The sequence below is a fragment of the Sphingobium sp. TKS genome, from assembly GCF_001563265.1.
In the GTDB taxonomy this organism is placed as follows: Bacteria; Pseudomonadota; Alphaproteobacteria; order Sphingomonadales; family Sphingomonadaceae; genus Sphingobium.
Map to the genome: position 1 here is coordinate 623459 of NZ_CP005083.1, position 224102 is coordinate 847560.

Consider the following 224102-nt stretch of genomic DNA (forward strand, 5'->3'; position numbering starts at 1 on the left):
TCGAAGATGCCCTGCGCCTCATGGATGAAGAGAATTTCCCGGCAGTCATGGTCGCGGACCAGCGCGGACACTTGATCGGGATGGTCACTCTCGAAAACCTGGATCAGATGCTGCTGCTGGCACGCTTGCAGCCTCGGGAATGAAAGCAAGCCGCTGGTTCGGCACGGGGCTGGCATCGCGCACAGCCCTCCAGCACATGGTGGGCCCGACGGGCTAGGTCATCCGCAACCGGATCATCAATTTGTGCCTCTCTCCCAGGAAGTGGGTGACGATCCGTCTTGGCCACGGCGTCATGGCCCCTGTTGTCAAACAGGCTGCCCGCGAAGTGGCGGCCGACGTGCTCGTGCTCGGCACGCATGGGCGTAGCGGTTTCATAGAGGCGATTGTCGGGAGCCGGGCGGAGTCCCTGCTTTTCTGGAGCCCGACCAACACCTTGATGGTCCGCGAAGGAAGTGATCGGCTGGAGGTGCCTGGGCGCCAGACACCTCCACCGCTTCTACCGGACTGGCCGGCCCCCGTAAGAACGGCTGGTTCCCACCCTAGAACTTCAGGCGTGCGGTAAAGCGCGCGTTGAGCGGCGCGCCCGGCGAGATGTTGTTATTGTTGTGTGCGTCAGAATAATAGGTTTCGTCGAACAGGTTCTCGACATTGACCTGAAGCTGCAACTGCTCGGTTGCGTTGAAGAACAGTGCGGCATCGACACGGGTGAAGCCCGGAAGCCGCGTCGTGCCGGCCGCGGTGCGGTTGGCGGCGAACTGGCTGGTCTGGTGGATTACCCCGATGCCCGCACCGAACTGGCGCGTGAAATCATAGCGATTCCACAGCGCGAACTGATGTTCGGGCACCTGGCCCAGGCGCACGAAATCATTGCCGCGCAGTTTGGCATCCTGATGGGTGTAGCCACCGCTTACTTGCCAGTTGCTCGTCAACCGACCTGTCAGGGCCAGTTCGACACCCCGGGTGCGGGTTTCACCGACATTGATCGTGTTGGCGGGGTTGGCCGGATCGGGGGTGGTCGCGTTGGTGCGGTCAAGCTGGAACACCGCCAGGGTGGCGCTGAGGCCGGGGCGGATGTCCCACTTGGCGCCGAACTCGTAATTGGTGAATTTCTCAGGGGCGAGGTTCTCCTGGGTGGCCGTCAGGGTCAGGAACTGATCACCGGACCGCGGCAGGAAGGACTGGCTGAAGCTGCCGTAGATCGAGATATTCTCCCGCGGCTTGAAGATCAGGCCAACGCGGGGGGATACTTTCTCGTCGATCCGGGAGAACGGCCGGTCGGGATTGGGTGCAAAGTCCGTCCCCTTGATGTCGAAGCGGTCGAACCGCAAGCCAACGACGAGGTCGAGATGGTCGCCGATGCCGATCTGGTCCTGGGCATAGGCAGAGAAGAACTTCACCTTCGACGCGGTGTCGCGGTTGATGGCGGGGAAGGTCACCGTCGGATAGACGATATTGGCAAGATTCAACGTCGCATTGGACAGGACGGCATTGAAACGCTGGTTGGTGGAATCCTGCTCGCCATATTCGAGACCCAGCAGGATCTTGTTTTCCATGCCGCCCACGGCGAAATCCCACACTAGGTTCGATTGCGCGATGAAGTTCTCGCGCTTGGTCGGGTCGATGTAACCGGACAGGGCAACGGTTCCGGTTGGCGAACTCGCTGCACCGTTGGCAAAGACGTTGGTGTAGAACTTGTCGTAGTGGCCGTAGAGGACCGTCGTTGACCACTCGAGGTTTTCCGCCAGTTTTCCGTCGATCCTGGCCTTGACGACATGCGCCTCAAGGCCGGTCCGATTGACGCCAGGTACGCCGAAGAAGGTGTCGCGATGACCGGGCAGCGGGCCCGGCGTGCAGGGCTGCGTACAGGCAAGTGAGGGGATGCCGCGATCAGTGACGCGGTCATCCTTCAGATATTCGTAGGACAGCCCGGCCTTCCATCCGCCTCCGAGTTCGAAGGCAACATAGGGGTTGATGCCGTAGCGTTCGCCGCCGAAATGATCGCGGTGGTTGTCCAGATTCTCGTAGAAGCCGTTCACCCGCAGCGCACCGCTTGAGGAGATCGGTGCGTTGATGTCAGCTGTGACATCCCATGCACCGAAGGTATTCACGCTCGCACTCGCGCTGCCGAACAGGCGCTCGCTGCTCGGTGTCTTTTGCACGCGGTTGATGATGCCGCCGCCGCCGCCGCGCCCGAAAATCAGCGCATAGGGCCCTTTCAACACCTCCACGCGCTCGACATTGTAGAGGTTCCGGTAATATTGGACGTCGTCCCGGACGCCATCGAGGAAGAAGTCGGCCGTGGTGTTCTGGCCGCGCAAAGTGATCTGGTCCCGGTTGCCCTCGCCTTGGCCGATGGTGGTGCCCGGCACATAGCGAAGCACGTCAGCGATGCTGTGCTGCGCCTGATCGTCGAGTTGTTCCCGCGTCACGACGTTGATCGTTTGCGGCACGTCGATCAGGGGCGTGTCGGTCTTGGTCGCAGTGGCAGAGTCGATGGCAACGTAACCGTTGGACTTTCCGATCACGAGAATGGTCTCGCCGTCCATGCCTTCCGCCTCATTGGCGAATGCCACGCCGGGAAAGGCCACGATGGCAGCAGATAACAGCAGCAGGTTCTTCACAACGCCCCCTTGGATTTTGATGATTCGCGGAGGCAACTACCGCTATTGCGACACACTCGCAATTGATCTTGGTCAAATTGATGGGCGACGGATGCAGAAATTGCCGCCCGTGGCAACTGGGCCCGCCGCTTGCGCAGCCAGGCCCAGAGTCCTGTAAGATAGAGCAGTGGGAGGGAAAGCCCGGCGGCGACAGTCAGGATGCGTCCGGGCAGCGCTGCGATCTCCCCGCTGTGCACGGCGAATGCACCGTCGATGATCTGATTGGCGATAGGAGCATTGGCCGCGTCATATGCAGCGAGGATGCGGCCATTGCCCGGATCGAGCGTTACCAGGCTTGTGCCCGACCACTTTCGCCACTCGCCTGGCTGGCGAAGGCGCACTTGATAGACCGGGCTCCGCTCACTGGGCAGGCTCACTGCTGTGAATGCCGCTTCCGGGAAGCGGGCCTGCGCCAATTCCCTCGCGCGCTCGGCGCCGATCAACCGGCCTGGAAGTGCTCCGGGCTTGGGCTTGTAGGGCAGACGATAGCCCGCGTGGTCTTCCGCCCAGTCACGAAGTGGCTTGCCGAAATCCATAGCGGAGCCGGACACGGCGAGCAGAATCAATGCACTTGCGGCCACGAGGCCGACGGTCCGATGCCAGCCAAACAGCTTCTGGAGGCGCGAGCGCCAGCGCCGCGCAGCAAACGCGGTTCTCCACTGCCCTCGGGCCGGCCAGGCGAGATACACGCCACTGCTAGCCGTGAAAACCAGAACAATGCCTGAGACGCCAAGTAGCCATTCCCCGCGCTCACCAAGCAGGAGACCGTGATGCAGGTTGTAGACCCAGCGCCAGAGGTTCTCGTCAGCGGGGCTTGCCGGCGCGCGCTGCCGCATTCCGACGACTGTCCCGGACGCAGCATCGACCAGCACCGTGTGCTTGCCCTTTCGTGGGTCGGGGAACGTAACTCCGAGGATCGTCCCGTCCGGATAGTATAGCCCGACTGATTCCGGCCGCGAGTGTATGGTTCGGCTGGCCGCCTCCACCAGTTCGTCGAGCGATCGCGGTGCCCCTGCCGTCGGTACGAACACAGCGCGGTCGAGGTCGCGGTGGAACACCAATGCTGCCCCGGTGAGGCCCTGAAGGGCCCACACTAAACCAAGTGTCAGTCCAATCCACAGGTGCGCCAGTCCGACCACGCGCTGGACCCTGTGTCGCAGTCGCCATGACGATTGCACGTGCCCACCCTCCCATCAAATGTTCAAGAATGATAAATGCTATTGCGAGGCGTTCGCATTATCACTAGCGATAGCGGCGACAGGAGGAATCATCAATGAAATTCAGATTTGCGACCCTCACGGCCATTGCCGCACTTGCATCGGGCCTATCGGCACCTGCACGCGCTACCGAAGCCGAGGCCGCCGACGCAGAGGCCGACCAGCGTACGATCGTGGTGACCGGGGTAAAGGAAGGTTACGCTCCCCAGAGCACGTCCGCTGCGAAGATCCCCGCGGAACTGCGCGACATCCCTCAGGCGGTGAACGTCGTCCCCGAGGAAGTTTTGAGGGACCAACGCGCATTGTCGATCCAGGACGCGCTCAAGAATGTACCCGGTGTCGGCCTCAGCCACGGTGACGGACAGCGCGATCAGGTCACGATCCGCGGCTTCAGCGCCATCTCTGATCAGTTCGTCGATGGCTTCCGCGATGATGCCCTCTATTTCCGTGACCTTTCGAATGTCGAACGCATCGAGGTCGTGAAGGGCCCGGCGGCCGTGCTCTACGGCCGCGGTTCATCGGGCGGTCTCATCAACCGGGTCACGCGCAAGCCGGGCGAGAACATCGCCGCGCTCACGCTGTCGGCAGGAAGCTGGGACACGAAGCGCGGCGAGGTTGATTTCGGCCGAACCCTTGGTTCCGGCGGTGCCGCGTTCCGCGTCACCGGCGCGCTCGAGCGCAGCGGCAGCTTCCGCCAGTTCCAGTTTCTCGACCGCGAAACGATCGCGCCGACGCTCCTGCTGCGTCCTGGGCCGGATACCGAACTGCTGGTCCAGGCCGATTTCCTGCGGGACGAACGTATCACTGACTTTGGCATCCCTGCCTACATGGGGCGGCCAGTCGTTGTTCCGCCGGAAACCTACTACGGCGCGGCGAACGCCCGCAACGCTGACGTCAGTCGTTCACAGGTTACGTCGCAGACCGTCAGCTTCACGCATCGCTTTTCGGACAGCCTGAGCCTGCGCAACGGCTTTCGCCACTACAATTACGACCTAGATCGCCGGAACACCCTGTCCGGTGCAATACTGCCGGTGACGGCAACGCGGCTGCGCCCGCTGGTTTCGCTCAACCGGTCGAACTTCTTCCGTGACGAAGATGGCTGGTCCAACCAGCTCGAACTGACCCATGTCGTCGAGTTCGCCGGCACCCGCCACACCCTGCTCTATGGCGTCGAGATCGCGCGGCAGACCAAGCTCCAGAAGCTCTACTCGTCCAACGGATTTGCCACCGTCGATCTCTTCCAGCCCGTGCTGCCGATCGTTCCGGTCGATCTTGGCGGCACCCCGGCGACACACAACGAGGGCCGCTTCAAGAATGAAGGCGTCTACGTCCAGGATCTGATCGACTTCGGCTCGGGCTTCAAGGCGCTCGTCGGGCTGCGCCGCGACTGGTTCGAACAGCGCACGATCCAGCGCCTTGCGCTGCCCAACCTGTACCGCAAGGACGCCGAATGGAGCCCGCGTGCGGGACTCGTCTTCCAGCCGGACGACAGCCAGAGCTACTATGCCTCGTGGAGCCGCTCGTTTCAGCCGTCCGGCGAAGGCTTTGCGCTGGCGGCAAACAACGCCGGGATCGAGCCGGAGAAGACGACCAACAAGGAAATCGGAGCCAAATATACTCTGCTTGGCGGGCGGCTCAACGCAACCGTCTCGCTGTTCGAGCTCGAACGAACGGGGATCAAGTCGGCCGCCCCCGGCTCGACGGTCCTGATCCCGATCGGGACGCAGCGCACCCGCGGCATCGAACTGTCGGCCAATCTCGATCTCGCCTCCGGCTGGCGCGCGATAGCCGGCTATTCCTATCTGGACGCACGCGTGATCCGCTCCTTGGCGGTGGAAAGCGGGCAGCCGGTCGAAGGCAAACGCGCGACCCTGACTCCAAGGCACAGCGCCAATCTATTTGTCAGCAAGTCATTTCATGAACGCTTCGGGCTCGGCATCGGCGGGAACTACGTTGCCGACCGTTTCGCGAACCCCGGCAACACCGTGGTGCTGCCGGCCTACGTCACTGTCGACGGACTTGTCTGGGTGAAACTCGGCAACGCGCGCCTCCAGCTCAACGCCTACAACCTGTTCGACAAGCGCTACATCGTCTCGGGTCACGGAACATCGCCGCTGCTCAATTTGCCGGGCGCCCCTCGCACCGTCATCGCGACCATGCGCCTCGAACTCTGACGCCCACACTGAGGAGACCGCAATCATGTACGCATTTGTCGACCGGCCGGTAAATGATCTCGAACCTGGCGGGCGCCTGCTGGTCTGGGCAATGCGCAGCTGGGTTTTGTCGATGGGACGGAAGACATGCCCGGGCGCCGTGATCGGCAAGGCATTTCTCGAGCGAAACATGATTGCGGGCCTCCAGCCATTCCTCCGGATGATGGCGCTGTTCAATCGCGGCGGGCTTGAGAATTTCGAATTCTGCCGTTTGGCCTGCAATCGGGTGTCGGAACACGAGGCCATCTTGCTGCAACTCGTGAGCGAAGTGCGCGGCGATCACGCCATGAATGTACGGAACACGCTCCCGCTGCTGGTCGAAGATGAATATTCCAGCGACCTGTTCGATTCGATTTTGGCGTTTGGTGCCGCATTGGGTCGCGCTGGCCTGTGCAAGCCACCTACCAAGGGCCGCTAAAAGTCCAGAAAGCTCATCCCAAGATTGCCGTAGAACAACACCCAGGCGACCCGCACCCTGCGCCTCCGCAGGGGGAGCCTCAGCCGTGCAAGATTGATCAAACCGCGGGCGAGGCTCGCTGGGACAGGCAGGAGATGCGGCCGAGCACAAATCCTAGGCGCAATTGATGCACCTGGTAGCGGTGGGAAGCGCATCGAGACGGGCGTGTCCAATGCTGGAGCCACACACCGAGCAGATTCCATAACTGCCGTTTTCGATACGCAAAAGGGCTGCTCTGATCTCGGAAATCTCCTGCCGGATGACTTCATCCGTCCCTGCGAGTGCTTCGTCGTCAGCAAGGTCGACAGCCTGCTCGGACGAATCGGCATCCAACGGGCTGCGCAATTCTTCCTCGATTGCCTCTGCGCGACTGGTCAATTCGCTGAGACGCGATGAGAGCTTTTTCCCAACCACTTGATAGTCCATCATTTTGCCTATCCCGTTCTCATTTTTCGACTGTAACCGCACATCTTGAGTGATGAACGCGGCCGACAATTGCCGTTGGGCAGTACACGCAGCAGCATAGTTACAGAAATCTACCGCAACTGGTATCCGGCAACGACAATGATCTGCGCCGAATCTCTGACCGCCGGCCCAGCCGGCTCGCGGCCAGACAGTTGAAGGGCAGATGCGTGTGCAGGAATGGAGCGACCGAATTGCACCAGACTGACACCGCATCTGCTGTTGACGCACTCGAGCCTCATCCTCTCGACGTGGTGCCGCCCGCACGGATGGCTCGCCTCGTCGAGGAGGTGGGAGTCCGCAAGGTGCGACTTTCCTTCGTTTCAACGCTGACACTTGGCATTCTTGCAGGTGCTTTCATTGCCTTCGGATCGATGTTCTACGCGGTCACGGTCACCGGCAGTGAACTCGGATTTGGGCCAACCCGATTGCTGGGCGGCCTTGCCTTCTCCCTTGGCCTAATCCTGGTGATCATCGGCGGCGCGGAACTGTTTACTGGCAACAGCCTGATCGTCATGGCCTGGGCAAGTCGGCGCATCACCACGGCAGCGCTGTTGCGGAACTGGGGACTTGTTTACGTCGGCAACCTGATCGGGGCGGTCGCAACAGCAGTTCTCGTCCATTTGTCCGGCGTGCTGGCGCTGGGCGATGGCGCCGTTGGCATCACGGTGGACACGATTGCTAACGCCAAGATATCGCTGGATCCAGCTCAGGCCTTCGTGAGGGGTATATTGTGCAACATCCTCGTGTGCCTCGCGGTCTGGATGTGTTTCGCCGCGCGCAGCGTGTCCGGCAAAGTCGTTGCGATCGTTTTCCCGATCACAGCCTTCGTCGCACTCGGTTTCGAGCATTCGATCGCCAATATGTATCTCATTCCCATCGGCATGCTCTACCAGAGCGGCAGCATTGACGTCGTGGCTTTGCTTGCCAATTTGCTTCCCGTAACGGCGGGGAACATTGTCGGTGGTGGCGCTCTGGTCGCGCTAGTTTACTGGCTGGTATACCTTGGTCCGACCCGGGCGGCATAGTTATCTCCCGCTGGAACGGGGCCGCCGAACAGGTCCACGAAAAGCGGCTCAACGTGAACGAAAACCTCGGAACCAGATCGGCATTGCCCAGCCCGTTTTCAGCATGAGAGCCTCGCTTGCGACGCGACCGAGTGCAGACGCAGAATTACCCTTGACCCTGACATTATGTCAAGGTTTATGAGCTGCAGCGACGGAGGTACTCAACCATGGCCGAGCCGCGCCCGCATCACGATCACACCCCCTGCGCCCATTCCGGAACTTCGACACAGGGAATGGTCTCTGATCCCGTCTGCGGGATGAGCGTCGATCCTACGACGGCGCTGCACGTCGCCACCCATGCCGGCGCCCATCACTACTTTTGCAGCGCGGGCTGCCTCGCCAAGTTCAACGCCGAACCAGCACGCTATACAGGCGCTGCAGCAAAGCCGACCGAACTAGCGACGGCCGATGGCGTAATCTGGACTTGCCCGATGCATCCCGAGGTCCAGCGGCCCGGTCCTGGTACCTGCCCGATCTGCGGGATGGCGCTGGAGCCGGTAACCCCGTCTCTCGATGATGGTCCCTCCGCGGAATACGCCGACATGAAACGGCGCTTCGTGATCGGGCTCGTCCTGAGCCTGCCGGTTGTCGCCCTCGAAATGGGTGGGCATCTGCTAGGGCTCAACCGTCTGGTCGGCCAGCAGATGTCGAACTGGCTGCAAATGGCGCTCGCGACGCCGGTCGTACTCTGGGCTGGCTGGCCGTTCTTCGAACGTGGCTGGGCCTCGGTGAGAAGCCGCCATCTCAACATGTTCACGCTGATTGCCATGGGTACTGGCGTTGCCTGGACTTACAGCATGGTAGCTGCGCTCCTGCCAGGAGCCTTCCCCATGGCGTTCCGGACGGCGCACGGCGCGGTACCAGCCTATTTCGAGGCGGCAGCGGTAATCACCGTGCTGGTCCTGCTCGGCCAGTTACTCGAACTTCGCGCACGCGAGACGACCAGCGGCGCGATCCGTGCTTTGCTCGATCTCTCTCCCAAGCTCGCCCGGCGGGTCCGTACCGATGGATCGGATGAGGAGATCACTCTCGACGAGGTGCTGGTTGGCGATACGCTGCGCGTCCGTCCCGGCGAGAAGGTTCCGGTCGATGGCGTGGTGCTGGAAGGTCGCGGCACGGTCGATGAATCGATGGTCACTGGCGAGTCCATGCCCATCACCAAGGAGGCAGCGTCGAAGCTGATCGGCGGCACGATCAACCAGACCGGCGGCCTCGTGATGCGCGCCGAGAAGATCGGGCGCGACACCATGCTCGCGCGCATCGTCCAGATGGTTGCCGATGCCCAGCGCAGTCGCGCGCCGATCCAGCGGCTTGCCGATACGGTGTCCGCCTGGTTCGTGCCGGCGGTGATCGCGGTCGCGGTGCTGGCCTTCATCGCCTGGTCACTCGTCGGCCCGCCGCCCGCGATGGGCTATGGCCTCATCGCGGCGGTCGCGGTGCTGATCATCGCCTGTCCCTGCGCGCTTGGGCTCGCCACCCCAATGTCGATCATGGTCGGCGTCGGTCGCGGCGCGCAGGCGGGCATTCTTATCAAGAATGCGGAAAGTCTCGAGCGCATGGAGAAAGTCGACACGCTGGTCGTCGACAAGACCGGCACGCTAACTGAAGGCAAGCCCGCGGTGGTGGCCATCGAAACCGCCGATGGCTTCGACAAAGACAAAGTTCTGCGCCTTGCCGCCAGCCTTGAACGCAGCAGTGAACACCCCTTGGCCCTCGCGATCGTCAGGGAAGCCGAAGCACGAGGCCTCGCGATCAGCGAACCGGGCGACGTCGATCAGCCCGTCGGCAAAGGCATCACCGGCACTGTCGATGGTCATCGGCTTCACGCTGGCAACGCCCGCTTTCTCGATGAACAAGGCATCTCGATCGAGCCACTGGCCGAGCGAGCCGACCGCCTGCGGGGTGAAGGCGCAACCGCGATATTCCTCGGCGTTGACGGTAACGTCGCGGGTGCAATCGGCATCGCCGATCCGGTCAAGGAGACGACCCCCGCCGCGCTTCTGGCGCTCGCCGAGGCGGGCATCCATGTCATCATGCTGACCGGAGATAATCGCGTCACGGCCGAAGCCATCGCCCGCAGGCTGGGCATTACGGACATCGAGGCCGATGTCTTACCCGACCAGAAGAGCGAGATCGTCAAGCGCCTGAGGGAACAAGGCCGGATCGTCGCCATGGCAGGCGATGGCGTAAACGACGCCCCCGCACTGGCCGCCGCCGACGTCGGCATCGCCATGGGCTCGGGCACCGATGTCGCGATCGAGAGCGCGGGTATTACGCTGCTTAAGGGAGATCTCACAGGCATCGCCAAAGCTCGCCACCTGAGCCATGCGACTATGGCGAACATCCGGCAGAACCTGTTCTTCGCCTTTGCCTACAACGTCGCGGGTATCCCGGTGGCGGCGGGCGCGCTCTACCCGCTGTTCGGCCTCATGCTCTCGCCCATCATCGCAGCAGCGGCGATGGCGTTGTCGTCAGTCAGCGTCATCGGCAATTCGCTGCGCCTGAGGAGGATCGCGCTATGAATCTTTCCAGCAGACGAGCCTGGTTGCTCGCGGCGGTGTCGGCAGGCCTTATCGCGGCCTACTTGTTCTACCCGGAGCATCGGCAGCACCTGTTCGGCCTGATACCCTACGCCTTCCTGTTCGCCTGTCCGTTGCTGCACTTCTTCCACGGCGGCCATCACCATGGCCAGCACCGGCGATCAGGCGAGCAACGTCCATGAACATCGGGCAGGTATCGAAAGCGACGGGCGTGTCGCAGCGGATGATCCGTCACTACGAGGGTATCGGACTCATGCCGCCGCCGGACCGGCGCGACAACGGCTATCGAGACTACCCCCCACGTTCGGTTGAGCGCCTGCGTTTCATCGCCAATGCCCGCGACCTCGGGTTCTCAGTCGACGAGATAAGCGCGCTTCTCAGCCTCTGGGACGACCGCGAAAGGGCCAGCAGCGAGGTCAAGGCCATCGCCCTCGGTCATGCAGAGGATCTTGCCCGAAAAGCAGCAGCGCTCGAAGCCATGCGACGCACCCTGCTTGATCTGGCCGAAGGGTGTAGCGGCGACGCACGGCCTGACTGCCCGATCCTTGCCGGACTTGCTGAAACCCGGCAGCATCCGGCCCGAGAATTGACAGTGGCAAATTGCAGGCCGAAAGAAGAAGCGTGAAGCGCTGGTTTTCCTTGGCTCTGCTCATGGGAGCATTACTTGGCCTCTTGGGTCAGGAGGCTGCCTTTGCGCACGTCATGCCGGTCGAGAAGGCCAAGCAGACTGCGACGGCCGCGCCGATGAACGCGAATTGTGCGGAGATGATGGGGCTCGCAAAGCCGCAGCCTCAGCCTGAGAAGCAGCCTTGTCAGGGCATGACGCCGGACTGCATCGCCAAAATGGGCTGCGCAGTGCCCTTGGCGCTGATTCCGCCGCTGGTCGTTGACGCGGTGCCGCAATTCCGCGCTGCTGCGCCTCTACAGGCACCTGCCGCTCCGCTTGTCGGGCGTGACATGGGTCCCGAGCCAGAACCACCCGCACGCCTTGGCTGAACGCTTGGCGCGCGTGACGAACCCCCGGGTTCGCCGTGCGCCATCGCAAAGTTCAACCAGGGATGCTTCACATGAAGATGATTATTGCGCCCGCCACCGCGGTGGCGGCTCTCGCGACCCTATCGGTTGCGGTCGTTCCAAGCGCAGCTCTGGCCGAGCCGCTAACGTTCGGCGCCGCGCTCCAGCGTGCCTCAAACGAGGCGCCATCGCTCCGGGCGAGCGCCTCGGGTGTCGATGCCGCACGTTCTGCCGAGATTGCGTCAGGACGGCTACCGGACCCGACACTGTCCGTCGGCCTCGACAATTTCCCTATTTCGGGGCCGCCCGGCTTCAGCTTCACCCGCGAAAGCATGACGATGGCGCGCATCGGTGTAGAGCAGGCTTTTCCCAATCCGGCAAAACGCCGCGCTGAACGGACCCGCGCCCGAGCGGACATCGGCACCGCCGAAGCAGGCCTTGCGGTCGAGGCGCAGAATATCCGCCTCGAGACCGCGCTCGCCTGGGTCGATCTCTACTATGCCAAGCAGCGGCTCGCACAGTTGCAGGTTCTCGATCAAAGCCTCGGGGATCTCCAGGCAACCGTCTCCGCACGGCTGGCTTCTGGGTCTGCGCGGCCCAGCGCGGCGCTCGAACCCGTCCAGCTGCGCGCTGCCGTCAACGACCGTCGCAGCGAGCTTGCCGCCGATGTCACCAAGGCACAGGCGCGACTGGCGCGCTTTACCGGCGACCCTGAGGCCGATGTTGCGGGCGATCCGCCCGTTCTTGAGGTAGACCGCGCGCAGCTTGTGGCAGGACTTGCTTCACTTCCGAGCCTACAGGCGCTGGACGCGGGCGTCGGGGCTGCTGACGCGGAAACCGAACTGGCCCGCGCCGACAAGCGTCCCGATTGGCGTGTGAGCACCTCCTATGCCCGCCGCGACCCCGCTTATGGCGATATGGTGTCGGTCGGGGTCAGCTTCGATCTGCCGCTCTTTGCCAAGAGCAGACAGGATCCGAAAATCGCCGCACGCGCGAGCGAGGCAGAGCGGGCGCGGCTACTGCGCATTGCCGGGGAACGCGAACTCGTGGCCGCGCTCGATGGCGACCTGGCCGATCATGTCATGCACCATCAGCGGCTGATGAATGCGCGCAATACGCTAGTGCCGCTCGCGAAGCGGCGGGCTGAGCTAGATATGGCCAGCTATGCCGCAGGCAAGCTCGACCTTGGAAGTGCGCTGCTTTCGACGCTGGCACTGGCGGAAGCCGAGGTTGATGCGCTGTCGCGCGAGGCCGACGTCGCGCGCGACGCGATCCGGATCAATTTCACATACGGGGAGATGCGGCCATGAGCGTGGACGCGAGACAAGCCGTGCGCTGGGGCGCCGGAGTTTTGGCAATCGCACTGGTTGCAGGTGGCGGCGGCTATTGGATTGGTCAACGCGGCGGTCCTGCAAGCGACGATGGATCGACGGCAGCGGGACGCAAAGTCCTCTACTGGTACGATCCGATGGTGCCGGCCGAGCACTACGACAATCCCAACTCGCTCAGTTCGATGGGGATGAAGACCATCCCCAGGTACGCCAATGAACCGGAGGGGCCGAACGCCGCCCCTGGCATCACTATCGATCCCGCCGCCCGGCAGAACCTCGGGCTGCGCGTGGCTACGGCTGAAATCGGTGGCTTGCCCTCGACGTTTACTGCCACCGGCACAATCGACTTCAACCAGCGTAATGTGGCGGTCATCCAGGCGCGCACCGGCGGGTTCGTCACCCGCGTCTATGGACGTGCGCCCGGCGACGTGATCGGTGCGGGCGCGCCGATTGCCGATGTCCAATTGCCCGAATGGGGCGGCGCGCAAGCAGAGTTTCTCGCAGTCAGGCGGCTCAGCAAGCCGGAGCTTACAGCCGCTGCCCGCCAGCGCCTGCGGCTGATGGGCATGTCGGAGGGCCTGATCGCAGGGGTCGAGCGCAGTGGGCAGACCAATGGTACGGTGACGATCACCTCGCCGATTGCGGGCGTGATCCAGACACTCGATGCAAGGGCGGGCGTCACATTGGCGCAAGGCCAGACCCTGGCGCAGGTGACCGGCATCGGTACCGTCTGGCTCAACGCCGCCGTGCCCGAAGCGCAGGCAGGCATGGTCAAGGTCGGCCAGCGCGCAATGGCGAGGCTATCCGCCTTTCCGGATGAGAGCTTCACCGGGCGCGTGATCGCGATCCTGCCCACTGCGCAGGCCGACAGCCGCACGCTCACTGTCCGCATCGAGCTTGCCAATCGTGGCGGCCGCCTGAGGCCAGGCATGTTCAGCAACGTCATGCTGGGTGATGGCGGTGACCAAGCGCTGCTTGTGCCGAGCGAGGCGGTGATCCGTACCGGAGCGCGGACGCTCGTCATGCTGGCCCTGCCCGATGGCCGTTATCGACCGGCTGAAGTCCGCGCGGGCCGCGAAGGTGGCGGTAAAACGCAGATCATTGCGGGATTGGCTCCCGGTGAGAAGGTCGTCGCTTCCGGTCAGTTCCTGCTCGATTCCGAAGCGAGCTTGACGGGCATTCCGGCGCGCGCCCTGGAGAGCGGAGAATGATCGCGAGCATCATCCGCGCCTCGGTCAGAGCGCGTAATCTGGTACTTGCGGCCGCACTCGTATTGACTGTGATCGGCGTGGTCGCGGTGCGAACCACGCCGGTCGATGCGCTGCCTGACTTGTCCGACGTGCAGGTGATCATTCGCACGACTTATCCCGGTCAGGCGCCGCAGATCGTCGAAAACCAGGTCACCTATCCGATCACCTCGACGATGCTTTCGGTCCCCGGCGCACGGGTGGTGCGGGGTTATTCCTTTGTCGGCGACAGCTTCGTCTATGTGCTCTTCGACGATAACACTGATCTCTACTGGGCACGAAGCCGTGTGCTCGAATATCTGAGCCAGGTTCAAAGCCGACTGCCCGAAGGGGCGAAAGCCTCGCTCGGGCCCGATGCGACCGGCGTCGGATGGATCTACGAATATGCACTGGTCGACAAGACCGGCGGGCGCGACCTAGCCCAACTCCGTTCGCTACAGGACTGGTTCCTGCGTTTCGAGCTCAAGACCGTACCTGGCGTTGCCGAGGTTGCGAGCATCGGCGGTATGGTCAAGCAATATCAGGTGGTGGTCGATCCGCACAAGCTCGCGGCATACGGCGTAACAACCGGTCAAGTCGGCGAGGCCTTGAAGCGAGCCAACCAGGAAACCGGCGGCGCGAGCGTGGAGATGGCCGGCGCCGAATACACGGTGCGGGCCGGTGGTTATCTGAAGACGCTCGACGACTTCCGCGCCGTGCCGATCCGCACCTCGTCGGGGGGCATTCCGGTGACGCTCGGCGATGTCGCTGCGGTCCAGGTCGGTCCCGAGATGCGCCGCGGCATCGCCGAGCTGAATGGCGAAGGCGAAGTCGCGGGCGGGGTCATCGTTATGCGCCAGGGGCAGAACGCCCGCGCGGTGATCGAAGCGGTCAAAACGAAGCTCGACGAATTGAAGCGGAGCCTGCCGCCTGGCGTCGAGGTGGTCACCACCTACGATCGTTCGGGCCTGATTGACCGCGCGGTCGAAAATCTGAACCACAAGCTGGTCGAGGAATTCATCATCGTCGCGCTCGTCTGCGCGCTGTTTCTCTGGCACGCTCGCTCGGCGCTGGTGGCGATCCTCACCCTCCCGCTCGGCATCCTGATCGCCTTCATCGTCATGCGGTTGCAGGGGCTGAACGCCAATATCCTCTCGCTGGGTGGCATCGCCATCGCCATCGGCGCGATGGTCGATGCGGCGGTCGTGATGATCGAAAACGCCCACAAGTACCTTGAACGCTGGGGACATGAAAACCCCGGCAAGGAGCTGGAAGGCGCTAAACGATGGGGTATCATCACGGATGCTGCCGCAGAAGTCGGCCCGGCGCTCTTCCTCAGCCTCCTCATCATCACGTTTTCGTTCATCCCGATCTTCTCATTGCAAGGCCAGGAGGGCCGGTTGTTTGCGCCGCTCGCCTTCACCAAGACCTATGCCATGGCGGCAGCGGCATTGCTCTCGATTACGCTCATTCCGGTATTGATGGGTTTGCTGATCCGGGGCCGCATCCCGAGCGAGGAAGAAAACCCCGTCAACCGTTGGCTGGCGCGCATCTATCGTCCGGCAATCGAATGGGTTCTGAGGCGCCCCAAACAGACACTGCTGATCGCAGTCCTGATCTTTGCCACTACCCTGTGGCCAATGTCCCGGATCGGCGGCGAATTTCTGCCGCAGATGGACGAGGGCGATCTGCTCTACATGCCTTCGGCGCTACCTGGACTCTCGGCCGCCGAAGCCGGGAAGTTGCTCCAGCGGACCGACCGGCTGATCAAGAGCGTTCCCGAGGTCGAAAGCGTGTTCGGCAAGGCGGGACGGGCCGACAGCGCAACCGATCCGGCTCCGCTCGAAATGTTCGAGACGACGATCCGCTTCAAGCCGCGTGAGCAATGGCGCGTCGGCATGACGCCAGCCAAGCTGGTCGATGAGCTGGACGCGCGCGTCAAGGTGCCGGGCCTTGCCAATTTCTGGATCCCGCCGATCCGCAACCGCATCGATATGCTCGTGACCGGGATCAAGAGCCCGCTAGGCATCAAGGTGGCAGGTTCAAACCTTGCCGAGATCGACCGGACCGCGAAGCAGATCGAGCAGGTTGTGAAGACCGTCCCGGGTGTTGCGTCGGCGCTCGCTGAACGGCTGACAGGCGGTCGTTACATTGACGTCGATGTCGACCGTTCGGCAGCCGGGCGTTACGGCCTCAATGTCGCGGACGTGCAGGCGGTAGTCTCCGGCGCGATCGGCGGCGAGAACGTCGGCGAGACGGTCGAGGGGCTTGCACGTTATCCGATCAGTGTGAGGTACCCGCGCGAGCTGCGAGACAGTCCCGACAAACTCGCCAATCTGCCCGTGCTGACGCCGTCGGGCCAACAGATTACCTTGGGCACCGTAGCCTCGATAAGGATCAGCGACGGCCCGCCGATGCTCAGAAGCGAAAACGGTCGCCCTGTAACCTGGATCTATGTCGATGGACGCGGCCGCGACATGCAAACGCTGGTCAGCGAGATCAGCCAGGCGATCGCCAGCAAAGTCGAACTCCCGCCCGGCGTCAGTGTCTCCTACACCGGCCAATACGAGTTTCTGGTCCGTGCCAGGGAACGCATGAAGCTGGTCATTCCGGTGACACTCGCGGTCATATTCGCCCTGCTCTACCTGACTTTCCGACGGTGGGACGAGTCGCTGCTGATCATGGGCACATTGCCCTTCGCAATGACCGGCGGGCTGTGGCTACTCTATTGGCTTGGCTACAATCAGTCGGTGGCAAGCGCGGTCGGCTTTATTGCTCTTGCCGGCGTCGCCGCCGAGTTCGGCGTGGTGATGCTGATCTACCTCAAGCAGGCGCTCCAGGCACGTGACGACGGCGATGTCATCGCTGCCGTGCGCGAAGGCGCTTTGCTACGCGTGCGGCCCAAGGCGATGACCGTTGCCGTGATCCTTGCGGGCCTGCTGCCGGTGCTGGTCGGAAGCGGTGCGGGCTCGGAAGTCATGAGCCGCATCGCAGCGCCCATGATCGGGGGCATGCTGACCGCACCGCTGCTCTCGATGCTCGTGATTCCGGCGGCTTATCTGCTGATGCGCCGGCGACCCAGATCCCCTGTTCAACCCGAAGGAGAGGTGAAGTGAACAAGACCCTGATGATGGCGTCCAGCCTAGCGCTGATGGCCTCGCTCGCCGCCTGCAACAAGCAAGAGGATGCACCGAAGCACGCTGAGAGCAGCGCCGCATCCGGCCCCATGGCGAACATGCCCATGGCCGGTCAGATGATGCACGGTATGGCGGCCGGCACGGTCACCGCTATCGATCCCGCTGAGGGTACGATCACGCTCGATCATGGCGCCATGAGCAATCTCGGCTGGCCCGCCATGACGATGGGCTTCACAGCCAAGCCCGAACAGCTTTCCGGTATCAAAGTTGGCGACAAGGTGGACTTCGAAATTGACTGGGACGGCAAGGCCGGAGCGATCACGAAGATCGCGAAGTCCGGCTCGTAACGGTCAGCTTCGCCCTGAACCCAGACTCGACAAGCCGTGCCGAGGTCGTCACGCCGTCGCAACATGCTCGCCCAGTTCGTTGCCGAACGTGCGCCTGAATCTTTGCGCGGATCAGTCTTTGGCAAATTCACCTTGCGACCGGGATTGCGGGTGGCAGCTTTGCCGGCTTGGCAGTCTTGATGATTGTGTTCCGACGAATAGTGTCGAGGTCTTAAGCGGCGATTCAGCGACCGAGACGTCGTTCGAACAACTGCGCCTTCTCGTACATCTCTTTCCACGCGGCAGCAGCGCGCAAGGAGCGCTCCCGGACGCGCGGCAGCGAGGCTTCCTTGGCCTCTTCCAGGCATGTGTTGAGCCGATTCAGGTAGAAGTCACTGTTGCGGGATGTCGGCTTGAGAAGTGGTTTTTGAGTCACGGCTTGCACCTTTTTGTTCTGCACGATCCTGCTCGTGAGTGGGTGGACGGCAATATTTGCCGTGGAGCTACGCCGCGACCGTTTCTTCCCCGACGCCGTGGCCCCGGGCGAGGTAGTCGTGCGACCCCATCTCGTTGAGACGGGAAACGGTCCGCTCGAACTCGAATGCATCTTCCGTGGCGCAGTAGAGCGTGTCAGGATCGCGATCGGCGGAGGCGAGGAGCTTGACGCCATTCTCGTACAGCGTGTCGATCAAGGTCTTGAACCGAGCCGCTTCGGACTTCCGGTTAGCGTCAAGCACCGGGATGCCGACCAGCATGACCGTGTGATACCGGTGCGCCAAAGCCATGTAGTCGGGAATGCCTCGCGGCTCCCCGCACAGCCGCTTGAATGAAAAGACTGCGACGCCCTTGAGCGATTTGGGCACGAACAGTTCCCGCCCGCCCCTGATCGCAACGGTCTCGGACGGAACGTGTTCGCGGTCTTCGACCGGAAAATCGGTTAACCGGAAGAACGCTCGGCTTAGAGCATCCGTCGCAGCCGCGCCATTGGGCACATGCCAGGTCTGAAAGCCGCCTAGGCGCTGCATGCGATAGTCGGTTGGCCCATCGAGGCTGAGGACATCGAGCCGGTCTTTGAGCAGTGCGATGAATGGCAGGAAATGCTCGCGATTGAGGCCGTTCTTGTAGAGATCTTGGGGTGGCCGGTTGGAGGTTGCGACCACGGTTACGCCATGGCCGATGATCCGGGTGAACAGCCGGGACAGGATCATGGCGTCAGCCGAGTTGGTGACGATCATCTCGTCGAACGCGATCAGCCGGGCTTCCGCAGCGATGGCATCCGCGACTGGCAGGATCGGATCGCCGGTCTCCTTCGCGCGCTCAACGCGCAGCCGATCATGCACCTCCTGCATGAACTCATGGAAGTGGACCCTCCGCTTGTCGGCGATATCGACGCAATCGAAGAACAGATCCATCAGCATCGACTTGCCGCGCCCGACGCCGCCCCAGAGGTAGACACCCCGAACAGGATCGGGTTTGCGTTTGGTGAGACGGGCAAGCAGTCCGGGCCGCTGCGCTTGTGCTTCCAGTTCGGCAATCGCCTTACCAAAGCGGTGCGCAACCAGACGCTGCGCGTCGTCAGGGCGCAACTGGCCGGTTGAAATGGCGTCTTCGTAACGCGCGATGACTTTGCTCTGTGGCAAGGCCGATTACTCCGTGAATTGAACGAGGCTGAAATCAGAATATGCTGGCCGCCCGGGTTTCCCGGGTCGACCGGAGCGACCCTCGGGCTGGGCTACTTGGCCCGAAGCGTGATCTTCAGCTTTGCGCCGGCGCCGTAAATGCTGGGCGTGTGAATGACGCTGGAGACGGAATAGGCTTTGCCTTCGATTTCGACATTGTCGCCGGGTATCGGTGCGAAACCAAAATGCATGTTCTTGAACTTGGGGCCGACTTCATTGCTGTCGGCGAGAAAGACGTTTGCATCGACCATTGGCTGTATCCTGAATTGCGCCAGCAAGAGCTGGCCTGAAATCAAAATTGCGCCTGACGCCAACGGTGACCCAGATGCTCGATCGGAGCAGCCCTGAGCCGGCCTGGAACCATCAGGCAAAAGCACCGGGCAATGAACGATGCCCGGTGCATCTGGCTTGTTGGCAAGTCAGGGTGCTTCGGACTGCTGCTCGCGGTGGCACTTTGAAGTGACGCGGCGATAGAAGAAGCGGAAGCTGTCTTCGTCGTATCCGATTGCCTCGTAGAAGCAGGCGGCTGCCTCGTTTTCGGTGCGTAGCATGAGCTGGACTTTAGGCGCACCGAACTGGCCGAGCCACTCTTCGCAGTGCCAGACGAGTTTACGCCCGATACCCCAGAGCCGGAAATCGTCGTCCACGCCAAGGTAATAGATCCACCCGCGATGGCCGTCCCACCCGCACATTGCCGTTCCGATCAGACGCCCGGCGGCAAAGGAAGCGACGATGGTGGAGGATGGGCCGTCCATTGCCCTCCGGGCATCTGCCTCGGGATCGTTCCAGGGGCGGGTCAATCCGCACGCTTCCCACAGCCTTACGGCCTCGCCGATTTCGGTCGCGGCAAGCGGGCGGAATTCTATCGTCATGATTCGGCTTCGTTCTGGGCCATTTCCGGGCGCTCCTTGCGGAACCCGTGCATACCGAACCACCACTGCAAGGCGATGATGGCGCCCTTGGCGGGCTGCAGCAGTCCGATCATGAGAACCACGGCCAGCGGCAGGATTATTGCGATGAGCGCCGTGATCGAAAGGTCAGAACTACGGGTCAGACCAATGATCAGCGGTGCCATGAGATGCCCGGTCACGAAGATCGAGACATAGGCTGGAAAGTCATCGGCCTGTTGATGCGTCCAGTCCTGCGCGCACTGTTTGCAATGCGGGATCGGTTTGAGAAAGCGCATGAACAGGCACACTTCGCCGCAGCGCGGGCATCGCCCAATCAAGCCGCGCAACATCGCCGCCCAGCCCGAGGCGGGGAGGACGATATTGCCGGTCACCGATCCTGAATCATGGGCGGGCATGGACTTTGGTTTTTCCAGAAATCTATCAAAGGGAGACAACATAAGGTCAGGCATCAAACATCCCGGGAGGGGCGGCCGAGCGGATGCTTTCGTCGACATGCGCGACAAACTGCGTGAAGTTGCGCCGGAAGCGGTCGGCAAGGCCGCGTGCCGCCTGATCGTAGTCATGCCCGTCGGCCCAGGTCGCGCGCGGATCGAGGATCTGCGTGTCGACACCATCGACTTCAACCGGAACTTCGAAACCGAAATTGGGATCGGTGCGGAACTGTGCCTGCTTGAGCTTGCCTGACAGAGCGGCATTAAGCAGCGCACGGGTCACCTTGATCGGCATGCGCGAACCAGTGCCGTACTGGCCGCCGGTCCACCCGGTATTGACCAGCCAGCAATCGACGCCACCGTTGGCGATGCGTCTGCGTAGCAGATTGCCATAAATGCTGGGATGGCGGGGCATGAAGGGCGCCCCGAAGCAGGTCGAGAAAGTCGCTTCGGGTTCGGTGACGCCAAGCTCGGTGCCCGCAACCTTGGCTGTGTAACCCGACAGGAAATGGTACATCGCCTGCTCGGGTGTGAGCTTCGCAATCGGCGGCAGGACGCCAAAGGCGTCGGCCGTCAGCATGATGAGGTTCTTCGGCACCGGCCCCATGTTCTCGGAACTGGCGTTGGGGATGAAGTGGATCGGGTAGGCGCCGCGGCTGTTCTCGGCGAGCGAGGCGTCGTCGAGGTCGAGCGCGCGCGTCTCGGGATGCATCACCACGTTTTCAAGGATCGTGCCGAAGCGCTGCGTCGTGGCATGGATTTCCGGCTCGGCCTCAGCGGAGAGTCGGATCATCTTGGCGTAGCAACCGCCTTCGAAGTTGAACACGGCGGTGTCCGACCAGCCATGCTCATCGTCCCCGATCAATGTGCGCGAGGCATCCGCCGAAAGAGTGGTCTTGCCGGTGCCCGACAATCCGAAGAAAATCGCTGTGTCGCCATCGGGGCCGATGTTGGCCGAACAATGCATCGGCATGACGCCTTGCTGCGGCAAGACAAAGTTGAGGACGGTGAATACCGCCTTCTTCATCTCGCCGGCATAGCCGGTGCCGCCAATCAGGATCAGGCGTTGCATGAAATCGATGGCGATCACGGTCTCGGAGCGGCAATCATGCCGCTCGGGATCCGCACGAAAGCTGGGCAGGTCGATGATCGTGTAGTCGGCGCTGAATTGCTGGAGTTCGTCGGCGGAAGGGCGCACGAGCATGGTGCGGACAAAACTCGAATGCCAGGCAAGCTCAGTAACGATGCGAACGCCGACACGGTGTTCAGCCTGCGATCCGCCAAACAGGTCCTGGACGAATACGTCGTCGAGCGTGGCAAGGTGCTTGAGGAAGTCCGCGTGGAGGTGCTCGAACGCCTCGCCGTTCATGGGCTTGTTCGCAGTGCCCCACCAGACATCGTCCTTGGTAAGCACGTCCCGGACGATAAACTTGTCCTGCGCCGAACGACCGGTGTGCTCACCGGTCTCCACCACCAGCGCACCATGTTCCGACATGCGGCCTTCGCCGCGGCGCAGCGCCAGTTCCACAAGTTGCGGCGTGTCGAGGTTTTCATGAAGCCGACCGCCGGCCTTGATGGCGGTCTTCGGGTATGTGGGCGTCAGGGTCATGGGATCAAAAGCCTCTTTCAGGGTCTCGTGAGGAGGTTTTGGGCGCTGCGCTTCACAGGTCGGTCGCGAACGTTTGCGAGCGATAGCGAAGCGACAGCTTGGGGCGATGGTTGCGAGTCTTGCCGGGCGGTTCTCCCGTGGGGGCATTGCCATTGGGATCGGCAGTCGGACTTTGCCGGTCCACCGCGGCCTTCACCCTGCCCAAGGCCGGGTGTTGCAGGTCGTCAGCCATACATGCTCCGGTATCGAGCGCTGTTCCCTTCCGGAGTTCCCGTCCGTTGCCCTGGTCGATGACGCACGCGATTTCTGACACGAGGCCTGTTGCCCCGATTGGATTCAGTTCAGCCTCGCCGAGCGAGCCGTTCGCGTGGTGAAACGTCACCACAAGCTGGAAGTCGCTGGGGTCGCGAGGGATCCGCCGGAGATGGGCGTTAACGCCGCTGACCGGCGAACACATTGCGCCCGCGCTACCAGTGAGGACCTCCTCCCCAGGAGCTAATTCGATGGATGGCATTAGGCATATATACAATACCATCTTAAATTGTTAAGACTGATATTTGATGTATAAAACATCACGGAGCACATATGATCACGTCGCAGCAAATGCGGGCAGCGCGCGCCCTTCTCGGCCTGGACCAGCGTCAGCTGGCAGAACTGGCCGGGCTCTCCCTGCCGACCATCCAACGCATGGAGTCATCGGATGGTCAGGTGCGCGGCGTTGTCGATACCTTGGTCAAGGTCATCACTGCCCTTGAGGGGGCAGGTATCGAATTGCTCGGTGAGAACGCGCCGAGCTCCGGTGTCGGGCGGGGGGTACGGTTGTGCGAATCGACTGCCGGCAAGGCTCGCGGCCGAGTTCAGTCAATTCTCTATGACAAGGCGGAAGGCCAAGAGGCTGAGCGGTGACGATGAAGACCTACACGCCCAAACTGATCACGGTCCTGCGCGAAGGCTACTCGGCAAGCACGTTCAGAGGCGATGCCATTGCCGGGCTCACGGTTGCCATTGTCGCGCTGCCCCTTGCCATGGCGCTTGGCATCGCCAGCGGCGCTTCACCTGACAAGGGGCTGGTCACCGCCGTCATCGCTGGCTTCCTGATTTCGGCCCTGGGCGGCTCACGCGTTCAGGTGGGCGGACCGACCGGCGCGTTCGTCGTCGTGATCTTCAATGTCATCGCCAAGCACGGCTATGACGGTCTGCTCGTGGCGACGCTGCTGGCCGGGCTTATTCTCATCGCTGCCGGTGTGTTTCGCTTCGGGCAGATGATCAAGTTCATCCCGCACCCCGTCGTAACCGGCTTTACCGCGGGCATCGCCGTCATCATCGCCTCGAGCCAGGTGAAGGACTTTCTCGGTCTTTCCATCGCCAAGGTTCCCGCCGAATTCGTTCCCAAATGGCAGGCCTATTTCGCCGCCATGTCGAGCACCAACTGGGCCACACTGGGTGTGGGCGCGGGCGCACTTGCCATCATCATCGTGCTTCGCAAATTCGCGCCGAAATTGCCAGGCTTCCTGATCGCGGTGGTGGTCAGTGCGGTAGCCGTGGCGTTGCTCAAGTTGCCCGTCGATACCATCGGCTCACGCTTCCCCAACATTCCGGCGGGATTGCCAATGCCGTCCTTCCCCGAAATTTCCCTCGCCAAGATCAATGCGGTTCTGCCTTCGGCCTTCACCATCGCCTTTCTAGCCGGGATCGAAGCGTTGCTCTCGGCAGTTGTGGCAGATGGTATGACCGGAACCCGGCATCGCTCCAACCAGGAACTGATCGGCCAGGGCATCGCCAATATCGGGTCCGCTCTGTTCGGCGGACTACCCGCAACAGGAGCGATCGCGCGCACGGCGACCAACATTCGTTCGGGCGCAAAGACACCCGTTGCCGGCATTCTGCACGCCGTGTTCCTGCTGCTCTTCGTTCTCTTTGCAACCGACCTCATGGCCTTTGTGCCGATGGCAGCACTCGCCGCGATCCTGTTCATGGTTGCTTGGGGGATGAGCGAGTACGAGCGCTTCATCACTTTGCTGCGCATGCCCAACAGTGACCGCGCGGTTCTGCTTTTGACCTTTGGCCTCACGGTGCTGGTCGATCTGACCGTCGCGATCGGCGTCGGCGTTACGCTCGCGTCGCTGCTGTTCATGGCGCGCATGGCCGAAGCGGTTGAAGTCGATTCCAGCGGGAGGCAGGACACCGATCTTGACTCCGAGGATGTTCACCAGCGTGACACCCTGCCCAAAGGCGTCGAAGTATTTCGTATCACCGGCCCATTCTTCTTCGGCGTGGCCGGTGAACTGCTTGATACCCTTCGCCGTGTCGGCCAGTCGCCCAAGGTCATCATCCTGCGCATGCGGCTCGTGCCACTCCTGGATGCCAGCGGCGTGCAGGCGCTCGAGGAGTTCATCGAGCAAGCCCACATCACCGGTGCAAAAGTCGTTCTCTCCGGTGTGCAAGCGCAGCCGCAATCGATGCTCGAACGGGTCCATCTCGGCGCGAGCTCCGGCAAGGTCTTCTATGCCGCCGATTTCGCCAATGCCCAGTCTCTGGCGCTCGGATTGCTCGAAAGTCCCAAGCCGCTGCTGCACTGACAGGCGCCGCCAGCCTCACTGGGGTGGGCGGCGCTTCCCCCTGTTCGCTCCCCATGGGGTGCCTGTCTTCGAAAGGAACAGTTCTTGAACGACGTCGTGATATTGTCCGGTGCGCGCACCGCGATTGGCGATTTTGGAGGCAGCCTCAGGGACGTTGCCCCTTGGGAGCTCGGTCGTATTGTCATTGCCGAAGCCATCAGGCGCGCCGGAATCGATCCGGCGGATGTAGGTCACGTGGTCCTAGGCCAGGTTATCCAGAGCGAGCCGCGCGATGCCTATGTCTCGCGGATTTCCGCAATCGCAGCAGGAATTCCCGACAGGACGCCAGCGTTAACGCTCAATCGGCTATGCGGATCGAGCGTTCAGGCGATCATCTCGGCCGCGCAGATGATCGCGCTTGGCGAGTGCGACATTGCCGTCGCGGGCGGGGTAGAGAGCATGAGCCAGTCACCCTATGTGACAAAATCCATGCGCTGGGGCCGACGCATGGGCGATGACGTCGTGATTGATGCCATGAATGCCGTTCTCAATGACCCGTTCGGCGCTGGCCATATGGGGATGACGGCGGAGAACATCGCCGATCGTCACGGTATTACACGCCAACAGCAGGACGCTCTCGCGGCTCAAAGCCACAGGCGCGCGGCGCAGGCACAGCAGGAAGACCGGTTCCGTGACCAGATCGTGCCTGTCGAGGTCAAAAACCGTAGCGGCACGTTCCAGTTCAAGGTCGATGAGCATGTTCGCACCGACCTATCAGAAGCAGGACTTGCCAGCCTCAAACCGGTGTTCCGCAAGGAAGGCGGCACGGTGACCGCCGGGAACGCCAGCGGGCTGAACGATGCCGGGGCCGCGCTTGTATTGGCATCTGCCGCAGCGGCCGAGGCAAGAGGTCTTCGGCCGCGGGCCCGTGTGGTTGGCTGGGGGCATGCCGGTGTCGCACCCGAGGTCATGGGTCTGGGGCCGGTAGAAGCAGTTCCCATCGCATTGAAACGCGCTGGCCTATCGCTTGATCAGATTGACGTGATCGAAGCCAACGAAGCATTTGCAGCCCAAGCCTGCGCGGTTGCCAAACTGCTGGATTTCCTGCCAGAGAAGGTCAATCCTAACGGCAGTGGGATCGGACTGGGTCACCCAGTCGGTGCGACGGGTGCGATTATCACGATCAAGGCGCTCTATGAGCTGGAACGCATTGGCGGACGCTATGGTCTTGTGACAATGTGCATCGGAGGCGGGCAGGGTATCGCGCTCGTGATCGAGCGATGGCCGACCCGTGATGCGTGAGAGGTAAGCCATGAGCGAACCCGATGGGATAGGCAGACGCCCCAGTTCGCTGGATATCGGCAGGGCGGAACGCGCAATGGTGCAACTGGCCGCCATGCTGGCCATCCTTGCAGGCTTTATCAATGCCGTTGGTTTTCTGGCTTTCGGAGATGTCTTCCTGTCATCGCCTGAGGCCAACACGACGGTGCTGGGTGCGAGCCTTCCTGGTAAATTGGCCATCGCACAATTTGCGGCCGGAATGGTGGTCAGCTTTGTTGGTGGTGTCGTATTTACAACCCTGATCGTACACTGGTCGGATCGATACCGGCGTACAGTAGTCCTCTTGTGCACCGCGGTTGCCCTAACTGGTGCCTATCTCGCGTTCCGATCGAGCTTGGCCATCATTCCTGCCGTCCTCCTCGCCATGGCCATGGGCGCCGCCCATTGCCTATTCGAGAAGGACAACCCCGACCTCCAGGAGGCCTTGTCGCCTTCCGCACAGATCGTCCGGTTCGGGGAGGCACTCGCCGGGGGACGACATGGCGTGAACCATCGCCAGCTCGGCTTGCATGCATCCTTTTGGCTGGCTTTCCTGATTGGCGGGCTTGCAGGCGCTGGCGCGTGGATCACGCTTGGCGCCCGATCCTTTGCCCTGGCTGCCGGCGTGGCTGCGCTACTGACGATGCGCACCTGGCTGATCGAACGCGATCTCTTGCCTGCCTGAATGGCATTCCCTGAACTTTAGAGAACCCGATGAGTGGGTGCCCGCAGCCGAACTGGCGGAACAGCGCGCCAACGCAGGCCGGATCGAAGTCCGCGATGCTGTGGGCAACCTGCTTGCCGACTGCGATCAGGTGACCCTGATCAAGGATCTCGAGGTCAAAGGCGCAGGCCAGACACTCAAGCGCGGAACGCTGATCAAATCGATCCGCCTCACTGACGATCCGCAGGAAATCGACTGCCGATACGAAGGGATCAAGGGCTTGGTGTTGCGCGCGGAATTTGTTCGCAAGCGCGGCTGAATTGGAGCTTTGGCTGCGTGGGATCGGACTTGTCGAACTGTCTCTGTCGAGGTTCTTGGCTAGAGCGACCAAAATGCGATTGGCTGTAACCAATCAGGCGCCCGGATCGAATTGCATTGTGGGAGCTAAGCCAGGCTCATCAACGACAGAAGGAATTCCCAATGAATGGTCCTACGAAATTGGCTGCGGCAGCGGCCGCCGCCACGCTAGCAGCAGCAGTTCTGTCCGCTTCTCCCGCGGCCGCCGGTGCGCCGCAAGAGAAGTGCTATGGTGTGGCGCTGAAGGGTCACAATGATTGCAAGGCCGGACCTGGCACCAGCTGCGCGGGAACCGCGTCCGTCGACTACCAAGGCAACGCCTGGAAGCTCGTGCCGGCAGGTTCGTGCATCAAGCAGGGGGGCACGCTTGAAGCGCATGCAGGCAATACTCCTCCCGTCGCCCAGAAGGGCTGAAGCCCTCGGGTCGCACCGGAAGCTGGCTGACATGAAACGCCTGACCGAGCTGCCCCCCTTGGCGGGAATAGGACTGAAGCCCGAGCATTATGTATCGGTGCTGAATTCCGTGTCAGCCAGCACTTCCGCACCATTCCCGGCCTTGAGCGAGGCACCCGCCTGGATCGAGGTACATCCCCAGAACTATTATGGCGCGGGAGGCCCACCGCATCGGTGGCTCTCAACGATTGCCGAACACCTGCCCTTGAGCTTTCATTCGGTTGGGCTGTCACTTGGGAGCTCCGCTGGGCATGATCGCGCAGACCTCGATCACCTGACGGCGCTGTGCGATCGCTACGAGCCTGCGGTGGTCTCCGACCATCTCAGCTGGAGTGGTACTGCCTCCAATCGCTACCCGGATCTCCTGCCGGTTCCCTACACCTACGAGGCACTGGGGCATGTCGTGGCGCAAATCTCCATGGTACAGGACCGGCTGAAGCGACCCATCCTCATCGAAAACCCGTCGCGCTATCTCGCCTTTGCCGATGATGACATGGATGAGGTCGATTTCCTCCACCTGCTCTGCGAACTGAGCGGCTGTGGCATTCTCCTCGACATCAACAACATCGAGGTTTCGGCAACCAATCTCGGGCTCAACCCGATCGCCATGATCGATTCGATCGATCCGGACCTGGTCGGGGAGGTCCACCTCGCCGGCCACGCGCGCGAGCAACATGCGGATGGCCCGCTCCTCATCGACGACCACGGCTCCCCTGTCTCCGATCTGAGCTGGGCGCTGTTCACCCGGTTCATCGGACGCGCCGGTCCGCGACCGACGCTCATCGAATGGGACACCGATATCCCGGAATATGCGGTGTTGATGGCCGAAGCACGGACGGCCGGTGCGATCATGCAAGAGCAAGCCGCCATTGCGATGGTGGAGGCACTCCATGCTCACGCTTGATTTGGCACAGTCGGCGATGATGCGCTCGCTCGAACTGGGGCCCGACGAACTCCCCGACGGGTTGTTTGCTGGAACCCGGTCCCGTGTGCTGATGGGCATGAAGGTTCATGCCAACACGATCTCGCACGCCCGGCTCGTCGCTCTGGAGGATACGTTTCCGCGTACCCGAGCGCTTCTCGGCCATGAACGGTTCAACGAACACTCCCGGCGGTTTACTGGCTTGCCGGGAGTGACCGCCCGCACGCTCGCCGAGATCGGGGCAAGTTTCCCAGGCTTTCTCGATCAAGTCGGCGAGACCTGCACGGCGGTCGATCTTGCACACTTCGAATGGGAGTGGCTCGAAGCCTACCACGCGGCCGAAGCCTCGCCGCTCAGGCTTTCGGCGCTTGCCGGAATCGGTGAAGCCGCGATGCTAGAGGTTGAGATCGCCGGTCATCCGGCGGCCCGGATCGTCCACCCTGATCGCGCCGTGAACCACCTGCTTGGAGACGAAGTTCCTGGCCTGACAGAGGCTGAGGCGATCCTGATTGCCCGGCCCGATGCCGAAGTCTTCGTCTCGCCGGCGTCTTTGACGATGGCCAGAATGTTTACGGAAGTCGAATTGCCCACGAGCATCGGTAACCTTTTTGCCGGTCTCACCGAACCCGGCTGTAAGGATCGATTGCTGCCCGACGACTTTATGCCTGCGCTGATTGCGCTGATCGAGGCGGGCGCATTGCAGCAAATCGATCGTCGTTCGAACAACAGGTGGGATCGATGAATCGACTACTTGCTCTATACGACCGGGCCGTGGCCCAGCTTTCCGCAAGGCTACCCGAGAGTCTGATGCTGCTGTTCATGCGCGTCGTGCTCGCTGGCGTGTTTTGGCGTTCCGGGCAGACCAAGATCGCCGAAGGCACCTGGTTCACGATCAGCGACAATGCCTACGCCTTGTTCGAATCCGAGTACAGCGGGGTTCCACTGCCCAGCCATCTCGCTGCGGTCATGGCCACGGTCTCCGAACATCTCTTCCCGGTCCTGCTGGTGTTCGGCCTGTTGACGCGGTTTGCCGCGCTGGCGCTACTGGGAATGACCATGGTCATCCAGATCTTTGTCTACCCCGATGCCTGGTGGACTGAGCATTCGCTGTGGGTTGCCATGCAGCTTGCGCTCATCGTGCGCGGCGCCGGTATATTTTCTCTCGACGCGCTGTTTGCACGTGGCCGCGCCTCATGAGGCCCGACGAGGCCTCGCTGGCCCGCCTCATGGCCATGGCCCAAAACGGCGATCGACAGGCATACGGCGCCCTGTTGACGGAATGCCAGCGCTGGCTGCGGTCCTACTATTCGCGCCGCATTGCGCCAAACCATCTCGACGATCTCGTGCAGGATACCTTGATGGCACTGCACCGAAAGCTTGCCTCCTATGATCCGTCGCGCGCCTTCCTGCCCTGGCTTGCTGCAATCGCCCGTTACCGCTGGGTCGATCACCTTCGTCAGGTATACCGGGCCGATGAAACCGAGCTGGACGATCATCTGGCGGACGAGAGCGAAGAGTCTGTGGTCGCCGCCCGGATTAGTCTGGAACGATTGTTCGCCCAACTACCTGATAATCAGGCCCAGGCAATCGAATTGGTCAAGATCGAAGGCCTGTCGATCGCCGAGGCTGCCCGTGCCTGCGGCCAGAGCGAATCCCTGATAAAGGTCAATATTCACCGGGGGCTGAAGAAGCTCTCCGCGATGATCGAGAAAGCCTGAACGATGTCCCGCAATACCCCTCCATCGGTTGCCCCCTCCGTCGGCAACCCCACCGGCGTCCTGATTGCCCAACTGGTTGATGGTCTTGAGCCTGTTCGGCCGCTGCGCTTTTCAAGCGGACTGGGCTTTGCACTCGCCGGGCTGGGAGTGACCATGACCACGGTGGCCCTGCTGTTTGGCATCCGGCCCGATGTTATCACTGGCAGTTTCGATCCGGTATTCCTGCTCGCTACGGGCCTGTTTCTCTTGCTCGGTCTGGCCTGTGCGGTCACGGTGATCATGATGAGCCGGCCCCGCGTAGGCAGCGATCATGGCGGTTGGGTATGGGCGGTCGCCATGGCAGCGCTACTTCCGATTGCGGCCACCATTAGCAGTCTCGGCAGGGGACCGGCTGCCTTCACGGCCAGCGCAGCGCAGCAGGGCTTTGATTGCCTGATGGCTGGCAGTGGGCTCGCATTGATGACCTTTGCTGTATTGATCTGGTGGCTGCGGCGGGGCGCACCCACCTCGCCCGGGCGCGCTGGTCTGCTTGCCGGCATCGCCGCCGGCAGCTTCGGCATATTCGCGATCTCATTTCATTGCGATTCCAGCGACATCGTCCACATCGGGCTGTGGCACAGTGCCGTCGTGGTAGTAAGCGCCCTCGTCGGCAGAATCGCAGTTCCGCCGCTGATCCGCTGGTAGGTCGCGAGGCGGCCGTTCAGGGCGCGGCCAATGCCGCCCCGCGAACAACGCGGCGAGCCCCAGCAGGCCGATCAATCCCCCACGCAAAACGCCGAAAATCCGGCGAGGTTGGGGATTGCATCATACTGCTCCAACGTGAGGCCGACCGCGGATATCGCGAGGGCCGCTAAAGTAAGACGGATCAACCATCTGCCAAGGCGGAGCGGCCAGTCTGTTCCGTCAAGAGAGCTCGAAGCCTCGATTGCCAAGACGCGACATCAACAAGAAGGAACGGCCAGCTCAATCGCCGGGCGTTGGTCAGCCGAGTGGCCTGTAAGTTTCGGCGATTACGCGCGACAGAGCTGAATTGCGGCAAATGGAACAGGCCGAGAATGACAAGGCGCGTTATTTTGGCAGGCGGTGGCCATGCGCATCTGGCGGTCCTGGCCGACTGGGCCCGTGCGCCGATGCCCGGCACGCAGCGTTGGCTCGTCACGTCCTCGCGCTTCACGGCCTATTCCGGGATGTTGCCGGGCTGGCTTGCCGGGATTTACCAGGCACATGATCTGCTGATCGATCTCAAGCCGCTGGCGGAACGGGCGGGCGCACAACTGATCCTTGCTGACGTGGTCGGACTGGACCCTGCGCGTCGAACACTGAGCCTGTCATCGGGGGAGGAGATGGGGTTCGACCTCTTGTCGCTGGCTATTGGAGGCGAAACTGATACTTCCGCCCTCGCCGCTTCGGGCGACAGACTGTTACCGGTCAGACCGGTGGGCGCATTCATGGCGCGGTGGTCGAACCTGTTGGAAGCGAAAACCCTGGCTCCGGTGATAAATGTCGCCGTGGTTGGCGGAGGCGCGGCGGGCGTCGAGCTCGCACTGGGCGTTGATGTGGCTCTGCGTAACACCTTTCGGAGCTACCGGGTATCGCTCGTCACTCCTTCTGATGGCTTCTTGTCCGGTCACGCCGCCCAGGTGCGCAAGTTGGCCATTATGGAATTGGCGGATCGCGGCATCGCGGTTCATTTTACTCAGGCGGCTGGTGAGGATAACGGGTTACTGCTCGCGAGTGGGAATTTTCTCCCCGCCGATTGCATCATCGCTGCAACAGGCAGTCGTGCGCCGCGCTGGCTGGCGCAGTCGGGCCTCGCCTGTAACGAGCAGGGCTTTGTCGCCGTCGGGGCCGACTTGCGGAGTACCTCGCACACTGAGATTTTTGCAGCGGGCGACGTCATCGATCGCAGCGATCGCAAGCTGGAGCGGTCCGGGGTTCACGCAGTTAAGGCGGGACCGGTCCTGGCCGCCAATCTGCGCGCCACGTTAAGTGGTATATCGCTTCAGCAATACCAGCCTCGGAATCGAACGCTCTACCTGCTCGCCTTGGGAAACAGGCGCGCGATTGCTTCGTGGGGCGGCATTGTCACGTCGGGCAAGATGGCCTGGAGACTAAAGGATTGGATCGATCGTCTCTTTGTGGAGCGCCACCGCATGGCCGAGTTCAATCTCAGTCGTGACGAACGAGACGAAAAAGTAGGAATTTCTCATTTTGCATGACCACGATTTGAAATCCACTTTCACAGACAATCTGACGTAATTGAATAATATGAGGAACGAAAGTGCAGCATGAATGAGATAGCGACGTTCGATCGACACAAGCTCGAGATCTTCAATTGGCCAGCCTTGATGCAACACTTCGGTCCGATGGCGCAGCTTTGTCTGGGCGGCGGGGATTTGTCGCGCCAATTGAAGCAGGAGGCGTTCATGCTGCTCAGCCTTGCGTCGGGATGCCGGCATTGCCAGGCGCATGGCGGCTATGGCCTTCACCTTGCCGGCGTGCCTGCGGAGCGCATCCAGGCCCTCTGGGAATTCGAGCGATCCGATCAGTTTTCCGACGCGGAGCGGGCGATCTACTATTTTGCTATGGCGGCAGGTGCTTCGCCTAATGCCGTTACGCCAGAACACTACGCATCGCTTCGCCGGCACTACTCGGATCAGCAGATTACAGAACTGCTCGGCGTCGTTGCCATGAGCGGATTCCTGAACCGCTACAGCGACACTCTTGCAGTGGTAACCGATCAGGCGTCAGTCGATTGGGCGTCGAGTGTACTCGGGCCGGTGGGCTGGTCGCAAGGCAAGCATACCGGTTCCGGTGCTGAACAACGCGCCGGATTCCCGCGTATGCGTGAAAATTGACAGCCAGGGGTATGATGGAAGGGGGACAAGGTATGACGACTGACCACAAGATCACTACTGGCCCCGCACCGCTGCAGGCTTACGTCTGGGCATCGCTATCGTGAAGGCTGCCCGAGTAACCGCGTTGCTCCGGGCGATGGTCCATGGGCAGGTTGTCGGCAATGCGATCCGGGTGTCACTTTTCGTCGGCACCTGCCTCAACGCGATCAATCAGGGTTCGCAGATATGGCGCGGTGATGGCATCGACTGGGGCAGGTTCCTGCTTAACTACGCCGTGCCCTTTCTGGTCTCAAGCTATAGCGCGGCCAAGGTACGTGAGGCAGCGGAGGGCTGAATGGATCAATTCGCCGCAACAGAACTTGGCTTGGCCACCGCAGACCCTGTTTTCCTTGCCAGGGTCCGTGCGGACATGCTCCGGTTCGCGCGGCTGCAATTGCGCAATGACGACGAAGCGGAAGATGCGGTGCAGGAGGCGTTGGCCGGAGCGCTCAAGAATGCTGCAAACTTCCGCGGCGAGGCCGCCCTCAAGACCTGGATCATCGCCATCCTTAAGAACAAGGTGGCTGACATTTTGCGGCAACGCCAGCGTCGGCCGATCAACGCGAGTCAGATGGACCTGCCGGACCAGAATGGCGCACTGCCTGCGGTATTCGACCGGAAAGGCATGTGGCGGGATGCAGCTCGCCCGGCGCGATGGGAAGACCCCGAAGCCGAACTGCATTGCGCCCAGTTTCTGGCCGTGTTCGATGCCTGCCTGAATCGGTTGCCGCCCCAGCAAAGCCGGGTCTTCATGATGCGCGAAGTGGTCGAACTCGATACGCACGAGATCTGCAGCGAACTTGGGCTTTCGACCACCAACGTCCACGTCATTCTGCACCGCGCTCGTCTTGCCCTGCGCGCCTGCCTGCAAATCCACTGGTTCCAGGAAGGAGCCTGACCATGCTGAACTGCCATAATGCCACGTTCCTGATGTCGCAAAGCCAGGAGCGCAAACTGACGTTTTCCGAGCGGATGAAATTGCGTCTCCATGTGGGGATGTGCCGCGGCTGCGCAAATTTCGAGCGCCAGTTGCCGCGCCTTGGCGACGCCGCGAAGGTCTATGCCGTGCATTCCGATAACAAGGATGTGTAAGAACGAGACCGTCCACCCGACCAACGGCCATATCTCACCACCAGGAGGATAGGGCCGCTGAAACGCATTGCTGTCTTCGCGCTACTTGCGCTTACGATCGCCGCCTGGTTCCTGCTGGATCTCGGTCAATACCTGACGCTCGATGCCCTCAAGGCCCAGCATTCGGCATTGGAGGCGGTCTATCAAGCCGATCCGCTGCTGGTGATCGGGATCTTCTTTCTCGCCTACGTCGTGTTCAGCGGCGCCTCGGTCCCGGGCGCGCTAATTCTTACACTGGCAGCCGGCGCGATCTTCGGCGTCAGCACGGGCACACTCGTCGTTTCCTTTGCTTCTGCAATTGGCGCGACGCTGGCTTTTCTTGGATCGCGCTTCCTGCTTCACGATGCGGTCCAGGCGCGCTTTGCGGAGCGGTTGCGCCCGATCAACGCAGGCATCGCACGCGATGGGGCCTTCTACCTGTTCTCGTTGCGGCTGGTGCCCGTCTTTCCCTTCTTCGCTGTCAACCTGCTGATGGGCCTGACTCCGATCCGGACCTGGACCTATTACTGGGTTAGCCAGCTCGGCATGCTGCTGGGGACGGTTGTCTACGTCAATGCAGGCACCCAGCTCGCGCGGATCGAGAACCTGCGCGACATCGCTTCGCCGGGTCTCCTTGCTTCTTTCGCAGCGCTTGGACTGCTGCCGTGGCTTGGCAAATGGATCATGGCCGCGATCCAGCGTCGCCGGGTTTATGCGCGCTGGACCAAGCCGAAGCGGTTCGATCTCAACCTGATCGTGATTGGCGGCGGCGCCGCGGGTCTCGTTTCCTCGCTTATCGCCGCCACTGTCAAAGCTAAAGTGACGCTTGTTGAGGCGTCGAAAATGGGCGGCGATTGCCTCAACTATGGCTGTGTGCCGTCCAAGGCATTGATCAAGTCGGCACGGATTGCAGAGGCGATGCGCCATGCCGATACATATGGCCTGGAAACAACCGAACCGCGCATCAGCTTCAAGACGGTGATGGGCCGGGTACATGATGTGATTGCCGCTGTCGAACCGCACGACAGCGTGGAGCGCTACACCGGTCTCGGCGTCGATGTGGTCAAGGGATATGCCAGGATCGTCGATCCCTGGACGGTCGAGATTTCCCGCGAGGATGGCGGCGTCCAGCGCCTGACGACGCGCTCCATCGTGATAGCGGCAGGCGCAGAACCGCTGATCCCCGATCTTCCGGGACTGGAGGGTTCGGGCTATGTCACCAGCGACACGCTGTGGGAGCACTTTGCCAAACTCGAAGAAATGCCTCGGCGCATCGTCGTGCTCGGCGGTGGGCCAATCGGCTGTGAACTGTCGCAGGCCTTCGGCCGCCTTGGTGCCGAAGTAACCCAGGTCGATCGCGGTGGGCGACTTTTGCCGCGCGAGGATGCCGATGTTTCGGCACTGGCCCGGGCAGCCATCGAGGCTTCCGGCGTGACCGTCCTGACCAGTCACGCCGCACTCCGCGTCGAAGTCGCCGACGAAGCAAAGCGCCTGGTTGCGGTCTGCAACGGCGGGGAAAAGTCAATCGCATTCGATGCGCTGATCGTCGCTGTCGGACGTAAGGCCCGATTGTCGGGTTATGGCCTTGAAGATCTCGGCATCGAGACGCAACGCACCGTCATCACCGACGATTACCTCGCGACGATCTACCCCAATATCTATGCCGCCGGCGACGTCGCGGGGCCATATCAATTCACGCATGTCGCCGGACATCAGGCATGGTTCGCCAGCGTCAACGCCCTGTTCGGCCAGTTCAAGCGGTTCAAGGCCGATTACCGCGTCATTCCGTGGACGACGTTCATCGATCCGGAAGTGGCGCGCGTCGGCCTCAACGAGCAGGAAGCGCGCGAAAAGGGCGTGGCGCACGAGGTCACGATCTTCCCGATGCACGAGCTTGACCGCGCCATTGCCGACAGCGCGACACAGGGCTACGTTAAGGTGCTGACGCCTCCGGGAAGGGATCGTATCCTCGGCGTCACCATCGTCGGCGAACATGCCGGCGAACTGCTTGCCGAATATGTGCTGGCGATGAAACACGGGCTTGGCCTGAACAAGATTATGGCCACGATCCACACCTATCCGACCATGGCCGAGGCGAATAAATATGCGGCGGGCGAATGGAAGAAGAAGCATGCTCCGCAAGGCTTGCTGAGGCTTGTGGAGCACTACCACGATTGGCGGCGCGGATAGGGAGCATACCCCGCCTGCAAGCCAAATAGGGGCCTCGACAAATGGGTCGATATAGGAAGGGAAGCTTGCCAGAGGCCGGAACTTGTCGGGGCAAATGCAAAAGTAATGCTGGCAACATGTTTGAAGGCAACCGCAGTCGCGCCTGCTGACGAAGCGGCAACCGCCAGATCAGCTTTTCAGCTCGCCGATGATAGCCAGTCGAATCGAGGCATTTGGCGTTGTTGCCGGCGCTATGATCGCGGTCTTTGTCTGGATGTTTGGTGAGGAAGGGAATGCCGCATTTGCAGTAACGGGTGCGATACCAAACTCATTGCCGGTGCTGGCGTTGCTGAGATGCAAGCTCGATCCTTGCGGCAAATAAAATCGGCGTATCGACCTCGCACGAGCCTCGCGCATGGGCACCGTCAATCAAGTGTTACAAGGCGTTCGGCTGCGAACAATTGAGCACATCGAGAATTGCACATTCCGGCGTTGTATCGCCCGAACACAATCCCGCCATCCGTGAGAGTTCGGCCTCGATTCGCATGAGGTCACCAATACGCTCACGCACATCTGACAAATGCTTCTCGGTCCTGCTCTTCACCTCGGTGCATGTCTGTTTGCCAGTGTCGGTCAACGACAATAGCGAGCGAATTTCTTCCATCGCGAAACCCAGGTCGCGTGCGCGCAGGATGAACCGCAACCTTCGCACCAGCTCGGGTGAATAGACTCTATAGCCGTTCGCACTGCGCGGAGGTGGGGGCAGCAATCCCACCTTCTCATAGTAGCGGATGGTTTCGAGGTTGCAGCCCGTCCGCTTTGCCAACTGCGCCCGCAACAAACCTGGCTGTCGATCCATCAAAAAAACCCCTTGAGCCTGTAGCTGCTACAGGGATTACACCGTGAATCGGGAAATCTGAATGGAGTTTTTCGCGATGCCATCATCACCGGAATCGAGACCATTGCCCCTCACTCCCGACAAGGGAGAAACTGGGGCCAACTGGATTGCGGCCGGAGCCTTGATCGGCGCGGGGCTGGCTTCGGCCTGCTGCATCGTGCCGCTGGCTCTCGTTTCGCTCGGAATTTCCGGTGCGTGGATCGCCAATCTGACGGCGCTCGAACCTTACAAGCCCTATGTAGGAGCCGTTACGCTCGCGATCCTCGGCTTCGGCTTCTGGCACGTCTATTTCAAACCGAAACCGCCCTGCGCGGACGGCTCATATTGTGCCCGCCCACAATCGGCTCGCATCACCAAGACGGTGCTGTGGATTGGTCTCGTCATCGTCATCGCAGCGCTCACGCTCAACTGGTGGGCGCCCTGGTTCTATTGAAAGGATACAGTCATGAAGAAGACCATCCTCACCGGCCTCGCCGTGCTGGCAATGACCGGCGGCGGCGTTGCCTATGCGATTGGCGGCAAGGCGCAGAATCGTCCTGCAGCTTCCGCTACAGTGCAGCGTCAGACCACCCTCGCCATCGAAAACATGACCTGCGCGCTCTGCCCAGTAACCGTGAAGAAGGCGATGGAAGGCGTGGCGGGCGTGAATTCCGTCGCGGTCGATTTTAATGCCAAGACTGCCACGGTCGCGTTCGATCCATCCAGGACAACAATCGCCGCCATCGCGCAAGCTTCGACCCGCGCGGGCTATCCGGCGCACCCGATAAAGGGCTGAGGCGATGAAGGATCGGACGCTTATCGGCGTCGGTGTCACCGGTGCCGCACTTGCAGCGTTGTGCTGTTTCACGCCGGTGCTTGTGGCGTTGGCCGGGATAGTCGGCCTTTCGGCGATCACCGGCTATCTTGATTATGTGCTGTTGCCTGCGCTCGTGTTCTTCGTTGGCCTCACCATCTTTGCCGTTGTGCGGCAACGACCCAAAACAAAGTAAGGGATTCCACATGACCGACTGTTGCACCCTGCCGACGCGGGATGGATTTGACGTGGCCGTCATCGGCGCTGGCTCCGCCGGTTTTTCCGCCGCGATCACCGCCGCCGAGCTTGGGGCGAAAGTGGCGCTTGTCGGGCATGGCACGATTGGCGGCACCTGCGTCAATGTTGGCTGCGTTCCGTCCAAGACGCTGATCCGCGCCGCCGAGGCGGTGCATGGCGGACTTGCCGCGCGCAGGTTCCCGGGGCTTGGCGGAACCATCGCACTTGAAGACTGGCGCGAGCTCGCGGCAGCGAAGAATGAACTGGTCGCGGGCCTTCGCCAGAAGAAATATGTCGACCTGCTGCCCGCCTACCCCGGTGTCAGCTATATCGAGGGTAAGGCGCGCTTTGCCGATAGCGCGCTGATCGTCGGCGATGCGCCGATGCCGGCCGACAAGATCATTCTGGCGATGGGCGCACGCGCGGCTGCGCCGCCTATCCCGGGGCTGGACTCTGTGGCCTTCCTTACCAGCACCTCGGCGTTGGCGCTCGATCGTCTGCCGAAATCGCTGCTGGTGATTGGCGGCGGGGTGATTGGCGTCGAACTGGGGCAGATGTTCGCCCGCCTGGGGGTTGCCATCACCATCTGCTGCCGCAGTCGCCTGCTTCCTGAGCTGGATCCGGACGTCAGCGCCGCGTTGCGAGGTTATCTCGAAGCCGAGGGAATCCGGGTTTGTGCGGGCGTTCGTTATCAGCGCATCGAGCAGACCGCGGGCGGGGTCGAACTGACTTGCGACGGAAGCGCACCGTCCTCGACCATCGCGGCAGAGCAAGTGCTGATCGCCACCGGGCGCCAGCCCAATAGCGACGGACTGGGGCTGGAGGGACGCGGCGTAGCGCTTGACCCACACGGCGGGATCATCGTTGATGATTATCTCGAAACCGGCGAGCCGGGCATCTACGCTGCTGGCGATGTCACCGGGCGCGACCAGTTCGTCTACATGGCTGCCTATGGCGCGAAGCTCGCCGCGCGCAATGCGCTCGAAGGCAACCTCCACCGCTACGACAATTCCGCGATGCCTGTGGTGGTTTTCACCGATCCGCAGGTCGCCAGCGTCGGCCTGACCGAAACGGCTGCGCGGGCGCAAGGGCTGGATGTGAAGGTATCGCTTCTCCCGCTCGATGCCGTTCCGCGCGCACTGGCGGCACGCGATACGCGCGGGCTGATCAAGCTGGTTGCCGACAAGGCGAGCGATCGCTTGCTCGGCGGGCAGATCATGGCCCCCGAAGGCGCCGATTCGATTCAAACTCTTGTGCTGGCGATCAAGCACGGCATGAGCGCCGCAGACCTTGGTGCGACGATTTTCCCTTATCTGACAACGGTGGAGGGCCTGAAACTGGCTGCGCAGACGTTCGATAAGGATGTCGCCAAACTGTCCTGCTGCGCTGGATAAGTAGTTCAAGGCTTTGTCCCAGGCAAAGATAAGCGATGCGGATGACGGGCCAGATGCTGGAGAAGAATCAATGGATCAGTCCCAAAAGCTGCAAGCAGGGGCACTCATGCCGAAATTCAGCGTCGCCAAAGCGGGCGGCGGCGAAATCAAGCTCGGTGATCCTTCAGGGTGGCAAATGGTGGTTGTCTACCGCGGCAGACATTGTCCGATATGCCGGAAATACCTCAATCGCCTCGAAGGATTGTTCGACAAATTCCGCGAGATCGGGACTGAGGTCGTTGCACTTTCCGCCGATTCCCAAGACAAGGCCGAAGGCCAGGTTGCGGCTGAGGGGTGGCGCTTCCCCGTTGGATACGGCCTCACGCTGGAGCAGATGCGATCGCTCGGTCTCTTTATTTCCAAGCCTCGATCGCCGCAGGAAACAGACCAGCCGTTCCCGGAGCCCGGCCTGTTTGTTCTTACTCCCGAAGGGCGGATACAGGTGATTGACATATCCAATGCACCCTTCGCCCGGCCCGACCTTGAAGGGGTATTGGGCGGTCTCAGATATATTCAGGGCAGCCAATATCCGATCCGCGGGACCGCATGATGACGCGCGGGTGCCGCTGGCGCAGTTGCGGCTCTCACTATGGATGCAAGCGACAACCGATGAGCAGGTCGGATGAAACGACTTTACCAGCCTTACAGGTAAGGTGCGCATTGTCCTTGCAGGATTGGAGAGCACGAGCATGAAAACCCTGTCGCGCTGCGTGCTGGGCATTCTGGCTTTGGCATCAATGGCGAGTGCCGCGCTGGCCGCCGGTCCGAGCTACCAGATTGAAGTCGCCGGTCTTTCCTGTCCCTTCTGCGCCTATGGCATCGAGAAGAAGTTGACCGCAATCGTGGGCGTAGAGCGTGTCGAGACGAATATCAGGGCAGGAACTGTCACGGTGACCATGAAGGATGGCACGAGGCTCGATCGAGCGACGGCGGAAAGGGCCGTCAAGGCCGCTGGCTTTACCTTGAAGGAAATTAGGCCGCTCACAACGGGCAGCGGCCAATGAAGCACCGGGCGTCATCGTGAGGCATCTGTACAGTCTTGCTCTCGGCTTCATACTGGTCGCGATGGTGATCGGCAGCTCATCGGATGCTCGTGCTGCGCCGGAGACGTTCAACAGCGCGCTACCCGTCGCGGAAGGGGATTTCATCTTCCGCGAGCAGTTGCTTGCGATCAAGGCCAACGACGATCCGAGCCCCGCTGACGGGAATCTTGAAATTCTCGGCGGCGTCTCGGTGCTCGGTTACGGCGTTACCAGCGACCTGGCGATCTTCGGCATGCTACCCTGGCTCGACAAGCAAATTGAACTCACGATGCCGAGCGGCCAGCGCATCACCCGCCGCACAAACGGCATCGGCGATGCGCAGGTCTTCGCCCGCTACACAATTTTTCAGAAAAACTTGCCCGGCAGAAGTATTCGTATTGCGCCGTTCGTCGGGGTCAAGATGCCCACGGGCGATGCCGACGACCGGGACCGTCTGGGGCGTCTGCCCCCACCGTTGCAATCCGGCTCGGGTTCCTGGGACCCGTTAGGCGGCGTGATCGCGACCTGGCAGACGCTCAATTACGAAATCGACGGCCAACTTAGTTACAAGGCCAATACGCGGGCTAGCGGCTTCAAGTTCGGCGACGAATTCGAGGCCGATGCTTCCATGCAGTATCGTTTGTGGCCGCGTAAACTAACTGGCGGCGTGCCCGGCTTCCTCAATGGCGTCATCGAGACGAACCTCTCGCATCAGGCTAAGAATGAGATTGCTGGTGTCAGCGATCCAGACTCCGGCGGCACGAAGCTGTTGCTCTCGCCTGGTCTCCAATACGTTACAAAAAAATGGGTGGTCGAGGCCATCGTGCAGCTACCCGTCGTTCAGGATCTGAACGGCACGGCACTGAAAGATAATTATGCGGTGCGCGCCGGATTCAGGGTGAATTTCTGATGGCCATGATCAAAGCGCGCACAGCGCTCAAAATCCTCTGGCTTTTCGTCGTCTGCCTCGCGGTCCTGGCCGCGGTGGGCTGGATCGCTTTTGTCCCCTCGGCGAAGGAGCCGCCGTACGTATTCGTCAAAGCCTGGGGCAGCAAGGGCGCCGGCCCAGGTCAATTCAATGACCCGACGGGGATCACCGTTGCCAATGGCGAGGTGTTCGTGGCGGACTCGCGCAACGGTCGCATTCAGGTCTTCGGCTCCGATGGCAATTTCAAACGGGTGTTCGGCAAGCCGGGTGACAAGTCCGGCGAGCTTGGCCGGCCGATGAACCTGACAATCCACGATGGCGAGCTCTATGTGCCCGAATATTTCAACGATCGCATCCAGGTGTTCGACCTGAATGGCACGCCCAAACGCACTATCGGTAGCTCGGGCGACGGCCCGGGACAGTTCAGTGCGCCGGGCGGGGTTGGTGTCGGTAAGAACGGCGAACTCTATGTCGCCGACTTCTACGGGCAGCGGGTTCAGAAGCTGAGGGCGGACGGCGCATTTGTGCGCCAGTGGGGCAGCACCGGCCAGAAGAGTCACGCGGACGGCAGCTTCACTTATCCAACCGATGTGGCGCTTGACCGAATGGGCAACATCTATGTGGCCGATGGCTATGGCAACCGGATTGAGGTGTTCAATCCCGACGGCGCTTTTTTGCGCAAATGGGGCGGTCCGCTCGCGCGCGGCATTTACGGTCCGTTCAACGGCTGGTTCACCACGGCGACCGCGATTGCGCTCGACCCTCAGGGCAATTTGTTCGTCTCCGACTTCTACAACCACCGCGTCCAGAAGTTCGCAGCCGACGGCACATTTCTCACGAGCTTTGGCACGAAGGGCGCAAACGCAGGTCAATTCGATCACCCGATAGCGGTGGCGGTGGCAGAGGATGGCAGTGTGTTCGTCGCCGACTTCTTCAACGACCGCATTCAAAAGTGGCAGCCGAAAAAATGATCGATTGACCGGTAGGGATCGGCATAACGCAAAGCCGGACATGCCGGGTTCGCACGGCGCAGCGGTCTGATCGCATTCCAGCCTGAGGCACGCGTGCTGCCCGGTGCCGACTGCCCGGCCCCTCTCGTCCAACGTTTGCTCAAGACCCGGAACTGGAACTTTTGGGACCACCTGAACGAACAACCGAGTGGGCTGCCCAGCCGAGCCAGCTGGTCGGAGGAGACTATCGAATGAAAAGGCCGATCATGGCCTTCTTTGCTCTTGCCTTTGCATTGCCTGCGCTTGCCGCCATCGAACTGGCATACCTATTCCGCACCAGCATTTACCCAGCTCCAGTCCGCCAGCAGACAGCCGATTGCGGACAGCAGCCCCATATTCAGCCCGGCAAAGCAAGGAGATGCGAGCGCGCCATGTCACGCAGAACACCAGCTTCGAGCTGAGCTTCCTCGAGCAAGGCAGCAACCAGGTCCCCGAGCGACACAAGGCCCGCTACGGCTCCAAGCATGCTTCTCACCACGGCATGCCGGCAACGCTCCCTGGTCATAGTCCGCATGACGTCGGCAGCATTGTCCTCGCAATAGCAGGTCGGAACCGGGTTGCGCATGAAGGCCGTCACTGGGGCTTTCAGAGCATGCGGACCATGCTGGGCGATGGCCGCCGTCAGTTCGTGCTGTGTAAGGAGCCCGATGATCGCAGATGTGTTTCCATCTGCCACGCCGACTGACCCGATCGACAGGCGATGCATCACATCGGCCGCTTCCGACATTGACGTCATTTCGGTCACTGTCTCGAACTGACGCCCATTGCGGTTAACGATTGCGGCAATCTTCATATCAGGCACCTCCAAGTGATTGCTCCCTTCAGTCTATTCGGGAGATTTGGGAGCCTGGTTACACGCGCCGAGGCCGGGAGGCCGAAACGGGCCTCAAGTCGCACTCCGCAATAGCTCGAAAAGCGCGGCTTCATTGGTCGGCGCGCCGCGTGCGACCTCACTGGTGCCCTTGAACACAACCAACGTGCCGTACCCGTGCAGTTTGAACCGCTTCCACACCGCGTTCGGCGTTTTCTCTCCGATCCTAAGGATCACTATATTCCTGAACTGTTCCTGTGAGCGTAGCCGCTCAAGGATCGGCGACTGGATTCTGCATGAAAGGCACCACGGCGCGTAAGTCTCCACGACGACAGCCAGTCCTTCTGCCTGTGATCTCGCAAACGCAGAATCGTCGAAGGGGATCGGAGCTGTGCCCGTTTTGACGTCGACTCGAGGAAAGGCCGATTGCAGCGAACTTGCGCTTTCGGCGCGTGCGCCGAGCGGCAGCGCGAGTGCAAGCGACAGAACCGTCAAAAAATGACGCGGTCCCGGCATCAAGGCTTCTCACTAGGCATCCTGACACTATTCGCGGCGCGGAGCGCCAAGGTTACATGGCGCAAGCGGCGCGATGAAATCCGGACCGCTGCTGTAAGGATCTGCGCGGACTTTCGACAAACGGCGAACCTTAAAAATTTTGTCCCTTGTCGAATTTCTGGTTCCGGAGATTTTCCTTGCCCTTGTTCCACCGCTCATTCGCCGGAAGTGCCATCGCGGCGGTCGCCATCTCAATTGCGGCTCCGGCACATGCCCAGCAGGCCGGTATCGAGATTGCCCTGGTCGATGCCGAAACCGGTAGACCTGTCGCCAATGCCGAAATCACGGTCGAAAACCCCGGCATCGGCTACAAGCGGAGCCTGCGCAGCAATGCACAAGGGCTGGTGCGGCTCGATGGCCTGTCGACGGCTGGGGACTACCAGATTTCCACCGCCAGTTCGGACCAGTACAGCGCGTCCGCTCCCGCAACGGTTGCTCTGCGCTCGAACTTTGCCAGCAGTGTGACCTTGCGGCTCTCACCGGCAGGCACAGGCTCGATTGTTGTGACCGGCGTGCGCGGAATCACCGGCATCAATACCGTCAATGCCGAAGTCTCTGCTTCGCTCAAGCGAGAGGAATTGGTGGCGCTGCCGATCGAGGGGCGCGATGTTATCGGTTCGCTCATTCGGCTTCCCAATGTTGTGCCCTCGACTGGCTTTTTCCCTGAAGCGCCGGTCGTGTCGATCAACGGTGCGAATGGCCTCTACACGAACTATCTAATTGATGGGCTCGACAACAACGAGAATTTCCTCGGCGGGCCGAGGTTTCCCGTACCATTGGGATTCACACGCGAGGTCACCGTTCTCGCCAACAGTTACTCAGTCGCTTACGGACGCACCGCCAACGGCATCGTGAACTACACTTCGCCAGCGGGAGGCAATGACTACCATGGCGAGGTTTATGCGCTGATCCGCCCCGGCAGGCCGCTTGACGCGACATCGCCATTCCCCGGGCGCGACCTGACTGGCAATCCGGTCGGCGGCAGCTTTCAGCGCTATCAGGGCGGGTTCAGCGTGGGCGGCCCGATCGTGCGGGACAAGACTTTCTTCTACGCCAATTTCGAAGCTACGCGCGACCACAATGTACAAGTCGTCGACGCCCCGACACTGGGCACCGTGGCCAATGTCACCGGCGAGAACCGGTTCTATCTCGGTTCTCTGCGGTTGGAGCACCGACTGACTGACGATTGGACACTCAGCCTGCGCGCCAATTTCGGCCACGTCACGGTTGACCGACCCGGCGGCGATATTGGCGCCGGAAACAACACGTTCCCGAGCGCTGGCTCAACTCAAGATCGCTATTCGACCAATATCGCAGCCAGCGCCCACTATGCGGGGGATGAATGGAACTATGACGGTACAGTGCAGTACAGCCGGTTCCGCTGGAACTATGCAAAACCCAAGGGCCCAGCCGGCCCCCAGGTAGCCATCGAGGACCAGACCGGCCTAACGATCGGGACGGTGGGCAGTCCTGGCTATGCTTTCAACGATCTCGAACAAACCTGGCAAACAACCCAGCGCCTTGGGCGGCGTTTTGGCAATCACCGTATCAGCGTCGGCGCCGACATCATGACCTCGCACTTCAGTCTATTTGGTGGCGGAAATGCGGCTGGCAATTACACGGTCAGGCTGACGCCTGCGCAGATCACGACGCTGCAGGCGCAAGAAGCAGGCCTCAATCTGGGGGCCAGTCAGGTTCTGGCTCTCAACCCGACCGTGATCGATTATTCGGTGGAATTGCGTCCGCAAGCCTTCGGCACCAGCCAGACGCAACTGGGCTTCTACGCCGAAGACGAGTGGCATCTGAGTCCAAAACTCACGGTCACAGCCGGCTTGCGCTGGGATTATGATTCGCTGACCGCCAAGGGAACTGGGCATGGCCAGCACGACAATTTCGCCCCGCGCGTTGCGGTCAATTACCGGCCCGATGCCCGCTCCTCCTTGCGGTTTGGCACCGGGCTGTTTTACGGCAAGATCCCCTATACGGTGATTTCGGATGCCTTGCAGCGCAATTCGAATTCAGCGGGGTTCCTATCGCAACTCGAGCAATTGCAGGCCAAGGGTATTATCCCCTCGAACGTCAATCTCCAGGACCTGACCTTTGCCGGCAACCTCGCTGTCAATCCCGCCTGTTCCTCGGTGTCGGCCTGCCCGACGCCGGCGCAGGTGCAGGCGCTGCGCGGCACGGCGACCAGCAGCGAGATCCGGATCCTGAACCCGCATGGCTATCAAGACCCTTACAGCGTCCAGATAAGCGGCGGATACCAGTTCCAGGCGAGCAGCACGATCACGCTGAGTGCGGATGTCATCTACAGCCACAGCTACAATCTGGTGCGGCTGCGCGACCTCAACGCGCCGGCACCATTTTCGCCCAACCTTGCCAATCTGACCGCCGCCAATATTGCCCTGCTCCAATCCCAGCCAGATGACACTTCCCGGCAGGCTCTGGCGCAGGCGCTCGGGCTGGTTCGCTCGCAGGCGGCTGCGGATGCCTCCCGGCCGGTGGCGCTAGTGCCCGGCGGGGCCACCGATATCAGCATCTCCGACACCTCAGGGCAATCAATCTATCGGGCGGTCATCCTTCAGATCAACAAGGCGCGCGGTGGGGATTTCTATGCTTTCCGGCTGTCCTACACCCTCTCCAAGCTCACCAACAACACCGACGATCTCAATTATCTGGCCGCCAGCAACGGCAGTTCGGACTGGGGGCCATCGGTGAATGACCGCCGCCATGTCATCTCTGCGGTGGGCTATCTCTACCCCATCGCGGGGATGACCGTCTCTGTTGCCGGACTGTTCCAGTCCGGCCAGCCGGTGAATCTGATTCCCGATGCCAGCATCTTCGGAACCCAGGACCTGAGCGGTCTGGGGCAATCCTTCGGGGTGAGTTACGTCGGCAGCTCGGACCGATACCCGGGGGCGACGCGCAATTCAGGGCGCCTGCCCTGGTCGAAAACCGTCGATATCGGCCTGCGCTACGCTTTGCCGATGCTTGGCGGGCGGTTTGAGGTGAGCGCTGACATTTTCAATGTGTTCAATACGAACAACTGGTCAGGCTTCGCCAATGCCGCGACCACGTCCAACCAGATCCAGTTTGGCGGTAGCGCACCCTATGTGCAGCGCAATTCCGGGCCACCGCGCGAATTCCAGTTCGGCGCTTCCTACAAGTTCTGACCGTGGTGGACATGCACATACTACAACAGGCACAGGGGCTGATCGGCCTTGCGCTGATCCTGCTGACCGCCTGGGCCTTTTCGGAAAACCGCAAGGCCATGCCGGGCGGCAAATGGATTGCGGGCGCGCTGGCGATGCAGATCGGCATGGCGCTGGCCTTTGTGCGCGTGCCGGTGGTCTGGCGCGCCGTGGGTGTGATCAATCACGGGGTCGAGGCGATCGAGAAGGCGACATTGGCCGGATCGAGCTACATGTTCGGCTATCTGGGCGGGGCCGCACTGCCGTTTGCGCTCAAGCCGGGAGTCGAACCGCCAACGGTGATCGCCTTCCAGATCCTGCCGCTGATCATTGTCTTTTCCGCGCTCACCGCGCTGTTCTGGCACTGGGGCATCCTGCGCTGGACGGTGAACGGATTGTCCTGGGTCTTGCGCCGCACTTTGGGCGTGACGGGCGTGGTCGGGCTCAATGCGGGCGCCAATATCTTCCTCGGCGTGGTCGAGGCGCCGCTGATCGTGCGGACCTATTGCGCCACCATGTCGCGCGCCGAACTTTTCGCCGTGATGGTGCTGTCGATGGCAAACATTTCGGGCGCGCTGCTGGTGCTCTATGCGACCACGCTGTCGCCGATCCTGCCCGATGCCGTGGGGCACATGATCGTGGCTTCGTTCCTCTCTCTGCCGGCCGCCATCCTTATCGCACGGATGATGGTGCCCGGGAATGCCGACGAGCCCGACAGCGCTGAAGTAGAACCCGAAGTGCATTACGACGGCACCATGGATGCGATCCTGCGCGGCACGATGGAAGGCGTGCAATTGGTCCTCGCCGTGATCGGGATCATCATCGTGATCTTCGCGCTGGTCAATCTGAGCGACCAGATCCTCGCCAACCTGCCCTTGGTTGATGGCCAGCCGATCACGCTCAAGCGCACCTTCGGATGGCTGTTCGCTCCGGCCATGTGGGCAATTGGCGTGCCGTGGGGCGAGGCGCCCGCCGCCGGGTCGCTGATGGGCACCAAGACCATCCTGAACGAATATGTCGCCTATCTCGAATTCGCCAAAGTGCCGCTTGGTACGTTCAGCGCACGCAGCCAGTTGATCGTCACCTATGCGCTATGCAGTGTCGCCAACCTTGCCAGTGTCGGCCTGCTGGTGACGACGATCAGTACGCTGGCCCCGAACAGGCGGCGCGAGGCGGCGCAGCTTGGCATGAAGAGCTGGATCGCCGGCAACCTCGCCTCGGCCATGTGCGGCGCGGTCATCGGCCTGGTTACCCCGGTCTGACGATGCTGGACGCCAAACTTCGCCCGCTGATCGATCCCATGCTCAACCGGATCGGCCGCGTTTTCGCCGGGCTCGGGATTGGCGCAAATGCGGTCACATTGGCGGGCATCGGCCTCGGTCTGGCGGCAGGTATTGCCATTGCGCAGGGCCATATGCTGGCAGGGCTCGCCCTGATCATCGCCAATCGTCTGCTCGACGGGCTTGATGGCGCTGTTGCGCGCGCGACAGGGCTCACCGATTTCGGGGGCTATCTTGATATCGTTGCGGATTTCTTCTTTTACGTGGCCGTTCCGGTCGGCTTCGCCTTTGCGACGGATGCGAACCATCTGCCCGCAGTACTGCTGCTAGCCACCTTTGCCCTCACCGGCACCAGTTTCCTCGCCTTTGCAACCATGGCCGCCAAGCGCGGACTGGAAACCACGGCGCATGGCCGCAAGAGCTTCTTCTATAATACGGGGCTCGCTGAAGGGACCGAGACGATCGCCGCGTTCGTTCTGATGTGCCTCTGGCCCGCACATTTCAGCATGATTGCAATCATCTTTGCCGCAGCCTGCGTGGTGACCGTGATCCAGCGCAGTCTGACTGCATGGGAGCAATTCCGCTGAAGGAGGTCGGCCATGAACATCTTTCCGTCACTGGCAGAAATCATCAACTAGCTGATGTCTCATGAACCGGATTGTCGAAGGGGCAGGAATCAAATCCAATCCACTGGAAGACAACCCGGCTGAACTGCAAGCGCGCATGGCGCGGATGGGTGCAAGTCGGACGATCCGCATCGCGCCGAGTGGTACTATAGCAAGTTGGCCAAGCGCTGGGGGCCTAGTCCCGCAAGATTGAGGCCACGAAACGATCAAAGGATTCCGAGGCTTTCGATCTTGTCGTCAATGTCAATCGCTAGGGAGGCAAGAACGGCATTCCCTGACTCGTAGATCGACTCAGGACCAGCGACCTTCTGAAGGCAAGCAAGAGCTGCGTCGCGCTCGCGCAGAAGTTGGCCGAGTTCATCCCGGTAAAGCGCAACCATGGCGGTCAGGAACCGGTTTACCGCATCATCCTCGTCGGTGTGGTCGACATTGAAGCGATCGAGGTGCGCGATCAGCACTTCAGCCGGGTGCATGAATTCATCGGTCACCCAGCGATTGGTCGCAAACCACGTGATGGGGATGCCTTGGCGATCGATCGACAAGCCCGCGATGTGGGCAACAAGGGCCGGAGCATCATCGCCTTCGGCAGGGGCGGCTATGATTTCGGCACCCTCGTCCATCTGCGTCCGGTGCAGGAACAGGTGAAAATGCCCATGCTCGGCCGGATCGCGATCACCAGGTGCATGGACATGGTAATACCAGCGCGACCGTGTCTCGCGATCACGCGCATCGTCGTCTGGATAATGCTCCCAGCAGATAGCGTCCGTAGCAGGCAGCACGCGTGTCATCAGCGGGCGCCCCTCGCTTGCCATGCGGACGATCATATCGGTGACGATTCGGGCCGCCTCAACTTTCTTCACCCGTGCGGGCTCCCACTCATGCGGACAATCCCCTGATTGACCGTGACCGGCGACAGGTTGTCCCTGTCGCCGGTCAGATGTCCAGCCTCCCGGTCCACTCGGGGCCGGACCCTCAGAGGCAATTCACCTGTCGGTGGCGATCAGTTGTGGTGACGGTGTGTGCGATGATGCATATGATGTGGTTTTGCCGCGCAGGGCTTTGCCGCGCAGCGGGCGGCAGCACAAGGCTTTGCCGCACAGCCCGCTGCAGCGCACCGCTTGCCTGCGCAGGGAGCACCGGCACAGCCCTTGGCACCACAACGGGCCGCGGAACGGCCAGCGCATTGTGCAAAGGCCGGTGCCGAAGGAACGCCGGCAGCAACAGCGAGACCGCCAGCTACGGCAAGCAGCGAAGCGAGTTTACGGTTCTTCATGATAGAATCCTTCTGATTTGGGTATTCAAAGTGGTGCTCGTCACGGATGCGCGATGACCGCGATTATGGCTTGGCGGCGCAGGGTTTTGCCGCGCAGCCCCTGGGAGCGCAGGGCTTCGCCCCGCACTTCTTGGCGGCACACGGCTTGGGGGAGCAGCTTGACGCTGCGCACGATGCGGCCGTGCAAGGCTTGGCTGCGGCACCGGTTGCGGCTTGATCCGCCAGGGCGGCACCCGTTGGCGGTTCTGCCTGTCTTTCCGTTTGCTTTGAACAGGCGGACGTGGCGATCGTCAGCCCCCCCATTACCGCGAGCATCGATGCCAATCTGGCTTTCTTCATGGGATTCTCCCCCCTCCGTCGGTCAGGGCGCTCAAGTGCTGTTTCCGTCGGACCGCGCCCCATGTCGGACAGAAGAGAATGGCCCGGCCGGCCAGTCTCTGTTTGGGTCGGCGATGACAGCGTGCAGCGGCACACGGTCTTGCCCTCCAACCATTGTTCGGTCGGCGGATCGCGTTGGTTACACGGAGCGGATATTTTTCGACGAACAGGTGAAATTTCTGGTTCGACCAAAAAAGGGGGCCGCGCCCTCCCGGGGGCAATGGGAGTGACGCGGCCACGGCCGGCAGGGGGCATTGCCGACCAACTGGCAATTCGTTTCACTTGATGTGGAAGTTACAGCATCGAGGCAGATTCACGGTGAGGCGGAAGCATTCCGACGAGATGCTTGTGCGTCCCCCGTTCTCTTGCGGAGATCGGGGGACGCACCCGGGCGGCTAACTACCTGACGCACTCAATCGGTGCGTATTCAGGCAGCAGGCGACCACGCCCGCCCGGCAAATGCGGCATCCAGGTCAGTATGCTGGATGTGATTGCTGTAGTTCGAAATCACCTTGGTGCTGATTGCGAGGATGATGGCGAGTATATGGGTTTCGGAGTATCCCGCCGCGAGGAATGCTTCTGCCTCGGCAGGTAAGGGGTTACCACGGCTTTCGACCATCGTGTGGGTGAAGATGCGCAATGCCTGAAGCTTGGCATCGGCGATGGGCTCGTCCGCGCGGATGGCATCGGTAACTTCGGCCGGCACTTTCGACATCATGTCTCCGACGAAGCTGTGGGCCGCGATACAGTAGCGGCATTCGTGGAAGCGGCTGATCGTCAGATAGACTACCTCCTGCTCGACCGGGTTGAAACCGCCTTCGGCGCGGAACTTGCCATAGCCGAAGTTGTACGTCTCAAGCAGCGCGGGCAGGTTGACCATCCCGGCGTACATGTTGGGCACCATGCCCATGCCGGCCTTCACGGCCTTGAGCGGCGCACTGAAGGCGGGGTCCGGATCGTCCACCGTGCGGGCAGGCAGGCTTGTTTTGTAGACATCCGTCATTGTCGGTTTCCTTCTGGCTGTATTGAATTCAGGCGGCGGATTTCTGCGCCATTGCGCGCAGGTCATCTTCGGAATCGGGCTTGCCACCGACGCCCCATGGGCCGGGCGCGACATCCTCGATCGTGACCCAGGTGACCGAGGGGCGTCCTTCGCCCTCGACCGACAGCGCCGCGTCGGTGACATGGCGGATCAATTCCTGTTCTGATCGAGCGACAGACATCCGCGCATTCCCTTGGTCTGAACCAGCGTCATGGATTTGCACTCCTTCCACCGCGTTGAACGATCATTCCAAACTGGCCAAAAAGGGAGGAAACCTCACTCAAGCGATTTCAAGACACCGTCGCGGACCGCGTGGAGATACTCCGCGTTGGGCCTGCTACGGATCATGACCAGCATGCCGAGCAACGCGGCAAGCGCCTGATGAGCAAGTACGCCTGCATCGTCTTGCGAGTTGAATTCTCCGCTGGTTTGCCCCTTGCGGATCATCCCGCGAAAGAAAGCTTCGATCTCGTCCTGCGCGACGTTGACCAGTTCGGCCAATTCCGAGTCATGCGCGGCAAGTTCCAGCGCGGTGTTAACCAGGAAGCAGCCCCAGTTCCCGTCCGGGGCACGGGTCTGATCGATGAACTTGTCGAAGATGGCGCGAATGGCATTGGCCGCCGAATGGCTGGCGGCCAGGTCGGCCAGTGTCCGGCGCCTGATTTCGCCATCGTATTTCTTGAGCGCGCTCAGGAAGAGTTCGCGCTTGTCGCCATAGGTGGCGTATAGGCTCGCCCGGTTTACACCGGTCGCATTGACCAGGTCCTGCATCGATGTCGCTTCATAGCCATGCGACCAGAAGGTCTGCATCGCACGCGTCAGCGTCTCATCAATATCGAATCGCTTTTCCCATGGCATGAAAGTCCATTTAGTTTGTCTGGAATGATCGTTCAACACTGCTTTTTAGCAGACCCCTGCCACTGCCGAAGCTCGATCAGGCCTGCGAAAAAAAGTACGCCGCCGCTGTAAGGATTGGAGGTCCACTACGACTAATCATCGTAGCTGTCGGGTAGCCATATCCACCACGTGATGAGGGCGTGGCCCTGGCGAATTCCCGCGGGCGTGTTGTTGAGCCCCATTTTCTCCGCCTTTCGCGGCAGAACATCGAGAGCGGGGCGCAAAGTGGGCTCGCGTCTGCATTGGATAAATGCAGCGAGAGAGCCACTTGGTACGTAAGGGCGATAGGATTTTGCCAATACAGGTTCGTCACCTCAACTATGTCGTTGCCGCAGTGGATCACGGCAGCTTTCGGCGCGCTGCCGTCGCCCTCGGCGTACAAGAGTCCGCGGTGAGCCGCCGCATCCGTGAGCTTGAAGAGCGTCTTGGGACGGCGCTATTTATCCGGTCCCCAGGCGGCGTGAAGCTGACCCAAGCTGGAAAGCAGTTTGTCCAGCGCAGCCGCAAGGCTTTGTCTGAGATCGGCTTGGCAAAGGCTGAGGTCTCCGCAATCGGTCGCGGTGAGGATGGGCATCTGCAAATTGGGATCTTCTCATCTTTGGCGTCTGGGTTTCTCTCTGATCTGGTTCAGGCCTTTTGTGAGCGCCACGCTGCCATCAAACTTACGTTCATCGACGGCAATCCGTCGGAACATCTCGCCGCCATCCGTCAGCAACAGTTGGATATTGCCTTCATAACAGGTGCTGCTGAATGGCCTGGTTTTGCCAGCCAGCAGCTATGGTCCGAGCGCATCTTCGCGGTACTGCCATCCAATCATCCGCGTGCTGGCGATCCAAAGGTGCAATTCAGTGTTCTCGCACACGAGGCTTTCATCGTCAGCGAGGCGGCGCCTGGGGAAGAGATTCACGATTATCTGGTGCAGCGGCTCGCCGATCTTGGCCGGCATCCCGAAATCCACCAACATGCGGTCGGCCGCGATAATCTCATGCGGCTCGTGGCGTTGGGACGCGGGCTCACGGTAACAAGCGAAGCCACTACAGCTGCGCATTTCCCGGGCGTCGTCTTCCGACCGATCGAGGACGAGATCCTGCCGTTCTGCGCGGTCTGGTCGAGTAGCAACGAGAACCCCGCGCTTGCGGGGCTACTGAACCTGGCGCGGTCGATGACAAGCGTTGCCGAACAACCGGCCTTCAGCTTCCTGTTCCCGGAAAAGGAGGATGACGTTCGGCAGGACGCTTTGACTACGTAACGATGATCCTGCCACGCAGCAGGTCAGTCTTCTACACTACGTCGGGCTTCGCGCCTGGCTTTGGCAAAGCCCCGATCCGAAGCGACGAAGCGCTCGAGCATGGGAACGATCAAACGGATCGGATCTGCACTCGCATTTCCCGCCTCGCGGCCAAGTATCGCTGCATAGGCGACAAGATCGCGGTGCAGGTCTGCCGGCAGCTCGAGTGTGACCTTGACTGGCTTGTCGTCTACGATCGGCCCAAGTTTCAGCTTTGCCATCTCAGCCTCCGTAAGGTTCCAGCACAAGGTCGCGCGTCACCATCACCCGGACCGGGAATCCCGGTCTGACGGTCAGAGTGGGCGCAATGCCAAGCTGGCGGCTCACGATTTGCTGGCCGGTCTGGCTGATGCTGTTCGAGGCCCCCGAGCGCAGCGCCTGCAACAGGCTGTTCTCGCTCTGGTTGGTTCCTGCCTCGGCCCCCACTGAAAGCAGCGTCGAAAGCGCCGCGGCCTTGAACATCTCGCTCCAGTGGAAATCGACGCCATCTTCCAGGCCCGCATAGCCCTCAGCATTCGCACCGGGCTGCCGCTCGAGGACGATCGAGCGGCCATCGGGCATGATGAGCCGGTTCCAGACCAGCAAAACCCGCCGCTGACCGAAGCCGACGCCGCTGTCATACTGGCCAACGATCCGCGTCCCCTGAGGCACGAGCAAGATCCGGCCGGTGGGGCTGTCATAGACATTCTGGGTAACCTGCGCGGTGATCTGGCCGGGCACGTCGGAGCGGATGCCGGTGATCAGCGCAGCAGGAATGACGGCCCCCGCCTGAAGCACATTGGGCGATGCCGGTGCTGTGATCCGGTCCGGCGCCAAAGTGCGCTTGTCGGGCGTTTGCCCGAGGAAGGCGAGTTGCCGGTCCTGCGCCGAAGGCGTGGCGGACTGCGGCGCGAGACCGAGCCCAGCCAGATCGGTTGCCGCCGCGCCGGGCGGCGGGATGGATGAGGCATTTCCCGAGACGGCCTGGGAGGCCGAGAACAGACGGGCTGTTCGCGCAGCCTCCAGTTCCTGACGACGACGCTGCACTTCTGGATCGGGAGCGGCAGGCGCGGGAACCGGCGCTGCCATCCCGGGCACGGGGACGGGCTGACCGTTGTTCTGCGCACTGAGAATCGGGCGGCCGAGATCACCCGGGAGTGGCGGGCCGAGGCGGGGGACGGCGCCGTAGTCCTTGGGAAGCCCAGCCAGCCCGTCAGGTGCGCTGCGGCCGTCCGTTGCGTATAGTTCCTCGCTCGCCTTGCCGCCGTGCTGGACCTGAAGTGCGTAGATCAGCGCGCCGCCGATGCCGAGCCCCGCTGCGATACCGAACCCGGCCAGCACTTTGCGCGACAGGCGGGTCACGCGCGGCGGTTCGGGCCGCAGCCGCATGCGGGCCACCGGCTCGCCAACGAGCGGCAGCGCGCCGTCTCCATCTTCCGCATCCGCCCGGACACCGCTCTGCGGCGTCCTACCTTCTTCCCTTCCCGGACCGCGTTCGTCGCTCACGATGCCGGCCTCCCGTCGGTGCGGGAAATCCGGACCCGCTGCTGGCTTTTCCCGGATCCAAGGCGCAGTTCCGCAGCCGCAAAGAGGCGGTCGACGATCATGTAGTTCGCCCGGACCCGGTAGTTCACCAGTTCTGAGGTGCTGCCTTCCGGCCCGACGACGAAGATGGGCGGCATTTCGCCTTGGGCCACGCCGCGGGGAAACTCGATGAACACCTGGCGACCATCGTCAAAGGCGCGCAGGGGCTTCCACGGCGCACGGTCGCCCGACACCTGGTAACGGAAATTGACGCGGGTGAGATCGATGCCCGACGCGACGGGCTCGGCGGCCCTTGCCTCGGCATTCTGGCGATGGAGGGCAATGAGCTGGTCTTGCGGATACTGCCACGAGACCGACGCCATATAGGTCTTGTCGGTGGACCGCAGTTCGATGTGATAGGTGCGCGAGGTAGTGTTGATGACGAGGTTGGTCATGAGCGATGCGCGGGTCGGTTTGACAAGGATGTGGACCTGCCGCGATGCGCCGACGCCACTTTCGGTGTCACCAATGATCCAGCGAACCGTATCGCCGGCAGCGACCGGGCCGGAGCCGACGAGCTGCTCGCCCGGCTGAAGGCTGATATCGGTGATCTGTCCGGGCGCGGTATAGACCTGGTAAAGCGCCCCATCGACGAACGGGTAGATCTGGATGGCGTTGATGAAGCCGTTCCGGACCGGCTGCATGCGTGCTGCGGCATTGGCGGCGTTCACGCGGGAGGCAGGATCAGGCAAATCTGGGGTTGCCCCGCTGTCCTTGCCTAGCGGCTTCAGCTGTCCGGGCAGAGCCAAGATCTTCGGCACTTCGACAACCTGGACCGGTGCTGGCGGATCGAGGGCCTGCACGGCGGCGGGCGCATCATCGAAATTGATCGCAGGCGGCTTCTGCACCGTCGCGCAGCCGCTGAGCGTAGACGTGCAAAGCAGCAGAGGCAGCGCAGATTTGCGCATGGCCGGAATGGCGGTGCTGATAAAAGCCGGGAAGCGCGCGCTCCGGGTGGCGACTTTGCGGAGGGCGGGTGTCATTGTCCAAGCTCCTTCGACCAGTTGATGGCGTTGACGTAGATGCCGAGCGGATTGGCCCGGAGTTTCTCGGGATCGCGGGGCGGCTGCACGGCGATGGTGAGGATCGCGGTCCAGCGCTCGGTCGCAGCGAGCGCACCGTCCTGATAGGTGCGCTGGACCCAGGCGACGCGGAACGAGGTCGGCGAAGCGCGGATCACACTGGAGACGTCGATCGCGACTTGGGTCTTGCCGACCTTGGCAAAGGGATCGTTGGCACGGGCATAGTCGCCCAAGGCGAGCGCCCCGGCCTGCGTGGTGAAGTCGTAGGCGCGCAGCCAGTTCTGGCGCACGATGATGGGATCTGCCGGAATGCTGCGGACCTGCTCGATGAAGCGCGCGAGATAGAACGCAATTTGCGGATCGGTCGGCTGATAGTCGGCGGTCGCGGGAGCGACGGCCTGGGCCTGGCCCAGATGGTCGACCTGCACCACCCAGGGCACGATCGAGCCGCTGGCGGTCTGCCAGACCAGCGCTGCGGACAGGCCACCCGACAAGGTGAGCGCCCCGAACGCCATGAGCCGCCAGTTACGCGCCTGGACGCGGGCCGAGCCGATACGGTCATCCCAGATCTGGCCGGCGCGTTGGTAGGGTGTCTCGGGCTCGGGCGATTTGCCGTAATGGGTCGAGGGTCGTTTGAAGTGGCGCATGGTCAGTCGCTTTCTGAGAGGTTGATGGATGCGCCGCCGCCATGGCTGTCGCCCGATTTGACGGCGTGCGCGGCGACCTGGACACCTTGGGAGAGCTGCTGATTGCGCTTCATTTGCTTGGCCCAAGCGGGCTGGCCCTCGGCAGCGGCTGGCGCTGCGGCGGCTCCTCCAGGTTCGGCTTCAGCCGTGCCGCCAGCGATCTCTGCCGCTGCGCGGGCACCGGACTGGTAGCTCGACTTGAGGCTGTCAGCGGCCCTTGATGCCGCGCGCTTCAAGGGTGAGACGGCGGCTTGCACGCCGGTGCTGGCGACATTGCTCACGCCCGACGCCACGCCTGCCATGCCAGACTGTCCGGCTGCTCCAAGACTGTAGGCAGTCGACGCGCCGCCCGCGAGCGTAGCGCCGCCACGAGCCGCGGCGGCGGCACCGCCGGCCAATGCTGCCCCGCCAGATGCGACGGCACCGACCGCCGCTGCCCCGGCGACGGCCATGCCGCCAGCGGCAAGGCCAGTCCCCACCGCGGCGCCTGCGCCAAGCTGCGGCCCGCCCGATACGATGCCATTGGCGATGCCCGGGCCGAAGATGCCGAGGCCAAGCAGCGACAAGGCAGCAAGGACGATGGCCATGGCATCGTCGATCGAAGGCGTCGCGCCGCCGAAGCCTGCGGTGAATTCGGAAAAGAGCGTCGAGCCGATGCCGATGATGACGGCAAGCACGAGGACTTTGATGCCCGACGAGATGACGTTGCCGAGCACCCGCTCGGCCATGAAGGCGCTCTTGCCGAAGAGCCCGAAGGGAATGAGGACGAAGCCCGCCAGCGTGGTTAGCTTGAACTCGATCAGGGTGACGAACAACTGGATTGCGAGCACAAAGAAGGCAAGCAGCACGAGCGCCCAGGCGAAGAGCATGCAGGCGATCTGGATGAAGTTCTCGAAGAAGGACCAGTAGCCCATCAGATTGGAGATGGAGTCGAGCAGCGGTCGCCCGGCATCGAGGCCCGTCTGCGCAACCTTGCCCGGGCGCAGGAGATCGGCAGTGCTGAACCCTGTCCCGCTCGCTTTCAGGCCAAGCCCGGCAAAGCTTTCGAAGACGATGCGGGCAAGGTTGTTCCAGTTGCCGATGATGTAGGCGAACATGCCCACGAACAGCGTCTTCTTGATGAGGCGGGCCATGATGTCGTCGTCGGCGCCCCACGACCAAAACAGCGCGGCGAGCGTGACGTCGATGACCACCAGCGTCGTTGCAATGAATGCGACTTCGCCATGCAGAAGCCCGAAGCCTCCATCGATGTAGCGGGTGAAGACCTCGAGGAAATGGTCGATGACGCCGGTGCCGCCCATGATCAGCGGACCTCCGGCCGGTCGGAAGAAAACGGACCAGGTGCTGTCCCGAGGAAACGACGTCGGTTATCTGCCCACGCCTTGAGGCACCCTGGATCACGGGCACCTGCTTCGTCTGCCTGCGAACAGCGGGCAAGCTGGTCATCCAACGGATCGTGGCGGACGATGGACGGCAGCTTCTCTGTGGCCGTTTCCGGACCGGTATCGCTGCGGTTCATGTCGATCGCGGTCGCCGTGACCGCGAGGGCCACGAAGACGACTGCGCCGATGCGTGCGAGGGTCTTGCCGTCCATCGTCTGACCTCAGTTGCCCGGCTGGAACATTTTGGCGTTGCCGGGCTGGTAGCCGCTGCCTGGCGTCAGGAAGCGGCGCCGTTGCTCCTGTCCCTGTGCGGCCGCGGCCGCCTGTTCCGCTGACTGAAGCGCCTGCGCGCGGCCATTGGCCGCGATGAGCGCGGTAAGGTCGGCCAGTTGCTGTGCCTGAAGCGCGAGAAGCTGATTGCCAGCCTGTGCCGCCTGCAATGCACCGGCAGCGCCCTGGCTCTGGCCGATCAGTGCCGACATCTGGGTACGGTTGGTATCGATATTGCCAACGACGCCTGCCTGCACCCGCATCGCGTCCTGCAAGCCGCCGACGGTATTCTGCCAGCGCGCACGAGCATCGGCGATAAGCTGGGTATCGCTCGCCGACATGGCGGTGCTGCCGTATTTGAGCTGGAACGCGCGATCGATCGACTGCACGTCATAGGCGATGTTCTGGGCTTGGCTCAGGAGCGACTGGGTGCGCTGCACCGACTGCTGGAGCTGCTGGAGCGCGGAATAGGGCAAGCTCGCCAGATTGCGGGCCTGGTTGATCAGCGACTGCGCCTGATTTTGCAGCGACGTGATCTGGTTGGTGATCTGCTGGAGCGATCGCGCCGCCGTCAGCACATTCTGGGCATAGTTCGAGGGATCGAAGACGATCCCACCGAACCCGAACTGGGCGTATGCTGGCGTTGCCAGCATGGGCGTGAGGGCGACAGGGGCGACAAGCAGCGCGGCAATGAGCCGAACGCTGCGGGGGGTACGCAGTTTCATGGAGCTTCTTCCTGATTGGTGAGGTTGGGGACGAGGTCAGCGGCCCAACCGAGCCCGCGGTGTCGAAGCCATTGAATGAGGAAGGCTTCGCGTCCGTGCTCGCTGAGGATCTTGGCAATGGCGGCCTGATCGGTCTTCGATGAGGCAGCGCAGAGCGCCAGTGCGACTTCGGAAAGACCCAGCTCGAAGAGCCGGTTGCCGCGCCGGGACTGGCAGTAATAGTCGCGCTTGGGGGCTGCCCTCGCGATGATCTCGATCTGACGATCGTTGAGCCCGAAGCGGCGATAGATGGCCGTGATCTGCGGCTCGATCGCCCGTTCATTAGGCAGAAGGAGCCGGGTCTGGCAGCTCTCGATGATGGCCGGCGCGATGGGCGACCCGTCGATGTCGGACAGCGACTGCGTGGCGAATACAACGCTGGCGTTCTTCTTGCGCAGCGTTTTCAGCCATTCGCGCAGCTGGCCAGCAAATCCCTCGTCGTCGAGCGCGAGCCAGCCTTCGTCGATGATGATGATGGTTGGCGATCCGTCGAGCCGGTCTTCGATCCGGTGAAAGAGGTAAGCCAGGACCGCGGATGCCGCTCCGGTGCCGATGAGTCCCTCGGTCTCGAAAGCCTGCACCGTGGCGCTGCCGAGATATTCGGCCTCCGTATCGAGAAGGCGGCCATAGGCGCCGCCGACGCAATAGGGCCGAAGGGCTTGCTTGAGGTCATTGGACTGGAGCAGGACAGCAAGTCCAGTGATCGTCCGCTCGTCGACGGGCGCCGAGGCCAGTGAGGTCAGCGCGGTCCAGACGTGCTCTTTCACGTCAGGCGTCATTGCCACGCCTTCGCGTGTCAGGATCGCGCCGATCCAGTCAGCCGCCCACCCCCGTTCGGCCAGATCATGGACGCGCGCGAGCGGTTGCAGGTTGACGGATGTCTGCGCGGCATCGGTGAGACCGCCGCCGAGATCATGCCAGTCTCCGCCCATGGCGAGCGCGGCCGCCCGGATCGAACCGCCGAAATCGAAGGCAAAGACCTGGGCGCCGGCATAGCGCCGGAACTGGAGCGCCATGAGCGCGAGCAAGACGGACTTGCCCGCGCCGGTCGGGCCGACGACGAGCGTGTGCCCGACATCGCCGACGTGAAGGGAAAACCGGAACGGGGTCGAGCCTTCGGTCTTGCCGAAGAGCAGTGGGGGCGCTGCAAAATGCTCGTCCCGTTCCGGCCCCGCCCACACCGCTGACAAGGGTATCATGTGGGCGAGGTTCAAAGTGCTGATGGGTGGCTGCCGGACATTGGCGTAGACGTGCCCCGGCAGGGAGCCGAGCCAGGCATCGACCGCATTGATGGTCTCCGGGCTGGCGGTGAAATCACGGCCCTGGATGATCTTCTCGACGTGGCGCAGCTTTTCATCGGCGGCACGCGGATCTGTATCCCAAACCGTCACGGTCGCCGTGACATAGGCCATGCCCGCATAGTCCGCGCCGAGTTCCTGAAGCGCGAGGTCAGCGTCCGCGGCCTTGTTTGCCGCATCGGTATCGACGAGGACGGACGCCTCGTTGGTCATCACTTCTTTCAGGATCGCGGCGACGCTCTTGCGCTTGGCGAACCATTGCCGCCTGATCTTCGTCAGCAGCTTGGTCGCATCGGTCTTGTCGAGCAGGATTGCGCGTGTCGACCAGCGATAGGGAAAGGCCAGGCGATTGAGTTCGTCGAGCAGGCCCGGCGTAGTGGCCGTCGGGAAGCCGGTGATGGTGAGAACCCGCAGATGCGAGGCACCGAGGTGCGGCTCGAGACCGCCGGTCAGCGGCTGATCGGCGAGCAGTGCGTCGAGATACATCGGCGTTTCAGGCACGCGAACCCGATGCCGCTTGGTCGATACACAGCCGTGGAGATAGGTCAGCGTTTCGGCGTCATCGAGCCAGCGGCATTCGGGCATGAAGGTTTCGATCAGCCGCAGGATGCGATCGGTGCGGTCTGCAAAGCTGCTCAGGACTTCGAATGGCTCGATGCCCGACTGCGCCCGGCCTTCGTAGAGCCAGCTTTCCGCGCGGGATGCGTCCTCGGCCGGCGGCAGATAGCAGAGGGTGAGGAAGTAGGCGGACTCGAAGTGTGCGCCGGCTTCCTCGAAATCGGCCTTGCGCTCGGCATCGACCAACGCCGATGCGGCGTCGGGAAACCGGCAGCCAGGATAATGCGCGGCGGCATGGCGATCGGCCTCGACGAAGATCGCCCAGCCCGATCCGAGGCGGCGGAAGGCATTGTTGAGCCGTCCGGCGACGGCAACCAGTTCGGCAGGCACGGCGGAATCAAGATCCGGCCCCCGGAACTGCGCGGTCCTTTGGAAGCTGCCGTCCTTGTTGAGAACGAGGCCTTCGCCGACCAGGGCCGCCCAGGGCAGGAAGTCAGCGAGCCGGCTGTTGCGGTTGCGGTATTCGGCCAGGTTGAACACGTGTGCCCCCTCAGACGGAAAGGTGGCCGGGGATGCGCAGATGGCGGCGCACCACATCGACGAAGAGCGGATCGCGTTTGGCGGCCCAGACGGCGACGACATGACCGATGGCCCAGATGGCAATGCCGATGAGCCAGAGACGCAGGCCCAGGCCAATGGCGCCGGCCAGCGTGCCGTTCAGGATGGCGAGGCCGCGGGGCGCACCGCCGAGCAGGATCGGCTCGGTGAGCGCCCGGTGAACCGGCACCGTATAGCCCGCGATCTCGCCGCCCTGTTCGACACCGCCCATCATCAGACGAGCGCCCCGCCGCCGAACGAGAAGAACGAGAGGAAGAAGCTCGACGCGGCAAAGGCGATCGAGAGGCCGAAGACGATCTGGATCAGGCGGCGGAAACCGCCCGAGGTGTCGCCAAACGCCAGCGTCAGGCCCGTGGTGATGATGATGATCACCGCGATGATCTTGGCGACCGGGCCTTCGATTGACTGGAGGATGGATTGCAGCGGCGCTTCCCAGGGCATGGAAGAGCCCGAAGCGTGGGCGGCAGGCGCCATGACGGTGGTGAGGGCGATCGCGGACAGGACCGTGGTCAGGCGGCGATAGGGACGAGGGACAGGCGCATTCATTGGCAGGCTCCTTCTGCGGACTGAGGGACGATGGGAGTGACGCGGTAGTCGCCGTCCGGTCCAAGGCCCTCGACGCGGGCAAGTTCGACCAGGCGGCGAGAGGCGCCGCGGCCGGCGAGGACGGCGATGAGATCGATGGTTTCCGCGATCAGCGCGCGGGGCACGGTCACGACGGCTTCCTGGATGAGTTGCTCCATCCGGCGCAGGGCACCGATGGCGCTACCGGCGTGGATCGTCCCGATCCCGCCGGGATGCCCGGTTCCCCAGGCTTTCAGGAGATCGAGGGCTTCGCTCCCGCGCACTTCACCGATTGGAATGCGGTCGGGACGAAGGCGCAGCGACGAGCGGACCAGTTCGGACAGCGATGCAACGCCATCCTTGGTGCGCATGGCGACAAGGTTGGGGGCGGCGCATTGCAGCTCGCGCGTGTCTTCGATGATGACGACGCGATCGTCGGTTTTCGCGACTTCAGCGAGGAGCGCGTTGGTGAGCGTGGTTTTGCCGGTTGAGGTGCCGCCAGCGACGAGGATGTTGGCGCGCGTCGCAACACCGACCCGCAGAGCCTCGGCCTGGTCCCTCGCCATGATCCCCGCAGCGACATAGTCCCCCAGCGTAAAGACCGCGACGGCGGGTTTCCGGATGGCGAAGGCTGGCGCGGCGACGACAGGCGGGAGCAGCCCCTCGAACCGCTCCCCTGTTTCGGGAAGTTCTGCTGATACGCGCGGTGCGCCGGTGTGGACTTCGACACCGACATGGTGTGCGACCAGGCGAACGATGCGCTCGCCATCGGCGGCTGACAGGTGCTCGCCGGTATCCGACAGGCCTTCCGAAAGGCGATCGATCCACAACCGCCCGTCGGGATTGAGCATCACTTCAACGACACAAGGGTCTTCCAGAAGGCGGGCAATGGCGGGGCCGAGCGCGGTGCGCAGCATGCGCGCGCCTCGTGCCGACCGCTCTGGATTATGATGTGAAGCCCCCATTTGGTCCCCGTTCTCATCGGGGAGAACAGGTGCTCCCCGGCTTGGGGATGATTAAGAGAGCCAGAAATTTGCTCGGTTCAACAGCTTTCGGTCGTAGTAGAAGCGTGGCGTGCAAATACAGGAAAACGGCGGAGTTTCGGGGGATCTGGGAAGGCAAGCGGAGCCACGCGCGGCACCTTAGTCGCCAGCAACAGAGCAAGGACAGGCGCGCGGCATAGGCAATAGCTTGAGGTTTTGCCGGCAAGTCTAGAAATGACCGCTATAGCCGTCACGAAAGGGCTTCATGACCGCCTACGCGGTCATCCCATTGTTTTTTAGGATCGTTGCTGATATTGACCGTTATCGCGGTCGAGAAATGGCTTTATGACCGCCATAACCGGCATTGAGGTTCATATGACCGACCACCCCCGCCCATATTCCCGCATGACGCGTGAAGCGCTCACCATGATGGGAGGGCTCATTCGCCTTGCGCGCAAACAGCGCAAGATGTCGGAGGCTGACCTGTCAGCCCGGGTCGGTATCGCGCGCAGCACGCTGCAACTGATCGAAAAGGGGCACCCCAAGGTAGAAATTGGGCTGGTCTTTGAAGCCGCGACGCTGGTGGGTGTACCGCTCTTCGTTGACGAACCTTCGCGGCTTGCTCCCGAGATTTCCAGGATCAACGACAAGCTGGCGCTCCTTCCGCAGTCGGTGCGGCGTCCGCGCTCGGAGGTGAAGGATGACTTCTGATCGCCCTCAGCTCGCGGCGGCGGCTCAAAGTCCTGTCCCGCCGGTCACAGAAGCTTTCGTGTGGATGTGGCTGCCGGGTGCCCTTGAGCCCGTCATTGCCGGGCGGATCGAGTTGAACGGTAGCTTTTATGCCTTCAACTATGGCCGTTCCTATCTCGAACGTGCCGACGCCATCCCGATCTATTCACCGGAGTTGCCGCTCCAGCGCGGCAGGATCTCGCCCAACGCCCCGCTCGACATGGCGGGTTGTTTGCGGGATGGCGCGCCGGACGCATGGGGACGCCGGGTCATTATCAATCGTCTGACCGGCCTTCGCGGCGAAGCGGCAAACAGTATCGACTTTGACGAACTGACCTTCATGCTCAATTCGGGCTCCGACCGTATCGGTGCGCTCGATTTTCAGACGTCAGCCGATCAGTACCAGCCGCGTGAACAGGACAATGCAACGCTCGAGGAACTGCTGGAGGCGGCCGAGCGGGTCGAGCGGGGTGAACCCATTCCCCCGGCTCTCGACAAGGCGCTGTTCCACGGCAGTTCGATCGGCGGCGCACGTCCCAAGGCTTTGATCCAGGATGGCGAGGACAAGTTCATCGCCAAATTCTCGGCGACCAACGACACCATGGCCGTGGTGAAGGCCGAGTTTGTTGCCATGCGCCTGGCGGCAGAAGTGGGCCTCAACGTCGCGCCCGTTCAACTGACCAAGGCGAGCGGCAAGGATGTGCTTCTGGTGCGCCGCTTCGATCGTGAATGGAACGGCGTTGGCTGGACCCGCCGGGCGATGGTTTCAGCCCTGACGATGTTTGGCCTCTCAGAAATGCAGGCCCGTTATGCGAGCTATGTCGAACTCGCCGAGATGGTGCGCGCGCGCTTCACCGATCCGCAAGCAACACTGCGCGAACTGTTCGGGCGGATGGTCTTCAACGTGCTGACGGGCAATACGGATGATCATGCCCGCAACCATGCCGCTTTCTGGGATGGCGCCAATCTCACGCTCACGCCCGGATACGACATATGCCCGCAACCGCGTAACGGCCGAGAAGCCAATCAGGCAATGTTGGTGAATGGCGAGGACAAGCGCAGCCTGCTGGAAAGCTGCCGCCTTTCGGCGCCGAATTTTCTGCTGAGCGACCGGGATGCACGGGATCTGATCGACCATCAGATCACGACGATCACCGGATTGTGGGGCGCGATTTGCGATGAAGCCGAACTAAGCGAGGTTGACCGCGCCTATCTGTGGCGCCGCCAGTTTCTCAACGACTACGCCTTCGAAGGCTATGTCGATGGAGCGCTCGGCCAGGTCCAATCACGTCTCCGCGCCCATATACCTACTGGGGTAAGCCTCTCCGACGAACTTATTCCTGATCGTAGGCAAGCATCCGAGCGAGAGTGAGGTTGGATCACCTCGTTAGCCGGTATCCATTTCCCTGCCATGAGAGCGCTGTAGCCTTTATGCTGTTGAGTATGGGGCTTAGTCGCAACCCGATCCAGGCCGATGGCTTCTCAAGGCGGTCCCGCGCCTTTGTTCTCGATTGAGACGTCTTCTGGAATTTCCTGCCGCAATCTCGGCCCTTTCGCCAACCTTCGACCGAGTGCTGTGACGAAAGCATCGTAACGCTCCCCGGCTTTGGCCCGGGCAGCCTGCGCCGCAGGTTCGGGTAACGCGGGCGTTGTCGCAAGCCAAAAGCGGATGAAGATTGCCAATGTCTCGATCGCAATGCCGGTATCGCGCTCCATCCGCGCCATCCGCCGATCAATCTGGTCGAGACGCTTGGCGAGCGCGGCTTCGCGGCGATCGGCGGCATCAGGTGACAAGAACGAGGCGATAGCCGCTTCGGCCACCAGGGATTGGGAATGGTTGCGGCGCGCGGCGTAGTCGGCCAGCATCGTCATGACATCGGGATCGAGATAGACGGAAATCTGCGTCTTCTTCTTACGGAGTGTCATGGCCATCAGATATCCATTCCGTCGCCGAGGTCGAGCGATGCCTGCCGGGCTACGCCCTGCATGATCCCGCTCAGCCGCTGATTTCGCGCGGCCAAATCATCCCCTTCATCGATGTGATCGCTGTCGATTTCGAACTCGTTGGAGAGGGGTTGCCGGTTCTGGACAGGTGCAGCCAAACTCAACTCGGGCTGGTGACGACGTTCTGATTCGGTTGGATCGTCGTCATCACCCGCACTGGTCGGCAATGCCTCGGCGACCGCAGGCTGCGGCGGCAGTGCCAAACCGGTCCAGTCGTCTGTCTGCGCCTGCTTCGGAACGAGCAAGGCAGGCGGCGGCAAGATGCGCTCCTGGAAGCGGGCATCCTCGAAATAACGGGCCTTCCTGGCCCGGATCGGCGGGATGCCGGCCACCATGACGATTTCTTCGGCAGGCGGAAGCTGCATGACCTCGCCCGGCGTCAGTAACGGCCGGGCCGTCTCCGAGCGCGACACCATCAGGTGCCCGAGCCAGGGCGAGAGCCGGTGCCCGGCATAGTTGCGCATTGCTTTCATTTCGGTGGCGGTGCCAAGGGCGTCCGAGACGCGCTTGGCGGTCCGCTCGTCGTTGGTCGCGAAACTCACGCGAACGTGGCAGTTGTCCAGGATCGAGTTGTTGGGGCCGTAGGCCTTTTCGATCTGGTTCAACGATTGGGCGATGAGGAAGCTCTTCAGCCCATAGCCTGCCATGAAGGCGAGCGCGCTTTCGAAAAAGTCGAGGCGGCCCAAGGCGGGAAACTCGTCCAGCATCAGCAGCAGCCGATGCCGGTCGCGCTTCGCCTGCAAATCCTCGGTGAGGCGGCGTCCGATCTGGTTGAACAGGAGCCGGATGAGCGGTTTGGTCCGGTTGATGTCGGATGGCGGGATAACGAGGTAGAGCGTCGTCGGATGCTTCCCGCCGACAATATCGGTGATGCGCCAGTCGCAGCGCCGGGTCACCGCCGCCACCACGGGATCACGATAGAGGCCAAGGAAGGACATGGCGGTGGACAGCACGCCCGACCGTTCGTTGTCGGATTTGTTGAGCAATTCTCGCGCTGCGCTGGCGACAACCGGATGCGGACCAGCCTTCCCGAGATGCGCCGTCGTCATCATCGCGGCGAGGGTCGATTCGATGGGCCGCTTGGGATCGGAAAGAAGCGCGGCAACGCCGGTGAGCGTTTTGTCGGGTTCGGCGTAAAGGACGTGGAGGATCGCGCCTACCAGTAGCGCATGGCTGGTCTTCTCCCAGTGATTGCGCTTCTCCAGACTGCCTTCGGGATCGACGAGGATGTCGGCAATGTTCTGGACGTCGCGCACTTCCCACTCGCCGCGCCGGACCTCGAGCAGCGGGTTGTAGGCGGCTGATTTGGCGTTGGTCGGATCGAACAGCAGCACCCGGCCATGGCGAGCGCGAAATCCTGCGGTGAGTAGCCAGTTCTCGCCCTTGATGTCGTGAACGATAGCGGAGCCGGGCCAGGCCAAGAGCGATGGGACCACCAGGCCAACGCCTTTGCCGGATCGTGTGGGCGCGAAACACAGGACATGCTCCGGGCCATCGTGCCGCAGATAGTCGTGGTGGAAGCGCCCGAGCACGACGCCGTCCGGACCGAGCAGGCCTGCCGCTCTGATTTCATTCGGTTCGGCCCAGCGCGCCGATCCATAGGTCTCGACCTTCTTTGCCTCGCGTGCGCGCCAGACGGACATCGCCATGGCGACCGCCACCGAGATGAAGCCGCCAGACGCAGCGATGTATGCGCCTTGGACGAAGATGGCCGGGGCATAGGCATCGAAGCCAAACCACCACCAAAAGAACGACGGCGGCGAATAGACTGGAAAGCCGAACAACCGAAACCATGGGGCGCCAAGTTCCGGTTGGAATGCGAGGCGCCAGGCTACCCATTCGGTCGCGGTCCAGGTCGTCGTGAGCACGATCAGGAAGACGGTGATGATCTGACCCCAGAGGATTTTGGTGGCGGCCATGGAAAGTCCTTTCGAGAGGGTGGGTCAGAGGCCGAGGCCGCGCTTGCGGGCAAAGCTCCAGTCGATACCGCCGTCGCTGCGGGCCACGCCTGAGACGTGCCGACCGAGGTGCTTTTCGAGGGCGGGTGTCCAGGGCACGAGCTGGAAGCCGAGGCCATCGTCCAGCATTGCAAAGCGGCCTGACGCCAGCGTCAGGCGCTGCCGATAGGTCCCGGCGACATATTCGCCGCTTCCTGCCTGGTTGAAGGGCTTGCCGGTCTCTGCAGACAGCTTGTCACCTACCGACGCAACCTCCTGGCGCCGCAGTGTCTCGATGAGATTGCGGGCAAAGCTGACCTGCGTGCCGCGCTGGTGGGCAAGGCCGTGCTTCACGAGATGTTCGGCCCTGCGATCCAGAGCCTCGCGCACTTCGCCGCCAAAGCCGCTATCGGAGATCGAGGCAGGCGCGCGGGCGATAGCTTGCCGGTCCAGCCAGGTCGCGCCGGAGGCCGTGATCTGGCGGTCGATGTCGAGGTCCGAGCGGACGGCCAGCGCGACACGCCGAACGCCGCGGGCATCGTTGAAGGTGCGCAGTTCGACAATCGAGCCGGGCGCGCTGTCGCCAGCCGCTTCGAGGTCGGAAAGCCTGATGTGATGGCTGCGACCATCGAGGCCGTCGACCACGGCAAAAGCACTGCCTCTCAGTTCATCATCAAGGCCGCGCGCCACCAGGCGGCCCACGACCGGCTGGTCGAGATGTTCGGCCGCCAGCACATAACTGGCCGACGCGCGCTCGATGCCGCGATCGGTCAATGCCCGGTGCATGCGTTTGATGATATCGCCGCGCTCGCCGATTTCGCGCAAGGTTGCCTCGGCCTTGTCGTCGATGGACCATTGGCCGGGACCGATCTGCGCCGCGAGCCCGAGTGCTTCCAACTTGCGGAGGCGCCCGACCTTGAGGGACTGGAACGGATCAGGCTCGCCGCCGGGCAGCGGGGCCACATCGATGACACCGCCCCTACCGCCATCGCGAATGAGTTGCCGATCGAGCTGGGTCCAGCGTTCGGCGCCGATCTGGTGCTCGAGGGACCGGCGTATATCGAGATCGGTACGCGGTCCCAGCTCCTGGCTGATGAGGTCGCGCGCCCGGTCCCGTATGCCTTCCTTGATGTAGTCCCGGGCGATGACGAGATCCTGCCCATCGTCGCGCACGCCGCGAACGATCAGGTGAACATGGGGATGCTCGGTGTTCCAATGGTCGACGGCGGCCCAATCGAGCCGCGTGCCGAGATCCTTTTCCATCTGGGCGACAAGGTCCCGGGTGAAGCTTTTCAGATCTGCCATCTCGAGCGGGTCGTCAGGCGAGACGATGAACCGGAAATGATGGCGGTCGTCCTTGCAGCGCTCTGCCAACTCCCGGCCTTCGACATTGTGCGCATCGGGGCCGAACAGGCGGGCCTTCTCGCCGTCGCGGGTTACCCCTTCGCGGCGCAGGTAGTCGAGATGGGTTGCCAGGGGCGCGCTGCGCATATTGTGACGGACGACGCGCGCCTTGACGACGGCGCCGCGCGTGCGCGCGGTGATGAGCCGATTCGCCTGAATGCTGGCGCGCTGTCCTCGGCCGAAGCGCGATGTGTGGCCCGCCTTGATGCGGCCGGCCCGGGAGATGCCGCCGCCAGCCCGCCCTGCTGCTGCCAGGACCTGTGCGATGAATGGCCGTGCACGCTGCGAGCCTGAGGAGCGCACGCGGCCAGGACGGATGCGAAACTCGCGGTCATCGGCCATTGGCGCACCGAGAAATGTGCAAATAGAGGTTGAAAAACAAAGTCTTATGTCTGTTCGACACCTTGCGCATGCCCGGCGCAAGGTGCGCAAAGCCTGCAAAAACCCCGGAAAAATAACCAACCGATGGGCGCGCAAGGTGCGCCCTTTTATCCTGCCCTCCTTCGGTTGTCAGGGCAGTCTCCGCCCAACTCCCGCTATCCTGCGAGACAATGCGAAGGGCGGATGCGCCGATCATCGAAGGCCATCCCTCGCCGCTCGCACAACAAACAGCCCATGCGGTTGCGGCTGAGGCGCCGGTTCACCGAATTGTGCAGGCTTGGCGAGTTGCTGGTCGGCGGACTCGGCGGATGACGAAATCGAGGGGTCAGCGCGCGCAACGAAGATCGGCGAACGTGCCCATGCGAAGCGATCGACCATGGCAAGTGCGGTGGTATTGGCCGTGCCAGTCTGACCGATCGCCAGTGCGACCACGGCAACATAGGCGCGCGTTTCGGCGGGCAAGGGTCGCCCCCGGAGCGCTGCTTCATAGCGTCCGGGACCGGCATTGTAGGCGGCAATCCAGTTCGGCGAGCCGTAGCGATCGAACAGTTCGCGGATGTAGCCAGCGCCCGCGATGATGTTGTCATGCGGATCGAATGCATCGGCTCCAAGCCGATGCCGAACGCGCAGATCGTTCCATGTCGCGGGCATGATCTGCATCAGGCCCATCGCGCCTTTCGGCGAAACGGCGCGAGGCTTGCCGCGACTTTCCGCGTGCATGATGGCGTGCAGCCAGGCGGGAGGAAGCGCAAAGCGCGACGCCGCCTCGGCAATGAATTCGCCGAACGGACCGCCGGGCATCGTGCGCTCGGGTTCTGCCGATTGCGCGAGCGTGGCGGCCGGCAGGAAGCAGGCGCAAGCCAGGCCGGAAAGGAAGAGGAGTGTAGAGCGGCGCATGGCATCAATCCCGTGCATCGCGCTTGGAAATGCGATTCCAGTGCAGCGACCAGGATGTGCCATCGGCGGCGTCGCGGAACAGATTGGCGCGAATCGGCTGCGGCAGAGCGGGATCGTCGATGATCAGCGCGATGAAGGCGCCAGCGCGCTCGCCGGTACGTTTCCAGCCCGCGCCGATCTCCGGTCCGGCCTCGATGCCGTCGTCATGACGCAGGTGAATGCGAAAGTCCGGCGCATTTTCGGTATCGGATGGCTCGGCAGGCACGATGTCGATCTCGCGGCAATGCGCGAAAGTATGGATGCGTCCGGCAAAGCCGCCCGCCGCTTCAGTGAAAGTGCCGATCTGTGGCATGGAAAGTCTCCTTGCGTTGCAGGTTGAGGTGCGGATTGGTGAGCAAAGGCGCGGCCGAACGGTGGCGGTCAGCGCGCCGTCTGATGGGCGTTTGCACGCCAGACGAACTGGCCGCCCGCCGCTTCGTCGGTGTAGATCGGCGTGGCTCGTCCGATGATCGTGCGCGCCGGGATCGGGCCGAAATAGCGACCGTCGAGACTGTCCCGCACAGCGGAATTCATCAGAAAGACGGTGCCTGGTGCGATGCGGCGGCAACCCTGCCAGACCGGAAGTCTGCGCCCTCTGCGGTCGCGGTCGAGAGCATCGCCGAGAGCCGCGCCATCGACGGTGATAGTGTTCTTCAGTCGACAAACAGTCTGCCCCGGGAGTGCCGAAACATGCTTCATCAGCGGCACGCCCCTACCGAGGTAGCCGCGCTCAGCCATGAAGTCGGCCAGTTGTCGGGACGGCGCCACTGCGACCAGGTCGCCGCCGCGAAGATCGCGGGGCGGTTCAAGCCCATAGAGACCAATGGGCACGCTGGCCGATGCATTCCAGACCAACCGGAGCGGCACGGGCACAAACGAAGCGATGCCGATGCCAAGCACGCAGAAATAGGTCGCCATGACGTAGCCGAAGCGAGTCATCCCTCGATCTCCCGGCGCTTGAGCCATGCGTGATGACGCTCGGGCGTGTAGGCGCGCGGTGCCTGACCGACGCTCATCCGGTTCGCGACATGGCGCCAGTGATCGGGGGCTACGTCGCAGGCATCGAGCCCGGCGGCTTCCACCGCATCGATCAGCCGAAGCACTTGGCTAACCTTGGGCCAGCCATCGACAGACAGCAGGATTTCGCCGCCGGGACGGATGAAGGGCAGCGTTTGATAGGCCTCGGTTGGCCCGACGGCACGAAGGATGTCGATCCGCGAAGCGACGGTGCCGAAGTCGTTTGCGGCCCAGCGAACGAAGCCGAAAACGCTGTATGGCCGATAGGAAAGCACGCGCCGGCGGCGATCGAGGATCTGCTCGCGAACATGGCGGCCGAACCTGATCCAGTTCTCAATCCGCTGTTCGATATGCGTCAGTTCGACATGGGTCAGGGTGTCGGCAGAGCGCGTGAGCGGCGCGAGGCCGCGCGGCGCACCGGAAGCCGTGGCGCTGGTCATGATGGGTCTCCAGGAAAGTCTGAAAAAGATCGGTCAGCAGCGCGCCAACGGCTGGTCGCCGAGTCGCAACCTTGCTGGGCTCGTGCGGAGAGGCGCCAAGACATCAGCATGGCTGCTCGTCCGGCGGCGCCTCGAAAGGAAGTTTGGGTGCATGGGCCAGGTCTCGCTTATTACGGGAGGGCCGCTGCCGGGCATTGACAGTCAGGCTGTTGCGGACTGTATCAATCAGGCCGCGCACATCGCGCGCGCGCTCTTCAAAGTTAGATTCTTGGTTAGAGTCTAAGTTACGGGCTCGAATTTGGCTTGTTCTGTCGAGGGTTAACCCCTGCTCGGGTTCCCGTTGGCACGAGCCTGGGGTTCCTGATGGCACGCGCCTTCCGGTTCCCGTTGGCACGACGGCGTCCACAGGCTTTCCACCGGGCACCGCTGGCTTGAATGCCAGTAGTGTGCGGCCGCGGGCTTCAACTTCGAGGTACAGGACATAGCCGGGGAGCGGCTGGCGCCGAACGATGTTCCGAAGTTCGAAAGCGAACCGCTTGAAGGGCGACAGGCTGCCGGACTTCAGGTGCAGATGGTGAAAGTCGAAACGCCAGCCATGGCGCTGCTTGCCGCCGTGCTTGCGGACCAGACGATAGAGCCAGCGATCAAGACCGCCGGTGAGATCGAAATAGGCCCGGTCGATGGTCAGCACGAGGGCGTCGTCGAGCACGGCTTGATAGAACCAGTCGGGCAGGATCAGTTCGATGCCATCGGGGCGCCCCTTGCTGTCCCGACGCTCCTTCCATTCGTTGATCCATGAAAATCGGTGGCGGCGTCCCTCAGCATGCTGGCGGATCGAGGTGGCCACGGTGGTTGATTGCAGCCGGTCCAGCGCCGCCTTCAGGCGCTGGTAGTCGTGCAAAGACGTACCGCGTCCGATGAACTTCAGCACCTCGTAGGGTGTTGCGACGATCAGCCGGGACGTGCGAAATCCCGAATCGCGCGCCTCGACGATCTGGCTGGCGGCCCAGATCAGGATGTCCGCATCCCAGATGGTCGCCATGCCATGATCCGGCACGGCCTCGACCCGGATCGAAACATTGCCAGCTGCAAAGTCGATCGGGGTGACGCGGTGGGTCTTGGACAGAGAGAAGAATGGAAAGGCCATGAGGTCCTGCGCGTCTCGTGGTGCGACATTGCCAGGGATCGTGCGGAACAGATCGAGCTGTCCGCGTTCCGGCGAGGATTGAAAGCGGGCGGCCATGTGCAGATCCGGGGCCTCGTCAGCGCGCCAGGCGGCCAGCCATCGGAACGACGTCTTGCGGATGCCACTTTGCTGGCAGCACGGTGCCACGCGGGTCAGACGTCGAGGTGACGGCACCGCGCTCGACCCAAAGCTGCAAATCATCGACCGAGTAGACCACCCGGCCACCGAGCTTCTTGTAGGCGGGGCCGGTGCCGTAGGTCCGGTGCTTTTCGAGTGTGCGCGGCGAAAGGCTGAGAAACGCGGCTGCTTCCTTGGTGCGCAGGTAGCGGGGCGGCAGAACGGCGAGGTCGGGTCGCATAAGTCGGCCTTTCGTGAGCTTCATTGGTGCCGTCGGAGATCGACGGCGGGCGAAGGCCACAATGGCGAAGCGAAATCGGCGAGTTGCAGCGGGATTTTGGTCCCTGCTAAATTCCCACACCCGCCCCGGGCAACGGCTCAGGGGCGCCGGCGGTGCTTCAAGAGGGTGCGATAACCGCCCGCGATCATGGTGCGAGCATCGCGCAGCAGGGCCATGACAGCATGGCGCGTGGAGGAGGCTTGCCACTCGTCGCGGCTGACGGGGCCAAATCGGAACAAGGTCCGAGCGATGTCCTGTTGGGTGGCACCGTCGCGCGAACCATCGAATGCCTGCAACATCCGGCGCGCCCGCGTCCGTTGCTGGCGGGTCAGTCGGGTGTCGGGCGGAATGGCGCGACCGTGAAGTGCCGCCAGAAGTCGGTGGGCGGCCTCCAGCCTGCCGAATCCATCAAGATCCAGCGGGATGACGGCCACTGCTGGAGCGGAAGATGCGCTCAGGACGTGCAACTGGACCTGTTCGCCGTTTCCGAGTGAGGCCTTGGTATCGGCACCGCACTCAGTAAGCGCCCTGACCAGAGCTGCCGGAGGCGGTCCGCGGGCGGCGTCGGATATCAGGTCAGCCGGTGCGGGCGTCAGAACCACGACGCTTGTGTCGTCCTGAGCCATCCAGAAAATGGCTTCGTCTGCCTGTTCGAGGGCGGGGTCTACTGCGAAATCGCAACCTCCAGCGCTGACGGATCGTCTCCGTCAGCATGGTTGTGTCGGCACCCTGCGTCGACATAGCCTCGAAATCGCGATTGTAAGCTTCGTTCCGGCGAAGCCATTCCCATGCAAGGCCCGAGGCGCTCATGTGTTCGACGGACTCGTAGCGCGCAGCAGACCGCCACTGGGACGCATCCGGCATCATCTTTGCTCTCCCCCGTTATCTATTGATTGCGGGAGGGTATTGATTCCCGGGCTCGATAGCGGGCGGAAGTCCGAATGTCGGCAACGGGTGATGCTGCTGTGGCATCACCTGTCAGCCTGGCCGATCCCTGCCAAGCAGTTCGCGATAGCCGTGTTCGGTCATCCATTGGGCCCGCGCCAGATGGGCATCATGGACCTTGCGACATCTCTCAGGATCAACGGCAGGATCAAGTTTGAACAGGATTTGCACGGCTTCGCGCCAATCGGCCCCGTCGCGATGAGCATCGAGAAGCCGCAGGTACAAGGCCATGTGCTCACGATCATAAGAAGTGAGTTGCTGGTCTTGCGGCGGTTCATCGAGAAACTGCGGCTTAGCCATGCCGATCACCAGGCACCAATTCGAATCAAATGGTTGTGCCGAACCTCTTCGGTTCTAGCATTGATCCACGACAGAGATGCCCAGAAAACTCGCGAAAAGAGCAAAACGAGACGGCGCCGGCTACGACCCGGCCGCACGACCCGGCGATTTATGAAGTCGCAGAACACCCTCGCCCTTTTCCGTGGACAGAAGGACAACGTCGGCTGATTCAAACGCCCTTCGCACCTGATCGCGCGTTGTCTCGTACACTTCGAGCCCATTTTCGGATTCGAGGCGCTTGAGCGCGGTCAGCGATACTTTGGCCCTGTCAGCGAGCGTCTCCTGTGTCCATCCCAGCAACGCGCGCGCGGCCCGCGATTGTCGAGCGGTGATCATGCATGACCACCTCCCACCAGCGCGAGCGAACACGCCAGAACTACGACTATATTAGTCGTCATTGGTCCGATTGCCAGCGTAATTCTGCACCGTGGGTGCCCGGAAAGACGGGTTCGGAGGACTTGGGGGCTCAACTGATTCGGTTACTCAGACGGGAAAAGGCCCCGGCCGTGATGGCCGGGGCCTTGGAGGCGCCTCAGTCGCCCCGCCGTCCGTTGGGTCGAGACCAGATCAGCGAGTAGCCTTCGCCGTCTTCGTCATCGAAGAGGTTTGCGTAGATCGGGGCGTTGAAGCTCGGATCATCGATCTTCAGGCCCAGATAGTCGCGGCCTTCGCCCGAACACTTCGACCAGGCTGCGCCGATTTCTGCGCGGCCCACCAGAACCCGGTGGCTGGGGGCGTTTTCGCCGGTGCCGCGCAGGTCCGGAACGATGCGCACGCCCTTGGCCTGGACGTTGAGGGTGATGATGTCACCGGTGAACTCGTTATCGCCGGTCTTCTTGAAGGTGCCGATGGTAGCCATGAGAAATCTCCGTTCGTTCGTATTCGAACCCGCACCATTGCGGCCTCGATGGCGATCGAGAGGCCGGAGACGACCGACGCCGCACAGCTTGCTGCCGCAGCGAAGCGGAGGACGGCGCGGAGCCAGCTTTCTTGTCTCGCGAGGAATGACGGCCCTGCCGGCAGGGGAAGAAAGTTGGCGGAACGCTGTTGCGGCATAGGCGGTCGAGGCGCAGCCGGTCTTCGGCCAGATCAAGCCATGACAGAGGCCGTTTGGAGCGGGCGCGCACGAACTGAAACGGCAGGTTCTTGGAAACCCTACAGTCGCCCTGCAGACCGGCGAAGCCGAACAGCGACTCGGTCTAACCCGCACCCAGGTATGATTTTGCGCCTCGACCGGATCACGGTTCGCAAAACGCCCGGCCCCGAATTGGGTCATATGTCGTGCGAATGGCGCGACCGCTCGTTGTTCGGGATCGCCGCCCGGCAAAGTATGGGCCAGTTCGATCCGACTTTGCAGCCCGGTTGTGCCGTCCTCTTCCAGCAGGACGGCAAAGGCTTCGCCTCATCGGTCGCCCAGAGGATCGGCCGGGCTGTTTCAGGCGTTCGCCAGATGCCCTGCCGACGGCTTGGCGCCTGCCATGCCTGCTACCCGAACGACTGCCGTGCAGCCCACCGCAATCGCACCAATCACCGAGAATATTTGCTGCCAGGCTTCGGACGGCATGGCGTGTTTCACGATGCCGTGGGTGGCGTGGTAGCCGGCCATGACCGCAGGTGCGACGAAAACGAGGGCGATCAGCAGCCTCGCCCAGGTGGGACGCACCATCATCAGGCCGACCTGACCAACGCCGAGTGTCAGCCCCGCCGTGAGCAGTCCGACAAGTCCCGCGCCAAGCCAGCCAGCGCCGGAATGATAGGCCCATGCACCTGCGCTCATGCCGACGAAAAAGGGCAGTGCGAACACGGCAAGAGTGAATAGCAACCAGCAAAAGAAGCCAATCGCCGCAATAGACAGCAAAATGCCAAGAATAATCATGGTGGCGGTCTCCCGTGAGAAATGGTCTGACGGTTGCGCCTCCACCACCACCACGGCGCGTGTTGCGTTATAGCGGGAAAGTGAACCAAGCGGGAGTGGAAACCGAATAGGCCTTCACTCCGCTTGAGCAAATGGGCGCGGTCAGAACGCAAAGGGATCGATTTCTGCGATGACTTCGGCATCGTGATCGAACTCGGTGGCCGGCACGACCGACAGGCTGCCGTCACCGGCGCGGAAAATGACGATGGCGACCATCAGGGTCGCGGCGAGGCTGAAGGCGAAAGCTTGCGCGTCGTTGAGGGACATCGGACCTGCTCCTGTGCGAAGCGGAGGACCATCCCCCGCTGACAGGCGCCCGAAGTGACCGGCCAAGGGCCGCGATCACCGCGCTGGCAAAGCCAGGGCGGCGGCACGCGCAGGCGTAGTCCGACCCTTTACGGGTTGATGGCGTCAGGCCCTTGGCTGGGCCAAGGATCAGCGCATTTGAAGCGGGGCTGGTTCCGACGTCTGGCATTGGACATCTGAAGCTTCAGTCGAAGAAAAAGCTGCGACCTTCTGCCAAGCGCGCGCTTGTGTGCATCAGGATTGCTGGCTCCCTGCCGGATTGGCCGCCATTGCGATTGCACTTGTACAAAAATTAGTACATATGAGCTGGCAGGAGACTCGCCATGGACGTGATCAGCTATTCCGATACCCGCGCGCACCTGAAAGAGGTGATGGACCGTGTTGTCGCGGATCGCGCTCCTGTGGTTGTATCGCGCCAGAAGGCGGAATCCGTGGTGATGATCTCGCTTTCGGATTGGAACGCGATCGAGGAATCGATGCACTTACTTTCCACCGAGGCCAACAGGAAGCGCCTGATGGCGGCCATCGGACAGTTGGAAGGCGGCAATGGCAAAGCCAGTGATCTGATCGAACCGTGAAGCTCGTCTTCGCCGACTCGGCTTGGGAAGATTATCTCCATTGGCAGGCCAATGCTCCCAACATTCTGCAACGCGTCAACGATCTCATCAAGGAATGCCAGCGCGCTCCCTTCAAGGGCACGGGGAAACCCGAGCCGCTGAAGGGCGACCTCAAAGGCTGGTGGTCGAGGCGCATCACGCTGGAAGACAGGCTCGTCTATCGGGTCACGGGTAGCCCACCGGATCAACAGCTCGAAATCGCGCAATGTCGTTTCCACTATTGATCGGGCGTCCGTGCGCGACCGTTTCCTGCACAGTGAAGTCCGCCGGTCGGAACTTGCTTTTTCTGACGGCTGCGCATATCCGGCCGCTGTCTTTGGGGAGTAGTCGCCCGCATCTCAGCGGGGTTCACGTCAACAGACTTGCCGGGTGACTGGCATGGCGTGAACGGCCAATTCGGCTTGGCGAGACCAGAGGTTGGCTTCCGCTCATGGGTTGGGCGGGGAGGCCGGCCTTTGGTATGCGTCGCTCGACCCCGCGGAATTTTTGATGCCTCCACTATTTCTGAATGTGGCCTTCCTGCTCGGGGCGGCGGCGACAATTTACTTCGCCTGCGAATTCTTCGTGAATGGTGTGGAATGGCTGGGACGCAAGCTTTCGGTCGGCAACACCGCTACCGGCACCATCCTCGCAGCATTCGGCACCGCGCTGCCCGAGAGTGTGATCACCTTTGTGGCGGTCGCCTTCGGCAGAGGCGATGCCCAACGCGAACTTGGCGTGGGCGCCGCGCTTGGCGGGCCTCTGGTGCTGGCCACCGTTGCCTACGCCACTGTTGGCATCACGCTGCTCCTGACTGGGCGGCACCTGTCACGAACGCAATTGGTGCGCGAACAATTTCAGCGCCTGAGCCGCGACCAGTCCTGGTTCCTCTCAATCTTTGTCGTCAAACTAACGGTTGGCCTCGTGGCCTTCGCGTACAAGCCCTGGCTGGGGGTGGCATTCCTTGCAGCCTATGCGGTGTATTTCTGGAAAGAAATGAGCCGTGACGAGAGTGACGAGGTCGAGGAGGAATTGGAGCCTCTGATTTTTGACCGGAAAAAATCGGGTGAGCCAGCGCTTGGTCTGAGCGCTCTTCAAACTGGAATTGCGCTGCTGGTGATCTTTGCCGCTTCCCGCTTATTTGTGAACCAACTCGATGCGTTGGGGCCTGCACTGGGCCTCAAGCCTCAATTGCTGGCGCTTTTGCTGAGCCCGATTGCAACCGAACTTCCCGAAACCATGAACGCGATCATATGGGTCCGGCAGGGCAAGCATAAGTTGGCATTGGCCAATATCAGTGGCGCCATGATGATCCAGGCAACGGTGCCGACTGCATTTGGCCTGTTTTACACTCCATGGCTGCTCGATCGATCGCTGATCCTGGCTGGCGGCATCACCACAATGGCAGTCGCGTTGATGTGGTTGTCGTTCCGCAGGGGCGTGATCTCACGAAACTTCCTGGCATCGATGGGCTTGTTTTACGCCCTGTTTGCCGGACTACTTATACTGCTGCACCTATGATCCAATGATGAGCGGACCACACTGTGGAGGCAGGCTCAGGCGGCGCTCACGCTCCGCCTGAGCCGAACCGGTAGACCGGGATACCCAGCTTGCGAGCCTTGTCTGCAAGATTGTCCTGAATGCCCGTGCCGGGGAAAATGATGACACCGATCGGCATGACGGCGAGCATCTGATCGTTGCGCTTGAACGGCGCTGCCTTCGTGTGTCTGGTCCAGTCGGGCTTGAAGGCGATTTGCGGCACCCTGCGGGTGTCAGCCCAGCGCGATGCGATTTTCTCGGCGCCTTTGGGCGAGCCGCCATGCATCAGCACCATGTCGGGATGTTTGGTCCGGATCTGGTCGAGCTTCGCCCAGATCAGCTGATGGTCCGAACTCTCGCCGCCGGAAAATGCGATCTTCGGCCCTGCGGGGAGGAGCACTTCGGTCTCGGCACGCCGTTTGGCGCTGATAAAGTCGCGGCTGTCGATCATGGCCGACGTCAGGTGGCGATGGTTGACCATGGAGCCTGAGTGCGGTTTCCAGCTTGACCGGGTTTGCCGCTCGAAATGCTCAGCGGCCTGATCGCGCATCAGTTCGAAGGCATCGCGCCGTTCGAGGAGGCTCTGTCCCTGGGCGGTCAGACGTTCCAGCTCGACCGACTTCACCTCGCTGCCATCCTGCTCCTTCTGGAGGCGGCGTTGGCCCACCTCATTGTCATCGAGTTCGCGTTCGATCCGCTGGCAGGCGCGATGGAAGATGTTGACGGTCGACCATAGGAGGTCGTCGAGATCGGGTTCGAGGCGCGTGTCTTCCAGGCTGGAAATCAGGGCGTCGAAGATGTCGGCGATGGCACCGGCGACACGGTTGCCTTCGGGCAATGGGCGGGGATCGGGTTCATCCTCGAAGGGGCGGTAGCCGTAGAGTTGAAGCTCCTGCAAAACGTGGTCGGTCGGGGAAGAGTTGTGATGCGGTTCAAAGTCGTCGTGCTCGTCCATCGGATGCTCCATCGATTGGACCGCGCCCTCGCGGCCTTTATGGCGATGAAGCCCACGAACGGGCTGGCCCTGCACCCGCAAGGGCCGAAGCGAAGCCGGAGGATGGCAGAGGCCTGCTATTTTGTTTCGCGATGGAAAGGCGCGGCCCGCGCGCCGCCGGAAAATAGCTGGACGCCGCCATTGCCGGGCCAGAACGCTTGTGGACCTATCGCCCTCTCGAAGGCCGGGCGGGGCCTCTGTCGATGGGGAGAGCTATCGTGATGGCTGCGATGACATAGCACTGCACGAACTGCCCCGAACGCGGGTCAAGGCACGAAGTCGAGGAAGCGAGCAACATCCTGCGGGGCAAATTGCCCCCGGATACTCGCCCGCAGCGCTTCGAGGCCGTGTGCGCACAGATCCTCGTTGAAATCCCCGAGCACCGGCGACAGCACGACCGCCTCGATCCCCGCTGCATGAGCGCGTTCGACCAGGCTATCACGCGCCCAATCGCCTGCCGGATCGTTGTCGCGAATGATGTAGAGGCGGCGCATCGCATCAGGGAACGCGATGGCAGCGAGGTGCGCTGCCGAAAGCGCTGCCGCCATGGCCATCCCAGGCGCCCCTTCGCGAACGGACAACACACTTTCGATGCCTTCACCGGCGGCCATCACTTCGCCGGGCACGCCAAATCGCACCGCGTGGCCGAGCAGGTCTCCCATCGCCTTGCGCGGCGTATCGACGGGTGCCTTGTCCTTGCCATCAGGCGCAAGCCAGGTGCGGTGAACCCCGGTGATCTGGCCATTGAGATCTGTGACGGCGGCGATCATCGCCGGCCACGTCTGGGTGACCTCGTCGGTTTCGGGCCGATAGTAGCAGCGGGGATGGAACCGCAGGCTTGCTGGTCCGGGAAGAACAGCAATGCCGCGATGACGCAAATATGTGCCGACCACTGAGCTGCCGATTGGCTGCGACAGGGCAAAGAGCCGCTTGGCGGCTTCGACCGAACCTGACGCAGCACGCGGCAATTTGTTCGGCAACGGCGCGGGTTCAGGATGTGGCAGGCTCAGAAAGGCGCGTGCTTCCTCGGCAACATCGGCAAAATCGACCAACCCCCGTATCAGGCGGATCAGGTCGAGCAAATCGCCGTGCTCGCCAGTCGCGGCATCCTGCCACTTGCCCGCAGGGCCTTTGGGCGAGTCACTGAGTCGGACGAAGAGTGAGCGTCCCGGTGTGTTGTTCGCGTCGCCAACCAGCCAGTAGTTGCCGTGCTTTCGGCCAGCATTGAGGTAACGGCGGCACACTGCCTCGGCCTGACGCCCGAGACGATGGGCAAGGTCGCCTGCATGCATCCGAGCCATCAGGCCGCCTCCCGTTCGGACAGACGCAGGGCCGGATAGGTTTCGAGCAAGCGGGCGAGAATGGTGGTGCCGTTGGCGTCGATGGGGACGAAGAAGCGGAGCTTCCACGAGATGATTTCAGTGAACAGCCCATAGGCGCGCAGGCGTTCGCGCATCGCCTCGGTAAAACCAGTCAATTCGATGCGGTTCGCGCCCATGACCCTGGCACGGCGCAATTGCAGGCCTTCGGCAAGGTCGATGATCGCCTGACCTTCCAGCAGTGCTGTGTAGGCAGCATCGGCGGTCAGGTCGAGCGCGCCGACGCTGTTCGCATTTGCTACCCATGCCGGTGAAACACGCCGACCGATGATGCGCTCGCCGTTATCGGTCTGAAGCCGATAGACCCGCGCAGATTCGTTGGGCAGCCGCTTCCACACTGGCAGAAGCAGGCCGGCAACCATGTGGATTGTGCTTTCCGTAAAAGCCGGCACATCGGCCATTTCACGCTGCCAGGCATGGGCGAAGGCATCGCGGTCAACCTCCTCCCAGTGGCTATCGGCCATCGCGGCGAGCGAGGCGTGATGGTGTTCCATCGGGCGGATCAGGCGGACGCGGCGCTCGATTTCACCATCGTCGAGCATGAGTGATGGCGCCGGAACCTGCACGGCGGCGCGGCCGGACTTGGCGTTGACCAGCAACCGCCCATGATCGTTTTCGAGCCACGCCAGCGCATCACCAAGTGCCCTGGGCCGATTGCGCTCGCGCTGGGTAATGGTCAGCAGGCTAGTTTGCGCGCCGGTTGCCGGGTGGGTGTAGATGCTTACCCGATCTGTGACCATGAAGCTCTCTGCGGTAAGGGTTTCAAGGCCCAGATCATAGGTGCCGCTGGCGATGGCCCCCGCGACTTTGGTGTCGAGCAGATGCTCGAATGCCGTGAAAAGGATTCCCTGCAACTCGACGGTCAGGGCCAGCAGTCGGTTGAGGAACGTCGTGATCGGCGGCAATTCGTCCTTTATCCCGTTGGTGTCCGTCAGCTTCAGACCCGTGGCGCTTTCGAACCGTTCCAGTGAACACCCCTCGATCTTGCCGCGCACCACGAGCAGATAGAGCTGGCGCAGCGCGGCCCGGGCATAGGGGCTTTCGAGATTGTCCTCCGGCCGAAACAGGCCTTGGCCGCCCGTCTGACGTTGACCGCGCGTGATGGCACCGAGCGTGTCGAGCCGGCGCGCAATTGTGCTGAGGAACCGCTTCTCGGCTTTCACATCGGTTGCGATCGGACGGAAAAGCGGTGGCTGGGCCTGATTGGTGCGATTGGTACGGCCGAGACCCTGAATAGCGGCGTCCGCTTTCCAGCCCGGTTCGAGGAGATAATGGACGCGCAGGCGCTGGTTCCGAGCAGACAGATCGGCATGATAGCTGCGCCCTGTGCCGCCAGCGTCGGAAAAGATCAGGATGCGTTTGAGATCGTCCATGAAGGCAGCCGTCTCCGCCAGATTGGCGCTGGCCGCGCGGTTTTCGACCGCGAAGCGTTCGCCCTTGCGCACGATCCGCCGCGATCGGCCGGTGACTTCGGCGACCATCTCCGTGCCGAACCGCTGAACGATCTGGTCGAGCGCGCCGGGGACGGGCGACAGCGACGCAAGCCGTTCGATGAGGTCGTCGCGGCGCGCTACCGCCTCGCGGCATTCGACCGGTTGCCCATCCCGAACGACGGGGCGCGAGGCAAGGTTACCCTCGCTGTCGGTGTAGGGCTCGTAGAGCTGCACCGGGAAGGAATGCTGCAAATAAGACAGAACATATTCGCGCGGCGTGATGTCCACGCGCACATCGCCCCATTCCTCGGTCGGGATGTCGGCGAGGCGCCGTTCCATGAGGGCTTCGCCGGTCGAGACGATCTGGATCACGGCGGAGTGACCGGCCTCCAGATCGCACTCGATGGAACGGATCAGGGTGGGCGTTTTCATTGATGTCAGCAGGTGGCCGAAAAACCGCTGCTTCACCGACTCGAACGCACTGCGTGCTGCGGATTTGGCCTGACGGTTCAGCGTACCGTCGCTGCCTGTGATGTTGGCCGCTTCCATCGCCGCATCGAGGTGGTTGTGGATGATCGCGAAAGCGCCAGCATAGGCGTCATAAATCCGGCGCTGATCCTCGGTCAGCTGGTGCTCGACCATTTCGTATTCGACACCGTCGTAGGACAGCGAGCGGGCGATATAGAGCCCGAGCGATCGCAAATCGCGCGCCAGAACCTCCATGGCCGCGACGCCGCCGTCCTCGATCGCCTCGACGAATTCGGCGCGGGTCGCGAACGGAAAATCTTCGCAACCCCAGAGCCCGAGGCGCTGAGCGTAGGCGAGGTTGTGAACGCTGGTGGCGCCGGTTGCGGAGACATAGACGACACGGGCATTGGGCAGCGCGTGCTGGAGGCGCAGGCCTGCACGCCCCTGCTGGGAAGGAGCGACATCACCGCGTTCTCCCGTGCCGCCGCCGGCATTCTGCATGGCATGGCTCTCGTCGAATATGATCACGCCGTCGAAATCGGCGCCTAGCCAATCCACGATTTGCCGGACCCGCGAAACCTTGTCTCCGCGCTCGTCGGAGCGCAGCGTGGCATAGGTTGCGAACAGGATGCCTTCCGACAAACCGATCGGTTTGCCCTGCGCGAAACGGGACAGAGGTGTGACCAGGAGGCGTTCCATGCCGAGCGCTGACCAGTCGCGCTGCGCATCCTCGATCAGCTTGTCGGACTTGCTGATCCATACCGCCTTTCGTCGGCCCTGAAGCCAGTTGTCGAGAATGATCCCGGCCGATTGACGCCCCTTGCCTGCGCCGGTCCCGTCGCCGAGCATGAAGCCCCGACGAAACCGGACCGTGGCAGGCGCACCGTCTGGCGCTGCCTGCACGAGGTCAAAGGTCTGATCGACGGTCCATGATCCGGCAAGGTAATCGCTGTGCGCTTCGCCTGCGTAAATGACTGTCTCCAACTGCGCATCGGACAGCAGGGCATGGATGTTGATCGGCAGGCGCGGACGATAGCCGGGCTTGGGCGGCGCGATCGATGCCATCGCGGCCGATTGCACCAGCTTGGTCGGGTGGGGCTCGGAGCCGGGAATACGCATCGACTGAAGCGTATACCCTTCATAGAGGCCGTCGCTCATCCGGGCATCTTCGGGCGGCGTCCAGTCGACGGTATCATAGGCAAGCTCGATGCTTTCAGGATCGGCCGCAATGCTACTGACTGGAGCTTTAGATGCCGAACGGGCGAGGTAGCCACGCACCGACTTGGGCATGGCGACGTTCTGCGCGGTCGTTTCCGGCAGTGCGACAGGAAGTCGCGGCGGAACCTGCGTTTCGATCCAGCCCAGCAGCGTAGCCACATCCGGAGCGCTTCCCGAGGATGACGGGAACACGCTCGGATCGTCCGCCGGCGATTTGTCAATGACGGTCAGCCGTGTCGGGAAGGTCGTGCCGTGGCGGGCAAAGACCGCGCCTGCAATCGGGCAGCTGAACACGACGCGCGCGCAAGCCTGCAAGCTGACAAAAGCATCGCGCCATTCGGGATTGTCCGGCCCGACATGGGCGCCGGTAATGGCGACAAGCCTGCCGCCTGGCACCAGTCGGTGCAGTGCGGAAGAAATGTGGCGAAAGCCCGCGTCCTGAACGCGGCCGGAAACATGGGCCATGGCCGAAAACGGCGGGTTCATCAGTACGACGGAAGGAGCCACTGCGGCATCGAGATGATCGTCGATCTGCGCGGCATCGAAGCTTGTGACGGCCGTCTCCGGGAACAACATGGCGAGGAGGCCTGCCCGGGTTTCCGCCAGTTCGTTGAGGGTGAGTGAGCCGCCGGCCAATTGGGCGAGAATGGCCAGCAGGCCCGTGCCGGCCGAGGGTTCAAGCACGCGGTCGCCAGGGCGGATCGCGGCTGCGGTCAGGGCCGCGAGGCCAAGCGGGACCGGCGTCGAGAATTGCTGGAGCGCCTGGCTTTCCTCGGAGCGCCGGGTGTGGGTGGGAAGCAGGCCTAGAATCTTGGTCAGGGCCGCGAGGCGAGCTGCGGGCGTTGCGGCTTTGCGGAACATCGCCGCGCCGTATTTTCGCAGGAACAGCACCGTGGCTGTCTCGCAGACATCGTAGGCTTGTTTCCAGTTCCATGCCCCCGAAGCGTCTGAGGCTCCGAAAGCGGTTTCCATGGCTTGTCGCAATTGACCCGCGCTGATCGGCTGGCCCTGTTCCAGCCATGGAAGCAGCAGTTCCCCTGCCGCAAGAATACCGGCGGATTGACCATGCGAAAGTGTCGTCGCCGGAGGACCGGCAACGGCTGACAGGATGTTCATGGGGTGAAACCTCAAGGAGAGCGGGAAGGAACGAGCCCCGCGCGACGCTCTCTCTCAGCCGCGCTGGCCTCATCCCGTCCCGGCAGACCTCTCCCTCTCCAGAGCATTTCGCACATATCAATTCATGGATTTGGACCGGTTTTGCGGCTAACCGGGCGACCTCATCAATTCACGAAAGAAGCTTTCACCATGAATAATAGTGAACTTGCCGACGCCCTTGCCGCTTCGAATGGCCTGACCAAGGCCGATGCGCGTAAGCTGGTCGATGGCGTTTTTGCCGCGGTTGCCGATGCCGCAGCAAGGGGCGACGAAATCGCGATCAACGGCTTCGGCAAGTTCAAGATCAAGGACACGCCCGCTCGCGAAGGTCGTAACCCTTCGACTGGCGCGACCATCCAGATCGCTGCATCCAAGAAGCTGACCTTCGCGCCGGCGAAGGCCATCAAGGACAAGCTGAACGGCTAAGGTGGTGATCAGCGCCCTGTCTGTGCGGGGCGCTGATCCCCGTCAGCCGAACCGACGACCGGCTTCCGTGAAGGTATAGGCGTTGGCGGTGATCGCCTGATCGACGCATTCGTCAGACGACTGATATTCATACTCGCGCTCCAATTGGCAGTAGAGCCAGCGCGCCAGATCGCGCAGTGCTTCAATCACGACGCCTTCGGCCTCGGCCGTCATGTCCTGGCCGGTTGGACTCTCGCGTTCGACCGCGATTTCCATGCAATACTCGTGATAATAGTGGCCGCGGTGACGGGCCTGCGCGTGAAGCTGATAGAAATTGCGTCCCTGCACCGTTTGCAAAGCATCGGCGAGGTCGTGGAGCGCCGTGTCCTTGGGTGCATATGCGCGGATCTTGGCCGATGCGCCGCGCGCATAGGCGTAACGCCCTTCGAAGCAGGCACCGTCGCCCTGGCTCCAGAAGCCACGGAAATGGATGCACGGCTCCTGCCGCGAACCGCCGCTCAGGAGGCGAATGGTGCGAGTCTCGAGCGTGATGCCCAGGATCGTGCAGATCCGCACGAAATCGGCATAGACGGCGTCGTACCAGTCATGGTCGAAGCCGCCTTCGCGAAACCAGGCACGGGCTTTGTCCTTCGCCGCCTCGTCCAATTCGGCCAGCTGATAGACGATGGTTTCGATGATCTCAGGCATCGCCGTCGCCCCCATCGAGAACAGACGCGAGCCACCCGTCGGTATAAGTCCAGGCGATGGTTTCGCGGGTCGCAAGGTCAAGGACATGGGCGCCGCCGCCGAATCCGTCGAGTCGCGGCTTCGAGCAGGTGTTGGCGTATTGGAAGCCCCACCGGCCAGTAAGCTGGAACTGTTCGGAGCAGCGCAGCACGAACTGGATGACGCGCTCCGGGTCGCCGGTCACGTCGTCACGCATCCATAGCGCTGTTCCGCCATGCTCGGGCTGGATCGAGAGGAGAAAGCCATCAGAGGGTGGCTCTTCCGAGGCGCCTTCCTCGGAAAGGGCTTTGTAGAGCGCGAGTGCGCGGGCGGCATTTTCAGGCGTGCCGACGTCGAGTAGGCACGAGAAATGGGTGAAATAGTCGGCCATTTGGGGGCTCCGGACGAAAATGCCCGGTCCTGCGCAGCGCTGCTGCACAGTGATGACCGGGCCTAGGTGAGAAGAAATGTGGAGTGGAATCAGTACCCGAACTGCCATGATGGCCAGTCCTGGCCGTCGTCGGCGGCAGCGAGGGCCGCCGGCAGCAGGTCTGCGTCGCCCTCGACGAGGATCGGATCGTGAACCGGCGTTTCGTCGATCACCGTGACACAGGTGACGATGCCGTCTTCGACTTCGACGTGGACGGGCACGAGGTACTGGAAGACCACGCGGCCAGTCAGCATGGACAAATCGGCCATGGCGCATTCCCTTCGAAAAGGACGCGGAGAGCGGGCTTCCCGCCCTCCGCGCATGGCGATCATTCGGCGGCGATCGAGGTGAACTCTTCGTCCTCGCTTTCCCCGGGCTCCTCATCGTCACCCTCATCGGTGAGGAATGCGGGAAGCGTTGCTTCGCCCTCATCCTGATCGACAAGGTCGGCGCCGGACACGCCATCGGGGTCGGCAAGCCGCAGCGGCTCGGGCAACCAGCCAGAATCCGCGAGCAGGCGTTCGGCCTCCTTCGCCATGTCGCCCTTCTTCATGTGATCGATGAGCTGGGCTGCGCGCTCGCCAGCACCCTCGCGCACGGCTTCGAGAATACGGGTCTTGGTCACGCGGCCGAGATAGTTGCCGACAGTCGGCCGCCAGCCAACCTGCACCATGTCCAGACCGGTCTCCCGCGCGAGGCGGTCGGCTTGGTCGAAGCGCAATTGCAGACCGTACTCGCTGACGCCCGAGCCGCTGTAGGGATTAGGCCGCTCGTAAAGCGCGTTGACGCCGTAGCTCACGCAGTGGGCGAGAAGTGCCAGACGGTTCTCCTCGTCAAGCCCGGTCAGCCAATCCCACAGCGCCGTGTCATCGGCAGGGATGCGGCTTTTCCAGTGCTCGTTGCGTTCGTCGACCGACTTGACCGACATGCTGTCACCCAGCTCCTCAGCCTGGGCCGGGAAGAAGATGTGCCGGACCTGCGCCTCAAGAACGCCGCTCATCGCGCGGTGGTGGAAGGCATCCGAGACGAGCTTGTGGAGCAACGCGGTCATCGCGATCCGGGGATTCTGGGCAACCGCATCGCGCAAGGCCAGAGTGCGGTGGGCAGTCAGCTCGGTCACCAGGCGTTCGGGCAGCGGCTTGATGCCGTCGTCCTCTTCTTCCTCAGCGGGGACAGGCTGGCCCCCCATGGTGACGACGACGGGTCGGATAGCCTGAGCCAGCGACGGCTCGCTGAGGCCAGCTTCGCCGGTTTCATTTCCATCGTCGTCGGATGCGATGGCTGCCTCATCCTCGGGACGGACATAACCGCGGTCGCAGATGAGCGATCCATCTGAGTCGATGGTGACGAATACGCCCGCGATCGCGATTTCGGCGGGATCGTAATGCATGGGACGGTTGTCCAGCGCCTCCAAGGCCGCCTCGATCTCGCCGAGCCGCTGATCGATTTCGTCCGGCAGCTCGTCGGCGTCCTCATACTGCTCGGTCAGGCGATCGAGTTCGGCCTGCAATCCCGCGCGGGTCGCCTGCTCTTCCTTGGTCATGTCGAGCGGCGTGCCGACGATCTCGCGCATCCCGTGGCTGACGCCGTAGGGAGCGCTGAGGCTTGCCTCGACCCACTTCCATCCCTCCGTGCCGATCTGGTCAGCCTCGGTGCGGAGCTTTTCGGCGACAAGCCGGTCGAGCAGGCTCACATCCTGAAGCCAACCGCCATCGTCGGACTGGAAGAGATCGCGCAGCACGATGCCGCCGGCCGCTTCGTAGACGTCCGACCCCACGAACAGCGCGCGCTTGTCGGAAGCCCGGACGGTGGTTTCGGTGAGCATGCGGCGGATCTGCCAGGGCTCATTCTGCCAGCTGTCGCGGATCGCCTCCCAGACCTGCTCCTGCCGTGCGTGATCCTCCGAGACGGTGAAGGCCATCAGCTGTTCGAGGGTCATGCCGTCCTCGGCATAGACCTCGAGCAAACTGGGGGCGGCGGCCGCGAGGCGCAGGCGCTGCTTCACGACGTTGACGCCGACGAAGAAGGCCGCCGCGATGGCCTCTTCGGTCATGCCCTTGTCTCGCATGGCCTGGAAGGCGCGGAATTGGTCGAGGGGGTGGAGCGGTGCGCGTTCGATGTTCTCGACCAGCGAGACTTCGTCGACGAGGATGCCGCTGGCGGCATCGCCGACAACGCAGGGCACCGGCGTGGTGCGAGCGAGGCGCTTCTGCTTGGCGAGGAGTTCGAGCGCACGATAGCGACGCCCGCCGGCCGGCACCTCGAACATACCGGTTTCGACGCCATCTGCGTCCAGCACCGGCCGGACATGCAGCGACTGGATGAGGCCGCGCCGGGCGATGGACTCGGCCAGTTCGTCGACCGAAACGCCGGCCTTCACGCGCCGGACGTTGGACTGGCTGAGGACCAGTTTGTTGAAGGGGATGTCGCGCGACGACGACAGGGTGATCTTCTGGGCAGCAGTTGCCATGGTTGTTACTCCGCGACGGGCCGTCCGAGAGCCTCTCTCTCGAAACCTCGACCCGTCACGAAGCGAAGCGCCGCCCTCTTCCTTTCGGAGGGGCAGCGCAACGCAGGGGAAAACAGGACCTTTCCGCTGGGGTCAGTGAACCCGGTCGAGCAGCTTCTTGGCCTTGCCTTCCATGTCGAGGCGGGCGTCCTGGTGGGACTTGTCGCGAGCCAGCGCGGTGATGCCCTGGACGAAATCGAAGATCGATTCAGGCGGCCGACCTTCCTCGGCGAGTACGGTCTCGATGATCCTGCCCGTCTCGGCTTTGGAAAATCCGCGCTTACGAAGGAAATCACTGCGATCCTCATCGGTGCGGGCAACGATGCGCTCGCGGGCGGCCTTGATGCCGTTCACGAAGGGCAACGGCGAGGAGTTGGCGAAGCCCTCCAGGGCCGGGGCCGCCTCATGGGCGAAGCGGTTGGCGGCATATTTGCTGTGGCGGATGGTGATTTCCTCGAAATCCTCGACGCCCCAGAGGTTCCGGTTCTGGCAGACCGCGCGCAGGTAGAAGCTCGCCATGCCCAGCGTCTTGGCACCGACCTCGGAGTTCCAGCAGTAGAAGCCCCGGAAGTAGAGGTCCGGCGATCCATCGGGCAGTCGTCCTGCCTCGATCGGGTTGAGGTCATCGACCAGAAACAGGAACACGTCGCGGTCCGAGGCATAGAGGGTGGTCGTGTCGCGGGTGATGTCGACACGCGGGTTGTAGATGCCGGTCGACCAGTCGAGCACGCCGGGAACCTTCCAGCGGGTATCGCCCGTGCCGTTGCCGGCGATTTTCTGCACGGCTTCGACGAGTTCATGGTCGTAGATCCGGCCATAGTCAGGCCCCGTCACCGCGCGCAGTTCCACTCGGCCGTTGCCGGTCTCCAACGTCTTGATCTGCTCGGCGCGATGCGAGGACAGACCGTATTGCAGATTGATCGCGGCCAGCGGTGCGGGAAGCTGGCGCAGGTAGGCAGCGGGTGCCCCGACCTGGCTCGCCAACTGGCCAAAGCTCCAGTGGGTCGGGACGACGGGCGCATCGGAGCCGGGCAGGATCAGCGCCAGACGCTCGGGATCGTTGCGGTTCGCCTCGACGTGGATGAGGGCGGTTTCGACAACACGGGTCCGGCTGCGCTCGGAGCGGCCGCGCACCGAACGGGCCAGATCGCCCAGCGAGAGGTACCGCTCATCGTCGGGCCGCGAGAACCATTCGGACGAGACGCGACCGATGCGTTCGCCGCGTGTGACATCGACCTTGTAACCGCCGCGTGCATCGGGGCGGGCATCGAGAACCTGCATGTTCATGGGAAATCTCCATGACGGGCGCCGAAAGACTCTCTCTCAGGCCTCAACCCGTCACGAAAATCCCTCCACACTCTCCCTCTTCCCCGGGGCGTTGCGGGGTGTCCCCGCACAAGGGGTCGGCAGAGACCTCGGCTCGGCCGCAGGGGACGCTTTCCCCTCTTGCCGGACTTCTGATCGGCGATCTCGCAACTTGCGACATGCCCATCCCCCGGCCTAGTGTCAGCCCATGAACGCAGTCGAGATCGAACAAGCCATTTCCGAATTGGCCGCGCAGCCTTTTGATCGCGCGGAGTTTCCCTATGCCTTCCTCGAAGCCTTCGGGAACAAGGCTACCACGATCAAGAAGCTGCGGCAGGGCGCGTCCAACGGGTCCGACGTGCCCGGCGGCGTGCTTCAGCGCAGCAATATCCACATCGCCACATGCGAAGCCGGCGCGGCCGACGTTACGCTCACCGCGCTGCGGCAGAGCGCGAAGACGGTGGCGGCCAAGGCCAAGTTCATCCTTGCCACCGATGGCGATCAGTTCCTGGCTGAAGACCTGGCCAGCGGCGAAATCGTGTCCTGCGCCTATGTCGATTTCCCGGATCATTTCGGCGTGTTCCTGCCGCTGGCGGGCATCACCACAGTCAAGCAGATCCGCGAGAGCACGTTTGATATCCGGGCGACGAGCCGGCTCAACAAGCTCTATGTCGAGCTGCTGAAGGACAATCCGGACTGGGCGAGCGCCGAGCGGCGACCGGACATGAACCACTTCATGGCGCGGCTGATCTTCTGCTTCTTTGCTGAAGATACCGACATCTTCCACGGCGATGGCCTGTTCACCAAGACGGTGGAGCAGATCAGCGCGCGCGATTCGTCCGACACGCACCATGTGATCAGCGAAGTGTTCCGGGCGATGGACACCAAGCTGGCCGACCGGGCCGGGGCGAACATCCCGCGCTATGCCAACGGCTTTCCCTATGTGAACGGACAGTTGTTTTCGGGCAGCACGGAAACCCCGCGGTTCAGCCGGATCGCGCGGTCCTATCTGGTCAACATCGGCAACCTCAACTGGAAGAAGATCAACCCCGACATCTTCGGTAGCATGATCCAGGCGGTGGCCGATGATGAGGAGCGCGGCGCGCTCGGCATGCATTACACCAGCGTGCCGAACATCCTGAAGGTGCTGAACCCGCTGTTTCTCGACGACCTGCGCGAGAAGCTGGCCGAGGCAGGCGACAACGCGCGCAAGCTGCTGAACCTGCGCCAGCGCATGGCGAAGATCCGGGTCTTCGATCCGGCCTGCGGATCGGGCAATTTCCTCGTCATCGCCTACAAGCAGATGCGGGAGATCGAATGGGAGATCAACAAGCTGCGCAGCGAGTCGGACCGGCGCAGCGACATCCCGCTGACCAATTTTCGCGGAATCGAACTGCGCGATTTCCCGGCGGAGATCGCCCGTCTGGCGCTGATTATCGCCGAATATCAGTGCGACGTGCTCTATCGCGGGCAGCAGGAAGCGCTGGCCGAATTCCTGCCGCTGGACAGCCAGAACTGGATCACTTGCGGCAATGCCCTGCGGCTCGACTGGCTGAGCATTTGCCCGCCGACCGGGACGGGCGTGCGGGTGCAGGCCGATGATCTGTTCGGCACGCCAGTCGACCAATCCGAGATCGACTTCACCAATGAAGGCGGCGACACCTATATTTGCGGAAATCCACCTTACAAAGGTAGCCAAACCCAAACATCGGAACAGAAGGACGACCTTGCCAAAGTCTTTGATCCTTATGGCATATCCTCCAAGCAGATAGATTATGTAGGCGGATGGTTCATGAAGGCGGCAGCTTTTGCTCAACACACCGCTGCCGACGCAGCATTCGTCAGCACCAACTCAGTATGCCAGGGTCGAATTGTGCCTTTGCTATGGCCCCGGATATTTGAAACGGGCGCTCATATTCATTTTGCTCACACGTCGTTCAAGTGGGCGAACCTTGCCAGCCACAATGCCGGTGTAACCGTCGCCATTGTTGGAATTTCACAATCCAATTCGGGCAAACGGCGCCTCTTTGACCTTGGTGCTGACGGCGAAACGACCGTCCGGGATGCCGCTAATATTACCCCATATCTGACCATCGGCGACAACGTCATAATATCGGGTCAGCGAACTAGCGTCGCCGATTTGCCGAACATGTCGTTTGGCAATATGCCAATTGATGGCGGAAATCTGCTTATGACAGCCGACGAACTTGCCGGGTTGGGGCTGACTGCGAACGATAAAAACACCTTCGTGCGACGGATCTACGGCTCAGCTGAATTTATCCGAGGCATTGCACGGTATTGCCTTTGGATCTCGGATGACCGTCTTGGCGATGCAGTGAAAATTGACGCGATCAGAGGCCGCATCGACGGCGTCGAAGCCATGCGGCTTGCCAGCAAAGATGCAGGCACGCGCGAGATGGCTCGTAACCCACATCAATTCAGGGAAATGTATGCCGGAAAGCGGCATACGCTTATTCTTCCGGGTGTTTCGTCAGAAAGCCGCGAATATCTCCCGGTCGGCCTTCTTGATAGCCGCTCCGTTGTCAGCAACCTCGCATTTGCGCTCTACGACGCCCAGCTTTGGAACATGGCGCTTATAGCCTCCCGCCTGCACCTTGTTTGGATCGCGACGGTATGCGGAAAGCTGAAAACTGATTTCCGCTACTCAAACACCCTTGGCTGGAACACCTTCCCGGTCCCCAAGCTGACCGAGCAGAACAAGGCCGACCTCACCCGCTGCGCCGAAGACATCCTCCTCGCCCGCGAGGCGCATTTCCCGGCAACCATCGCCGATCTCTACGATCCCGAGAAAATGCCCGAAAATCTCCGCCATGCGCATGAGCGCAACGATGAGGTGCTGGAGCGCATCTACATCGGCCGCCGCTTCAAGAACGACACCGAACGGCTCGAAAAGCTGTTCGAACTCTACACGCGGATGACCAGCGCCAAGGCAGCGGCCTGACCGGCGCACGATTGACTTTCGGGGCAATTGGCGTATCTCTCATATGAGATACAGGAGGCTCCGCATGAACGCTCCCAGTTCCATGCTCCATGTCCGCTTGGACAACGAATTGAAGGCGAGAGCCACCGAGGCGCTGGCGGCGATGGGGCTGACGGCTTCCGATGCCGTGCGCCTGCTGTTCCACCGCATCGCGGTCGATCAGGCGTTCCCGCTGGAACTGAAGGTGCCCAACGCCGAAACCCGCGCCGCGCTGGAAGAGGTGGCACAGATGAAGGCAGATCGGCGCGTCCGCTTTGCCAATGCTGATGAGATGTTCGCGGCGCTCGATGGCAAAGCCCAGTAAGCGCGCCGTCACGCCGCGCGCGGCCGAGTACGCCAAGGCCTTTCACAAGGATTGGGAACGCCTGTCGCGCTCCGGACGGTTTGACATGGCCCAGCTCAAGGAAGCGATGCTCCTGCTGATCGCCAATGACGCGCCGCTCGGCCCAGAGTGGCGCGATCATGCGCTGAAAGGCGATTGGCAGGGGAGCCGGGAATGCCACATCGGCGGCGATTTCCTGCTGATCTATGACGTTGACGACGCTGCGGGGAAAAGTGGGACCATCTACTTCGTCCGTGCGGGCACCCACAGTGAGCTGTTCAAATGACCGCAAACGACAAAATCATCCCCGCCGTATCGTTCACCACGGCGCGCACCGGCGTTTCGGCCAAGGCGGACGAGCTGGGCATGCGGCCGATGCAGGCGCGTGCCTATGAAAAGCGGGGCGAGCAATATCTGCTGATCAAATCGCCGCCGGCATCGGGCAAAAGCCGGGCGCTGATGTTCGTGGCGCTCGACAAGCTGACCAACCAGGGCGTGCGCCAGGCGATCATCTGCGTACCCGAACGCTCGATCGGCGCGAGCTTTGGCAGCGAGCCGCTGAGCAAGTACGGCTTCTACGCCGACTGGGTGGTCGCCCCGCAATGGAACCTGTGCAACACGCCCGGCGCCGACGACCCGAAGGTTGCCAAGTCCAAGGTCAAGGCCGTCGGCGAGTTCCTCGCCAGCGACGCCAAGGTGTTGGTCTGCACCCATGCGACATTCCGCTTTGCCTTCGATGAACTGGGCGTCGAGGCCTTCGACAACCGCCTGGTGGCGATCGACGAGTTCCACCATGTTTCCGCCGACGCCGGCAACCGACTCGGTGCACAACTTGCGCAGCTGATCGGGCGGGACAAGGCGCATATCGTGGCGATGACCGGCAGCTATTTCCGGGGCGATGCAATTCCCGTGCTGGCGCCCGAGGACGAGACCCGGTTCGAGACCGTCACCTACACCTATTACGAGCAGCTCAACGGGTACGAGTACCTCAAGGTGCTCGACATCGGCTACAGCTTCTACACCGGGCCCTATACTGAGAAGATCTCGGCGCTGCTCGATCCGACGGTTAAGACCATCGTCCACATTCCTTCGGTCAATTCGAAGGAAAGCCTCAAGGACAAGCACCGCGAGGCCGAGGACATCATGAACCACCTCGGCGACTGGCAGGGCGTCGATCCCGAAACGGGTTTCCACCTGATCCGCGCTGCTGGGGGCAAGGTGATCAAGGTGGCCGATCTGGTCGATGATGATGCCGCCAAGCGGGACCGGGTGGTCTCGGCGCTCAAGTCGCACAAGGGACGCGAAGACCGCGATTTCGTGGACGTGATCATCGCGCTCGGCATGGCGAAGGAAGGCTTCGACTGGATCTGGTGCGAACATGCGCTGACTGTCGGCTATCGTTCAAGCCTGACCGAGATCATCCAGATCATCGGCCGCGCCACTCGCGATGCGCCGGGCAAGACGCGGGCACGCTTCACCAATCTGATCGCGGAACCGGCAGCGGACGATCCGCTCGTGGTCGACGCCATCAACGATTACCTCAAGGCCATCGCCGCCAGCCTGCTGATGGAGCAGGTGCTGGCGCCGCGCTTTGATTTCACGCCCAAGGATGCCGGCCCCAAGCCGGGCTTCGATTACGGCGAGGCCGGCTACAAGGAAGGCGCGCTCAACATCGGCGTCAACCCGCAAGGGCAGATGCATTTCGAGATCAAGGGCCTGAAGCTGCCGACCAGCATCGAGGCGACGCGCATTTGCCGCGAAGACCTCAACGAGGTGATCGCCAGCTTCGTGCAGGACAAGGCCGCGCTGGAACGCGGAATGTTCGACCCCGAGGTGGTGCCGGAGGAACTGACCCAGCTGAAAATGGGCAAGATCATCCGCGAGAAATATCCTGAACTGAGCGATGAGGACCAGGAGGCGGTGCGCCAGCATGCGGTCGCGGCCATGACGCTGACCCAGCAGGCCAAGGCCGCCATTACCGGCATCGATGCCGATGGCGACCTCAAGGCCAGCACGGCCTTCATCGACGGTGTGCGCAAGTTCGCGCTCAGCGTGACCGACCTCGACATCGACCTCATCGACCGGGTCAATCCGTTCAGCGCGACTTATGCCGTGCTGGCCAAGGCGATGGATGAGAAGACGCTGTTGCAGGTCCAGGCGGTAATCAACGCCAAGAAGGACAAGCTGACCTACGAGGATGCCCGTGCGCTGGCCGAACGCGCACTGGAATTCAAGCGCGAGCGGGGCCGGCTGCCGTCGCTGACCTCGCAGGACGCCTGGGAGCGCAAGATGGCTGAAGGGGTCGCGTTCCTTCAGCGCCATGCCACGAAGGCAGCCGCCGATGGCTGAACTGAGCGACCTCGAACTGCTGGCAGAACTGGGCGTCGAGACGGCGGTGGAGCCCGCGCGCTCGCTGACTCCGTTGCAGGAACGCATCATCGCCGGGTTCGAGGATATCCAGCGGTTCGTGGCCGAACATCGCCGGCTGCCGCAGCACGGCGTAGACCGCGATATTTTCGAACGCCTCTATGCCGTGCGCCTGGATCGCCTGCGCGCTCAACCCGACGTTCGCGAGCTGCTGGCGGCACTGGATACGGGCGGCATCCTCGACAGCGCCACTGTTGTCGGCGCTGAAGCTGTAAATCTCGATGACACGGCATTGCTGGCCGAACTCGGCGTCGAGTCCGGTTCCGGCGATGACATTTCCCAACTTCGCCACGTCGCCCCACGGGCCGAGAAGCGAGCCGCCGAAGAAATCGCCAATCGCGAGAAGTGCGAAGATTTCGACACGTTCAAGCCGCTGTTCGAACGTGTTCAGGCAGATCTCGCATCGGGTAACCGTCAGGCAAAGGTGCTCGAACAAACCGAGGTGACGCTAGCCGAGATCCAGCCCGGCAATTTTTTCATCGTCGGCGGCCAGCTGGCCTATGTCGCCGCGTCAACTGACGAGTTCGTGACGCAGTACGAGCGCAAGGATCGCCGGGTCCGGGTGATCTACGACAACGCCACCGAAGCCAGCGTCCTGTCCCGATCCTTCCAGAAGGCGCTCTACCGCGACGAAACAGCGCGCCGGATCACCGAGCAGAGCGCGGGGCCGCTGTTTGGCGATACCGCCGAGCCCGATGATCTCGCCAGCGGGACCATCTACGTCCTGCGCAGCAAGTCAGCTCATCCCTATGTCGACGAGCATCGGAACCTGATCCACAAAATTGGCGTGACCGGGCAGCCGGTTGCGAGCCGGATTGCCAATGCCCGCAATGACCCTACCTTCCTGCTAGCCGATGTCGAGGTTGTTGCGGAATATCGGCTCTACAACATCAACCGGACCAAGCTGGAAAACCTGATCCATCGCGCGCTTGGCCCGGCAAGGCTCGACCTTTCTGCCGGCGACCGTTTCGGCAAGACCGTCCAACCTCGCGAATGGTTTCTGGCACCGCTCAGCGCGATCGATGAACTTGTAGCAAAGATTAGCGATGGCAGCGTTACGGGATACCGATACGACCTCACCCAAGCTCGCTTTGTGCGAGACTGTGAATGATGGTCGATCATTAATTGGCGAACGCGAAGTTTCAAGAAGCAGATTGGTGTGCCCTACGTCTCTTTTGAGGCATAATATCGGGCCTTTGAAGATGGATCAGGCGCCATGTATCTTTCGCGAATAAGGATTCAGAATTTCCGTAACTTCCAGGATCTCGATGTCGCTTTGGGTGGTAACGTCGTCATCGTCGGGGAGAACCGGGTCGGGAAGAGCAATCTGCTTTTTGGTCTGCGACTGATCTTTGACCCTTCACTACCAGATAGCAGCAGGCAGCTCGGTCTTTCCGATTTCTGGGATGGCCTAGCCGCAGTCGATGCCAACACGACAATCACCATTTCCGTAGAGATCAAGGATTTCGAGGATGACCCCGACGTCCTTGCCGTACTCACTGATTTCCGTCTCGACGACGATCCCGACACAATCCGCCTGACTTATCTGCTTCGCGCCCAGCCCGGTTTGGGGCACCCGCCAGTGAGCGACGATGACTTCTCTTTCGTCTGCTTCGGCGGGGAAAGCGAGGCTAAGCGGTTCGGGCACGACTTGCGCCGTCGCATCACCATGGACCTGTTGCCGGCGCTGCGCGATGCCGAAGGTGATCTTGCTACATGGCGCCGCTCGCCGCTCCGACCGCTGGTCGAAGACGCCTTCGTCTCGATCGACATGGCGGAGCTCAAGGAGATCGGCGATAAGATCGCTGAGGCTAGCAAGGCTGCAATCGAATTCGATGAGGTAAAAGCGCTCGAGACCAAGATTGGGGAATTATTTGTCGCGATGGCCGGCCCCAAGCAGAACGTGCAGCCTTCACTCGGATTTTCCGCTACTGACGCAACCCGCATCAATCGTCAGATTCGGCTGCTGATCGATGAAGGCCGGCGCGGTGTCGCTGATGCCAGTTTGGGGTCCGCCAATCTCATTTTCCTTACCCTGAAACTGCTCGACCTCCAGCGGCTGATCGAGAACAATAAGCGCGATCATTCGCTGCTCGCCATAGAGGAACCCGAAGCGCACCTCCATCCGCACCTCCAGCGCTTGGTCTATAAGCATCTGTTCGAGACGATCGTCGATGGCGATGCGGACCAGGATGAAGACGGCGACGGTGCTGGGCCCTTGTCAGTGATCCTCACTACGCATTCACCGCATATCGCCAGCGTCGCGCCGCTGGAATCGCTGCTCCTTCTGCGCAGTCAAGATGGCGAGGGCACAAAAGGCTATTCCACGGCATCTGCCGATTTCAGCGAAAGCGAGACCGATGATCTGTCCCGCTATCTTGATGTCACTCGTGCTGAGATGGTGTTCGCCCGCGGCGTCCTTTTGGTAGAGGGCGATGCCGAACGCTTTCTCATTCCAGCCTTTGCCAGTGACATGAACATCTCCCTCGACGAGTATGGCGTGTCGGTCTGTTCGGTCGCGGGAACTAATTTCCAGCCTTATGTAAAGCTGCTGTGCGCGCTCGGCCTCCCCTTTGCCGTCATCACCGACTGCGACTGGGTCGACGAGAAGCCGCGCGCCTATAATCGGGCGCTCAAACTTATCGACACCATTGATCGAGCCCGAGGCGGCGCCGACACAAATGCTTTGATTAAGGGCATCAAAGACTTGGAGACGTGGGAAGATTCTTTCGTGGAATGCAAGGCATTCGGCATTTTCGTGAACTCGGGTACGCTTGAGACTGAGCTCTTCGAAGGAAACTATGCCAAGGAGATGATCGAAACGCTGCGCGAGCATAACTTCGGCCAGAAGCGCATGGCCCTGCTCGACGCTTGGGAGGCCGATCCCAAATCCTATAATTCCGACGAGATGCTCAAGATGATCGAGCAGTTGGGCAAGGGACGCTATGCTCAGCGCCTCGCCACACGCGTACCGGGCAAGCTCGTCCCCGATTACATCGCCGATGCAATCAACCATGTAATTGACCTTGTCTGACCGAGCGCTCTATCTGCGGGCAGCAGAAGATCTGCGGCCAAACGACAAACAGTGGCAGGCGTACACGTCCGCCGAGCACTGCGTGCTGCTCGCCGGCCCCGGCAGCGGCAAGACCAAGACGTTGACCGTCAAACTCGCGCGGATGCTGAGCGAGGATGTCGAAGATCCGCGCGGCATCGCCTGTATTACCTACAACAACGAATGCGCGCGTGAGTTGGAAACGCGGCTCGATGCGCTCGGGATCGCACCGGGCGGCCGTGTCTTCATCGGCACCGTACATAGTTTCTCGCTGACCCAAATCCTGTTGCCCTATTCGAAGGTGGCGGGACTGGGTCTTCCCGATGATTTTTCAGTAGCGAGCCGCCGACAGACGCGCGCCGCGCTTGAGATCGCGCATGCTAAGGTCATTAAGGGAGCGGAGAATCCACAAACCTGGGAATTTCGGCTCGGAGGGCACCGACGCCGTTTCCTCAATCGCGATGTCGAGGCGTGGAAAACGCTCGACCCGCAATTGACCAGACTCGTTGAGGCCTACGAAGCTGAACTGCGAAAAATGGGTGTCATCGACTTCGACGACATGCCGTTGCTGGCACTGCGTGCGCTTGCCGAGCACGCTTGGCTGCGCAGGGCGCTGGCCGCAAAATATCCGATCCTTGCTGTCGATGAGTACCAAGATCTTGGGCGCGCATTGCACGCGATGGTGATGGGGCTTTGCTTCAGCGCTGGCATCCGTCTGTTCGCGGTCGGGGACGTCGATCAGTCGATCTATGGGTTCACCGGCGCCAATCCCGAGCTGTTGCGCAAGCTATCGGAGAGAAAAGATGTCGAAACCGTTCGGCTCGGCCTCAACTATCGCTGCGGGTCGCAGATCGTCACCGCCTCAGAATACGCTTTGGGCGAGAAACGCGGATATAAAGTACCTGACGGTGCTCACGAAGGCACGATCTATTTCCATCCTTGCACTGGCGGATATGCTGGGCAGGCGCGCTATCTCATCGAGCAGTTAATCCCTGAAATCCGTGCGCGCCGACCCAACCTCAATCTCGGCGAGATCGCCGTGCTGTACCCGGCTGCCTTCATCGGCAATGAAGTAGCCTCAGTAGCGGCAGATAATGGCTATGCGGTCATCCGCACCGACGGCAACGCGCTCTACCCACGCGGCAGTCGCCTTATGCGCTGGCTGGAGCAGTGCGCGATGTGGTGTTGTGGCGGCTGGCGATCGGGTCAGCCCAGGATCAGCCGGGTGATTGCCGAGGGCGCGCGACTCTTCCATGAGGTTCTTGGCAGCGATGATGATCGGCTCGAATTGCAGCGTTCGTTGATCGCCGCGCTTTGGTGCCGCCGCGACGACACGATTGGTTTGCGCGACTGGCTCATTGCCCTACGCGACGAGATTATTCGGCCGAATGTGGGGCAAGCGCGATCCTTGGCTGATGAGCTGGAGACTTTGAACACCTTCATAGGTCGGCTGGGCCCCATGGGCGATGTTGATGATTTTCCGCTCGGCGAGTTCGCGGGCATTGGCTCTGGGCTCGACCGTATCAATCTATCGACGTTGCATAGCGCCAAAGGACGCGAGTTCGATGCCGTTATCCTGTTCGGGATGGAAGAAGGGCGCCTGCCAAGAAACAACGCCAGCGAAACGGAAGTCCGGGAAGCACGACGGCTATTCTATGTCGGCTTCACCCGAGCACGGCACGAAATCCACCTGATGTATGCGCAAGCAAATCCCTCACGCTTCGTAAGCGAGGTCAAGAACCGACTCGAAGAAGCTTGAATTTCAATCGTTGCGGCGGCAGTAGATTTCCCGCATCGCCTGCTTAGCGATCGACCTCTGCCGCTACCTTCCAGGCTCCATCGTCCACCATTTGCTCGGACAGTCGCTGCATCACGCAGACCACTTCGACGAGGCGCACGCCGTCGATTCGGCGCATGTGCATTGTCGGACGCCGGACTGCGATCAGCTTTTGCATATCATGATCGAATCCGGTCTTTTCAACGAACACATTGCCGAACACTTCATCCCAGTTCTTTGTGCTCTGGATGATACCCGATAGTTCGCCCAGCTCAGTGTAATTGACCAGTGGCGCAAACACTTCACCGCGCGCCATCGCTGCCTTGCGGATCTGCTTCGCCTTGCCGATCAGGTTCGACGCGCGCAGCTTGAACCAGTCAGGACCGCAGTTTTCTTCGAGCTTGCGCTCGACATAGGCGCGCAGCTCCTGCTCGAACCGTCCGACCAGCGCATAGGCATCCTTGCTAGTGCCGCGTGACCGCACGGTCATCGACACTTCGCCAAGCGTCACCACCGCCACGGCGCTGGCCTCTGAGCGAAGCCCGGCAGTCAGTCCGCTCTCGATCATGATCTCGAGCGCCATACTGGGCTCCGCGACGATTAGCCCTTCATCGACCTCAGCCTCACGGTACATGCGCTTGCGCACGCGCCCGTCGCGCCAGAAACTCTCCGGCAGATCGACGCGAGTTCGCCATTCGCCGAACAGCGAATGGTAAGCATCGAGCTGGAAATGACTGCGCCGGTCAAACGCTTCGCTAATGCCGGCTAGCGCTGACATTTTAAGCTGGGTCGCCGCGAAATCTGTCTCGAACCGGGAGGTTAACCCAAGCATCGTGCTCATCTTGACCTGATCGAGCGCGGCCGAGCCGATGAAGTTCTTGGCGATCGCGCCGCGTATGTCATCGACCGCCGTGCCAAGCCCACCGCCAAGAAGCTTGGCAATCGCAGGAGTGTCGATTCGGCTAAGAGTTCTGGCCCATTGTGAGATTCGGGCAATGTCACCGAACGGTCCAGCCAACGATGCCAGAAGAGATTTCTGGACGGTGCGCTGCTGATCTTCGAATTGCTTGATGACCGAACCGATGCCACCAAGTGGGCGCATGGCTTCTTCGAGTGTCCGCTGTGCCTGACTGACAGCGAGCGCCAAGGACGGATCGATTTTGAGCGGCTGGACGCCTTGGATCGCCGCAATCACCTTCGGGTCGATCGAGGGCATGATCGCGCCGATTGAAGCGAACTTGGCCTGGTCGATAGCCAATGGCTGCATCGCTTTGAAGCTCGCGGCCAACTCCGCAGACGGCTGGAGCATCCTGCGCATTGCTTCTATTCGCGCGGTCTCGGCGGCGCCAAAGGTCGGGCCAAGCCCAAGCTCGACCTGTTTGGCCAGTTGCTGCGCAGGGGATTTTGCGTAATTGCGAGCGAGCTTTGCCGCTGGTGAATCGTAAAGCTCTCTCGCGATTTTTGCAGCCGGCGATTCCAAGTGTCCACGTGTGAGATGCTCGGTCGTGTCGTCGCGCCCGCCGCATGCGATCTCTTCTGCTATCGTTAGTGGCTCGCCGCGCACGCTTTTCGAAAGCTTGTGGGTCGGGCGCTCGCCGCTAGCACTGTCGTCGTTATCCATTGCCACCGCCCGATTGCTTACGTTTTGATCGACCCGTGTGTGCCGCCTCGTCCATCCGCAGAACCACTCAGTCAAGCGTCGCCGCCACAGGCAGGTCTGCGCCCAGAGTCAGACGTAGGACCGGAATGGCGTCACGTTCGCGTCGCTCACTTCGGCCTCGGGAAGCTCCAAACCGGACACACGGCCAAACATTTCACGCTCCAACCCGCTTTCGTCGACTAAACGTCCGACAGAACCAGGATAGGCGGCCTCGAGGGCGGAAAGAGCGCTTGGCAAAAGTTCAGGAACCTCACCAGCGATAATGTCATCATAGCGCTCTTGCCGCTTCTGGCCTGTCTTGCTGAGATGGATGTGCCCCGTGCGATACTGATCGGCAGAAATCATGCGGAGATCATAGGCGCGGCGCAGTATCGCTGCAGCTGACACCTTCCACCTCAATTTGAGTTTAAAGATCTCTGCCCAATCCAGAAAACGTGAACGGGGGAACTCGTGTACAAATGAAGGCCGGGGAAGCAAGAAGGCGCTTGCGAACCGGTTGGCCTGGTCCTCCGTTTCCTTGTCCCCGGTCTGGACGCCCCGGTGCATGATCAGGTGTCCGGCTTCATGCGCAAGGTCGAAGCGGAGCCGGCACGCGGCGGGCTTCGCATCACTACGAATGATCATCGGGCGGACGGCATCGATTGACAGCGCGTCGACCCGTTCAGAAACGCCGCCGAAGAAGCTAACCACAGCACCTGCATTCTCAACCACTCGCATCATGCTGGAAACCGGTCCGGTGCCAAGCTGCCAATGCGCCCGAGCAGCATCCGCTACATCCTCCACCTCGTTAAGCGTCGAGACCGGGATGTCCGGGAAGGAAACATCGGGCAGATTGAGCTCGCGATCAAGCCTGCTCACAAAACCGTCAAGCAGGGTGCCTCGAGCTAGAACCTGGCTTACAATGGTGAGCGGCGTCGTGCGCTGCTTCCTGAAGTGGCATTGCTCGGGCCGGATTCCGACGTCCATGGGAAGCCCGAAGAAATGCCTCCCGACGCCCAGGGCGTCAGCCAGCGCGTCGCGCATTTCCTCAGTCGGCGCCTTGATGCCCTGCTCGAGCTGATTCAGATACTGGCGTGTCGCGCTCACACGCATGCCGAGTTGCTCAAGCGTGAGCCCAAGCGCGACCCTGGCAAGCCTGAGCCGATCGCCATGAAAAGCGCATGAAACCATAAGTGCCTCTCGCCGCACTGGCAGCCTCAGCCGCCCGTTTTGGTCTCGCCTTCGCGGTCGCGCACACCGATGGCAGGTGCTTCTAGTTCGACGCTCTCGCTCGCAGGACGGCCAATTGCACCACTGAAACGACGGCTATCGAGCGGAACATCCCAATTAAGGATGGCCGTCTCACCGCGAAGTCCGACGAACTTGACCGAAATCACACTACCATCAACGTCCGTTTCAATGGCCAAGCGATAGGCAAGTTCGCGCCCCTCGTCGCAATCATCAAACGAGAAGCCCAATTGGCGAAGTTCGGGCAGGCTCTGTCGCATCGTACGATCAGTGGGCTCTTCTGCCTCGCCACGGTAGATGCGGAGAGGGACCTCGCCGATCGTGAAGATCAGCTGGAGTGACCGGTCAACGATGCCGAGCCAGTCGTATGCGTCTTCGTCTACGGCACGCAGGATGCGCGCCCTCCCAAACTGAAACGCACGGCACCCCAACGTCCACCCATTGTCACCGTTTTCTTCATCGAAGAGCTCGACTGCGGCTTGGCGACCATCGACAATCATCCGAGCCACCGCAACGATGCGGTCTTCGGTCAGATCACCATGATATTCCCACGGATAAGTTTTCGACACCATTGCCCCCTGCATACATCTCGAACTGCATCATGGGCAATTTTGGAATTTTGTCAACCAATCGCGAACATGTAAACTGATTTCAGCATCAAACGTCTTGATCGTGTGGGATGTCCAGACCTCTAGGCTATGCTGGCGAGTGCGGCCTCATTGCGTAAGCGACATACCGCCACACGTAAGCAGAGTTCATGCCGTGCGTAAGCAGTGTCGATGCTTCGCATTTGGGCGACCGCCACCCACAATCGGCCAAGGTAGGATCGCAGCAGCCCGCTCAAAATCGCCAGCTGGGTGATGAACTCCGCCGGGAGCCACCAAAACACCGCCGTTTCTGCGGGTTTGGCCGCTTACGCAGCGCTTACTTTTGTGATTTTGCGGGGCGTGTAAACAGAAAAAGCGACCCGTTTGGGTCGCTTAACTACTTGTTTTTCCTTGGGAAAACTGGAGCGGGCGAAGGGATTCGAACCCTCGACCCCAACCTTGGCAAGGTTGTGCTCTACCCCTGAGCTACGCCCGCTCTGGCGGCCGGAGGAGGTGTCCTCTCGGCGGGTGGGGGGCAACTAGCAGCGGCTTCCCACCTCGGCAAGGGAGAATCTGCAGGAAGCCATTTTTTTCTCCGCGAAGCCATTTCGTCCCAAATAGCGGAATCATGCATTGCGCCTTGGCGCTGCGTTGCGATATGCTACTGTTCATTCCCTAAATCTCTGACGTACTGACGGATATAATCGCCTCCCATTTCGTATCGCATGGGGATTAGGAGGAGTGCAGCTATGACCGCCGAACCATTGACGCGCCGCAGCCTGCTCCAGGGTAGCGCCGCTGCCGCCGCCGCGATCCCCGCTTTGGGAGAGGCGCAGGCGGCTCCCGCCAGACGCAAGGAAGGAGCGCCGATGACGCCTGTAGGACTGACCGTGAACGGCCGCGAAGTGCATCTTCAACTCGATCCGCGCACGACGCTGCTCGATGCCCTGCGCGAACATTTGCACCTGACCGGCACGAAGAAGGGCTGCGATCATGGGCAATGCGGTGCCTGCACGGTGATTGTCGAGGGGCGGCGGATCAATAGCTGCCTCACCCTCGCCGTGATGCATGAGGGCGATCATGTGACCACCATCGAAGGGATCGGCACGCCGGAAAAGCTCCATCCCATGCAGCGCGCCTTCATCACTCATGACGGCTATCAATGCGGCTATTGCACGCCTGGCCAGATCTGTTCGGCGGTGGCGGTGCTGGAGGAGATCGAGGCGGGCATCCCCAGCCACGCCACGCAAGATCTCGACCGCATCGCCTTTTCCGAGAGCGAGGTGCGCGAACGGATGAGCGGCAATATCTGCCGCTGCGCCGCCTATCCCAACATCGTCGCGGCGATTCGCCAAGTCGCGGAGGAGGGGGTAAAGGCATGAGACCATTCACCTACAGCCGTGCCGCCAGTGTCGAGGAAGCAGCGAAGACCGCCGCCGCGACCCAGGGCGCGCGTTTCATCGCGGGCGGCACCAATCTGCTCGACCTGATGAAGCTCCAGATCGAGATGCCGACCCATCTGATCGACGTCAATCATCTGGGCCTCGACCGCATCGAGCCGACGGCTGAAGGCGGCCTGCGGATCGGGGCGATGGTCCGCAATACCGATCTCGCCGCCGACAAAATGGTCCGCCGCGATTATGCGGTGTTGAGCCGCGCCCTGCTGGCGGGCGCGTCCGGGCAGCTCCGCAACAAGGCGACGACGGGCGGCAACCTGCTCCAGCGCACCCGCTGCCCTTATTTCTACGACACGCGCATGCCCTGCAACAAGCGCAAGCCGGGCAGCGGTTGCGGCGCGCTCAAGGGGATGAGCCGTAGCCTCGCCATCCTGGGCACAAGCGAATCTTGCATCGCGCAGCATCCCTCCGACATGGCGGTGGCGCTGCGCCTGCTGGATGCCAGCGTCGACACGGCGAGCGCCGACGGCAGCCGCCGGACGATCCCGATCGCTGATTTCCACCTCTTGCCCGGCGATACGCCGGAGGTGGAAAATGCGCTGAGGCCCGGCGAGCTCATCACTTCGGTCACTTTGCCCAAGCCGCTGGGCGGCACCCATGTCTATCGCAAGGTCCGCGACCGCGCTTCCTATGCCTTCGCGCTGGTGTCGGTCGCGGCGGTGTTCGCGAAGGACGGCCAGGCCCGCTTCGCCTTCGGCGGCATAGGGACCAAGCCCTGGCGCACCGACGCCGCCGATGCGGCAGCACTCTCCGGCGCGGCAGCCGTCGCCGAGGCGGCGCTCAGCGGCGCGCGCCCCACCGAGCACAACGCGTTCAAGCAGCAACTGACCGCCCGCACCCTTGCCTCGCTCTACCGTCAGAAGGGGGTCTGAGCCATGAAGTTCGACACGCCAGCCACCGCCAACCCGATCGACCGGGGCCGCGTCATCGGCATTTCCCATGACCGGATAGACGGCGCCGCGAAGGTCACCGGCACCGCGCCCTATGCCTATGAACGGCATGATGCCGCGCCCAACGCCGCCTATGGCTGGATCGTCGGTTCGGCCATCGCCAAGGGGCGGATCAGCGCCATGGACCTGCGCGCAGCGGAGGCCGCGCCCGGCGTGCTGGGCATCGTCACGCACCAGAATGCGGGGGCGCTCGGCAAGGGCAATATGAACACCGCCCATCTGCTCGGCGGGCCGCAGATCGAACATTATGAGCAGGCGGTGGCGCTGGTGATCGCGGACACGCTGGAAAATGCGCGTGACGCCGCCCAGCTCGTCCGCATCGACTACGCCGTGGAACAGGGCCGGTTCGACCTCGCGGCGGAGCGCATGAACGGCGTCCCGCCCGAGGGCGGCTTCGGCGGGCCGGCGGATACCAAGGCAGGCGATTTCGATGCCGGTTTCGCCAAAGCAGCGGTGAGGATCGACCAGAGCTACACCACCCCCGACCAAAGCCATGCGATGATGGAGCCGCATGCGACCATCGCCGCCTGGAACGGCGACAAGCTCACCCTCTGGACCTCCAACCAGATGATCGCCTGGAGCGTGGGCGAGATGGCGAAGACGCTGAAGATCCCCAAGGAGAATATCCGCCTCGTCTCCCCCTATATCGGCGGCGGCTTCGGCGCGAAGCTGTTCCTGCGCGCCGATGCGCTGCTCGCGGCGCTGGGGTCGCGCATGGTCGGCCGTCCGGTCAAGGTGGCGATCGCCCGGCCGCAAATCCCCAACAACACCACCCATCGTCCCGCCACCATCCAGCGCATCCGCATCGGCGCCGACAGGCATGGCGTGATCGACGCCATAGCCCATGAAGTCTGGTCGGGCGACCTGCCCGGCGGCGGGGCGGAGACGGCGGCGCAGCAGACGCGCCTGCTCTATCGCGGCCCCAACCGGTTGACGACGCATCGCCTGTCGACGCTGGACCTGCCGGAGGGCAACGCCATGCGCGCACCGGGCGAGGCGGTGGGCCTGCTCGCGCTGGAGGTCGCGATGGACGAACTGGCCGAAGCCTGCGGCGTCGATCCGGTGGAACTGCGCATCCGCAACGATGTGCAATATGATCCGGAAGCCGGACCGCAGCGTCCTTTCTCCAGCCGGAAGCTGGTCGAATGCCTCCGCGAAGGCGCGGAACGCTTTGGCTGGAACCGCCGCAATCCCAAGCCGGGTCAGGTGCGCGATGGCCGCTGGCTGGTCGGCATGGGCGTCGCTTCCGCCTTTCGCAACAATCTGGTCACCAAATCGGGGGCGCGCATCGGCGTCGATGCCAGGGGGCATGTCATCGTCGAAACCGACATGACCGATATCGGCACCGGCAGCTACACGATCATCGGCCAGACCGCGGCGGAAATGCTGGGCGTGCCGCTGGAGGCCGTGACCGTGCGTCTGGGCGACAGCCGCTTTCCCGCATCGGCCGGGTCGGGCGGGCAATGGGGCGCTAACAGCGCCACGGCGGGCGTCTATGCCGCCGCCATGGCCCTGCGCGCGAAGCTGGCGGAAAAGGCGGGCTTCGCGGCGGACCAGGCGCTGTTCGAAGATGGCCTGGTGCGGCTGGGCAACCAGTCCCAGCCGCTCGGCACGCTTGCGGGGCGCGAGGGGCTGTGGGCGGAGGACAGCATGGACTATGGCGACCTCGCCAAACGTTATGCGCAGGCGACCTTCGGCGCGCATTTCTGCGAGGTCGGCGTGGACATCGACACCGCCGAAGTCCGCGTCCGCCGCATGGGCGGAGCCTTTGCCGCCGGGCGCATCCTCAACCCCAAATCGGCGCGCAGCCAGGTGGTCGGCGCGATGACCATGGGGGTCGGCGCGGCGCTGATGGAGGAACTGAGCGTCGACACCCGATTCGGCTTTTTCGTCAATCACGACATGGCCGAATATCTGGTGCCGGTGCATGCCGACATTCCTGATCAGGACGTGTTGTTCGTCGAGGAACTGGACGACAAAAGCTCACCCATGAAGGCCAAGGGCGTCGGTGAACTGGGCATTTGCGGTGCGGGGGCGGCGGTCGCCAATGCGATCTACAATGCCACGGGCATAAGGCTGCGCGATTATCCGCTGACGATCGACAAGATTCTGGCCGCGTCAACAGGAAAAAGGGTCGCTTGAACTTCTCCGCCGGTGTCCCTAGTCCCCTCCGCAAAAGAGGTGGGAAAGGGCGTCATGAAATATCTTCCGCTGTCACTGGCTTTGGCCGCACTACCGACCGTCGCGGCCGCCGAGACGGAGGCACCCGATCCGGCCCGCATCGTCGTGACGGGGGAGGGACTTTCCCTGCCGCCCGGAACGCCGGCCTATGGATCAGTGATCATCGACCGGGATCGGCTGACCAACAGCGCCTCCGGCCGGATCGAAAACGTGCTGGGCGATGTCGCCGGTTTCCAGCAGTTCCGCCGCTCCGACAGCCGTTCGGCCAATCCTTCGGCGCAGGGGGCGACATTGCGCGCTCTGGGCGGCAATGCGTCCAGCCGGACGCTGGTGCTGCTCGACGGCGTGCCCATGGCCGATCCCTTTTTCGGCTATATCCCGTTCAGCGCGCTGGTGCCCGACCGCCTGTCGGTGGTGCGGGTGACGCGGGGTGGCGGGATAGGAGCCTTCGGCGCGGGCGCGGTGGCGGGGACCATCGAACTGGCCAGCGCTACCCGTGACCAGCTCCCGACCTTCGGCGCCAGCGCCTTCTACGGCAGCAGGGACGCGACCGAACTCTCCGCCAGCCTGATCCCGGATCTGGGCAACGGCTATGTTTCGCTGTCGGGCCGCTGGGACCGGGGCGACGGGTTCCAGACCACGCCCAAGGACCAGCGCGTCGCCGCCACCGCGCCCGCCGCCTATGACGGCTGGTCGACCAATTTGCGCGCCGTCGCGCCGCTTTCCGCCACATCGGAAATCCAGTTTCGCGGCACCATCTTCCATGACGAGCGGACCCTGCGCTTCAAGGGCGCGGACAGCATGAGCGAAGGGCAGGACGCCAGCATCCGCTTCATCTCGCGTGGCCCGTGGCAGGTCGATGCGCTGGCCTATATCCAGGCGCGCAACTTCTCCAACATTGTGATCTCGGCCTCCAGCTTCCGCAAGTCGCTCGACCAGCGCAACACGCCCTCGACCGGCATCGGCGGCAAGATCGAACTACGCCCGCCGGTCGGCCCCGATCATGTGCTGCGCTTCGGCGCCGATACCCGCTTCGCCACCGGCGACATGTTCGAGGACGCCTATAACGCCAATATCGCCGCCAATCCCGTCACCGCCCGGCGCCATGCGGGCGGCGAGCAGATGACCACCGGCCTCTTTGCTGAGGATGACTGGACGCTGGGCCGCCTGGTCCTGACCGGCGGGGTGCGGGCGGATCGCTGGACGATCAGCGACGGCTTCTTCCGCGCCACCGGCACGGGCGCGGCGAACAACAGCTTTGCCAATCGTTCCGACTGGCAGTTCTCCGGAAGGGCGGGTGCGCTTTACCGGATCAGCGATGCCGTCGCCCTACGCGGCGCGGGCTATACCGGCTTTCGGCTGCCGACGCTCAACGAACTGTACCGGCCTTTCGTGGTCAGTTCTGCCACGTCGATGGTGACTACTAATGCCAACCCGGCACTTGAAAGCGAGAAGTTAAAAGGTGTTGAGTCAGGTGTCGATGTAACGCCCGTTTCCGGTGTAAGCCTGTCAGCGACCGCCTTCTATAATCGCCTCGACAACGCCATTGGCAATGTCACCCGGAGTTCAACGGTTGTGGCAGGGCGACAAATCATTGTACGGGAACGCCAGAACATTGATGCCATCATTGCCAAAGGCTTTGAGCTCACGGCATCCGCTCGAGCAGGCGATTTCCTGCTTTCGGCTTCCTACGCCTATAGCCACAGTAGCGTGCATGCGCCGGGCATGGCCTTTGACGGCCTCACCCCCGCGCAAAGCCCGCGTCATGCCGCCAGCGCCACGCTCGCCTGGGAGCCGAAGCAAGGTCCGGCGCTCTCCGCCACGATGCGCTATGTCAGCAAGCAATATGAGGACGATCTCCAGACCGATGTGCTGCCCCACGCGCTGACGGTCGACGCGGTGGCGCGCTTGCCCCTCGGCCATGGCGTGACCCTGGTCGCGCGCGGCGAGAATCTCTTCGACGAGGAGGTGATTACCCGCAACGCCGGAGGGTCCATCGACCTTGGCACGCCCCGGACGCTGTGGATCGGTTTCCGTTTCGCAAGCTGAAGCGCAACCCTCTGAAAAAGCGCGCTGGCTGAGGCCGGGCAAAGCTGTATGAGGGACGCCATGCGCCTTTCATTCCTCTTCGCCCTGCCGTTCCTCGCCGCTTCGCCCGCCCAGGCCTGGGGGCCGATCGGTCACCGGATCACCGGCACCATTGCCGACCAGAATCTGAGCGGCGCGGCGCGCGCCCAGGTCCGCCTGCTGCTGGGGACGGAGGATCTGGCGGAGGCGTCGACCTGGCCCGACGACATGCGGTCCGACCCTGCCGAATATTGGCGCAAGACGGCCAGCCCCTGGCATTATGTCACGGTCAAGCAGGGCGATCACTACAGCCCATCCGACGCCCCGAAGGAGGGCGACGCGATGACCGCCCTGACCCGCTTCACCGCAATCCTGCGCGATCCCAAGGCGTCGCTGGACGACCGCCGCCAAGCACTGCGTTTCGTCGTTCACATCATCGGGGATCTGCATCAACCGCTGCATGTCGGCGGCGGCGATGACCGTGGCGGCAATGATGTGAAGGTCACCTTCTTCGGTGCGGCGACCAATCTGCATTCGGTCTGGGATTCGGGCCTGATCGAGCAGCGCGCCCTGTCCTATTCGGAATATGCGAACTGGCTGTCGCGTTCGATCACGCCGCAGCAGATGATCGCCTGGAGCATCTGCGATCCCGATAGTTGGACTCGCGAAAGCATTGCGCTGCGCAAGACCGTCTATTCGGCCGATCCGGCTTTGTCCTGGGACTATGTCTATCAGCATCGCGCCGAGCTGGACGACCGGCTGCGCCGTGCGGGCGTCCGCATCGCCGCCTGCCTGAACGCAATTTTCGATTCCCCGCAACAGCCCTAAGGCCAATCGACATTCAGCCCTGACGGCCTGCAAATGGCGCTTTTCCGTGCTTCCGGTGCTCACGTACTTTTAGTACGCTGCGCTCCGGGTCACGAAAAACCACCATTTTCGGCACGTCATCATCTGAATGTCGATTGGCCTTAGGGCTTGGCTAAGCAGCCCGCGCTAATCCCGATCCCGCAACCGCTCCACGATCGCCCTGGCGGCGCGTGTCACATCATCCCAGGTCACGTCGAACCCGGCATCGTCGCCAAAATAAGGATCGGTGACCCCGCTCCCTTCGCGTCCCGGCACCAGGTCCATCAGCAGCCGCAATTCCGCTGTGCCATCCGAAGGCCGCACCCGCCGCAGGTTCCGCAGATTCTCCGCATCCAGCGCGAAGACATAATCGAACCGCTGGAAATCCACAGCCGTCACCTGCCGCCCGCGATAGCCCGAAATATCGATCCCATGCCGCAGCGCCACCGCCTGCGCCCGGTTATCCGGCGGCGATCCCACATGCCAGTCCCCGGTTCCGGCCGAATCCACCTCGACCGCCAGCCCGGCCCGCTCCGCCTCCGCCCGCAGAGCAGCCTCCGCCAGCGGCGACCGGCAGATATTGCCCAGACAGACGAAGAGGATCGAAGCGCTCATCCCTCTGCCGCCGTGCTCAGCCCCAATTGGGGCACGCCAAGGGAACGCCGCCCGCCGAAATCGGTCCGCGCCACGATCACGCCCAGCTTCTCCATATAGTCGATCAGCCGCCGCACCCGGCCCGGCGAACTGGTGCCATAGGCCCGCGCCAGCGCCACGTCATCCGGACAGGGCAGTCCCTCCATCGCCGCCCGCGCAATCAGCAGGAAGGGCGCCAGCATATCCTCCGGCAGAGGCTCCGCAGCACGCATCGCATCGTCCCAGCGTGGATCGGCGGCGTCGAACATCCCCGCCTGCGCCATGGCAAAACGCTTGCGGAAGGCGGGCAGGTCGAGCGGCGGCGTCCGCAATCCCTTCATCCGGCACCGCACGCCGAAATCCTGATAGAGCGTCGACACGCTCGGCTGCGCTTCGCCCAGATCAGCGACGATTTCCTCCAGCACGGCGATCACCACCGGCTCATTCTGCCCGAAATCCAGTTCCGGCGCGGCAGGCTTGGCCGAAGGCGCGGCGGCCAGCGCCCGCATCAATTCCTCGGCGGGCAGCGGTGGTGGCTCGGCTCGCGGCGGGGGAGAGAGCAGGCTTTCCTCTTCGCCCGCGCTTGCGAACAGCAACTCCTGCAAATCCCCGGTGGTCGCGACCGGCGGCGGCATCAGCTTGTGGGTGCCGCCCCGCGTGCTGGTCTTGACCGATCCGATCTTCACCGCCACCGGCCGCCGGCAGATCGCCGGACCCAAAGCCAGAAAGCGCCCGCGCTCCAGATCGCGGATCTGCTCGGCCTGCCGCCGCTCCATGCCCAGCAGGTCAGCCGCGCGCGCCATGTCGATGTCGAGGAAAGTGCGCCCCATCAGGAAGTTCGACGCCTCCGCCGCGACATTCTTGGCGAGCTTGGCCAACCGCTGCGTCGCGATCACGCCCGCCAGCCCGCGCTTGCGCCCCCGACACATCAGGTTCGTCATCGCCGCCAGCGACAGCCGCCGCGCCTCGTCCGATACGTCGCCCGCCGCCACCGGAGCGAACATCTGCGCCTCATCGACCACCACCAGCGCGGGATACCAGTGATCGCGCGGTGCATCGAACAGGGTCGAGAGGAAAGTCGCGGCGCATTTCATCTGCGCCTCCAGCTCCAGCGATTCGAGACTCAACACCACCGAGGCGCGATGCTCGCGAATCCTTGCCGCCATCTTGACGATCTCGCGCTCATTATAGTCGCCCGCGTCGATCACCACATGGCCATATTCGTCGGCCAGCGTGACGAAATCGCCCTCCGGATCGATCACCACCTGCTGGACCAGCGCGGCGCTTTCCTCCAGCAGCCGACGCAGCAGGTGCGACTTGCCCGACCCCGAATTGCCCTGAACGAGCAGTCGGGTGGCAAGCAATTCCTCGACATCGACCAGAACGGGATTGCCCGATCCGTCATTTCCTATGCTGATGCTGGCGGTCACGGCTTTCCTTTGGCGCATGCCGGGGTATTCGCGCAACCCTGCTGTCAAAACCGGAAGGCAGGAGCACAGCATCTCTCTCGGCAAGGGTGCGGATTCCCTTGACCATCCCATTGTTGCGATGCAGCATCGATCCATCATGGCGACTCTTGCACCCTCTTCCGCGCCTGCGGTCACGCAGAACCCCGATATCCGCTATCTTGGCCGCCTGCTGGGCGACGTCATCCGCGCCTATGGTGGGGAGAAGATCTACAAACAGACCGAATATATCCGCTCCGCCTCAGTCGACCGGGCGCGTGGGTTGCATGGCGCGGATGTGGTCGATACTGGTCTCGACGCGCTTAGCCTGGACGACACCTTGTCCTTCGTGCGCGGTTTCATGCTGTTCTCGATGCTTGCCAATCTGGCCGAGGATCGCCAGGGCGTCGCCGCCGAACCCGGCGCCGATGTCGCCTCCGCCGTGGAAAAACTCGAATCGCACGGCATCGACCGCGAAGCGATCCTCGACCTATTGTCCCACGCCCTGATCGTCCCCGTCCTCACCGCCCACCCGACCGAGGTGCGGCGCAAGAGCATGATCGATCATAAGAACCGCATCGCGGACCTGATGCTGCTCAAAGACAGCGGCCGCAGCGAAACCGACGAGGGCGAAAATCTCGACGAGGCGATCTTCCGCCAGATCGCGCTGCTCTGGCAGACTCGTCCGCTGCGCCGCGAAAAGCTGTTCGTCGCGGACGAGATCGAAAATGTTCTCGCTTATTTCCGCGACGTCTTCCTGCCGGTGCTGCCCGCCCTCTATGCCCGCTGGGAACGGGTGCTGGGCGCCCGCCCGCAAAGTTTCCTGCGCGTCGGCAACTGGATCGGCGGCGACCGCGACGGCAATCCCTTCGTGCAGGCGCCACAGCTTCGCCTCGCGCTCGCCAAGGGCTGCGAAGCCGCGCTGAGCTTCTATATGGATGCGCTCCACGCCCTGGGCGCGGAACTGTCGCTCTCCACCGAACTGGCCCATGTGTCGCGGGCGGTGCTGGACCTGGCCGACGCCAGCGGCGACATTTCGCCCAGTCGTCAGGACGAACCCTATCGCCGCGCCATTTCCGGCATCTACGCCCGCCTCGCCGCCACTTACCGGGCGCTGGGGGGCAAAGACCCGTCCCGCCCTTCGACGCTCAAGGGGGAACCCTATGCCAGCCCCACCGACCTGCGCCGCGACCTCGTGACGGTCGCGCAAGGCCTGGCGAGCGAAGGCAATGGCGCGCTGGCGACGGGAGGCGCGCTCGGCCGCCTGATCCGCGCGGTCGAAACCTTCGGCTTCCACCTCGCCACGCTCGACATGCGGCAGAACAGCGACGTCCACCAAAGCGTCGTGGCCGAACTGCTGAAAGTCGCCGGGGTAGAGGCCGACTATGCCAGCCTCGACGAATATGCCCGCATCGCCCTGCTCCGGCGGGAGCTGGCGAACAACCGGCCGCTCGGCACGGCCTTTTTCGAATATTCGGAACAGACCGCCTCCGAACTCGCGATTGTCCATGCCGCCGCCGAAGCGCACCGCATCTACGGCCCGCAATGCATCACCCATTATATCATCTCCAAGGCGGAGAGCGTTTCCGACCTGCTTGAAGTCAACATCATCCTCAAGGAAGCGGGCCTTTGGCGCGCCGGCACCGATGGCGCGCCGCCGCAGGCCGCGATCATGGCCGTGCCCCTCTTCGAAACCATTGCCGACCTTGAGGCCGCGCCCAAGATCATGGGCGCCTATTTCGGCCTGCCCGAAATCGCGGGGGTGGTGCAGGCACGTGGCCATCAGGAAGTGATGATCGGCTATTCGGACAGCAACAAGGACGGCGGCTATATCACCTCGACCTGGGGGCTGTTCCAGGCGAGCAAGGCGCTCGCGCCCGTCTTTGCCGACGCCAGCACCGCGATGCAGCTTTTCCACGGTCGCGGCGGCGCGGTCGGGCGCGGCGGCGGCTCCTCCTTCGCGGCGATCCAGGCCCAGCCCAAGGGCACTGTGCAGGGCCGCATCCGCATCACCGAACAGGGCGAGGTGATCGCCGCCAAATTCGGCACCCGCGACGTCGCCATGACCAATTTGGAGGCGATGACCAGCGCGACCTTGCTCGCGTCGTTGGAACCCGAAGCGATCTCTGACCGCGACGCCGCCCGTTTCGCCGCCGCCATGGATGAATTGTCGAAAACCGCCTTCGCCGCCTATCGCGGCCTGGTCTACGGGACGGAGGGGTTCAAGGAATTCTTCCGGCAATTGACGCCGATCCAGGAAATCTCCGGCCTCAAAATCGGCTCGCGCCCTGCCAGCCGCACGAAAAGCACCCGGATAGAGGATCTGCGCGCCATCCCCTGGGTGTTCAGTTGGGCGCAGGCCCGCGTGATGCTGCCGGGCTGGTATGGCGTGGGCCATGCGCTCAACGCCTTTGAGGACAAGGCGCTGCTGGCCGACATGGCGCAGCACTGGTCCTTCCTGCAATCCGCGCTCGCCAATTTGGAGATGGTGCTGGCCAAGTCCGACCTCGGCATCGCCGCCCATTATCTGCCGCTGGTCGAGGATCAGGCACGGGGGACCGAGATTTTCGACCGCATCCGCGAAGGCTGGGACATGACCCATGACGGCCTGCTCGCCGCCACCGGCCAGTCGCGCCTGCTGGAGAAGAATCCTAAGCTGGACACGTCGATCCGCCTGCGCCTGCCCTATATCGAGCCGTTGAACCTGCTCCAGGTCGAACTGATGAAGCGCCACCGCAGCGGCGAAGACGACCCGCGCATCAAGGAAGGCATCGAACTGTCGATCAACGCGATTGCGACGGCTCTGAGGAACAGCGGCTGATAGGGGAGGAAGGCGGACGCTTCCTGTTTTGTCATTCCCGCGAAGGCGGGAATCCATCTCCCAGCGTTGCATCAAGCGTTAGGTCAGGAGATGGATCCCCGCCTTCGCGGGGATAACGAACTTCGAAAATGTCCGGAAATGGCCAAACCCTGTCCCACCTACCCAATTTCCCATCCTGCAGCCTCTGATCCACGTCAGATCCAATCCGGCTCTTTGACCGGCAGGAAATCCCACCCAAATCTCAGCCATTCACAACCAATTCAAACAGCCCGCGTTATGCATGGAATGGATGCAGGATTAAGGAGAAAGGCGATGGCCTGGACCGGACAGAGGTTCCTCGCCGCGATCGGCCTTGCCGGCGCGCTGGCTTTGGGCGGCTGCGCTTATGACGATGGCTATTATGGCGGCGTGAGTGTCGGCAGCGGCTATTATGGCGGCGGCTATTATGACGATGCCTGGGGGTCGGGCTATTATCGTCCCGGCTATTATAGCGGCTGGTATGACGGCTATTACTATCCCGGCAGCGGCTATTATGTGTACAACCGCAGCGGCCAGCGCCAACGCTGGAACGACGGTCAGCGCCGCTATTGGGAAGGCCGCCGTGAAACCCGCCGCGAAGAGGGCAGGCGCGGCGACTGGAACGATGGCGCGCCGCGCCGGAGCTGGCGGGAGCGTTCCGGTGGCGACGGCAATCGGTGGAACGGAAATTGGAGGAATGCCCGTCAGGGCAATCCCTCCGCGGGCGCTCCGGCGCCGCAGCCAGGAAGGGGGCAAGGGGATATGACGACATCACGGCCGGAACGCAATTGGGGCGATGCGCCGCGCGCGCGCTCCGATGGCGGTGCGCGCTCCGATGGCGGCGGCAGGTCGCGGCGTGACGGCTGGCGAGGCCGGCGCGACTGATGCGGGTCCGGTACAGCGCGGCCCTATGCCTGCTCCTGCTCGCGGCCTGCGACGGCCGGGAGGAGAGCGCGATCGACAATCTGGCCAATGGCGCGAACGCGGCGCAGGTCGAAAATAATGTCCGGGCGGAGGCGCAGGCGGCGCTGGAGCCGCTCAATCCGCCCGCGCCCGGCACGCCCGGCGGCCTGCCGGTCGACCCCCAGCCCGTGGTGGAGGAAGATTCCGTCGACCCCAAGGGCGCGCAGGGCGCCGCCCAGGTCGTGCAGGGCTATTATGGTCTGCTGGAGGAAAAGCGCTATGACGACGCGCAGGATCTCTGGAACGACAACAGCGCCATCGGCGCCGAGGATGATGTTCGTTTCGCCGCCCGCTTCCGCGGGTTCAGCGAGGTTCACGCCCATGTCGGCGCACCGGGGCAGATGGAGGGCGCGGCAGGATCGCTGTTCGTGACCGTGCCGGTGCAGGTCTATGGCCGCATCGCGGCGAACGGGAAGCCCTGGTATCGGTTGCGTCAGGTGACACTGCGGCGGGCCAATGACGTGCCCGGCTCCAGCGAGGCGGATCGCCGCTGGCACATCGAAAGCATCGGTCCCTATGAACCGCCTGCGGAGGAAGCGGCGGAGACGGGCAATGCCATCTCCGCCACCGATGGGCTTCTTAGGAAACCGTAGCTTTCAGGATCTTGCCGGGGGTCTTGGGCGGCTCACCCTTGGGCAGGGCGTCGACATGTTCCATGCCGGACGTGACTTCGCCCCAGACGGTGTACTGGCCATCAAGGAAGGTGGCGTCGTCGAAGCAGATGAAGAACTGGCTGTTGGCGCTGTTCGGGTTCATCGCGCGGGCCATGGAGCAGACGCCGCGGACATGCGGTTCACGGCTGAATTCGGCCTTGATGTCGGGCAGCTTGGAACCGCCCATGCCGGTGCCGGTCGGGTCGCCGCCCTGGGCCATGAAGCCGGGGATGACGCGGTGGAACACGACGCCGTCATAAAAGCCTTCCTTGGCCAGTGTGGTGATGCGCTCGACATGGCCGGGGGCAAGGTCGGCGCGCAGCTTGATGACGACGTCGCCGCCGCTGTCGAGGCTAAGGGTCAGGGTATCGTCAGCCATGAAAAATCCTCTCTTGGGGGAAAATGGGAATGATCGACCATATAAAGCGTTAAGGCCGGGATGGAAGCGTCTTGGGGCATTGCAATTATGACGAGCATCGGCAAAAGCGGGCGAATGTTACAGGAACCGGACAGTAGGGGACGCGATGAGCGAACGAGCCGATATGGCCGAACCCCGGCCGGACGAATTGGGCGATATTGCCGCTGAACAGGCCGAATCCCGCCATGACGAGGATGACCGGCTGAAGGGGCAATTCGTCTCCGCCGTGCTCGACGCGGTGGAGGAGGATGATCGCGACCGCGCGCGCGAACTGGTCTCGCCGCTGCACCCCGCCGACATTGCCGATCTTCTCGAACTCACCCCGTCCGAACGGCGCGGGGCGGTGGCGGCGGCGCTGGGCGATCTGGTCGGCGCGGAGGTTCTTTCCGAACTCAACGACTATGTCCGGGAGGATATTCTCGACGCGCTGCTGCCCGAGCAGGTGGCGGAGTTCGCCGCCGAACTCGACACCGATGACGCGGTCGCCATCATCGAGGATATGGAGGAGGCCGACCAGCAGGCCGTCCTCGAAGCGATGGAACCGGAAGACCGCGCCGCGATCGAAAGCGCGCTGTCCTATCCGGAGGAATCCGCCGGCCGCCTGATGCAGCGCGACCTGGTCGCGGTGCCGGAACATATGACGGTCGGGCAGGTGATCGACTATCTGCGCGACAATCGCGACCTGACGTCGGATTTCTGGGAAATCTTCGTCGTCGACGAAGCGCATAAGCCGATCGGCACCTGCCAGTTGAGCTGGGTGCTGACCTGCCCGCGCAGCGTCGCCATGGCCGACCTGATGAAGCGCGAACAGACGCTGATCCCGGTCGACATGGACCAGGAAGAGGTGGCGCTGCGCTTCCAGAAATATGCGCTGATCTCCGCCGCCGTCGTGGACGCCAGCGGACGGCTGGTCGGCATGATCACGGTCGACGACATCGTCCACATCATCTCCGAGGAAGCGGGCGAGGACATTCTCCGCCTGTCGGGCGCGGGCGAGGGCGACATCAACCAGCCGATTCTGGAAACCGTGCGCACGCGTTTGTCCTGGCTGGTGGTCAATCTGGGCACGGCCATTCTCGCGGCATCGGTGGTCGGGCTGTTCCAGGCGACCATCTCCAAATATGTCGTGCTCGCCGTGCTGATGCCGATCGTGTCGGGCATGGGCGGCAATGCGGGGACGCAGACCATGGCGGTGGCGGTGCGCGCGCTCGCCACCAATCAGCTCACCAGTTCCAACACCATCCGCCAGATCGTCCGCGAATTCCGCATCGCCAGCGCCAACGGCATGGCGCTGGGCATATTGATCGGCGTCGCGGTGGGGTTGATCTACGGCAATCATGATCTGGGCATCGTCATTGCGCTGGCCATGCTCATCAACAATCTGGTGGCGGGTTTGTCGGGCATATTGATCCCGGTCGCGCTGGATCGGGTGAATGTCGATCCCGCCGTGTCATCCGCCGTGTTCGTGACCACGATGACGGACGTGATGGGTTTCTTCTCCTTCCTTGGTCTTGCAACGGTCTGGGGTTTGTAACGGGCCTTGACCGCCGCCGGTCAGCGCCCATCTTCGCTTCATGCCGCTCCACCTCACCAAGATCGCCTTTCAGAGCGAAAGCCCCGCCACGCTCCGCGCCTGGCTGGAAAGCCATGCAGAGGAAGCGCGCCTGACCACGCGCTATCTGCCCAAGCGGCTGGAGGAATTGGCGGGCGGCTCGCTCTATTGGATTCACGGGCATCAGCTTGTGGGCCGCAGTCCGATCTTGGGCTTTCAGGAAACCGGGCAGGGCCGCTATTGGATTAGGCTCGAACCGCGCCTGATCCCGGTCCGCGCGCAGCCCAAGCGCGCCCATCAGGGCTGGCGCTATCTGGAGGGAAAAGATGCCCCGCCCGATCTGGGTGCGGGCGAGGCCGATGATCTGGATGCGATGCCGACCAGGTTGCTGGGGGAGCTGTCGCGGTTGGGATTGCTGTAAGGTCTTGGTTGCCGTGTTCCTGCGGCAGGAACCCAGTCCCGCCGTCTGAACTGGGCTCCTGCCTTCGCAGGAGCATGCTGGTCATCAGACGAGCATCTTCACCTGCTCTCCAATCTCTCGCAACTCCTTCACGAAGCGCGCTCGTTCCTCCATTTTGCGCGTTTCATCCGGCACTCGCGGCAGATAGCTGGAGCCTTGGGTGCCGCTCTCCAAAGCGATCGGCGCACCGCGCAGGCCGCCGTAGCGCCCAGGGACTCTCCTCGCGCAGATGGCTCTACTCATCCGCTTCCGCGCGCTGCAATTCCGCCGGTTTGCGCTTGGCGAACAGCGCCGCCAGCTTCTGCTCCTCCTCGGCGGTCAGCTCCCTGGCCGCGTTGGGAAACATCTCCTTCTCTTCCTCATCGATATGGTGAAGATAGCGCTTCTTGAGCTGGACGAAGACGCCGTTCCACTCCTCGCCATTGAAGGAAAGCCCGGCCATCTCTTCCAGATAATCGTCGATTTCCTTATGCTCGGAAACGCTGTGCTGGGCATCTTCGCGCAGATCGGGCCGCGCCAGCATGGTGGAGTAGAGCGTCTCTTCCTCCGCCGCCGCATGGGCCGTCACTTCCACCTTGAACTGTTCGAACAGCTTTTCCAGCCGGTCGGGCTGGCCCTTCGCATCGGCCATCTTGTCGAATAGCTGGCGATGCGCGTCATGATCCTGTTTCAATCGGTCGAAAATGCTGGCGTCGGCCATGGACATGCTCCTTCTCGTCAGGAAGGAACAACGATGGATCGCGGCTTTGGGTTCAGCCGAAAAGGGCGCGAAAGATGATCGCGACGGGAATCCAGAGCAGCCCGCCGATAACGCTGGCGGACCAGAGCTGCACCAGGTCGCGGCGGAAGCGCACCGCCAAGCCATGCGTGGACAGACCGCTCCGGTCGAGCATTTCCCAGCGCCGTTCCAGCCCCCGCGCCGCGACGGCGAAGCCGCCGATCGCGATGATGATGCCCAGATGCAGCAGCAGCGATCCGCCCATCTTGGCGACGATGAAAATCTGAAGCACGCAGAAAACGACCAGGGCGGCGGCCAGATGGGTGCTCATCCGCCGGGAATGACCCGTGCGGCGGGTTGCGCCATCGTTCCACTTCGTCGCCAAAAAACCGACCCCTTCCTTGCGTCGGACAAGGAAAACATGAACGCTCGCATCGATCAACGGCAAAATGCGGGCGACTCACGGAAAAAGCTCATATTGGGTGGTGGGCGGCGCGACGTTCAGGTGCAGCCGAGCGGCCTAATCCCGCCAGCTCGAATCGATGCGGTCGATCCGGCGGACCATCGCCTCGAAATCGGGAACGCCGGGGCCGGCGGGCAATTGCACGCCGCTCAGGTCGCGCTGATGCACGGCGACGACCTCGGGCGGAATCTCCATCGGGGTTCCCGCCGCGCCGGTCGCCACCTGAATCTCGCAGGCGCGCTGGAGCATCCACTGGGTCAGAAAGGCTTCCGGCAGCGACTTCGCCATGACCAGCGTGCCGTGATTGCGCAGCATCATGATGCGGCGGGCGCCCAGATGGGCGATCAGCCGCTCGCCCTCTTCGGGACGGATCGTGACGCCTTCGAAGTCATGATAGGCGATTCGGCCGGTGAAGGCCGCGGCGTAGAAATTGGTGGGGGTCAGCCCCTCGCGTGTGGCGCTCACCGCCATGCCGGCGGTGGTGTGGGTGTGGATGATGCAATGGGCGTCGGGCAGATGGCGATGGAAGATGCTGTGCTGGGTGAAGCCGGCGCGATTGACCGGATAGGGGCTGCCGTCCAGCACATGGCCGTCAATGTCGATCTTGACGAGGCTGGACGCGGTCACTTCGCTGTAGAGCAGGCCGAAGGGGTTGATCAGAAAGGCGTTTTTCTCTTCCGGCACGCGCAGGGTGATGTGGTTGTAGATCAGCTCCGACCAGCCCAGATGATCGAAAATGCGGTAACAGGCGGCAAGTTGCTGGCGGGCGGCCCATTCCGATGCTGACATGTCGGGGCGTTTGGCGGCGGTCTTGGCGGCGGTTGCCATGGCGATCCTCCTTGCTATTTTATGGTGCCGACTATCCCCCTTGCGCCGGGCTGTGTCGAGGGGGACGGCTTTTGGGTTGAATTTGCGCGACTCTGCTGGTAGGGCGCGCCCCACACGGCGCAGGGTGACCTGCGGCGACTCACCGCTATTTCATTCGGGTGGCCCGTCGGGAAGGGTTATTTCCTGGCGATCCGTCCGTTTTCGACTGGAGTTTGACTGGCTTATGCAAATCATCGTTCGCGACAACAATGTCGACCAGGCCCTGCGCGCGCTCAAGAAGAAGCTGCAGCGTGAGGGCGTGTATCGCGAGATGAAGCTGCGCCGTCACTATGAGAAGCCCTCGGAAAAGCGTGCCCGCGAAAAGGCGGCCGCCGTTCGCCGCGCCCGCAAGCTGGAGCGTAAGCGCGCCGAGCGCGACGGCGTCCGTTAAGGACTGCCGTTTTCGGGACGGTCGCCTGATCGTCCCGTTCTCCTGCTGAAAACGTCACCCGCATCAATCCGCGAGGCATAGCGCATGTCCACCACGGCCGTTCCCCTTCGTCCTATCGCCAAGGGGTCGCTGACGCGTCTCTGGATCGGTGTCGCCGCGGTCGCGTTGGCTGCCGGTGGTCTGGCCTGGGCCGGGCAGCAGGGCGTGAAGCCCTCGCCCACCAGCTTCCTGGTGCATAATGGCGGCGAAGAGGGCGTGGTGACGACCGAATCGGGCCTGCAGTACAAGGTGCTGGAGGAAGGCGCCGGTCCCAGCCCGACCGCCGCCGACGTGGCGCTGGTGGGCTATAAGGGCACGCTGCTCGATGGCACGGTGTTCGACGAGAATCCGCAGACCGCGATGCCGGTCGACGGCGTGGTTCCCGGCTTCTCCGAAGGCCTGCAGAAGATGAAGAAGGGCGGCAAGTACCGCCTGTGGATTCCGCCGCAGCTTGGCTATGGCGAGCAGGCGGCTGGTCCGATCCCGGCCAATTCGGTGCTGGTGTTCGACGTCCAACTGCATGATTTCAAGTCCAAGGCGGACATCATGCGGATGCAGCAGATGATGCAGCAGCAGGGCGGGATGCCGCAGGGCATGCCGGGCCACTGAGTTCGGCATAGTTGGAAAAGCCAAAAGGGTCGGGATTTCCCGGCCCTTTTTTCTTGGAATGTCTCCTGTTCGGTGTGACCCGTGTTCCTGCGCAGGCAGGAACCCAGTTCTGCCGCCCGATCCGACACTTGTTTCGTTCGGGGGTCTTCGCAGCAGCACGCGGTTCTCAACGGCTATCCCGGAACAGGAGCCGCACTCCTCTCAGCCCTCGGCGCCCATGATCAGCAGGATCGGCTGCTCTAGGCCTTTGTTTTGCCGCGCTTTCCGAATCAGCAGATGATTTTATCTGCTTAGAAAACGCTCTAGCAGAACGAGCAGCGCCATTCGCTGGGGCCGGGTTCCTCGATGCGGTTTTCGTCCCGCTCAACCCAAGCCCCTATCCGAAAAGCTTATTTCGGCGGAGTAACGCTCGCCGGGCGCAGGCTGTTCCCCGCGCGTCCGCCGCGGAAGGCATGCAGCCAGCTCAACGGGTTCCAGGACGAATCGCCATCCAGGGAAAAGGTGATGAACTCCGCCCGGCCGCCAATGGCTTCCCACGGCACCGGCCCGCCCAGCCCATTTTCCTCCAGCGGCGCGCGGCTGTCGGCGCTATTGTCGCGATTGTCGCCCATCAGGAAAACATGATTCGCCGGGACGCGCACCGGCCCATACCAGTCGAGCGTGCTCGGCCCCATGTCGATGGTGACATAGGTCTTTCCATTGGGCAGCACTTCCTGGCGCACCGGCAGTTCGCACCAGCCTTTGCCGTTCACGTCCGTCACCAGCGCGCCGGGGAATTGCGTGGGCGGGCAGGGGGCATTGCCGTCCACCGGAATGCGGATCGGTTTCAGCACCTTCTGCGACACCGGCACGCCGTTCAGCACGACCTGGCCACTGCGCACCTCCACTATATCGCCCGGCAGGCCGATGACCCGCTTGATATAATCCTCCCGCTTGTTCTGCGGCGAAACGATGACGATGTCGCCGCGTTCCGGCATGCGTCCGAAAATCCGCCCTTTCAGGAACGGCAGCGGGTGGAAGCTGGGCGAGACATAGGACCAGCCATAGGGAAATTTGCTCACCACCAGCCGGTCGCCCTTCAGCAGCACCGGCATCATCGATTCGCTGGGAATGTAGAAGGGCTTGGCGACGAGACTGTGGAAAGCCAGGACAGCCAGGATCAGCAGGGTGATGCTCTTGACCTCCTGCCACCAGTCGACCGAGGTCTTTTCCGGTTCGGATGCCGGGGCCGGCTGTTCGGAGGGGGCAGGGTCGTTCTGGGTCATGTCGGCTGCCGTCATGGGAGGATTTCCGGCTGAAGAAGCACTGCGTTTATAACGGCAGAACTTCGATGATCACAAAGGCTTGTGCCCATGGATGATCGTCGGTTAGCGTCAAGTGAACGACCGGGCGATGTCCCGCCGGAACCAGCGAATCCAGCCGGGCGAGCGCCCCGCCGGTCAGGTGCAGCGTCGGCGCGCCGCTGGGGCCGTTGACGACGCCGATATCCTTCATGAACACGCCCTTCCTGAAGCCGGTGCCGACGGCCTTGGAAAAGGCTTCCTTGGCGGCGAAGCGCTTGGCGAGGGTTCCCGCCTTGGTGAAGGGGCGGCGATTGGCCTTGGCCCGCTCGACATCGGTGAACACGCGATTCTCGAACCGCTCCCCAAAGCGATCGAGCGAATTCTGGATTCGCTCGATATTGCAGAGGTCGGAGCCCAGGCCGATGATCAACGGGCCAGATCCATCTGGCGGCGCATTTCGCGGATGCTGCTCTCCAGTCCGCTGAAGATCGCCTCACCAATCAGGAAATGGCCGATATTGAGTTCTGCGACCTGCGGAATGGCGGCGATCGGCCCGACATTGTCGAAGGTCAGGCCATGGCCCGCATGCGGTTCTATGCCGTTTTTGGCAGCCAGTGCCGCCGCATCGGCCAGCCGGCGGAGTTCCTCGGCCCGTTCCGAACCCTCCAGATGCGCATAGCGCCCGGTGTGCAGCTCAACCACCGGCGCGCCGAGGCGAATCGCCGCCTCGATCTGCGCCGCATCCGGCTCGATGAACAGGCTGACGCGGACGCCCGCCTGGCCCAGCGCGCCGACGATCGGCCGCAACGCTTCGATCTGCCCTGCGGCGTCAAGGCCGCCCTCGGTCGTCCGCTCCTCCCGCTTTTCCGGCACGATGCAGGCGGCGTGCGGCCGATGCTTGAGCGCGATGCCCAGCATCTCCTGCGTCGCCGCCATTTCCAGATTGAGCGGCACGGTCAGCGCCGCCATCAGCGTGGCAATATCCTCATCGCGGATATGCCGCCGATCCTCGCGCAGATGAGCGGTGATGCCGTCGGCGCCCGCCTTGGCCGCCAGCAGCGCGGCCTTGACCGGGTCGGGATGCGCCCCCCCCCGCGCGTTGCGGATGGTCGCCACATGATCGATGTTGACGCCCAGGCGCAAAGGGGAAGGGGAGTGGGGCATGAGACTCTATTGCTTCCGGCTGCCGGGCTTGATCGCCGGGATCGCCGCCAGCTCGGGCGGGATCTGGTCGGCATCGTAGACCGGGAAGTTGATGCTGACGAGCGGGTAGAAGGGCACGCCCAATTCCACCTCGCCGGCCGATCGGTCGACCAGCGCGGCTTCGGCCAGGACGATGCCCCCTCCGGCCTCGACCGCTTCGATCGCCTGGCGCGAAGAGAGGCCCGTAGTCACCACATCCTCGACCATCAGCACCTTTTGCCCCGGCGTGATCGCGAAACCGCGACGCAGTTCGAATGTGCCTTCGGGCCGTTCGAGGAACACGGCATCCTTGTCGAGCGCGCGGCCGATTTCATGACCGATGATGAGGCCGCCCATGGCGGGCGAAACCACAAGGTCGATTTCCTGCCGCAGCTCGCGCGGCAATTTCTGCACGGTCGCGCGCGCCAGCCGGCCCGCGCGCTCCGCGTTCATCAGTACGCGCGCGCATTGGAGGTAATTGGCGCTGCGGCGGCCCGAGGACAGAATGAAATGCCCCTCCAGCAACGCGCCCGCAGCCCTGAATTCCGCTAATACTTCCTCGTCGGTCATCCGTGTCTTCGATCCATTCGCCCATGCCGTCCGCTGGCTTGCAAGACGGCATGCCTTCCCTGTCACAAGTCACCCCGTGATCGCGCCCCTGTGCGCGGGAAGCGAGATAGGCTCACCAACTAGGCGTTGCAACAGCGAAGAAAATCTGGTTGGGGAACCTTGAGGCGTAAAAAAAGATGCTTATAAGCCGCGGCAGACCGAAACGGGCGGGGGGACGTGCATGCGTGTGTCTTCGTTGCAGCGGCGCCAAGGGGTTACGGGGTAAGAAGACGCTATGAAAAAGGTGAAATCGCTCGTTCTTGTCGGGTTGTTGGCCTTCGCGCCCACGCTCGCGATGAACGGTCCGGTGCTGGCCCAGGAGAATGCCGCGGTCGCGGCTCCAGCCACCGGGAATGAGGCTGCTGCCGCCGATTCGGCCAGCAATGCCGCGGCGCCCGCCGCAGACGCTGCTCCCGCCGCCAAGGTGGCCGCCCCGCCGCGCATGAAGCCCACGCTGGGCATTGGCATGCCGATGCCGGGCGAAATCACCCTTCAGAAGCAGTTCTCGCCAACCGGCCACACAGCGCGCTGGCTGCATGACGTGCTGCTGCTGCCGATCATCACCATCATCTCGGTCTTCGTGCTGATCCTGATGCTCTATGTGATGGTCCGTTTCCGCCGCAGCGCCAATCCGACGCCTTCCAAAACCTCGCACAATACGGTGATCGAGGTGATCTGGACGGTGGTGCCGGTGGTGATCCTGCTGGCGATCGCGGTGCCCTCGATCGGCCTGCTCGCGGACCAGTACAAGCCCGCGCCCAAGGATGCGCTGACCGTCAAGGTCACCGGCTATCAATGGTATTGGGGCTATGAATATCCCGACAATGCCATTCCGGAATTCGTGTCCAACCTGCTGCCCAGGGACAAGGCGGAGGCGAATGGCGAGCCCTATCTGCTGGCGCCGGACAATCGCCTGGTTCTGCCGGTCGGCCGCCCGATCAAGCTGATCATCACCGGCGCCGACGTGATCCACAGCTTCGCGGTTCCCTCGCTCTGGGTGAAGATGGACGCGGTGCCGGGCCGCCTCAACGAGAAGAGCTTCACCATCGAGAAGCCGGGCGTCTATTACGGCCAGTGTTCGGAGCTTTGCGGCGCGCGCCACGGCTTCATGCCGATCGCGATCGAGGCGCTGGAACCCGCGCAGTTCGACCAGTGGCTGCTTTCGCAGGGCGGCAAGCTTCAGGGCGCTGCCGCAGCGACCACGGCCGAGGCTCCCGCGCCCGCCGCCCCCGCCAAGCTTTGATGTAAGGGCATAGACGCCATGACCACCATTACCGCAGATCATCACGGCGATCATGTGCATGAGCATCATGACGCCGACCACAAGCCGGCCTTCTTCCAGCGTTGGTTCATGTCGACTAACCACAAGGATATCGGCACCCTCTATCTGATCTTCGCGATCGTCGCCGGCATCATCGGCGGCGCAATCTCGGGCCTGATGCGCGCGGAACTCGCCGCGCCGGGCATCCAGTATCTCCAGGCCTGGGCGCAGTATAGCGACGGGCCGAGCGCCACGCTGGATCAGGCCTATCACCTCTGGAACGTGCTGATCACCGCTCACGGCCTCATCATGGTCTTCTTCATGGTGATGCCCGCGATGATCGGCGGCTTTGGCAACTGGTTCGTGCCGATCATGATCGGCGCGCCGGACATGGCCTTCCCGCGGATGAACAATATCAGCTTCTGGCTGCTCATCCCGGCTTTCGCCCTGCTGCTCGGATCGACCTTCGTCCCCGGCGGCACCGGCAACGGCGCGGGCACCGGCTGGACGGTCTATGCGCCGCTCTCGACCAGTGGGTCGGCGGGTCCGGCGGTCGACATGGCGATCCTCTCGCTCCACATCGCGGGCGCCAGCTCGATCCTGGGTGCGGTCAACTTCATTACCACCATCCTCAACATGCGTGCGCCGGGCATGACCCTGCACAAGATGCCGTTGTTCGTCTGGTCGGTGCTGGTCACTGCCTTCCTGCTGCTGCTCGCGCTGCCGGTTCTGGCCGCCGCGATCACCATGCTGCTGACCGACCGCAATTTCGGCACGACCTTCTATGATGCCGCCGGCGGTGGCGATCCGGAGCTGTACCAGCATCTCTTCTGGTTCTTCGGCCACCCCGAAGTGTACATCATGATTTTGCCGGGCTTCGGCATCATCAGCCAGATCGTCTCGACCTTCAGCCGTAAGCCCGTCTTCGGTTATCTCGGCATGGCATACGCCATGGTCGCGATCGGCGTCGTCGGTTTCGTCGTCTGGGCGCACCACATGTTCACCACCGGCATGTCGGTGAATGTGAAGATGTACTTCACCGCCGCAACGATGGTGATCGCGGTGCCCACCGGCATCAAGATCTTCTCCTGGATCGCGACGATTTGGGGCGGTTCGATCAGCTACAAGACCCCGATGGTCTGGGCGCTGGGCTTCATCTTCCTGTTCACCGTGGGCGGCGTCACCGGCGTGGTGCTGGCCAATGGCGGCGTCGACGACGTGCTGCACGACACTTATTATGTGGTGGCGCACTTCCACTATGTGCTGTCGCTGGGCGCGGTGTTCGGCCTGTTCGCGGGCTTCTACTACTGGTTCCCGAAAATGTCGGGCCGGATGTACAATGAATTCCTCGGCCATCTGCACTTCTGGGTGTTCTTCGTCGGCGTGAACATGCTGTTCTTCCCGATGCACTTCCTGGGCCTGTCGGGCATGCCGCGCCGCTATCCCGACTATCCGGAGGCCTTTGCTTATTGGAACAAGGTCGCGAGCCACGGCTATGAGATCATGGCGGTTGGCATGCTGATCTTCTTCGTCAACCTTGTCTGGTCGCTGGTCGCCGGCAAGAAGGCGGAAGGCAATCCCTGGGGCGAAGGCGCCACCACGCTCGAATGGACGCTGCCGAGCCCGCCGCCTTTCCACCAGTTCGAAACGTTGCCGGTCATCGACTGATCGCGACGACGGGCGTTCCGGTTTGCCGGAACGCCGGGATTGGCGTAAAGGCCGCCAATTCCTGGAAACAGGGCGATCCCGGCGCGGTCATCGTGCCGGGTGCCGCATGAGGAGACTATGGCAAGTACGCCGATCATGTCCGAAGGTTCGGCTTCCGTGATTCCCGCGCATTGGCGGGACTTCGTCGCGCTGACGAAGCCCAGGGTGATGACGCTGGTCGTCTTTACCGGGCTTTGCGGTCTGCTCGCGGCGCCAGGTCACATCCATCCGGTTCTGGCCTTCACGGCGATTCTCTGCATCGCGCTCGGTGCAGGCGCGGCGGCCACGCTCAACCAATGGTATGAGGCGGACATCGACGCGAAGATGAAACGCACGGCCAACCGTCCGCTGCCTGCGGGCCGGATGGACCGGCAGTCCGCGCTGCATTTCGGCGTCGGGCTATCCTTCTTCTCCGTGCTGCTCATGGGCATTGCGACCAACTGGCTGGCCGCGGCCGTGCTGGCTGTGTCGATCCTATTCTACGTCTTCGTCTACACCATCTGGCTCAAACCCCGGACCGCGCAGAATATCGTGATCGGCGGCGCGGCAGGCGCGTTTCCGCCGGTGATCGGCTGGGCGGCGGTGACGGGTGACATCAGCGCCTTGCCGGTCGCCCTGTTCATGCTGATCTTCTTTTGGACGCCGCCGCATTTCTGGGCGCTCGCCCTGTTCGTGAAGACGGATTATGCCGCAGCAGGCATTCCCATGCTGCCGGTCGTCTCCGGCGAAGTGGTGACGCGCCGCCAGATCTGGTTCTACACCGCGATCATGGCGGTGGCGGCGATGGCGCCGGTGCTGATGCATTTGACCGGGCCGATTTACGGAACAACCGCTCTGCTGGGCACCGCACTCTTCGTGATCATGGCCTTTCAGATCCTGCGCCGGCGCGAGAGCGACCCCGCGCGCATGGCGCCGGAAAGACGGCTGTTCAAATATTCGATCCTCTATCTCTTTCTGCTCTTTGGCGCGGTAGTCGTCGACCGGTGGGTGTTCGCATGACTCCAGAAGAAGACAGGCAGGTCCGCGCCCGGCAGAAATCCCGCGCCATCGTGACGGGGCTGTTATTGGGTGCGCTGGTCATCCTCTTTTACGCGATCACCATCGCCAAAATCGGTGGCGGGCATTGATGGCGAGCCTCCCCCCTTCACCCTTCGACCGGGATCGCCGCAATCGGCGGACGATGATCGCCATGGCGGGCGTGGGCCTTGCCATGCTGGGTCTCGGTTTCGCCTCGGTGCCGCTCTATCGCATGTTCTGCGAGCGAACCGGTTTTGGCGGCACCACGCAGCGCGCCGCCGCGAATGTCCAGGTCAGCGAAGCGGTGGGACACCGCGTGTCGATCCGCTTCGATTCCAACGTGACGCCGGGCATGCCGTGGCAATTCTATCCCGAGCATCACACCCGCACGGTGACGATCGGCGCGCGCAACATGGCGATCTTCGTCGCGAAGAACATGTCGGACAAGCCGGTCACCGGCACCGCCAGCTTCAACGTCACGCCTTTGCAGGCGGGCGCTTATTTCACCAAGATCCAGTGCTTCTGCTTCACCCAACAAACGCTTCAGCCGGGACAGCAGGTGCGCATGCCGGTGATCTATTATGTCGATCCGAAGATATTGACGGATGCCGACAATAAGGACACGCAGGAAATCACGCTCAGCTACACCTTCTATCCTGTTGAGCAGGATAAAAAGCCAAGCTAAGGCTCAATTATAACGCGAACGGGGATGAGAAACGTCATGGCAGGCGCCAAGAACCACGATTATCATATTCTTCCGCCCAGCATCTGGCCCTTTTTTGGCTCCATGTCGGTGCTGGTCATGGCTTTCGGCGCGATCATGTGGATGCATGCCGATGCGATGCCGGCCGGCGGCGGCTGGGTTTTTCTGATCGGCGTCGCGGGCGTGCTGTTCACCATGTATAGCTGGTGGACCAATGTCATTGCAGAGGCCCATGCCGGCGATCACACGCCGGTGGTTCAGCTCCACCTGCGCTACGGCATGATCCTGTTCATCGCGTCGGAAGTCATGTTCTTCGTGGGCTGGTTCTGGTCCTTCTTCGACTTCTCGCTCTTCCCCAGCCAGTTGGCGCCGATCGAGGGCATGTTCCCCTCCAAGGGCATCGAGGTGATGAACGCCTTCGAACTGCCGCTGCTCAACACGCTGATCCTGCTCTGCTCGGGCACGACCGTCACCTGGGCGCATCATGCGCTGATCCATGGCGACCGCGAAGGGTTGAAGAGGGGGCTGACGCTGACCGTCATTCTGGGCGTGCTCTTCTCCTCAATCCAGGCCTATGAATATGCCCATGCGCCTTTCCCGTTCGGCGGCAGCCCCTATAGCTCGGCCTTCTACATGGCGACCGGCTTCCATGGCTTCCACGTTCTGATCGGCACCATCTTCCTGCTGGTGAACCTGATCCGCGCGCATAAGGGCGATTTCACCCCGCGCCAGCATTTCGGCTTCGAGGCCGCTGCCTGGTACTGGCATTTCGTCGACGTGGTGTGGCTGTTCCTCTTCGTCGCCATCTATGTCTGGGGCGGCTGGGGCGCGCCGGTCCACGGCGGTTGATCCTTCCGCTGATGATTACGCGAATGACGGCCGGCCCTGTTCCGGCCGTTTTCTTTTTGAGGAGCGGGCATTATGCCTGACGCCATGCCATCGCCTGAGCCTCAATCCCCCGCGCCGCAGCCCTTGCTGGCTGCTGCGGCCATGGGCGCTTGTCCGCAATGCGGCGCGCAGACCCTGTTTGCGGGGCCGGTCCGTTTTGCGGCGTCTTGCCGCTCCTGTGGACTGGACTATGGCCAGTTCAACGTCGGGGACGGTCCTGCGGCGTTTCTGACCCTGATCATCGGCGCCCTGATGGTGGCGATGGCGCTGATATTGGAATTGAAGGTCCACCCTCCGCTCTGGCTGCACATCTTGCTTTGGACGCCGTTGACCGTGGCCGCCGTGATCGGGAGCCTGCGGGTGGCCAAGGGCGCGTTGCTGATTCTGGAATATCGCAACAAGGCGCGGGAGGGGCGCCTGACCCCGCCGGATCGCGAAGCATGAGCCGCCGCTTCCCCCTGATTCCGACGCTGATCGTCGCGGCGGCGGTGCTGGTGATGATCGCCCTTGGCGTCTGGCAATTGCAGCGCCGGGCCGAAAAGGACGCGATGCTGGATCTGGTCGCCTCCAATCCGGGCAAGCCGCCGGTCGCCTTTCCCGCTTATCCGCCCGTGCCATCCGAACTGTTGTTCCGTCGCTCGTCCACCCATTGCTTGCGCGTGGTCCGCTGGCACAGCGAAGCGGGGCGCGCAGCCGATGGCTCGGTCGGCTACCGTTACATTGCCGAATGTGCGACTGGCGCGGAGGGCCCCGGCGTGCTGGTGGCCGCGGGCGTGGCCCGGACGCCGGACGCGAAGCCCCAATGGCGCGGCGGCCAGATGCGCGGGTGGATAGGGGAAGAGCCCGATCATCGCTCGCTCCTGTCGCGGATCAGTGGCAAGGCAATGCCCCTGCGACCGATGCTGATCGCCGGAGAGGCCGTGCCGGGCTTCAAGCCGCTCGCGCCGCCCACCGCCGCGGACGTGCCCAACAACCATCTGGCCTATGCCGTGCAGTGGTTTTTCTTCGCCGCAATCGCGGTGGTCATCTATCTGCTCGCGCTGCGCAAACGGACCCCGCTGCCTTAAAAGCTTGCCCGAAGGCGCGTCCAGCGCTACCGGGCTACCCCATCATGCAATATGTGAGCACCAGGGGGAGCGCGCCCGCGCTCGGGTTCGAGGATGTGACGCTGGCTGGGCTGGCGTCCGATGGCGGACTCTATCTGCCGGAAAGCTGGCCTGGCTTTTCCGCAGACGATATTCGCGCGCTTGCGGGCCTGTCCTATGTCGAAACGGCAGTGCGGGTCATGGCGCCCTTCGTCGCCGGGTCGCTCAGCGAGGAGGAACTGCGCGAGCTATGCACCACCGCCTATGGCCGGTTCAGCCATGACGCGGTGACGCCGCTGGTGCAGCTCGACCACCAGCATTGGCTGCTGGAGCTGTTCCACGGGCCGACGCTGGCGTTCAAGGACGTCGCACTGCAACTGCTCGGCCAATTGTTCGAGCGCTTCCTGTCGCGCCGCGAGGATCATCTGACCATCGTCGGAGCGACCTCCGGCGATACCGGGTCGGCGGCGATCGATGCCGTTGCGGGCCGCGAGAAGATCGATATCTTCATGCTGCACCCCGAAGGCCGCGTGTCGGACGTCCAGCGCCGCCAGATGACCACGGTGCTGGCGCCCAATGTCTATAATATCGCCATCGACGGCAGCTTCGACGACGCGCAGGCGCTGGTGAAGGCGATGTTCAACGATGCGGCCTTCGCGCGCCGCTTCAACCTGTCGGCAGTGAACAGCATCAACTGGGCGCGGCTGATGGCGCAGGTCGTCTATTATTTCTACGCCGCCGTCCGCCTGGGCGCGCCGGAGCGGGCGATCGCCTTTTCCGTGCCCACCGGCAATTTCGGTGATGTGTTCGCGGGCTATGTCGCGGCGAAGATGGGGCTGCCGGTCGCGAAGCTGATGGTGGCGACCAATGTCAACGACATCCTCCATCGCGCACTGTCCGAAGGCGATTATAGCCAGGGTCAGGTCGTGGCGACCGCGACGCCCAGCATGGACATCCAGGTCAGCTCCAATTTCGAGCGGCTGCTGTTCGATGCGGGCGGGCGCGACGGCAAGGCGCTGGCCGAACAGATGAAGGGTTTCGAGGCGAGCAAGGCGATGCGCCTCACCAATGCGCAGCGCGACGGCGCGTCGGCGCTCTTCACTTCCGCCCGGGTCGATGCCGACAGCATGACCATGGCGATGCGCTGGGCCTATGACGCGGCGGGGCAGGTGATCGATCCGCACAGCGCGGTCGGGCTGGCGGCGGCGCGGGCGATCGATCTCGATCCGGCGGTGCCTGTGGTCACGCTGGCGACGGCGCATGCGGCGAAGTTCCCCACGGCGGTCGAGCGCGCCACGGGCATCCGTCCTTCGCTGCCCTCGCGCGTGGGCGACCTGTTCGCGCGGGAAGAGGCCTATGCCAAGCTGCCCGGCACCTTTGACGCGGTCACCGCCTATGTCGCGGAGCGGGCGACGCCGAGGAGCTGAGGCTTGGACCTTCAGACCCTCATAGGCGAGCCTTGGGCCGATTATGGCCTGATCGATTCGGGCCATGGGCGCAAGCTGGAGCGCTATGGCCGCTTCCGCTTCATCCGGCCCGAGCCGCAGGCCATGTGGGCGCCGGCGCAGGACGACTGGATGGCGGACGGCGAATTCATTCCCGGTTCCGATGAGGAAGGCGGCGGCCGCTGGTTCTATGAGCGGCCCGTGCCGGCCGAGGGCTGGCCGCTGCACTGGAACGAGGTGACGTTCCAGTCGAGTTGCACCCCTTTCCGCCATCTGGGCTTCTTTCCCGATATGGCGCCGGTCTGGGACTGGATGCGCGGCAAGATCGCCGGGAAAGATCAGGCTCAGGTTATGAACCTGTTCGGCTATACCGGCGTCGGCACGCTGGCGATGACGGCGGCGGGTGCGCAGATGGTGCATGTCGACGCTTCCAAGAAGTCGGTGGCGCAGGCGCGGGCCAATGCGGCGCTATCGGGGCTGGAGGACCGGCCGGTCCGCTGGATCGTCGATGACGCGGCCAAGTTCGTGGCGCGGGAAGTGCGACGGGGGCGGCGCTATGACGGCATATTGCTCGATCCGCCCAAATATGGGCGCGGGCCGGATGGCGAGGTCTGGCGGCTTGAAGAAGATCTGCCGGGGCTCATCGCCAATTGCCGGCAGTTGCTGGATGAGGACAGCCGCTTTCTGTTCCTGACGGTTTATGCGGTCCGGATGTCGGCGCTGGCGATCGGGGAATTGTTGAGCCAAGCCTTTGCCGATCTGCCCGGTACGGTGGAAGCGGGCGAACTGGCGGTGCGTGAGGAAGCCCGCGGGCTGATGCTGCCGACCGCGATCTGGGCGCGATGGAGCCGCTGAGGTTTTCAGGGCTGTCCGGTTGCTGAAATGGATGGCCAGTTTTGGCCATTTTCCGCCATTAAGCGCATCCGTGTTCCTGCGAAGGCAGGAACCCAGTCCCGCCGTTTGTGGATCATCGCAGCGCGGGAACTGGGCTCCTGCCTTCGCAGGAGCACGATGCGTTCCAAGGAAACGGCGCAAGTAGACCGTCCCCTATTCACCCCCCTCAACCCTTCAAACCACCCTTCGCCGCGCGCAGGCCAGCCTTGCCGTTCGCCGCGAGTTCGCGCTTGAGCTCTTCCGGGCGGGGCGCCACGAGGAAGCCGAAGCTGACACAGCCCTGCTTGCTCTCGACCGCATGATGCAGGCGGTGGGCCTGGACGATCCGCTTCATATAGGCCGAGCGAGGGACATAGCGGTGCGCGACACGGCGGTGGACGATGATGTCGTGGAAGCCGAGATAGATGGCGCCATAGGCCGCCACGCCTGCGCCAACCGCCGTCGCCCAATCGCCCCAATGCCATTGCACGCCGCCCAGCAGCAGCAGGATCGAGGGCATGGCGAAGATCACGAAATAGAGATCGTTCGCCTCCCACCGGCCGGGACGCTCCCGGTGGTGGCTGGCGTGCAGGAACCAGCCCGGCCCATGCATCACCCAGCGGTGCATGAGATAGGCGAAGCCCTCCATCGCGGCGACCGTGGCGAGGAAGATCAGGGCGAGCAGCAGGGCGTTCATGTGGCCACTATAGGGCGAGGCCCGCGCTCAGGCGACCCGCAAAGGACAAGAAAAAGGCCGCGACCCAATGGATCGCGGCCCCTTTCATGACTTTTCAGACGTCTGCCTGTCGTGATTTCCGAGTCGGCGGGGGCAAGCCAGCTTTCCCCCGCTTCGAAATCACTTTGTCAGAAGGATGCGGTGATCGAACCGACCACACCGGCCTTGCTGATGTTGCGGCCGCTGGGGCTGTAGAGCGACTTGTCGGTGTCGACATAGGAGACGCCGAAGGTCAGGTGGCTCCAGGTATAGGTCGCGCCGACGTTCCAGTCGGTATATTCCTTGCCGATGGTCAGGTAGCTGGGACCGAAGCTGTGGCCAAGGTGCGCCGACACGCCCAGCGGGGTGTTCGGGATGCTGGCCGACAGGTCACCGGCGACGTACAGATTGTCTTCCTTGGGGCCGCCGCCAGGAATCTGGCTGCCAAGGCCGATCGCGGCCTGCTTTGGCGCATAGGCAGCGCTCAGCTTGGCGGTTGCCGGGCCGAAGGTACCCTTGACCGAGGCATAGGGTTCGAAAAAGTCGGAATTGATACCGCCGGTGCCGGGATAGTAGTAGTACAGCACACCTGCGTCGAAGGTGGCCGCACCGACCGTCTTCGAATAGCCAGCGATCAGATCGAGTTCCTGGTCGCCGCCATTGTAGACATAATCATCGATCGAAGAACCCCAAACCGAGACATAGAAACCCGATTCATGGGTCACGGTGATGCCGCCCTGCAGCGCGAAGCGCTTGTCGGTCTGCGAAATGCCGCGGAAGCGATAGTCGGTGACGACAGCCGCATTGCCGGTGACGGTGAGCGCCGGAGTGGGCTCATCCTGGGCGAAGGCCGGTGCCGACACGGCGGCAGCCAAAGCGAGGGCCGATAGGCCGAGAATGGACTTACGCATATGGTTTCCCCTTGATGGTTATCTGCGATCGTCCCGCCTGCGTCATGGTCCCAAGTCTCTATCGCCCTGCACGGGATGGACCGGGTTGCCTCAACGATTGAGGAAATGCCTTTCCCCGTTGCGGCGCACAAGAATTTATTGCCGTTGCGTGTCGTTTGCTTCTTCAATGTTGCTGGCCTGCAACAAAATCAGGCATGATTATGGCGCTGCGCGGCGTTTCGCGCGCTTTTCGCCGTAATTGTCGCGGGAAAGCGGCTATCGCAGCGGCGTGACATCGCGGGGCGCGTGAATGACGCGCTGCGGATAGGGGATGGTGATGCCATGCTCGCGGAACAGCAGCCACAGCCGGCCCAACACATCGGACTTCACATTGCCCACGCCGCTTTCCGGGTCGCTGATCCACACCAATATGTCATGTTCGACGCGGTTCTCGCCAAAGGCGGTGAGCCAGACATTGGGCTTGGGACTGCGCAGCACGCGGGGGCTTTCCTGCGCGGCGCGGAGCATCAGTTCCTGCGCAAGCTTGAGATCGCTGTCATAGCCAATGCCGACGGGGATGCGGACGCGGACATTGCGGTCGGAATAGGACCAGTTCTCCACCTCCTGCGTCATCAGATTCTCGTTCGGGATCAGATGTTCCTTGCCGTCGCGGGTGATGACGGACACAGCGCGCACCCCGATCTTGTTCACCCAGCCGAAGCTGTCGCCCACGACGATGACATCGCCCGGCTTGATCGAACGGTCCATCAGCAGGATGATCCCGGCGATCAGGTTGCCGAAGGTCTTTTGCAGGCCAAAGCCGACCGCCAGCCCCAGCGCGCCGGAAAAGACCGCGAAGGCGGTGAGGTCAATGCCGAGCAGGTCGACGCCGATGAAGAAGGCGGCGACGACTACGACGATGGCGGCCAGTTTCTGGGCCAGCAGCTTTTGCGTGGCGTCCAGGCCATGGGCGCGGGTGATGCTGCGCCCGACGATGCGGTTGGTCAGGCGCACCAGGGCGAAGAGCGCGACGCAGATGGCGGCCATGCTGACCAGGCCGAGCAGGGTGACGCGCCGCTTGCCGAGGTCGAGGCCGACGCCGTCGAGCATGTCGGCCACCGGGGCAAAGCCGCCGCTGCTGCCCGAAAGGACCATGACGAAGAGCAGCAGGGCGATGGGCAGGACGGCGAGGCGCGCTATGGCGAGGCTGCGCAGGATATGCACGGCAAGCAGCGAAAGCGACAGGGCAAGCGCCGCGCCCAGGATGAGATGCGCGAAATCCCCGATCGGCCAGAAGGCGACGGCGACCGCGATCATGGCGGCGGCGATGATATGGTGCAGGATTGGCCGCAAATGCCCCGCCAGCGCTTCGCCCAAGCCACGGAAGCGGCGGCGCAGCCGCGGCGAGGCGAAGCGGGAGACGGCGCCAGCGACCAGATAGAGGGCGACGGCCAGCGCCAGCGCTATCAGGGGATGAACGATGGCGGGATCACCGGGCAGCCGGGACAGCAGCTCGGGCAGGCCCGGCATCATCCGCGCACGGCCCGGAAGCGGGCGAGGCCCGCGTCGAGATCAGCGATCAGGTCGTCGGGGTCTTCCAGGCCGATTTGCAGGCGGACGGCGGGGCCTTCGGCTTGCCAGACGGTGGCCGTGCGGTAGCGGGCCGGGTCGACCGGCAGCGCGAGGCTTTCAAAGCCGCCCCAGCTATAGCCGATGCCGAAATGGGCGAGGCCGTCGATCAGGGCGGCGCGGGATTGTTCGTCGCCGCCCTTGAGGACGAAGCTGAACAGCCCGCTGGAGCCAGTGAAATCGCGTCGCCAGAGGTCGTGGCCGGGGCAGGAAGACAGGGCCGGGTGCAGCACGCGGGCGACATCGGGCTGCTTAGACAGCCATTGCGCGATCTGGAGCGCACTCACCTGATGCTGGTTCAGACGCACGCCCAATGTGCGCAGGCCACGTGCGGCGAGCCAGGCATCGTCGGGGCTGGCCATCTGGCCGAACAGATAGGCGGCCTGACGGATTTTCGGGAAGAAGGCCGGGCTGGCCGTCACCGATCCCATCATCACATCGCTATGGCCGACAATATATTTGGTGCAGGCGAGGATGCTGATGTCGACGCCATGGGCCAGGGCGGGGAAGAAATAGGGCGTGGCCCAGGTATTGTCGATCAGAGTTGCGATGCCCTTTTCCCGCGCTATGGCGGCGATGGCGGGGACGTCCTGCACCTCAAAGGTCAGGCTGCCGGGGCTTTCCATGAAAATGGCGCGAGTCGCGTCGGTGATGAGGTCCGCGATTCCCGCTCCGACGGTCGGATCGTAATAGACCGTTTCTATGCCGAGCGGGCGGAGCATCTGTTCGCAGAAATTGCGGGTCGGATCATAGGCGCTGTCGACCATCAGCAACTGGTCGCCGGGCTTCAGCACCGCCATCAGCGCGCAGGCGATGGCCGCGACGCCCGAAGGATAGAGCATCGTGCCTTCGGCGCCCGGCTCCATTTCGGTGAGGGCGTCGGCCAGGCTCCATGACGTCGGCGTGCCCTTGCGGCCGTAGAACAGGCGCTCGTGTGTGCTGCGGCCCGCCGCGCTGCGCAGATGCGCGACATCGTCATAGAGGATGGTCGACGCGCGCCAGACCGGAGGGCTGACGATGCCGCCGGGCTGGCCGGGCATGCCGGTCCATTCGGGCTTGCGTCCGGCCTGCGCCAGTTGCGTGAGGGGCTTGCGATCCTTGCTCATGCGGCGCCTGTCGCTTTCGGCGTGGCGGGGTCCAGACCCCATTCCGACCAGCTTCCGTCATAGAGGGTGACGTCGGTCTTGCCGAGCAGTTCGAGCCCAGAGAGGATGATCGCCGCCGTCACGCCGCTGCCGCAGCTCGTGATGATCGGGCGCGCAAAATCCGTGTCCGCGTCGAGGAAGAGGCGACGAAGCTCCTCGCCCTGTTTCATGCTGTTGTCGGCATTGTAGAAGGCGGAAGAGGGGATGTTGCGGCTGTGCGGGATATGGCCCGACGCCATGCCGGGCCGGGGTTCCTTTTCCTCGCCGGTGAAGCGCGGCGCGCCCCTGGCGTCGAGCACCTGTTCGGACTGGGTTTCGAGATTGGCCAGAAGGTCTTCCTTGGTGCGCACCTGGCCGGGGGCGCGGCGGGCGATGGCATTGCCGCGTGGCGGGGTGGGAATGCCGCTTTCCGTGGGGCGTCCTTCGGCCAGCCATTTGACGAGGCCGCCGTCAAGGATCGCGGCGCTCTTGCCCAGCCCAAAGAGGCGCATCATCCACCAGCCGCGCGCAGCGCTGTGGGTGGGGCTGTTGTCATAGACGATGATGCGGCTGTCGGCGTCTATGCCAAGCTGCCGGCAACGCTCGGTCATGAAGGCGTCGGTCGGCAGCATGCCGGGGCGCGGATCGTCCGGATCGGCCAGCGTCGGCAGGTCGAGAAAGGCCGCGCCGGGGATATGGGCGGCTTCGAACTCGGCCCTCGGGTCGCGGGGGGTGCCGGGGAGGAAAAGGCTGGCATCGACGATTTTGAGGTCGGGTTTGCCCAGCTCGTTCGCCAGCCAGTCGGTGGATACCAATATGTTCATGCGGCCTTTTCCTCTGTGCTTGCCTCCTTTTTAGGATCGGCAGGCGAAGGTGGGAAGGGCCGATCGACCTTAGCTGGCGAGGGAAAGCGCGGTCGCGCGGCTGCCGGGGGTGCGATATTGGCGCGGGCCAAGGTCCAGGCGGAAGGGCGAGAGGCGTTCGACCGGCGGCGATTGTTCCTCGCCCACGATGAAGGCGCGGCCGGTGCGGCCGATTCCTTCGCTGCCGCCCGTCCAGCGATATTGCGCGTCAAAGGCGATCAGCGGGATCAAAAGGGCGCGCTGGCCCATCTGGACCGCTGCAATTTCCTGGGCGTTGAGCCGCATCTCGCCGGTCAGCTTCTGCGTCTCGCCCGGTGCGATCGAAACGATGGAATGGACGGGAAGCCCGGTTTCGCCCGCGAAAAACTGTTGGAACAGCGCCTGTTGCTGCGCGTCGGCATTCGCGATCAGGCTGCGGACGAGAATGTCCTCCGCTGTCTGGGTGCCCCGGTTGTGGAGCGTCAGCATGTAGCCGATCGTTGCGCCCATGAGTGTCAGGCGGGCGGCCTGCACGTCCATGGCGAGGTCAAGCCAGGGGCGGTCGGTGGCGGCGGGCGCGGGTTCTGGCTTGGCCGGGGCTGGAGGAGGGACGGGAGCCGCCTTGGGCTGCGCGGGCCGGGGCGCTGGCGGCGGGGGGGCTGGTTCGGGTTCGTAATAGGCTTCCTCGACCTCTTCCGGCTTGCGGCGGCGCAGCCAGAGGAAGGCGCCGATCAGCAGGGCGACACCGGCTGCGACGGCGATCCAGCGCCAGTTGGCGGCGGGCTCTTCCGCGGGCGCCAGCGGAGCCACTTGAGGTGCAGGAGTTGCGCCATTGTCGGCGGGCGGGAGGGCTTGGTTCTCGACCGCCTGGGGTGCTGATATGGGTTCGCCGGGCGCGGCGCTCTCGGGCGGCGTTTGGCTTTGAGGCGCCGGTCGAGGCGCGCGTTGGGGTTCGGCCGGGCGGCGTTGCTGCGGCTGCTGGGGCGCAGGCTGCGGCGTGGGAATGACGGCGGGCGGCACCTGGATCGTCGGGGCGACGATCGGAGGCGGCGTCACCGTCGCGGGCGCGCCGCGAAAGACGTCGAGTTCCGGGCCTTGCCGGTTGGGATTGGTCGTTTGCGGCTGCGTCGTGCGCGGCAGGTTGAAGACCGGATCGGCGGCGTTTTCCTGCTGGGCGAGGGCGGACGTGGCCAGCATCAGTGGCGTGGCGAACAGAAGCGAGAAACGGAACCCCATGGGTCGCAGCCAAGGCATAAGCCCCAGTGAACCCGCCATGAACGAAAGGCAAGAGAGGAGACCAGAGGTTGCTGGGCGATGACATATGCCGTGCAATCGCGTAGATGGCCTGCCCATGACTGACATGCCGACTCCGCTCCATCTGGGCCAGACCAGTGCCCTGCCCGCACGTCCCGAAGACGCCGTGCTGGACTATGTGCCCAATCCCAGGCCGGGAAAGCCCTATCTGGTGCGCTTCACCGCGCCCGAATTCACCTCGCTCTGCCCGGTGACGGGGCAGCCGGATTTCGCGCATCTGGTGATCGACTATGCGCCCGCCGCGACCATCGTCGAATCGAAATCGCTGAAGCTGTTCCTGGGGGCGTTCCGCAACCATGCCGCTTTCCATGAGGATTGCACCGTGGGAATCGGGGAGCGGCTGTTCGTGGAGATGAATCCGCTCTGGCTGCGCATCGGCGGCTATTGGTATCCGCGTGGCGGGATTCCGATCGACGTGTTCTGGCAGTCGGGGGAGCCGCCCGCCGGACTTTGGCTGCCTTCGCAGGATGTGCCGGGCTATCGCGGGCGGGGGTAAGTTCGCCCGAAGAGAATCGTGCTCCTGCCTTCGCAGGAGCACGGGATATTTGCGGCCCGGCCTGTTGTTTGACAAACGGACAACAACATTCGACCAACGACATCGGCGGCGGGACGCCCGGCTTGACCGACAGGCCGAAACAGCCGATCCCCCTGTCATCATGGCGCGCGCCCTTCGCCGCGCCGTTCCAACGTGTCGGAGTTGCGAACCTCATGTCCTTTTCGAAGATTCTTCCGCTGATGCTGGCGGCTGCGCCCCTTGCCATGGCGGTGCCGGCCTTGGCGCAGACGGCGCCTGCCGGCCCCGCTGCCGGCGTCACCACCCAATTGCCGCGTGGCGCCGCGCCCAGCCATTATGCGATTCAGGTCACGCCCGATGCGGCGAACCTCAAATTCACCGGCAAGGTGACGATCGACATCACCGTGGCGCAGGCCATGCCCGCGCTGGTGCTGAACGCCGCCGATCTGACGGTGAGCGGCGTCACGCTCACCCCCGCAAAGGGCAAGGCGGTGAAGGGAACCGCCAAGGTCGACGCCGATGCGCAGACCGTGACCTTCGATTTCGGCAAGCCGGTCCAGCCTGGCAGCTACAAGCTCGCCATCGATTATGCGGGCATCATCAACACGCAGGCGAACGGCCTGTTCGCGCTCGACTATACCGACAATGACGGCAAGGCGAAGCGTGCCCTCTTCACCCAGTTCGAGGCGCCCGATGCCCGCCGCTTCGTGCCGAGCTTCGACGAACCGAGCTACAAGGCGACCTTCGACCTGAGCGCCGTCATCCCCGCCGATCAGCTTGCGGTCAGCAACATGCCGGTCAAGAGCAGCACCGATGCGGCCGGCGGCAGGAAGCTGGTCACTTTCGGCACCTCCCCCAAAATGTCCTCCTATCTGCTATTCTTCGGCCTGGGCGAGCTGGAGCGCGCCACAAAACAAGCAGGCGCGACCGAAGTCGGCGTGATCACCGGCAAGGGCAATACCGACAAGGCGCAACTGGCGCTCGACGCGTCGGCGGCGATCCTGCCTTATTATAACGACTATTTCGGCGTGCCCTTCCCGCTGCCCAAGCTGGATAACGTCGCCGGGCCGGGACAGAGCCAGTTCTTCTCCGCCATGGAGAATTGGGGCGCGATCTTCACCTTCGAACGCGCACTGCTGGTCGATCCGCGCTTTACCTCCGAAAGCACGCGTCGGGTGATCTACTCCATCGTCGCGCATGAAATGGCGCACCAGTGGTTTGGCGACCTCGTCACCATGGCCTGGTGGGACGATCTCTGGCTGAACGAAGGTTTTGCAAGCTGGATGGCGACCAAGGTCACGGACAAGCTGAACCCCGAATGGGAAATGCTGCTCTCCCGCGTCAACGGCCGCGAGCGCGCGATGAGCCTCGATTCGCTGGTGACGACCCATCCGATCCTCCAGAAGATCCATACCGTCGATGAGGTGAATCAGGCCTTTGACGACATCACCTATGAAAAGGGTGAGGCGGTCATCACCATGCTGGAGGGCTTTGCCGGGGAGGATGCGTGGCGCTCGGGCATCCGCGCCTATATGAAGCAGCATGCCTATGGGAACACCGTGACCGACGATCTTTGGAAGGCGGTCGAGGGCGCGGGCGCCAAGGGCGTGGTCGGCATCGCGCATGACTTCACCAGCCAGCCGGGCATTCCGCTGGTGAAGGTGGACTCGGCCCAATGCCAGGGCGGTTCGACCCTGCTGTCGCTGAGCCAAGGCGAGTTCAGCCGCGATCGCAAGGACAAGACGCCGCTTCGCTGGAATGTGCCGGTCATGGCCCAGACCATCGGCGGAACCCAGCAGCAACTGATCCTCAATGGCAGCGCGCAGGTCACGCTGCCCGGTTGCGGCGCTTATGTGATCAATGCGGGGCAGACGGGCTATTATCGCTCGCTCTATCCGGAAACGAACGTCAAGGCGCTGGCGAAGGACTTCACCAAGCTCGCCTCCATGGATCAGATCGGCCTGTTGGCGGATAATTTCCAATTGGGGCTGGGCGGCTACCAGCCCATGGGTCTGGCGCTCGACCTGATCGACGCCGTGCCCGTCAATGCCAGCCCAGCCGTGCTGGCCGAGGTGCCGGGCTATCTCGACAGCGCGCATAGCATGCTGGAGAGCGACAAGGCGGCGCAGGCGCGGGTCGCGGCCTATGCCTCGAAGAAGCTCAGTCCAGTGCTGGCGACCGTCGGCTTCGACGCGAAGCCGGGTGAAAATCCGCAGGTGCCGGTGCTGCGTTCGGCGCTGGTGTCGACGCTGGGCGGCATGGGCGACAAGGCCGTGGTGGCCGAGGCGAACAAGCGCTTTGCCGCGCTGGCGGGCAATCCGGCGGCGCTGGATGGGCCGCTGCGCAATGTCTGGCTGCGGATCATCGCGGAAAATGCCGATGCGGCGACCTGGGAGAAGCTGCGTGGCCTCGCCAATGGGGCGAAGACGGACCTTGAAAAGAGTACGACCTTCGCGCTGCTGGGCGTCGCGAAGGATGAGGCGCTGGCGGGCAAGGCGCTCGACCTCGCCATGACCGACGAGCCGGGCAAGACCACCAGCGCGGCGATCATCTCCGCCGTGGGCGGGGAGCATTCGATGCTGGCGGTCGACTATGTGCTGGCGCATCGCCAGCAATATGAGGCGATGATCGACGTGTCGGCGCGGTCCCAGGCGATCGCGCGGCTGGGCGGCAATTCCGCCGATCCGGCGATGGTGACGAAGCTGGATGGCTATGCGAGCCAGTATCTGACGCCGGAATCGCGCAAGGTGGTGGATCGCTCCATCGCCGCGATCAAGACGCGGATCGAGACGCGGGCACGGCTCAAGCCCGCGCTGCTGGCCTGGTTCGCCAAGAAGTGAGATTGGGGGCGGTGGAGCGATCTGCCGCCCTTCTTCTTGGAGCGCGCTACAGCAACCGCCGCTCAAACGCGCCCCGTTCCAGCTCTTCCCGGAAATCGGGATGAGCAATCCCGATCAGTGCGCGGGCGCGTTCCGATAGCGTCTTGCCCTTCATGTCGACCCAGCCATATTCGGTGACGACGATATGCGTATCGGTGCGCGGCGTCGTCACCGGCCCAGCGAGCCAGGGCACGATCCGCGAAACCGTCCCCTTGGCCGCAGTCGAGTGGCAGGCGATGATCGACCGGCCGCCCTTCGACGCATAGGCGCCGCGCACGAAATCGAGCTGGCCGCCAGTGCCGCTATATTGGCGCCCATTCATATATTCGGAATTGCAGGCGCCGCTCAGGTCGACCTGAATGGTGGCGTTGACCGAAATCACCCGGTCGTTTTGCGCGATGATGTGCGGTGCGTTCACATGCTCGACCGGATGCGCCGCCAGTGCCGGATTATCATGCAGGAAGTCGTAAAGCCCCTGGTCGCCCATGGCGAAGGTGAAGACCGAGCGGCCCGGATGGATGCTTTTCCGGCTGTTGTCGACCACGCCCGCCTTGATCAGGCTGACGAGGCCGGGGGTGAGCAGTTCGGTGTGGATGCCGAGCTGCCGATGATCCATCAACGCGGCGCAGACCGCGTCCGGCACGGCGCCGATGCCCATTTGCAGGCAGGCGCCGTCCCCCACCATCTCCGCGATGATGGCGCCGATCGCTTCGTCATTGGCGGTGCGCGGCAGGGGCGGGATCTGCACCAGCGGGGCGTGGTTTTCCACGATCGCCGTGACTGCCGAGAGCGGGATTTTGCAGTCGCCATGGACATAGGGCATGGCGGGATTGACCTCGACGATCAGCCGGGCGCCGCTGCGCGCGACCATCAGCGCATAGTCGGTGTTGGTGCCCAGGCTGAAGCAGCCGTCGGCGTCCATTGGCGAGACGGTGACGAACAGCGTGTCGACGCGAAGATGTTCGGTCAGGACGCGGGGAATCTGGTGGAACTGGACGGGAAGCGTCTCGACAAGATTGTGCGTGGTGCCGGCGCGCAGGGCGTCCGTGTTGCGCTCGACGCCGCCATGGAAGAGGCTGACATGGCGGATGCGGTCGCTGAGGTCGGGCGAGAGGATCGACTGGCTCGCGCTGGCGCAGGCGAGCATGCAGTAGAGCGTGCCATTGGTGAGGTCGCCGGAGCGGACGCGGTCGGCCAGCGCGTCCATCAAGGCAGGCGGGTAGCTGACGGCGAGGCCGACGACCATCTTCGCGCCGTCGGGGACCAGCGCGGCCGCCTGCGCGGCGGTCATGGTCTTGGCGCGGTAATTTTCTGTGATGGGCATCCTACTCTCCCCGGACTTTTGGGAGATTGTCGCGCTGTTGGCACGGGAGCGCAATGGCGACGAAAGTAGGGGGTGGGCCTTAAAGGCCATCCCCCGACCCCGCCGAAGGGAGGGTGCCTTTAGCGGGCTATGCCGAGCGCCCTGGCGATGTCGTCCCACGCGACCAGCTTGAAATTCTGGGCCGCCGTGGCGTTGTGGCCGTCCTGCGCTACGAACAGCCCGCCGGGATAGTTCGGCCCGAAATCCCCCAGCATCAGGTCGATGCCGTCGGTTTCCTCCGACCCGCCAATGGCGCCATCGACCACGCGGAATCGGCCGGCATAGCCGTCGTCGCTCAGGCGATAGGCGACATAGGCGTTGTCGCCCTGGCTGGAGACGAGGACATAGCCGTCTTTCTCGCCCATGGGCGCGATGGCGACGCCTTCGGCATCCATGACAAGGTTCTTGCCGTCCGCCGCCGCGATCTTCGTCGGCGCGGCCGGGCCGGTCGGCCGGGCGTCGAAGCGCCAGAGGCCGACATCTTCCTCCGCCACATAGAGGATGCCGGTGCGGTCATCGACCGCGCAGCCTTCGGACTGGGTGCCGAGTTTCATGGTCCGGACGATCCTGCCGGTCGGCGCGGCGCCCGAGGTTTCGAGCGCGATCTGGTTCACCGTGCCGTCCTTGAGCACGACGAAGGCGTAGGTCGCTTCCGGCGCGCCATAGAGGCAGATGCCATAGGCCTCCCCCTTGCCCGCATCGACCTTGCCGAGCGTCGTCAGCCGGGCGGTGGCGGGGTCGAGGCGGAAGAGGGCGAGCCTGGCATTCGTCACATCATTGCGGTCGCTGGCGACGACGAGGATGCCGTTCCGGCCGTTGATCGTCACATTGTCGCGCAGGTCGACATTGTTGACCCGTCCCGCGTCGAGAAAGTCGCGGGTCTTGCCGTCGAGGCCATAGACATAAAGCCCGGCCTTCTTGTCGGTGCCGACGATCAGGCTCTGCACAGGGTCGGCGGCGTTGCGCCAGATCGCCGGATCGTCCGCCGCATCGGCATTGGCCGTGCCGACGGGTGCTGTTTCCCCCCGTGCCGTGACGTTCACGGCGGGAGTGGCGTTGGCGATGCGCTGGGCCAAGGGCGGTTCGGTCGCCGTGGTGGCGCAGGCGCCGAGCAGAAGGACGGCGCAAAGCCCGGCAAATGAGCATCTGGTCATGGATTCCCCCCCCGTTTCGAGATGCTTCCTGGACATGCTCCATGACAGGGATGTGACGGGACAGGCGCAAATATTGGTCCATATGTCACTGATCTGTCACCATAATTTCATCTGGTTGTATTCCTGCCGCCCTAGGTGCCCCGCCAAGCCATTTCGACAGGGCTGTTCCAACAGGGGGATATCATGCAGCATAAATTCGCCCGGCGCCGCGCCGGCGCCACATTCGTTCGCCTGAGCCTGGCATGCGGTATTGCGGGCTGGGCGTGGCATCGTCCGACGCCATGGCCCAACCCGCAATGGCGGCGCCCGCCGCTGAAGAGGATATGGGCCAGATCGTCGTCACCGGCACCCGCCCGATCGCTGAATCCGAAGCCGCCGCGCTGGAAATCCAGAAGAACAGCGATTCTCTGGTCACGGTCGCCGCGTCCGATTCCGTGGGCCGCCTGCCCGACCAGAATATCGCCCAGGCCGCCAGCCGCCTGCCCGGCATCAGCGTCGAGCGCGACCAGGGTCAGGCCCGCTACATCAACCTGCGCGGCGCGCCCAAGACCTGGACCACCCTGTCGTTCGACGGCATCAACGTGGTGAGCCCGGAAGGTCGCGACGCTCGCTTCGATTCCATCCCGTCCGCCATCGCGGGCAAGATCATCGTGTCCAAGGCGGTGACGCCCGACATGCCGGGCGAAACGGTTGCGGGCAATGTCAACGTCATCACCCGGTCGGCCTTCGATTATGACGGCTTCCATCTGGCGGGCAAGGGCGGCCTTGGCTTTGCCGAGCTTGGCGACAAGCGGGAATATGAAGGGGCGCTGGTCGTTTCCAACCGCTTCCAGACCAGCATCGGGGAGATCGGCGTGCTGCTGTCGGGCAGCTATTATGAACGCAACATGGTCACCGACAATTTCGAGACCGATTATGAGCGGGTAGGGGCACAGGATAGCCGGCCCGGCAACGAGACCCGTTTCTGGGCGCACGAGGCCGAGAACAAGCTGTATCGCCTGACCCGCAAGAACTGGTCCGTCTCGGGCCGGGTCGACTGGAAGCCGGACGCGCAGAACACGGTCTCGCTGCGTTCGATCTACACCATCTTCACCGATGACGAGGCGCGGGACAATTACCGCTTCGATCTGGACGACCGCCAGAGCGACGGCTCGACCTCCTCGGCGGCCTGCGCGATCACGCCGAACGCGACGCCGACCAACAGCGGCTATGCCGACATCTGCATCGGCAACACGCCGCAACAGGGCACGGTCTACGGCATCGACATCCGTCAGCGCTCGACCCTGCGTGCCTTCCGCCAGTCGGTCTTCACCAACACGCTGGCGGGCGACCATGAATTTGCCGACGGCTGGAAGCTGAGCTGGGTCGGCAACTACACCGAATCGAAGGATGACCGCTCGGTCGTCGGTGAAGCGACCTGGGACAGCCCCAGCACGCGCAACCTGCGGCCGACCGTCGCCTATGATTTTTCCGACCCGAACCTGTCGCGCCTGACGCTTTACCGCACGCTGCAACTCGCCAGCCCGACACGCTACACCGCCGGTGCGCAGGTCACGGACGTCGACAGCTTCACCAAGCCGCTCTCGGGCTTCACCGTGCTGGACGCGGTCGACACGACCAAGGCCTATACCGGTCGCTTGGTGCTGGCGCGCGAGCTGGAGCATGCCACGCTGAAGGCGGGCATCCAGTATGACCGCCGCACCAAAATAGCCGACGAACAGCAGATCACGCTGACCGCCGCGCAGGCCGCGACGATCATGCCCACCGACTATAACCAGTTCTCGCTCGACCAGAAATTCCTGGGCGAGATCCCGATGGGCTACACCTTCCATTATTTCGACACGGACAAGATGCGCGCCGCATCGAAAGCGGCCCAGGCTGCCTTCTCCTTCGCGCCGAACACCGGCAATAATTATGACGTGCGGGAGGAAATCCTTGCCGGCTTCCTGATGGGCACATTCCGGTACGACTGGGGTTCGGTCATCGGCGGTGTGCGCGTCGAGCATATCAAGAACCGTGGTTCGGCCGTCGGCACCGTTGCGGGCGTCAGCGGTCTCGTCACGGCGGAAGCCACGCAGACGCTGGCCTTCCCCAGCCTGCACATCAATTATAATATCGACGACACGAAGAAGCTGCGCCTCTCCTTCAACAGCGGCGCCGCCCGCGCAGACTATGACCAGTTGCGTCCCAATGTCGTCGTCAACGACAGCAACGAGACGATTTCCGGCGGCAATCCGGCGATCAAGCCCGAGCGCGCCTATGGCGTCGACGCCTATTTCGAGTGGTATCTGCGTCCGCAGGGCTATCTGATGATCGGCACCTTCTACAAGAAGATCGAGGATTTCCTCTACACCTCTTCACGCACTTTCAATTCGAGCGCGCTCAACAGCAATGGCATCGATCGTTCGGGCTACAGGTTCAGCGGCCTGGTCAACGGCGGTTCGGGCCGCATCTACGGCCTGGAAGCGGCCGCGCAGTTGCAGCTTGAGCCATGGACGGACAGCCTGGGCCTGCCCGAATTCCTCGGCGGCTTCGGCGTGTCGGCCAATGTTACGCTTAACAATAGCAAGGTGAATCTGCCCGGCCGCACGCTCCGCCTGCCCGGCACGTCGGACTTCGTCTACAATATCGGCGGCTATTACGAGAAATATGGCCTGTCGATCCGCCTGCAATATCAGAACCGCAGCAAATGGCTGGATACGGTCGGTTCGCTGGCCGATGGCGGCGACACTTATTGGGACTCGGACGACGAGCTGGATTTCTCGGCGCGCTATGCGGTGACGAAGAATTTCGAAATTTATTTCGACGCGTCGAACCTGCTCAACCATCCGGGCCGCCGCTTCTCCGATCCGGGCAGCCTGCTGCGCGCAAGCGGTGTGCAGGCGCCCAACACCAGCAACCAAACGATCGAGTGGGAGCGCTTTGGCCGCCGCTATACGGGCGGCATCCGGTTCAACTTCTGATCCGGCGGAATGGGATTGAGAAGGGGGCTGCCTTGGGGCGGCCCCCTTTTTGTTGGATTCCAGGACGCATAGGATTTGGCCGAAAATCGTCAGTTGCGGATGCGTGAGTCCTCCCCTCCCCTTCAGGGGAGGGGATTGAGGGGTGGGGGCGTGCTCCACGCGCAAACTCGGCCTATGGGGCACTCCCCCACCCCAACCGCTCCCCTGAAGGGGAGGGGCTTAATGGCAGCTTCACCCCAGCGGGGCGCTAGCCCAATGCCTTAGCCTCCCGTAAAGCGTCGCAATCACGCCAAAGAAGGCGATCACCGAAAGCACCACAGCCCAGGGGTTCTCCGCCACCAGTGCCAGCGGCGCGTCGCTGTCTGTCGCCGCGACGATCCCGGCGAAGGCGACGCCGAACAGGCTTTCGCCCACGATGAAGCCGGTCGCCATCAGCACGCCCATGCGCTCGGCAAATTCGGGGTTGGACTGGCGCAGCGCCCAGCGGTTGTAGAAATGCCCAATCGCCGCGCCGACCGGGATCAGCAGGGTCAGCGCCATGGGCAGGTAGATGCCCATGCCGACGGCGAGCGGCGGCAGGCGCAGCTTGCCCGCCTTGCCCAGCAGCTCATCGATGGCGACGACGACCACGCCGATCCCCGCGCCGAAGCCGATCAGCTTCCAGTCGAGATCGCCGCCCAGCACGCCCTTGGCCAGAGCCGAGATCAGCGCCGCCTGCGGGGCGGGGAGGGCGCTCGCCTTGGCGCCCGGCGCGCCTGCGAAGCCGAAGGCGCTGTTGAGCAGGTCCAGCACCGGCGGGATCACCAGGGCGCCGAAGATCACGCCAAGGACCAGAGCGACCTGCTGTTTCCAGGGGGTCGCGCCGACAAGCTGGCCGGTCTTCAAGTCCTGCAAATTGTCGTTGGAGATGGTCGCGACGCCGAAGACGATCGCGGTCGTGAACAGGGCATAGGCGATGAGCGCCTGGCTTTGCTTGGGGTCGCCGCCCGAGCCGTAGATCGCCGCGAGGATCAGCGATGCGCCCAGCACGGCGAGGATGCCGACGCCCGAGATCGGGCTGTTCGACGCGCCGATCAGGCCCGCCATATAGCCGCAGACCGAAGCGATGACGATGCCCGCGACCAATATATAGGCCAGCGTCAGCGCAATGATCGGCACGGGGTTGAGTGCGATCGGCCCGCCCTGCGCGAACACCCAGAGCAGGATGGCGATGGGGATGAGCGAGGCGAGAATGGTGCCGCCGACAATGCCGATCGGCAGATCGCGCTCGGTGATGTCGAGCAGGCCTGCATTGCCCGCCTTGCGGACCTTGGCGGCGGCGAGGGCGGAGCGGATGCCGCTGATGATGGGGCCAAGGATCTTGAGCAGGGTCCAGATCGCCGCCACGCCGATCGTGCCCGCGCCGATGAAGCGCGCCTTCATGCGGAAGGTGGTGCCGACCAGTTCCGAAAGGTCCGCGCCCGCGGGAAGCGGGGCGGTGAGATAGGGGACGAGGCCGACCCAGCTTATCAGCAGGCCGAAGAACATGGCGACGCCCACCGACAGGCCGACCAGATGGCCGACGCCGATCAGCGCCATGGAAAAGCTAGTGGAGACACTGGAGGCGCCCGCGCCGAATTTGAAGAAGGTGGCGGCTTCCTCCGCGATCAGCCTGGTCTTGGCGAGGATCGCGAAGGCGGCGGCAGCGACCGAACTGGCGATGATGGCGGCAAGGCCGCGCTTATTCTCCTCCAGCCCTTCGCGGGAGCCTGCGCCCACTTTCAGCACTTCGGCAGCGGCCACGCCCTCGGGATAGGGCAGGTCGGAGCCGGTAACGAGCGCGCGGCGAAGCGGCACCGAATACATGACGCCCAATATGCCGCCCAGCGCGATGGTGAAGGCGCTGAGCCAATAGGGGAAACCCTGCCACCAGCCGATGATCACCAGCCCCGGCAGCACGAAGATGATCGCGGACAGCGTGCCGGCGGCCGAGGCAATGGTCTGGACGATGTTGTTTTCCAGGATCGTGCCGGTCGCGAACAGCCGCAGCACCGCCATGGAAATGACGGCCGCCGGGATGGACGTGGCGAAGGTCAGGCCGATCTTCAGCCCCAGATAGACGTTCGCCGCGGTGAACAGCAAGGTGATCAGCGCGCCCAATATGACGCCGCGAAGCGTCAGCTCCGCCATCGGGGCCGCCTTGGCCGAATCACTTGTCACTGGTCTGTCCCCTTGCCTGCGGCTGTTTTATCAACGTCCGGTAATAATGTTGCTTGAGCGTGGATCAATCGGAAAGTGCTCAGGAGGGAGAAATGGGCCTGAGGTCGGCGGCGGCGGCCTCGTCCAGATAGGCGTCGACCAGCTTGGTCCAGAGCGTGTAGCCGCGTGGGTTCATATGCAACCCGTCGGGGCGGAACAGGGATGCATCGGGCAGGCCGTCAGCCGCCAGCAGCACGCGGCCGACATCCAGATAATCGAAGCGGGTCACGCGCGCCCGCGCCGCCACCGTCATGTTGACCGCCGCCATTTTCGGCCAGAGCGTCCAGCGGATCGGGCTGGGCTTGAGCGACAGATAGGCGATATGCGCCTTGGGATAATCGGTGCGAAGCTGCCTCAGCAGGGTCAGGATATTGTTCGCGACCTCGGCCGGGGCGGCTCCGGCGGCCAGATCATTTTCCCCGACATAGACCAGGATGGAGCGCGGCTTGGCCTTGGGCAGCAGGCGCTTGTAATAACGCAGCACATCCGGCGTGGTCGCGCCGCCAAAGCCGCGATTGACCGTGCCGACATCCGGAAAACTGCCGCTTATGTCCCACAGGCGGATGCTGGAACTACCCAGGAACAGCGTGGCGTCGGTGACGGCCGGTCCCGCCTCATTGGCCTTGGCGAAGGCCTCGATCTCTCGCGAAAAGGGGAAGGCGGGATCGGGATTGACCTTGAGCGCCGATGCTGGAAGCGGCGGTGCGGCCTGCACCAGTCCGCCCGGCGCGAGCAGCAGGGCGAGCCCGAGCAGCGCCCGGCCCGCCTTGATGCCGCCCTTAATGGCGATGGAGCGGGCGTAGCTGATATTTGCCGTTCGCATAGGTGCCGAACATGTCGGAAATGGCGGGATGGTCGACAGGTTCCTCGCTGTCGTCCGCGATCAGATTCTGCTGGCTGACATAGGCGACATAGCTGCTTTCGTCATTCTCAGCGAGCAGATGGTAGAAGGGCTGGTCCTTGTCCGGCCGCGCCTCTTCGGGAATGGCCTGATACCATTCGTCGCTATTGGCGAAAACCGGATCGATATCGAACACCACGCCGCGAAAACCGAAGCGCAGGTGCTGCACCACGTCACCGATGCTGAAGCGGGCGTGGACGATCGGCGGGGCGGTAACATCGGGTCCGAAAATCTGATTCATGTCGTTCATATGACGCAATTTAGGATGCTTGTGGTGCGAAACAAGAAAAATGCTCGTCGCTGCTTGGCAAGGGTGAAATCATTCGCTAATGGCCGCCGCTCGACCGGGACGGCATGCGCTGGACCTTCTGCGGAGAGGTGGCAGAGTGGTCGAATGCACCGCACTCGAAATGCGGCGTGCCGGCAACGGTACCGAGGGTTCGAATCCCTCCCTCTCCGCCAGCCACTCATCCCCAAGCGTCCAAGAATCCCTGGTTTTCCTTGATTCTTCGACATTTTGCCCTATAGATTGTTCTCGATTTGTTTCGATGTTTCCATGTGCGTCCGTATCGATCGGGGGCATTTTTGGGGGCATCGAACGGCAAAATTGGGGGCACAGATGCTCAGTGAACTGGCGGTTCGGCAGGCGAAGGCAAAGGAGAAGGATTACAAGCTTTCCGATTCCGAGGGTCTGTACCTGTTTGTCGCGAAGTCAGGTCGGCGGAGCTGGCGCCTGAAGTATCGTTTTGCGGGCAAGGAACGGAGGCTCGTTCTCGGGGCTTACCCTGAGATGTCATTGAAACAGGCGCGCGACCGGAAGCTCGAAGCGCGTAAGCTGCTGGCCGACGGGAAGGACCCGGGCATTGAGGCGAAGAAGGCTGCGATCGCCAGAACCGTTGTTGCTTCAAACACCTTTGAGCTGACAGCTCGGAATTGGTTCGCTCTACAACAGGACCGTTGGACACCAGTTCACTCGAAAGATGTAATCTCGAGCCTGGAAAAGGAAGTTTTTCCGTGGATCGGCGTCCTTCCCGTGTCGGAGATCGATGAGCCGGTAGTGCTGACCGTCCTGAGGAAAATCGAACGTCGAGGCGCGATCGAAACTGCGCACCGCGTTCGCCAGAGAATGTCGGCTGTTTTCGTCCATGCTATTGCTGAGGGGCTTTCCACGAGGGATCCGGCAGCGGTGGTGGGTAAGGCCCTGAAGCCGGTTCCGCGCGGCCGAAAGCGACCTGCAATCCTTGATATGGACGGCTTGCATGACATGATCCGCAAGACAGAGATCGAGTTTGCATCGCCGCTTACGAAACTGGCTTCGCGATATGTAGCCTTGACTGCCCAAAGGCTTGGCTCAGTCCGATCAATGGCTTGGACGGAACTTGAAAATATCAATTGGAACAACGATGAGCCGTGTCCAGGTGCAATCTGGCGGATACCCGCCGGGCAAATGAAACTCTCTAGCGAGAAGAAAATTGAAGAGGGGTACGAGCACCTAGTACCGCTCGCACCGGAGGCTGTTGCTGTGCTTCGTGCAGCAAAGCAGCTGACTGGGCGCGGACCGCTTGTGTTTCCGGGTAACAGAAATGCCCGCATCCCAATGAGCGAAAACACATTGAGCTACTTTTACAATCGGTGCGGATATCAGGGCAGACATGTGCCTCACGGCTGGCGCGCATCGTTCTCGACTATCATGAACGAATGGGCAGAGCGGAACGGTACAGCGAGTGATCGTCATGTGATCGATTTGATGTTGGCACATATACCTGAGGGCGTTTCAGGTTCGGAAGGGGCCTACAATCGTGCAGCGTTTCTTGACCGCCGCCGTGAGATTGCGGAGGAATGGGCCAAGATGCTGTTCGAGAGCTTTCCAGCTCCGCGAAAGCTCCTGGATTATCCGTCGCGTTAATGGCCGTATTCCCACGCGCGCACCCTGATGCTGGCGGCGGCGAATACTCAGTGGGCTAGAACCTCCAGCTTTGCAGCACTTCGCGGACATAGCCAGGAGTCTCGCCATTCCGCGGTATACCGCCAGCACGCTCAACGGCGCCGGGACCTGCATTGTAGGCAGCTACCGCGAGGTGGACCACCCCAAACCTGTCGAGCATCTGCCGCAGGTATCGCGCTGCGCCGAAGATGTTGGCCATTGGATCGAAGCGATTGAAGACCCCGAGTTCTTTTGCCGTAGCGGGCATCAGCTGCCCAAGGCCCGCGGCACCCGCCGGGCTGACAGCCAAAGGGTTGTAACGAGATTCTGTCCATACGAGCGCATCAAGCAGGCCCGCGGGCAATGAGTACTTCGCCTCCGCGGCATAGATGTGAGGCAAGTAGGTTGCTCGCCGAAACCCGGATGGGGCCGGCTTGGCATTGGGTTCGTATCTGTGTGGCAGGTTGACCCGGCCATCGTCCGCCACTGACAGGCGCGGTGCTGGGGGGGTCTGCGAGGAACGCCAGAGCCCATGCTCGACCAGTTGAAAGCCGTTTGATGCTTCCGCAATCCGAATGCCTTCGGAGTGGCTGGCCGCAGCGCCGTTCGTAGCTGGCGCTGTTATGTCCTGAGCACTGGCCGGGATACCAGAAGTGATCGCGATGCCCGCGATCAAGAGAGTTCTGATTGTCATTTCTCGATCCTTGTCTAGCCGAATCGAGTGAGAACATATAAAGAACAAGCGATGTAGGAAAATTGGAATGGCGCGAGTGCAGAGCGGAGGCTGCGCGGGGAGGGCACCTTAACCGGAGAAGGTCGATGCCCCCGTTAGAGTTAGCGTCCGCGCTCGTGGTGTAATTTCCGGTGTAGGCGATGGTGTATTCCGGGGTGGGGCATGCCCCACCCCGGAATGCGGCGTCGCTGGTGGCCACCGGGTTCATCGTTATGGTGGAGTTTGCACACTTCAACCGTGACGAAGAGGAGTTCCCGATGACCGAGGACAGATTACTGATCGAAGAGCTGGCTGCAAAGGGCGGCCAACCGGATTTTTTGCGCACCATCGCCGAGAACGTGCTGCAGCTGATCATGGAGGCCGACGTTGATGGCCTGATCGGCGCGGGTCGCCACGAACGCAGCAGCGAGCGCGCGACCTGGCGCAACGGCTATCGCGACCGTTCGCTGGATACCCGGGTAGGCACGCTGAACCTGAAAATCCCCAAGCTGCGTGCTGGGTCCTATTTTCCGGGCTTCCTTGAGCCCCGCAAGATGGTCGAGAAAGCGCTGGTTGCGGTGATCCAGGAAGCGTGGATCGGCGGGGTCAGCACCCGGCGGGTCGATGAACTCGTCCAGGCCATGGGCATGACCGGCATCTCCAAGTCCACCGTCTCCAAGCTTTGCAAGGACATTGACGAGCGCGTCCATGCCTTTCTGAAACGCCCGCTCACCGGCGAATGGCCGTATCTCTGGCTCGATGCCACCTATCTCAAGGTACGCGAAGGCGGGCGGATCATCAGCGTTGCCGCAATAATCGCCATGGCCGTCAACACCGAGGGCCGGCGCGAGATCGTCGGCCTGCATATCGGCCCCTCGGAAGCGGAGGTCTTCTGGTCCGACTTCCTGAAGGACCTTGTTCGGCGCGGTCTTACCGGCGTGAAGCTGGTCATCTCCGATGCTCACGAGGGCCTCAAGGGCGCGATCACCCGCGTCATGGGCGCCACCTGGCAGCGCTGCCGGGTGCACTTCATGCGCAATGCCCTGTCCTATGTGCCCAAGGGCCAGAACACTGTCGTCGCCGCCGCGATCCGCCAGGTCTTCCTGCAGCCCGATCAGAAAAGCGCAACGCAGGTCTGGCGACAGGTCGCCGACCAGTTGCGCACCCGTTGGCCCAAGCTCGGCGCCTGCATGGACGAGGCCGAAACCGACGTGCTCGCCTACACCGGCTTCCCCACCCAGCACCGCACGAAGTTACACTCAACCAATCCGCTCGAGCGGCTCAACAAGGAGGTCAAGCGCCGCGCCGACGTCGTCGGAATCTTCCCGAACGAAGACAGCATCATCCGCCTCGTCGGGGCTGTGCTGATGGAGCAGAACGACGAGTGGCAGCTCCAGCACCGATACATGCAGATCGAAGGCATGGCCGAACTCAACCAACCCATGATCGAGGAGGAAAATCAGCCCCTACACATCACCGCCAAAGCCGCCTGACGATGGCCCACGGCCACAGCCGAAATTACACCACCTTGACGGACGCGACCCCCGTTAGACAAAGTTCATCAACTCGAACGCCGCGCCCGCACGATCGTCGAAAGCCTTCAGGGTACATGGAGTCGGGGCAAAGGCATGTGCTGCTGCCCCGCACACGACGACCGCACTCCCTCGCTGAGCGTGACACTGGGGCGCAAAGCGATCCTGTTTCATTGCTTCGCGGGATGCTCGAACGAGGAGGTCATAGCGGCGCTTGACCGCCAGGGTGTTCGCAGCCGTGACCTGTTCGATGGCTCGGGTGCGGTTGCCGCTGATCGACTGGAAAAAAGGACCTTCAATTCCAACGCGCGGCGTTTGTGGCACTCGGCGACGGCGATCTCCGACGGGCCTGCCGAAGGATACCTCGCGCAGCGCGGGATCCTGCGTGCCTCTGATCAGCTCCGTTATCTCGAGCGAACGCCGCTCGGACCACGTGGTGCGGTCCAGTTCCTCCCTGCAATGTTGGCGGCAGTCACAACCGACATCGGCATAATCGCGATACACAGGACATTTCTCGACGCGCCGAACGCAAAGCTCGCGGGCTTCGAGCGTCCCAAGCGCGCGCTGGGTAGCCTCGGCTGTGGGGCTGTCAGACTTGCCCCGCCAGCAGCGGGCCGGTTGGGCCTTGCCGAAGGTATCGAAAGCGCCCTTTCAGCGATGCAGCTGTTTGGCATTCCTTGCTGGGCAACGCTCGGGAACGAGCGGTTCGGCCTCGTCGCGATCCCGGAGAGTGTGCGCGAGCTCCACTTGTTCATCGACAATGATCCGGGAGGCGAACTCGCGGATCAGCGCGCGCGAAAGGCCTATTCAGCATCAGGCCGTGTGATCCAGACGCGAGCCCCAGCGTCGACTGATTTCGACTGGAACGACGAACTCAAGGCGAGCCTCGCTCGGGAAACCTGATCAGCGAGCCAGAGGGGAGGGGGCCTTCGGCTGATTGAGGCCTGCGAGACGCAGGACCTCGTCAGGAGGTTTCCCATGTCTAACTCTTCCCTCGCCTTCGCATTCGATCCACCATCTCCGCCGCTTGTCGTGACGGCAGCCAAAGCAATGGCGTCGCATTTGGCAGCAGGCAGCGCGATTTCGCGTAGCGACATCAACCGCATCATGACGGACCACTTCGGCGGAACCGATGCACTCGGGGCATGGTCAGTCCGTCATGCTCACGCTGCGCTCGAGCTGGCGCAGGTTCAACAACTGCAAGCATCAGATCAGATCCAGCTCACGAGTTCGATCGGCGAGGCCGAACAGTTCTTCTGCGGCCTCGATGCCCGAGTTCCGACCCAGACCAATCGCAGCGACGAGCAGATCGAATGGCAGCAGTTTGCAACGCCGCCGCGGCTTGCCTGGCTTGCCGCACGGGCCTGTGGACTGATGCCCAACGAGCTCGTGCTCGAACCCTCGGCCGGAACGGGGATGCTTGCGGTCTGGGCCGCCAAAGCCGGCGTACGCCTAGTCCTGAACGAAATTTCACCGCTGCGCCGCGACTGCCTGACTGTGGCGTTCCCGGCTGCCCGCGTGACCGGACATGATGCCGAGCTGATCGACGAATTGCTCGATGCGGCCGTCGTCCCAAGCGCCGTGCTCATGAACCCGCCCTATTCTCACGGCGTCGAGCGGGGCCACGATGGTCGCACCGGGACGAGGCATTTCCGCTCCGCGTGGAACCGGCTTGCCCCCGGTGGTCGACTTGTCGCGATAATGCCCGAATGGTTCGACTGCGGGAGGCTTCTAGCCGGCGTGAAGGGGCCAGTTGCGCTGCGGCTCAATGCCGCAGTCGAACGCGCATTCATCAAGAGCGGCACCGGGATCACCACGCGGCTGCTGGTCCTCGATAAAGTGGCAAGCTCCGGCGAGCCTGTCGCGATCCACACAAACGACTTTCGCCAGCTGGTCGAGCTTGTGGATGCCTTGCCGGCTCGCGGCAGCCTGGACGCTGTTCCAGAGCATTTGAGCCTTCCGGCCCGTGCGCCGTTTCGCCTGGTGACGGTGCCGCGCAGGCCGCTGCCGACACCAGCCAGGATCACGCCCCCAGCCTCCGCCATCGCGTCGCTCACCTACCAGTCGCTCGAAACCCCTGCGCTGCTTGCCCCTCAGATTGGCCACTATCTGCCCTATCGCCCGAGCAGGATTGTGATCGATGGCGCGGCCGAGCATCCGACGCCGCTCGTCGAGTCTGTTGCCATGGGGTCGATCGCCGCACCCAAGCCCGACGCGGTGCCGCAGCTGCCCGACGGGCTTATCGCCAAGGGGTTGCTGTCTGCTGCCCAGGCAGAGACCCTGATCTACGCCGCCAGCGCTCACGCACGCGATCTTCCCGGCCGGTTCGAGCCCGAGGACAAGGGCTGTTCGCTCAAGGCGTCAGCAGAAGGTCAGGTCTACCGGCAAGGCTATTTCCTCGGGGACGGCACCGGCGCCGGTAAAGGCCGCCAGGTCGCGAGCGTCATTCTCGATCGCTGGGTGCGCGGCGAGCGCCGCCATATCTGGATTTCGAAGAACGAGGCGCTGCTCGAAGACGCGCGCCGCGACTGGGCCGCCCTTGGCGGTCTCCCGATCGACATCCAGCCGCTGGCGTCCTGGAAGCTGGGCACCCCCATCGCAATGCGCGACGGGATTCTCTTCATTACCTATCCGACCCTGCGTTCGGGCCGAAACGATGCAACCCGCCTCGACCAGATCCTCGCCTGGGCGGGCGACGACTTCGACGGCGTGATCGTGTTCGACGAGGCGCACGCTATGGCCAATGCCGCTGGTGGCGAAGGATCGCGGGGCAAGGTCAAGGGCTCAGAGCAGGGTATCGCTGGCGTGCGCCTGCAGAACCTCCTGCCCCGGGCAAGGGTGCTCTACGCCTCTGCCACCGGAGCGTCCGACGTCAACAACCTCGCCTATGCCACGCGCCTCGGGCTCTGGGGTCCGGAGACCGCTTTCGCCAATCGCGAGACCTTCGTTGCCGACATTCGCGACGGCGGCATCGCCGCGATGGAGCTGGTCGCGCGGGATCTCAAATCGCTCGGCCTCTACACGGCCCGGGCCCTTTCGTTCGCCGGTGTCGAGTATGAGATTCTCGAGCATTGCCTGACCGAGGATCAGATCACGGTCTACGATGCCTATGCCGGAGCCTGGGGTATCTTATGCGCAGCTCGCCATAAGACGGCTTATCGCGAGGAAGCGGTAATGCGGAGGAACGCGGCGTAGTCCTGCAAAGCTGCGGAACATTTCGCCACGTCCTTCACATTATTCTATAGGGTGTCGAGCCATCCCATCAGATTGGCATCTCGCTTCCACGAAGGTGGCACGTTGCTCGCCGCCGGGGCGCCAACCTGTTCCAGCGCCTTTCGTTTGGTCTCCAGATTGGCCTGAGCATAGTGATTGGTCGTATCGAGACTGACGTGCCCGAGCCAACTGCGGATGACGGTGATATCGACTCCGGCGGCAACGAGGTGGACGGCGGTCGCGTGCCGGAAGCTGTGAGGCGTAACGTGTTTTGACTGGAGGGTCAGCGTCGATTTCGCGGCTTGTTCCACGTAGGCGTTGAGCTTGAACCGCACCCCTGACGCCCCTAGCGGTTCACCGTATCGATTGACGAAGATCCGCTCATCGGGCGCACGCGGCTGTCGCTCCAGTAGCTTCCTGAGCAATGCCACGGTTTCTGGCCAGAGCGGGCAGATGCGTTCCTTGCGCCCCTTGCCGTAAAGACGCACGAAGTTCGGTGCATCGAACCGGATTGCTTCGGGACAGAGGTCAAGCGCCTCTTGGATTCGCGCGCCACTGTTATAGAGGAACGAGAGCAGTACATGGTCGCGCAGCCCTTCGAGTGTCGATCGGTTGGGCTGGGCGAGGATGGCCTCGACCTCCTCGGGCTCGAGGTAGCACGGCGCGGAGGTGGGCTCCCGCTTCAACGGAACAGCCAGGACCTCTGAGCACTGCGCGATGTATTCCGGATTCTTGTCCGCCACGAAGCTGAAGAAGCTGCGGATGGCGGCCAGTCGGCAGTTCCGCGTGCCGATCGTGGTCTTGCGGCCATGCTCGGTATGATGAAGGAACGCGCGCACCTCGCCGGCCGAGACGTCGGTGAGCGTCAGCCGCGCGACCCCGCAGCCTTTTCGCTCCGCGACGAACCGAAGCAGCAGCCGCCAGGTGTCGCGATAAGAGCGGATCGTGTGGATTGACGCGCTGCGCTGCTCGGCCAGCCACTCCTGGAAGAACGCCCGCAACAACGCGGGCAATGGATTGCCTTTCCTCATGGCCGCGCCTCCGTGACAAGGCACGGGGCGCCGAGCGCGCGGAACCGTTCACTGGCTTCCTGCAACAGATCCTGCGTGACGGTGATGTAGACCAGCGTGGAGTGGAGATCCCGGTGCCCCATGTAGGTCGAGAGGAAGTGCAGTTTTTCCTGAGGGTTAATGCCGGACCGGTACCACTGGAGGATGCGGTTCACCACCATCGAGTGACGAAGGTCATGGACCCGCGGCCCGGTCCGGCCCGAAGCGGGCTTGAGCCCAGCACGGCGCATGACGTTGGTAATCATTGTCGTAACCGCCTCGGGCCTGTAGCGGTCATTTAAGTGGGCATGCCAGAACAGCCCTGATTTCGGGTTCTGTGGGCCGCCAGCGCGCCGCCTCGCATCGATGTACGCGCGCAGTTCGACCGCGACACTGTCGGATAGAGGCAAGATCCTGGTCTTGTAGAACTTCGTTTCCCGGATCGTGATCGTGCTTGATTGCAGGTCCACGTCACCAAGATCGAGCCATGCCAGCTCGCTTCGCCGTAGCCCGGCACAATAGGCCAGCATGATCATGGTGTAGAGGGTCAACGGCCGCAGCGGAGCGTCCGGCGACGGATAAGTCCGTGCGGTATCGAGCATACGCCGAACGTCAGCCGGGCTGAAGATATGCGGTTGCCGATGCTCCCGCGCTACTTCCCGCTCTGGCCGGGGATTGAAGCGCTTTGGCGGGATAGTCGGATCGAGGCGGAACCGCGCCTTGGTCAGGATGCGCGCCAGCTTCTGGCATTCAGCCGCGTGGTTGCGGGTCGGCTTGGCAGCCGCCCAGCTCGCAATCATTGCCTCAAGTGGTTGCTCCGCGAGGTCGGGACGGGCCTGAAGGAACCGATCGAACCGCAGCAGCCAGTGAGCCTGCGCTTCATATTGATATCCCCGGCTGCGCATCAGCATGACATGGTCTTGCATGAAGTCACCCAGCACGCTGCCGAAGGGCGCAGGCCGTCGTAACGCGGCCAAGGATTCGTCGGGATTCGGGGAAGCCAAGGCCCGCCAGATCGGCTTGCTTTGCTTGACGTTGTACCGACGGCGAAGTGCAGCAACAGGGTTGTCGGCGATCAGCCCGATTTCGACGAGGTGGTCGAGGAAGCGGTCGACAATGCAGACCTGATTGAGCAGCGTCGACAATCGCCAACGTTTTTGCATCTCCTTCAGCCAGGCGTCGAGCATCTGCCGGTCCACCGCCGGATGCCGGCGGGCAACATCTTCGAAGGTGCAAAGGAACCAGCGATATGTCGGTACGCTTCCCGGCCGGAACTGCGATTTTACCAGGAAGGCGTCGACGACGGTGCGATCGGGATCGTGCCAGGCGCTCATGACAGCACCTCCATTCCAGGCACCTCGAGTGCCACGGCTCGGAGATCATCTGTTGCCAGTTTGAGATAAGTATTGGTGGATTCGGTGGATCGATGCCCGAGCACGTCGCCGATGATCTTTTGCGGGACCGATGCCCGCAGCATTTCGACCGCACGTGCGTGGCGGAAGACATGCGGCCCCCGCTTTCCTGCTGGCACTACGCCTGCGGCGGCCAACCGACCGCGGATCATGCCGTACAGGTTCGTCATTGCGATATAGGGTGCGCAGGATCGGACGAAGATTTCCCGCACTTCAACCTGGGGCCGCCCAAGGCGCAGATAATCCAGCAGCGCTTCACCAACAGTCACCATTAGCGGCATGTACGAGTACGCGTTGGTCTTGGTGTGGCAGATCCGGAGGGATTCTGCGCGCCAGTCCACGTCATCGAGCCGAAGGCGGCATATCTCACCTTCGCGCAGCCCATACGTGGCAAGCAGCTGAAGTATCGCATAATCGCGTAGTCCGCGTGGCGATCTGTCCTCCTGCGTTGTCGCCAGAACCGCGGCGATTTGGCTCCTTTCCAGCGTCGACGGCACATCTTCGTAGGCATAGAGCATGGGGCCGATGATGTGTGGCGTCAGATCGGTCGGGATGCAACCCGTCCGATGCAGATGGCGAACCACCGAACGGAGACGCTCAGCGACATCGGCCAATGATTTGCGCCGTAAACCAGGCGCGCGCATGTCCATGTAGAGATCGATGTCCACGATGCTCAACGTTTCGAGGCTGGCGGCACCGGCCCGGTCGAACTGCCATCGCAGGAAGTTTCGCGCCTCCCACATCAGCGCCGCAATGGACGCGCTTGCCAAACCGCGCTCCTCGCGCAGCCATGCCTCGTATTCGCGGCAAATTTCATGTCGATGCTCGTCATCGGGACCGATCATTTCTGCGTCCGGGGGCCAATTGCCTTGAGCAAGCCGGAGGAGCTTGGCGATCGCGGTGCGGGGCAACATGTGCCAACGCGCACTGGGAGGCCGACCGTACTGGATCTCAAAATCCTGAACCGCATAGCCAAAATACTGATCGACCTGCTGCGGCGTCACAGTCTCGACCTGTATATCGCACTCGGCCAGATAATCGAGAAACGCGCGGGCGTAGAGACGGTGGTTCGCCACGACCACGGGATTGTAATTCTGTGTGGTGAGCGAATTCGAGAGTTCGGTGATCAACTCGTCATGCAACTTCAACATGATTGCCTCCTCAGCTGGTCCAGGGACCGCCGAGGTTCGCAACCAATATAATGCGCAGCAACTGCGCACACTATCATGGGAATTCGCCGGTTACGCCGCGCTCCTCCGCATTACCGCTTCCTCGCGATAAGCAATCATCCACGCCAACCTGCGCGACGCGCTGGAAGCCACGCGGATCGTCGACAGCGAGACCGGGGGCACGCTCAACTCCGGGGCCAAGTCCGCAGCGCTGTCGATCTTCGAGGGAACCAAGCAGCGCTTCTTCGCGCAGCTGCTTCTGTCGATGAAGCTCCCCAGCCTGCTGCCCGCAATTGATACAGCGATTGCCGACGGTCACGCTGTTGTCGTCCAGCTCGTCTCTACGGCAGAGGCCATGCTCGACCGGCGACTTGCCGACCTGTCTGACGAGGAACGCGAAGCTCTCGAGATCGACCTGTCCCCGCGGGAATATGTGTAATGTTGAGCTCAACATTAGACATATTCTTTGCAGTCGCAGTTTATGTCGAGCGTGGCGGCGGGAGGCGCAGGTTTCCTTCGGTTTTCCATGAATTCACTCCAGATAATTACAGTTCCTTCGACCTCAACAAGTCGAAGGAACCAACATGCGATCAAGATCATCATTGCCGTTTCGAGCGGCCCCGCTCCGGGTCGAAGACCCGCCCAGTCACGGCACCCTTCTCACCACATTCCTCTCCTCTCTGTCGCTCGACGAGAAGTCAGGCTGTGCGGTTCTGTATGGCGCGGCGGTCCGCCATTTCCTGCATTGGCTGGGCCTGCATAGGATCGCCATCCGCACGATTGACGATCGGGCTGTCCGGCGGTTCGAGAAGCATCGGTGCCGGTGTCACCGGTATTCGGCGCAGCAGCCAGTATATAAGGCGGACATTGCAGCGCGAGTCAGACGCTTCGTCCGCTTCCTGGAAGATCAAGGCTACGTCGAAGTCGACGACGGGATCGACGATCTGCCACGGCACCTCGCCGACTATTCCGATGCGATCGATCGCCTGCAACTTGCCGAGGGACCGGCACAGGCCTATCGGTCCGAGGCCGAGCATTTCGTGGCCTGGCTTCGCATGGCGCGGCGCCAATGGATCGATATCGATGACACGATCATCGACCACTATGCAGCGCATGATTGCCGATGCCCGGTCTGGCGCAAGCGGGGCAAGCTGGTCGCAACGGGCACCAAGCGGCGGCGGCGATGCGCACGGCACTTCGTCGAGTTCCTGCGAGGCCGGGGCGCCATCCCATCGGTTGAACCGGTGGCGGACGATGACCCGCACATGTCGGCTTACTTGGCATGGCTCAAGCAACACCGCGGCGCCACGGACGAGACGATCCGGCGCTACCGGACCGATATCAGACGGCTCATGCCAATGCTGGGCGAGCCTTCGCAATGGGATGCCGCCGGACTCAGGAGCGCATTCCAACGACGAAGCAAGGAGACGCCGGGGTCGGAATCGCTGCTCGTCACGATAATGAGGAGCTACATCCGGTTTCTGGTCGTGCGTGGCGAGTGCCGGCCGGCATTGTTGCATGCAGTTCCATCAGTACAGCGCTACCGCCTTTCGACGCTGCCGCGCCACGTCGACCCGGCAACGATCGAGAGGATCATTGCGGCCTGTCCGACAGATCGTCCGGTGGAAGTCCGGGACAAGGCCATCATTCTCCTGCTCGCCAGGCTCGGCCTGCGGGCTGCCGATATTCAGAACATGCGTCTCGACGACATCGACTGGCGATCCGGCCACCTGACGGTCAAGGGCAAGACGCGTCGCCCGGACCGCCTGCCATTGCCGCAGGATGTTGGCGACGCGATCCTGGCATATCTTGCGGCAGCCCGCCCGAAGGCCGCCGAAGAGCATCTGTTCCTGCGTGCACAAGCACCGTTTCGGCCATTCCGCTCGTCCGCTGAGATCGCGGGCATCGTCGCTCGTACGCGCGACCGCGGTGGGATCGAAGGAGTGCCGACCGGGTCGCACATATTCCGGCATTCGCTTGCCACCAACCTGCTGCGCGCGGGCGCAGGCCTGGAGTCCGTCGGGACCATCCTGCGTCACAGCTCGCCCGAGACCACTGCCATCTACGCCAAGGTCGATCTGCCGATGCTCATGAAGATCGCGCAGCCCTGGCCGGGAGAACAGTCATGCTGAACATCCACATTTCCAGATACGTGGCGCTGCATCGCAGCCTCGGGCTGAAGTTCTCTGAACAGGAACGCATGCTGCGCCTGTACGCCGCCTACGCCGGAGGATTCGGCGACCGGCACATCCAAGTCCAGCGGATCTACGACTGGTGCCACACGGCGAGTTCGCAGAATGTGGCCCGCCGGAGGTTTGATACCGTTCGCAACTTCAGCCGCTTTATCCAAGCCGATGATCCAGTTTACGAGGTGCCGCCTGCCGGTGTCTTCGGTCGGGGCAAGCGGCCACGCCCGACACCGACCATCATCGAACCGGAACAGGTCCGGGCGATCATGACCGCGGCGTTGGACGTTGCGTCCCAAGACACGATCAGCCCATACACGTACCATTATTTGTTCGGCTTGCTGGCGGCGACAGGTCGGCGTGAACGGGTCCTCCCGCTCTGGAAGGAGACTCAGTTCGCATTGCGCGCGTGGCTTGCGATCCGCCCCGATGCGCAAGCTGCCGAGATATTCCTCAATGCCAGCGGGCAACCCATGACCCGCGACGGATTTGCGTTCCGTTTGGCGGAGCACGTCAAGGCCGCGGCAGAGAAGCAGCCGTCGATCCTTGGAAAGCGCGTAACACCGCACGTGCTGCGCCATTCCTGCGCAATGCACACGCTCGCGGCGACCGGGGACATTCGCAAGGTCGCATTATGGCTCGGGCACGCCAGCATCCAGAGCACCGAGACCTATTTGCGCGCCGATCCCGAGGAAAAGCTGCAAATTCTCGCGGCGCACGGCGCCCCTGCCATCAGGCCCGGGCGCTTCAAGCCGCAAAGCGACGATCTACTATCAATGCTTCAGGAAATACGTGCAGGAGGTCATGTCAAAATTTGACACAGGTCCGCATCGCAGTCCGAAGCGCCAGTGGCGCTCCCGCCAACAAAGCTTCGCCTTCGAGGCGGCCGTTGATGCGTAGCATAACCGAACCGTTTTGACGGAGAAGCATCGGAATGAGTTGGGAACCAGTGAGGTTGGCCTGCCAAAACGTGCTCTGAGCGTTCGCGCGGCCGGTCGGAATGTCAATTAATCGACCAGCAAAATTCCATGTAACCGTAACGCGCTGCACCGTCGCGGGCTTGTTAAGGAGCATGGCCATCATGGGGCGGTTGCCTTCACAAAACAGGCTAAACGACTTGATGTTTGGCGAAGCAGCTACATCGACATAGGCCATTGGGGCGCGACCTTGGACCGGCACGACCTCCCAAGCAGTCCCAGGCAGCGGCACTGCGTCCTCAGGTGGGCTGTCCATAAGCAGGCGAGCAATGTCCTGGGGCACGGGCAAGCGGCCTCCTTGAGGCGCATAGACCGTCAACTTTCCCTTCTCCCAAAGGCCAATTTGAACGGCACGGCGATTTGCATCAAGCAGAACATAGGCTTGCTCTACACCGCCTTGATGCGGCGCATTTCCCGTAACCCAATAGAGAGACCCTTGTCGTTGGAGACCGGATATCGCCGAAAGATTGCTGGCCAGCAGGTCCATTTTGCGGCCCAAACGCGAACGTATCGCGTCAGCTATCGGACCACTTGTCAAAAGATCTATTCCGTTGGGATCGGAATCACTTTGGAATTTCCCTATGGAACTGGCAAGATTGGTCCAGGCTAGCGGCGTCGGTTTTCCCAAAACTGGCCTTGCTTGCAGCGGTGCTTTTGAAGCAGCAGATGCTGGCCCAGACCCCTTGCATAAGAGCAGTGGGGATTGCGACACGAGCGCTGACTTGAACGGATCCAGGCGCTGTCCAGGCGCGACGTCTGCTTCAAGGCGGACTACGCCTCGCTTTTCGTCGTCATTGACCGTCAAGATCACGCGTCCGAAATCGTTGGCATTGACAGGAAAAGGAAAAAAGACCGCGCTAATGCCTTCAGAGTCGGATTCGAAACTAATTTGTTGAATGACAGTGTCTTGCGGCACGCCGGATGAAGGCTTGTACCGAGGCCGCGAAGAGCCAAGCGGTGGCAGATGCGATGGTCTGCTCGAAGTCCTTGGCAAGTCGGCGATTTCGGTTGAGCCAGGCGATTGTCCTTTCGACAACCCACCGGCGGGGCAAGACTTCGAAGCCCTTGACCGTGTCGGAGCGTTTGATGATTGCGATCATCCAGCTACCCAAAGGCTTCAGGGCATCCTTCAGTTTCTGGCCAGCATATCCGCCATCAGCGAACACGTGCCGCAGCCAGGGAAACCGCTTGATGACGCCGCCCAAGACCATCGGAGCTCCATCGCGATCCTGAATGTCAGCGGTATGGACGACGGCGTGAACCAGATTGCCCTCGGTGTCGGTTAGGATGTGACGCTTGCGGCCTTTGATCTTCTTTCCAGCATCGTAGCCCCGAGGTCCGCCACTTTCAGTGGTTTTGACGCTCTGGCTGTCGATCACACCGGCGCTGGGCGAGGCCTCACGCCCCTGTGCTTCACGGACCAGCATAAGAAGGCCATGGTTCAAGGCCTGCCATAGCCCAGTATCGCGCCATATGTAGAACCAGCGTCGCACCGTTGAGACCGGTGGAAAGCAAGGTGGCAGCATTCGCCATGGCAGCCCACCCCGGAGCAGATAGAAGATGGCCTCAACAATCCGGCGCATCTCCCACTTCCGTGGTCGACCTGTCTTTGCTGGTGGAGGAAGAAGTGGCTCGAAGAAAGCCCATTCGGCATCGGTTAAATCTGTTGGTAAAGCTAGCATGCTTCGCGCATGGAGAGCGCGAGTGGTATCGGTCCACATCGTTGTATCCCAGGTAGTTTTTGGCGAAACCCCTGAATCAACGACTGGGCGGGTCGTCAAGCTAAGTGCCTGATTCAGAAGTTTCTCAATTCCAGCAATATCTTGCGGTTCGGCGCGTGAGCATTCGGATTGAAGCTATGAGTGCCCATGCGGTTGAAGACGCGATGGACTTTTCCCAGTCCTTGGCAAGGCGTCGGCAGCGGCCAAGCCATGCGAAGGTTCGCTCTACAACCCATCGGCGTGGTAGCACCTCGAAGCCCTTGGCTTTGTCGGAACGCTTGATGATCTGGATTGTCCACCTGCCCATGCCGACGAGAGCGGATCGTAGTTTGTCGCCGGCATAGCCGCCATCAGCGAACACATGGCGCAGCCAGGGGAACCGCGTGCGAACAGCGGCCAGCACATCGACAGCACCGTCGCGATCCTGAATGTCGGCGGTGTGGACGAGAATGAAGATCAGGAAGCCGCAGGTGTCTGTCAGGATGTGCCGCTTGCGGCCTTTGACCTTCTTGCCAGCGTCAAAGCCCGTAATTCCGCCACTTTCAGTGGTCTTCACCGACTGGCTATCGATCACTCCAGCACTCGGCGAGGCTTCGCGTCCTTCGATTCCCCGCAAGTTCATAACCAGCACGGTGTTGATGGCTTCAAACAGACCGGCATCGCGCCAGGCGTAAAAGTAGCGCTGCACCGTCGACACCGGCGGAAAGCACTTGGGCAAAAGTCGCCACGCACACCCGCTCGCGGCAATGTAGAGTATCGCGTTCAAAACTTCGCGCATGTCTGCCGTTCGAGGTCGGCCTCCGCGCTTGGCCGGAGGAACGAATGGCGCTGACAGCGCCCACTCCGCATCGGTCATATCCGATGGATATCGCAATCCCTCCCGGCTATGCTCACGCCGGGCAATACCAGTCCATGTCACCATTCACTCCTTCTCTTCGCAAAGAGGCGTGAATCACAACATGCTGGTATTGCTCAACAACTTTCGGTTCGGGCTCTAACCCACTGATACCACTCAACTTAGTTTCGGATCGGGCTCTCATAGGTCGGGCCAAGAAACGAAGCCGCGTACTCAAACCGGGTGCTTTTTACAGTCTGACCAGACGCTTTGAAAGTAAAACCGGTTTCGTTGATCTCAAGGCTCGCCCCTCGAGAGCAATCGCCACGCGGCGCATACGAGCCATAGCTTCCTTCGAGATCCATGCCCTTCAATGACGTCAATGTCACTGCGCCCGCGACGCCGGGCAAGCCCAGAAAAATCCCTGCGAGAAAAACGGTAATGGAGCGCTTGGGCAGTTTGCTCGGCATGGCAGATCTCCATGGCGGACAGCCTTGCATCGGGACCTCGATTGAAAGCGACGAACGACTGCCTCCGGGATTCTCTACAACCTGCACCATTCCAGCGGTGCCGACAATCCTAACGGCCCCAGCATTCAACCTTTTCAGGCAATTATCTGGAGTGAAATCATGGAAAACCGAAGAAAACCTGCGCCTCCCGCCGCCACGCTCGACATAAACTGCGACTGCAAAGAATACGTGATCGACTATCTCGCCAAGAGCTTTCCTGTCCGCCTGATGGCAGTGTTCACAGACGAAAACGGCAACCCTCGGTCCGAGCCGATGAGTGACCAGCAAGGCGCACCTGTGCTTTGCCGCTCCGCGCTGGCCGCGCGCGACCGGATGATCGAGCAGCTCTGCGCCCTGCCGCCGATTGCTACTGCGCTCGATGCCATCATTGAGCGCTTCGGCGTTGACCAAGTGGCGGAAGTCACCGGTCGCACACGTCGGCTCATCGTCGGCCGCGATGGTCGCCAGAAACTCCAATCCCGCTCGCCGCGCGCCAATGTGGCCGAAACCCAGGCATTCATGGACGGTGCCAAGCGCATCCTGGTGTTCTCCGATGCCGGAGGAACGGGGCGCAGCTACCACGCCGATCTGGCCGCGAAGAACCAGGCCCGCCGCGTCCACTTCCTGCTCGAGCCGGGCTGGCGGGCTGACGCCGCAATCCAGGGGCTCGGCCGGACCAATCGCACTAACCAGGCATCGGCCCCGCTGTTCAGGCCCGTGACGACAGATGTGCGCGGCGAGCGCCGCTTCATCTCGACGATCGCTCGGCGCCTCGACAGCCTGGGAGCTCTGACGCGCGGGCAGCGCCAGACCGGCGGGCAAAACCTGTTCGATCCGGCCGACAATCTCGAAAGCATCTACGCCAAGGAGGCGCTCCACCGCTGGTTCGGCCTATTGTTCACGGCAAAGCTCGAAGCGGTCAGTCTCGGGCGCTTCCAGGAGCTGACAGGCCTCCGGATCGAAGCGCCTGACGGGTCGATGGTCGATGACCTGCCGTCGATCCAGCGGTGGCTCAATCGCATCCTGGCGCTTCCCATTGCTCTGCAGAACGCGATCTTCGATGAGTTCATGGGACTGGTCGAAGCGCGCATCGATGCCGCGCGGCAGGCCGGCACACTCGACCTCGGCCTGGAGACCATCGCAGTCGAGGAGTTCACGATCCTGTCGGACACGTTGCTGCGCACCGATCCGGCATCGGGCGCGACCACCCATCTGCTGGAACTGGAAATCGCCAGAGCCTTGAAGCCGCTCACCCTGAAGCGGCTTGAGGAGCTTCACGGCCTTAATGGCCAGCGACAGCGGCCGGTTCGGAACGCCCGCTCAAGTCGGGTCGCCTTGCTCGTGCCTGCCCGCAGTATTCTTGCTGATGACGGCACCCGCGTTTTCCGCTTCGAATTGCTTCGCCCGATGAAGCGCAGCCACATCACCGAGGATCAGCTCGCTGAGAGCAGCTGGGAGGGGATCTCCGTCGACATTTTCCGCGAGGCCTGGGTCGCCGAGGTGGAAGAGGCGAGGACCAGCCACAAGCGCGAGCGCCTCTATCTCGCGACGGGCCTACTGCTTCCGGTCTGGGACAAGCTCCCTTCGGATTTCGTCAGGGTTAGTCGCATCTCGGCGGCGGATGGCCGTTCGCTCCTTGGCCGCGAGGTTCCCGCCCATTGTGTGCCCGAACTGTGCCGAGCGCTGGGTCTGGAACGCGAGCAAACGCTTTCCGCCGACGACATTGTCCAGACCGTCCTGGCAACGGGGAGGGCCATGGAGTTCGCGGGCCGCGAGCTGCTTATGGTCAAGCGCAGCCTGGTCAATGGGTCACAGCGACTTGAGCTTACGGGATGGAGTGCTGCTCGGCTCGACTGGTACAAGGCCCAAGGCTGCTTTACCGAGATCATCCGCTATCAGACCCGGCTCTTCGTGCCGATCGAGGGCGCGGCGAGCGTGATTACCAGACTGGCATGATGGGCAGAGTTCCTTGCCAAATGGCATTATTTGCCATATATGATGCCATATGGAGAACTGCCATGCTGGCTCTGCAACCCGTTGATACTTCCGTTACCGCCTTCCGTCCCGATCCGATTACCCAGGATGAGGCAGCTGCCATGTTCCGGGCAGTCCTCAATCTGTTCGGCAAATGGGAACTGACCGACGAGCAGGCGGCAACCCTGCTCGACATGCCGGTTCGATCCTATCGGCGCTGGAAGGCAGAAGGGCCTGGGCGCGTTTCGCGCGATGGGCGTGCGCGCCTCTCCAACCTGATGGGCATCCACAAAGCGCTTCGGATCATCTTTTCGGAGGCAACCCGCGGCTATTCATGGCTCAGGGCGGCTAACGATGCGTTCGGTGGAGTTAGTGCTCTCGACGTGATGCTCGGGGGTGAACTCACCGACATCATGCGGGTGCGTCGCTACCTCGACGCCGAGCGCGGTGGCTGGTGAGCGGAATAGCGGATATCCCCGTTTCCCGAGTTGAGTGGAAGGGCGCTGTCAGGATCATCCGCAGTGCCTTTCCACCGATCGACCTGTTCGAAGATATCGCTGATCCCGCGGACTGGCCGCTTTTGATCTCGGCAGAGCAGAAGACCAATCCCCGCATCATGGCGACGATTGGCAACCTCGACCTCGTGCCTGCTGACCGCCGCGTCGGCGGCGGCGGTGCTTCCTACCTAATGGCGCCATTCACCCACGTCAGCACCGACCGGCCAAGTCGTTTTACCGACGGCAGTTACGGTGTGCTCTATGTCGGGGATAGGTTCGAGACTGCGCTGTTCGAGACAATCCACCACCATGCCCGCTTCATGAAACGGACAAAGGAAACGCCTGGCTGGACCTCGCAGTTCCGAGAGATCGCCATGTCGGTCGATGCGAACTTGCATGATCTCCGAACTTTGGCGGGGAATCCGGATCCGGCGCTCGATCCTGACAGCTACACCGCCTCCCAAGCGCTGGCGCGGCACCTCAGGGGCTCGGGATCGGACGGGATTGCCTACCCGAGCATTCGGAATCCCGGTGGAGAATGCGTTGCGCTCTTCTACCCGGACCGCGCGTCAAATCCGCTCCAGGGGCGACACCTCGACTATCACTGGAATGGGACGCGCGTCGATCTCGTGCGTGATGCCGGCTCAGGGGCTGTGTTCCGCGTCATCGACTTGCCCATCGATCCTGTCTGAGCGCATGAGTTGGGTTTCCGGCCAACTGCTGTAGGATCTCGGTGCGCACTGGGCAGCCAGCAGGATCATGCCTACGCACCAGCCTTCACAAGTTCATGGAGGGCCTTGTCCGGCGAAATCGGGCCCTTGTACAGTGGGCTACATGGTGTCTCCGCTAGCTTGGCGGATATCGCCAGAAGGTCATCATCTTCGCCCTTTTCATAGGCATAGGCGGCCAACCAAAACTCGGCCTGCCGAACGAACTCATTGAGGATGCCCACGACGCTCCGGTTCGCAGTTTTTGCGTACTGGACCTTGTCCATCCGCCAGACTTCCTGGGCAATGAATTCGCTTGGGGCGCCGTGCTCTTTCAGGACTAGCGCCAATTGCGCGGGAAATCGCCGAGCGAGTGTGGCCGCTGGGGCCAGCGGCATAAGCACTGGAAGCAGCGTTCGCTCAGAAACCAGCAAAGCCACTTGCGGCTTCCAGAACAGGATGGTTGCGTACCAGTTGCCCAGCACGGTGTCGCTTTGCCCAGCGGTAACGATATCCGGTTTGATCCGATTGAGCAGCTTATTCGTGCAATGAAGGTGGAACATCGCGGAACGGGATAGTGTTCGCTGTTCGGCACGTCCACCGACACATTTGGTCTCGCAGCGGCGATGTCAATTGCCGCCCAAGTGAGGCCGCCCCACGCCAGCACCAGAACCAGAACGGATGTACCTACCCAGACACGCTCTTCTAACTTGCTGGAGCGCCCGACAGCAATCCGCACCAATGTGAGGCACCCAGCAATGGCCTAGTCAATTCCGCAAGCGCCATTTCAGTCGTTGTTCGCGAGATTTAACAGGACGAATTTCCATCGCCGTTGAAGAAAGCAGATCGTCACAACTTACATCGGGAAGGCCCACACCCAGATTAGCCATGTTCTCTTGACCTTGCAGGGCAACTTCAACAGCATGGCGCACAAGGGGGTAAGCGGATGAATGCGGAGATGAAACCTGCCAAGCACAGCGCCGCTGGGCAATATCTAGGCTTTGCCTTGCAGCCAGTGCGGGTCTTTTATCATCTGCTGACAAGCCCGAAAGGCGCTAAGGTATCTCTGGAGTTCAAGGACGACGTTGCGGTCCATCATGCGGACGGCACGCTGTTGCTGGAGCAGACCAAGAGTGCGCTCCGGCAAAACCCGGTGTCTGACTGGGCCAGCGATCTCTGGAAAACGTTCGAGAACTGGCGAGCCATGCTAGTCGGCAAAGAGATCGATGCGGGCTTTACCAATTACCGCCTGTATGTGACGCCGCAGAAAAAGGGTGATTTCGTGCAGGCGTTGTCGGCGGCTGACGACGTCGCTACCGCCGAGGCTGCGTTGAAGGTCGTTCGGACCAAGCTGGCGAAACTGAAGACGGTGCCTAGTTGCGCCGAGTATCTCCAGCCGTTTCTCGATGCGCCTGTCGAACAGCAGATGGCGATCGTGACGCGGTTTGCACTGGAGTCGGAAGGGGCAGATCCCCTCGATGTGATCCGGGCCGTTCTCTTACCGGTCATCAGCGAGAACCAAATCGACGTCCTTATTAAGTCCGGTATCGGACAGGCCAAGCAGGCGCTCGACCGTCTCATTCAGCGGGGCGAGCGTCCGATACTGGATGCAGACGCCTTCCGGCGCGATTTTCACGCGTTCGTCCGGCAAAACAATATGCCTGGCCTGCTCACGTCGTTCGGCGGTGTGCCAAGCGACGACCTGGTGGCCGACATCGCCTCAACTAGGCCGACCTTCATCCGGCAGCTCGAGCTCATCGAAGCCAATGACGAAGAGCGACTGCGTGCCGTCAGCGACTATCTGCGGGCTTCGGCTGACAAGGCCGACTGGGCTGATCGCGGCGTGATCTTTCCCGGCAGCCTCGATACCTGGGACGATGATCTTGCTAGGCGGCATGCCATGATCCGGGGCGATATCTCAGATCTTCATTCTGCCCGATCTGCAGCGGTTCAGGGGCGGCTGGTCTACCGTCAGTGCGCCCAGCATCAGGCCCCGCTCGAAGGGCGGGTGGTACCAGGACATTTCGTCCACGGCTGTTTCAATGATCTAGCCGATCGCCGCCGATTAGGGTGGCACACGGACTATGATTCGCTTCTGGGAGACGCCCCCGAATGACGGCCTTCGCAAGCGCAGACCTCACCGAACTCGACCTCGTTCAGAATCCTGCTATCGGTGCCTATCTCATCTGGAATTTCACGTTGGGATATCAGGAGGATGGTGCCGCCGAGGCCGCGCCGTTCCTGCTCGCTTTCCTCGTGCTGCCCATGCTCCTACACCGGCAGACGTTTGACGCCGTCACATCAACTAGGAAAGCATCCGGTCTAACCCTATTCGCAGCCAAGTTTGACCGCGAACGCGAAGCCCTAGTTGAACTCCACTCACGCGCACGATTGCTGAGGCAGCTCAGCCTCCAGTCGATCGGCGTCGCATCGACATCTCGGCTCATTCGCATCGATCATGGCTCCGCGCTGCTGCACGGATATCCGCTCGATCTTCTCGATGTGAAGAAGCCCTCCATCCCTGAACGGCTGAAAGGATTTTCGAGCGCTGCCGACAAGATCGGCTACTGGTTTTCCAAGCTCGGCCTTCCACAGATCGCCTCAACCTTGAGGATCGACTTCTAATGTATTTCCAGCTCCTCAAGTTGATCCTCTGGCCACGCACCGACGAAAAGCCCCGCGAGCTGGATTTCCATCCAGGCGTCGTGAACGTCATCAGCGGCGCTTCGAAGACCGGCAAATCCGCGGTCATTCCGATCATCGACTATTGCCTAGCCTCCGACAAATGCGCGATCCCAGTCGGCGTCATTCGAGAGAATTGCAGCTGGTTCGGCATCGTGATCGACACGGTTGAAGGGCAGAAGCTGCTTGCGCGCAGGGAGCCCGGGGATCAGCAGAGTACCGGCGACATGGTTCTGATCGAGGCCGACACGATCGAGGTCCCGCACCGGATTGAGGGTAAGGATAATACCCAGGGCAACGTTAAGAAGGTGCTCGACCGGCTGGCCGGCCTCACCAATCTCGGTTTCGATCCCGATTCCGACGCCGCCTCGCAGTCGCGCCCCAGCTTTCGCGACCTTATGGCGTTCACGTTCCAGCCGCAGAATATCGTCGCCAACCCTGACGTCATGTTCTTCAAAGCGGATACCAGCGAGCATCGCGACAAGCTGAAGACGATTTTTCCCTACATCCTGCAGGCCGTGACAGCCGAGGTTCTTCAGGCACGCCATGAGCTCGACCGGTTGAATCGGATTCTGCGGCGCCGTGAGATCGACCTGCGCGCGCTCGTGACGGCCGGAAATGCATGGAGGCTGGAAGCGACGTCGTGGCTCCGCCAAGCTATCGAATTCGGGCTGCTGCCGTCAGATCAGGTAATCCCGACTGAATGGCCCGACATCGTAGATCTGCTGCGCGGAATTGTAGCGTCCAATAGCGAGGCGGCTCATCCGACCATTGCCGGCATCGACGCTGCCCTGGTGCGGCTGCGCGAACTGCGCGACGAAGAGAGCAAGGTCGCTGCCGAACTTACGCAGCGTCGCCAGCGCTTGAGTGAGTTACGCCGTCTGATCGAGAGCAGCGACGCGTACGGGAGCGCACTGCGGATCCAGCGGGATCGCCTGTCGATCTCCGAATGGCTCAAGCAACTCGTCCCCGAGGATCGCCCCGAGGACGTCGTTGCGATTCTTGGTGAAGGCGGCCGCGAGAAGGTCGAGCAACTGAGCGACGCGCTGTCTGCGATCGAAGTTCGTCTACGAACCCATCCCAGTGTGTCCGATACGCTTGACAAAGAGATATTGCGTTTGCGTGCAGAGGCAGAGACCTCGCTGATCCGGCTGAACGAGATCAAGCGTGAGATCGGGCTTCTGGAGCGCAACTCACAGCAGGCTAAGCAGGCGATCGACCGGTTCGACCGGATGGAGCGTTTCCTTGGGCGGCTGGAACAGGCGCTTGAGCTCTACGACAAGACCGATCAATCCGCCGGACTTCGCCAGCAGATTGATGTGCTCAAGGCGCAGATCGCAGAATTACAGCGGCAAGTCTCGGAAGGTGAGATCCAGCGGAAGCTCCGCAATGCGATCGACAGCATCGAAGCGACCACCGGTCGGCTGATACCGCGGCTCGATGCCGAATGGCCCGAAGCGCCGGTCCGTCTGATGATCCAGGACTTGACGGTGAAGGTGATCCGCGGGACCCGGGACGACTATTTATGGGAGATCGGCAGCGGCGCGAACTGGCTTGCCTATCACGTTGCGCTTACCCTCGCGCTACAGACCTTTTTCCTGTCGCTGCCCCATCACCCCGTTCCCGGATTGCTGATCTACGATCAGCCTAGTCAGGTCTATTTTCCACGCCGGACAGCCGGCGATCGAAAGGCCGATCCAGTGACGTGGCGCGACCAAGACGTCGAAGCCGTGCGTAAAGTGTTCGCGTTGCTTGGGGAGCAGGTGGCAGCCGCCAACGGACGCCTTCAGGTTATCGTCCTCGACCATGCCGACGAGGATGTATGGGGTGACCTTGATAACGTGGTACTTGCCGAGCAATGGCGCGACCACGCGCTTGTCCCGCTCGATTGGCTTGAGCCCGATCGCCCTGAGTAGATTAGGCTGAGGGATTTTCTATAGTGACCGGCAGATGCCTCGCTCCTGCAAATAGGATTGGATCCCGCTCAGTCTAGGCCATCCCTCAACCGGTGAATATTGGCTGCTGCGGCCAAATCCAGCCATTACCGACCATTAAAGATGCCAGCAATGCAGTGGATGGAGGCCCTGGGCCTAACGATTCAGACTTACGTCGTTGGATACCAGCGGGAGACTAATCGGTTCCTAGCCGCTGTTTAGCACCACCGCCTTCGCCTTGCGCGGTCGCCTTACGAACTCAACTCCGCACTGACGGCAAAGCGAGCCTGTTCGATCGAGATGGGCCCGCCCCCGAATTACAAGGTGCGTATCGATGCTGCGCGGTGTCCAGCTCAGGTCTTGCCCCTCTACGTGACGAGCGATGCCAGCGCAGAACTGCTCGTATGTGCCGAATGGCCCTTTCAAACCGGCACATGCGAGGCCCGCTTTTGCGTACGAATCCATGATTGGAAATGCATTCGGCCTGTGGAAATGGAGATATTTCGATGCGAATGAAGCTTGGTTTCGCGGAGACCATGCACCGTCATCGCCCGAAATTGACCACCCGCGCGTCGCAAGCGCTACCTCTTGCACTAGGAGTCTGTGCGCTTCGACAATCTGCCCTATGTTCGCTTTCGAGAAGCGCTCAGCGAAGGCGATCGCGTTCAGCCGATCATCCAGCGGTGAATTCGCCAGACGTACTGCGATAGCTTGCGAAAGCGATCCCGGCTCGCGGCCTGAACCGGCCCCTCGTTCAGGCGCCGCCGCGTAAATGCGGCCGATCGCAGTGATCTTGCCTGCGGTCACATAGGGGTCACCATGCGCCGGGTTGTCTCGGCACATTGCGTATAGAACCTGGTTCTCGAATGGTCCGGCGGTCTCGGCATACCCGGTGTACGCTTCCCAGGTCGGCGTCAGCGCGATAGCGTCAGTTTTTACTGCCATTCGTCTTCATCCCACGGGTCGGCTTCGAGCCTATCTTCAAAAGCTGCCTGCAGATCCTCCGATGTCTGCCAAACGGCATCGTCTCCGAGGCCATCGAGCAACGAGCGCACAATCCGCGGCTTGCGCGATATCGTCGGCGTGGCGCGCCATGCCAGATCGTCGAAAAAGCTCTGGACGAATTGAGCGGCGACGCCAGGATCCTGCCAGACGTCGAACATGGGGGCTATCGTCATCACACGTGCGTGACGTGACAGGAAAGAATCCTTGGAAAGGCCGTCCGTCCGGGACTTCAGGAAGCGGGCAAACGCGGCGTCGCGATCGCGGATCGGCTTAGGCTCAATGTCAAGTTCGTGAAGATAGCGGTCCATTGACGTTATGTATCCGGAAAAGGCGGTATGGGCCGCCTGCTGTCCGGCTGGGTCGGCGAGCCGACGTCCGATTGCACGGAGCCTCTCCCCGATGGCCGTTTCGCGTTCCGTCACAGATGCCTGGATGATGGCGGCGTAGGCGGACGGCATCCAGAGACCGAACAGCGTATCCATTCCGTGGTCGCGAAAGCGAACACGGCTCGCGACATCCTCCATTTCGCTTGGATCCGTTTCCATCATCCCAATCGCGCTGCGCAGACCGAACCCAAAGCCCTCCGTGCGGGGACTGGCATGTTCTACTCCACTTACATCGCCGATACGGAGGTCGATTCGCCGACGATCTTCGGGCGACAGCTTGTAGGCGTCGAAAGTGAAGAGCTGCTGGTGCGGAGGCTTGTGGCAGAGAACCCCGTCTAGGAAGAAGTCGCGCATCGTAGATGGGCGTTGCCGACGAGGCACGGGATCATCGACCGACTGTGCGGCGTCGAAGACCGCCTGAACATAGTTTGAGAGTTCTTCGTGACGCCCGGATAGGCGCAGCATCAACTCGTGGCGGTCGCTGCCGGGATTCGCCGAACCGATGAACCAATAGGGGCGGGTAGTCCTTAGGAAACGAAAAAGCTTCGTGTGGAAGTGGACAGGAGACCGTCCGACAATGGCGATTTCGATCGAGCGGTAACCGATCCGTCGCAGCTCCCTCTGGACCCCGCGCATGTGCTCCCACACTTTTGGCAGGGTGATGGTCGCGTCGGAACCGACTGCGATTCGCACCCGGCAGTCCCGCCGCCGCGCCCGTGGCAGCTTTCGCAGCAAGTCGAGGAGCCATACGTGATCGTAGTAGCCACCCAGAATGGTGATCTCGGTCGCGTCGCTGGCGGCAGCGGAAAGCGCATCGTCAAGATCGACAATGCCTACGCCATCTGGCTCGAGATTAATCGCGTCGGGGCGACCGACGTATACGGCGTCACTGAGTGGCATGCAGTTTCATCGATCTTCCCTACTGTCGCTACGTGTTGAAGTGCAAATTAGCAGCTGAATAAGCAACAATTTTGGCACTCGGCATCGGGCGGTTCGTAACTGGGGGATTGAGATTTGTGCCGCGTTGTCTCAGCGATCGCCATCGTCATTGTCTACTGAAGGACCCGCGACAAGCGCATTAGAGGGGAGTGGGCTTTGCCCTGATTGAGCCATCTGGGCGTCGAAGATCGATGCACCGGGCTCACAATCAGGAGTGTGTCCCATGATCAAGTTGATTCCGCTGAACAAGCTCGTTCAATCGCCTCGTAATGTCCGCCGTCATAGTGACCCAGCAGCGGATGCCGAACTCAAGGCCAGTATTTCAGCCCGCGGCCTGCTGCAAAACCTCATTGTCAGGCCCGCCGCCAAGGGCAAGTTTGAGGTCGAAGCCGGCGAGCGGCGTCGCCGCGCCATGCTCGCGCTGGCAGACGAAAAGATCCTCGCCCGCGATCACGAAGTCACCTGCCTCGTGCTCGAAGACAGCGCTGAGGCCGCGGTCGAGACCAGCCTTGCGGAGAACTTCCACCGCCTCGCCATGAACCCGGCCGACGAAGCCCAGGCCTTTGCAACGCTTGTTACTGGCGGCGCGACGGTCGAAGACGTTGCGCGCCGTTTCGGCCTGACCGTTCGCTTCGTCGAGGGCCGTCTGCGCCTTGCAACGCTTTCGCCCGTCGTGTTCGAAGCGCTGGCCTCCGGCGAAATCACTCTCGACATTGCAAAGGCCTTTGGCGCGACTTCCGACCAGGAAATCCAGGCCCGTGTCTTCGAGCAGGTCTCCTCGGCCTACTACGCGCCCAATCCTGACAGCATCCGGCGCATGGTCCTCTCGGGGACTGTCCGGGGCAGTGACCCTCGAGCCAGGCTCATTGGCCGAGACGCCTACATGGCCGCCGGCGGTCGCATCGAACGCGAATTGTTCGATGACGATGACAGCGAATCCTGGGTCGACGTCGCGCTGCTCGAAAGCCTCGCGGCGACAAAGATGGGAGAGCAGGCCAAAGCCCTCGCCGCCGAGCAGGGCCTCGCCTGGGTCAAACCCACGCTCGATCCCTATGCCAGCCACGATCTGGTCGAGGGGCTGGTCCGGCTTCCTGCCGAACCGGCGCCATTGACCGAAGCGGAAGTGGCGAGGCTCGACGAACTCGATGTCTCCTATGACGAGCACGCGGCAATCCTTGAAGACGAGGACAGCGCCGAAGAGGCCGTGGCGGCGGCCGAAGCGGCAATCGAGACCATCGAACGCGAACGCCAGGAAATCCGGGCCCGGCCGCCCGTCATCGCGGCCGAACTCAAGGCCGAAGCAGGTATGATCCTGGTGCTCTCGCGCGATGGCACGCCGGTTCTCCAGCCGGTGTTCTACGGCGAGCGTCAGACTGAACCCGCTGAAGCCGACAGCGGGATCGAAGTCATTCCGGGCGATGACGGTTCGGACAGGCGCCGGACCACCTTGTCCAAGCGTCTGGTCGACGAACTGGCCATGCAGCGCCGCGATGTTCTGGCACTGCATGTTGCCTCTGATCCCGGGCTTGCGCTCGACGTCATGGTCTTCACGCTGGCTGATGCCGACACGCACGACTGGCGGGCGCGGGCCGCGACCACGCTGCGCGCGCCTGTTCCAGCAGGCCCGATCATCGGCTTCGAAGCCAAAGATGCTCCGGCCAGCAGCGCGCTCGCCGAGCTCAGGTCCAGTCTCGACGAAAGCTGGCGTGCGGGCACCGATGCGACGTCCCGATTCGACCTGTTCCGGGCGCTACCCAATGACAGCCGCGCCGCATGGCTAGGCTATGTCGTTGCCCGGTCGCTGGAGGCGAGCCTCAACATGGCGGGCGAGCGTCAGCTGCCTTTCCAGGACCACCTCGGCAGCCTGATCGGCGTCGACATGGCGCAGTGGTGGCGACCGACTGCGGCCAACTACTTCGACCGAGTGCCAAAGCAGGTGATCCTCGACGCGCTGACCGACGTCGGCGGTCTCGAGCTCTCCTCGCGCTTTGCCTCGGTCAAGAAAGGTGACCTCGCGATGAGCGCCGAGCGCGTCTTCGCCGGCACCTACATCACCGAGGTCGAGGTCCGCGAAAAGGCCCTGGCTTGGGTGCCTGAGGTCATGCGCTTCGCCTCCGCTGCGCCGGAGGCGGGCGAAGCCCACATCGACGCAGATGACGCTGAGCCGGGTGTCGACGACGAAACTCATACCCCCCGCGAGCTGGCTGCCTGACCTCCTCCTGACAGGCAAGGCCACTCGTACCTCGAGAAGCGGTCCTTCGGCTTACGCCGGAGGGCCGCTTCCTTTTTGGAAGCAGAGCAGAGGGGGCTCGGGGACCTGTGGCACTGACCGGCGAGCCCATCGCCGACTGTCCAGATGCCTCAATCAGGAGAACCATCATGGCCTATCGCAAGGGGCAAGGCAGCGGCTTGTCGCCAGCCACCCGCATCACCCAGGAAATCATCGCCCGTCTGGAAGCAGGCACGAAGCCTTGGATCAAGCCGTGGCGCGGTGTCCCGGTCTCCCGGCCCTTGCGGGCCTGCGGAATTCCGTACCGGGGCATGAACGTGTTCTGGCTTTGGATGGTCGCCGACATGTGCGGCTACGCTTCGCCGTTCTGGATGACCTACAACCAGGCAAAATCGCTCGGCGCCCAGGTCCGCAAGGGCGAGAAGTCGACCATCGCGATCTTCTACAAGAGCTACACCAAAGAGGTGGAAGCGCCCGATACCGGCGAAAAGACCGACGAAGCCCGCCGGGTGCTCAAGGCCTATCCGGTCTTCAATGCCGATCAGGTCGAAGGTCTGCCCGAGCGCTTTCATCCGGCCGCGACGTTGGAACTGGTCGAGCCTGACGGGCGCGAAGCCGAGCTCGACGCCTTCTTCGCTGCCATCCCCGTCAACCTGCGCCACCAAGGCTGCGAAGCCTATTACGAACCGACTGCGGATCGCGTCACGATGCCGCTGGTCAGCCTGTTTGGCGGGTTCGATCACTATTACGCGACGCTCGCCCATGAGCTGTCGCATAATGCCGTAACCCGGATTATGCCGCATGGCGTTGGCCAAGACCTTGTTTTCCGGCCATCCACCATGCGGCACCTCGGCATAATCAGAGCCCTTCGAGGAACGCGAGGAGATGATCGTCGGGCTGGAACCGGCCTGTCGGCACATCCGGAGCGGCGACGCGCGCGAGTGCCTTTTCTTTCAAGCGCATGTCGGCGTGGATGTAGACCTGCGTCGTTTCGACCGATTCATGACCGAGCCACAGCGCGATCACGGCCTGATCGACGCCATGGTGGAGTAGGTTCATCGCCGTACTGTGGCGCAGCGTATGCGGTGTGACCCGTTTTGCGCCGATGCTTGGGCATGTGCGCGATGCCGTCAGGCAATGCTTACGCACCAGATGTTCGAGCGCGTCTCGGCTGAGCCGTTCGCCACGGATTGATGGGAACATTGGCAGATCGCTGTCGCCATGATCGCCGATCCACGCCTTCAGGATTTTGGCCGTTTCCCGCCTGATCGGTGTGGACCGTTCCTTTCGTCCCTTGCCCATGCAACGAACGTGTGCACCGGTGCCAAGTACGACGTCCCTGTTTCGCAAGCTGATCAGTTCCGATGCCCTGAGGCCCGTCTGCACCGCGAGCAGCAGCAGGGCATGATCGCGCTTTCCCACCCATGTCGAGCGATCCGGTGCCGCCAGCAGGGCGGCGATCTCGCTCGCATCGAGGAACGTGACGGCACGCTTTACATAGCGCTTGTTGGGCATCGCGAGGATGCGCTGGCAGTGCAGCATCCATGTGGGGTCGGTCATCGCGACGTAGCGGAAGAACGAACGGATTGCGGCGAGCCTGGTATTGCGGCTGCGGGCGCAGTTGCCGCGCGTCGCTTCGGTGTGGGCGAGGAAGTCGGCAACCAGATCGACGTCGATATCTTCGACTGTGATAGCGACCGGTGGTTTGCCTAGTCGTGCGCCGGCATAGCGCAGCAACAAGCGGAACGTGTCGCGATAGCTCGCGATGGTATGACGGCTCGCTTCCATCTGGACGCACAGCCGGTCGGTGAAGAAGCGCTGGATCAGTGCGGGCAAGGTCATGGCGGTCATTGCTCAGCCTCCCCGCTAAGGCGCGTGGCGCGCGCCATCGCCAGTTCCAGCAGTTCGGGCACGGCCTCGATGTACCAGAACGTGTGGTCAGGGTTGGCATGGCCAAGCCAGGTCGTCAGCTTGATCATCTCGCGTGCCGGATCCTTGCCTGTGCGATACCAGTCGATCATGGTCCGAACCGCGAAGGTGTGACGAAGGTCATGTATGCGTGGTCCTTTCCCGTGCAGCTTGAACCGCGAGTATTCCCGCAGCCCGATTGTTCGACTGACCCGTGCGAAGCTGGCCCGCGCCGACCATTCGCTGAGCCGGTCACCGTTGCATCTGACGAAGAGCTGCCCGGGCGCGCGACCGAGCAACCGGTCACGTTCGGTCGTGTAGGCGGTCAGCCGGTCCACGACAGTCGGATTGAGTGGCAGCAGGCGCTCCTTTCCCAGCTTGCCATGCCGGACACGCAGCACTCCGGTTGCTGCATCAAGGTCGTCGGTATCCAGCGCCAGCGCTTCGCTGATCCTGAGTCCCGTGACAGCGATCAGGCCGAAGAAGGTCGAACATGTCAGCCCACGCATCCCGTAGGTGGAAGGCAGTTCACTGGCCGCTGCGATGATGCCCCCGATCTCGGCTTCGCTGTAGATGTATGGCCGTTTGCGCGTTGTGCGGTCGGGCAACAACCCGCGCGGCGGCGCTGCATGCGCCGGGTCGACACTGCTCAACCAAAGAGCGAACAGCCGCACCATTCCGAGCCGGGCAGACCGGGTGGATGACCCGGCAATAGGCTGGCTGGCGTCCCAGCGCAGGAACAGGTCGGGATCGACATGCTTCGCGCCCGTATCGTCGGCAAAGCGTATAAAGCGGCGCAGCACACGTTCGGAAGTCCTGAGGTCATAGCCGAGGCTACGGCGAACGGCGAGATAGCGGTCAAGCTGGCTGGCAAGGCTCATTGTGCACCTCCCGCCACTGGCCAGGGCTGGGCAATGGATCGCAAGCCTTCGATATCAAGCCGGGCGTAGATCATGGTGGAACCGCGCGACCGGTGGCGCAGCATGTCGCCGACCTCGTCGAGTGAAGCGCCATGATTTATGAGTTGCGTGGCAAGGCTGTGGCGCAGAACATGCGACCCCACATAGGGCGTGGCGGGCTTCTGACCGGTCGCATCGAGCGCATCCTTGATCAGGGCATTGACGATCTGGCTATTCTTGAACGGTCGATGCGGTGCTCGCTGGGTGACGAACAAGGTCCGGCAGTCGGTCGGTCCGCGTTCCTCCCTCAGGTACCGGCTTAGGGCTTCGCCGACCTCGGGGGTGATGGGCACACGGTCATGCAACTTGCCTTTGCCGCGCACCGTCAGTTCGCCTGAACGCCAGTCGATATCGCCAAGTTCGATCCTGATGATTTCCGGCGCGCGAAGCCCGAGCCGCGCCATAAGCAGCAGCATCGCGTAATCGCGAACGCCGTGCCGGGGATTTCGGCGAACCCAGTCGAGCACGGCTTCGACGCCTTCAGGCGGCAGATGCCGGGGAAGGCGCTTGTCGCGGGCCGTCGCTGCTCTGGGCACACTTAGGGCAAGGTTGGTCGCGGTGATGCCTCGTGCGAACAGGTACTGGAAGAACGTGCGCAGATGCGTCACTGCACTCTTGTCCCGGTATGGCCGCCCCCGCGACAGCAAGTGTTGAACGAACCCGACGGCGTCAACGGGCCGAAGGCCGGTCAGATCGATCATGTCCGCACCGAAGCGGTGGTCCATGAAGCGGTCGGCAAAGCGCAGCGTGTGGTAGATGCTGCGCGGACTGAGGCCCCGCTGTTTGGTGAGATAGGTTTCGAAGTCGGCCAGCAGTTCGGCGCGGGCGGCCTCTGCGACGGTCGGAACGGCCGGCTTGGCAACGCCGATCTCGATCAGGTGCGCGCCGAACTTGCGTCCCAGGCTGTAAAGGCGGATCGTTCCTGTGCTCTCCGGCTCTGCCGCCCGGCCCAGCTTTTCCGCAAGATCGGGCGTTAAGGCCGATGGTGCGACGCTGGCCTCATCCATTGCCAGTCCAAGTCTGCGGACCAGATTCCGGTATCCCTTGATCGTTTCGGGCTTGTAATTCGCCTCGGTAAAGCTGCGCATGAAGCTGTCGAGGTACGGCTCAATGCAGGTTTCGGTGATTTTCGTCATGGTTTTCGTGCTCCATAGTGTTGGAGCGCGATCCGGGCCTTGTCGTCGCCCTGACTGCAAGATTATCAGCAGTGTTGGTTTCGGATATTCGGTGCAGGTATGAAGCAGAAGAAGGCCAAGCTTCCCGGCGATGCAGTCGTGAAGGCGTTGATCGAGAAGTACGACTGCCCTGTGCCATTCCACGAAGTGCGCACTCGGTTCCTGGGCAATATCGCAACACCGGAGCTATCGGCCTCGCCCTTGCAGATGATTCAGGATTTGTGGGGCGGCGAGCTGCCCGTGTTCGACAGCATGGACGAAGCCAACGAACTGATTGGCGCTCTGATCGACGGCCTTTGGAATGGCCTGACCCGGCATCAGAAGCGCAGCCAGCCATTCAGGCTGACACGCGTGTCGATGGACCCTACTGCCGCAAATCTCGGGCGCTACGGGCTGATCCGTCTTGAGGAACTGGATGGATTTATCGAAGGTCTGTTCAACGGTCATGATATCATCGATCTGCCCGAACGGGCACATGGCGCAATCGGCCATCTCGCCGAGCTGCGCGCGATGATGGGCGGCATCTGCGAACTCGTGGAGCGTGACCCTGACGCCGATGATCGCACCAAGCTCGACACGACATTCAAGCACCTACGCGAACTGACCAAAATCATGGAGACCGAGATTCACGAGACCGTGTTGGCTTGCACTCGTGCACGGCGACAGATGCTTGACGGCATCCTCACAGAGAAGCCGACGGTGCATTGATCCAATGTCCGAGGAACGCCTGCGCGAGAAGCTGCGCAAGATCGAAGCTCTCTATGCCGGCGCCACGACTGCCGGCGAGCAAGCTGCGGCAGGTGCAGCTGCGGAACGCATTCGCCGCCAGTTCGCGACGGCCAGCAAGAAAGAACGTGCCGAGGAGTTCAAGTTTTCAATTCCTGACCCTTGGTCACGACAGCTCTTCATCGCCCTGTGCCGCCGCTATGGCGTCAAGCCATTTCGCTATACGCGCATGCACCGTCAGACGGTGATCGTTCGCGCGCCAGCCAGTTTCGTTCGGATGACGCTATGGCCAGAGTTTGAGGAACTGAGCGGAGCCCTGACCTCACATCTGGATGAAATCACGCAGAAGATCATCAGGGAGGAAGTGCACGAGGCCACACAGGATGCGGAAGAAGTGAGCGAGCCGCGTCAGTTGCGCTGAAACGTTCCCGTCCTCCAGCGGATTGCCTCTAGGGTACCTGGAATATGCCGAAGCGGCACGCCACCAAATCGCAGAAATTCAAGACCCCACGACGCCATGCGGCATAATCCGGGTTGCGGCATTATGCGACTTATGCCGATATCGGCATAAGTCGCACTGGACCGGCCATGCCAGCCGCTTGGGGCGTGACCTCAAGAACCGTTTCGGCACAGCGGCCTACGCCGCCGAAGAACTGGTCGCCTTATCTGGACAGTCTGCACCGTTCCTGACGCACCATTGGACGGTATGTTCTTGGCACAACGCAGGGGGTCATCAGGCCGGATGAAGCGCTATCCATAAGCTGGCGTAGTCCGGCCTGATGGCCACCGTCCCGCAGACGCGCAACGTGCGCGATCTGGATTCGGGAGGGGGTCCGGGGGAGGGACCGGCAAGCTGTGGATACTTCAGAGACGCTGATCGTCATTCAGGAACGCCGGGCGGCGGATGGCCTGGACTCCTACATCCCGGTAGTCCTGCGAGGTGGAGAGATCTACGATCCAGACCTCGACCGCTACTTCCTCGATCTGCCGTTGAACGGGGCGCGTTCGCGCCATTCGCTGCGCGCCCACGGTTATGATGTCCTGGTCTGGGTTCGCTTCCTCGCCTCCGTGCGCGGCAAGTCTGTCTGGCAAGCCGATACCGATGATGTCGGTGCGTATCATCGGGCACGTCGGCGTAGTGACGCTGAGTTCCGGGTTTCGGCATCGACGTGGAACCGGGCGATTGCCTCGCTCGACAAGCTTTATCGATGGGCCGAGCGGGAGGGCCTGATCGAGCGCACACCATTTACCCACCGTCAGGTCTGGCGAAGTTCGCGCGGAGGGCGTCGAGCGGCCGTCACGGGCCGCAACGACGCCTATGAACGCGCGGCCCGTCGGTCCGATGTTCACTTCATCGATCTCACCGATTACCGCGCCTTCCGCGAGGTCGGCCTGCGCGGCCTGACCGTAGAGGGAACCGAGCGTCCTGGAGCACGTGACCGCAATGGCGCGCGCAACGCGCTGTTCGCCGATCTGCTGGTCACCACCGGCCTGCGCCTCGAAGAGGCATCCTTTCTGCTCGCCGCCGAGATTCCGGTTGGCGGCGCCCGCGCGGAACGGCAGCGGCGGGTAGAGCTTCCGGCGGCGCTCACCAAGGGAGACAGGGGGCGTAGCATGTTGCTGCCGCGCCGTTTGTTACCGGTGTTTGACGCCTATATCGCCGTTGAGCGAGCCGAAGCCGTCGCCAAGTTCGCAAGCCGCCGTGGCTGGGAAGCCATCGACCGCCCGATCTTCATCCACCGCCCCTCATTCGGGCCGAGCGCATTGCATCTCGTTGGCGGTGGCACAATGGACATGGAGGTCGTCACACCGGATGAACGCGGGAGGCTCGTCATTTGCGATGACGACGGAACGCCCTGCGAAGCAGCGGTGCTCTGGCTGACCGAGGTCGGGCATCCGGTGCTCCCCAACTCGTGGGAAGCGATCTTCGCGCGGGCGAGCCGCCGTTGCACGGATGCCGGCATCCCGGTCCGGGTCAGCCCCCATCAACTCAGGCATTCCTTTGCGGTCCACATGCTGGCCATGCTGATCCAGCGCCGCCTTGCCGAGGCGGCGGCACCGGTGGGCACCATGGATGGTTATCGCCAGTTGGTCGGCGATCCGCTTCAGCAAGTTCAGCGATTGCTTGGCCACTCAAGCCTCGCCACGACCTCGATCTATCTCGATCACCTTGCCACGCGTGCCGATACCGTCGATGCGGCGGTCGAAGAGCTGTTGGCACTCGTACCGGGCTATCTTCCATCATGACCGCTGCTCCACGCAAAGGGCGCAAGGTCAGTTTCGAGGCAGCCACGACTGTGCCCGAGGCCGATCCATGGTCACAGATCAGCACGCTGCGCTTCATGATCGATCCGCCGTACGGCGGCGAGTTGCTCGTCGATTTCACCAGCTTGCGGCCCCGTGGCCTGGCTCTCGCCTTTGCACGGGGCCTGTTCATGCTGGTCGCTCCGCGTGGCCCCATCATGGTGCGTTCGTCGATCAAGACATACGTCACACAGCTGCCGAGCTTCTTTGCGTATCTTGCCGGGACAGGCGACCGGATCAACGGCCCGGCAGACCTTCGCGCCGACCATATCGACGGGTTCGAGCGATGGCTTGCCGCGCAGGGCAAGTCGCGCGGGCACGCGCCGACCTATGTCGCCAAGGTCGTCTCCGTCCTTCGCCGCATTGCGACCGATAGCCCCGCGCTTGTCGAACCTGGCTTGCGGGAACGGCTGCGCTACGTCAGCTCACACCCCCACGTTCGTTCCCGTCCACGCGATGCCTATAGCCCCTACGTCGCTCGCCAACTCCGCGATGCAGCACGCGCCGATCTTGTTGCGATCGAGGCGCGCTTGCGGTCGGGGCCGCGCTTCGATGAGGTGCCGGAGATAGAAGGCGCATACCGCCAAGCCCACGCTGCCATCGAAGCGCGCGGCGTACTGCACCACCGTGATCCGGCATGTCAGAGCCTGTATAGGCTGCGGTGGATTCGCGAACTGAGCGGCGCAAGGTTCAACCTGAGCCTCCACGCTGCCCACTACCTTACCGCACACGACGTCGTGCCGCTTCTCGTTCTGCTCTCGCTGGAGACGGGGCTCGAGCTGGAGTGTTGCAAGTCGCTCACCATCGACTGCTTGCGCAATGCTTCGGGCGGTACCGTCGATGTCGCCTATACCAAGCTTCGCGCCCACGGTGCCGAACAAAAGACCATCCGGGTCCGTGATGGCGGCTCGTCGACACCGGGCGGCCTGATCCGGCGGATCATCGCACTCTCCGCCAAGGCCAGAGTGCATAACCCCAGCGACAACCTCTGGGTCTATTATCAGACCAACGAGATCACCGCTGGTATCCGCCATCCGCGCATGACGATCGACGCCTGGACGCAGCGTCACGGCATTGTCGATGACGCCGGTCGACCGCTATTCCTGCGCCTCTCGCAGCTACGCAAGACGCACAAGGCCCTGTGGTACCTCAAGACCGAAGGGCACATGGCCCGCTTCGCCGTTGGCCATACCGTCGAGATCGCGGCACGGCACTACGCCGATATTCCGGCACTCAGACCGCTGCACGAGCAAGCCGTGGCGGATGCCCTCGAAGAAGCGCTGCCCGGTCCCAGGATACTTCCTCCTCCCGACGAGGAGCGACTGCGCGGCGAGTTGGCGAGCCCCACACCGGATGATGAAGGCGCCTCGCGCGCACTTCTCGACGGAGAGCAGGACGTCTGGCTTGCCAGCTGCAGCAACTTCTATTCCAGTCCCTTTGCATCTGACGGTACCGCGTGCCCCACGCCGTTCTGGGGTTGCCTCGATTGTCGCAACGCGGTCATCACCGCGCGCAAGCTGCCCGCCATCCTCGCGTTCCTCGCCTTCGTCGATGATCAGCGAGCGGGCCTCAGCGCGGCCGAGTGGGCAGCCAAGTTCGGCCATGCCCGTGACCGCATTGTTCAGCAGATCCTGCCCGCCTTCGCCGACGACGTTGTTGCAAGGGCCCGGGCGCAGGTCACGACCGAGCCTCCCACGGTTTATCTGCCGCCCGAGGCCCGCGCATGACCGCTCTTCAGCTTCTGGCGGAGGGCTGTGATGAACGTGATGCCCTCCCGGTGCTCATGTCCGCACCGCTGCGGCCGGGCTTCGATCGCGCGCATATCTCGCGATATGGCGATCCGGTCTGGGATCTGGCTCCCGGCGTGTTTCGTGATAACGCCCGGCGCTGCCATGTCACGGTACATTTTGACGGCATCGACGACCCATCCATCGCCGATGCCCTGCGCCAGATTCTCCATGCGCGGCTCAATGTCGATTTGCCCGGGCACCGTTCTCGGCTTGAGCCGGCCGGGGTGCGCGGCGAGGCCAACCGGAGCTTGCGCTTTTTCGACTTCGTGAAGGCGGAGCTGGGTCGTTTCGATCTCGGCCGGGTCGATCAGCCTTTGGCCGATCGGTACGCCCGCTCTTTGCGCCTTGCCGGGCTGCGTCCGGCTGCAGTCGCTACCCGGCTGCGCGTGATCTTCGACCTGCACGAGTTGCGCCACCATTTGACGACCACGCGGCTGTCCTTTGAGCCCTGGCCCGGGCGCAGCCCGTTTTCGGTAGCGGGAGCAAAGCATATCACTGGAGAGAACCGGACGCCGCGCATTCCGGAAGCGATCATGACGCCGTTGCTCGCCTGGTCGCTGCGCTATGTGACCTGCCATGCACGAGATATCCTTGCCGCACGGGTGGACCTTGATCGCCTCGAAGCAAAGCGTGACCGTCTGGTTGCCGCTGAGGCAGGTCTTGATCACGCGGATCGTCGGTCGCGGCAACGCCAACGCCTCAAGACCTATATTGCCGCCTTGCGGCAACAAGGGCGCGGGTTTCCGATCTGGACCACCGCACACAACGGCACAACGCGGACAGATCCGCAAAGCGGCGAAGTCACGCCGCCGATCAACTACCACCTGATCCACCTCCATGCCGGCATCGACGCGCAGGTCGAACCTGCCATGCACCTTGGCCTCACCACCGGGGCGCCGGACCTCATCGCCGCCGCCATCGCAGAACTCGGCGCCGAGATCGGCGGGATGGATACGCCCATTTCGGCCGATCCCGATACTGGCCTGCCCTGGCGCACCCGCTTCGATGCCAAGGTCCTGGCTCTCGAAGAGGTCATGCTGCAGTCGGCAGCCTACGTCGTTTGTGCCTATCTCTCAGGCATGCGGGACAGCGAGATCCAGGCGATGAAGCAGGGATGCCTGTCCATCACCAGAGCAGAAGACGGTGCGATCTTGCGGCATCGCATCAAGTCCACCGCCTACAAGGGCAAGCGCGGCGGCGGCGAGGAGACCGAGTGGGTCACGATCGCACCGGTTGCCGAAGCCATCGCCGTCCTCGAACGGCTTTCCGCGCGGGCGGGGCAAGCGCGCGGGACAACGACCTTGTGGCCGGTCCTCGCGCTTCGGGTTAACACCAAGACGCATGTTTCTGCAGAGATCGTCCGGCAACTCAACCGGTTTCGCGATCATCTCAACGACCGGTTCGGAACCGCGCAGGCACCGATCATTCCTGCCGGCCCCAATGGCGCGCCCTGGCGTCTGACCACACGCCAGTTTCGCCGGACCATCGCCTGGCACATCGCCAACCGGCCCTTTGGGACGATTGCCGGCATGATCCAGTACAAGCACGCCAGCGTTGCGGCGTTCGAAGGCTATGCCGGCAGCAGCCGGTCCGGATTTCGCGGAGAGATCGAAGCCCAGCGCGCGCTTGGCCAGATCGACGATATCCTCGTCTACTTCGACGAGCGGCAAGGTGGTGCGCGCCTTGGCGGACCTGCCGCGAACAGGATCGGAGCCGCACTCGATACTGCCGCCCACGAGTTGGCGCCGCTACCCGCCATGATTGCCGACCGGCCACGCCTGCGCACGATGCTCGGCAGTCTCGCGCGGACATTGCATGTCGGCCCGCTGGCCGATTGCTTCTTTGATCCGGCAACTGCCCTGTGCCTCAACCGCATTTCGGAACCGGGTGCGACCGGACCAATGATCGCCATGTGCGAGCCGGTCCGCTGCCCCAATGCCTGCATTGCCGAACGGCATCGCCCGGCTTGGCAGCGCGGAGCTGACGAGGCGCGGCTGTTGCTGCGCGAGAAGCGGCTTCCAGAACTGCAGCGGGTAACGCTTCAGGCCGAGGTGGCAAGGATCGAGCGTGTCCTCGAACAGATCGCGCCCGGTGCCGCCACACCTCGGACCGGTGTGGCGGGAGAGGAAGAGGAGGCCGGTTTTCGGGTGACGGGCTGAAGGAGCGGAAGAGAGTTTCCCTCCGCTCGTCGTGGAGACCCGCCATGTCCCGATCCCACCCTGCGACGCCGCGAGCCGACGTCTATTCGCGCATCACCACCGAGATTGTCTCTGCCATCGAAGCCGGTGCCGGCAATTGGCGCATGCCCTGGCACCATAATGGCGCTGCCACGACGAGGCCGCAGAACGTCACCTCCCGCCGTCGCTATCGCGGTGTCAATGTGCTGGCGCTCTGGATTGCCGCTGAAGCCAGCAGCTATTCCAGTGGTCTTTGGGGGACCTATCGCCAGTGGGCAGCTCTTGGCGGACAGGTCCGCAAGGGTGAGCGCGGAACCACCGTCGTGTTCTGGAAGCAGGCCGCATCGCGCGCCGATGATGATCATGACGACGGCGAAGCCGGCCCCGGCCGCATGTTCGCCCGGGCCTTCACCGTGTTCAACCTCGCACAGGTCGAGGGCTATGAGCCCGCTCCTGTCGCAGTATTGCCGGAAAGCGAGCGGTTCGAACATGCCGAGGCATTCGTCGCGGCTCTGAAGATTCCGATCACCGAAGGCGCCTACGATGCGCACTACCGGATCGATCTTGATCACATCTTCATGCCAACCTTTTCCTCGTTTCGGGATGCATCGGCGCAGATGGGCACCCTTCTGCACGAAGCTGGCCACGCTACAGGCGCAAAGCACAGGCTCGACCGCAATTTTGCCGAGAGGTTCAAGCGCGACAGCTTGGCGATCGAGGAGATCTGCGCCGAACTGACCGCTTCGTTCGTGCTCGCCGACCTCGGGATCGCCCACCATCCGCGCGCCGATCATGCCGCATACGTGGCATCGTGGTTGCGCGTGCTGAAGGACGACCCTCGCGCCATCTTCACCGCCGCCAGCAAGGCACAGGCCGCTGCCGATTGGATGCATGCCCAGCAACCTCAGTCCGAGGAGTTGGCGGCATGACGCGCGTCCGGAAAATTTGCAGTGGAAGTCAGATAAGGGCTGGACTGTCAGGATATGTCGCCGAGCTATCGAGCGCCATGCTCGGCGCTGAGCTGGGCCTGCCCGTCACACATCTCGACAGCCACGCGAGCTACATCGAGCATTGGCTCAAGCTTCTGAAGGATGACGATCGCGCAATCCTGACCGCTGCCGCCAAGGCTGAGGAGGCGTCGACCCTGCTGCTGAAGCTTGGCGGAAGGGTCATGCCCGAACAGTTTGACGACGCGTCAGACGACGCTGCGCTTGCGGCCTGAGGGAGGATGCCATGGGCCGATCAGTCAGCTATCCCAGCGGCGCAATCGTCGCCTTCACAGTGCTTGAGGTCGAAGCCGAGGACGACTGGGAATTCGAATACGAGTGGCTGCGTGACGACCTGCGCGAGCGGGCCGGCCGAGCCTTCCCGTCGCTGATCCCGCATGACGGCTGGCGCGGACGGGAAGACAGGATCCTCATGCGCAATGCCTATGCGGATTTCGGCGTATCGGTCTACGGCGGGCTGGTGGCCGTCTGGATCGTCGAACGCGATGACGGCGCCTATTGGGACGCCGATTGGCGAACGGCCCGCTCACCGCGGGCACAGCGCTGGCTGTCCCAGATCGCATCCCGCTTCGATGCCGTGTTCGGCGACTATGACTGTCTCGGGCACATGTCGAACGGAGAGGGCGTTTATACCAAGCGTGCGGCTTGAGCCGAGCCGGGGCGGTGCATGCATGAGGCACAGGGCGTGCCCCTGCCAATGGCTGTTCCGACCGCCCATGGTCTGGCGCCATGCGAGAGAGGCCCTGGGCCAGCCGCCAGTCTTGCGCAACCCGGCTTGGGCGGGCCCGTGTTGTCCTTGGCCCTTCGGGCTCAAGGCCTGCCCGCGCCAGCCCGCCAAGCCGGGTTCCCCCTGACGGGTGCGCAATCCTGCCTGAATGCTGGCCCTGACGGGCTCTCGCTGGCGCAGCCATGAACGGGTGCGTCGGCGTCACGTCAGTCAAGAGGATATCCCCATGCACACGTCATTTGCCGACCAACTCGCCGGGCTCGATCTTGCCGGTTTTTCCATCGGTGCTGCTCCCGTATCGACAAGCGATTTCCCGGTCCGGGAGGCGGTCGTCCAAACTCTCGAAGCGGTCTGGTCCGATCTTTTCGCCATGGTGTCCGGGACCGCGCTTGAAGCCGACGCCGAAGATCTTGGCTGGGCCTTCGTCAACATCTTTCACCGCTCCGCCGAACGCAAATCGACGGCCCTTGACCGGGCGACCGACGAGGTCCGCGCGCTTATTGCTACGGCCGACGGATCCGAGGTCCACACTCACGACCTCGAGACCCAGGTCGAGCGGGCGCAATGCGCCGAAAGTGCGATGCTGGCGCTTGAAGAGATGCGCGAGGTCGCAGCAGCCCTTTACCTCAATGAGTTCGGGTCATCTTGGAAGCCGGTCTCCAGTTCTCGCTTCAATCACAGCGTCATGCTCACCTCCGCGCTGGTCGAAGGGCGCGACTTCTTGCGTGCCCGTGCCGAGGCCAAGCGCCGTGCGGCAGTGCCCGAAGGAACCCCGGTCGTCTTCGCTGGCGGACGCACCCGCCATGCGACCGAAGACGATGCTCTGACCTTTGGTAACAACGTCTGGGCGACCCTCGACAAGGTCCGCGACCGCGTCCCTGACATGGTGCTCATCCACGGCGGCGACACCAAGGGCGTCGACCGCCTGGCATCGAGCTGGGCCGAACGCCGCGGCATCCCGCAGGTCACGTTCTCGCTCGACATGCGGCTGGGCGCCCGTGCCGGCTTCAAGCGCAACGAGCGGATGCTCTCCCTCGATCCGCGCTATGTCATCGCCTTTCCGGGCAATGGCGTGCTCGAACGTCTGGTCATCGAAGCCAAGGCCCGGCGGGTCACCGTGGTCGATCGTCGCGGGCCCCTTGGCACCAATCCGAAGAGCACTTCGGCAGGCACTGACTGAGGTCATGCCGGTCCTCGCGCCAGCGCCGGGTCGGCGCTGGCGTCGTCCGTCAGAGGAAAGGCGCGCGCCTGTCGATGGGAGCCAGCGAATTGCCGTTGGCTTCAGTTACCAGGAGGCATTCCATGATCGATATCGAGGCTGTGATTGCCGACTTTGCCGTTCGCCAGGCCGAGCGGCAAGTGCAAGTGGCCGAAGAAATCCAGCAGCTCAAGGCAGCCATTCTTCCGCGCTTGCAGGACGCTGAGATTGCTCGGGTCGAGATCCGTTTCGACGGATGCGGCGACAGCGGTGCCATTGAAGAATGCGCGTGCCTCGATGAAGCCGGCACTGCGATCCCGTGCCCGGAAGTCTCCCTCAAGGAAGGCGAAGCAGACAGCGTTGATCGTACCGGTTCCGGAGAGCCGCAATCACTCGGGCAAGCACTCGAACAGCTGACCTACCTGGCGCTCGAACGTCACCATCCGGGCTGGGAGATTAATGACGGTGCCTGCGGCCAACTCGTGGTCGATGTGGCTGAGGCGACGTTCGTGCTGGATTGCAGTCTGCGCTTCATTGCGACCGATGATCACTCGACCGAGCTCTAGGAGACCTGGCATGGCCCACTGCTACTACCACGCCCTCTCGTCGGTCCGGAAATGGGGCGGCACGGTCGATGACTTTCTCCCGCTGCACCAGTGGTTCGACCAGTCCAAGGCAATCCTGGCAGACCCACGGCACCGCGCGCTGCGGCACCATGCCGAGGGGATATTCATGCTCGAAACACTCTTCGGCGACACCCTCGTCAATGCCGATGGCCGGGTCGTTCCGGTGCGTCTGGTCGGCGAACAGCACGTACGCGAAGACCTGGGTTCGATTCCCTCCTTTGCGGACTGGGCGCGCTTGATCACGCCGCAGGCCTGGATGCTTCGAGGCAACCCTCTGGACGGCGCTGAAGGGGTGACGATCGATATGCCTCTCCCCGGCGAAGCAGTTTCGTCCAGGAATGAGCCATCGGTTGGAGGAGCGGTTAGTACCGTGATCTAGGATGGGGTTCTCCGGTGGAAGGTCGGGCAGGGATGATCCAGCCAAGACCGGAGGGAAACGAGTCAGGGCTGACCTGTTCAAGGCATCCAGCTCCACCCGGCTTCGATGCAAACCTGTCCCTGAATCACCCCCCGTCGAGACGCGCAACCCGGATCAGGTCCGGCCGAGTTGCCGGGCTGTGCCCGGCTGCCCGCTCCACCCGAACCAGTTCCGGGTTCCCCTTCGGTGCGCTTCGCCATGGGGCGCTTCTGCTCGGGTTTGCAGCCGGGATGGACCCGGATTGCTCGATCAGGAGAAAGTCCATGACCAATCTCGTTATCCTCGTTGGCCGCATCGCTCGCGACCCCGAAACCCGCACCACCCAGGGCGGAACCAGCATCACCTCGATCTCGGTCGTGACCGACCGTCCCGCCCGCAAGGATGGCAAGACCTACAAGGACGAAAACGGCTACACCGCCAAGGACAGCGAATTCCACCGGATCACCTGCTTCAACGGCCTCGGCCAGAATGTCGCCAAGTACTGCACCAAGGGCCAGCTCGTGACGGTCGAAGGGCGCATCCACTACACCCAGTGGGAAGATCAGAGCGGCACCAAGCGCTACGGCTGCGAGATCATCGCCGACAAGGTCGACTTCCTCACCAAGGGCCGCTCCGGCAGCAACGAAGGTGCTCCCGATATCGACGAGGACTGAATGTCCTTGCCTCACGACAAGGCCCCGGTGGCAGACGCCATCGGGGCCTTTTCTTTTGTACGCCGGCGATGCGGCGGCGCGGGGCATCGAACCCCTTGCCGCCGCCGGATGGGCTTTATGCGGGAGCAATCCGCTTCAGCGTTTCCTCGATCCCGAGCGCCATCGATGCGCGAACGATCTGGCGCAACTGCGCCGGATCGATCGTCTCCGCGCCGCACTCGATCAGCAGCTTTCCGAGTTCGGTCGCTGCTTCTTCGCGGAGACGCGCCTCCTCGTTCTCGAGTTGGGCACGCTGTTCACGCAGCTTCTTCAGCGCATCTCGGGCAGTAGGTTTGGACCTGGCCATAGTGCTTCCTTCTTGCTGGCCGTTGGTCCCCTCCGCTGCCGATCTTGGCACTGCGGGCGCATGTAGGAAAATGTTTTGTGGGGCAGGCGTTGCGCTTCTGCGCAGGCGTTGGAGAGGTCTCTCTCGCAGAAAGACCAAGTGTGATGCGGGCTTTGGGGCTGCGTCAAGGACGACGGGGCCCCACCATTTTTACCGGGCAAGCCCGGCAAAAATCGTTGCCCCCATCGCCGCTTCGCGGCCGCTATCGCGGTCCCTGACCCAGCCCGTCACCCACATCCTTCGCAGCTCCTGATGCGACGCATCGAACATCAGGAGGAAAGATCATGTACGCTTCACTGAACATTGCCGCTGCTGGTCCCGCCGCCGATCAGGCAGCCTTCGTTGCTGCCCTGGATCAGGCCCATGCCCGGTCCATTCACAGCTACTTCACACAGTACGTCCTGACCGATGACGAGGCAGGCTATATCGCGGTCGATGAAGGCGACTACGGCGCCTTGCCCAAGGCCATGCTGGACCGTGTCATCGATACTGTGCCGGGCCGTCTCAGCGATGAAATCTGACTCGCCGGTTTGGGAGGAAGTCCGTCAGGGCTTCCTCCTTTCTTTTTGCTCGCAGACCGTTTCGGCACCCCTCGGCCGGTACGGGAAGGCGGGTCGACAGCGTCAGTCGGCGGTATCAGGACGGTCGAGATCGGCGAGCCGTTCCGGCATACCCAGAACCTTCAACGCCGCGGCCTCAATGGCTTCTGCCTGTGTCGGGAAAGCCTCGGAGGAACTGATCGACACCCCGTTCGGGTAAGTGACCGTTGCCTGGAAACCATTGCCCTTCGGTGTCGCACTCAATGTGACTTGGCCCATGCGGCGCCTCCTTTCTACCCGGAATATTGGCTGCGTCATAGGCGTCGATCCCGTCTGTGCCTATCGCGATCCGCGGATCGGCTACCTGCCGAGGACCCTGGGAATGGGGATCGCAAAACGCATCATCCGTTACAGGATCAATAGCTGGTTCCTCTCCTCGCAGTTGGGGACAGTTGGGCACACCCTACGCGACGGGTCGCAGGAAAGGTGGGCAGAAAAATTATGCAATCACAAAGGAATAGAGCGCATTTTGTGAAATGGCAGCTTCTCCGTCAAAAATGACGTGGGAGAGGGGAGTTACGTGGATTTGACCAAGGCGAGGCCAAGAATGGCGGAATTCCGCAGTCCTATATGTTCTTGACATGTTCTTGAATCTGACTTAGCTTCGATCCTGCCTTTCGCAGTGTGAATCGGGCTCCTGACCACAAGGAGTCCGTGCATGACACGGCCAATCTGTCTCCAGGTTTACATCTCCAGCGAGCTCAGCTCGCTGATCCGCAGGGCTGCCAAGGCCAAGGGGATCAGCATGAGCGAGTGGGTTCGCGCCTTGCTCGCCAATGCCTGCACAGAGGACGAGCTTGCCTCGCGGCTCGACGCTTCCATTGAGCGAATTTCCCGCCGCTCGGTGTTCCTCATGGTCGGGGTTGATGCGCTGCTGGCGGGCCACCCCGACCACGCGCTGCGCGGTCGGGCTCACCAGGCTTACGTTCGCAAATGCAAGGAACTCGGTCTTTCCACAGCAGCTGGCGAGGGAGGCTCCGATGAAGCGTAATCTCGTCAACTTCACGCGTGGCAGCCAGCTGCTCGGACACTTCAGCTTCATGTTCGCGGCGGGTCTCAAGGGCCCACTGATCGTTGCCGCGCTCGTGATCTCATGGACATCATGGTGGACCATTTCGGCAGGCCTCACCGATCACGAAGTCTATCTGGTCTGGATGCGGATCTATGCCGCCATCTACGGCTTCATGGAGTTCGATCCCGCCAAGCGTATCACTCTGGAAACCGCCTTCGGCGCGACCATCCAGTTTCCGATTGCCCTGCTCGAGCACTACCCCCCGGTGGTCCATGCATGGGAGAAGCTGATGGCGCTTCTGACCAGTGCCTTGTGGCGTTCCGGGTTCTTGTTGGTGCCTGCGTTTGCCGTCTTCTACTGGTTCGCCGAGCGGTTCGGTGGCCGCTCCAAAGAACGCAAACATGAGCGCGGCGCGATGCTCGTCACGCTCCCCGAGCTCGTCGATGAATTGACCGCACACAACCGGCGCGAGCGCACCCGTGAGCTTGATACCGCGCTGGGCTGGAAATGGCGCCTCAGTCTGCCGCGAGAAATCGCCCGGGGCTTTCCGTATCGGCCATCGCACATCGCCACGGTCTCCTATCCCTGGCGGCTCGAACAAAGCCATGCGATGCTCATTGGCACCACCGGTATGGGCAAGACCGTGGCGATCTCCGACATGATCGCGGAAGCAAGAGCCAAGGGTCAGCGCTGCGTGGTCTTCGATCTGACCGGGGCCTTTATCGAGCACTTCCATGCTGCCCATTGCGACATCATTCTGAACCCGCTCGATGCGCGCTGCCCCCAGTGGAGCCTGTTTGACGAATGCCGCTCCGAAGGTGAGTTCTGGGCCGCCGCGGACGCCCTCGTCCCCCATGACGGGGGCGGAGAAGCCCAGTTCTGGGTGATCGCTGCCCGCGCGCTGTTCGTCGAATTCTGCCTCAAACTTGTGGCCGAGGGCAGGGCGACCAACGACGCCCTGGCGCGGGAGCTCATGACCGCGGACCTCTCGCGCGTTCATGCCATGATGCGCGGAACGATCGCCGATCCGCTGACCGCGCCGGAAGCCGCACGCATGGCGGAATCGATCCGCGCCGTCTTCAACGTGAACGCCAAGGCGCTCAAGCTGCTGCCCACTGCCGGACCTCGTTTCTCGGTTCGCCAATGGATCGAGGACGGGACCGCTAGCGCCAGAGGCGAAGGCTCGATCCTGTTCATTTCGGCTCGCTATGTCGACATGAGCGTCTGCGCGCAGCTGCTCACGCTCTGGCTCGATACCGCCATGAATACGCTGATGACGATGCCCCGCACCCGCGATCTCAAGTGCTGGTTCTTCGTCGATGAGCTGGGTGCATTGCACCGCCTGCCGGCGCTCGAGAAAGGCTTGCAGACAGCGCGCAATTTCGGCGGCGCGATTGTCCTTGGCCTTCACGCCTATGCCAAGCTCAAGGAGGTCTACGGCGAGAACATGGCGATGACGCTGGCATCGCTCGCCCGGACCAAACTGATCCTTGGAACCGCCGACCGCGAGACGGCCACCTGGTGCTCCGACTTCATCGGCCATCGCCAGGTCAGGGACATGGAAGAGGGCTACACCTATGGCTACAACAATGCCCGCGATGCGGTCAGCCTCACCCCGCGCAAGCACATCGAGCCGCTCTTGCTGCCCGACCAGCTAATGAACCTTCCGCGCCTTTCAGGGTACATCAAGTTCCCTGATGGCTTTCCCGCCGCACCGGTCAAGATGAAGCCCGTCGACCGACCCAAGCGGGCGGAAACCTTCATCGCCAGGGTCAAGGACAGCCCGAAGGCAAGGGTCACGGAGATCCATCCGGCGGCGGAGCAGGCAGAGCAGAAGGCAGCGCCGACAGGCGGCGAGCATCCTTCGTCGAACGACGACGGCGCCGGCAAGCCGGTCGTCCCGAAGCAGGGCGAGCTCGCCTTCGACCAAGGTGCGCGAGCTGCCTCGAAAAAGGAGCCTGAAGCGCCTGCCAAGGATCTTGGGCGAGCAGTGGAACGCACACCCGGCAAGACGTCGAAGGAGCGAGAACCGGCAACTCGTTCCGAGCAAGACAAGGCGGGCAAGGCCAAGACGGACCGGTCGAATACCAGAACCGATGCTCCGCCGCGAAAGGCTGGACCTTCCGCCCGCCCACTTCTCCAGACAGGCGAAGCCGCAGCGGCGCGGGATCAGTCGGCTTCGCCGAAGGGCACGCCTCAGGCCAGCACGCCCGGAACGGAAGGGCTGCAACAGGGCAAGCCGGATAACCCGAAGAGCCAAAGCTCCAGCGATGCCGCCGCGCGCAAGCTGATGATCGAGGATGGTCTGCGGGAGCACGAGCCTCCGCCGATCACTGGTCCGGAACTTGGCGACATGGAGATGTGAGCATGTCGCCAACTGCCTTGGCGTTGGGGACCGATCGATGCTGTCGGTAGCCAATGTCCGCACCGCCGGCGGCGCGGCCAACTACTTCGCTGCCGACAATTACTACACGCGGGCGGATGCCGATCGCTCGGGTGAATGGCTGGGCAACGGCGCTGCCGCGCTCGGGCTTACTGGTTCCGTAGACGCACGGCAATTCGAGGCGGTCCTTAAGGGACTGCTGCCCGATGGTAGCCGCTTGGGCAGTGACAACCGGGCGCACCGGGCGGGGACCGACCTCACCTTTTCGATGCCGAAAAGCTGGTCGGTCCTGGCTCTGGTGGGCGGCGACAAACGGATCCTCGATGCCTACGGGTCGGCCGTCCGGGAAACCCTGCGCTGGGCCGAAAAGAACCTAGCCGAGACCCGGATGGAGGTTCGCGGAAAGGAGCGTACCGTCCAGACCGGCAACCTTGCGATCGCGCTGTTCCAGCACGACACCAATCGCAACCAGGAGCCCAACGCGCACTTTCATGCCGTCATTGCCAATGTGACGCGAGGGGGCGACGGCAAATGGCGGGCGCTACGCAATGACAAGCTCTGGCAGCACAATACCTTGCTCAATGCCATGACGATGGCGCGATTTCGTCTGAGCGTCGAAAAGCTTGGGTATGAGGTCGGTGAGTTCGGCAAGCACGGTAATTTTGAGGCCGTAGGTGTGCCCAAGGTGGTCCGCGATGCCTTCAGTTCCCGGCGAGCGGAAATCCTGGAAGCGGCCGCCCAGATGAACTTCTCAGGGCCAGGCGTGCTCGATGCTGCAACCTTGATGACCCGGGCCGACAAAGGGCGCATCGAAGATCGCGATGCGCTGACGCAGCAGTGGCAGGAAGCGTCTGCGAGGCTGGGCTTTGATCCCGCCACGGTGACTGCCAGAGCCAATGCTCGCAGTGCGCAGGATCTTGGCAATGTGACCGGCTTGGGACCAACCATGCGCGCGCTCGTCCGCAATGTTCAGGCTCTTGCAACCTCCTTTGCCGAGCGCCTTGGCCTGCGCGAAGGTGACCCGCTGATACCTTCCCGGCTGACCAACCGCAGTGTCGAGCAGGTCGCCGCAATTCATGCAGTCGCCTCGGCTGTGCGGCATCTGGGCGAGCGGGAGGCGGCCTTCAGCCGAGCCGAAATCTACCGTGCAGCGCTTGGCTTTGCGCTCCCGACTTCGCTCGCTGACATCGAGCACCGCGTCGACCAGCTGCTCCGCCAGGGACATCTGGAGAAGGGCAGGGGCGCTGACCGGGAACTGCTGACGACACGCGACGCTATAAGCCTCGAACAGCGCATCATTGCTGGGGTCGAAGACGGGCGCGGCGCTGCACCGGCGATTGTTTCTCCCGACCTTGCGGGGGCCCGTCTGCAGGCCCTGTCCCAGATCAAATACGGCATGACCTTGAACGCCGGACAGGAAGGGGCAGGGCGTTTGCTGCTTGGCTCGAACAACCGCATCGTCGCGATCCAGGGCGTCGCGGGGGCAGGCAAGAGCACGGTCCTCAAACCCGTCGCTGATATCCTGCGCGAGGAGGGCAGTGCCGTGCTCGGTCTCGCTGTGCAGAACACGCTGGTCCAGATGCTCGAGCGCGATACGGGTATTCCCTCGATGACGGTGTCGCGGTTTCTCGCCCGGCACCGCGATCTCCTTGAAGGGGCCGATGCGGACCGTCTCGCCGAGGCGCGGGCTGAGATGCGCGGCACCGTGGTGCTGCTCGACGAGGCATCGATGGTCGGCAATGCGGACAAGGAGAAGCTTGTGCGGTTGGCCAACTTGCTCGAGCTCGGCCGCTTTGCGAGCATTGGCGACCGCAAGCAGCTGGGTGCCGTCGATGCCGGAAAGCCGTTCGATGTGATGCAGCAGGCCGGCATTGAGACGGCCGTCATGAGCACCAATCTTCGCGCGCGCAGCGAAGACCTTCGTGAAGCGCAACTGGCAGCGCAAGACGGGCGCATCGAGGATGCCATGCGCCATTTGGCACCCCAGGTGATCGAGGTTGGGAACGACGTTGCTGTCGAAGCTGCAGCAGCCTGGCTGTCGCTTTCGACTGCCGAGCGCGAGGCAACTGCAATCTATGCCTCAGGCCGAAACTTGCGCAGTGCCGTGAACGAGGCTGTGCAGACCGGCCTCAAATCCAGCGGGGAGCTCGGTCCTGAAACCATGCGACTCCAAACCCTGTCCCGCGTCAATGTGACCCGCGAGGAGCTGCGATATGCGAGCACCTATGCGCCCGGCATGGTGGTCGATGTCGCGCGGCGTCAGCGCAGCCAGGGCCTTGCAGCAGGCGAGTACCGTGTGGTCGGGACCAATGTGGCGCGCGAGCGGGTCAAGCTGGAGAACGCGCGTGGCCGCCAGTTCGAGTTTCGTCCCGGTCAGATCAGGCCGCAAGGTGAGCAGGATCCGCTGCGCCTGTTCGAAGTCCGTGCCCTCGACATTTACACCGGCGACAGGATCCGGTGGACCGAGACCGATTACCAGCGGGGCCTGCTCAATGCCGACCAGGCCCGGATTATCGCAGTCGACAAAGAAGCTGTCGTGGTGAAGACATCCTTGGGCGCAGAGCACAGGCTGGAGCAGGGCGACCCGATGCTCCACCGTCTCGATCTTGCCTATGCGCTCAATGCCCATATGGCGCAGGGGCTGACCTCTGATCGCGGCATTGCGGTGATGGACAGCCGCGAGCGCAATCTGGCCAATCAGCAGACGTTCCTGGTGACAGTCACGCGCCTGCGCGATGGCCTCACGCTCTATGTCGACAATGCTGGCAAGCTCGAGGCGGCGGTCGAGCGCAATGCCGGCATGAAGCGCTCGGCGCTTGAAACGGTCGATCTCCTCCGCGATGCGGCAGCCACAGGGCAGGCCAAAGATCGTGTGGCTCCAGCACCGGAACGCAAGCCGCCAGAACTTGACCGTTCGATCACGAAGCCGTTCGAGATCGGCATTTAGCGTCCCGCTGTCCCCATGCGTCCGCACATGGCCGGTTGACGCGAAGTTCTTTATTTGTTCTCATTGTCTCATGCCCCGAATCTCCGACGATATCCTCCTCACGCATCTCGAAGTCGCGCTGGCCGTTGCGCCGGAGCACACGCTCGTCCGTCTCAATGCCGATGATCCACGCGCCCAGCGCAGCGCCAGGGTCGATCTTGCTCGTCATCTGGTCGAACGCATGCGCGGCTTCACCATCGAAGGCGACAGCCAGGGCGGCCAGGTCGCGCAATCGTGTCTGTTTCCGGGCGATCTGTCGCCGATCGGATGAACTGATTGGCCTTGTCGAGGAGGTTTACTGGAGTGGCCGGTCCGGGGCGTTGGAGCTCAGCTGAACAATCCGCTCGGCGATAGCCTGCCATGTCCGAATGCCTGCCTCGTCGCCAGCAAGTGCGAGCGCCCCAATCTGCTCGGCGACGTGCAAGGGAGCCTTGTCGCCATGAGTTTGCAGGACATGGTTGGCGCAGGCCCAAAGCTCCCAGTCGCTCAGCATCAGCCCAGCAGGCCGACGACACCGCCAACCGCCGCGTAGAGACCGTAGGCGACGAAGGCTACGGCAAGGAGGAATTCGAGGCGTAGTTTGAAGGCAGTCGGTCGAGGTTGTCCGACAGGCCATATCTGGTCGCAAGCAAATCCGTTGAACCCCGAACGCTCCCCGACCACTTCGACACGAGAGCCGATGAATTTGCGTACCTGACGGGTGTTGTCGAGTTCCCAAGTCCCGCCACCGTCAGTTCGCAGCACCGGTCCGTTGGCCGCCCATTCGACGATGCCGGTCAGATGCGTGGTGCTGCTCACCGGCAAGCCGGGCCTTTCCAGTAGCGATCCCAGCGCAGGACAGTGCCGGTCTTGATCATGGCGCATGACAGATCGGCACCTGACGGCAGACGGCACCAGGCAGCGGTCCTGTTGCCGCCAGCGGACCCCTCGGAACGGCATGTCAGCCGCGGACCTCTGACCACCACGTGACCGGTCGAGATTGTTCCATTCGCACCGCCCATCAGCTGTACGAGCGCATCACGCGCTTCAATCGCCGTGGCATCGGGGCAGGGTTGATTGGTGCGGCAGGTGCCGTCCATTTCCCGGGCAGCGATACCGGCGATCCGAAGGTGAGGGCCTTCCGCACACCAGACGGGTCCATCGCCATCCCAGACATGGGTTGGCGTGCAGGTAAAGGTCTGCCCGGAAGCGACGATCGAAGCGGCAAGGAGGGCAAGCATCAGAGGACCACCTTAGAGCGCCCGTCCGAACCAGAGAACCCGTCCGACGATGTTGAGCGTGCGTTTCTCGAGGCCGCGCCAGCTTGGATAGGCCGGGTTGTCGCTCAGAACCGACGCGCGCTTGCCCTGTGGTTCGAGGGCAATGCGCTTTACGCTCAACATGTCGTCCATCCGCAGGACATAGATCCCGTCTCGCAGCCGCGACTGGCCATCCCCAAGATCGACCATCACCTCGTCGCCATCGTGGAGGGTGGGCTCCATGGAGTCGCCATGCACGGCGATGATCGACAGGCTCGATGCCTTGCTCGCGGTCAGCCGGCGCAGCCACTTCTCGTCGAAGCCGAACTGCGCGGACTTGGCTTCCATTTCGGCCAGAGCGCCATGGCCGGCCGATGCCTCGACATTGAGCAAAGGCACATGGACCAGTTCGACGACCGGGCCTGAGCGGCGGGCAGGGGCTCCAAGAACCTTCTCATCGACCCCGAAAAATCGCGCCAGAACCGAGCGATCCTGCTCGTCCAGCTGCCTCGGGCTGCCGCGCCGAATATACTGCTGGATGTAAGCGGCATTGCGCCCCAACAGGCGCGAAACTGAGGAGTAATTCACCCCTCGTTGCTGGATCAGTTCGTCCAGGGCTCTCCGTGCGTCGTCCATGACTGCCAGTCCTATCGCGGGCACCTAGGAAAATCGATCCTAGACTCTAGGAAGCCTTCCTAGTAAGAACATAATAGGAACGCTAGCTTAAAGCGAGTCTATGGCGATGGAGCTACTGGAGCAGATCGAGGCATATCTGGCGCAAACACGGACGTCGCCGAGCACCTTCGGTCGGCACGTCGTGGCAGATCCTCGCTTCGTTCAGGACCTTCGGGACGGGCGCAGGCCGCGCCACAAGACCTGCCAGAAAGTGTCGGACTTTCTTGCTAGCTCAGAGGCAGTTAGCCGCAGGTAGATTAGCGAAACCGGGGCCAGCAGCTTTCCGAATCTCGTTGCCTCGCCATCAAGCATCCACTACGCTTACCCATACAGAAACTGGTTTAGCCCAGTTTCTTGGGGGATCTGAGGATGGACAGCGATTCGGGATTGAGGCGCGGGGTTGAGAGCCGCCTCGAGTTCATCGAATTCAGGCTTTTCTGGGAAGGGCATGTCAATCGGAGTGACCTGATCGACGTTTTCGGCGTTTCGATCAACCAGGCTTCCACGGATCTGAACAGATATCTCGGCCTGGCTGAAGCCAACATGGTCTACGACAAGAGCGCCAGGACTTACGTTCGCAGCTCGTCGTTCACCCCTGTATTCCACCAGCCCGACGCAGCCCAATATCTCTCCCAGCTTAGATCGCTCTCGGATGGAATCATTGCCGCCGACGACAGCTGGATCGGAGGCTTGCCGAGTTTCGCCTGTGCCCCGACTCCCGCCCGCGGTGTCTCGCCCAAAATTCTGAGGGCCATCGTAACGGCGATCAAGCGGCACGAGGCGATCGAGGTCTTCTACCAATCGATGTCATCCCCTGAGCCTGCTTGGCGGTGGATCGAACCTCATGCCTTGGTCTTTGACGGCTTCAGATGGCATGCTCGCGCGCATTGCCCACGCAGCAGCACCTTCAAGGATTTTGTTCTCTCGCGCATCACCGATACGCGTTCATCGAAGCCAGCAGATGCTAGGTCTTCCGGCGACAGCGAATGGGAGGAGCAGGTTGAGCTGCAGATCGCGCCTCATCCCGAACTGAGCGCTGGTCAGCGCAAGGCGATCGAGCTCGATTACGGAATGGAAAGGGGCGTGACGACCATCCCGGTCCGAAGGGCTCTCCTCTACTACGCCTTGAAGCGCCTTGGATTGGATACCGATCCGGCCGCACGTAGGCCCCAGGACCAGCAGATTGTGCTCTTGAACGCGGCCGAAATTCGTTCGGGAAGGCATGGCGATGGCGTGTCTCAGCCAGAGGGACCGCAATATGCTTGAGCGGTTGCAACAGCTTGCTGAAGATGCAGCGACACTGAAAAGCAAGCTGATCCTTGTGGTCGCGTATACCGCAGGCGGAAAAACAGAGATCCTGTCGCGCCTTGCAGAGAGCGAAGGCATGCCCCTGATCAATGTTGGGACACAGTTGTCGAGCAAGCTGCTCCCAATTCCGTCGCTTCAGCGTAGTTCTGAAGTTATGCCGTTGCTTAGGGAACTGATCGATGAGACTGGTTCTCAAAAGTGCGTGATCTTCGACAATATCGAAATTCTTTTCGAGGAAGATCTTCGCATTGCCCCTGTTGATGTCTTGAAAAAGCTTGCCCACGCTCGCCCCATAGTGGCGGCATGGCCTGGTCGTTTTCAGGACGGCCGACTGACCTATGCCCGCACCGGGCATCGTGAACACTGCGAGGTGCCAATCGATGGTGCCGTCGTATTCGAGTTGAATTGAGCGTTGAAGGGAATTTCCGAGATGACCATGCAGTATGGCGATCTCATTCAGTTTGAGCCCATCGAGTCGGTTATCCAGCTTCTGGATGCCAATCGTCCTGACGAAGCCAAGAAGCTCGTTTCGACCTACGTCATCTCGGATGACATGGCCGAGCGGATCGCCATGCAGATGATTCCTCAGCTCTCGTTCGACGAGGCTGTCGATCACAAGGGTGTTCTGGTCGTCGGAAACTATGGCACCGGTAAGTCTCACCTGATGTCCGTGCTCTCGCTCGTCGCTGAAGATGCCGACTATGTGTCCATGATCCGCCACCCCAAGGTGGCCGAGGCGGCAAGCGCGATCGCTGGCAAGTTCAAGGTTCACCGGATTGAGATCTCCAGCCAGATGTCGTTGCGCGACATCATCACGCAGCAGCTTGAGGTTTTCCTCGACAAGCAGGGGGTCAGCTTCTCCTTCCCTGCGGCCGATAAGGTCATCAACAACAAGGCTGCTTTCGAGGAGATGATGGCGGCGTTCGCCGAGGTCCATCCCAATCACGGTGTGCTGCTGGTGGTGGACGAGTTCCTCGAGTATCTGCGATCGCGCAAGGATCACGACCTCGTTCTGGATCTTTCCTTCCTTCGCGAGATCGGTGAGGTCGCGAAGCACCTGCGTTTTCGCTTTGTGGCGGGTGTCCAGGAAGCCATCTTCGATAGCAGTCGCTTTCAGCACGTTGCCGACAGTTTGCGGCGCGTGAAGGATCGCTTCACCCAGATCTTGCTGGCCCGGCAGGACGTGAGTTTCGTGGTCGCTGAGCGTCTTCTCAAGAAGACCACAGACCAGCAGGACAAAATCCGCTCGTACCTGACGCCTTTTGCGAAATTCTATGGCTCAATGAATGAGCGCATGGACGAGTATGTTAGGCTCTTCCCGGTCCACCCTGATTACATCGGAACCTTCGAGCGCTTGGTCTTCACCGAGAAGCGTGGTGCTCTTGTGACGCTCCGCGACCAGATCCAGGCCATCCTGAAGGACCAAGTGCCGGATGATCGGCCGGGTTTGATCGGTTATGACAAGTTCTGGGAAACCGTGACATCCAACTCGGTTCTGCGCGCAGACCCGAACATTGGGCCCGTCTTGAAGGTCTCGGAAGTTCTTTCGGAGCGTGTCTCGAAGGCATTTACCAGGCCTACGTACAAGCCGATGGCTTTGCGCATCATCGATGGTTTGTCTGTCCACAGGCTGACCTGTGGACCGGCGTGCAAAAGGGACCCCGTTAGCGGGGTGATCGGCGTCTAAAAGGGACCCCTCATTCTGATGGTGTAGCAGGCTGCCTGGTTTTCCAGGTGGTGAGATCGGGATGTTGGTGGTGGAGACGGTTGTTCGGATACGGCGGGAGCACGCGAGCGGGAAGGCGATCAAGGCGATTGCGCGCGATCTGCGGCTGTCGCGCAAGGTGGTTCGCAAGGCGATCCGGGCGCCGGAAGGCGCGTTCGATTATCGCCGCACGGTTCAACCCCTGCCCCGGCTTGGGCCGTTCCAGGAGCGGCTCGACGTGCTGCTGACGGAGAACGAGGCCCGGCACCGGCGTGACCGGCTGCGCATGACGCGGATCCATGACCTGCTTTGCCGTGAGGGGTTCGAGGGATCCTACGACGCGGTCCGGCGCTACGCCCGGCGCTGGACACAAGCGCGGCGCAAGGATGCGGGTGATGGGGCGCCCGCGTTCATCCCGCTCATGTTCAAGCCAGGCGAGGCCTACCAGTTCGACTGGAGCCACGAGGATGTGGAGATCGCGGGCAAGCCGATGCGGGTGAAGGTGGCGCAGATGCGGTTGTGCGCGTCGCGCGCGGTCTACGTCAGGGCCTATCCGCGCGAGACGCAGGAGATGGTGTTCGACGCCCATGCGCGCGGCTTTGCCTTCTTCGGCGGCGTTCCCCTGCGCGGCATCTACGATAACATGAAGACCGCGGTCACCACCGTGTTCGTCGGCAAGGAGCGGGTGTTCAACCGCCGCTTTCTGGTCATGTCCGATCATTACATGGTCGAGCCCACGGCCTGCTCGCCGGCTGCGGGATGGGAGAAGGGTCAGGTTGAACACCAGGTGCAGACCATCCGGGGCCGCTTCTTCCAGCCTCGCCTGCGCTTTGCCAGCATCGAGGAGCTCAACGGGTGGCTGGAAGCTGAGTGCCTGCGCTGGGCCGCAACGCACGCCCATCCCGAGCAGAAGGAGCTGACCGTCGCCGAGGCGCTGGAGCTCGAGCGGCCAGCCCTGCAGCCGATGCTGGCGCCCTTCGACGGCTTCCACGAGACCACCCATGCCGTGACCGGCACGTGCCTGATCAGCTTCGACCGCAACCGCTACTCGGTCATGGCCAAGGCGGCGCGGCGGGCCGTTCAGGTCCGCGCCTATGCCGACCGCATCGTCGTGCGCCTAGGCGACGAGGTAATCGCCGAGCATGCCCGGCACTTCGGCCGCGACCGGACGATCTATAATCCCTGGCATTACCTGCCAGTGCTGGCGCACAAGCCTGGGGCCTTGCGGAACGGCGCACCCTTCCAGGGGTGGGACCTGCCACCGGCACTGACGCGGTTGCGGCGCAAGCTGGGCGGCGGTGATGACGCCGACCGCCGCTTCGTGCGCGTGCTGGCATCGGTAATGACCGATGGCCTGGAAGCGGTCGAGGCCGCGATCCGGGAGGCGCTTGATAGCGGTGCCGTCAGCGACGAGGTGATCCTCAACATCCTGGCCCGATACCGGGACCCGCCATCCGAGCGCCCCCTGGATGTGGTCGCCGATCTCAAGCTCAGCCACCCGCCGATCGCGGACTGCGCGCGCTACGATACGGTGCGAGGCCTCCATGCAGCGGCATGAGATGATCGAGGCGATGCGCTCACTCGGCCTCAAGGGCATGGCAGGAGCCTTCGACGAGGCGGTCACCACCGGGTTGCAGCGCAAGCGCACGACCCACGAGATCCTGACCGACCTGCTGCGCGCCGAAGCCGCGCATCGTCATGCCGCCTCGATCCGCTACCGCATGACCGCAGCCAAGCTGCCGGTAATCAAGGACCTCGACGCCTTCGCGTTCGAGGGCACCCCGATCAACGAAGAGCTGGTGCGCTCCCTGCACGCAGGTTCGTTCCTACCCGGTCGCCGCAACATCGTGCTCATCGGCGGCACAGGGACCGGCAAGACCCATCTGGCCACTGCGATCACCGCCAGCGTCGTGCGTGCCGGGGCCCGCGGGCGCTACTTCAACACGGTCGATCTCGTCACCAGGCTCGAGGAAGAAGCCCGCATCGGCAAGGCCGGCGCCATCGCCGCGCAGCTCAGCCGGCTTGATCTCGTGGTGCTCGATGAACTGGGCTATCTGCCGTTCGCCCGATCCGGCGGGCAGCTCTTGTTCCACCTGATCAGCAAGCTCTACGAGCAGACCTCGGTCATCATCACCACCAACCTCGCCTTCGGCGAGTGGCCCACCGTGTTCGGCGATCCCAAGATGACCACCGCGCTGCTCGACCGCATCACCCACCATTGCGATATCGTCGAGACAGGCAACGACAGCTGGCGCTTCAAAAACCGCAGCTGACCCAGCCAGAAAACCGCCTTCGCGCTGCTGACGCCTCCGGTCGGGCTACGCCCTCCCTACGCCGCCAGCAGCGCGAAAACCGCGCCCAGCATCAACCACCCAACATCTCAGCAAGGGGGTCCCTTTTGCGCGCCGATAGGGGGTCCCGATTGAACGCCGATTGACAGCTTCGATGCAAGGACGGCCGAAGCGCGACCCGACACCGAATGGGTGACGCTTGAAGATCCGCGCGCTCGGGCGCTGATAAGCGAGTTGCCACGATGCGTTTCTGGTCAACCGCTGCCCATCGTCCGTATCGCGGGTATTCCGGATAGCGTGCGGGGAGTGTGGTCGCTTTGGGAGATCAACCTGTCTGCCGATGATTTCAGTCGGCGGCGGTTCCTTTCCGTCTTCGTGAATGATGAAGGACGAACGTTCCTGCCCACCGCCAAGCGGATTTGGGACCTCCTCTTGACGGAACATCTCGAAAGCGCCGGAACTGCTGTGGCTAGTGATGCAAGCGAACTTTTTGAAGCGTCGAGAAATGCTGCTCTCACTCAGGGCGAGCGGATCTTTGTCGAGCTAACGGAGGAACATCGCGTTCGCATCCAGGAAGAGCGTGAACGTGCCAAATATGCCTATGAGGCGCGGCATCAAGCTATCGGTCGGGTCGGACTGCAGACAGTCCGGGATTACCGCCGCAAGCGCCTGCGTGTCGACCATGATGCGCGCATGGCGCAGCTGGATGCAGCCGAAGCATATTCGCCTGATTTAAACGCCGTTCTGATGTTGCGTGTCGGTGCGCCTGGATCGGTCATGCCATGAGTGCTTGGACCGACCGTATCCTGCAGGAGTTCCCCCCAGATCTCTCGCGTTTCTGGGTCGCCTGCGACCCAGATGTCGTGCTGTTGGATGAGCACGTTCTCCAATCCTTGCGTGACCGCGGGTTTGAACTCGTCTCATTCGATGATCCGATCGTCTTCAGGGCATACTATGAAGAGACCTATCGGGCCGCATGGGACCAAGGGCGAGATCCTCCAAGCCCGGCGCTAATCCTACATCTCTCGTCCAATGAGAGCGACATCCTGCCTTGGGACTACATCCGGCAAGCGCGGATCGTCCGGCTCGGTTTGGCTGATCTCTTCGACAAGCTCAGTAGTTCAGTGCTGCGCCAGATCGACCCAAATTATTACGACAAGCTGTTTGATGCTCAGAAAGCCTATGCGTCTCAGACCTTAGGGGATGCAGCGACGAGCGACTTCATTCTGACGCATGTCTTCAAGATCGTCCCGGTACTGATCGACGATGAGGTGACTTTCTGGCGTGAGGTATTCCGATTGCACCTTCGAGGCTGGAGCTTGCCACCCGTTCTAGCCGACAGGATGGCTGCGATCCTGCAATCACGGCAGACGCTTTCCCATCTGCCAATCAAGGAATTGGTTGAAGACAGAGCATTCGCGTTGAAAGCGGCTCAATCGGCCTGGCTGACCTACCTGCAATCATTCGGCGTAGCGTCAGTAGCCTCTGGAAACCAAGAGAACGGCTCCAATTCCAGCTTGGCGATTCCGTTCGATCATCCTGACATTCGCATGGTGGTAGACTCCCTGTTCTTGGATGGATGCCTTGAGCCGGTTGCGGGCGATGCCGTTTCGGGGCACGCGCCTGCGTGGGTCCAGGTCGGCATCAAGAAGGACGTCCAAGGCCAGGCTCAGTTTATTGCTGAAAGCGCTACTGCGCTTGCAGAAGACCTGCCCGCAGAGGATGCCCACCATCGTGAATGGCTTTCGTTTGCGCAGCGTCTGGGCGAACTCCTGTGCAAGTTTTTCGAGCTTCCTGGATCGCTCGGGGACGATGTTTCACCTCAAATTGAGAGGCTTCAGCAATCAGCCGACGATCGTTTCCGTGGCTGGCTCATTCGGCACTTCGCGGACTTGCCTTCGCTCCCCGCGTCAAAAGCGCCTGTCATGCTCCATCACGTACCGCGGCATCTCAGTCATCGCCGCAGCGGCAGCGGCGCGCGCCAGGCATTGCTCCTATTCGACGGACTGGCGATCGATCAGTGGTGCAAAATCCGTGGGCGCCTGGCGGAGAACTTGTCATCCATCGAGATTGACGAAGGGGCATGTTTTGCCTGGTTGCCGAGTTTAACCTCGGTCTCACGTCAAACGGTGTTTTCGGGGCTCAGGCCACGAGAGTTCGCAGGAACGATAGAAAACACATCCGCAGAGCCGACATTGTGGGCCAAGTTCTGGCAAGATGCCGGACTTCGCAAGAGTGAGATCGTCTACCTCAAGGGCGTGAAGCGGCGCGAGGACCTGTCGCGGATTGCTGATGCGGTTAGCAGCTCCAACATCAAAATCGCTGGAATCGTTGTCGATATGGTCGATGAGATCGTCCACGGTGCAACTCTGGGTAAGCGAGGCATCGCCAGTCAGATTGACGATTGGTGTGATACCGGGTTCGTGGAGCAGCTGATGACGCTGCTGCTCGATCGAGGCTTCGAGATTTTCCTCACATCGGATCACGGAAACGTCGATGCGACAGGGGTTGGCCGGCTGAGCCAAGGGGTTCTGTCCGAAATAAAGGGCGAGCGGGTCAGGGTCTATCGGAGCGCCGATCTGGCATCCTCGGTACCCGCCGAACTTGATACCTTCAGGTTTGACCTACCGGGACTCCCCGTCGATTTTCTACCTGTTTATCCAAAGGGGAGAGGTGCCTTCACAGGGGTGGGGGATCGCGTGGTCGCTCATGGCGGAATGTCCGTTGAAGAGCTCATCGTCCCCTTCGTCCGCATTACGCCAAAGAGTTCGAGCAATGATAAGTGACACCTCGCCCCAAATCGGTTTTGACAGGTATATCCAGTTGGATTGGGCTCGCACCGCGCTACGTGTTCGGTCCGGCTTTGAAACTTTAGAAGAGCTGCGAGACCTGATCGACGCAAGCCATACAGGCATCGCGGCTAAGAAAAAGACACGCACTGTGTTGAACCGGCTTTGGTTAGAACCGAGGTCGGAACTCGTAGCGCTATCTGATCGCGCTGTGGCAATCTACAAGTCTGACCCAAGCGCATCGGTGGCGGCACTGACTTGGGGGATGGCCATCGCCACATATCCGTTCTTCGGAGCTGTTTCGGAGATCGTTGGAAGACTGCTGCGCTTACAGGGCGAATGCTCTTCAGCCGAAGTGCATCGGCGCATGGCGGAAGTTTATGGTGAGCGCGAGGGAACGCGCCGCATGACCAACATGGTGCTCCAATCTCAGGCTGACTGGGGTGCGATCGACCGGATGAGCCAAGGGAAGATCATCACGGCAAGGCACAAGCCCATCACTCTGACGCCAGAGCTGGAGCTATGGCTGGTAGAGGCTGCTCTAAGGCATGCTGGCCGAGGAATGTCCATCAACACGGTGGCGACAAGTCCTGCGCTGTTCCCGTTCAGTTTCAGCGATCGACTGGCCTATAACCTCAGCCAAGATGAAAGGTTCGCTATCCGAGTAGACAGCGCCAGCAATCGCATTGTCGCATTGATGTAAGGTTTTGTTCGATGGCGATTACTCGTGCTGCAATCCAAGGTGCATTGGAAGCGGAACGAAGCTTCGTTCAGAAGGGTGGCAGGGTCGAAGTTGCGTCTTCGGATTTGGACGACGGTTACCTTGTTTTGGGCGTACGGTCGGTCAAAGGGCAGCGCCGAGTTGTCGTCGATGAGGCCTTGGAAGGTGTCAGGGCCAAGTGGGGCGACAAGCTTGAAGCTGGAGGCATAATCAAGCTTGTCGATAGCGATAACGACAGGATCGTGATTCAGGTCGCAGCAGGCGGGATGCCCGAGATCGGAAGTCAGATCTGGCTTTTTCCGGGCGATTTCCTTGGACCGCTGATCGATATGTGGGCCGGTGAAATGGGCGCGCTGGCAGCCAAAAGACTGCGCCAGACGAAAGAAGACACAGCACCGCTCCAGCCAATTCTTCCGCTTGGAGATCGCTTCTCAGACCTCCGTCAAAGGCAAGTGGAAGCCGTCCAGAACTCGGCATATCGGTGCTCAATCACAATCGGTCCGCCGGGAACTGGCAAGACCTATACGATTGGCGCGTTGGGCGCCTACCTGCTCAAGAGATTTCCGAAATCTCGCATTCTCCTGCTGGGGCCAACGAATGTCGCCGTGGACACGGCACTCCTTTCCATAGACGATTGGCTCGGGCGTATCGACAAGCCAGCCATCGCGAAAACTGCCAAACGGGTAGGCGCCTATTTTGACCCACGGAAGTTTGTAAATCGTCCACACCTGCTCGCACCAGGTGTTGCCGAAAAGAGTACGGAATTCCTGCTCCTTGAGGCATCCGAACCTCCGAAGAGCAAAGTCGGTGAGCACATCAGATGGAAGGATAAATTGAGCGCGCTCCGCAAGGAGCTGGGCGCGGATATCTCGGCCGTCGCGTCCGAAGCCAGACTTGTGGCGACAACCGTTTCCTCGGCGATCACTTGGCACGAAACCCTACACGCCGCAGGACCTTGGCATTTTGTGATCTGCGACGAGGCGAGCCAGGTAATTGGACCGGCCGCCCTTATGGTTCCGGCAATGGGGCAGCAGACCATATTTGCTGGTGATCCATGTCAGCTGTCGCCGATCGTTCAAAGCGCTGGGGCGGGCGAAAAGGCCCTTCTCGGGAAAACGGCATTCGATCTGTTCGCGCATACGCCAACGACCATGCTGAATGAACAATCTCGAATGGCAGTTGGAATTTGCCAGGCGGTAAGCACGACATTCTATAACGGCGAGCTCAAGGTCTGTCGGAAAGCGATGGCTGATCCGGATTGGAAGAAGCAGCGCAGTCCCTTTTTTGTGGATGGGCGCGAGATCCCGAGGGTTTGCTTCGATCAGGTCTCCGAACCAGCAACGTATTCGCAAAGCTACGGTGGCTTTATCCGCTTTCAGTCGGCTAAGCTCATCGAAACCATTATCGATAATCTGGCTGGCTCTTATGTCGATGCGGAGGACATCATGGTTCTGACGCCTTTTCGAGCTCAGCGTACGCTGATCCGTAATTTTCTTAGACGAAGGCATCCCGAAATCTCAGTCAGTACTGTCCACCGAGCACAAGGAAGCGAGCGGACCCTCGTGATCTTTGATCCGGTCGATGGAACATCGAATTTTTTGCTAGGCCGAGATGGCGAAAGGCTCATCAATGTGGCGGTTTCTCGTGCGAAAGCACACGTAATCGTGCCCTTCGTTCGCGACGATCTCAGCAATCCTGCTTTAGGACTGTTACACAAGATCGCGAGCAGATCCTTCCAGACGGCTGGCAAATTTGCCCGTCCCTTCACGTTCTCGTCACTTGCAAATTAACCGTCGATCTTGTTATGTTCTCATCCAAGCTCTTCCAACATTGGAATGCAAGGCCATGGAAAATCGCAAGCCTGAAAAGTCGACTCTCGATGGAGTTGATGCTGCATCGCCTTGGTCGGGGCTTGCGGAAGTGAGCGAAGCTATCCGTGACAATCGCCTAATGGAGTACAGGATCAAGAAGTCGTGGGCCGACCCTTGGGGGCGCAAGCTGACGATAATCGGCCTTATCGTCATTGGCGCAGTTTTCGCGTTTCTGGCTGGAGCGTCCTTCGGCCTGTGGTGACCGTTGCAGTCACCACTCCTTCACATCATCTGCTGCTTCTGCACTGGCACCTTGGGCTCCCTTGGTGATCGCGTCCAGACGTCCCCTAGAGCCGGTAATCTTCTGGCGACCGGCCGCCTGAGCCCTTTGCACCTCTTCATGGAGACCGTCGGCGTCCACACGTGGTACCGAACCGGAACCTCCGCTGCCGGTTTGTGCTCGACTGCGCACCGATCCTGCGCCAGAGACTGCCGGACGGGATACGGACTGTCCGGGGACGAGTATGAGGCGATCGTCGATCCCGTCGCGAAGCTGCTCGGCATAACTTTCAACGAACTTTGCCTGCAATGCCTGGCCTTCCGGACTGAGCTGGAAGGTGACGTCGTCGAACCGCGCAGTGCCATAGAAATCGCGGTTGCTCTCGATCTCGGCTAGGCCCCATTCTCGGTAGGCCTGCGACAGATTGAGGCTGCCTGCGGCGCTGTTTCCTTCGAAGAAAGACGCCTGGCTCTCGAGGCGATTGGCGAGCTCTTCAGCTCGGCGAGCCTCAATAGTGAAGCTCTGCGCCTCTGTCAGAGAAGCATTCATGCCGCTCGCAGTGCTCGAGATCGACGAGCTTGATGAGGTACTGACCGAGCGAATGAAACCATCGCGGGTACTCGACCAATTTCGGCTGTCAGACATCTGGGACAGGCTGCCAAAGATCCGAGAACGGTCTTCGGATGCGATACCGATGTCGCTGTCGGTCCAGGTGCGTGTCCCGCCCCCTTTCGCTCCTACGCTTCCCGAGAGCACGCCATTTGAAATGCCCGCTTTGGCGCCGGCCTCGCCACCCAGGAACCAGGCGGTAGAGATGTCATCGGCGGCCCTGCGCGACAGCCCGAATTGCCGCTGCAGACTGGTCGATGCCTGGTCGACCTCGCTGAAAGCGGTCTGGATGCTGTCGGAGTTCGAGGTGCCGGTCGCACTCTCGAAGGATGCCCCCCGGCTGAACTGGTCTCTGAGCTCGCGGAACTTCGTGACAGCGCTGGCCGTCGATTCCGTGGCGACATTGGCATAGGTCTCGCTGTTGGCGCGGGCCTGCGATGCCATCGTTGAGAGGCGCGCCGTGAATTCCTGGCCCAGCGTCGGCGTGAAGGGATAGCTGGAGGTCGGGATCTGGTCGTAGCTGCCGTCCGGAAAGCTCGTGGTCATTGCCCCGGTGTCGCTGAAGGTCCGCGTCTGCGGCGCGCCGTACGTGAAGCTCGGTGCGATCGTGCCTTGTGCGAACTGGCGGGTGAGGACGCTCGAGTTTTCGAAGCTGGTATTGCCGAGTGAGACATTGCCGGTACTCGCCTCCCGGGCCGCTTCCTCGGCCGCGTTCTGGCTCGGGTTGAGGTAGCTCGTGGCGTTGTGGGAAATCGCCATGGCGCCCTTGGCCACACCCCCTGCCAGGAACGGCACCGATGCGATGAGATAGCCTGCCAGCAGACCGATATCGCTGTTGACGTCGGCCATGCCGGTAAAGCTCGCCAGGCTGAGGCCGTTGCTGCCCGTGACCGCGCTCATGTCAGCCGCGCCCTTGTACATCAGCATCATGTGGAGGATCACGAACAGCGGTCCCCAGGCCGCGAGATAGAAGAAGCCTGTCACATAGCCCTTGAGTGCGACAGGTCCCGTCTTGGGGAGAAGGAAGAGCGGGAAAAGCACCGGGAAAAGGGCGTAGAACAGCACGGTCAGCACGACGTTCAGGAGCGGGACCCACTTCATCGCGTTGCTCGCAATCGAGCCATAGGTCCGCTCGGTCTGAATGTCGGCGCGGGTCTGGGCGTAGACGTCGACATTGCCCGCGCCGCTGGTGCCGGACATCGAATGCATGGCCTGGCTCATCGCGTTGATGGTCAGCGTCTGCTTGAAGATTTCGGTAGCGTTGGCCGACACGCCGGTGAGGTACTGATAGGCCACCGGCAGGTCGGCAAAGAGCTTCGCCTTGGCGAGCGCGGCTGTCTGGTTGGGGTAAAGCTGACGGCCAAACACCGATCCCATCGCATCGACGAGGCCAACCCACTGCGCATTGAGCGTGTCATAGGCCTCGCGGCAGGTCACTATGTTCGAACTCACCTTGCCTGAAGTGGCATCCCGGGTCAGGAACCGCTGCGCGCGCGCCTGACTGCCCGGCGCGATCGTCGCCCAGATGTCGCCGGTTTCCGCGAGCTCCTTCATCGAGTAGCGGCCGAGCAGGACGTCGTAGAACACGCATTGCCGGAAATGCTCGTCGAGATTGGCAGCAAACTCCGGATCGGAAATCCGCAAGGACCGGGTCGCATCGTAGAGCCGCGCGCCGTAGATCATCCCGTTTTTCGAATAGTTGAGATCCCCAGGCAGGCCGAACACCACTTCTGCCGAGCCCGTCAGATAGTCGCCGACCTGGCTGGTAAAGCTCGCCATCAAGGCCAAGCCCAGCGGCACGTTGCTGACATTGGCCGGGGCAAGGCTCGGATTGAGCCGGTCGGTCACATGGACATCGAGCCGCGGCACCATGAGGCAGGAGTAGATGAGCGTTGCGCCTAGGAACCAGTTTATCCAGGCGCGCCAGTCCTGATTGAACGCGAGGGTGATGGCAG

The 224102-nt window shown here is 62.4% G+C and carries 219 protein-coding genes, 2 tRNA genes, 4 pseudogenes and 1 riboswitch (2 of these 226 running past the window's edge); of the genes and pseudogenes, 125 read left to right on the forward strand and 100 right to left on the reverse strand.

All coding sequences use genetic code 11. From position 1 onward, the window contains the following. Both K426_RS03230 and K426_RS30135 read left to right on the forward strand, forming a co-directional pair. A protein-coding gene (locus K426_RS03230) for a site-2 protease family protein (RefSeq protein ID WP_066553679.1) crosses the window boundary here: on the forward strand, positions 1-143 show its final stretch. 940 nt of this gene lie to the left of the window's left edge; 143 of the gene's 1083 nt are visible here — the last part of the coding sequence; the start codon falls outside the window, past its left edge; the stop codon is at positions 141-143. A 122-nt stretch (positions 144-265) separates the two neighbouring features. Beyond that, positions 266-562: a universal stress protein gene (locus K426_RS30135; protein WP_257721807.1), complete on the forward strand. Its 297-nt coding sequence runs from the start codon at positions 266-268 to the stop codon at positions 560-562. On the opposite strand, the gene K426_RS03235 is transcribed toward K426_RS30135, so the two are convergent. Both K426_RS03235 and K426_RS03240 read right to left on the reverse strand, forming a co-directional pair. After that, positions 540-2621, reverse strand: a complete 2082-nt coding sequence (locus K426_RS03235) for a TonB-dependent receptor (protein ID WP_237229919.1) — start codon at positions 2619-2621, stop codon at positions 540-542. The two genes, K426_RS30135 and K426_RS03235, sit on opposite strands and share 23 nt — an antisense overlap. Further along, complete coding sequence (locus K426_RS03240; RefSeq protein WP_066553681.1) at positions 2618-3799, reverse strand: PepSY-associated TM helix domain-containing protein; 1182 nt, start codon at positions 3797-3799, stop codon at positions 2618-2620. Before K426_RS03240 ends, K426_RS03235 begins: the two co-directional genes overlap by 4 nt. 134 nt (positions 3800-3933) lie before the next feature. Here K426_RS03240 and K426_RS03245 point away from each other — a divergent pair, with 134 nt between their 5' ends. Both K426_RS03245 and K426_RS03250 read left to right on the forward strand, forming a co-directional pair. Then, entirely contained in the window at positions 3934-6051 is a 2118-nt protein-coding gene (locus tag K426_RS03245; RefSeq protein ID WP_066553683.1) for a TonB-dependent receptor, read from the forward strand. A gap of 25 nt (positions 6052-6076) precedes the next feature. Further along, positions 6077-6508 (forward strand): hypothetical protein, encoded by a 432-nt coding sequence (locus K426_RS03250; RefSeq protein ID WP_066553686.1) that lies wholly within the window; start codon positions 6077-6079, stop codon positions 6506-6508. A gap of 153 nt (positions 6509-6661) precedes the next feature. Here the strand turns inward: K426_RS03250 and K426_RS03255 are convergent, their stop codons facing one another. After that, positions 6662-6976: a TraR/DksA family transcriptional regulator gene (locus K426_RS03255; RefSeq protein WP_066561290.1), complete on the reverse strand. Its 315-nt coding sequence runs from the start codon at positions 6974-6976 to the stop codon at positions 6662-6664. Between the two features lie 227 nt (positions 6977-7203). Between K426_RS03255 and K426_RS03260 the strand changes: the two genes are divergently transcribed. The 9 genes from K426_RS03260 to K426_RS03300 all read left to right on the forward strand — a co-directional run bounded on the left by K426_RS03260 (position 7204) and on the right by K426_RS03300 (position 17671). After that, the gene (locus tag K426_RS03260) at positions 7204-8037 is read left to right on the forward strand and encodes a formate/nitrite transporter family protein (RefSeq protein WP_197672750.1); all 834 of its coding nucleotides are present in this window, start codon (positions 7204-7206) and stop codon (positions 8035-8037) included. Positions 8038-8243: 206 nt separating this feature from the next. Continuing rightward, positions 8244-10598, forward strand: a complete 2355-nt coding sequence (locus K426_RS03265; protein ID WP_082748398.1) for a heavy metal translocating P-type ATPase — start codon at positions 8244-8246, stop codon at positions 10596-10598. Next, on the forward strand, positions 10595-10798 hold the full coding sequence (locus tag K426_RS03270; RefSeq protein ID WP_066553694.1) for a DUF2933 domain-containing protein: 204 nt from the start codon (positions 10595-10597) through the stop codon (positions 10796-10798). Before K426_RS03265 ends, K426_RS03270 begins: the two co-directional genes overlap by 4 nt. Further along, positions 10795-11241: a Cu(I)-responsive transcriptional regulator gene (gene cueR, locus K426_RS03275; protein ID WP_066553697.1), complete on the forward strand. Its 447-nt coding sequence runs from the start codon at positions 10795-10797 to the stop codon at positions 11239-11241. The genes K426_RS03270 and cueR overlap by 4 nt, the downstream gene beginning before the upstream one ends. Continuing rightward, entirely contained in the window at positions 11238-11612 is a 375-nt protein-coding gene (locus K426_RS03280) for a hypothetical protein (RefSeq protein WP_066553700.1), read from the forward strand. The genes cueR and K426_RS03280 overlap by 4 nt, the downstream gene beginning before the upstream one ends. A 77-nt stretch (positions 11613-11689) precedes the next feature. Further along, positions 11690-12940, forward strand: coding sequence for a TolC family protein (locus K426_RS03285; protein WP_066561293.1), 1251 nt, complete (start codon positions 11690-11692; stop codon positions 12938-12940). Further along, a complete protein-coding gene (locus tag K426_RS03290; RefSeq protein WP_066553703.1) occupies positions 12937-14172 on the forward strand; it encodes an efflux RND transporter periplasmic adaptor subunit in 1236 nt (411 codons plus the stop codon). The genes K426_RS03285 and K426_RS03290 overlap by 4 nt, the downstream gene beginning before the upstream one ends. Continuing rightward, on the forward strand, positions 14169-17303 hold the full coding sequence (locus K426_RS03295) for an efflux RND transporter permease subunit (protein ID WP_066553706.1): 3135 nt from the start codon (positions 14169-14171) through the stop codon (positions 17301-17303). The genes K426_RS03290 and K426_RS03295 overlap by 4 nt, the downstream gene beginning before the upstream one ends. Further along, the gene (locus K426_RS03300) at positions 17300-17671 is read left to right on the forward strand and encodes a copper-binding protein (RefSeq protein WP_066553708.1); all 372 of its coding nucleotides are present in this window, start codon (positions 17300-17302) and stop codon (positions 17669-17671) included. Before K426_RS03295 ends, K426_RS03300 begins: the two co-directional genes overlap by 4 nt. A 223-nt stretch (positions 17672-17894) precedes the next feature. Here K426_RS03300 and K426_RS03305 read toward each other — a convergent pair whose 3' ends face one another. From K426_RS03305 to K426_RS31995, 7 genes are all read right to left on the reverse strand, one after another. Continuing rightward, positions 17895-18110 (reverse strand): hypothetical protein, encoded by a 216-nt coding sequence (locus K426_RS03305; RefSeq protein ID WP_066553710.1) that lies wholly within the window; start codon positions 18108-18110, stop codon positions 17895-17897. Between the two features lie 43 nt (positions 18111-18153). Further along, positions 18154-19290: a cell division protein ZapE gene (gene zapE, locus K426_RS03310; protein ID WP_066553714.1), complete on the reverse strand. Its 1137-nt coding sequence runs from the start codon at positions 19288-19290 to the stop codon at positions 18154-18156. Positions 19291-19382: 92 nt separating this feature from the next. Continuing rightward, the gene (locus tag K426_RS03315; protein WP_066553716.1) at positions 19383-19580 is read right to left on the reverse strand and encodes a hypothetical protein; all 198 of its coding nucleotides are present in this window, start codon (positions 19578-19580) and stop codon (positions 19383-19385) included. Positions 19581-19748: 168 nt separating this feature from the next. Beyond that, complete coding sequence (locus tag K426_RS03320; protein WP_066553718.1) at positions 19749-20201, reverse strand: GNAT family acetyltransferase; 453 nt, start codon at positions 20199-20201, stop codon at positions 19749-19751. After that, the gene (locus tag K426_RS03325) at positions 20198-20611 is read right to left on the reverse strand and encodes a DUF983 domain-containing protein (RefSeq protein ID WP_237229920.1); all 414 of its coding nucleotides are present in this window, start codon (positions 20609-20611) and stop codon (positions 20198-20200) included. Before K426_RS03325 ends, K426_RS03320 begins: the two co-directional genes overlap by 4 nt. Positions 20612-20681: 70 nt before the next feature. Further along, on the reverse strand, positions 20682-22280 hold the full coding sequence (locus K426_RS03330; protein WP_066553723.1) for a phosphoenolpyruvate carboxykinase: 1599 nt from the start codon (positions 22278-22280) through the stop codon (positions 20682-20684). Between the two features lie 52 nt (positions 22281-22332). After that, the gene (locus tag K426_RS31995; protein ID WP_162492909.1) at positions 22333-22512 is read right to left on the reverse strand and encodes a hypothetical protein; all 180 of its coding nucleotides are present in this window, start codon (positions 22510-22512) and stop codon (positions 22333-22335) included. Positions 22513-22865: 353 nt separating this feature from the next. Here K426_RS31995 and K426_RS03340 point away from each other — a divergent pair, with 353 nt between their 5' ends. The 17 genes from K426_RS03340 to K426_RS03420 all read left to right on the forward strand — a co-directional run bounded on the left by K426_RS03340 (position 22866) and on the right by K426_RS03420 (position 36469). After that, positions 22866-23186 carry a helix-turn-helix domain-containing protein gene (locus tag K426_RS03340; RefSeq protein ID WP_066553728.1) on the forward strand — a complete coding sequence of 107 codons (321 nt, stop codon included), beginning with the start codon at positions 22866-22868 and terminating at the stop codon, positions 23184-23186. 2 nt (positions 23187-23188) lie between these two features. After that, complete coding sequence (locus K426_RS03345) at positions 23189-24859, forward strand: SulP family inorganic anion transporter (RefSeq protein WP_066553731.1); 1671 nt, start codon at positions 23189-23191, stop codon at positions 24857-24859. An 84-nt stretch (positions 24860-24943) separates the two neighbouring features. Next, positions 24944-26140, forward strand: a complete 1197-nt coding sequence (bktB, locus tag K426_RS03350; RefSeq protein ID WP_066553738.1) for a beta-ketothiolase BktB — start codon at positions 24944-24946, stop codon at positions 26138-26140. Positions 26141-26150: 10 nt separating this feature from the next. Then, a complete protein-coding gene (locus K426_RS03355; protein WP_066553741.1) occupies positions 26151-26843 on the forward strand; it encodes a DUF1275 family protein in 693 nt (230 codons plus the stop codon). 37 nt (positions 26844-26880) lie between these two features. Continuing rightward, positions 26881-27141, forward strand: a complete 261-nt coding sequence (locus tag K426_RS03360) for an alkylphosphonate utilization protein (RefSeq protein ID WP_443018207.1) — start codon at positions 26881-26883, stop codon at positions 27139-27141. A 161-nt stretch (positions 27142-27302) separates the two neighbouring features. Next, a complete protein-coding gene (locus K426_RS03365; RefSeq protein ID WP_066553746.1) occupies positions 27303-27593 on the forward strand; it encodes a BufA1 family periplasmic bufferin-type metallophore in 291 nt (96 codons plus the stop codon). A 31-nt stretch (positions 27594-27624) separates the two neighbouring features. Then, positions 27625-28536 carry an MNIO family bufferin maturase gene (gene bufB / locus K426_RS03370; protein ID WP_066553748.1) on the forward strand — a complete coding sequence of 304 codons (912 nt, stop codon included), beginning with the start codon at positions 27625-27627 and terminating at the stop codon, positions 28534-28536. Further along, the gene (locus K426_RS03375) at positions 28523-29296 is read left to right on the forward strand and encodes an HvfC/BufC family peptide modification chaperone (RefSeq protein WP_066553754.1); all 774 of its coding nucleotides are present in this window, start codon (positions 28523-28525) and stop codon (positions 29294-29296) included. The genes bufB and K426_RS03375 overlap by 14 nt, the downstream gene beginning before the upstream one ends. A 65-nt stretch (positions 29297-29361) precedes the next feature. Further along, positions 29362-29751: a DoxX family protein gene (locus K426_RS03380; protein WP_335339778.1), complete on the forward strand. Its 390-nt coding sequence runs from the start codon at positions 29362-29364 to the stop codon at positions 29749-29751. Beyond that, the gene (locus K426_RS03385; RefSeq protein WP_066553760.1) at positions 29748-30272 is read left to right on the forward strand and encodes a sigma-70 family RNA polymerase sigma factor; all 525 of its coding nucleotides are present in this window, start codon (positions 29748-29750) and stop codon (positions 30270-30272) included. Before K426_RS03380 ends, K426_RS03385 begins: the two co-directional genes overlap by 4 nt. 3 nt (positions 30273-30275) lie before the next feature. Beyond that, on the forward strand, positions 30276-30956 hold the full coding sequence (locus K426_RS03390) for an NrsF family protein (RefSeq protein ID WP_066553763.1): 681 nt from the start codon (positions 30276-30278) through the stop codon (positions 30954-30956). Positions 30957-31327: 371 nt separating this feature from the next. After that, positions 31328-32491 carry an FAD-dependent oxidoreductase gene (locus tag K426_RS03395; RefSeq protein ID WP_066553766.1) on the forward strand — a complete coding sequence of 388 codons (1164 nt, stop codon included), beginning with the start codon at positions 31328-31330 and terminating at the stop codon, positions 32489-32491. Between the two features lie 69 nt (positions 32492-32560). Next, the gene (locus K426_RS03400) at positions 32561-33130 is read left to right on the forward strand and encodes a carboxymuconolactone decarboxylase family protein (RefSeq protein WP_066553771.1); all 570 of its coding nucleotides are present in this window, start codon (positions 32561-32563) and stop codon (positions 33128-33130) included. A 100-nt stretch (positions 33131-33230) separates the two neighbouring features. Next, positions 33231-33464: a nitrate/nitrite transporter NrtS gene (nrtS, locus tag K426_RS03405; RefSeq protein WP_197672751.1), complete on the forward strand. Its 234-nt coding sequence runs from the start codon at positions 33231-33233 to the stop codon at positions 33462-33464. Next, positions 33465-34067 (forward strand): sigma-70 family RNA polymerase sigma factor, encoded by a 603-nt coding sequence (locus K426_RS03410; RefSeq protein WP_066553779.1) that lies wholly within the window; start codon positions 33465-33467, stop codon positions 34065-34067. It begins immediately after the preceding gene. A gap of 2 nt (positions 34068-34069) precedes the next feature. Beyond that, entirely contained in the window at positions 34070-34261 is a 192-nt protein-coding gene (locus tag K426_RS03415; RefSeq protein ID WP_066553782.1) for a hypothetical protein, read from the forward strand. Between the two features lie 168 nt (positions 34262-34429). Then, positions 34430-36469 (forward strand): FAD-dependent oxidoreductase, encoded by a 2040-nt coding sequence (locus K426_RS03420; protein ID WP_237229921.1) that lies wholly within the window; start codon positions 34430-34432, stop codon positions 36467-36469. 168 nt (positions 36470-36637) lie between these two features. Here K426_RS03420 and K426_RS31785 read toward each other — a convergent pair whose 3' ends face one another. Together K426_RS31785 and K426_RS03425 are read right to left on the reverse strand one after the other, a co-directional pair. Then, positions 36638-36808: a hypothetical protein gene (locus K426_RS31785; RefSeq protein ID WP_158511723.1), complete on the reverse strand. Its 171-nt coding sequence runs from the start codon at positions 36806-36808 to the stop codon at positions 36638-36640. A gap of 76 nt (positions 36809-36884) precedes the next feature. Beyond that, complete coding sequence (locus tag K426_RS03425; RefSeq protein WP_066553788.1) at positions 36885-37307, reverse strand: MerR family transcriptional regulator; 423 nt, start codon at positions 37305-37307, stop codon at positions 36885-36887. Between the two features lie 103 nt (positions 37308-37410). On the opposite strand from K426_RS03425, the gene K426_RS03430 reads away from it, so the two are divergent. The 8 genes from K426_RS03430 to K426_RS03465 all read left to right on the forward strand — a co-directional run bounded on the left by K426_RS03430 (position 37411) and on the right by K426_RS03465 (position 42730). Continuing rightward, positions 37411-37779: a mercuric transporter MerT family protein gene (locus K426_RS03430; RefSeq protein ID WP_443018208.1), complete on the forward strand. Its 369-nt coding sequence runs from the start codon at positions 37411-37413 to the stop codon at positions 37777-37779. Positions 37780-37791: 12 nt separating this feature from the next. After that, positions 37792-38121, forward strand: coding sequence for a heavy-metal-associated domain-containing protein (locus tag K426_RS03435; RefSeq protein WP_066553791.1), 330 nt, complete (start codon positions 37792-37794; stop codon positions 38119-38121). Positions 38122-38125: 4 nt separating this feature from the next. Next, positions 38126-38335 (forward strand): mercury resistance system transport protein MerF, encoded by a 210-nt coding sequence (gene merF, locus K426_RS03440; RefSeq protein ID WP_066553793.1) that lies wholly within the window; start codon positions 38126-38128, stop codon positions 38333-38335. Positions 38336-38345: 10 nt separating this feature from the next. Then, complete coding sequence (gene merA, locus K426_RS03445) at positions 38346-39770, forward strand: mercury(II) reductase (RefSeq protein WP_066553795.1); 1425 nt, start codon at positions 38346-38348, stop codon at positions 39768-39770. A gap of 70 nt (positions 39771-39840) precedes the next feature. Then, positions 39841-40359: a redoxin domain-containing protein gene (locus tag K426_RS03450; protein ID WP_066553802.1), complete on the forward strand. Its 519-nt coding sequence runs from the start codon at positions 39841-39843 to the stop codon at positions 40357-40359. A gap of 139 nt (positions 40360-40498) precedes the next feature. Beyond that, positions 40499-40813 carry a heavy-metal-associated domain-containing protein gene (locus K426_RS03455; protein ID WP_197672752.1) on the forward strand — a complete coding sequence of 105 codons (315 nt, stop codon included), beginning with the start codon at positions 40499-40501 and terminating at the stop codon, positions 40811-40813. Between the two features lie 16 nt (positions 40814-40829). After that, positions 40830-41741 carry a transporter gene (locus K426_RS03460; protein WP_197672753.1) on the forward strand — a complete coding sequence of 304 codons (912 nt, stop codon included), beginning with the start codon at positions 40830-40832 and terminating at the stop codon, positions 41739-41741. After that, the gene (locus K426_RS03465) at positions 41741-42730 is read left to right on the forward strand and encodes an NHL repeat-containing protein (protein WP_197672754.1); all 990 of its coding nucleotides are present in this window, start codon (positions 41741-41743) and stop codon (positions 42728-42730) included. The genes K426_RS03460 and K426_RS03465 overlap by 1 nt, the downstream gene beginning before the upstream one ends. Positions 42731-43106: 376 nt before the next feature. Here K426_RS03465 and K426_RS03470 read toward each other — a convergent pair whose 3' ends face one another. Both K426_RS03470 and K426_RS03475 read right to left on the reverse strand, forming a co-directional pair. Further along, positions 43107-43562 carry a CBS domain-containing protein gene (locus tag K426_RS03470; RefSeq protein ID WP_066553807.1) on the reverse strand — a complete coding sequence of 152 codons (456 nt, stop codon included), beginning with the start codon at positions 43560-43562 and terminating at the stop codon, positions 43107-43109. Positions 43563-43655: 93 nt separating this feature from the next. Further along, complete coding sequence (locus K426_RS03475; protein WP_082748401.1) at positions 43656-44096, reverse strand: thioredoxin domain-containing protein; 441 nt, start codon at positions 44094-44096, stop codon at positions 43656-43658. A gap of 176 nt (positions 44097-44272) precedes the next feature. Here K426_RS03475 and K426_RS03480 point away from each other — a divergent pair, with 176 nt between their 5' ends. The 3 genes from K426_RS03480 to K426_RS03490 are packed head-to-tail and all read left to right on the forward strand — an operon-like array spanning position 44273 to position 49193. Beyond that, positions 44273-47308 carry a TonB-dependent receptor domain-containing protein gene (locus tag K426_RS03480; RefSeq protein ID WP_066561310.1) on the forward strand — a complete coding sequence of 1012 codons (3036 nt, stop codon included), beginning with the start codon at positions 44273-44275 and terminating at the stop codon, positions 47306-47308. Positions 47309-47319: 11 nt separating this feature from the next. After that, positions 47320-48588, forward strand: coding sequence for a NupC/NupG family nucleoside CNT transporter (locus tag K426_RS03485; RefSeq protein WP_066561312.1), 1269 nt, complete (start codon positions 47320-47322; stop codon positions 48586-48588). Between the two features lie 38 nt (positions 48589-48626). Next, the gene (locus K426_RS03490; RefSeq protein WP_257721812.1) at positions 48627-49193 is read left to right on the forward strand and encodes a CDP-alcohol phosphatidyltransferase family protein; all 567 of its coding nucleotides are present in this window, start codon (positions 48627-48629) and stop codon (positions 49191-49193) included. A 245-nt stretch (positions 49194-49438) separates the two neighbouring features. Here the strand turns inward: K426_RS03490 and K426_RS03495 are convergent, their stop codons facing one another. The 4 genes from K426_RS03495 to K426_RS03510 form a co-directional block, all read right to left on the reverse strand. Continuing rightward, positions 49439-50092: a DUF6969 family protein gene (locus tag K426_RS03495; RefSeq protein ID WP_066553816.1), complete on the reverse strand. Its 654-nt coding sequence runs from the start codon at positions 50090-50092 to the stop codon at positions 49439-49441. Positions 50093-51310: 1218 nt separating this feature from the next. Then, positions 51311-51886, reverse strand: a complete 576-nt coding sequence (locus K426_RS03500) for a carboxymuconolactone decarboxylase family protein (protein ID WP_066553818.1) — start codon at positions 51884-51886, stop codon at positions 51311-51313. 28 nt (positions 51887-51914) lie between these two features. Further along, positions 51915-52106: a tautomerase family protein gene (locus tag K426_RS03505; RefSeq protein WP_197672755.1), complete on the reverse strand. Its 192-nt coding sequence runs from the start codon at positions 52104-52106 to the stop codon at positions 51915-51917. 95 nt (positions 52107-52201) lie between these two features. Continuing rightward, entirely contained in the window at positions 52202-52819 is a 618-nt protein-coding gene (locus tag K426_RS03510; protein ID WP_145907174.1) for a TetR/AcrR family transcriptional regulator, read from the reverse strand. 271 nt (positions 52820-53090) lie between these two features. On the opposite strand from K426_RS03510, the gene K426_RS03515 reads away from it, so the two are divergent. Beyond that, on the forward strand, positions 53091-54071 hold the full coding sequence (locus tag K426_RS03515) for a LysR family transcriptional regulator (protein ID WP_237229923.1): 981 nt from the start codon (positions 53091-53093) through the stop codon (positions 54069-54071). 23 nt (positions 54072-54094) lie between these two features. On the opposite strand, the gene K426_RS03520 is transcribed toward K426_RS03515, so the two are convergent. From K426_RS03520 to trbB, 11 genes are all read right to left on the reverse strand, one after another. After that, complete coding sequence (locus K426_RS03520) at positions 54095-54331, reverse strand: DUF2274 domain-containing protein (RefSeq protein WP_066553826.1); 237 nt, start codon at positions 54329-54331, stop codon at positions 54095-54097. A 1-nt stretch (position 54332) separates the two neighbouring features. After that, the gene (locus tag K426_RS03525) at positions 54333-55478 is read right to left on the reverse strand and encodes a TrbI/VirB10 family protein (RefSeq protein ID WP_082748752.1); all 1146 of its coding nucleotides are present in this window, start codon (positions 55476-55478) and stop codon (positions 54333-54335) included. Between the two features lie 113 nt (positions 55479-55591). Next, complete coding sequence (trbG, locus tag K426_RS03530; RefSeq protein ID WP_066553835.1) at positions 55592-56656, reverse strand: P-type conjugative transfer protein TrbG; 1065 nt, start codon at positions 56654-56656, stop codon at positions 55592-55594. Further along, positions 56653-57342, reverse strand: a complete 690-nt coding sequence (gene trbF, locus K426_RS03535) for a conjugal transfer protein TrbF (RefSeq protein WP_066553837.1) — start codon at positions 57340-57342, stop codon at positions 56653-56655. Before trbF ends, trbG begins: the two co-directional genes overlap by 4 nt. 2 nt (positions 57343-57344) lie before the next feature. Then, the gene (gene trbL / locus K426_RS03540; RefSeq protein WP_066553839.1) at positions 57345-58682 is read right to left on the reverse strand and encodes a P-type conjugative transfer protein TrbL; all 1338 of its coding nucleotides are present in this window, start codon (positions 58680-58682) and stop codon (positions 57345-57347) included. A 2-nt stretch (positions 58683-58684) separates the two neighbouring features. Then, complete coding sequence (gene trbK-alt / locus K426_RS03545) at positions 58685-58975, reverse strand: putative entry exclusion protein TrbK-alt (protein WP_066553841.1); 291 nt, start codon at positions 58973-58975, stop codon at positions 58685-58687. 9 nt (positions 58976-58984) lie between these two features. Beyond that, the gene (gene trbJ / locus K426_RS03550; protein ID WP_066553845.1) at positions 58985-59758 is read right to left on the reverse strand and encodes a P-type conjugative transfer protein TrbJ; all 774 of its coding nucleotides are present in this window, start codon (positions 59756-59758) and stop codon (positions 58985-58987) included. Then, the gene (gene trbE, locus K426_RS03555; protein WP_066553847.1) at positions 59755-62193 is read right to left on the reverse strand and encodes a conjugal transfer protein TrbE; all 2439 of its coding nucleotides are present in this window, start codon (positions 62191-62193) and stop codon (positions 59755-59757) included. The genes trbJ and trbE overlap by 4 nt, the downstream gene beginning before the upstream one ends. A gap of 10 nt (positions 62194-62203) precedes the next feature. Continuing rightward, positions 62204-62485 carry a VirB3 family type IV secretion system protein gene (locus K426_RS03560; RefSeq protein WP_066553851.1) on the reverse strand — a complete coding sequence of 94 codons (282 nt, stop codon included), beginning with the start codon at positions 62483-62485 and terminating at the stop codon, positions 62204-62206. Further along, entirely contained in the window at positions 62485-62817 is a 333-nt protein-coding gene (locus tag K426_RS03565; RefSeq protein ID WP_066553853.1) for a TrbC/VirB2 family protein, read from the reverse strand. The genes K426_RS03560 and K426_RS03565 overlap by 1 nt, the downstream gene beginning before the upstream one ends. Continuing rightward, on the reverse strand, positions 62814-63752 hold the full coding sequence (gene trbB / locus K426_RS03570; RefSeq protein ID WP_443018209.1) for a P-type conjugative transfer ATPase TrbB: 939 nt from the start codon (positions 63750-63752) through the stop codon (positions 62814-62816). The genes K426_RS03565 and trbB overlap by 4 nt, the downstream gene beginning before the upstream one ends. A 441-nt stretch (positions 63753-64193) precedes the next feature. Here trbB and K426_RS03575 point away from each other — a divergent pair, with 441 nt between their 5' ends. Further along, positions 64194-64529 carry a helix-turn-helix transcriptional regulator gene (locus K426_RS03575; RefSeq protein WP_066561316.1) on the forward strand — a complete coding sequence of 112 codons (336 nt, stop codon included), beginning with the start codon at positions 64194-64196 and terminating at the stop codon, positions 64527-64529. After that, the gene (locus K426_RS03580) at positions 64519-65919 is read left to right on the forward strand and encodes a type II toxin-antitoxin system HipA family toxin (RefSeq protein WP_082748403.1); all 1401 of its coding nucleotides are present in this window, start codon (positions 64519-64521) and stop codon (positions 65917-65919) included. Before K426_RS03575 ends, K426_RS03580 begins: the two co-directional genes overlap by 11 nt. A 110-nt stretch (positions 65920-66029) precedes the next feature. Here the strand turns inward: K426_RS03580 and K426_RS03585 are convergent, their stop codons facing one another. The 11 genes and pseudogenes from K426_RS03585 to K426_RS32385 all read right to left on the reverse strand — a co-directional run bounded on the left by K426_RS03585 (position 66030) and on the right by K426_RS32385 (position 75116). Next, positions 66030-66479, reverse strand: coding sequence for a CopG family transcriptional regulator (locus K426_RS03585; RefSeq protein WP_443018210.1), 450 nt, complete (start codon positions 66477-66479; stop codon positions 66030-66032). After that, entirely contained in the window at positions 66479-68470 is a 1992-nt protein-coding gene (locus tag K426_RS03590) for a conjugal transfer protein TraG (RefSeq protein WP_066553857.1), read from the reverse strand. The genes K426_RS03585 and K426_RS03590 overlap by 1 nt, the downstream gene beginning before the upstream one ends. A gap of 24 nt (positions 68471-68494) precedes the next feature. After that, a complete protein-coding gene (locus tag K426_RS03595) occupies positions 68495-70234 on the reverse strand; it encodes a relaxase/mobilization nuclease domain-containing protein (RefSeq protein ID WP_066553858.1) in 1740 nt (579 codons plus the stop codon). A gap of 231 nt (positions 70235-70465) precedes the next feature. After that, positions 70466-71170 (reverse strand): lytic transglycosylase domain-containing protein, encoded by a 705-nt coding sequence (locus K426_RS03600; protein ID WP_066553860.1) that lies wholly within the window; start codon positions 71168-71170, stop codon positions 70466-70468. Positions 71171-71174: 4 nt separating this feature from the next. Beyond that, positions 71175-71522, reverse strand: coding sequence for a DUF736 domain-containing protein (locus K426_RS03605; RefSeq protein ID WP_066553865.1), 348 nt, complete (start codon positions 71520-71522; stop codon positions 71175-71177). Positions 71523-71590: 68 nt separating this feature from the next. Then, positions 71591-72148: a S26 family signal peptidase gene (locus K426_RS03610; protein WP_066553868.1), complete on the reverse strand. Its 558-nt coding sequence runs from the start codon at positions 72146-72148 to the stop codon at positions 71591-71593. Then, on the reverse strand, positions 72145-72666 hold the full coding sequence (locus K426_RS03615) for a DUF2840 domain-containing protein (protein ID WP_066553870.1): 522 nt from the start codon (positions 72664-72666) through the stop codon (positions 72145-72147). The genes K426_RS03610 and K426_RS03615 overlap by 4 nt, the downstream gene beginning before the upstream one ends. Positions 72667-73093: 427 nt before the next feature. Continuing rightward, a pseudogene (locus K426_RS03620) lies at positions 73094-73909 on the reverse strand (replication initiator protein A); the annotation flags it as partial. 19 nt (positions 73910-73928) lie between these two features. Next, the gene (locus K426_RS03625) at positions 73929-74210 is read right to left on the reverse strand and encodes a helix-turn-helix transcriptional regulator (protein ID WP_066561320.1); all 282 of its coding nucleotides are present in this window, start codon (positions 74208-74210) and stop codon (positions 73929-73931) included. Positions 74211-74347: 137 nt separating this feature from the next. Next, on the reverse strand, positions 74348-74875 hold the full coding sequence (locus K426_RS33035) for a DUF2285 domain-containing protein (protein WP_066553880.1): 528 nt from the start codon (positions 74873-74875) through the stop codon (positions 74348-74350). Continuing rightward, the gene (locus K426_RS32385; RefSeq protein WP_082748405.1) at positions 74826-75116 is read right to left on the reverse strand and encodes a transcriptional regulator domain-containing protein; all 291 of its coding nucleotides are present in this window, start codon (positions 75114-75116) and stop codon (positions 74826-74828) included. The genes K426_RS33035 and K426_RS32385 overlap by 50 nt, the downstream gene beginning before the upstream one ends. A gap of 90 nt (positions 75117-75206) precedes the next feature. On the opposite strand from K426_RS32385, the gene K426_RS33040 reads away from it, so the two are divergent. Continuing rightward, a complete protein-coding gene (locus tag K426_RS33040) occupies positions 75207-75701 on the forward strand; it encodes a hypothetical protein (RefSeq protein WP_443018227.1) in 495 nt (164 codons plus the stop codon). On the opposite strand, the gene K426_RS03640 is transcribed toward K426_RS33040, so the two are convergent. From K426_RS03640 to K426_RS32075, 4 genes are all read right to left on the reverse strand, one after another. Next, entirely contained in the window at positions 75615-75869 is a 255-nt protein-coding gene (locus K426_RS03640) for a helix-turn-helix domain-containing protein (RefSeq protein ID WP_066553882.1), read from the reverse strand. The genes K426_RS33040 and K426_RS03640 overlap by 87 nt on opposite strands. Before the next feature lie 196 nt (positions 75870-76065). Continuing rightward, positions 76066-76392, reverse strand: coding sequence for a DUF736 domain-containing protein (locus tag K426_RS03645; RefSeq protein ID WP_066553885.1), 327 nt, complete (start codon positions 76390-76392; stop codon positions 76066-76068). A gap of 576 nt (positions 76393-76968) precedes the next feature. Then, complete coding sequence (locus K426_RS03650) at positions 76969-77463, reverse strand: hypothetical protein (protein WP_443018211.1); 495 nt, start codon at positions 77461-77463, stop codon at positions 76969-76971. An 87-nt stretch (positions 77464-77550) separates the two neighbouring features. Beyond that, positions 77551-77715, reverse strand: coding sequence for a hypothetical protein (locus tag K426_RS32075; protein WP_197672757.1), 165 nt, complete (start codon positions 77713-77715; stop codon positions 77551-77553). A 362-nt stretch (positions 77716-78077) separates the two neighbouring features. Between K426_RS32075 and K426_RS03655 the strand changes: the two genes are divergently transcribed. The 3 genes from K426_RS03655 (at position 78078) to K426_RS03665 (ending at position 79871) form a co-directional block, all read left to right on the forward strand. Continuing rightward, positions 78078-78332: a type II toxin-antitoxin system Phd/YefM family antitoxin gene (locus K426_RS03655; RefSeq protein WP_066553891.1), complete on the forward strand. Its 255-nt coding sequence runs from the start codon at positions 78078-78080 to the stop codon at positions 78330-78332. Beyond that, positions 78329-78595 (forward strand): Txe/YoeB family addiction module toxin, encoded by a 267-nt coding sequence (locus K426_RS03660; protein WP_066553894.1) that lies wholly within the window; start codon positions 78329-78331, stop codon positions 78593-78595. Before K426_RS03655 ends, K426_RS03660 begins: the two co-directional genes overlap by 4 nt. Positions 78596-78677: 82 nt before the next feature. Then, positions 78678-78846, forward strand: a riboswitch (yybP-ykoY riboswitch). A gap of 14 nt (positions 78847-78860) precedes the next feature. Then, positions 78861-79871 (forward strand): sodium:calcium antiporter, encoded by a 1011-nt coding sequence (locus K426_RS03665; protein WP_066561324.1) that lies wholly within the window; start codon positions 78861-78863, stop codon positions 79869-79871. Between the two features lie 46 nt (positions 79872-79917). Here K426_RS03665 and K426_RS03670 read toward each other — a convergent pair whose 3' ends face one another. The 3 genes from K426_RS03670 to K426_RS03680 form a co-directional block, all read right to left on the reverse strand. Further along, the gene (locus K426_RS03670) at positions 79918-80844 is read right to left on the reverse strand and encodes a DUF2493 domain-containing protein (protein WP_066561327.1); all 927 of its coding nucleotides are present in this window, start codon (positions 80842-80844) and stop codon (positions 79918-79920) included. 305 nt (positions 80845-81149) lie between these two features. Beyond that, positions 81150-82184 carry a DUF7146 domain-containing protein gene (locus K426_RS03675; protein WP_145907176.1) on the reverse strand — a complete coding sequence of 345 codons (1035 nt, stop codon included), beginning with the start codon at positions 82182-82184 and terminating at the stop codon, positions 81150-81152. Beyond that, entirely contained in the window at positions 82184-86497 is a 4314-nt protein-coding gene (locus K426_RS03680) for a strawberry notch family protein (RefSeq protein WP_066553899.1), read from the reverse strand. The genes K426_RS03675 and K426_RS03680 overlap by 1 nt, the downstream gene beginning before the upstream one ends. A 189-nt stretch (positions 86498-86686) precedes the next feature. On the opposite strand from K426_RS03680, the gene K426_RS03685 reads away from it, so the two are divergent. Beyond that, positions 86687-86962, forward strand: coding sequence for an HU family DNA-binding protein (locus tag K426_RS03685; protein ID WP_066553901.1), 276 nt, complete (start codon positions 86687-86689; stop codon positions 86960-86962). 42 nt (positions 86963-87004) lie between these two features. Here K426_RS03685 and K426_RS03690 read toward each other — a convergent pair whose 3' ends face one another. The 5 genes from K426_RS03690 to K426_RS03710 form a co-directional block, all read right to left on the reverse strand. Beyond that, positions 87005-87649 carry an antitoxin of toxin-antitoxin stability system gene (locus K426_RS03690; RefSeq protein ID WP_066561338.1) on the reverse strand — a complete coding sequence of 215 codons (645 nt, stop codon included), beginning with the start codon at positions 87647-87649 and terminating at the stop codon, positions 87005-87007. Further along, positions 87642-88058, reverse strand: a complete 417-nt coding sequence (locus K426_RS03695; protein ID WP_066553904.1) for a hypothetical protein — start codon at positions 88056-88058, stop codon at positions 87642-87644. The genes K426_RS03690 and K426_RS03695 overlap by 8 nt, the downstream gene beginning before the upstream one ends. Before the next feature lie 89 nt (positions 88059-88147). Continuing rightward, positions 88148-88366 (reverse strand): hypothetical protein, encoded by a 219-nt coding sequence (locus tag K426_RS03700; RefSeq protein ID WP_066553909.1) that lies wholly within the window; start codon positions 88364-88366, stop codon positions 88148-88150. Positions 88367-88425: 59 nt separating this feature from the next. Beyond that, positions 88426-90567 carry a ParB/RepB/Spo0J family partition protein gene (locus K426_RS03705; RefSeq protein ID WP_066553912.1) on the reverse strand — a complete coding sequence of 714 codons (2142 nt, stop codon included), beginning with the start codon at positions 90565-90567 and terminating at the stop codon, positions 88426-88428. A 132-nt stretch (positions 90568-90699) separates the two neighbouring features. After that, the gene (locus K426_RS03710) at positions 90700-91893 is read right to left on the reverse strand and encodes a hypothetical protein (RefSeq protein ID WP_066553916.1); all 1194 of its coding nucleotides are present in this window, start codon (positions 91891-91893) and stop codon (positions 90700-90702) included. A 226-nt stretch (positions 91894-92119) separates the two neighbouring features. Between K426_RS03710 and K426_RS03715 the strand changes: the two genes are divergently transcribed. From K426_RS03715 to K426_RS03745, 7 genes are all read left to right on the forward strand, one after another. Next, positions 92120-94873 carry a class I SAM-dependent DNA methyltransferase gene (locus tag K426_RS03715; protein ID WP_066553919.1) on the forward strand — a complete coding sequence of 918 codons (2754 nt, stop codon included), beginning with the start codon at positions 92120-92122 and terminating at the stop codon, positions 94871-94873. A 64-nt stretch (positions 94874-94937) separates the two neighbouring features. Next, a complete protein-coding gene (locus tag K426_RS03720; protein ID WP_237229931.1) occupies positions 94938-95216 on the forward strand; it encodes a type II toxin-antitoxin system RelB/DinJ family antitoxin in 279 nt (92 codons plus the stop codon). Next, positions 95200-95520: a type II toxin-antitoxin system RelE/ParE family toxin gene (locus K426_RS03725; RefSeq protein ID WP_066553922.1), complete on the forward strand. Its 321-nt coding sequence runs from the start codon at positions 95200-95202 to the stop codon at positions 95518-95520. Before K426_RS03720 ends, K426_RS03725 begins: the two co-directional genes overlap by 17 nt. After that, positions 95517-97583 carry a DEAD/DEAH box helicase gene (locus K426_RS03730; protein ID WP_066553927.1) on the forward strand — a complete coding sequence of 689 codons (2067 nt, stop codon included), beginning with the start codon at positions 95517-95519 and terminating at the stop codon, positions 97581-97583. The genes K426_RS03725 and K426_RS03730 overlap by 4 nt, the downstream gene beginning before the upstream one ends. Continuing rightward, complete coding sequence (locus tag K426_RS03735; RefSeq protein ID WP_066553930.1) at positions 97576-98772, forward strand: GIY-YIG nuclease family protein; 1197 nt, start codon at positions 97576-97578, stop codon at positions 98770-98772. Before K426_RS03730 ends, K426_RS03735 begins: the two co-directional genes overlap by 8 nt. Positions 98773-98877: 105 nt before the next feature. Beyond that, positions 98878-100695, forward strand: a complete 1818-nt coding sequence (locus K426_RS03740; RefSeq protein WP_066553933.1) for an ATP-dependent nuclease — start codon at positions 98878-98880, stop codon at positions 100693-100695. Beyond that, positions 100682-102472 carry an ATP-dependent helicase gene (locus K426_RS03745; protein ID WP_197672758.1) on the forward strand — a complete coding sequence of 597 codons (1791 nt, stop codon included), beginning with the start codon at positions 100682-100684 and terminating at the stop codon, positions 102470-102472. Before K426_RS03740 ends, K426_RS03745 begins: the two co-directional genes overlap by 14 nt. Positions 102473-102515: 43 nt before the next feature. On the opposite strand, the gene K426_RS03750 is transcribed toward K426_RS03745, so the two are convergent. From K426_RS03750 to K426_RS03765, 4 genes are all read right to left on the reverse strand, one after another. After that, complete coding sequence (locus K426_RS03750) at positions 102516-104111, reverse strand: hypothetical protein (protein WP_066553938.1); 1596 nt, start codon at positions 104109-104111, stop codon at positions 102516-102518. 108 nt (positions 104112-104219) lie between these two features. Continuing rightward, positions 104220-105320, reverse strand: a complete 1101-nt coding sequence (locus tag K426_RS03755; RefSeq protein WP_066553944.1) for a helix-turn-helix domain-containing protein — start codon at positions 105318-105320, stop codon at positions 104220-104222. Positions 105321-105346: 26 nt separating this feature from the next. Next, a complete protein-coding gene (locus K426_RS03760; protein ID WP_066553947.1) occupies positions 105347-105949 on the reverse strand; it encodes a hypothetical protein in 603 nt (200 codons plus the stop codon). A 436-nt stretch (positions 105950-106385) separates the two neighbouring features. After that, a tRNA-Gly gene (locus tag K426_RS03765) sits at positions 106386-106460 on the reverse strand. 253 nt (positions 106461-106713) lie between these two features. Here K426_RS03765 and paoA point away from each other — a divergent pair. Genes paoA through K426_RS03790 form a run of 5 tightly spaced genes read left to right on the forward strand, consistent with a single transcriptional unit; the run spans position 106714 to position 113447 of the window. Beyond that, a complete protein-coding gene (paoA, locus tag K426_RS03770) occupies positions 106714-107346 on the forward strand; it encodes an aldehyde dehydrogenase iron-sulfur subunit PaoA (RefSeq protein ID WP_066553950.1) in 633 nt (210 codons plus the stop codon). Then, the gene (locus tag K426_RS03775) at positions 107343-108293 is read left to right on the forward strand and encodes an FAD binding domain-containing protein (protein ID WP_066553953.1); all 951 of its coding nucleotides are present in this window, start codon (positions 107343-107345) and stop codon (positions 108291-108293) included. Before paoA ends, K426_RS03775 begins: the two co-directional genes overlap by 4 nt. A gap of 3 nt (positions 108294-108296) precedes the next feature. Beyond that, positions 108297-110513, forward strand: coding sequence for an aldehyde oxidoreductase molybdenum-binding subunit PaoC (gene paoC, locus K426_RS03780; protein ID WP_066553954.1), 2217 nt, complete (start codon positions 108297-108299; stop codon positions 110511-110513). Between the two features lie 54 nt (positions 110514-110567). Further along, positions 110568-112601 carry a TonB-dependent receptor gene (locus K426_RS03785; protein ID WP_066561341.1) on the forward strand — a complete coding sequence of 678 codons (2034 nt, stop codon included), beginning with the start codon at positions 110568-110570 and terminating at the stop codon, positions 112599-112601. Positions 112602-112661: 60 nt separating this feature from the next. Further along, complete coding sequence (locus tag K426_RS03790) at positions 112662-113447, forward strand: S1/P1 nuclease (protein ID WP_066553955.1); 786 nt, start codon at positions 112662-112664, stop codon at positions 113445-113447. A gap of 165 nt (positions 113448-113612) precedes the next feature. On the opposite strand, the gene K426_RS03795 is transcribed toward K426_RS03790, so the two are convergent. Together K426_RS03795 and K426_RS03800 are read right to left on the reverse strand one after the other, a co-directional pair. Further along, positions 113613-114080 (reverse strand): low molecular weight protein-tyrosine-phosphatase, encoded by a 468-nt coding sequence (locus K426_RS03795; RefSeq protein ID WP_066553957.1) that lies wholly within the window; start codon positions 114078-114080, stop codon positions 113613-113615. After that, positions 114077-115528: an ATP-binding protein gene (locus K426_RS03800; RefSeq protein WP_066553960.1), complete on the reverse strand. Its 1452-nt coding sequence runs from the start codon at positions 115526-115528 to the stop codon at positions 114077-114079. Before K426_RS03800 ends, K426_RS03795 begins: the two co-directional genes overlap by 4 nt. 136 nt (positions 115529-115664) lie before the next feature. Here K426_RS03800 and ppc point away from each other — a divergent pair, with 136 nt between their 5' ends. The 3 genes from ppc (at position 115665) to K426_RS03815 (ending at position 119938) form a co-directional block, all read left to right on the forward strand. After that, positions 115665-118364: a phosphoenolpyruvate carboxylase gene (gene ppc / locus K426_RS03805; RefSeq protein WP_066561343.1), complete on the forward strand. Its 2700-nt coding sequence runs from the start codon at positions 115665-115667 to the stop codon at positions 118362-118364. Between the two features lie 312 nt (positions 118365-118676). Then, complete coding sequence (locus tag K426_RS03810) at positions 118677-119267, forward strand: hypothetical protein (protein ID WP_066553962.1); 591 nt, start codon at positions 118677-118679, stop codon at positions 119265-119267. Then, positions 119267-119938 (forward strand): hypothetical protein, encoded by a 672-nt coding sequence (locus tag K426_RS03815; RefSeq protein WP_066553964.1) that lies wholly within the window; start codon positions 119267-119269, stop codon positions 119936-119938. The genes K426_RS03810 and K426_RS03815 overlap by 1 nt, the downstream gene beginning before the upstream one ends. Here K426_RS03815 and K426_RS03820 read toward each other — a convergent pair. Further along, positions 119925-120377, reverse strand: coding sequence for a peptidylprolyl isomerase (locus tag K426_RS03820; protein WP_066553966.1), 453 nt, complete (start codon positions 120375-120377; stop codon positions 119925-119927). The genes K426_RS03815 and K426_RS03820 overlap by 14 nt on opposite strands. Positions 120378-120522: 145 nt before the next feature. On the opposite strand from K426_RS03820, the gene mgtE reads away from it, so the two are divergent. Continuing rightward, complete coding sequence (mgtE, locus tag K426_RS03825; protein WP_066553969.1) at positions 120523-121950, forward strand: magnesium transporter; 1428 nt, start codon at positions 120523-120525, stop codon at positions 121948-121950. 40 nt (positions 121951-121990) lie between these two features. Beyond that, a complete protein-coding gene (locus K426_RS03830) occupies positions 121991-122389 on the forward strand; it encodes a DUF1489 family protein (RefSeq protein ID WP_066553972.1) in 399 nt (132 codons plus the stop codon). A gap of 84 nt (positions 122390-122473) precedes the next feature. Here K426_RS03830 and K426_RS03835 read toward each other — a convergent pair whose 3' ends face one another. The 4 genes from K426_RS03835 to K426_RS03850 all read right to left on the reverse strand — a co-directional run bounded on the left by K426_RS03835 (position 122474) and on the right by K426_RS03850 (position 124437). Beyond that, positions 122474-122671 carry a hypothetical protein gene (locus K426_RS03835; protein ID WP_066553975.1) on the reverse strand — a complete coding sequence of 66 codons (198 nt, stop codon included), beginning with the start codon at positions 122669-122671 and terminating at the stop codon, positions 122474-122476. Further along, complete coding sequence (locus tag K426_RS03840; protein WP_066553978.1) at positions 122664-123128, reverse strand: hemerythrin domain-containing protein; 465 nt, start codon at positions 123126-123128, stop codon at positions 122664-122666. Before K426_RS03840 ends, K426_RS03835 begins: the two co-directional genes overlap by 8 nt. A 52-nt stretch (positions 123129-123180) precedes the next feature. Beyond that, on the reverse strand, positions 123181-123477 hold the full coding sequence (locus K426_RS03845; RefSeq protein WP_405053740.1) for a hypothetical protein: 297 nt from the start codon (positions 123475-123477) through the stop codon (positions 123181-123183). Positions 123478-123666: 189 nt separating this feature from the next. Next, on the reverse strand, positions 123667-124437 hold the full coding sequence (locus K426_RS03850) for a class II aldolase/adducin family protein (protein WP_066553980.1): 771 nt from the start codon (positions 124435-124437) through the stop codon (positions 123667-123669). Between the two features lie 223 nt (positions 124438-124660). Between K426_RS03850 and rpsU the strand changes: the two genes are divergently transcribed. Both rpsU and K426_RS03860 read left to right on the forward strand, forming a co-directional pair. Continuing rightward, complete coding sequence (gene rpsU, locus K426_RS03855; protein ID WP_004208618.1) at positions 124661-124867, forward strand: 30S ribosomal protein S21; 207 nt, start codon at positions 124661-124663, stop codon at positions 124865-124867. A gap of 84 nt (positions 124868-124951) precedes the next feature. Next, positions 124952-125515 (forward strand): FKBP-type peptidyl-prolyl cis-trans isomerase, encoded by a 564-nt coding sequence (locus tag K426_RS03860; protein ID WP_066553982.1) that lies wholly within the window; start codon positions 124952-124954, stop codon positions 125513-125515. A 389-nt stretch (positions 125516-125904) separates the two neighbouring features. On the opposite strand, the gene lepB is transcribed toward K426_RS03860, so the two are convergent. Genes lepB through pyrE form a run of 4 tightly spaced genes read right to left on the reverse strand, consistent with a single transcriptional unit; the run spans position 125905 to position 128550 of the window. After that, positions 125905-126795 carry a signal peptidase I gene (lepB, locus tag K426_RS03865; protein ID WP_066553985.1) on the reverse strand — a complete coding sequence of 297 codons (891 nt, stop codon included), beginning with the start codon at positions 126793-126795 and terminating at the stop codon, positions 125905-125907. 31 nt (positions 126796-126826) lie between these two features. Beyond that, positions 126827-127228, reverse strand: coding sequence for a holo-ACP synthase (acpS, locus tag K426_RS03870; RefSeq protein ID WP_066553988.1), 402 nt, complete (start codon positions 127226-127228; stop codon positions 126827-126829). Next, complete coding sequence (locus K426_RS03875; RefSeq protein WP_066553990.1) at positions 127225-127962, reverse strand: pyridoxine 5'-phosphate synthase; 738 nt, start codon at positions 127960-127962, stop codon at positions 127225-127227. Before K426_RS03875 ends, acpS begins: the two co-directional genes overlap by 4 nt. A gap of 6 nt (positions 127963-127968) precedes the next feature. Further along, positions 127969-128550: an orotate phosphoribosyltransferase gene (pyrE, locus tag K426_RS03880; RefSeq protein WP_066553991.1), complete on the reverse strand. Its 582-nt coding sequence runs from the start codon at positions 128548-128550 to the stop codon at positions 127969-127971. Positions 128551-128824: 274 nt separating this feature from the next. Here pyrE and coxB point away from each other — a divergent pair, with 274 nt between their 5' ends. The 10 genes from coxB to K426_RS03925 all read left to right on the forward strand — a co-directional run bounded on the left by coxB (position 128825) and on the right by K426_RS03925 (position 137550). After that, a complete protein-coding gene (gene coxB / locus K426_RS03885; protein ID WP_066553992.1) occupies positions 128825-129832 on the forward strand; it encodes a cytochrome c oxidase subunit II in 1008 nt (335 codons plus the stop codon). Between the two features lie 18 nt (positions 129833-129850). Beyond that, a complete protein-coding gene (ctaD, locus tag K426_RS03890) occupies positions 129851-131518 on the forward strand; it encodes a cytochrome c oxidase subunit I (RefSeq protein ID WP_066553993.1) in 1668 nt (555 codons plus the stop codon). A 117-nt stretch (positions 131519-131635) separates the two neighbouring features. After that, positions 131636-132556, forward strand: a complete 921-nt coding sequence (locus K426_RS03895; protein WP_066553995.1) for a heme o synthase — start codon at positions 131636-131638, stop codon at positions 132554-132556. After that, the gene (locus tag K426_RS32820) at positions 132553-132684 is read left to right on the forward strand and encodes a hypothetical protein (RefSeq protein ID WP_254911587.1); all 132 of its coding nucleotides are present in this window, start codon (positions 132553-132555) and stop codon (positions 132682-132684) included. Before K426_RS03895 ends, K426_RS32820 begins: the two co-directional genes overlap by 4 nt. Further along, on the forward strand, positions 132684-133259 hold the full coding sequence (locus tag K426_RS03900) for a cytochrome c oxidase assembly protein (protein WP_066553996.1): 576 nt from the start codon (positions 132684-132686) through the stop codon (positions 133257-133259). The genes K426_RS32820 and K426_RS03900 overlap by 1 nt, the downstream gene beginning before the upstream one ends. Before the next feature lie 36 nt (positions 133260-133295). Next, entirely contained in the window at positions 133296-134126 is an 831-nt protein-coding gene (locus K426_RS03905) for a cytochrome c oxidase subunit 3 (protein WP_066553999.1), read from the forward strand. A 72-nt stretch (positions 134127-134198) separates the two neighbouring features. Next, positions 134199-134609, forward strand: coding sequence for a DUF983 domain-containing protein (locus K426_RS03910; RefSeq protein WP_066554001.1), 411 nt, complete (start codon positions 134199-134201; stop codon positions 134607-134609). After that, positions 134606-135232 carry an SURF1 family protein gene (locus K426_RS03915; RefSeq protein ID WP_066554003.1) on the forward strand — a complete coding sequence of 209 codons (627 nt, stop codon included), beginning with the start codon at positions 134606-134608 and terminating at the stop codon, positions 135230-135232. The genes K426_RS03910 and K426_RS03915 overlap by 4 nt, the downstream gene beginning before the upstream one ends. 44 nt (positions 135233-135276) lie before the next feature. After that, positions 135277-136677: a threonine synthase gene (gene thrC / locus K426_RS03920; RefSeq protein ID WP_066554010.1), complete on the forward strand. Its 1401-nt coding sequence runs from the start codon at positions 135277-135279 to the stop codon at positions 136675-136677. Positions 136678-136680: 3 nt separating this feature from the next. Then, positions 136681-137550, forward strand: a complete 870-nt coding sequence (locus K426_RS03925) for a class I SAM-dependent methyltransferase (RefSeq protein ID WP_066554011.1) — start codon at positions 136681-136683, stop codon at positions 137548-137550. Between the two features lie 205 nt (positions 137551-137755). On the opposite strand, the gene K426_RS03930 is transcribed toward K426_RS03925, so the two are convergent. The 6 genes from K426_RS03930 to K426_RS03955 form a co-directional block, all read right to left on the reverse strand. Beyond that, positions 137756-138265, reverse strand: a complete 510-nt coding sequence (locus tag K426_RS03930; RefSeq protein WP_066554013.1) for a sterol desaturase family protein — start codon at positions 138263-138265, stop codon at positions 137756-137758. 167 nt (positions 138266-138432) lie between these two features. Continuing rightward, positions 138433-139194, reverse strand: coding sequence for a TorF family putative porin (locus K426_RS03935; RefSeq protein WP_066554016.1), 762 nt, complete (start codon positions 139192-139194; stop codon positions 138433-138435). 255 nt (positions 139195-139449) lie between these two features. Next, positions 139450-140706: a mechanosensitive ion channel family protein gene (locus K426_RS03940; RefSeq protein ID WP_066554019.1), complete on the reverse strand. Its 1257-nt coding sequence runs from the start codon at positions 140704-140706 to the stop codon at positions 139450-139452. After that, positions 140703-141908 carry a cystathionine beta-lyase gene (gene metC, locus K426_RS03945; RefSeq protein WP_066561345.1) on the reverse strand — a complete coding sequence of 402 codons (1206 nt, stop codon included), beginning with the start codon at positions 141906-141908 and terminating at the stop codon, positions 140703-140705. Before metC ends, K426_RS03940 begins: the two co-directional genes overlap by 4 nt. Next, a complete protein-coding gene (locus tag K426_RS03950; protein ID WP_066554023.1) occupies positions 141905-142750 on the reverse strand; it encodes a sulfurtransferase in 846 nt (281 codons plus the stop codon). The genes metC and K426_RS03950 overlap by 4 nt, the downstream gene beginning before the upstream one ends. A 69-nt stretch (positions 142751-142819) precedes the next feature. Next, entirely contained in the window at positions 142820-144004 is a 1185-nt protein-coding gene (locus tag K426_RS03955) for a hypothetical protein (RefSeq protein WP_066554026.1), read from the reverse strand. A 115-nt stretch (positions 144005-144119) separates the two neighbouring features. Between K426_RS03955 and queF the strand changes: the two genes are divergently transcribed. Together queF and K426_RS03965 are read left to right on the forward strand one after the other, a co-directional pair. Continuing rightward, on the forward strand, positions 144120-144578 hold the full coding sequence (gene queF, locus K426_RS03960; RefSeq protein ID WP_066554028.1) for a preQ(1) synthase: 459 nt from the start codon (positions 144120-144122) through the stop codon (positions 144576-144578). A 212-nt stretch (positions 144579-144790) separates the two neighbouring features. Next, positions 144791-147436 (forward strand): M1 family metallopeptidase, encoded by a 2646-nt coding sequence (locus tag K426_RS03965; RefSeq protein WP_066561347.1) that lies wholly within the window; start codon positions 144791-144793, stop codon positions 147434-147436. 46 nt (positions 147437-147482) lie between these two features. On the opposite strand, the gene K426_RS03970 is transcribed toward K426_RS03965, so the two are convergent. Next, positions 147483-148799 (reverse strand): acetyl-CoA hydrolase/transferase family protein, encoded by a 1317-nt coding sequence (locus K426_RS03970; RefSeq protein WP_066554031.1) that lies wholly within the window; start codon positions 148797-148799, stop codon positions 147483-147485. 119 nt (positions 148800-148918) lie between these two features. Then, complete coding sequence (locus K426_RS03975; RefSeq protein WP_066561349.1) at positions 148919-149992, reverse strand: phytase; 1074 nt, start codon at positions 149990-149992, stop codon at positions 148919-148921. Positions 149993-150234: 242 nt separating this feature from the next. On the opposite strand from K426_RS03975, the gene K426_RS03980 reads away from it, so the two are divergent. Continuing rightward, on the forward strand, positions 150235-152955 hold the full coding sequence (locus K426_RS03980; protein ID WP_066554034.1) for a TonB-dependent receptor: 2721 nt from the start codon (positions 150235-150237) through the stop codon (positions 152953-152955). A gap of 231 nt (positions 152956-153186) precedes the next feature. Here the strand turns inward: K426_RS03980 and K426_RS03985 are convergent, their stop codons facing one another. The 3 genes from K426_RS03985 to hspQ form a co-directional block, all read right to left on the reverse strand. Next, on the reverse strand, positions 153187-155124 hold the full coding sequence (locus K426_RS03985) for an OPT family oligopeptide transporter (protein ID WP_206377565.1): 1938 nt from the start codon (positions 155122-155124) through the stop codon (positions 153187-153189). A 109-nt stretch (positions 155125-155233) separates the two neighbouring features. Continuing rightward, a complete protein-coding gene (locus K426_RS03990; RefSeq protein ID WP_066554040.1) occupies positions 155234-156016 on the reverse strand; it encodes a GDSL-type esterase/lipase family protein in 783 nt (260 codons plus the stop codon). Further along, positions 155973-156344: a heat shock protein HspQ gene (gene hspQ, locus K426_RS03995; RefSeq protein WP_066554047.1), complete on the reverse strand. Its 372-nt coding sequence runs from the start codon at positions 156342-156344 to the stop codon at positions 155973-155975. Before hspQ ends, K426_RS03990 begins: the two co-directional genes overlap by 44 nt. A 122-nt stretch (positions 156345-156466) precedes the next feature. Here hspQ and K426_RS04000 point away from each other — a divergent pair. Continuing rightward, positions 156467-156556 (forward strand) — tRNA-Ser (locus K426_RS04000). 157 nt (positions 156557-156713) lie between these two features. Continuing rightward, a complete protein-coding gene (locus K426_RS04005; protein ID WP_066554049.1) occupies positions 156714-158000 on the forward strand; it encodes a tyrosine-type recombinase/integrase in 1287 nt (428 codons plus the stop codon). A 55-nt stretch (positions 158001-158055) separates the two neighbouring features. Here K426_RS04005 and K426_RS04010 read toward each other — a convergent pair whose 3' ends face one another. Next, positions 158056-158712 (reverse strand): lytic transglycosylase domain-containing protein, encoded by a 657-nt coding sequence (locus K426_RS04010; RefSeq protein WP_066554051.1) that lies wholly within the window; start codon positions 158710-158712, stop codon positions 158056-158058. A 296-nt stretch (positions 158713-159008) separates the two neighbouring features. On the opposite strand from K426_RS04010, the gene K426_RS04015 reads away from it, so the two are divergent. The 3 genes from K426_RS04015 (at position 159009) to K426_RS04025 (ending at position 163457) form a co-directional block, all read left to right on the forward strand. Then, positions 159009-160223 carry an IS256-like element ISSpma2 family transposase gene (locus K426_RS04015; RefSeq protein WP_006954973.1) on the forward strand — a complete coding sequence of 405 codons (1215 nt, stop codon included), beginning with the start codon at positions 159009-159011 and terminating at the stop codon, positions 160221-160223. A 135-nt stretch (positions 160224-160358) separates the two neighbouring features. Next, positions 160359-161165 carry a DUF7146 domain-containing protein gene (locus tag K426_RS04020; protein WP_237229933.1) on the forward strand — a complete coding sequence of 269 codons (807 nt, stop codon included), beginning with the start codon at positions 160359-160361 and terminating at the stop codon, positions 161163-161165. Between the two features lie 75 nt (positions 161166-161240). Further along, positions 161241-163457: a strawberry notch-like NTP hydrolase domain-containing protein gene (locus K426_RS04025; protein ID WP_066554064.1), complete on the forward strand. Its 2217-nt coding sequence runs from the start codon at positions 161241-161243 to the stop codon at positions 163455-163457. Between the two features lie 44 nt (positions 163458-163501). Here K426_RS04025 and K426_RS04030 read toward each other — a convergent pair whose 3' ends face one another. Genes K426_RS04030 through K426_RS04040 form a run of 3 tightly spaced genes read right to left on the reverse strand, consistent with a single transcriptional unit; the run spans position 163502 to position 167087 of the window. Further along, positions 163502-164506 carry a site-specific integrase gene (locus K426_RS04030; protein ID WP_009823939.1) on the reverse strand — a complete coding sequence of 335 codons (1005 nt, stop codon included), beginning with the start codon at positions 164504-164506 and terminating at the stop codon, positions 163502-163504. Continuing rightward, positions 164503-165858: a tyrosine-type recombinase/integrase gene (locus K426_RS04035; RefSeq protein WP_009823940.1), complete on the reverse strand. Its 1356-nt coding sequence runs from the start codon at positions 165856-165858 to the stop codon at positions 164503-164505. The genes K426_RS04030 and K426_RS04035 overlap by 4 nt, the downstream gene beginning before the upstream one ends. Further along, positions 165855-167087 carry a site-specific integrase gene (locus tag K426_RS04040; protein ID WP_015449381.1) on the reverse strand — a complete coding sequence of 411 codons (1233 nt, stop codon included), beginning with the start codon at positions 167085-167087 and terminating at the stop codon, positions 165855-165857. The genes K426_RS04035 and K426_RS04040 overlap by 4 nt, the downstream gene beginning before the upstream one ends. A 130-nt stretch (positions 167088-167217) precedes the next feature. Between K426_RS04040 and K426_RS33045 the strand changes: the two are divergent. Next, a pseudogene (locus tag K426_RS33045) lies at positions 167218-167544 on the forward strand (strawberry notch-like NTP hydrolase domain-containing protein); the annotation flags it as partial. Positions 167545-167803: 259 nt separating this feature from the next. Here the strand turns inward: K426_RS33045 and K426_RS33050 are convergent. Continuing rightward, on the reverse strand, positions 167804-168370 hold the full coding sequence (locus tag K426_RS33050) for a hypothetical protein (protein WP_443018212.1): 567 nt from the start codon (positions 168368-168370) through the stop codon (positions 167804-167806). Here K426_RS33050 and K426_RS33055 point away from each other — a divergent pair, their 5' ends adjacent. Then, positions 168371-169237: a tyrosine-type recombinase/integrase gene (locus K426_RS33055; RefSeq protein ID WP_443018213.1), complete on the forward strand. Its 867-nt coding sequence runs from the start codon at positions 168371-168373 to the stop codon at positions 169235-169237. Then, positions 169231-170109, forward strand: coding sequence for a tyrosine-type recombinase/integrase (locus tag K426_RS32395; RefSeq protein ID WP_237229937.1), 879 nt, complete (start codon positions 169231-169233; stop codon positions 170107-170109). The genes K426_RS33055 and K426_RS32395 overlap by 7 nt, the downstream gene beginning before the upstream one ends. Here K426_RS32395 and K426_RS04055 read toward each other — a convergent pair. The 4 genes from K426_RS04055 to K426_RS32400 form a co-directional block, all read right to left on the reverse strand. Then, positions 170099-171184 (reverse strand): hypothetical protein, encoded by a 1086-nt coding sequence (locus tag K426_RS04055; RefSeq protein WP_237229939.1) that lies wholly within the window; start codon positions 171182-171184, stop codon positions 170099-170101. The two genes, K426_RS32395 and K426_RS04055, sit on opposite strands and share 11 nt — an antisense overlap. Next, positions 171153-171989 carry an IS5 family transposase gene (locus K426_RS04060; protein ID WP_066554070.1) on the reverse strand — a complete coding sequence of 279 codons (837 nt, stop codon included), beginning with the start codon at positions 171987-171989 and terminating at the stop codon, positions 171153-171155. Before K426_RS04060 ends, K426_RS04055 begins: the two co-directional genes overlap by 32 nt. A gap of 85 nt (positions 171990-172074) precedes the next feature. Continuing rightward, the gene (locus K426_RS04065) at positions 172075-172911 is read right to left on the reverse strand and encodes an IS5 family transposase (protein ID WP_066554072.1); all 837 of its coding nucleotides are present in this window, start codon (positions 172909-172911) and stop codon (positions 172075-172077) included. A gap of 95 nt (positions 172912-173006) precedes the next feature. After that, positions 173007-173294 (reverse strand): hypothetical protein, encoded by a 288-nt coding sequence (locus K426_RS32400; RefSeq protein WP_237229941.1) that lies wholly within the window; start codon positions 173292-173294, stop codon positions 173007-173009. 312 nt (positions 173295-173606) lie between these two features. Between K426_RS32400 and K426_RS04070 the strand changes: the two genes are divergently transcribed. From K426_RS04070 to K426_RS04080, 3 genes are all read left to right on the forward strand, one after another. Continuing rightward, a complete protein-coding gene (locus K426_RS04070; RefSeq protein ID WP_237230033.1) occupies positions 173607-175289 on the forward strand; it encodes a strawberry notch C-terminal domain-containing protein in 1683 nt (560 codons plus the stop codon). 62 nt (positions 175290-175351) lie between these two features. Then, entirely contained in the window at positions 175352-175765 is a 414-nt protein-coding gene (locus tag K426_RS04075; protein ID WP_066554077.1) for an MbcA/ParS/Xre antitoxin family protein, read from the forward strand. Next, the gene (locus tag K426_RS04080; protein WP_066554081.1) at positions 175762-176496 is read left to right on the forward strand and encodes an RES family NAD+ phosphorylase; all 735 of its coding nucleotides are present in this window, start codon (positions 175762-175764) and stop codon (positions 176494-176496) included. Before K426_RS04075 ends, K426_RS04080 begins: the two co-directional genes overlap by 4 nt. 71 nt (positions 176497-176567) lie before the next feature. On the opposite strand, the gene K426_RS04085 is transcribed toward K426_RS04080, so the two are convergent. Continuing rightward, positions 176568-177074 carry a DUF6933 domain-containing protein gene (locus tag K426_RS04085; RefSeq protein ID WP_066554084.1) on the reverse strand — a complete coding sequence of 169 codons (507 nt, stop codon included), beginning with the start codon at positions 177072-177074 and terminating at the stop codon, positions 176568-176570. Positions 177075-177457: 383 nt separating this feature from the next. On the opposite strand from K426_RS04085, the gene K426_RS04090 reads away from it, so the two are divergent. The 3 genes from K426_RS04090 to K426_RS04100 are packed head-to-tail and all read left to right on the forward strand — an operon-like array spanning position 177458 to position 181109. Continuing rightward, positions 177458-178627 (forward strand): ABC-three component system protein, encoded by a 1170-nt coding sequence (locus K426_RS04090; protein ID WP_066554087.1) that lies wholly within the window; start codon positions 177458-177460, stop codon positions 178625-178627. Then, on the forward strand, positions 178624-179136 hold the full coding sequence (locus tag K426_RS04095) for a three component ABC system middle component (RefSeq protein ID WP_066554096.1): 513 nt from the start codon (positions 178624-178626) through the stop codon (positions 179134-179136). Before K426_RS04090 ends, K426_RS04095 begins: the two co-directional genes overlap by 4 nt. Next, entirely contained in the window at positions 179136-181109 is a 1974-nt protein-coding gene (locus K426_RS04100) for a DUF3732 domain-containing protein (RefSeq protein WP_066554099.1), read from the forward strand. The genes K426_RS04095 and K426_RS04100 overlap by 1 nt, the downstream gene beginning before the upstream one ends. 225 nt (positions 181110-181334) lie before the next feature. Here the strand turns inward: K426_RS04100 and K426_RS31170 are convergent, their stop codons facing one another. Both K426_RS31170 and K426_RS04105 read right to left on the reverse strand, forming a co-directional pair. Continuing rightward, positions 181335-182072, reverse strand: a complete 738-nt coding sequence (locus K426_RS31170) for a hypothetical protein (RefSeq protein ID WP_145907178.1) — start codon at positions 182070-182072, stop codon at positions 181335-181337. Beyond that, positions 182063-183418, reverse strand: coding sequence for a hypothetical protein (locus K426_RS04105; RefSeq protein ID WP_066554101.1), 1356 nt, complete (start codon positions 183416-183418; stop codon positions 182063-182065). The genes K426_RS31170 and K426_RS04105 overlap by 10 nt, the downstream gene beginning before the upstream one ends. A gap of 262 nt (positions 183419-183680) precedes the next feature. Here K426_RS04105 and K426_RS04110 point away from each other — a divergent pair, with 262 nt between their 5' ends. Together K426_RS04110 and K426_RS30155 are read left to right on the forward strand one after the other, a co-directional pair. Further along, entirely contained in the window at positions 183681-185669 is a 1989-nt protein-coding gene (locus K426_RS04110; protein WP_066554108.1) for a ParB/RepB/Spo0J family partition protein, read from the forward strand. A 167-nt stretch (positions 185670-185836) separates the two neighbouring features. After that, a pseudogene (locus K426_RS30155) lies at positions 185837-186463 on the forward strand (ArdC family protein); the annotation flags it as partial. An 82-nt stretch (positions 186464-186545) separates the two neighbouring features. On the opposite strand, the gene K426_RS04120 reads toward K426_RS30155, so the two are convergent. Genes K426_RS04120 through K426_RS04130 form a run of 3 tightly spaced genes read right to left on the reverse strand, consistent with a single transcriptional unit; the run spans position 186546 to position 189690 of the window. Continuing rightward, complete coding sequence (locus K426_RS04120; RefSeq protein ID WP_066554111.1) at positions 186546-187538, reverse strand: tyrosine-type recombinase/integrase; 993 nt, start codon at positions 187536-187538, stop codon at positions 186546-186548. Further along, positions 187535-188476, reverse strand: coding sequence for a tyrosine-type recombinase/integrase (locus K426_RS04125; RefSeq protein ID WP_066554113.1), 942 nt, complete (start codon positions 188474-188476; stop codon positions 187535-187537). The genes K426_RS04120 and K426_RS04125 overlap by 4 nt, the downstream gene beginning before the upstream one ends. Beyond that, positions 188473-189690, reverse strand: coding sequence for a tyrosine-type recombinase/integrase (locus K426_RS04130; RefSeq protein WP_066554115.1), 1218 nt, complete (start codon positions 189688-189690; stop codon positions 188473-188475). The genes K426_RS04125 and K426_RS04130 overlap by 4 nt, the downstream gene beginning before the upstream one ends. Before the next feature lie 99 nt (positions 189691-189789). On the opposite strand from K426_RS04130, the gene K426_RS04135 reads away from it, so the two are divergent. From K426_RS04135 to K426_RS04190, 13 genes and pseudogenes are all read left to right on the forward strand, one after another. Further along, a complete protein-coding gene (locus tag K426_RS04135; RefSeq protein ID WP_066554117.1) occupies positions 189790-190437 on the forward strand; it encodes a hypothetical protein in 648 nt (215 codons plus the stop codon). A gap of 4 nt (positions 190438-190441) precedes the next feature. Continuing rightward, entirely contained in the window at positions 190442-190876 is a 435-nt protein-coding gene (locus tag K426_RS04140) for a hypothetical protein (RefSeq protein WP_066554124.1), read from the forward strand. A 151-nt stretch (positions 190877-191027) separates the two neighbouring features. Further along, positions 191028-191201: pseudogene (locus tag K426_RS31790) on the forward strand (zincin-like metallopeptidase domain-containing protein); the annotation flags it as partial. Between the two features lie 109 nt (positions 191202-191310). Then, positions 191311-192702: a tyrosine-type recombinase/integrase gene (locus tag K426_RS04145; protein WP_066554126.1), complete on the forward strand. Its 1392-nt coding sequence runs from the start codon at positions 191311-191313 to the stop codon at positions 192700-192702. Then, positions 192699-194486 carry a hypothetical protein gene (locus K426_RS04150; RefSeq protein WP_066554128.1) on the forward strand — a complete coding sequence of 596 codons (1788 nt, stop codon included), beginning with the start codon at positions 192699-192701 and terminating at the stop codon, positions 194484-194486. Before K426_RS04145 ends, K426_RS04150 begins: the two co-directional genes overlap by 4 nt. After that, positions 194483-196708: an integrase gene (locus K426_RS04155; RefSeq protein ID WP_066554134.1), complete on the forward strand. Its 2226-nt coding sequence runs from the start codon at positions 194483-194485 to the stop codon at positions 196706-196708. Before K426_RS04150 ends, K426_RS04155 begins: the two co-directional genes overlap by 4 nt. 44 nt (positions 196709-196752) lie before the next feature. After that, positions 196753-197655: an ArdC family protein gene (locus K426_RS04160; RefSeq protein ID WP_066554136.1), complete on the forward strand. Its 903-nt coding sequence runs from the start codon at positions 196753-196755 to the stop codon at positions 197653-197655. Beyond that, positions 197652-197948 carry a zincin-like metallopeptidase domain-containing protein gene (locus K426_RS04165; RefSeq protein WP_082748411.1) on the forward strand — a complete coding sequence of 99 codons (297 nt, stop codon included), beginning with the start codon at positions 197652-197654 and terminating at the stop codon, positions 197946-197948. The genes K426_RS04160 and K426_RS04165 overlap by 4 nt, the downstream gene beginning before the upstream one ends. An 11-nt stretch (positions 197949-197959) precedes the next feature. Next, positions 197960-198382: a hypothetical protein gene (locus K426_RS04170; RefSeq protein WP_066554144.1), complete on the forward strand. Its 423-nt coding sequence runs from the start codon at positions 197960-197962 to the stop codon at positions 198380-198382. A gap of 304 nt (positions 198383-198686) precedes the next feature. Then, on the forward strand, positions 198687-199640 hold the full coding sequence (locus K426_RS04175; RefSeq protein ID WP_066554145.1) for a DUF2493 domain-containing protein: 954 nt from the start codon (positions 198687-198689) through the stop codon (positions 199638-199640). A 122-nt stretch (positions 199641-199762) separates the two neighbouring features. Then, complete coding sequence (locus tag K426_RS04180; protein WP_066554146.1) at positions 199763-200224, forward strand: DUF6878 family protein; 462 nt, start codon at positions 199763-199765, stop codon at positions 200222-200224. Positions 200225-200234: 10 nt separating this feature from the next. After that, positions 200235-200663, forward strand: coding sequence for a DUF6915 family protein (locus K426_RS04185; RefSeq protein WP_066554149.1), 429 nt, complete (start codon positions 200235-200237; stop codon positions 200661-200663). A 302-nt stretch (positions 200664-200965) separates the two neighbouring features. Continuing rightward, complete coding sequence (locus tag K426_RS04190; protein WP_007688363.1) at positions 200966-201355, forward strand: single-stranded DNA-binding protein; 390 nt, start codon at positions 200966-200968, stop codon at positions 201353-201355. Between the two features lie 115 nt (positions 201356-201470). Here the strand turns inward: K426_RS04190 and K426_RS32405 are convergent, their stop codons facing one another. Continuing rightward, the gene (locus K426_RS32405) at positions 201471-201701 is read right to left on the reverse strand and encodes a DUF6437 family protein (RefSeq protein ID WP_039338502.1); all 231 of its coding nucleotides are present in this window, start codon (positions 201699-201701) and stop codon (positions 201471-201473) included. A 323-nt stretch (positions 201702-202024) separates the two neighbouring features. Here K426_RS32405 and K426_RS04200 point away from each other — a divergent pair, with 323 nt between their 5' ends. After that, entirely contained in the window at positions 202025-202261 is a 237-nt protein-coding gene (locus tag K426_RS04200) for a hypothetical protein (RefSeq protein WP_066554157.1), read from the forward strand. A 102-nt stretch (positions 202262-202363) separates the two neighbouring features. On the opposite strand, the gene K426_RS04205 is transcribed toward K426_RS04200, so the two are convergent. Continuing rightward, positions 202364-202558 (reverse strand): hypothetical protein, encoded by a 195-nt coding sequence (locus K426_RS04205; protein ID WP_066554159.1) that lies wholly within the window; start codon positions 202556-202558, stop codon positions 202364-202366. A gap of 439 nt (positions 202559-202997) precedes the next feature. Here K426_RS04205 and K426_RS04215 point away from each other — a divergent pair, with 439 nt between their 5' ends. The 4 genes from K426_RS04215 to K426_RS04230 all read left to right on the forward strand — a co-directional run bounded on the left by K426_RS04215 (position 202998) and on the right by K426_RS04230 (position 208991). Continuing rightward, on the forward strand, positions 202998-203330 hold the full coding sequence (locus K426_RS04215) for a hypothetical protein (protein ID WP_066554166.1): 333 nt from the start codon (positions 202998-203000) through the stop codon (positions 203328-203330). Next, positions 203320-205716: a type IV secretion system DNA-binding domain-containing protein gene (locus K426_RS04220; RefSeq protein ID WP_066554168.1), complete on the forward strand. Its 2397-nt coding sequence runs from the start codon at positions 203320-203322 to the stop codon at positions 205714-205716. Before K426_RS04215 ends, K426_RS04220 begins: the two co-directional genes overlap by 11 nt. Before the next feature lie 37 nt (positions 205717-205753). Next, on the forward strand, positions 205754-208681 hold the full coding sequence (mobF, locus tag K426_RS04225; RefSeq protein WP_066554174.1) for a MobF family relaxase: 2928 nt from the start codon (positions 205754-205756) through the stop codon (positions 208679-208681). Positions 208682-208751: 70 nt separating this feature from the next. Further along, entirely contained in the window at positions 208752-208991 is a 240-nt protein-coding gene (locus K426_RS04230; RefSeq protein WP_030092562.1) for a hypothetical protein, read from the forward strand. A gap of 24 nt (positions 208992-209015) precedes the next feature. On the opposite strand, the gene K426_RS32410 is transcribed toward K426_RS04230, so the two are convergent. From K426_RS32410 to K426_RS04250, 4 genes are read right to left on the reverse strand one after another with little or no spacing between them, the layout of a single operon-like run. Then, positions 209016-209213, reverse strand: a complete 198-nt coding sequence (locus tag K426_RS32410; RefSeq protein ID WP_066554176.1) for a DUF6961 family protein — start codon at positions 209211-209213, stop codon at positions 209016-209018. After that, on the reverse strand, positions 209213-209584 hold the full coding sequence (locus K426_RS04240; RefSeq protein WP_237229943.1) for a DUF5818 domain-containing protein: 372 nt from the start codon (positions 209582-209584) through the stop codon (positions 209213-209215). The genes K426_RS32410 and K426_RS04240 overlap by 1 nt, the downstream gene beginning before the upstream one ends. After that, positions 209515-209940, reverse strand: coding sequence for a thermonuclease family protein (locus tag K426_RS32415; RefSeq protein WP_066554178.1), 426 nt, complete (start codon positions 209938-209940; stop codon positions 209515-209517). The genes K426_RS04240 and K426_RS32415 overlap by 70 nt, the downstream gene beginning before the upstream one ends. Before the next feature lie 12 nt (positions 209941-209952). After that, positions 209953-210594: a S24 family peptidase gene (locus K426_RS04250; protein WP_007688341.1), complete on the reverse strand. Its 642-nt coding sequence runs from the start codon at positions 210592-210594 to the stop codon at positions 209953-209955. A 408-nt stretch (positions 210595-211002) separates the two neighbouring features. Between K426_RS04250 and K426_RS04260 the strand changes: the two genes are divergently transcribed. The 10 genes from K426_RS04260 (at position 211003) to K426_RS04305 (ending at position 221520) form a co-directional block, all read left to right on the forward strand. Continuing rightward, entirely contained in the window at positions 211003-211899 is an 897-nt protein-coding gene (locus K426_RS04260) for a WYL domain-containing protein (protein ID WP_066554183.1), read from the forward strand. Further along, complete coding sequence (gene brxF / locus K426_RS04265; RefSeq protein ID WP_066554185.1) at positions 211892-212350, forward strand: BREX-3 system P-loop-containing protein BrxF; 459 nt, start codon at positions 211892-211894, stop codon at positions 212348-212350. Before K426_RS04260 ends, brxF begins: the two co-directional genes overlap by 8 nt. A 21-nt stretch (positions 212351-212371) precedes the next feature. Then, positions 212372-213628 (forward strand): DUF6079 family protein, encoded by a 1257-nt coding sequence (locus K426_RS04270; RefSeq protein ID WP_066554193.1) that lies wholly within the window; start codon positions 212372-212374, stop codon positions 213626-213628. 61 nt (positions 213629-213689) lie between these two features. After that, the gene (gene istA, locus K426_RS04275; RefSeq protein WP_066554198.1) at positions 213690-215204 is read left to right on the forward strand and encodes an IS21 family transposase; all 1515 of its coding nucleotides are present in this window, start codon (positions 213690-213692) and stop codon (positions 215202-215204) included. After that, positions 215191-215919, forward strand: coding sequence for an IS21-like element helper ATPase IstB (gene istB / locus K426_RS04280; RefSeq protein WP_066110604.1), 729 nt, complete (start codon positions 215191-215193; stop codon positions 215917-215919). Before istA ends, istB begins: the two co-directional genes overlap by 14 nt. A 210-nt stretch (positions 215920-216129) precedes the next feature. Further along, on the forward strand, positions 216130-216723 hold the full coding sequence (locus tag K426_RS04285) for a hypothetical protein (protein ID WP_197672759.1): 594 nt from the start codon (positions 216130-216132) through the stop codon (positions 216721-216723). Further along, positions 216720-218723, forward strand: coding sequence for a BREX-3 system phosphatase PglZ (pglZ, locus tag K426_RS04290; RefSeq protein WP_066554204.1), 2004 nt, complete (start codon positions 216720-216722; stop codon positions 218721-218723). The genes K426_RS04285 and pglZ overlap by 4 nt, the downstream gene beginning before the upstream one ends. Beyond that, complete coding sequence (locus tag K426_RS04295; RefSeq protein WP_197672760.1) at positions 218713-219429, forward strand: hypothetical protein; 717 nt, start codon at positions 218713-218715, stop codon at positions 219427-219429. The genes pglZ and K426_RS04295 overlap by 11 nt, the downstream gene beginning before the upstream one ends. A gap of 11 nt (positions 219430-219440) precedes the next feature. Continuing rightward, a complete protein-coding gene (locus K426_RS04300) occupies positions 219441-221237 on the forward strand; it encodes a DEAD/DEAH box helicase (protein ID WP_066554209.1) in 1797 nt (598 codons plus the stop codon). Positions 221238-221292: 55 nt separating this feature from the next. Continuing rightward, positions 221293-221520: a hypothetical protein gene (locus K426_RS04305; protein WP_066554211.1), complete on the forward strand. Its 228-nt coding sequence runs from the start codon at positions 221293-221295 to the stop codon at positions 221518-221520. Between the two features lie 9 nt (positions 221521-221529). Here the strand turns inward: K426_RS04305 and K426_RS04310 are convergent, their stop codons facing one another. Continuing rightward, positions 221530-224102, reverse strand: partial view of a conjugal transfer protein TraG N-terminal domain-containing protein gene (locus K426_RS04310; protein WP_066554213.1) — the 3' portion only. Its footprint extends 130 nt past the window's final position; 2573 of the gene's 2703 nt are visible here — the last part of the coding sequence; the start codon falls outside the window, past its right edge — the gene reads right to left on this strand; it ends in the stop codon at positions 221530-221532.

What these genes read in the sequence shown, in the direction of transcription:
- K426_RS03245 (WP_066553683.1), top strand. Translation starts at nt 3,934, where the DNA reads ATGAAATTCAGATTTGCGACCCTCACGGCCATTGCCGCACTTGCATCG.
- K426_RS03250 (WP_066553686.1), top strand. Translation starts at nt 6,077, where the DNA reads ATGTACGCATTTGTCGACCGGCCGGTAAATGATCTCGAACCTGGCGGG.
- K426_RS03255 (WP_066561290.1), bottom strand. Translation starts at nt 6,976, where the DNA reads ATGATGGACTATCAAGTGGTTGGGAAAAAGCTCTCATCGCGTCTCAGC.
- K426_RS03265 (WP_082748398.1), top strand. Translation starts at nt 8,244, where the DNA reads ATGGCCGAGCCGCGCCCGCATCACGATCACACCCCCTGCGCCCATTCC.
- K426_RS03270 (WP_066553694.1), top strand. Translation starts at nt 10,595, where the DNA reads ATGAATCTTTCCAGCAGACGAGCCTGGTTGCTCGCGGCGGTGTCGGCA.
- cueR (WP_066553697.1), top strand. Translation starts at nt 10,795, where the DNA reads ATGAACATCGGGCAGGTATCGAAAGCGACGGGCGTGTCGCAGCGGATG.
- K426_RS03285 (WP_066561293.1), top strand. Translation starts at nt 11,690, where the DNA reads ATGATTATTGCGCCCGCCACCGCGGTGGCGGCTCTCGCGACCCTATCG.
- K426_RS03290 (WP_066553703.1), top strand. Translation starts at nt 12,937, where the DNA reads ATGAGCGTGGACGCGAGACAAGCCGTGCGCTGGGGCGCCGGAGTTTTG.
- K426_RS03295 (WP_066553706.1), top strand. Translation starts at nt 14,169, where the DNA reads ATGATCGCGAGCATCATCCGCGCCTCGGTCAGAGCGCGTAATCTGGTA.
- K426_RS03315 (WP_066553716.1), bottom strand. Translation starts at nt 19,580, where the DNA reads ATGGTCGATGCAAACGTCTTTCTCGCCGACAGCAATGAAGTCGGCCCC.
- K426_RS03320 (WP_066553718.1), bottom strand. Translation starts at nt 20,201, where the DNA reads ATGACGATAGAATTCCGCCCGCTTGCCGCGACCGAAATCGGCGAGGCC.
- K426_RS03330 (WP_066553723.1), bottom strand. Translation starts at nt 22,280, where the DNA reads ATGACCCTGACGCCCACATACCCGAAGACCGCCATCAAGGCCGGCGGT.
- K426_RS31995 (WP_162492909.1), bottom strand. Translation starts at nt 22,512, where the DNA reads ATGGCTGACGACCTGCAACACCCGGCCTTGGGCAGGGTGAAGGCCGCG.
- K426_RS03340 (WP_066553728.1), top strand. Translation starts at nt 22,866, where the DNA reads ATGATCACGTCGCAGCAAATGCGGGCAGCGCGCGCCCTTCTCGGCCTG.
- K426_RS03345 (WP_066553731.1), top strand. Translation starts at nt 23,189, where the DNA reads ATGAAGACCTACACGCCCAAACTGATCACGGTCCTGCGCGAAGGCTAC.
- K426_RS03355 (WP_066553741.1), top strand. Translation starts at nt 26,151, where the DNA reads ATGAGCGAACCCGATGGGATAGGCAGACGCCCCAGTTCGCTGGATATC.
- K426_RS03365 (WP_066553746.1), top strand. Translation starts at nt 27,303, where the DNA reads ATGAATGGTCCTACGAAATTGGCTGCGGCAGCGGCCGCCGCCACGCTA.
- bufB (WP_066553748.1), top strand. Translation starts at nt 27,625, where the DNA reads ATGAAACGCCTGACCGAGCTGCCCCCCTTGGCGGGAATAGGACTGAAG.
- K426_RS03375 (WP_066553754.1), top strand. Translation starts at nt 28,523, where the DNA reads ATGCTCACGCTTGATTTGGCACAGTCGGCGATGATGCGCTCGCTCGAA.
- K426_RS03380 (WP_335339778.1), top strand. Translation starts at nt 29,362, where the DNA reads ATGCTGCTGTTCATGCGCGTCGTGCTCGCTGGCGTGTTTTGGCGTTCC.
- K426_RS03385 (WP_066553760.1), top strand. Translation starts at nt 29,748, where the DNA reads ATGAGGCCCGACGAGGCCTCGCTGGCCCGCCTCATGGCCATGGCCCAA.
- K426_RS03390 (WP_066553763.1), top strand. Translation starts at nt 30,276, where the DNA reads ATGTCCCGCAATACCCCTCCATCGGTTGCCCCCTCCGTCGGCAACCCC.
- K426_RS03395 (WP_066553766.1), top strand. Translation starts at nt 31,328, where the DNA reads ATGACAAGGCGCGTTATTTTGGCAGGCGGTGGCCATGCGCATCTGGCG.
- K426_RS03400 (WP_066553771.1), top strand. Translation starts at nt 32,561, where the DNA reads ATGAATGAGATAGCGACGTTCGATCGACACAAGCTCGAGATCTTCAAT.
- K426_RS03410 (WP_066553779.1), top strand. Translation starts at nt 33,465, where the DNA reads ATGGATCAATTCGCCGCAACAGAACTTGGCTTGGCCACCGCAGACCCT.
- K426_RS03415 (WP_066553782.1), top strand. Translation starts at nt 34,070, where the DNA reads ATGCTGAACTGCCATAATGCCACGTTCCTGATGTCGCAAAGCCAGGAG.
- K426_RS03425 (WP_066553788.1), bottom strand. Translation starts at nt 37,307, where the DNA reads ATGGATCGACAGCCAGGTTTGTTGCGGGCGCAGTTGGCAAAGCGGACG.
- K426_RS03435 (WP_066553791.1), top strand. Translation starts at nt 37,792, where the DNA reads ATGAAGAAGACCATCCTCACCGGCCTCGCCGTGCTGGCAATGACCGGC.
- merF (WP_066553793.1), top strand. Translation starts at nt 38,126, where the DNA reads ATGAAGGATCGGACGCTTATCGGCGTCGGTGTCACCGGTGCCGCACTT.
- merA (WP_066553795.1), top strand. Translation starts at nt 38,346, where the DNA reads ATGACCGACTGTTGCACCCTGCCGACGCGGGATGGATTTGACGTGGCC.
- K426_RS03450 (WP_066553802.1), top strand. Translation starts at nt 39,841, where the DNA reads ATGGATCAGTCCCAAAAGCTGCAAGCAGGGGCACTCATGCCGAAATTC.
- K426_RS03455 (WP_197672752.1), top strand. Translation starts at nt 40,499, where the DNA reads ATGAAAACCCTGTCGCGCTGCGTGCTGGGCATTCTGGCTTTGGCATCA.
- K426_RS03465 (WP_197672754.1), top strand. Translation starts at nt 41,741, where the DNA reads ATGGCCATGATCAAAGCGCGCACAGCGCTCAAAATCCTCTGGCTTTTC.
- K426_RS03470 (WP_066553807.1), bottom strand. Translation starts at nt 43,562, where the DNA reads ATGAAGATTGCCGCAATCGTTAACCGCAATGGGCGTCAGTTCGAGACA.
- K426_RS03475 (WP_082748401.1), bottom strand. Translation starts at nt 44,096, where the DNA reads ATGCCGGGACCGCGTCATTTTTTGACGGTTCTGTCGCTTGCACTCGCG.
- K426_RS03485 (WP_066561312.1), top strand. Translation starts at nt 47,320, where the DNA reads ATGCACATACTACAACAGGCACAGGGGCTGATCGGCCTTGCGCTGATC.
- K426_RS03490 (WP_257721812.1), top strand. Translation starts at nt 48,627, where the DNA reads ATGCTCAACCGGATCGGCCGCGTTTTCGCCGGGCTCGGGATTGGCGCA.
- K426_RS03500 (WP_066553818.1), bottom strand. Translation starts at nt 51,886, where the DNA reads ATGACGGATGTCTACAAAACAAGCCTGCCTGCCCGCACGGTGGACGAT.
- K426_RS03505 (WP_197672755.1), bottom strand. Translation starts at nt 52,106, where the DNA reads ATGTCTGTCGCTCGATCAGAACAGGAATTGATCCGCCATGTCACCGAC.
- K426_RS03520 (WP_066553826.1), bottom strand. Translation starts at nt 54,331, where the DNA reads ATGGCAAAGCTGAAACTTGGGCCGATCGTAGACGACAAGCCAGTCAAG.
- K426_RS03525 (WP_082748752.1), bottom strand. Translation starts at nt 55,478, where the DNA reads ATGCGGCTGCGGCCCGAACCGCCGCGCGTGACCCGCCTGTCGCGCAAA.
- trbG (WP_066553835.1), bottom strand. Translation starts at nt 56,656, where the DNA reads ATGACACCCGCCCTCCGCAAAGTCGCCACCCGGAGCGCGCGCTTCCCG.
- trbF (WP_066553837.1), bottom strand. Translation starts at nt 57,342, where the DNA reads ATGCGCCACTTCAAACGACCCTCGACCCATTACGGCAAATCGCCCGAG.
- trbL (WP_066553839.1), bottom strand. Translation starts at nt 58,682, where the DNA reads ATGGGCGGCACCGGCGTCATCGACCATTTCCTCGAGGTCTTCACCCGC.
- trbK-alt (WP_066553841.1), bottom strand. Translation starts at nt 58,975, where the DNA reads ATGGACGGCAAGACCCTCGCACGCATCGGCGCAGTCGTCTTCGTGGCC.
- trbJ (WP_066553845.1), bottom strand. Translation starts at nt 59,758, where the DNA reads ATGAAACTGCGTACCCCCCGCAGCGTTCGGCTCATTGCCGCGCTGCTT.
- K426_RS03560 (WP_066553851.1), bottom strand. Translation starts at nt 62,485, where the DNA reads ATGATGGGCGGTGTCGAACAGGGCGGCGAGATCGCGGGCTATACGGTG.
- K426_RS03565 (WP_066553853.1), bottom strand. Translation starts at nt 62,817, where the DNA reads ATGAATGCGCCTGTCCCTCGTCCCTATCGCCGCCTGACCACGGTCCTG.
- trbB (WP_443018209.1), bottom strand. Translation starts at nt 63,752, where the DNA reads ATGCTGCGCACCGCGCTCGGCCCCGCCATTGCCCGCCTTCTGGAAGAC.
- K426_RS03575 (WP_066561316.1), top strand. Translation starts at nt 64,194, where the DNA reads ATGACCGACCACCCCCGCCCATATTCCCGCATGACGCGTGAAGCGCTC.
- K426_RS03580 (WP_082748403.1), top strand. Translation starts at nt 64,519, where the DNA reads ATGACTTCTGATCGCCCTCAGCTCGCGGCGGCGGCTCAAAGTCCTGTC.
- K426_RS03585 (WP_443018210.1), bottom strand. Translation starts at nt 66,479, where the DNA reads ATGGCCATGACACTCCGTAAGAAGAAGACGCAGATTTCCGTCTATCTC.
- K426_RS03590 (WP_066553857.1), bottom strand. Translation starts at nt 68,470, where the DNA reads ATGGCCGCCACCAAAATCCTCTGGGGTCAGATCATCACCGTCTTCCTG.
- K426_RS03595 (WP_066553858.1), bottom strand. Translation starts at nt 70,234, where the DNA reads ATGGCCGATGACCGCGAGTTTCGCATCCGTCCTGGCCGCGTGCGCTCC.
- K426_RS03600 (WP_066553860.1), bottom strand. Translation starts at nt 71,170, where the DNA reads ATGCGCCGCTCTACACTCCTCTTCCTTTCCGGCCTGGCTTGCGCCTGC.
- K426_RS03605 (WP_066553865.1), bottom strand. Translation starts at nt 71,522, where the DNA reads ATGCCACAGATCGGCACTTTCACTGAAGCGGCGGGCGGCTTTGCCGGA.
- K426_RS03610 (WP_066553868.1), bottom strand. Translation starts at nt 72,148, where the DNA reads ATGACTCGCTTCGGCTACGTCATGGCGACCTATTTCTGCGTGCTTGGC.
- K426_RS03615 (WP_066553870.1), bottom strand. Translation starts at nt 72,666, where the DNA reads ATGACCAGCGCCACGGCTTCCGGTGCGCCGCGCGGCCTCGCGCCGCTC.
- K426_RS03625 (WP_066561320.1), bottom strand. Translation starts at nt 74,210, where the DNA reads ATGCGACCCGACCTCGCCGTTCTGCCGCCCCGCTACCTGCGCACCAAG.
- K426_RS33035 (WP_066553880.1), bottom strand. Translation starts at nt 74,875, where the DNA reads ATGGCTCAGGACGACACAAGCGTCGTGGTTCTGACGCCCGCACCGGCT.
- K426_RS32385 (WP_082748405.1), bottom strand. Translation starts at nt 75,116, where the DNA reads ATGATGCCGGATGCGTCCCAGTGGCGGTCTGCTGCGCGCTACGAGTCC.
- K426_RS33040 (WP_443018227.1), top strand. Translation starts at nt 75,207, where the DNA reads ATGCTGCTGTGGCATCACCTGTCAGCCTGGCCGATCCCTGCCAAGCAG.
- K426_RS03640 (WP_066553882.1), bottom strand. Translation starts at nt 75,869, where the DNA reads ATGATCACCGCTCGACAATCGCGGGCCGCGCGCGCGTTGCTGGGATGG.
- K426_RS03645 (WP_066553885.1), bottom strand. Translation starts at nt 76,392, where the DNA reads ATGGCTACCATCGGCACCTTCAAGAAGACCGGCGATAACGAGTTCACC.
- K426_RS32075 (WP_197672757.1), bottom strand. Translation starts at nt 77,715, where the DNA reads ATGTCCCTCAACGACGCGCAAGCTTTCGCCTTCAGCCTCGCCGCGACC.
- K426_RS03655 (WP_066553891.1), top strand. Translation starts at nt 78,078, where the DNA reads ATGGACGTGATCAGCTATTCCGATACCCGCGCGCACCTGAAAGAGGTG.
- K426_RS03665 (WP_066561324.1), top strand. Translation starts at nt 78,861, where the DNA reads ATGCCTCCACTATTTCTGAATGTGGCCTTCCTGCTCGGGGCGGCGGCG.
- K426_RS03670 (WP_066561327.1), bottom strand. Translation starts at nt 80,844, where the DNA reads ATGGACGAGCACGACGACTTTGAACCGCATCACAACTCTTCCCCGACC.
- K426_RS03675 (WP_145907176.1), bottom strand. Translation starts at nt 82,184, where the DNA reads ATGGCTCGGATGCATGCAGGCGACCTTGCCCATCGTCTCGGGCGTCAG.
- K426_RS03680 (WP_066553899.1), bottom strand. Translation starts at nt 86,497, where the DNA reads ATGAACATCCTGTCAGCCGTTGCCGGTCCTCCGGCGACGACACTTTCG.
- K426_RS03685 (WP_066553901.1), top strand. Translation starts at nt 86,687, where the DNA reads ATGAATAATAGTGAACTTGCCGACGCCCTTGCCGCTTCGAATGGCCTG.
- K426_RS03690 (WP_066561338.1), bottom strand. Translation starts at nt 87,649, where the DNA reads ATGCCTGAGATCATCGAAACCATCGTCTATCAGCTGGCCGAATTGGAC.
- K426_RS03695 (WP_066553904.1), bottom strand. Translation starts at nt 88,058, where the DNA reads ATGGCCGACTATTTCACCCATTTCTCGTGCCTACTCGACGTCGGCACG.
- K426_RS03700 (WP_066553909.1), bottom strand. Translation starts at nt 88,366, where the DNA reads ATGGCCGATTTGTCCATGCTGACTGGCCGCGTGGTCTTCCAGTACCTC.
- K426_RS03705 (WP_066553912.1), bottom strand. Translation starts at nt 90,567, where the DNA reads ATGGCAACTGCTGCCCAGAAGATCACCCTGTCGTCGTCGCGCGACATC.
- K426_RS03710 (WP_066553916.1), bottom strand. Translation starts at nt 91,893, where the DNA reads ATGAACATGCAGGTTCTCGATGCCCGCCCCGATGCACGCGGCGGTTAC.
- K426_RS03715 (WP_066553919.1), top strand. Translation starts at nt 92,120, where the DNA reads ATGAACGCAGTCGAGATCGAACAAGCCATTTCCGAATTGGCCGCGCAG.
- K426_RS03720 (WP_237229931.1), top strand. Translation starts at nt 94,938, where the DNA reads ATGAACGCTCCCAGTTCCATGCTCCATGTCCGCTTGGACAACGAATTG.
- K426_RS03725 (WP_066553922.1), top strand. Translation starts at nt 95,200, where the DNA reads ATGGCAAAGCCCAGTAAGCGCGCCGTCACGCCGCGCGCGGCCGAGTAC.
- K426_RS03730 (WP_066553927.1), top strand. Translation starts at nt 95,517, where the DNA reads ATGACCGCAAACGACAAAATCATCCCCGCCGTATCGTTCACCACGGCG.
- K426_RS03735 (WP_066553930.1), top strand. Translation starts at nt 97,576, where the DNA reads ATGGCTGAACTGAGCGACCTCGAACTGCTGGCAGAACTGGGCGTCGAG.
- K426_RS03740 (WP_066553933.1), top strand. Translation starts at nt 98,878, where the DNA reads ATGTATCTTTCGCGAATAAGGATTCAGAATTTCCGTAACTTCCAGGAT.
- K426_RS03750 (WP_066553938.1), bottom strand. Translation starts at nt 104,111, where the DNA reads ATGGATAACGACGACAGTGCTAGCGGCGAGCGCCCGACCCACAAGCTT.
- K426_RS03755 (WP_066553944.1), bottom strand. Translation starts at nt 105,320, where the DNA reads ATGGTTTCATGCGCTTTTCATGGCGATCGGCTCAGGCTTGCCAGGGTC.
- K426_RS03760 (WP_066553947.1), bottom strand. Translation starts at nt 105,949, where the DNA reads ATGGTGTCGAAAACTTATCCGTGGGAATATCATGGTGATCTGACCGAA.
- paoA (WP_066553950.1), top strand. Translation starts at nt 106,714, where the DNA reads ATGACCGCCGAACCATTGACGCGCCGCAGCCTGCTCCAGGGTAGCGCC.
- K426_RS03775 (WP_066553953.1), top strand. Translation starts at nt 107,343, where the DNA reads ATGAGACCATTCACCTACAGCCGTGCCGCCAGTGTCGAGGAAGCAGCG.
- paoC (WP_066553954.1), top strand. Translation starts at nt 108,297, where the DNA reads ATGAAGTTCGACACGCCAGCCACCGCCAACCCGATCGACCGGGGCCGC.
- K426_RS03785 (WP_066561341.1), top strand. Translation starts at nt 110,568, where the DNA reads ATGAAATATCTTCCGCTGTCACTGGCTTTGGCCGCACTACCGACCGTC.
- K426_RS03790 (WP_066553955.1), top strand. Translation starts at nt 112,662, where the DNA reads ATGCGCCTTTCATTCCTCTTCGCCCTGCCGTTCCTCGCCGCTTCGCCC.
- K426_RS03795 (WP_066553957.1), bottom strand. Translation starts at nt 114,080, where the DNA reads ATGAGCGCTTCGATCCTCTTCGTCTGTCTGGGCAATATCTGCCGGTCG.
- ppc (WP_066561343.1), top strand. Translation starts at nt 115,665, where the DNA reads ATGGCGACTCTTGCACCCTCTTCCGCGCCTGCGGTCACGCAGAACCCC.
- K426_RS03810 (WP_066553962.1), top strand. Translation starts at nt 118,677, where the DNA reads ATGGCCTGGACCGGACAGAGGTTCCTCGCCGCGATCGGCCTTGCCGGC.
- K426_RS03815 (WP_066553964.1), top strand. Translation starts at nt 119,267, where the DNA reads ATGCGGGTCCGGTACAGCGCGGCCCTATGCCTGCTCCTGCTCGCGGCC.
- K426_RS03820 (WP_066553966.1), bottom strand. Translation starts at nt 120,377, where the DNA reads ATGGCTGACGATACCCTGACCCTTAGCCTCGACAGCGGCGGCGACGTC.
- mgtE (WP_066553969.1), top strand. Translation starts at nt 120,523, where the DNA reads ATGAGCGAACGAGCCGATATGGCCGAACCCCGGCCGGACGAATTGGGC.
- K426_RS03830 (WP_066553972.1), top strand. Translation starts at nt 121,991, where the DNA reads ATGCCGCTCCACCTCACCAAGATCGCCTTTCAGAGCGAAAGCCCCGCC.
- K426_RS03835 (WP_066553975.1), bottom strand. Translation starts at nt 122,671, where the DNA reads ATGAGTAGAGCCATCTGCGCGAGGAGAGTCCCTGGGCGCTACGGCGGC.
- K426_RS03840 (WP_066553978.1), bottom strand. Translation starts at nt 123,128, where the DNA reads ATGGCCGACGCCAGCATTTTCGACCGATTGAAACAGGATCATGACGCG.
- K426_RS03845 (WP_405053740.1), bottom strand. Translation starts at nt 123,477, where the DNA reads ATGAGCACCCATCTGGCCGCCGCCCTGGTCGTTTTCTGCGTGCTTCAG.
- K426_RS03850 (WP_066553980.1), bottom strand. Translation starts at nt 124,437, where the DNA reads ATGGCAACCGCCGCCAAGACCGCCGCCAAACGCCCCGACATGTCAGCA.
- rpsU (WP_004208618.1), top strand. Translation starts at nt 124,661, where the DNA reads ATGCAAATCATCGTTCGCGACAACAATGTCGACCAGGCCCTGCGCGCG.
- K426_RS03860 (WP_066553982.1), top strand. Translation starts at nt 124,952, where the DNA reads ATGTCCACCACGGCCGTTCCCCTTCGTCCTATCGCCAAGGGGTCGCTG.
- lepB (WP_066553985.1), bottom strand. Translation starts at nt 126,795, where the DNA reads ATGACGGCAGCCGACATGACCCAGAACGACCCTGCCCCCTCCGAACAG.
- K426_RS03875 (WP_066553990.1), bottom strand. Translation starts at nt 127,962, where the DNA reads ATGCCCCACTCCCCTTCCCCTTTGCGCCTGGGCGTCAACATCGATCAT.
- pyrE (WP_066553991.1), bottom strand. Translation starts at nt 128,550, where the DNA reads ATGACCGACGAGGAAGTATTAGCGGAATTCAGGGCTGCGGGCGCGTTG.
- coxB (WP_066553992.1), top strand. Translation starts at nt 128,825, where the DNA reads ATGAAAAAGGTGAAATCGCTCGTTCTTGTCGGGTTGTTGGCCTTCGCG.
- ctaD (WP_066553993.1), top strand. Translation starts at nt 129,851, where the DNA reads ATGACCACCATTACCGCAGATCATCACGGCGATCATGTGCATGAGCAT.
- K426_RS03895 (WP_066553995.1), top strand. Translation starts at nt 131,636, where the DNA reads ATGGCAAGTACGCCGATCATGTCCGAAGGTTCGGCTTCCGTGATTCCC.
- K426_RS32820 (WP_254911587.1), top strand. Translation starts at nt 132,553, where the DNA reads ATGACTCCAGAAGAAGACAGGCAGGTCCGCGCCCGGCAGAAATCCCGC.
- K426_RS03900 (WP_066553996.1), top strand. Translation starts at nt 132,684, where the DNA reads ATGGCGAGCCTCCCCCCTTCACCCTTCGACCGGGATCGCCGCAATCGG.
- K426_RS03905 (WP_066553999.1), top strand. Translation starts at nt 133,296, where the DNA reads ATGGCAGGCGCCAAGAACCACGATTATCATATTCTTCCGCCCAGCATC.
- K426_RS03910 (WP_066554001.1), top strand. Translation starts at nt 134,199, where the DNA reads ATGCCTGACGCCATGCCATCGCCTGAGCCTCAATCCCCCGCGCCGCAG.
- K426_RS03915 (WP_066554003.1), top strand. Translation starts at nt 134,606, where the DNA reads ATGAGCCGCCGCTTCCCCCTGATTCCGACGCTGATCGTCGCGGCGGCG.
- thrC (WP_066554010.1), top strand. Translation starts at nt 135,277, where the DNA reads ATGCAATATGTGAGCACCAGGGGGAGCGCGCCCGCGCTCGGGTTCGAG.
- K426_RS03930 (WP_066554013.1), bottom strand. Translation starts at nt 138,265, where the DNA reads ATGAACGCCCTGCTGCTCGCCCTGATCTTCCTCGCCACGGTCGCCGCG.
- K426_RS03935 (WP_066554016.1), bottom strand. Translation starts at nt 139,194, where the DNA reads ATGCGTAAGTCCATTCTCGGCCTATCGGCCCTCGCTTTGGCTGCCGCC.
- K426_RS03940 (WP_066554019.1), bottom strand. Translation starts at nt 140,706, where the DNA reads ATGATGCCGGGCCTGCCCGAGCTGCTGTCCCGGCTGCCCGGTGATCCC.
- metC (WP_066561345.1), bottom strand. Translation starts at nt 141,908, where the DNA reads ATGAGCAAGGATCGCAAGCCCCTCACGCAACTGGCGCAGGCCGGACGC.
- K426_RS03950 (WP_066554023.1), bottom strand. Translation starts at nt 142,750, where the DNA reads ATGAACATATTGGTATCCACCGACTGGCTGGCGAACGAGCTGGGCAAA.
- K426_RS03955 (WP_066554026.1), bottom strand. Translation starts at nt 144,004, where the DNA reads ATGGGGTTCCGTTTCTCGCTTCTGTTCGCCACGCCACTGATGCTGGCC.
- queF (WP_066554028.1), top strand. Translation starts at nt 144,120, where the DNA reads ATGACTGACATGCCGACTCCGCTCCATCTGGGCCAGACCAGTGCCCTG.
- K426_RS03965 (WP_066561347.1), top strand. Translation starts at nt 144,791, where the DNA reads ATGTCCTTTTCGAAGATTCTTCCGCTGATGCTGGCGGCTGCGCCCCTT.
- K426_RS03970 (WP_066554031.1), bottom strand. Translation starts at nt 148,799, where the DNA reads ATGCCCATCACAGAAAATTACCGCGCCAAGACCATGACCGCCGCGCAG.
- K426_RS03975 (WP_066561349.1), bottom strand. Translation starts at nt 149,992, where the DNA reads ATGACCAGATGCTCATTTGCCGGGCTTTGCGCCGTCCTTCTGCTCGGC.
- K426_RS03980 (WP_066554034.1), top strand. Translation starts at nt 150,235, where the DNA reads ATGCGGTATTGCGGGCTGGGCGTGGCATCGTCCGACGCCATGGCCCAA.
- K426_RS03985 (WP_206377565.1), bottom strand. Translation starts at nt 155,124, where the DNA reads ATGGCGGAGCTGACGCTTCGCGGCGTCATATTGGGCGCGCTGATCACC.
- K426_RS03990 (WP_066554040.1), bottom strand. Translation starts at nt 156,016, where the DNA reads ATGCGAACGGCAAATATCAGCTACGCCCGCTCCATCGCCATTAAGGGC.
- hspQ (WP_066554047.1), bottom strand. Translation starts at nt 156,344, where the DNA reads ATGAACGACATGAATCAGATTTTCGGACCCGATGTTACCGCCCCGCCG.
- K426_RS04005 (WP_066554049.1), top strand. Translation starts at nt 156,714, where the DNA reads ATGCTCAGTGAACTGGCGGTTCGGCAGGCGAAGGCAAAGGAGAAGGAT.
- K426_RS04010 (WP_066554051.1), bottom strand. Translation starts at nt 158,712, where the DNA reads ATGACAATCAGAACTCTCTTGATCGCGGGCATCGCGATCACTTCTGGT.
- K426_RS04015 (WP_006954973.1), top strand. Translation starts at nt 159,009, where the DNA reads ATGACCGAGGACAGATTACTGATCGAAGAGCTGGCTGCAAAGGGCGGC.
- K426_RS04020 (WP_237229933.1), top strand. Translation starts at nt 160,359, where the DNA reads ATGTGCTGCTGCCCCGCACACGACGACCGCACTCCCTCGCTGAGCGTG.
- K426_RS04025 (WP_066554064.1), top strand. Translation starts at nt 161,241, where the DNA reads ATGTCTAACTCTTCCCTCGCCTTCGCATTCGATCCACCATCTCCGCCG.
- K426_RS04030 (WP_009823939.1), bottom strand. Translation starts at nt 164,506, where the DNA reads ATGAGGAAAGGCAATCCATTGCCCGCGTTGTTGCGGGCGTTCTTCCAG.
- K426_RS04035 (WP_009823940.1), bottom strand. Translation starts at nt 165,858, where the DNA reads ATGAGCGCCTGGCACGATCCCGATCGCACCGTCGTCGACGCCTTCCTG.
- K426_RS04040 (WP_015449381.1), bottom strand. Translation starts at nt 167,087, where the DNA reads ATGTTGAAGTTGCATGACGAGTTGATCACCGAACTCTCGAATTCGCTC.
- K426_RS33055 (WP_443018213.1), top strand. Translation starts at nt 168,371, where the DNA reads ATGTCGGCTTACTTGGCATGGCTCAAGCAACACCGCGGCGCCACGGAC.
- K426_RS32395 (WP_237229937.1), top strand. Translation starts at nt 169,231, where the DNA reads ATGCTGAACATCCACATTTCCAGATACGTGGCGCTGCATCGCAGCCTC.
- K426_RS04060 (WP_066554070.1), bottom strand. Translation starts at nt 171,989, where the DNA reads ATGTGGACCGATACCACTCGCGCTCTCCATGCGCGAAGCATGCTAGCT.
- K426_RS04065 (WP_066554072.1), bottom strand. Translation starts at nt 172,911, where the DNA reads ATGGTGACATGGACTGGTATTGCCCGGCGTGAGCATAGCCGGGAGGGA.
- K426_RS32400 (WP_237229941.1), bottom strand. Translation starts at nt 173,294, where the DNA reads ATGCCGAGCAAACTGCCCAAGCGCTCCATTACCGTTTTTCTCGCAGGG.
- K426_RS04070 (WP_237230033.1), top strand. Translation starts at nt 173,607, where the DNA reads ATGAGTGACCAGCAAGGCGCACCTGTGCTTTGCCGCTCCGCGCTGGCC.
- K426_RS04075 (WP_066554077.1), top strand. Translation starts at nt 175,352, where the DNA reads ATGCTGGCTCTGCAACCCGTTGATACTTCCGTTACCGCCTTCCGTCCC.
- K426_RS04085 (WP_066554084.1), bottom strand. Translation starts at nt 177,074, where the DNA reads ATGTTCCACCTTCATTGCACGAATAAGCTGCTCAATCGGATCAAACCG.
- K426_RS04090 (WP_066554087.1), top strand. Translation starts at nt 177,458, where the DNA reads ATGAATGCGGAGATGAAACCTGCCAAGCACAGCGCCGCTGGGCAATAT.
- K426_RS04095 (WP_066554096.1), top strand. Translation starts at nt 178,624, where the DNA reads ATGACGGCCTTCGCAAGCGCAGACCTCACCGAACTCGACCTCGTTCAG.
- K426_RS04100 (WP_066554099.1), top strand. Translation starts at nt 179,136, where the DNA reads ATGTATTTCCAGCTCCTCAAGTTGATCCTCTGGCCACGCACCGACGAA.
- K426_RS31170 (WP_145907178.1), bottom strand. Translation starts at nt 182,072, where the DNA reads ATGGCAGTAAAAACTGACGCTATCGCGCTGACGCCGACCTGGGAAGCG.
- K426_RS04105 (WP_066554101.1), bottom strand. Translation starts at nt 183,418, where the DNA reads ATGCCACTCAGTGACGCCGTATACGTCGGTCGCCCCGACGCGATTAAT.
- K426_RS04110 (WP_066554108.1), top strand. Translation starts at nt 183,681, where the DNA reads ATGATCAAGTTGATTCCGCTGAACAAGCTCGTTCAATCGCCTCGTAAT.
- K426_RS04120 (WP_066554111.1), bottom strand. Translation starts at nt 187,538, where the DNA reads ATGACCGCCATGACCTTGCCCGCACTGATCCAGCGCTTCTTCACCGAC.
- K426_RS04125 (WP_066554113.1), bottom strand. Translation starts at nt 188,476, where the DNA reads ATGAGCCTTGCCAGCCAGCTTGACCGCTATCTCGCCGTTCGCCGTAGC.
- K426_RS04130 (WP_066554115.1), bottom strand. Translation starts at nt 189,690, where the DNA reads ATGACGAAAATCACCGAAACCTGCATTGAGCCGTACCTCGACAGCTTC.
- K426_RS04135 (WP_066554117.1), top strand. Translation starts at nt 189,790, where the DNA reads ATGAAGCAGAAGAAGGCCAAGCTTCCCGGCGATGCAGTCGTGAAGGCG.
- K426_RS04140 (WP_066554124.1), top strand. Translation starts at nt 190,442, where the DNA reads ATGTCCGAGGAACGCCTGCGCGAGAAGCTGCGCAAGATCGAAGCTCTC.
- K426_RS04150 (WP_066554128.1), top strand. Translation starts at nt 192,699, where the DNA reads ATGACCGCTGCTCCACGCAAAGGGCGCAAGGTCAGTTTCGAGGCAGCC.
- K426_RS04155 (WP_066554134.1), top strand. Translation starts at nt 194,483, where the DNA reads ATGACCGCTCTTCAGCTTCTGGCGGAGGGCTGTGATGAACGTGATGCC.
- K426_RS04160 (WP_066554136.1), top strand. Translation starts at nt 196,753, where the DNA reads ATGTCCCGATCCCACCCTGCGACGCCGCGAGCCGACGTCTATTCGCGC.
- K426_RS04165 (WP_082748411.1), top strand. Translation starts at nt 197,652, where the DNA reads ATGACGCGCGTCCGGAAAATTTGCAGTGGAAGTCAGATAAGGGCTGGA.
- K426_RS04170 (WP_066554144.1), top strand. Translation starts at nt 197,960, where the DNA reads ATGGGCCGATCAGTCAGCTATCCCAGCGGCGCAATCGTCGCCTTCACA.
- K426_RS04175 (WP_066554145.1), top strand. Translation starts at nt 198,687, where the DNA reads ATGCACACGTCATTTGCCGACCAACTCGCCGGGCTCGATCTTGCCGGT.
- K426_RS04180 (WP_066554146.1), top strand. Translation starts at nt 199,763, where the DNA reads ATGATCGATATCGAGGCTGTGATTGCCGACTTTGCCGTTCGCCAGGCC.
- K426_RS04185 (WP_066554149.1), top strand. Translation starts at nt 200,235, where the DNA reads ATGGCCCACTGCTACTACCACGCCCTCTCGTCGGTCCGGAAATGGGGC.
- K426_RS04190 (WP_007688363.1), top strand. Translation starts at nt 200,966, where the DNA reads ATGACCAATCTCGTTATCCTCGTTGGCCGCATCGCTCGCGACCCCGAA.
- K426_RS32405 (WP_039338502.1), bottom strand. Translation starts at nt 201,701, where the DNA reads ATGGCCAGGTCCAAACCTACTGCCCGAGATGCGCTGAAGAAGCTGCGT.
- K426_RS04200 (WP_066554157.1), top strand. Translation starts at nt 202,025, where the DNA reads ATGTACGCTTCACTGAACATTGCCGCTGCTGGTCCCGCCGCCGATCAG.
- K426_RS04205 (WP_066554159.1), bottom strand. Translation starts at nt 202,558, where the DNA reads ATGGGCCAAGTCACATTGAGTGCGACACCGAAGGGCAATGGTTTCCAG.
- K426_RS04215 (WP_066554166.1), top strand. Translation starts at nt 202,998, where the DNA reads ATGACACGGCCAATCTGTCTCCAGGTTTACATCTCCAGCGAGCTCAGC.
- K426_RS04220 (WP_066554168.1), top strand. Translation starts at nt 203,320, where the DNA reads ATGAAGCGTAATCTCGTCAACTTCACGCGTGGCAGCCAGCTGCTCGGA.
- mobF (WP_066554174.1), top strand. Translation starts at nt 205,754, where the DNA reads ATGCTGTCGGTAGCCAATGTCCGCACCGCCGGCGGCGCGGCCAACTAC.
- K426_RS04230 (WP_030092562.1), top strand. Translation starts at nt 208,752, where the DNA reads ATGCCCCGAATCTCCGACGATATCCTCCTCACGCATCTCGAAGTCGCG.
- K426_RS32410 (WP_066554176.1), bottom strand. Translation starts at nt 209,213, where the DNA reads ATGCTGAGCGACTGGGAGCTTTGGGCCTGCGCCAACCATGTCCTGCAA.
- K426_RS04240 (WP_237229943.1), bottom strand. Translation starts at nt 209,584, where the DNA reads ATGCGCCATGATCAAGACCGGCACTGTCCTGCGCTGGGATCGCTACTG.
- K426_RS32415 (WP_066554178.1), bottom strand. Translation starts at nt 209,940, where the DNA reads ATGCTTGCCCTCCTTGCCGCTTCGATCGTCGCTTCCGGGCAGACCTTT.
- K426_RS04250 (WP_007688341.1), bottom strand. Translation starts at nt 210,594, where the DNA reads ATGGACGACGCACGGAGAGCCCTGGACGAACTGATCCAGCAACGAGGG.
- K426_RS04260 (WP_066554183.1), top strand. Translation starts at nt 211,003, where the DNA reads ATGGACAGCGATTCGGGATTGAGGCGCGGGGTTGAGAGCCGCCTCGAG.
- brxF (WP_066554185.1), top strand. Translation starts at nt 211,892, where the DNA reads ATGCTTGAGCGGTTGCAACAGCTTGCTGAAGATGCAGCGACACTGAAA.
- K426_RS04270 (WP_066554193.1), top strand. Translation starts at nt 212,372, where the DNA reads ATGACCATGCAGTATGGCGATCTCATTCAGTTTGAGCCCATCGAGTCG.
- istA (WP_066554198.1), top strand. Translation starts at nt 213,690, where the DNA reads ATGTTGGTGGTGGAGACGGTTGTTCGGATACGGCGGGAGCACGCGAGC.
- istB (WP_066110604.1), top strand. Translation starts at nt 215,191, where the DNA reads ATGCAGCGGCATGAGATGATCGAGGCGATGCGCTCACTCGGCCTCAAG.
- pglZ (WP_066554204.1), top strand. Translation starts at nt 216,720, where the DNA reads ATGAGTGCTTGGACCGACCGTATCCTGCAGGAGTTCCCCCCAGATCTC.
- K426_RS04295 (WP_197672760.1), top strand. Translation starts at nt 218,713, where the DNA reads ATGATAAGTGACACCTCGCCCCAAATCGGTTTTGACAGGTATATCCAG.
- K426_RS04300 (WP_066554209.1), top strand. Translation starts at nt 219,441, where the DNA reads ATGGCGATTACTCGTGCTGCAATCCAAGGTGCATTGGAAGCGGAACGA.
- K426_RS04305 (WP_066554211.1), top strand. Translation starts at nt 221,293, where the DNA reads ATGGAAAATCGCAAGCCTGAAAAGTCGACTCTCGATGGAGTTGATGCT.